Origin of the sequence: Eubacterium sp. SB2 (assembly GCF_001244405.1) — a bacterium.
GTDB lineage: Bacteria > Bacillota > Clostridia > Lachnospirales > Lachnospiraceae > Faecalicatena > Faecalicatena contortus_B.
This window is the reverse complement of record NZ_LN865148.1, coordinates 176,715-393,925: the sequence shown is the minus strand read 5'-3', so window position 1 is coordinate 393,925 and position 217,211 is coordinate 176,715. Positions and strand designations below refer to the sequence as shown.

208 protein-coding genes, 2 tRNA genes, 1 rRNA gene and 1 riboswitch (1 of these 212 only partly in view) are annotated in these 217,211 nt (G+C 45.4%); of the genes, 174 read left to right on the top strand and 37 right to left on the bottom strand.

Translation table 11 applies throughout. The features are described from left to right. Positions 1-105, top strand: a 23S ribosomal RNA gene (locus BN1938_RS01840); the annotation flags it as partial. A 259-nt stretch (positions 106-364) separates the two neighbouring features. Then, on the top strand, positions 365-2,608 hold the full coding sequence (locus BN1938_RS01835; protein WP_050638956.1) for an alpha-galactosidase: 2,244 nt from the start codon (positions 365-367) through the stop codon (positions 2,606-2,608). A 21-nt stretch (positions 2,609-2,629) separates the two neighbouring features. Here the strand turns inward: BN1938_RS01835 and BN1938_RS01830 are convergent, their stop codons facing one another. Next, entirely contained in the window at positions 2,630-3,499 is an 870-nt protein-coding gene (locus tag BN1938_RS01830; RefSeq protein ID WP_050638955.1) for an AraC family transcriptional regulator, read from the bottom strand. Positions 3,500-3,815: 316 nt separating this feature from the next. Here BN1938_RS01830 and BN1938_RS01825 point away from each other — a divergent pair, with 316 nt between their 5' ends. From BN1938_RS01825 to BN1938_RS01810, 4 genes are all read left to right on the top strand, one after another. Continuing rightward, a complete protein-coding gene (locus tag BN1938_RS01825) occupies positions 3,816-5,972 on the top strand; it encodes an LPXTG cell wall anchor domain-containing protein (protein WP_050638954.1) in 2,157 nt (718 codons plus the stop codon). Between the two features lie 537 nt (positions 5,973-6,509). After that, positions 6,510-7,205, top strand: coding sequence for a VanR-ABDEGLN family response regulator transcription factor (gene vanR / locus BN1938_RS01820; RefSeq protein ID WP_050638953.1), 696 nt, complete (start codon positions 6,510-6,512; stop codon positions 7,203-7,205). Further along, entirely contained in the window at positions 7,195-8,343 is a 1,149-nt protein-coding gene (locus tag BN1938_RS01815) for a sensor histidine kinase (RefSeq protein WP_242843785.1), read from the top strand. The genes vanR and BN1938_RS01815 overlap by 11 nt, the downstream gene beginning before the upstream one ends. A 254-nt stretch (positions 8,344-8,597) precedes the next feature. Then, complete coding sequence (locus BN1938_RS01810) at positions 8,598-9,512, top strand: D-alanyl-D-alanine carboxypeptidase family protein (RefSeq protein WP_242843784.1); 915 nt, start codon at positions 8,598-8,600, stop codon at positions 9,510-9,512. A gap of 6 nt (positions 9,513-9,518) precedes the next feature. On the opposite strand, the gene ilvB is transcribed toward BN1938_RS01810, so the two are convergent. Together ilvB and BN1938_RS01800 are read right to left on the bottom strand one after the other, a co-directional pair. Then, entirely contained in the window at positions 9,519-11,240 is a 1,722-nt protein-coding gene (gene ilvB, locus BN1938_RS01805) for a biosynthetic-type acetolactate synthase large subunit (protein ID WP_050638952.1), read from the bottom strand. Positions 11,241-11,339: 99 nt separating this feature from the next. Next, complete coding sequence (locus tag BN1938_RS01800; protein WP_050638951.1) at positions 11,340-11,912, bottom strand: TetR/AcrR family transcriptional regulator; 573 nt, start codon at positions 11,910-11,912, stop codon at positions 11,340-11,342. Positions 11,913-12,255: 343 nt separating this feature from the next. Here BN1938_RS01800 and BN1938_RS01795 point away from each other — a divergent pair, with 343 nt between their 5' ends. Together BN1938_RS01795 and BN1938_RS01790 are read left to right on the top strand one after the other, a co-directional pair. Beyond that, complete coding sequence (locus tag BN1938_RS01795) at positions 12,256-13,884, top strand: helix-turn-helix domain-containing protein (RefSeq protein WP_050638950.1); 1,629 nt, start codon at positions 12,256-12,258, stop codon at positions 13,882-13,884. Continuing rightward, complete coding sequence (locus tag BN1938_RS01790) at positions 13,881-16,055, top strand: RCC1 domain-containing protein (RefSeq protein WP_050638949.1); 2,175 nt, start codon at positions 13,881-13,883, stop codon at positions 16,053-16,055. Before BN1938_RS01795 ends, BN1938_RS01790 begins: the two co-directional genes overlap by 4 nt. 50 nt (positions 16,056-16,105) lie before the next feature. Here BN1938_RS01790 and BN1938_RS01785 read toward each other — a convergent pair whose 3' ends face one another. Together BN1938_RS01785 and BN1938_RS01780 are read right to left on the bottom strand one after the other, a co-directional pair. After that, positions 16,106-18,664, bottom strand: a complete 2,559-nt coding sequence (locus BN1938_RS01785) for a hybrid sensor histidine kinase/response regulator (RefSeq protein WP_050638948.1) — start codon at positions 18,662-18,664, stop codon at positions 16,106-16,108. A 36-nt stretch (positions 18,665-18,700) separates the two neighbouring features. Next, the gene (locus BN1938_RS01780) at positions 18,701-20,326 is read right to left on the bottom strand and encodes a diguanylate cyclase (RefSeq protein WP_050638947.1); all 1,626 of its coding nucleotides are present in this window, start codon (positions 20,324-20,326) and stop codon (positions 18,701-18,703) included. A 161-nt stretch (positions 20,327-20,487) separates the two neighbouring features. Between BN1938_RS01780 and BN1938_RS01775 the strand changes: the two genes are divergently transcribed. From BN1938_RS01775 to BN1938_RS01735, 11 genes are all read left to right on the top strand, one after another. Then, entirely contained in the window at positions 20,488-21,951 is a 1,464-nt protein-coding gene (locus BN1938_RS01775) for a GntR family transcriptional regulator (protein WP_050638946.1), read from the top strand. Positions 21,952-22,034: 83 nt separating this feature from the next. After that, complete coding sequence (locus BN1938_RS24145; RefSeq protein ID WP_129879674.1) at positions 22,035-22,118, top strand: helix-turn-helix domain-containing protein; 84 nt, start codon at positions 22,035-22,037, stop codon at positions 22,116-22,118. A 530-nt stretch (positions 22,119-22,648) separates the two neighbouring features. After that, positions 22,649-22,807 (top strand): zinc ribbon domain-containing protein, encoded by a 159-nt coding sequence (locus BN1938_RS24140; protein ID WP_334291955.1) that lies wholly within the window; start codon positions 22,649-22,651, stop codon positions 22,805-22,807. Between the two features lie 313 nt (positions 22,808-23,120). Then, positions 23,121-23,396: an ATP-binding protein gene (locus BN1938_RS22910; RefSeq protein ID WP_082202704.1), complete on the top strand. Its 276-nt coding sequence runs from the start codon at positions 23,121-23,123 to the stop codon at positions 23,394-23,396. Beyond that, positions 23,306-24,022 (top strand): response regulator, encoded by a 717-nt coding sequence (locus BN1938_RS01765; RefSeq protein WP_050638944.1) that lies wholly within the window; start codon positions 23,306-23,308, stop codon positions 24,020-24,022. Before BN1938_RS22910 ends, BN1938_RS01765 begins: the two co-directional genes overlap by 91 nt. 99 nt (positions 24,023-24,121) lie before the next feature. Further along, on the top strand, positions 24,122-24,784 hold the full coding sequence (locus tag BN1938_RS01760) for a hypothetical protein (protein WP_050638943.1): 663 nt from the start codon (positions 24,122-24,124) through the stop codon (positions 24,782-24,784). 969 nt (positions 24,785-25,753) lie between these two features. Further along, entirely contained in the window at positions 25,754-26,359 is a 606-nt protein-coding gene (locus tag BN1938_RS01755) for a class I SAM-dependent methyltransferase (RefSeq protein ID WP_050638942.1), read from the top strand. A gap of 286 nt (positions 26,360-26,645) precedes the next feature. After that, positions 26,646-27,878, top strand: a complete 1,233-nt coding sequence (locus BN1938_RS01750; protein WP_050638941.1) for a hypothetical protein — start codon at positions 26,646-26,648, stop codon at positions 27,876-27,878. Between the two features lie 36 nt (positions 27,879-27,914). After that, on the top strand, positions 27,915-28,490 hold the full coding sequence (locus BN1938_RS01745; protein ID WP_050638940.1) for a macro domain-containing protein: 576 nt from the start codon (positions 27,915-27,917) through the stop codon (positions 28,488-28,490). 234 nt (positions 28,491-28,724) lie between these two features. Beyond that, positions 28,725-28,795, top strand: a tRNA-Trp gene (locus BN1938_RS01740). Between the two features lie 326 nt (positions 28,796-29,121). Then, positions 29,122-29,616, top strand: a complete 495-nt coding sequence (locus BN1938_RS01735) for a hypothetical protein (RefSeq protein WP_050638939.1) — start codon at positions 29,122-29,124, stop codon at positions 29,614-29,616. A gap of 177 nt (positions 29,617-29,793) precedes the next feature. Here the strand turns inward: BN1938_RS01735 and BN1938_RS01730 are convergent, their stop codons facing one another. Next, a complete protein-coding gene (locus tag BN1938_RS01730; RefSeq protein WP_044927124.1) occupies positions 29,794-30,288 on the bottom strand; it encodes a COG2426 family protein in 495 nt (164 codons plus the stop codon). A gap of 1,233 nt (positions 30,289-31,521) precedes the next feature. Between BN1938_RS01730 and BN1938_RS01725 the strand changes: the two genes are divergently transcribed. Further along, positions 31,522-31,908 (top strand): DUF3221 domain-containing protein, encoded by a 387-nt coding sequence (locus BN1938_RS01725; RefSeq protein WP_050638938.1) that lies wholly within the window; start codon positions 31,522-31,524, stop codon positions 31,906-31,908. Then, positions 31,898-32,665 (top strand): 4Fe-4S dicluster domain-containing protein, encoded by a 768-nt coding sequence (locus BN1938_RS01720; protein WP_082202703.1) that lies wholly within the window; start codon positions 31,898-31,900, stop codon positions 32,663-32,665. Before BN1938_RS01725 ends, BN1938_RS01720 begins: the two co-directional genes overlap by 11 nt. A gap of 178 nt (positions 32,666-32,843) precedes the next feature. Here BN1938_RS01720 and BN1938_RS01715 read toward each other — a convergent pair whose 3' ends face one another. Beyond that, positions 32,844-34,184 (bottom strand): MATE family efflux transporter, encoded by a 1,341-nt coding sequence (locus tag BN1938_RS01715; RefSeq protein ID WP_050638937.1) that lies wholly within the window; start codon positions 34,182-34,184, stop codon positions 32,844-32,846. Between the two features lie 130 nt (positions 34,185-34,314). On the opposite strand from BN1938_RS01715, the gene BN1938_RS01710 reads away from it, so the two are divergent. The 6 genes from BN1938_RS01710 to BN1938_RS01685 all read left to right on the top strand — a co-directional run bounded on the left by BN1938_RS01710 (position 34,315) and on the right by BN1938_RS01685 (position 39,536). After that, positions 34,315-34,851: a PadR family transcriptional regulator gene (locus BN1938_RS01710; RefSeq protein WP_050638936.1), complete on the top strand. Its 537-nt coding sequence runs from the start codon at positions 34,315-34,317 to the stop codon at positions 34,849-34,851. A 192-nt stretch (positions 34,852-35,043) separates the two neighbouring features. Beyond that, positions 35,044-35,607 carry an RNA polymerase sigma factor gene (locus BN1938_RS01705; protein WP_050638935.1) on the top strand — a complete coding sequence of 188 codons (564 nt, stop codon included), beginning with the start codon at positions 35,044-35,046 and terminating at the stop codon, positions 35,605-35,607. After that, positions 35,604-36,377 (top strand): hypothetical protein, encoded by a 774-nt coding sequence (locus BN1938_RS01700; RefSeq protein ID WP_050638934.1) that lies wholly within the window; start codon positions 35,604-35,606, stop codon positions 36,375-36,377. The genes BN1938_RS01705 and BN1938_RS01700 overlap by 4 nt, the downstream gene beginning before the upstream one ends. Further along, complete coding sequence (locus BN1938_RS01695) at positions 36,364-37,218, top strand: ABC transporter ATP-binding protein (RefSeq protein WP_050638933.1); 855 nt, start codon at positions 36,364-36,366, stop codon at positions 37,216-37,218. The genes BN1938_RS01700 and BN1938_RS01695 overlap by 14 nt, the downstream gene beginning before the upstream one ends. A gap of 9 nt (positions 37,219-37,227) precedes the next feature. Further along, positions 37,228-38,352 (top strand): hypothetical protein, encoded by a 1,125-nt coding sequence (locus BN1938_RS01690; protein WP_148487097.1) that lies wholly within the window; start codon positions 37,228-37,230, stop codon positions 38,350-38,352. 11 nt (positions 38,353-38,363) lie between these two features. Beyond that, on the top strand, positions 38,364-39,536 hold the full coding sequence (locus BN1938_RS01685; protein WP_050638931.1) for a hypothetical protein: 1,173 nt from the start codon (positions 38,364-38,366) through the stop codon (positions 39,534-39,536). Between the two features lie 91 nt (positions 39,537-39,627). Here BN1938_RS01685 and tsaA read toward each other — a convergent pair whose 3' ends face one another. Continuing rightward, complete coding sequence (gene tsaA, locus BN1938_RS01680) at positions 39,628-40,317, bottom strand: tRNA (N6-threonylcarbamoyladenosine(37)-N6)-methyltransferase TrmO (RefSeq protein ID WP_050638930.1); 690 nt, start codon at positions 40,315-40,317, stop codon at positions 39,628-39,630. Positions 40,318-41,090: 773 nt separating this feature from the next. Here tsaA and sstT point away from each other — a divergent pair. From sstT to BN1938_RS01645, 7 genes are all read left to right on the top strand, one after another. After that, positions 41,091-42,314, top strand: a complete 1,224-nt coding sequence (sstT, locus tag BN1938_RS01675; protein WP_082202709.1) for a serine/threonine transporter SstT — start codon at positions 41,091-41,093, stop codon at positions 42,312-42,314. Between the two features lie 108 nt (positions 42,315-42,422). Continuing rightward, positions 42,423-43,448, top strand: a complete 1,026-nt coding sequence (locus BN1938_RS01670; RefSeq protein ID WP_050638971.1) for an aldo/keto reductase — start codon at positions 42,423-42,425, stop codon at positions 43,446-43,448. Between the two features lie 156 nt (positions 43,449-43,604). After that, complete coding sequence (locus BN1938_RS01665; RefSeq protein WP_050638928.1) at positions 43,605-44,288, top strand: response regulator transcription factor; 684 nt, start codon at positions 43,605-43,607, stop codon at positions 44,286-44,288. After that, positions 44,285-45,316 carry a sensor histidine kinase gene (locus tag BN1938_RS01660; protein ID WP_050638927.1) on the top strand — a complete coding sequence of 344 codons (1,032 nt, stop codon included), beginning with the start codon at positions 44,285-44,287 and terminating at the stop codon, positions 45,314-45,316. The genes BN1938_RS01665 and BN1938_RS01660 overlap by 4 nt, the downstream gene beginning before the upstream one ends. A 305-nt stretch (positions 45,317-45,621) precedes the next feature. Continuing rightward, positions 45,622-46,287, top strand: coding sequence for an ABC transporter ATP-binding protein (locus tag BN1938_RS01655; protein WP_050638970.1), 666 nt, complete (start codon positions 45,622-45,624; stop codon positions 46,285-46,287). Between the two features lie 13 nt (positions 46,288-46,300). Then, on the top strand, positions 46,301-48,928 hold the full coding sequence (locus BN1938_RS01650; RefSeq protein ID WP_050638926.1) for an ABC transporter permease: 2,628 nt from the start codon (positions 46,301-46,303) through the stop codon (positions 48,926-48,928). Positions 48,929-49,122: 194 nt separating this feature from the next. Beyond that, positions 49,123-49,917 carry an SseB family protein gene (locus tag BN1938_RS01645; protein ID WP_050638925.1) on the top strand — a complete coding sequence of 265 codons (795 nt, stop codon included), beginning with the start codon at positions 49,123-49,125 and terminating at the stop codon, positions 49,915-49,917. Between the two features lie 215 nt (positions 49,918-50,132). Here BN1938_RS01645 and BN1938_RS01640 read toward each other — a convergent pair. Together BN1938_RS01640 and BN1938_RS01635 are read right to left on the bottom strand one after the other, a co-directional pair. Then, positions 50,133-50,218, bottom strand: a tRNA-Ser gene (locus BN1938_RS01640). A gap of 52 nt (positions 50,219-50,270) precedes the next feature. Continuing rightward, entirely contained in the window at positions 50,271-51,644 is a 1,374-nt protein-coding gene (locus BN1938_RS01635) for an MATE family efflux transporter (RefSeq protein WP_050638924.1), read from the bottom strand. A gap of 329 nt (positions 51,645-51,973) precedes the next feature. Next, a riboswitch (Fluoride riboswitch) is annotated at positions 51,974-52,046 on the top strand. Positions 52,047-52,189: 143 nt separating this feature from the next. On the opposite strand from BN1938_RS01635, the gene BN1938_RS01630 reads away from it, so the two are divergent. From BN1938_RS01630 to BN1938_RS01620, 3 genes are all read left to right on the top strand, one after another. Then, the gene (locus BN1938_RS01630; RefSeq protein ID WP_050638923.1) at positions 52,190-53,419 is read left to right on the top strand and encodes a chloride channel protein; all 1,230 of its coding nucleotides are present in this window, start codon (positions 52,190-52,192) and stop codon (positions 53,417-53,419) included. Positions 53,420-54,420: 1,001 nt separating this feature from the next. After that, the gene (locus tag BN1938_RS01625; RefSeq protein WP_050638922.1) at positions 54,421-54,765 is read left to right on the top strand and encodes a PadR family transcriptional regulator; all 345 of its coding nucleotides are present in this window, start codon (positions 54,421-54,423) and stop codon (positions 54,763-54,765) included. Continuing rightward, entirely contained in the window at positions 54,762-55,766 is a 1,005-nt protein-coding gene (locus tag BN1938_RS01620; RefSeq protein ID WP_050638921.1) for a hypothetical protein, read from the top strand. Before BN1938_RS01625 ends, BN1938_RS01620 begins: the two co-directional genes overlap by 4 nt. A 161-nt stretch (positions 55,767-55,927) precedes the next feature. Here the strand turns inward: BN1938_RS01620 and BN1938_RS01615 are convergent, their stop codons facing one another. Together BN1938_RS01615 and BN1938_RS01610 are read right to left on the bottom strand one after the other, a co-directional pair. Beyond that, entirely contained in the window at positions 55,928-56,392 is a 465-nt protein-coding gene (locus BN1938_RS01615) for a HEPN domain-containing protein (RefSeq protein ID WP_050638920.1), read from the bottom strand. Continuing rightward, a complete protein-coding gene (locus BN1938_RS01610) occupies positions 56,377-56,712 on the bottom strand; it encodes a nucleotidyltransferase domain-containing protein (protein WP_050638919.1) in 336 nt (111 codons plus the stop codon). The genes BN1938_RS01615 and BN1938_RS01610 overlap by 16 nt, the downstream gene beginning before the upstream one ends. A 332-nt stretch (positions 56,713-57,044) precedes the next feature. On the opposite strand from BN1938_RS01610, the gene BN1938_RS01605 reads away from it, so the two are divergent. Beyond that, a complete protein-coding gene (locus BN1938_RS01605) occupies positions 57,045-58,169 on the top strand; it encodes an ROK family transcriptional regulator (RefSeq protein WP_050638918.1) in 1,125 nt (374 codons plus the stop codon). Positions 58,170-58,420: 251 nt separating this feature from the next. On the opposite strand, the gene BN1938_RS01600 is transcribed toward BN1938_RS01605, so the two are convergent. After that, positions 58,421-59,425: a LacI family DNA-binding transcriptional regulator gene (locus BN1938_RS01600; protein WP_050638917.1), complete on the bottom strand. Its 1,005-nt coding sequence runs from the start codon at positions 59,423-59,425 to the stop codon at positions 58,421-58,423. A 199-nt stretch (positions 59,426-59,624) separates the two neighbouring features. Here BN1938_RS01600 and BN1938_RS01595 point away from each other — a divergent pair, with 199 nt between their 5' ends. The 17 genes from BN1938_RS01595 (at position 59,625) to BN1938_RS01515 (ending at position 84,528) form a co-directional block, all read left to right on the top strand. Further along, a complete protein-coding gene (locus BN1938_RS01595) occupies positions 59,625-60,575 on the top strand; it encodes a sugar phosphate isomerase/epimerase family protein (RefSeq protein ID WP_050638916.1) in 951 nt (316 codons plus the stop codon). Between the two features lie 50 nt (positions 60,576-60,625). Continuing rightward, on the top strand, positions 60,626-61,798 hold the full coding sequence (locus BN1938_RS01590) for a Gfo/Idh/MocA family protein (protein ID WP_050638915.1): 1,173 nt from the start codon (positions 60,626-60,628) through the stop codon (positions 61,796-61,798). Then, entirely contained in the window at positions 61,776-63,062 is a 1,287-nt protein-coding gene (locus BN1938_RS01585) for an ABC transporter substrate-binding protein (RefSeq protein WP_050638914.1), read from the top strand. Before BN1938_RS01590 ends, BN1938_RS01585 begins: the two co-directional genes overlap by 23 nt. A gap of 134 nt (positions 63,063-63,196) precedes the next feature. After that, the gene (locus BN1938_RS01580) at positions 63,197-64,099 is read left to right on the top strand and encodes a carbohydrate ABC transporter permease (protein ID WP_050638913.1); all 903 of its coding nucleotides are present in this window, start codon (positions 63,197-63,199) and stop codon (positions 64,097-64,099) included. Beyond that, positions 64,096-64,932: a carbohydrate ABC transporter permease gene (locus BN1938_RS01575; protein ID WP_050638912.1), complete on the top strand. Its 837-nt coding sequence runs from the start codon at positions 64,096-64,098 to the stop codon at positions 64,930-64,932. The genes BN1938_RS01580 and BN1938_RS01575 overlap by 4 nt, the downstream gene beginning before the upstream one ends. A gap of 20 nt (positions 64,933-64,952) precedes the next feature. Then, entirely contained in the window at positions 64,953-65,894 is a 942-nt protein-coding gene (locus BN1938_RS01570) for a sugar phosphate isomerase/epimerase family protein (RefSeq protein ID WP_050638911.1), read from the top strand. Positions 65,895-65,961: 67 nt separating this feature from the next. Then, positions 65,962-66,933: a sugar phosphate isomerase/epimerase family protein gene (locus BN1938_RS01565; protein WP_050638910.1), complete on the top strand. Its 972-nt coding sequence runs from the start codon at positions 65,962-65,964 to the stop codon at positions 66,931-66,933. Positions 66,934-67,025: 92 nt separating this feature from the next. Further along, complete coding sequence (locus BN1938_RS01560; RefSeq protein WP_050638909.1) at positions 67,026-69,731, top strand: translation factor GTPase family protein; 2,706 nt, start codon at positions 67,026-67,028, stop codon at positions 69,729-69,731. A 346-nt stretch (positions 69,732-70,077) separates the two neighbouring features. Then, the gene (locus BN1938_RS01555) at positions 70,078-71,103 is read left to right on the top strand and encodes a zinc-dependent alcohol dehydrogenase (RefSeq protein ID WP_050638969.1); all 1,026 of its coding nucleotides are present in this window, start codon (positions 70,078-70,080) and stop codon (positions 71,101-71,103) included. Positions 71,104-71,166: 63 nt separating this feature from the next. Further along, positions 71,167-72,636: an MFS transporter gene (locus BN1938_RS01550; RefSeq protein WP_255350403.1), complete on the top strand. Its 1,470-nt coding sequence runs from the start codon at positions 71,167-71,169 to the stop codon at positions 72,634-72,636. A 1,304-nt stretch (positions 72,637-73,940) separates the two neighbouring features. After that, a complete protein-coding gene (locus BN1938_RS01545) occupies positions 73,941-75,842 on the top strand; it encodes an endonuclease MutS2 (protein WP_050638908.1) in 1,902 nt (633 codons plus the stop codon). Positions 75,843-75,939: 97 nt separating this feature from the next. Beyond that, positions 75,940-76,665 carry a MurR/RpiR family transcriptional regulator gene (locus BN1938_RS01540; RefSeq protein ID WP_050638907.1) on the top strand — a complete coding sequence of 242 codons (726 nt, stop codon included), beginning with the start codon at positions 75,940-75,942 and terminating at the stop codon, positions 76,663-76,665. A gap of 206 nt (positions 76,666-76,871) precedes the next feature. Next, positions 76,872-78,812: a beta-glucoside-specific PTS transporter subunit IIABC gene (locus BN1938_RS01535; RefSeq protein WP_050638906.1), complete on the top strand. Its 1,941-nt coding sequence runs from the start codon at positions 76,872-76,874 to the stop codon at positions 78,810-78,812. Next, the gene (locus BN1938_RS01530) at positions 78,805-80,235 is read left to right on the top strand and encodes a 6-phospho-beta-glucosidase (RefSeq protein ID WP_050638905.1); all 1,431 of its coding nucleotides are present in this window, start codon (positions 78,805-78,807) and stop codon (positions 80,233-80,235) included. Before BN1938_RS01535 ends, BN1938_RS01530 begins: the two co-directional genes overlap by 8 nt. Before the next feature lie 742 nt (positions 80,236-80,977). Then, a complete protein-coding gene (locus BN1938_RS01525) occupies positions 80,978-81,793 on the top strand; it encodes an FAD binding domain-containing protein (RefSeq protein ID WP_050638904.1) in 816 nt (271 codons plus the stop codon). Next, a complete protein-coding gene (locus BN1938_RS01520) occupies positions 81,794-82,261 on the top strand; it encodes a (2Fe-2S)-binding protein (protein WP_050638903.1) in 468 nt (155 codons plus the stop codon). Then, positions 82,258-84,528, top strand: coding sequence for a xanthine dehydrogenase family protein molybdopterin-binding subunit (locus BN1938_RS01515; protein ID WP_050638902.1), 2,271 nt, complete (start codon positions 82,258-82,260; stop codon positions 84,526-84,528). The genes BN1938_RS01520 and BN1938_RS01515 overlap by 4 nt, the downstream gene beginning before the upstream one ends. 185 nt (positions 84,529-84,713) lie before the next feature. On the opposite strand, the gene BN1938_RS01510 is transcribed toward BN1938_RS01515, so the two are convergent. Together BN1938_RS01510 and BN1938_RS01505 are read right to left on the bottom strand one after the other, a co-directional pair. Further along, the gene (locus BN1938_RS01510; protein WP_050638901.1) at positions 84,714-85,814 is read right to left on the bottom strand and encodes a glycerol dehydrogenase; all 1,101 of its coding nucleotides are present in this window, start codon (positions 85,812-85,814) and stop codon (positions 84,714-84,716) included. A 280-nt stretch (positions 85,815-86,094) separates the two neighbouring features. Further along, entirely contained in the window at positions 86,095-86,580 is a 486-nt protein-coding gene (locus tag BN1938_RS01505) for a GNAT family N-acetyltransferase (RefSeq protein WP_050638900.1), read from the bottom strand. A gap of 247 nt (positions 86,581-86,827) precedes the next feature. Here BN1938_RS01505 and BN1938_RS01500 point away from each other — a divergent pair, with 247 nt between their 5' ends. From BN1938_RS01500 to BN1938_RS01485, 4 genes are all read left to right on the top strand, one after another. Next, the gene (locus tag BN1938_RS01500; protein WP_050638899.1) at positions 86,828-88,225 is read left to right on the top strand and encodes a L,D-transpeptidase family protein; all 1,398 of its coding nucleotides are present in this window, start codon (positions 86,828-86,830) and stop codon (positions 88,223-88,225) included. A 162-nt stretch (positions 88,226-88,387) separates the two neighbouring features. After that, positions 88,388-90,640: a formate C-acetyltransferase gene (pflB, locus tag BN1938_RS01495; RefSeq protein WP_050638898.1), complete on the top strand. Its 2,253-nt coding sequence runs from the start codon at positions 88,388-88,390 to the stop codon at positions 90,638-90,640. 103 nt (positions 90,641-90,743) lie between these two features. Further along, on the top strand, positions 90,744-91,517 hold the full coding sequence (gene pflA / locus BN1938_RS01490) for a pyruvate formate-lyase-activating protein (protein WP_050638897.1): 774 nt from the start codon (positions 90,744-90,746) through the stop codon (positions 91,515-91,517). Positions 91,518-92,223: 706 nt separating this feature from the next. Further along, complete coding sequence (locus BN1938_RS01485) at positions 92,224-92,487, top strand: CD3324 family protein (protein WP_050638896.1); 264 nt, start codon at positions 92,224-92,226, stop codon at positions 92,485-92,487. A 70-nt stretch (positions 92,488-92,557) separates the two neighbouring features. On the opposite strand, the gene BN1938_RS01480 is transcribed toward BN1938_RS01485, so the two are convergent. The 3 genes from BN1938_RS01480 to BN1938_RS01470 form a co-directional block, all read right to left on the bottom strand. Then, positions 92,558-92,980, bottom strand: coding sequence for a DUF3788 domain-containing protein (locus BN1938_RS01480; protein WP_050638895.1), 423 nt, complete (start codon positions 92,978-92,980; stop codon positions 92,558-92,560). A gap of 145 nt (positions 92,981-93,125) precedes the next feature. Continuing rightward, positions 93,126-93,395 carry a hypothetical protein gene (locus BN1938_RS23280; protein ID WP_129879583.1) on the bottom strand — a complete coding sequence of 90 codons (270 nt, stop codon included), beginning with the start codon at positions 93,393-93,395 and terminating at the stop codon, positions 93,126-93,128. 16 nt (positions 93,396-93,411) lie between these two features. Beyond that, positions 93,412-93,699 (bottom strand): TetR/AcrR family transcriptional regulator, encoded by a 288-nt coding sequence (locus tag BN1938_RS01470; protein WP_050638893.1) that lies wholly within the window; start codon positions 93,697-93,699, stop codon positions 93,412-93,414. Positions 93,700-93,863: 164 nt separating this feature from the next. On the opposite strand from BN1938_RS01470, the gene BN1938_RS23595 reads away from it, so the two are divergent. After that, entirely contained in the window at positions 93,864-94,367 is a 504-nt protein-coding gene (locus BN1938_RS23595; RefSeq protein WP_082202699.1) for a hypothetical protein, read from the top strand. Here BN1938_RS23595 and BN1938_RS01460 read toward each other — a convergent pair. Then, positions 94,347-95,333, bottom strand: a complete 987-nt coding sequence (locus BN1938_RS01460; protein ID WP_050638892.1) for a helix-turn-helix transcriptional regulator — start codon at positions 95,331-95,333, stop codon at positions 94,347-94,349. The two genes, BN1938_RS23595 and BN1938_RS01460, sit on opposite strands and share 21 nt — an antisense overlap. 489 nt (positions 95,334-95,822) lie before the next feature. Here BN1938_RS01460 and BN1938_RS01455 point away from each other — a divergent pair, with 489 nt between their 5' ends. Together BN1938_RS01455 and BN1938_RS01450 are read left to right on the top strand one after the other, a co-directional pair. After that, the gene (locus tag BN1938_RS01455; protein ID WP_050638891.1) at positions 95,823-96,695 is read left to right on the top strand and encodes a helix-turn-helix domain-containing protein; all 873 of its coding nucleotides are present in this window, start codon (positions 95,823-95,825) and stop codon (positions 96,693-96,695) included. 228 nt (positions 96,696-96,923) lie between these two features. Beyond that, positions 96,924-97,550 carry a CatB-related O-acetyltransferase gene (locus tag BN1938_RS01450; RefSeq protein WP_050638890.1) on the top strand — a complete coding sequence of 209 codons (627 nt, stop codon included), beginning with the start codon at positions 96,924-96,926 and terminating at the stop codon, positions 97,548-97,550. A 50-nt stretch (positions 97,551-97,600) separates the two neighbouring features. Here BN1938_RS01450 and BN1938_RS01445 read toward each other — a convergent pair whose 3' ends face one another. Next, complete coding sequence (locus BN1938_RS01445; protein WP_050638889.1) at positions 97,601-98,224, bottom strand: hypothetical protein; 624 nt, start codon at positions 98,222-98,224, stop codon at positions 97,601-97,603. A gap of 372 nt (positions 98,225-98,596) precedes the next feature. Here BN1938_RS01445 and BN1938_RS01440 point away from each other — a divergent pair, with 372 nt between their 5' ends. The 12 genes from BN1938_RS01440 to BN1938_RS01385 all read left to right on the top strand — a co-directional run bounded on the left by BN1938_RS01440 (position 98,597) and on the right by BN1938_RS01385 (position 113,166). Next, entirely contained in the window at positions 98,597-100,057 is a 1,461-nt protein-coding gene (locus BN1938_RS01440; protein ID WP_050638888.1) for an FAD-dependent oxidoreductase, read from the top strand. Beyond that, complete coding sequence (locus tag BN1938_RS01435; protein ID WP_050638887.1) at positions 100,058-101,035, top strand: hypothetical protein; 978 nt, start codon at positions 100,058-100,060, stop codon at positions 101,033-101,035. A 101-nt stretch (positions 101,036-101,136) separates the two neighbouring features. Then, positions 101,137-101,802, top strand: coding sequence for a DNA-binding response regulator (locus tag BN1938_RS01430; protein ID WP_050638886.1), 666 nt, complete (start codon positions 101,137-101,139; stop codon positions 101,800-101,802). Further along, complete coding sequence (locus BN1938_RS01425; protein WP_050638885.1) at positions 101,799-102,824, top strand: sensor histidine kinase; 1,026 nt, start codon at positions 101,799-101,801, stop codon at positions 102,822-102,824. The genes BN1938_RS01430 and BN1938_RS01425 overlap by 4 nt, the downstream gene beginning before the upstream one ends. A 141-nt stretch (positions 102,825-102,965) precedes the next feature. Beyond that, positions 102,966-103,718 carry an ABC transporter ATP-binding protein gene (locus BN1938_RS01420; protein WP_050638884.1) on the top strand — a complete coding sequence of 251 codons (753 nt, stop codon included), beginning with the start codon at positions 102,966-102,968 and terminating at the stop codon, positions 103,716-103,718. After that, positions 103,719-105,626, top strand: a complete 1,908-nt coding sequence (locus BN1938_RS01415) for an FtsX-like permease family protein (RefSeq protein WP_050638883.1) — start codon at positions 103,719-103,721, stop codon at positions 105,624-105,626. It abuts the gene before it with no gap. Positions 105,627-106,476: 850 nt separating this feature from the next. Further along, on the top strand, positions 106,477-107,469 hold the full coding sequence (locus BN1938_RS01410; protein ID WP_050638882.1) for an Rpn family recombination-promoting nuclease/putative transposase: 993 nt from the start codon (positions 106,477-106,479) through the stop codon (positions 107,467-107,469). 49 nt (positions 107,470-107,518) lie between these two features. Further along, positions 107,519-109,075, top strand: a complete 1,557-nt coding sequence (locus tag BN1938_RS01405) for an ABC-F family ATP-binding cassette domain-containing protein (protein WP_050638881.1) — start codon at positions 107,519-107,521, stop codon at positions 109,073-109,075. Positions 109,076-109,088: 13 nt separating this feature from the next. After that, complete coding sequence (gene larB, locus BN1938_RS01400; RefSeq protein WP_050638880.1) at positions 109,089-109,835, top strand: nickel pincer cofactor biosynthesis protein LarB; 747 nt, start codon at positions 109,089-109,091, stop codon at positions 109,833-109,835. Beyond that, positions 109,832-111,109: a nickel pincer cofactor biosynthesis protein LarC gene (gene larC / locus BN1938_RS01395; protein ID WP_050638879.1), complete on the top strand. Its 1,278-nt coding sequence runs from the start codon at positions 109,832-109,834 to the stop codon at positions 111,107-111,109. Before larB ends, larC begins: the two co-directional genes overlap by 4 nt. Then, positions 111,096-111,977, top strand: coding sequence for an ATP-dependent sacrificial sulfur transferase LarE (gene larE / locus BN1938_RS01390; RefSeq protein ID WP_330581528.1), 882 nt, complete (start codon positions 111,096-111,098; stop codon positions 111,975-111,977). The genes larC and larE overlap by 14 nt, the downstream gene beginning before the upstream one ends. A 199-nt stretch (positions 111,978-112,176) precedes the next feature. Then, the gene (locus BN1938_RS01385) at positions 112,177-113,166 is read left to right on the top strand and encodes a GDSL-type esterase/lipase family protein (protein WP_242843781.1); all 990 of its coding nucleotides are present in this window, start codon (positions 112,177-112,179) and stop codon (positions 113,164-113,166) included. 27 nt (positions 113,167-113,193) lie between these two features. On the opposite strand, the gene BN1938_RS01380 is transcribed toward BN1938_RS01385, so the two are convergent. Then, positions 113,194-114,045 (bottom strand): AraC family transcriptional regulator, encoded by an 852-nt coding sequence (locus tag BN1938_RS01380; RefSeq protein ID WP_050638877.1) that lies wholly within the window; start codon positions 114,043-114,045, stop codon positions 113,194-113,196. A 239-nt stretch (positions 114,046-114,284) separates the two neighbouring features. Between BN1938_RS01380 and BN1938_RS01375 the strand changes: the two genes are divergently transcribed. The 3 genes from BN1938_RS01375 to BN1938_RS01365 all read left to right on the top strand — a co-directional run bounded on the left by BN1938_RS01375 (position 114,285) and on the right by BN1938_RS01365 (position 117,406). Continuing rightward, positions 114,285-115,529 carry a uroporphyrinogen decarboxylase/cobalamine-independent methonine synthase family protein gene (locus tag BN1938_RS01375; RefSeq protein WP_050638876.1) on the top strand — a complete coding sequence of 415 codons (1,245 nt, stop codon included), beginning with the start codon at positions 114,285-114,287 and terminating at the stop codon, positions 115,527-115,529. Between the two features lie 370 nt (positions 115,530-115,899). Further along, positions 115,900-116,247: a hypothetical protein gene (locus BN1938_RS22900; RefSeq protein WP_082202698.1), complete on the top strand. Its 348-nt coding sequence runs from the start codon at positions 115,900-115,902 to the stop codon at positions 116,245-116,247. Beyond that, positions 116,237-117,406: a serine hydrolase domain-containing protein gene (locus BN1938_RS01365; protein ID WP_050638874.1), complete on the top strand. Its 1,170-nt coding sequence runs from the start codon at positions 116,237-116,239 to the stop codon at positions 117,404-117,406. Before BN1938_RS22900 ends, BN1938_RS01365 begins: the two co-directional genes overlap by 11 nt. A gap of 285 nt (positions 117,407-117,691) precedes the next feature. Here BN1938_RS01365 and BN1938_RS01360 read toward each other — a convergent pair whose 3' ends face one another. Next, entirely contained in the window at positions 117,692-118,834 is a 1,143-nt protein-coding gene (locus BN1938_RS01360) for a tyrosine-type recombinase/integrase (RefSeq protein ID WP_050638873.1), read from the bottom strand. A gap of 174 nt (positions 118,835-119,008) precedes the next feature. Further along, positions 119,009-120,193: a hypothetical protein gene (locus BN1938_RS01355; protein ID WP_050638872.1), complete on the bottom strand. Its 1,185-nt coding sequence runs from the start codon at positions 120,191-120,193 to the stop codon at positions 119,009-119,011. A 110-nt stretch (positions 120,194-120,303) separates the two neighbouring features. On the opposite strand from BN1938_RS01355, the gene BN1938_RS22895 reads away from it, so the two are divergent. Together BN1938_RS22895 and BN1938_RS24050 are read left to right on the top strand one after the other, a co-directional pair. Next, positions 120,304-120,486, top strand: coding sequence for a helix-turn-helix domain-containing protein (locus BN1938_RS22895; RefSeq protein WP_330581527.1), 183 nt, complete (start codon positions 120,304-120,306; stop codon positions 120,484-120,486). Between the two features lie 214 nt (positions 120,487-120,700). Then, complete coding sequence (locus BN1938_RS24050) at positions 120,701-120,823, top strand: hypothetical protein (RefSeq protein ID WP_255350402.1); 123 nt, start codon at positions 120,701-120,703, stop codon at positions 120,821-120,823. 5 nt (positions 120,824-120,828) lie between these two features. Here BN1938_RS24050 and BN1938_RS01350 read toward each other — a convergent pair whose 3' ends face one another. Further along, positions 120,829-121,230, bottom strand: a complete 402-nt coding sequence (locus tag BN1938_RS01350; protein ID WP_050638871.1) for a helix-turn-helix domain-containing protein — start codon at positions 121,228-121,230, stop codon at positions 120,829-120,831. Between the two features lie 98 nt (positions 121,231-121,328). Between BN1938_RS01350 and BN1938_RS23270 the strand changes: the two genes are divergently transcribed. After that, on the top strand, positions 121,329-121,538 hold the full coding sequence (locus BN1938_RS23270; protein ID WP_148487095.1) for a hypothetical protein: 210 nt from the start codon (positions 121,329-121,331) through the stop codon (positions 121,536-121,538). Here the strand turns inward: BN1938_RS23270 and BN1938_RS23265 are convergent. Continuing rightward, the gene (locus BN1938_RS23265) at positions 121,527-121,700 is read right to left on the bottom strand and encodes a hypothetical protein (protein WP_156320693.1); all 174 of its coding nucleotides are present in this window, start codon (positions 121,698-121,700) and stop codon (positions 121,527-121,529) included. The two genes, BN1938_RS23270 and BN1938_RS23265, sit on opposite strands and share 12 nt — an antisense overlap. 104 nt (positions 121,701-121,804) lie before the next feature. Between BN1938_RS23265 and BN1938_RS23590 the strand changes: the two genes are divergently transcribed. The 58 genes from BN1938_RS23590 (at position 121,805) to BN1938_RS01075 (ending at position 162,296) form a co-directional block, all read left to right on the top strand. Beyond that, positions 121,805-121,975: a hypothetical protein gene (locus BN1938_RS23590; RefSeq protein WP_181969607.1), complete on the top strand. Its 171-nt coding sequence runs from the start codon at positions 121,805-121,807 to the stop codon at positions 121,973-121,975. A 12-nt stretch (positions 121,976-121,987) separates the two neighbouring features. After that, positions 121,988-122,164, top strand: a complete 177-nt coding sequence (locus BN1938_RS23260) for a hypothetical protein (protein ID WP_156320692.1) — start codon at positions 121,988-121,990, stop codon at positions 122,162-122,164. Continuing rightward, the gene (locus BN1938_RS01345; RefSeq protein WP_050638870.1) at positions 122,161-123,027 is read left to right on the top strand and encodes a prohibitin family protein; all 867 of its coding nucleotides are present in this window, start codon (positions 122,161-122,163) and stop codon (positions 123,025-123,027) included. Before BN1938_RS23260 ends, BN1938_RS01345 begins: the two co-directional genes overlap by 4 nt. 14 nt (positions 123,028-123,041) lie before the next feature. Next, a complete protein-coding gene (locus BN1938_RS01340; RefSeq protein ID WP_050638869.1) occupies positions 123,042-123,245 on the top strand; it encodes a hypothetical protein in 204 nt (67 codons plus the stop codon). Continuing rightward, the gene (locus BN1938_RS01335) at positions 123,242-123,466 is read left to right on the top strand and encodes a hypothetical protein (protein ID WP_050638868.1); all 225 of its coding nucleotides are present in this window, start codon (positions 123,242-123,244) and stop codon (positions 123,464-123,466) included. Before BN1938_RS01340 ends, BN1938_RS01335 begins: the two co-directional genes overlap by 4 nt. After that, positions 123,447-123,635, top strand: coding sequence for a hypothetical protein (locus tag BN1938_RS23255; protein ID WP_148487093.1), 189 nt, complete (start codon positions 123,447-123,449; stop codon positions 123,633-123,635). The genes BN1938_RS01335 and BN1938_RS23255 overlap by 20 nt, the downstream gene beginning before the upstream one ends. A gap of 27 nt (positions 123,636-123,662) precedes the next feature. Next, positions 123,663-123,992 carry a YddF family protein gene (locus BN1938_RS01330; RefSeq protein ID WP_050638867.1) on the top strand — a complete coding sequence of 110 codons (330 nt, stop codon included), beginning with the start codon at positions 123,663-123,665 and terminating at the stop codon, positions 123,990-123,992. Between the two features lie 91 nt (positions 123,993-124,083). After that, positions 124,084-124,326: a hypothetical protein gene (locus BN1938_RS01325; protein ID WP_050638866.1), complete on the top strand. Its 243-nt coding sequence runs from the start codon at positions 124,084-124,086 to the stop codon at positions 124,324-124,326. 31 nt (positions 124,327-124,357) lie between these two features. After that, entirely contained in the window at positions 124,358-124,990 is a 633-nt protein-coding gene (locus BN1938_RS23585) for a hypothetical protein (protein ID WP_187376277.1), read from the top strand. After that, positions 124,991-125,218: a YdbC family protein gene (locus BN1938_RS01315; protein WP_050638865.1), complete on the top strand. Its 228-nt coding sequence runs from the start codon at positions 124,991-124,993 to the stop codon at positions 125,216-125,218. Between the two features lie 2 nt (positions 125,219-125,220). After that, positions 125,221-125,715 (top strand): hypothetical protein, encoded by a 495-nt coding sequence (locus tag BN1938_RS01310; RefSeq protein WP_050638864.1) that lies wholly within the window; start codon positions 125,221-125,223, stop codon positions 125,713-125,715. Further along, positions 125,715-126,917: a DUF2800 domain-containing protein gene (locus BN1938_RS01305; RefSeq protein WP_330581526.1), complete on the top strand. Its 1,203-nt coding sequence runs from the start codon at positions 125,715-125,717 to the stop codon at positions 126,915-126,917. The genes BN1938_RS01310 and BN1938_RS01305 overlap by 1 nt, the downstream gene beginning before the upstream one ends. 1 nt (position 126,918) lies before the next feature. Further along, entirely contained in the window at positions 126,919-127,599 is a 681-nt protein-coding gene (locus BN1938_RS01300; RefSeq protein WP_050638862.1) for a DUF2815 family protein, read from the top strand. A gap of 45 nt (positions 127,600-127,644) precedes the next feature. Further along, entirely contained in the window at positions 127,645-129,645 is a 2,001-nt protein-coding gene (locus tag BN1938_RS01295; protein WP_050638861.1) for a DNA polymerase, read from the top strand. Between the two features lie 11 nt (positions 129,646-129,656). Continuing rightward, a complete protein-coding gene (locus BN1938_RS01290) occupies positions 129,657-132,056 on the top strand; it encodes a virulence-associated E family protein (RefSeq protein ID WP_050638860.1) in 2,400 nt (799 codons plus the stop codon). Positions 132,057-132,316: 260 nt separating this feature from the next. Continuing rightward, a complete protein-coding gene (locus tag BN1938_RS01285) occupies positions 132,317-132,634 on the top strand; it encodes a VRR-NUC domain-containing protein (protein ID WP_050638859.1) in 318 nt (105 codons plus the stop codon). Next, on the top strand, positions 132,631-133,122 hold the full coding sequence (locus tag BN1938_RS01280) for an NUMOD4 domain-containing protein (protein WP_050638858.1): 492 nt from the start codon (positions 132,631-132,633) through the stop codon (positions 133,120-133,122). The genes BN1938_RS01285 and BN1938_RS01280 overlap by 4 nt, the downstream gene beginning before the upstream one ends. Next, positions 133,119-134,507: a DEAD/DEAH box helicase gene (locus tag BN1938_RS01275; RefSeq protein WP_050638857.1), complete on the top strand. Its 1,389-nt coding sequence runs from the start codon at positions 133,119-133,121 to the stop codon at positions 134,505-134,507. The genes BN1938_RS01280 and BN1938_RS01275 overlap by 4 nt, the downstream gene beginning before the upstream one ends. Further along, on the top strand, positions 134,504-135,010 hold the full coding sequence (locus tag BN1938_RS01270) for a hypothetical protein (RefSeq protein ID WP_050638856.1): 507 nt from the start codon (positions 134,504-134,506) through the stop codon (positions 135,008-135,010). The genes BN1938_RS01275 and BN1938_RS01270 overlap by 4 nt, the downstream gene beginning before the upstream one ends. A gap of 22 nt (positions 135,011-135,032) precedes the next feature. After that, positions 135,033-135,446: a YopX family protein gene (locus tag BN1938_RS22890; protein WP_082202694.1), complete on the top strand. Its 414-nt coding sequence runs from the start codon at positions 135,033-135,035 to the stop codon at positions 135,444-135,446. Positions 135,447-135,489: 43 nt separating this feature from the next. Further along, positions 135,490-135,702: a hypothetical protein gene (locus BN1938_RS01260; protein WP_240285518.1), complete on the top strand. Its 213-nt coding sequence runs from the start codon at positions 135,490-135,492 to the stop codon at positions 135,700-135,702. Positions 135,703-135,777: 75 nt separating this feature from the next. Next, complete coding sequence (locus BN1938_RS01255) at positions 135,778-136,554, top strand: phosphoadenosine phosphosulfate reductase domain-containing protein (protein ID WP_050638854.1); 777 nt, start codon at positions 135,778-135,780, stop codon at positions 136,552-136,554. Next, the gene (locus tag BN1938_RS24135; protein WP_148487090.1) at positions 136,512-136,799 is read left to right on the top strand and encodes a DUF1540 domain-containing protein; all 288 of its coding nucleotides are present in this window, start codon (positions 136,512-136,514) and stop codon (positions 136,797-136,799) included. Before BN1938_RS01255 ends, BN1938_RS24135 begins: the two co-directional genes overlap by 43 nt. Then, positions 136,786-137,055, top strand: coding sequence for a hypothetical protein (locus BN1938_RS01245; RefSeq protein ID WP_148487088.1), 270 nt, complete (start codon positions 136,786-136,788; stop codon positions 137,053-137,055). Before BN1938_RS24135 ends, BN1938_RS01245 begins: the two co-directional genes overlap by 14 nt. A 32-nt stretch (positions 137,056-137,087) precedes the next feature. Beyond that, positions 137,088-137,261, top strand: a complete 174-nt coding sequence (locus BN1938_RS23250) for a hypothetical protein (protein WP_156320691.1) — start codon at positions 137,088-137,090, stop codon at positions 137,259-137,261. Between the two features lie 167 nt (positions 137,262-137,428). Then, positions 137,429-138,472: a tyrosine-type recombinase/integrase gene (locus tag BN1938_RS01240; protein ID WP_050638851.1), complete on the top strand. Its 1,044-nt coding sequence runs from the start codon at positions 137,429-137,431 to the stop codon at positions 138,470-138,472. 210 nt (positions 138,473-138,682) lie between these two features. Next, the gene (locus BN1938_RS01230) at positions 138,683-138,877 is read left to right on the top strand and encodes a hypothetical protein (RefSeq protein WP_050638849.1); all 195 of its coding nucleotides are present in this window, start codon (positions 138,683-138,685) and stop codon (positions 138,875-138,877) included. Next, positions 138,858-139,277: an RNA polymerase sigma factor sigma-70 region 4 domain-containing protein gene (locus BN1938_RS01225; protein ID WP_050638848.1), complete on the top strand. Its 420-nt coding sequence runs from the start codon at positions 138,858-138,860 to the stop codon at positions 139,275-139,277. Before BN1938_RS01230 ends, BN1938_RS01225 begins: the two co-directional genes overlap by 20 nt. Before the next feature lie 367 nt (positions 139,278-139,644). After that, positions 139,645-140,001 carry a hypothetical protein gene (locus tag BN1938_RS01220; protein WP_050638847.1) on the top strand — a complete coding sequence of 119 codons (357 nt, stop codon included), beginning with the start codon at positions 139,645-139,647 and terminating at the stop codon, positions 139,999-140,001. 30 nt (positions 140,002-140,031) lie between these two features. After that, the gene (locus BN1938_RS01215) at positions 140,032-140,490 is read left to right on the top strand and encodes a terminase small subunit (RefSeq protein ID WP_050638846.1); all 459 of its coding nucleotides are present in this window, start codon (positions 140,032-140,034) and stop codon (positions 140,488-140,490) included. After that, on the top strand, positions 140,459-141,748 hold the full coding sequence (locus tag BN1938_RS01210; protein WP_050638845.1) for a PBSX family phage terminase large subunit: 1,290 nt from the start codon (positions 140,459-140,461) through the stop codon (positions 141,746-141,748). Before BN1938_RS01215 ends, BN1938_RS01210 begins: the two co-directional genes overlap by 32 nt. A gap of 10 nt (positions 141,749-141,758) precedes the next feature. Further along, the gene (locus BN1938_RS01205) at positions 141,759-142,007 is read left to right on the top strand and encodes a hypothetical protein (RefSeq protein ID WP_050638844.1); all 249 of its coding nucleotides are present in this window, start codon (positions 141,759-141,761) and stop codon (positions 142,005-142,007) included. A gap of 11 nt (positions 142,008-142,018) precedes the next feature. Further along, positions 142,019-143,416 carry a phage portal protein gene (locus BN1938_RS01200; protein ID WP_050638843.1) on the top strand — a complete coding sequence of 466 codons (1,398 nt, stop codon included), beginning with the start codon at positions 142,019-142,021 and terminating at the stop codon, positions 143,414-143,416. Then, entirely contained in the window at positions 143,406-144,953 is a 1,548-nt protein-coding gene (locus tag BN1938_RS01195) for a polymorphic toxin type 50 domain-containing protein (RefSeq protein WP_082202693.1), read from the top strand. Before BN1938_RS01200 ends, BN1938_RS01195 begins: the two co-directional genes overlap by 11 nt. Before the next feature lies 1 nt (position 144,954). Next, positions 144,955-145,194, top strand: a complete 240-nt coding sequence (locus BN1938_RS01190; protein WP_050638842.1) for a hypothetical protein — start codon at positions 144,955-144,957, stop codon at positions 145,192-145,194. 56 nt (positions 145,195-145,250) lie between these two features. Next, positions 145,251-145,421, top strand: coding sequence for a hypothetical protein (locus BN1938_RS23245; RefSeq protein ID WP_156320690.1), 171 nt, complete (start codon positions 145,251-145,253; stop codon positions 145,419-145,421). Positions 145,422-145,554: 133 nt separating this feature from the next. Further along, positions 145,555-146,262 (top strand): DUF4355 domain-containing protein, encoded by a 708-nt coding sequence (locus BN1938_RS01185; protein ID WP_050638841.1) that lies wholly within the window; start codon positions 145,555-145,557, stop codon positions 146,260-146,262. A gap of 18 nt (positions 146,263-146,280) precedes the next feature. Continuing rightward, a complete protein-coding gene (locus BN1938_RS01180; protein ID WP_050638840.1) occupies positions 146,281-147,318 on the top strand; it encodes a hypothetical protein in 1,038 nt (345 codons plus the stop codon). A 13-nt stretch (positions 147,319-147,331) separates the two neighbouring features. Next, entirely contained in the window at positions 147,332-147,652 is a 321-nt protein-coding gene (locus tag BN1938_RS01175; RefSeq protein WP_050638839.1) for a phage head-tail connector protein, read from the top strand. Next, positions 147,627-148,001 carry a hypothetical protein gene (locus BN1938_RS01170; RefSeq protein ID WP_050638838.1) on the top strand — a complete coding sequence of 125 codons (375 nt, stop codon included), beginning with the start codon at positions 147,627-147,629 and terminating at the stop codon, positions 147,999-148,001. The genes BN1938_RS01175 and BN1938_RS01170 overlap by 26 nt, the downstream gene beginning before the upstream one ends. Beyond that, positions 147,998-148,507: an HK97-gp10 family putative phage morphogenesis protein gene (locus tag BN1938_RS01165; protein WP_050638837.1), complete on the top strand. Its 510-nt coding sequence runs from the start codon at positions 147,998-148,000 to the stop codon at positions 148,505-148,507. The genes BN1938_RS01170 and BN1938_RS01165 overlap by 4 nt, the downstream gene beginning before the upstream one ends. Next, on the top strand, positions 148,504-148,860 hold the full coding sequence (locus BN1938_RS01160; RefSeq protein ID WP_050638836.1) for a hypothetical protein: 357 nt from the start codon (positions 148,504-148,506) through the stop codon (positions 148,858-148,860). The genes BN1938_RS01165 and BN1938_RS01160 overlap by 4 nt, the downstream gene beginning before the upstream one ends. A 14-nt stretch (positions 148,861-148,874) precedes the next feature. Further along, positions 148,875-149,288 carry a phage tail tube protein gene (locus BN1938_RS01155; protein ID WP_050638835.1) on the top strand — a complete coding sequence of 138 codons (414 nt, stop codon included), beginning with the start codon at positions 148,875-148,877 and terminating at the stop codon, positions 149,286-149,288. A 35-nt stretch (positions 149,289-149,323) separates the two neighbouring features. Then, positions 149,324-149,779, top strand: a complete 456-nt coding sequence (locus tag BN1938_RS01150) for a DUF6096 family protein (protein ID WP_050638834.1) — start codon at positions 149,324-149,326, stop codon at positions 149,777-149,779. Between the two features lie 375 nt (positions 149,780-150,154). Beyond that, positions 150,155-153,655 carry a coiled-coil domain-containing protein gene (locus BN1938_RS01140; protein ID WP_050638832.1) on the top strand — a complete coding sequence of 1,167 codons (3,501 nt, stop codon included), beginning with the start codon at positions 150,155-150,157 and terminating at the stop codon, positions 153,653-153,655. 11 nt (positions 153,656-153,666) lie between these two features. Then, positions 153,667-154,026, top strand: a complete 360-nt coding sequence (locus BN1938_RS01135; protein WP_050638831.1) for a hypothetical protein — start codon at positions 153,667-153,669, stop codon at positions 154,024-154,026. Positions 154,027-154,036: 10 nt separating this feature from the next. Next, on the top strand, positions 154,037-154,273 hold the full coding sequence (locus BN1938_RS01130; protein ID WP_050638830.1) for a hypothetical protein: 237 nt from the start codon (positions 154,037-154,039) through the stop codon (positions 154,271-154,273). Next, a complete protein-coding gene (locus BN1938_RS01125; RefSeq protein ID WP_050638829.1) occupies positions 154,273-154,662 on the top strand; it encodes a hypothetical protein in 390 nt (129 codons plus the stop codon). Before BN1938_RS01130 ends, BN1938_RS01125 begins: the two co-directional genes overlap by 1 nt. Before the next feature lie 16 nt (positions 154,663-154,678). Next, positions 154,679-156,787, top strand: a complete 2,109-nt coding sequence (locus BN1938_RS01120) for a hypothetical protein (RefSeq protein WP_050638828.1) — start codon at positions 154,679-154,681, stop codon at positions 156,785-156,787. A gap of 14 nt (positions 156,788-156,801) precedes the next feature. Next, a complete protein-coding gene (locus BN1938_RS01115; protein WP_050638827.1) occupies positions 156,802-157,713 on the top strand; it encodes an Ig-like domain-containing protein in 912 nt (303 codons plus the stop codon). An 11-nt stretch (positions 157,714-157,724) separates the two neighbouring features. Next, the gene (locus BN1938_RS01110; RefSeq protein WP_050638826.1) at positions 157,725-158,093 is read left to right on the top strand and encodes a PF13754 domain-containing protein; all 369 of its coding nucleotides are present in this window, start codon (positions 157,725-157,727) and stop codon (positions 158,091-158,093) included. Continuing rightward, positions 158,045-158,320 (top strand): hypothetical protein, encoded by a 276-nt coding sequence (locus tag BN1938_RS01105; protein ID WP_050638825.1) that lies wholly within the window; start codon positions 158,045-158,047, stop codon positions 158,318-158,320. Before BN1938_RS01110 ends, BN1938_RS01105 begins: the two co-directional genes overlap by 49 nt. After that, the gene (locus tag BN1938_RS23240) at positions 158,320-158,496 is read left to right on the top strand and encodes a hypothetical protein (protein WP_156320689.1); all 177 of its coding nucleotides are present in this window, start codon (positions 158,320-158,322) and stop codon (positions 158,494-158,496) included. The genes BN1938_RS01105 and BN1938_RS23240 overlap by 1 nt, the downstream gene beginning before the upstream one ends. 1 nt (position 158,497) lies before the next feature. Then, complete coding sequence (locus tag BN1938_RS01100) at positions 158,498-159,112, top strand: hypothetical protein (RefSeq protein WP_050638824.1); 615 nt, start codon at positions 158,498-158,500, stop codon at positions 159,110-159,112. A 393-nt stretch (positions 159,113-159,505) separates the two neighbouring features. Then, positions 159,506-160,681, top strand: coding sequence for a hypothetical protein (locus tag BN1938_RS01090; protein ID WP_148487086.1), 1,176 nt, complete (start codon positions 159,506-159,508; stop codon positions 160,679-160,681). A gap of 95 nt (positions 160,682-160,776) precedes the next feature. Then, positions 160,777-161,079, top strand: a complete 303-nt coding sequence (locus BN1938_RS01085) for a hypothetical protein (protein WP_050638821.1) — start codon at positions 160,777-160,779, stop codon at positions 161,077-161,079. Continuing rightward, positions 161,076-161,300 (top strand): holin, encoded by a 225-nt coding sequence (locus BN1938_RS01080; RefSeq protein ID WP_050638820.1) that lies wholly within the window; start codon positions 161,076-161,078, stop codon positions 161,298-161,300. The genes BN1938_RS01085 and BN1938_RS01080 overlap by 4 nt, the downstream gene beginning before the upstream one ends. A gap of 36 nt (positions 161,301-161,336) precedes the next feature. Beyond that, entirely contained in the window at positions 161,337-162,296 is a 960-nt protein-coding gene (locus BN1938_RS01075; protein WP_050638819.1) for a LysM peptidoglycan-binding domain-containing protein, read from the top strand. Between the two features lie 222 nt (positions 162,297-162,518). On the opposite strand, the gene BN1938_RS01070 is transcribed toward BN1938_RS01075, so the two are convergent. From BN1938_RS01070 to BN1938_RS01060, 3 genes are all read right to left on the bottom strand, one after another. Beyond that, complete coding sequence (locus BN1938_RS01070; RefSeq protein WP_050638818.1) at positions 162,519-162,926, bottom strand: hypothetical protein; 408 nt, start codon at positions 162,924-162,926, stop codon at positions 162,519-162,521. 83 nt (positions 162,927-163,009) lie between these two features. Next, positions 163,010-163,207 carry a hypothetical protein gene (locus BN1938_RS01065; RefSeq protein ID WP_050638817.1) on the bottom strand — a complete coding sequence of 66 codons (198 nt, stop codon included), beginning with the start codon at positions 163,205-163,207 and terminating at the stop codon, positions 163,010-163,012. 80 nt (positions 163,208-163,287) lie between these two features. Next, positions 163,288-163,467 (bottom strand): AbrB/MazE/SpoVT family DNA-binding domain-containing protein, encoded by a 180-nt coding sequence (locus BN1938_RS01060; RefSeq protein ID WP_050638816.1) that lies wholly within the window; start codon positions 163,465-163,467, stop codon positions 163,288-163,290. 183 nt (positions 163,468-163,650) lie between these two features. Between BN1938_RS01060 and BN1938_RS01055 the strand changes: the two genes are divergently transcribed. Both BN1938_RS01055 and BN1938_RS01050 read left to right on the top strand, forming a co-directional pair. Next, on the top strand, positions 163,651-163,992 hold the full coding sequence (locus tag BN1938_RS01055) for a hypothetical protein (protein WP_050638815.1): 342 nt from the start codon (positions 163,651-163,653) through the stop codon (positions 163,990-163,992). Positions 163,993-164,123: 131 nt separating this feature from the next. Beyond that, positions 164,124-164,450 (top strand): hypothetical protein, encoded by a 327-nt coding sequence (locus BN1938_RS01050; protein ID WP_050638814.1) that lies wholly within the window; start codon positions 164,124-164,126, stop codon positions 164,448-164,450. Here BN1938_RS01050 and BN1938_RS01045 read toward each other — a convergent pair whose 3' ends face one another. Next, positions 164,451-164,744, bottom strand: a complete 294-nt coding sequence (locus tag BN1938_RS01045; RefSeq protein WP_050638813.1) for a gp53-like domain-containing protein — start codon at positions 164,742-164,744, stop codon at positions 164,451-164,453. A 266-nt stretch (positions 164,745-165,010) separates the two neighbouring features. On the opposite strand from BN1938_RS01045, the gene BN1938_RS01040 reads away from it, so the two are divergent. The 7 genes from BN1938_RS01040 (at position 165,011) to mgrA (ending at position 174,127) form a co-directional block, all read left to right on the top strand. Next, positions 165,011-166,354: an ABC transporter substrate-binding protein gene (locus tag BN1938_RS01040; protein WP_050638812.1), complete on the top strand. Its 1,344-nt coding sequence runs from the start codon at positions 165,011-165,013 to the stop codon at positions 166,352-166,354. 106 nt (positions 166,355-166,460) lie between these two features. Next, a complete protein-coding gene (locus BN1938_RS01035) occupies positions 166,461-167,369 on the top strand; it encodes a carbohydrate ABC transporter permease (protein WP_050638811.1) in 909 nt (302 codons plus the stop codon). Beyond that, complete coding sequence (locus BN1938_RS01030) at positions 167,370-168,185, top strand: carbohydrate ABC transporter permease (RefSeq protein ID WP_050638810.1); 816 nt, start codon at positions 167,370-167,372, stop codon at positions 168,183-168,185. It abuts the gene before it with no gap. Between the two features lie 76 nt (positions 168,186-168,261). Beyond that, a complete protein-coding gene (locus BN1938_RS01025; protein ID WP_050638809.1) occupies positions 168,262-169,785 on the top strand; it encodes a response regulator transcription factor in 1,524 nt (507 codons plus the stop codon). Between the two features lie 21 nt (positions 169,786-169,806). After that, positions 169,807-171,603, top strand: coding sequence for a sensor histidine kinase (locus BN1938_RS01020; RefSeq protein WP_050638808.1), 1,797 nt, complete (start codon positions 169,807-169,809; stop codon positions 171,601-171,603). Further along, positions 171,557-172,906, top strand: coding sequence for an MFS transporter (locus BN1938_RS01015; protein WP_157355656.1), 1,350 nt, complete (start codon positions 171,557-171,559; stop codon positions 172,904-172,906). The genes BN1938_RS01020 and BN1938_RS01015 overlap by 47 nt, the downstream gene beginning before the upstream one ends. Before the next feature lie 222 nt (positions 172,907-173,128). Then, the gene (gene mgrA, locus BN1938_RS01010) at positions 173,129-174,127 is read left to right on the top strand and encodes an L-glyceraldehyde 3-phosphate reductase (RefSeq protein WP_050638806.1); all 999 of its coding nucleotides are present in this window, start codon (positions 173,129-173,131) and stop codon (positions 174,125-174,127) included. Between the two features lie 1,190 nt (positions 174,128-175,317). Here the strand turns inward: mgrA and BN1938_RS01000 are convergent. After that, the gene (locus tag BN1938_RS01000) at positions 175,318-176,181 is read right to left on the bottom strand and encodes a tyrosine-type recombinase/integrase (protein ID WP_050638804.1); all 864 of its coding nucleotides are present in this window, start codon (positions 176,179-176,181) and stop codon (positions 175,318-175,320) included. 442 nt (positions 176,182-176,623) lie between these two features. On the opposite strand from BN1938_RS01000, the gene BN1938_RS00995 reads away from it, so the two are divergent. After that, on the top strand, positions 176,624-177,901 hold the full coding sequence (locus BN1938_RS00995) for an HD domain-containing phosphohydrolase (protein WP_050638803.1): 1,278 nt from the start codon (positions 176,624-176,626) through the stop codon (positions 177,899-177,901). Positions 177,902-177,988: 87 nt separating this feature from the next. Here the strand turns inward: BN1938_RS00995 and BN1938_RS00990 are convergent, their stop codons facing one another. Then, a complete protein-coding gene (locus BN1938_RS00990; protein ID WP_050638802.1) occupies positions 177,989-179,290 on the bottom strand; it encodes an MATE family efflux transporter in 1,302 nt (433 codons plus the stop codon). A gap of 381 nt (positions 179,291-179,671) precedes the next feature. Between BN1938_RS00990 and BN1938_RS00985 the strand changes: the two genes are divergently transcribed. Continuing rightward, positions 179,672-180,865 carry a DUF4317 domain-containing protein gene (locus tag BN1938_RS00985; protein WP_050638801.1) on the top strand — a complete coding sequence of 398 codons (1,194 nt, stop codon included), beginning with the start codon at positions 179,672-179,674 and terminating at the stop codon, positions 180,863-180,865. A 100-nt stretch (positions 180,866-180,965) separates the two neighbouring features. On the opposite strand, the gene BN1938_RS00980 is transcribed toward BN1938_RS00985, so the two are convergent. Next, positions 180,966-182,411: a GntR family transcriptional regulator gene (locus BN1938_RS00980; RefSeq protein WP_050638800.1), complete on the bottom strand. Its 1,446-nt coding sequence runs from the start codon at positions 182,409-182,411 to the stop codon at positions 180,966-180,968. Between the two features lie 75 nt (positions 182,412-182,486). Further along, positions 182,487-185,267 carry a response regulator gene (locus tag BN1938_RS00975; protein ID WP_082202689.1) on the bottom strand — a complete coding sequence of 927 codons (2,781 nt, stop codon included), beginning with the start codon at positions 185,265-185,267 and terminating at the stop codon, positions 182,487-182,489. A 344-nt stretch (positions 185,268-185,611) separates the two neighbouring features. Here BN1938_RS00975 and BN1938_RS00970 point away from each other — a divergent pair, with 344 nt between their 5' ends. The 4 genes from BN1938_RS00970 (at position 185,612) to BN1938_RS00955 (ending at position 189,614) form a co-directional block, all read left to right on the top strand. Further along, positions 185,612-186,808 carry a MalY/PatB family protein gene (locus tag BN1938_RS00970; protein WP_050638799.1) on the top strand — a complete coding sequence of 399 codons (1,197 nt, stop codon included), beginning with the start codon at positions 185,612-185,614 and terminating at the stop codon, positions 186,806-186,808. A 328-nt stretch (positions 186,809-187,136) separates the two neighbouring features. Next, entirely contained in the window at positions 187,137-187,760 is a 624-nt protein-coding gene (locus BN1938_RS00965) for a TetR/AcrR family transcriptional regulator (RefSeq protein WP_050638798.1), read from the top strand. Positions 187,761-187,920: 160 nt separating this feature from the next. Then, positions 187,921-188,817 (top strand): ABC transporter ATP-binding protein, encoded by an 897-nt coding sequence (locus BN1938_RS00960; RefSeq protein ID WP_050638797.1) that lies wholly within the window; start codon positions 187,921-187,923, stop codon positions 188,815-188,817. Beyond that, positions 188,817-189,614: an ABC transporter permease subunit gene (locus tag BN1938_RS00955; RefSeq protein ID WP_187376276.1), complete on the top strand. Its 798-nt coding sequence runs from the start codon at positions 188,817-188,819 to the stop codon at positions 189,612-189,614. The genes BN1938_RS00960 and BN1938_RS00955 overlap by 1 nt, the downstream gene beginning before the upstream one ends. A 122-nt stretch (positions 189,615-189,736) precedes the next feature. On the opposite strand, the gene BN1938_RS00950 is transcribed toward BN1938_RS00955, so the two are convergent. After that, positions 189,737-190,891: a Gfo/Idh/MocA family protein gene (locus BN1938_RS00950; RefSeq protein WP_050638795.1), complete on the bottom strand. Its 1,155-nt coding sequence runs from the start codon at positions 190,889-190,891 to the stop codon at positions 189,737-189,739. Positions 190,892-191,233: 342 nt separating this feature from the next. On the opposite strand from BN1938_RS00950, the gene BN1938_RS00945 reads away from it, so the two are divergent. From BN1938_RS00945 to BN1938_RS00930, 4 genes are all read left to right on the top strand, one after another. Continuing rightward, positions 191,234-191,995: a Uma2 family endonuclease gene (locus BN1938_RS00945; RefSeq protein ID WP_050638794.1), complete on the top strand. Its 762-nt coding sequence runs from the start codon at positions 191,234-191,236 to the stop codon at positions 191,993-191,995. A 25-nt stretch (positions 191,996-192,020) separates the two neighbouring features. Then, positions 192,021-192,596, top strand: coding sequence for a DNA-3-methyladenine glycosylase I (locus tag BN1938_RS00940; RefSeq protein WP_242843780.1), 576 nt, complete (start codon positions 192,021-192,023; stop codon positions 192,594-192,596). A 148-nt stretch (positions 192,597-192,744) separates the two neighbouring features. Beyond that, positions 192,745-193,200 carry a spore coat protein CotJB gene (locus tag BN1938_RS00935; RefSeq protein ID WP_025656702.1) on the top strand — a complete coding sequence of 152 codons (456 nt, stop codon included), beginning with the start codon at positions 192,745-192,747 and terminating at the stop codon, positions 193,198-193,200. Then, a complete protein-coding gene (locus BN1938_RS00930) occupies positions 193,201-193,818 on the top strand; it encodes a manganese catalase family protein (protein WP_050638793.1) in 618 nt (205 codons plus the stop codon). Positions 193,819-193,960: 142 nt separating this feature from the next. On the opposite strand, the gene BN1938_RS22885 is transcribed toward BN1938_RS00930, so the two are convergent. Both BN1938_RS22885 and BN1938_RS00920 read right to left on the bottom strand, forming a co-directional pair. Next, positions 193,961-194,776 carry a DUF2442 domain-containing protein gene (locus tag BN1938_RS22885; protein WP_082202687.1) on the bottom strand — a complete coding sequence of 272 codons (816 nt, stop codon included), beginning with the start codon at positions 194,774-194,776 and terminating at the stop codon, positions 193,961-193,963. Further along, positions 194,751-195,095 (bottom strand): hypothetical protein, encoded by a 345-nt coding sequence (locus tag BN1938_RS00920; RefSeq protein ID WP_148487084.1) that lies wholly within the window; start codon positions 195,093-195,095, stop codon positions 194,751-194,753. Before BN1938_RS00920 ends, BN1938_RS22885 begins: the two co-directional genes overlap by 26 nt. Positions 195,096-195,489: 394 nt before the next feature. Between BN1938_RS00920 and BN1938_RS00915 the strand changes: the two genes are divergently transcribed. Next, positions 195,490-197,484 carry a thioredoxin domain-containing protein gene (locus BN1938_RS00915; protein WP_242843779.1) on the top strand — a complete coding sequence of 665 codons (1,995 nt, stop codon included), beginning with the start codon at positions 195,490-195,492 and terminating at the stop codon, positions 197,482-197,484. Here BN1938_RS00915 and BN1938_RS00910 read toward each other — a convergent pair. Then, positions 197,481-197,690, bottom strand: coding sequence for a hypothetical protein (locus tag BN1938_RS00910; RefSeq protein WP_050638790.1), 210 nt, complete (start codon positions 197,688-197,690; stop codon positions 197,481-197,483). The two genes, BN1938_RS00915 and BN1938_RS00910, sit on opposite strands and share 4 nt — an antisense overlap. 813 nt (positions 197,691-198,503) lie before the next feature. Here BN1938_RS00910 and BN1938_RS00905 point away from each other — a divergent pair. From BN1938_RS00905 to BN1938_RS00830, 16 genes are all read left to right on the top strand, one after another. Beyond that, a complete protein-coding gene (locus BN1938_RS00905) occupies positions 198,504-199,646 on the top strand; it encodes an aldo/keto reductase (protein ID WP_050638789.1) in 1,143 nt (380 codons plus the stop codon). 139 nt (positions 199,647-199,785) lie between these two features. Beyond that, on the top strand, positions 199,786-200,457 hold the full coding sequence (locus tag BN1938_RS00900) for a response regulator transcription factor (RefSeq protein WP_050638962.1): 672 nt from the start codon (positions 199,786-199,788) through the stop codon (positions 200,455-200,457). Next, complete coding sequence (locus tag BN1938_RS00895) at positions 200,454-201,638, top strand: sensor histidine kinase (RefSeq protein WP_050638788.1); 1,185 nt, start codon at positions 200,454-200,456, stop codon at positions 201,636-201,638. The genes BN1938_RS00900 and BN1938_RS00895 overlap by 4 nt, the downstream gene beginning before the upstream one ends. A gap of 88 nt (positions 201,639-201,726) precedes the next feature. Beyond that, the gene (locus tag BN1938_RS00890; protein WP_050638787.1) at positions 201,727-202,407 is read left to right on the top strand and encodes an ABC transporter ATP-binding protein; all 681 of its coding nucleotides are present in this window, start codon (positions 201,727-201,729) and stop codon (positions 202,405-202,407) included. Between the two features lie 5 nt (positions 202,408-202,412). Next, on the top strand, positions 202,413-204,614 hold the full coding sequence (locus BN1938_RS00885) for an ABC transporter permease (RefSeq protein ID WP_050638786.1): 2,202 nt from the start codon (positions 202,413-202,415) through the stop codon (positions 204,612-204,614). 82 nt (positions 204,615-204,696) lie between these two features. After that, complete coding sequence (locus BN1938_RS00880; protein ID WP_148487078.1) at positions 204,697-205,098, top strand: hypothetical protein; 402 nt, start codon at positions 204,697-204,699, stop codon at positions 205,096-205,098. A 419-nt stretch (positions 205,099-205,517) separates the two neighbouring features. Next, complete coding sequence (locus BN1938_RS00875) at positions 205,518-206,594, top strand: zinc-binding dehydrogenase (protein WP_050638784.1); 1,077 nt, start codon at positions 205,518-205,520, stop codon at positions 206,592-206,594. 60 nt (positions 206,595-206,654) lie between these two features. Then, a complete protein-coding gene (locus BN1938_RS00870) occupies positions 206,655-207,341 on the top strand; it encodes a beta/alpha barrel domain-containing protein (protein WP_050638783.1) in 687 nt (228 codons plus the stop codon). A gap of 116 nt (positions 207,342-207,457) precedes the next feature. After that, positions 207,458-208,834 (top strand): MFS transporter, encoded by a 1,377-nt coding sequence (locus BN1938_RS00865; protein WP_050638782.1) that lies wholly within the window; start codon positions 207,458-207,460, stop codon positions 208,832-208,834. A 65-nt stretch (positions 208,835-208,899) separates the two neighbouring features. After that, on the top strand, positions 208,900-209,955 hold the full coding sequence (locus tag BN1938_RS00860) for an NAD(P)-dependent alcohol dehydrogenase (RefSeq protein ID WP_050638781.1): 1,056 nt from the start codon (positions 208,900-208,902) through the stop codon (positions 209,953-209,955). A 23-nt stretch (positions 209,956-209,978) separates the two neighbouring features. Continuing rightward, on the top strand, positions 209,979-210,815 hold the full coding sequence (locus BN1938_RS00855; RefSeq protein WP_025656717.1) for a ketose-bisphosphate aldolase: 837 nt from the start codon (positions 209,979-209,981) through the stop codon (positions 210,813-210,815). 3 nt (positions 210,816-210,818) lie between these two features. Then, complete coding sequence (locus tag BN1938_RS00850) at positions 210,819-211,787, top strand: carbohydrate kinase family protein (RefSeq protein ID WP_050638780.1); 969 nt, start codon at positions 210,819-210,821, stop codon at positions 211,785-211,787. 184 nt (positions 211,788-211,971) lie between these two features. Beyond that, positions 211,972-212,952: an NADH-dependent methylglyoxal reductase gene (locus BN1938_RS00845; RefSeq protein WP_050638779.1), complete on the top strand. Its 981-nt coding sequence runs from the start codon at positions 211,972-211,974 to the stop codon at positions 212,950-212,952. Between the two features lie 163 nt (positions 212,953-213,115). Further along, complete coding sequence (locus BN1938_RS00840; protein WP_330377586.1) at positions 213,116-213,874, top strand: DeoR/GlpR family DNA-binding transcription regulator; 759 nt, start codon at positions 213,116-213,118, stop codon at positions 213,872-213,874. Between the two features lie 446 nt (positions 213,875-214,320). Next, positions 214,321-215,682: a dicarboxylate/amino acid:cation symporter gene (locus BN1938_RS00835; protein ID WP_050638778.1), complete on the top strand. Its 1,362-nt coding sequence runs from the start codon at positions 214,321-214,323 to the stop codon at positions 215,680-215,682. 304 nt (positions 215,683-215,986) lie between these two features. After that, on the top strand, positions 215,987-217,211 hold the 5' portion of the coding sequence (locus tag BN1938_RS00830) for an MATE family efflux transporter (protein WP_050638777.1). It continues 161 nt past the right edge of the window; the window shows 1,225 of its 1,386 coding nt (coding positions 1-1,225); the start codon lies at positions 215,987-215,989; its stop codon lies off the right edge, out of view.

The following is a 217,211-nucleotide window of genomic DNA, read 5'->3' as shown; positions in this document are numbered from 1 at the left end:
TCAAGTTAGTAAGACCCCTTGAAGACGACGAGGTAGATAGGACAGAGGTGGAAGTATGGCAACATATGGAGCTGACTGTTACTAATAGGTCGAGGGCATAACCAAGCAAGGTGATAGGAAATGGATGGATTTAATTCTTTGTATGCAGTTTTGAAGGTATATACATATGGAATGAGGAGACGGTACCAGAAGGTATCGTTTTTTTGTTGTGTTAAGCGTTGTTAAGTTTAGAATATTCAGAAAACGGTGCGCAAACGGGTCTGACCCCTAAGAACAAACACTCACAATATATAAATCTAACAATTGGATAGGTCTGGCTCTGCAGCATATGCTATAATCTCAAAACAAAAGGAGGTTATGTTTTATGACAGCAAGTATTATTTTTCATGAGGATTCAAGAGAGTTTCATTTATGCAATGATAAGATAAGTTACATTATGACTATTCTAAAAAACGGTGAATTAGGACAACTTTATTTTGGAAAGACTTTGAGAGACCGGGAAAGTTTTGGGCACTTACTTGAATTGCAAAAGCGTCCCATGTCAGCGTGTGCTTTTCCGGGGGACCAGCGTTTCAGTATGGAACATATCCGACAGGAGTATCCATCATTTGGACATGGAGATATGAGATATCCGGCATATGAAATAGAACAGGTTAACGGGAGCCGGATTACGGAGTTTGTGTATCGGAGTCATAAGATTTACGCCGGGAAGCCGAAACTAGAGCAACTGCCTGCTACATATACAGAGTTAGATGAAGAGGCCCAGACGCTGGAGGTTGAACTTGAGGACAGCTTGATACGTACGAGGCTGGTACTTACTTATACGATCTATCGGGACTATCCCGTGATTACGAGGAACGCCAGATTTGAATGTGGTCTTCCGGAGGGAATCAGGCTGAACACTGCGATGAGTTTAAGCCTGGACCTTCCGGATATGGATTATGAAATGGTTGAGCTGACTGGTGCATGGTCAAGAGAACGGGCAGTCAGGAACAGGAAACTGGAGCATGGTATCCAGAGCATTTACAGTATGAGAGGGTGCAGCAGTAATAATTATAATCCATTTCTTGCTTTAAAAAGGCCTGGCACAGACGAAAATAGTGGTGAAGTATATGGGTTCAGCCTTGTATACAGCGGAAATTTTCTCGCACAGGCCGAAGTAGATACGTATCATGTGACAAGAGTACTGCTGGGAATACATCCAAGCGGTTTTCAATGGAGACTTCAGGACGGAGAGAGCTTTCAGACTCCGGAAGCAGTTATGGTCTATTCCGATGCGGGCCTTAATGGTATGAGCCAGACGTATCATGAACTATATCGGACAAGGCTGGCACGGGGAGTATGGCGTGACAGGGTGCGGCCTATCCTGATTAATAACTGGGAAGCAACTTACTTTAACTTTAATGAAGAAAAGATACTGGCATTGGCGAATACGGCTAAACAGCTGGGGATAGAGCTGTTTGTGCTTGATGACGGATGGTTTGGAAGGCGGGATGACGATACGTCTTCGTTGGGAGACTGGTATCCTGATAAAAGAAAACTTCCGGCTGGTGTAACCGGGATTGCGGAAAAAGTAAAGGCGCTGGGAATGGATTTTGGGCTGTGGTTTGAGCCGGAAATGGTAAATGAAGACAGCCAATTGTTTAAAATGCATCCCGACTGGGTACTGCAGACGCCAGGCAGGTACACATCCTATGGCAGGAATCAGATGGTTCTTGATTTTTCAAAAGTGGAAGTCGTTGACTACATTTATTCAATGATGGAAAAAATCCTGACCGAGGCGGATATTTCTTATATCAAGTGGGATATGAACCGTTGTATGACGGAGATCTTTTCATCGGGGAAGAATGCAGACGAGCAAGGAAAAGTTTATCATCAGTATATACTCGGAGTGTACAGGCTGTATGAACGGCTGGTTGAAAAATTCCCTGAAGTTCTATTTGAATCCTGTGCAAGCGGCGGCGCCAGATTCGATCCAGGGATGCTCTATTACGCCCCTCAATGCTGGACTTCAGATGATACGGATGCAATGGAACGTCTTAAAATCCAATATGGAACATCCATGGTTTATCCTTTGAGCAGCATGGGATCTCATGTTTCGGCGATTCCAAATCATCAGCTGCATCGTAACGTTCCAATGGACAGCAGGGCGAATGTGGCCTATTTCGGCACCTTTGGATATGAACTGGATTTAAATGAACTAACAGAGGAAGAAAGAGACACCATAAAGGATCAGGTTCAATTTATGAAAAAGCACCGCAAGCTTATCCAGCAGGGTGATTTTTACCGTTTAATCAGCCCCTTTGAAGGGGACGGGAATGAAACAGCTTGGATGGTAGTTTCACCGGATCAAACGGAGGCGTTGCTGGGATATTACAGAGTACTTCAGGAAGTGAACGTAGGTTACCGCCGTCTCAGACTTCAGGGACTTGATGAGAATATGCTGTACCAGACAGAATGCGGTGAAAAGAGCGGCATATATTATGGGGATGAACTCCTTCGCGCAGGATGGAACCTTTCGGATGAATCCTGCGGCGAAGACAGCAGCTTCTATAATGGAGTAAATGGGGACTATCAATCACGTCTTTATTATTTTCATAAATATTAAACCTAAAGATTTCTGGAATTGCTAATAAGTATCATCTTCATGAGGATTCTTTGTACATATAGTGCGTGACGTAAGTTTATTTCTCCTGCGGTACTCACTGGGGGTTAATGAGGTTACCTGTCGGAAGGCTTTTGTAAAAGCCAGTTCGCTGGTATATCCACAGGAAAATGCAATATTCCTGATTAGATGATCAGTATTTGCAAGTAGTTCAGAAGCCTTGGTAATCCTATATTTTTTCAAAAACTGCTGCGGAGAGAAATGCACATTTTTTTGAAACAGGGTGGACAGGTAGCAGCGGTTTAATGAAACATAGTCTGCAATTTGCAGTACCGTAATCGGAGACTGATAATTCACCTTAATAAATTCGATTGCTTTGGCAATGTACTGGCTTTCCGTGTGCTGCTCACTTGGCTTATATACGCCTGGTGATTTAGCCAGATAAGAAAAAAATTGATATAGAAGTCCCTGATTATAGAGTTCGTTACTGTAATCTGCGTCATAATGTTCCAACATATCCAGGATGATATCACGCAGCTCCTGGACGTAAGGACAGGCGATGACAGGGGTTTCCGGCGAAAGACCGCAGAGGGAGAGATGGTGTTTCACCATGTCTCCCTCTACTGCAATCCAGAGATAAGTCCAGGGCTCTTTTTCGTCCGCCTGGTAGAAGGTCAGATCTCCGGGACAGATAAGAAACCCCTGTCCTTTTTGGATACGGTGGCAGACATTACCCGCAAAAAACTGCCCCTTTCCTTCCAGACAGAAATGAAATAAATGATATTCCCTCATTGCAGGGCCAAAGGAGTAGGAGGGACTGCAGGCCTGACATCCACAGAACAGAGGATAAAAATGTCGGTTATTATGAATTTCTAATTGGGTAAATGTGTACATTTGCGGGGGATCTCCTTTCATAAGCCAATCAGCATAAGCTCTAAAAAATGGCGGTTAATGCATGCGGATTCGTTATCTATTCAATAAATATAAATGCTGCAGCTTGTCTGCAGCATAGATTTTTTATGCTTATCTTAACCTGTCTGCAACCTACTGTCAAGCAAATACATAACGGAGCGCAAAGAGGTCTGACCCCTATGGAGAATTTAAGCAAATATTAATTTATTTATTGGAGAATTCTGATATAATATAATAAAGAGTCCCTTTGTCTGGCATTATTCGCATTCAAACACAATCTCAAAAGGAGGTGGATTTTATGAAATGGAAGGGTAAAAGAGGATTGGCTTTACTGTTAACTTTTGTTTTGATAGGCGCCGCAGGGATACTTCCTGCATTTCCAGTATCGGCAGAGACTGTAAATGTGACGCAGGATACCGGTGTACAGAAACCAGAAGTAATAGAAAAGACAACAGATCGTATTAAGCTGCGAACAGAACAAGACTATGAATATGCCATAGAGACCGAGAAAAACAATGCCAGGATATGGAAGTGGGCGGAGGCGGGACAGTATGATAAGGCAAGCAGAACGGTTGTGTTTACCGGGCTGCAGCCCGGAACACAATACAGTTTTGCATGTCGGCATACCGGAGAAGATGTTATATTATATCAAAATACGGCTGCAACAAATGTAATTGCTGGGAATGTGGTTACGGATACTCCCCAGAACCAGCCGCCTGATCCATCTGAAAATATGGCTGCTCAACCAGATGAAACGCAGAAACTGACGGACAGTAATCAGAATTCAGAGGTGGGAGAAGAGAAGCAGAGTCCGATGGATGAGCCACAGAATTTGGCAAATGATACAGAAATAACATCGGAAGGTACAAAAGATACTCCTGAGGCTAAGAAGCAGGTGCCTGATGATACTAAAAAGGAAACAAATAACAGTCAGAATTTTTCAGATGCTATTAAAAAGCCGGTAAATGAAAAACGGAGCAAAGTCGAGGCAAAAGCTCCGGCGCCATCGCTTATAGCTCCGGAGGCACCAATCGTTAAAGAAGTAAAAGATACAGAGATCACATTGGAACTCCCCAAGAATGCGGATCCTAAGTATAAATATGAATTCAGTATTAATGGAACAGATTATCAGACAGATCCCCAATTTGATAAGCTGACGCCAGATACCCCCTATAAGTGTTATCTCAGGATTGCAGCAGGTAAATATGAAGATGTAACTTACCCCGCAAGCGACAGCAGTATACCAGCTGATGTCAGGACAAAGAAATCTGCGCCAGATAAACCGGCATATGCTCCGGAAGTGACAGACAGAACGAATACGAGCGTATCGTTAAAAGTACCGGATAAGGAGAAAGACCCGGATAGTATGGAATTCGGGATGTTGGGTACCGGGACAGACGTTGAATGGAATACCATGGGTGTATTTGACAACCTGACTCCGGGTACAGAATATCAATTTGTTATGCGCCGCAATGTAGATGAAAAGGTACAGATGCAGGGGGAGAATAGTGACATACTCCGTGTGGCAACATTACAGAACGCAGCAGCAGCGGCTTTGGCACCAAAGATTTTGAAACGTTCCGATACTTCTATTGTGCTTAGGGCAGCTGATAAGCTGGAGTATGGTATGCGAATGGCAGACGGTACAATCAGCTGGCAGGAAAATGCGGAATTTGACGGGCTGGAGCCAGATACGGAGTATCAATTTGTAACACGTGCTAAATATGATCCTGATAAAGCCATGGAAAGCCTTCCCAGTGAAACGGTAAAATATAGGACCGCGATAAGTTCTGATGGGGCAAAGATAACCGGAATCGAACAAGGCGGTACCTATGAGGCAGAAACTGTCTGGACTGCTACAGCAGTCGGTGTTGGTATGGAAAATACTTCTCCTGCAGCGGGAGATACCAGATGGGCGCCAAAGACTTGGACCTGGGGCGGAGCAATAAAAAGCTGGGAGAATCCTCCATATACGGTTAAATTCAAATGCACAAGGCTTGGAAGTTACGAACTGACGGCAGGATTTCAACTGGAAGAGTATACCGGTAATGGCTGGGAAGAAACTGAATATACAAAATCAGTTAGCACATCTTTTAATATAATTGAGAAAAAGGTTACCGTATATACCATTACAGCGGAGGCCGGGGCAAATGGTAAGATAGATCCGAATGGCAGAGTGGATGTGGAGCAGGGAAAGAACTGCGAATTTACATTTACCCCATATAAGGGCTACCGTGTGGCAAAGGTTCTGGTAGACGGCAGAGAGGTGACCGTGAAGAATAACCGGTATACGTTTACAGACATCCAGGATAATCATAAGATATCTGTTACATTTGAGAAAGACAAACGCACACCGAAGACTGGGGATAATACTCAGTTTGTATTAATTCTTGGCGCCTTCCTGATATCAGGACTGGCCGTATTAATGCTGGCATACCGGAAGAGGAAACGTTAGGCAAGCAGATGGGTGGAGATCGTGAGGGAGGAATCATGGAAAAGTAGAAAAACTATCATAACATCATTACTCCCGCCTGTTCCTCTCCGTCCTATCAAACCCGATCCACTGCACCGGCCCCTCCCGCGTGGAAGCGCATAGCCTGAAGACGGCAAAGACGCAGGGGCGGCCCGGAAATGCCGTGGGTGGTTCAGAAGGCTTTTAGAGTGTGATTAGAAACACTTAGGGCAAATCAGGGAAATCCTGGGGACGCAGATTGATTTACAAAATCAATCTGCGAGGCCGGCTGAGCTGAGAAAGCATCAGGCTTTCTCAGTGAATCCGGCCTGTGCCCCAGGATTTTCCTGATTTGCCCTAAATGTTTCTTCACAAAGCGGCTGCCTTCTGAACCACCCACGGCATTTCCGGGCCGCCCCTGCGTCTTTGCCGTCTTCAGGCGTCCCCCCTTGCGTCTTCATATTTTCCTAAGAATTTTATAAAAGAATATTTATTTGAAAATTTTATAATTTACTTAGCTTGCGATGGAGGAGGATATGTATGAGGGAGAAAATCTTAATAGTAGATGATGAGAAGGAGATTGCGGATTTGGTGGAGTGCTATCTGCAGAATGAGGATTTTATCATTTATAAGTATTATGATTCCAGGGAGGCCTGGGAGTGTATTGTAAAGGAGCCGCCGGATCTGGCTGTTATGGATGTGATGATGCCGGAGATTGACGGCTTTACTCTTTGCAGGCAGATCAGGGAGCGGTATCATTTTCCGGTGATTATGCTGACGGCGAAGGGGGAGGAGATTGATAAGATTACCGGACTTACGCTGGGGGCAGATGACTATATTGCAAAGCCCTTTTTGCCTCTGGAGATGGTGGCGCGCGTGAAGGCGCAGCTGAGGCGCTATAAAAGATATAATCAGGGGACTGAGCGGGATGATTCTGTGATACTGGTATCGGGGCTTATGCTGAATGTGAAGACTCATAAATGTACCTTAAATGAGGAGCCTTTGCCGCTGACGCCGACGGAGTTTGATATTCTGCGCATTCTCTGTGAGAACAAGGGGGCGGTTGTGAGTGCGGAGAGTCTTTTCAGGCAGATATGGGCGGATGAGTATTATGTAAAGAATAATAACACGGTTACGGTTCATATCCGGCACCTGCGGGAGAAGATGAAGGACTCTTTTGAAAAGCCAAGATATATTAAGACCGTCTGGGGGTGCGGATATAAAATTGAAGGATAAAGAAAAGAATATGAAAAGACTGGCCGAAACGGCGGCTTTATTACTTCTGGTACTGGCCGCCTGTTTTGGTATTTATTATTTTGTGGACTATATCTGGAATGGCAGCTTTGTGAACTGGTTCCAGGATAATTATATGTGGACCCGGATGGGAACGGATCATCTGTCAGGTCAGGATATGCTGATAACTGAGGTGAACTGGCCTAAATTTAAGATGCTCATTCTGACGTCTGTCTGCGTTGCGGCGGTGGTCTGCCTGTTTCTGGTGCGGGGGATTTCTGCCTTTTACGGCCGGAAAATGGCAGGTCAGGCTGTGGTAAAATCCAGTCAGATGATTCACTCCTTTATGGAGCATGAAGTAGAGGCAGATCTGGTGTTTCCTCCCGAATATGCACAGCTTGCGGTTCAGATGTCACAGATTAAGACGAGGATAGAGCGCAATACCCGTGTGATTAAGGAGGAGGAAAAACGTAAAAATGATATGATCACGTATCTGGCCCACGATCTCAAGACGCCGCTGACATCCGTTATCGGCTATTTAAGCATGCTGGATGAGGCAAAAGATATGCCGCAGGCGCAGCGGGAAAAATACACCAGGATTGTTTTTGAAAAAGCTCTGCAGCTGGAAGGGCTGATTCAGGAGTTTTTTGATATTACAAGGTATAACCTGAATCAGATTGTGCTGGAAAAAGAGACGCTGGATCTGTCCTATCTGCTTGTACAGCTGGCCGATGAGTTCTACCCGATTCTTCAGCAGGGAGACAACCGGATCGAGCTTGAAACCGGGCAGGAGATTCTGGTCTATGGAGATGCCGTAAAGCTGGCGAGAGTGTTTCAGAATGTTCTGAAGAATGCCGTGTCTTACAGTTATCCGGGAACCGCAATCGTTATCCGGACCGAGACAGAAGGGGACTATGTGAAGATTTTTATACAAAACAAAGGGAAGACCATACCGAAAGAAAAGCTCCCATATATTTTTGAAAAATTCTACCGGACGGATGAGGCGCGTTCCGGAAATACAGGAGGTGCAGGGCTTGGACTTGCAATTGCCAGAGAAATTATCATTCTGCATGAAGGAGATATCCATGCAAAAAGCGAGGGGGAATTGACGACTTTTGTTATAAGTATCCCCTGCCTGTGAAAACGATTAACAAGCTAAAGAAATGTAATAGTATATTATAATAAACGAATATTAACTTTTCTTAGGAAATTATCAATAGTAAGTTAAATTATCTAATATTGGGATTTTGTATAATTTTCTTAGAAAGGCAGGGATTTTAATTGGACAGAAAACAATACGAAAAAGACTCAAGATATCAAACTGAAAGAAATAAGATACAGCTAAGCTCAAAGAATCAGCGGAAAAAAAGAAGACGTATGAAATATCTAAGGAGGATGCTAATTTTACTGGTTCTTCTGGTACTGCTGATATTAGCGGCTGCAGCGGTGCTGTCCATAATAAGAAGGCAGGAACCGGGCATACACGTAGATAACAGTACGCTGCATTCAGAGAACATCAGCATGGACAAGCTGAACAGCCCGAATGCAATATTGACAGAACTGAAGTCCGGAGAAACCATAGCCCAGAGGGGGGCAGGGGACCGGATCTATCCGGCATCACTGACCAAGATTATGACCGCTTTAGTAGCGATTGAAAATATTTCTGATCTCGATGAACCAATGACCAGCCCATACGATTTTTACCAGTATCTTTATCAGATGGATGCATCAATGGCTGGTTTTGAACCAGGCGAAACCGCGAAGGCCAGGGACTATATATATGGTGTCATACTTGCATCGGGGGCGGAGTGCTGCCTGACTCTGGCAGAGGCAGTTTCGGGATCAGAGCAGGGCTTTGTGGACCTGATGAATCAAAAAGCGGCCGAACTTGGGATGGATGACACACATTTCAGCAATACGACCGGACTTCAGGATGCAGAACATTATACAACGGTCCGGGATCTGTCCCTCCTGCTTGACAGTGCACTGAAAAATGCAGAGTTTCGGGAAGTATTTACATCCAGAAGTTATACGGTGCAGCCTACGAATGTGCATCCGGAAGGGTTCACCATAGGGAGTACTTTGTTTGAAAACGCCGGGAATACCGGTCTTAAAAACGGCGAGATCCTGGGCGGCAAGACCGGTTACACGGATGAGGCTGGTTTATGTCTGGCAAGCCTGGCGGAGGTAGACGGAGAAGAGTATATCCTGGTCACCGCACATGCTCCGGGATCCCATGAGACAGAGCAGTATCACATTCTGGACGCAATAACTGTTTATAATGAAATCGCTGATGCCAGGCGGGACTGACTCTGCTTATCCAGGATATACTATCATATCATCCAAAGCATTTCCGGGAGGAACAATTGGAAGAACGTTTTCTTCCCTTTCAATTATAAATTCGATGAGGACAGGTGCAGCCGTGGACCTTCCGGCCTCTGTAAGCGCCGGAAGAATCTCTTCTTCACGGGTTACGCGGATTCCTTTTGCTCCATAGCTTTCCGCCAGCTTTATAAAGTCCGGAGTATATACGGGACAGTGTTCAGACGGGGCAGAGCAGGCAGAGGGACAGCTTTTTCTATAACGCATACATGTGCCGGAATACCTTTTTCCAAAAAACATTTCCTGCCATTGTCTTACATTGCCCAGATATCCGTTATTCAAGACACAAATAACAAGCGGCAGTTCATAAGCTACGGCTGTTGCCATTTCCTGAATGTTCATCTGCAGGCCGCCGTCTCCGGTTATCAGTACGACCCTGGTGTCTGGATTCCCGATCCTGGCACCGACCGCGGCGGGCAATCCATATCCCATTGTGCCGAGCCCTCCGGATGTAAGCATCTTCTTTTTATCATTCAGCTCCAGATACTGGGCAGCCCATAATTGATTCTGCCCTACATCGGTGGCTATAATCAACTTTTGAAAGGTACTGTTAATGGTCCGGATGATTTTTTCAGGGGTGATACCGTTTCCCTTCATCACAAGAGGGTGCTCTTTCTGCCATGTGCGGATCTGCCGGATCCAGTTTTCAAGCGGCAGATTTACAGCCCGTCTGGTAAATGCACGGATTGCTGAACCGGCATCAGCCAGGATTGGGAGATCCGCGGGGATATTTCTGGATATGACCGAAGAATCGATATCCACATGAATAATCGAGGCATTTGGCGCAAATTCTTCGGGCCTGCCCGTGATGCGGTCATTAAAGCGGGTGCCGATCGAAAAGAGCACATCACAGCTGCTGACAGCCATATTCGCGGCGTAGGAGCCGTGAATGCCGAGATTGCCGGCATAGAGCCCGTGCGTTGTTGGAATTGAGCCTCTTCCCATAATCGTGGTGACGGCTGGAACGCCTGTTATCTCGGCAAGATGCTGCATGTCTTTTTCAGCCCGGCTGATATGAACGCCGCCTCCGATCAGGAATAATGGCCTTTGGGCACGGGATAAGAGCGTCATGGCCTTATCTGCCAGCTCCTCAGAGATGGGACATTCAGACCGGAGGCTGCAGGCTGCATGGCCTTGATCGTATCTGCTGTCCCCTAATTCGCGCTGGATATCTTTTGGAAGATCCACTACAGCGACTCCGGGTTTACCTGTTCTGGCAATATGGAATGCTTTTTGGATGGCTGCTCCCAGATCTTCCCGTTTTTTTACTGTTACAGCATATTTGCAGACGCTGGAAGTCATACTGACAATGTCAACCTCCTGAAAAGCATCTTTCCCTAAAAGGCAGCGGGGCACTTGTCCGGTGAAGCAGACAAGCGGTACACTGTCATAATTGGCTGTGGCGATTCCGGTGACCAGATTCGCTGCTCCCGGCCCGCTTGTCACGAGGCAGACCCCCACGTTCCCTGTGGAACGGGCGTATCCGTCAGCGGCATGGATCAGCCCCTGCTCATGTCTTGGTATAATCAGTTCGATGGTATCTTCCCCGTAAAGGGCATCAAACATATCAATCGCCTGCCCGCCGGGATAGGCAAATACAGTGTTTACATGTTCGGCTTTCAGCGCTTTTACAAATAATCCGGCTCCTGTTATCATAAGTTTATACCTCCTTGAATGCATGTACTTGCTTGCATGTTATTTATATAAAATGGTACTGCCGATACAGTACCACTGTCAGTTCTTCACGGATCCGTTTTAAGAAAGCCCTTTTACAAATACGGATACGCTATTTTTTACAAATGTTTCCGGGCTTATCTCTGTCAGTTTATTATCAAAAGAGGCTTTTAAAAATGTATAGCCAAAGGTTGCGGAGAAAACAGTCATTGCCATGCCCTCAAAATCTGCATGCGGTATCTTTCCTAATGCCTCCATCTTGTTCAAATAATCGACAAGAGTCGATACAAAGGCCTGAGGGATCTTCAGAATCATCGGGGCAGTCTCTTCATAGAGCTGGGGCGCCCTCAGTCCGATAGACAGATTAACAAAGTCCGGGGTGATTCTGTCCATATAGGCCTTCATGAACATTTCCAGGTCGGGCTGCAGTTCCCATACCACATTCTGAAAGATATCCGGGGTAACATTGGCCCGCCATTTTTCCTGTTCTATCCCACTCATGACAATGTCTTTTTTACTTTTAAACTTCCTGAATAAGGTGCATTCATTCACACCGGCCATATGCGCGATATCCTTTGTTGTAGTTGCAACATATCCTTTATCGCGGATCAGGGACATGGTTGCATCAATTATTTTCTGCCTGGTTTCATCCAATTTTCTTTCCTCCATGCAAGTGCTTACTATCATTTTATGCCCATACATGCAGTTTGTCAACAGTATTTTGCAGTTCTACCCACCGTAGACCGGGTAGAACTGCCCGTGTATTGTAAATTCTGGGGTTTCTGGTATGATTATGATTAAGAAAACAATTGGCTAGTACAGCAGTGCATGAATCTTTCAGTAATAAGTGCCTGATATCTGCGTCAGAGGTGTGCCTGCTTTCGCGACGGCGTAGTGGTTCCTACGTCTAGCGAAAGCAGGTGCAGCTATGGCGTAGAGAGCAGGTGCTTATTGCTGAATTATTAGTGCACTACTGTACTAGGTTGGGAGGCACGAGATGGAAAATAAGACGGGACAATTGATTGCCAGAAGAAGAAAAGAGATCGGACTGACACAAAAAGAACTGGCTGAGCGGCTGGGGGTGACGAATAAGGCTGTATCCAAATGGGAAACAGGCGGAGGAATGCCGGATGTCAGTGTACTGGAAACGCTGGCTGACGCGCTGGAGGTCAGTGTAGACGAACTGCTGAGAGGGGAAAGAGAGACCGGGCAGGTGCTGCTGCCGCCGGTTCCAAAAATGAAAAGAGGGCGTCAGATCATGGGAGCAGTTACAGGCATCCTGGCCCTTGCCGTTTTTGCTCTTCAGATGTTCTACCTTATCGTAGGAAGAACGCAGCATTTTGAGTACATAATAGATATTCTGTTCTATATCGTAAATGGGTTTATTATCGTGATGGCAGCTGTCAGTCTTGGCATGCTTGTGCGTAAGAAATGGATCAGGAATATCGGCCTGGCAGCAGGCGGCATCCTTTTTTTAACGAATTTCGCGTATGGGTTCCATTCGGGAGGAGGGCAGTCGTCTGTGATCAGCGTATCACCGGATCTGAAACACATGGCAGTACTGAAATACGAAGAGGAAGCAGGCAGAGTCACAACCTATCTGAATCAGAGGCTCTGTTTTGCCAAAGTATCTGACCAGTTTCCTTATACCGCAGACAGGGAGATGAAGCTGCAGTGGCTGGCTGATGATGTCTGTGCGGTAACCTACACTTCTCCCGACGATGGAAACGTGCACCAGTATGTTCTGACTTACGGGGATAGAGGGAATGGGATTACCTCGGATTATGTGTACACGGTGATCACCGGAAAATGGGCCGGAATCGGTAAAAATCTGGCAGACTGGGAGATCGAAAGAGGAATAGACGGCATCACGATACGCGCTGCCTCACAGACTGAAGAGACCTACACATTCGATGAATGTGTACAGTTCGGAACTCTGGCGGTTGCCCTGTGCCGTAATGGGCTTCCACAGTGGACACTTGTTCTGGATGAGGGCTGTGTAATAGGGAAAAACAATTTTCTGGAAAAAGGAGGAACCATCACATTATGCAGAGTGACTATGGATAAATCGGCCCCCATGCAGTTCTATCAAACCCAGGCGCCGGTAGTCTTTGACACCGAATATGAGCCTATGGACAAAACAGAGAGGGGAAAAGATCTGCAAAAAGAGATGAAATCGATCTTAAAAGAGGATCCTGCACTGACAAATTATGACGCAGATATTTATGGAAGTGCCAAAGTCGTGACTGATTCGGAAGATATTTTCTGGATTGCAAGATGCGCTATGGAGGAAAATGATAAACGGCAGGCAGTGAATGGAATCGATGTAAGCAGACAGATTGAGCATATGGAACTGATGGCAGGCGACAGATTTGACTATCTCATGAAAATCAATTCACGGGATATGTATATAGATCCAAACCATCCGGCAGAAAAATCTGAGACCGAGGGGGAAACTACATATCGGATTATGAAAGGAGAAGGGGCATACCTGGCATTTCAGGTGAGTTATGGCACAGACGGAAGTGTGGGACTCGATCCTCCGGCTATGAAAAAAGAAATCGATACAAGAGAAAAGAAAGAATATAGTTACTATGTGCCGGGAGAAAAGGAGGACACCCCATGATAGCAGAGCAAATAAAAGAAGAGTATACAAAAGAATGGTTTGTCTACGATACTGTGCCTCAGAATCTCAGGAAGAGGGCCGAAATATTAAACCAAAAGAGAGGAATATGGGCAGGTCCCCTTACCAGCCTTGGGATCATATTGATTTACTTTCTGCTGTTTGCCTGGCTGATACCAAAGGAGCACTTTCAAATACGCTATATTCTTCTTCTGGCTGTCATATCAGAAGTACTGCTGACTGCTGTGGTAAGGATATCCGTCAGTCTGCAGAAAAGCAGTATAGAAGCCAGGATAAAGGAATTCGAAGAGAAAAGTTTAAAAGGACAATTTAACACAGAGTATATTCTGATCCGGTACTTCTCAGGCGCACAGGAGTGTTACTATTATAATGACCTTCCGGACGTGGAGGAAAATGCAGATGCGTTTCAGATCACCGGGCCTGACAGGGAACTGAGACTGGACAAAAGGTATCTCTCCAGAGATGATATTTTGTATGTGAGGAATCAGATGGCGCATTACTGCAGAATTTTTCGGGAATATGAAGAAAAGCAGGGCGGGGAAAAAGTGGAACTGAAGATTTTGCATACAAGAGACATCAATAGAAATAAACGCGCACGAAAGAAAAATGATCTGCTTCTTTCTCTAAAGTATAACAGAGGCCGCGGCTACAGCGAGTGGAGAAGGCATATACTGGGCGCGTTTCTCACATCACTGTTCTGCATGTGCGTTTTTCTGCCGGATAATTATAACGTGTTTCTCAGAATCGTTGTGGCGGTGCTTGTACTGTTCAGGCTGTTTGTAAAAGTATTTCCTTATATCACGGTGAGTATAAAGCTGCGGGGAAAGAAGAGCGTGGACCAAACCGATATTATAATCAATGAGAACGGTATAGAGTTCCTGCAGGGGAATAAGAGAATCCGTCAAACTTATGAATCGGTGAAAGAAATAAGAGAAGAAGAATCTTCCTTTTATGTGGGCCGGGTGTATTTCTGGAAAGACAGTATGACTACAGAGGAAATCAGCGCGGTTCGGAATATCTTAAAAAAATATGGCCGGGGAAAGTATCAATATATTGTAAAAGAAGGAACATCTGCCTGGAAAGAGGACCTGAAAACAGCGATAGTTCCATTTGCTTTATTGGTTTTGGGGGTATTTATGTTTGTTTACAGAGACTGGATGATAGATGCCGGAAAGGTATCCGGTATCTATCAGAGGAACAGCTATGAAGGGTATATTCAGGATCCGGACAGCAGCTCCCTGGAGTCTGATACGGAAGTGGAAGGAAACGGCGGTGAGGAAGGGCAGAGCGCAGAAACAACGAACGGAACACAGGAAAATAAGGATTCTGTCTTTGTCTCTGCACCAGACAAGAGTTCCTTACATTTGTCATCCAGAGAACTGAGACTGGATGAATGTTATTCTGATAATACGGTAAATCAGGAAAGCCGTTTCTTTATAGAAAATGGAACGTTATTCGGAATCTCTGCCAACAGGCATGGGGAGCTGGGGATTGGCAATACGGAATCCGATCTAACGGCCAAAGGATTCTACCGAATAACGGAACTGGCGCCGGACGTGAAACATGTGGCTCAGGGAAGTGAGTTTATGGTCTATCTGAACAATAATGACGAACTATGGGGGGCAGGCAATCTGCCGGGTACCGGCCAGTCCCTGACGCCGGCTTTGATTATGGAAGACGTGGCGTTTGCAGACTGCAGTGAATACGGCCTTGTCATCCTGAAAAATGATGGAACGGTCTGGTGTATGGGAAGTCTCCTGGACTCAGCAGGAAATCCGGTGGTATCATGGGACGGGGCCGTCCAGGTAGCAGATCATGCCAGATATGTCACCGCCGGATGTTACGCTATGGCTGCCATAAGAGAAGATGATACCCTTTGGATGTGGGGGGATAACCGGCACGGGCAGTGCGGCGGTTCTGAAGCAGAGGCGGATACACTGGCAGACCCTAAAAAAGTAAGAGACGGGGTGAAAGCCGTGTGGATCGACCGGCTGGCCTACAGAGACTATGAAGAATACCCTCTCTATGGCGCGGAACAAGCCCGGGAATATATGGATCACTGCACATATATACAGCAGACCGACGGGCAGATGTATGCCTGTGGTATGTCAATAGGGGGAAGCGGATTCGTGGCGGTGGTGGTGGGCGGCTAGGAGGACTCCAGGCCGCTTTTGGACCGGACACGCGCTTTTTAGGGCTGGATTTATATGTAATATCTTTTTAATAAGCGGGTCAATTCTACAATGTCGATCGGCTTTGCTATATGGGCATTCATACCGCACTCCAGGCAATGCTGTATGTCGTCTGAAAAAGTATCTGCACTCATGGCAATAATTGGAACGGATAGGGCATCAGGGTGATTCAGTCCCCGAATTGCTTTTGCTGCCTCATATCCTGTCATATGCGGCATTCGTATGTCCATCAGAATAAAATCGTAATAACCTTCTGGTGATTTTTGAAACTTATCCAGGCATATTTGTCCATCTTCTGCCCAATCCAGCTTCACGCCCAAGTCGGACAACAATTCACTTGCAACTTCCCAGTTAAGCTCATTGTCCTCGGCAAGCAGAATACGGCGTCCGGATAGATCCATATTGGGGCTTATTATCTGGTCATGTTCCGTTTCAACGTCCATATACTGACGCAAAGAATGATACAGCGTAGATTTAAAAAGCGGTTTGGCAATAAAGCCACTGATACCCGCTTCACGGGCCTCGGCTTCAAATTCACTCCAGTCGTATGCAGAAATCAGCAGAATCGGCACTTCATCTCCCAGATTGCGCCGGATTTCTTTTGCAGCCTGAATTCCATTCATGCCAGGCAGTTTCCAATCTAATAGTATAATTTGATAATCCTCTTTCTTATTGTGGTGTTGGTTTACTAATTCTATGGCCTTTTCACCGCTTAATGTCCATTCAGCTTTAATCCCGATGGATTTTAGAGCGTCTATGGCTGTCTTACATAATAATTCGTCATCATCAACCACCAGCATTTTCCAAGGGGGAAGAACCATATCCATTTCCATTGCAGCCGCTTTTTCAAAATCAAACATGAGAAGAAATTCTGTCCCTTTATCAGGCTCGCTTTGTATATCAATGGTTCCATCCATTGCGTCCACAATGTACTTTGTAATCGCCATTCCCAAACCGGCGCCCTCAGTTTTATGTATTCTGGCTCCATCCGCCCGGCTATAGGATTCATATATCCTCTTCAAAAAATCTGGCGTCATACCAATTCCATTATCCTTGACCTTGATATGAATTCGGACATAGTTTTCTCCTTTCGGAGATTTTTCCTCAGAAAGCGATAAAAGTATCGAACCGCCCTCTGGTGTATACTTAGTTGCATTCGATAAAAGATTCAGCAAAACCTGATTCAAGCGTACGCTATCGCACCACACATTTTCTGTTAAGATATTTTCTACGTGTATGTCAAAATTTTGCTTTTTTGTCTTAATCTGTGGCTGCATAATGTTAACAATGCCTTCTACAACTTCCTTTAATGAAATTTGCTCTGTTGTTAAAGTTAACTTACCGCTTTCAATTTTAGACATATCCAAAACATCATTAATCAGCCCCAATAGATGTTTACTCGACAATGTGATTTTTCTAAGGCAGTTCTGCACCTGCTTCCGGTCATCTATGTGGGCGGTTGCAATCGCGGTCATTCCTACGATTGCATTCATAGGGGTACGGATATCATGGCTCATATTTGCTAAAAATTCACTTTTGGCTTTGTTCGCTTCAAGAGCCGCCTGCCGGGCCTTCTCCAATTCATGCAGCTGAGAACGGGTTATGGAGAAATACCGGAGAAAAATCAATGTCAGAATGATTAAAACAGAAGCACAGGACAATAATGTCATGAACATACGCTGGCTGCTCAGATTGTTTATGGTATCATCCAATATACTATAAGGCATTACCGATACTAAATACCATTCAGAATAGGGCAATGATATACCATAAATTTGCCGTTCTTCACCATTTACTTCAAATGTTGTAGCATATTCTTCATGATTTTTTAATGCAGCGCTAAATTTCTCAATAGAATTTTCTACAGATGATTCATTTGCCGGGGATTCAAGCTGCTTCTGCAGTTGTTCAAAGAAATGCGACAACTCAGTGTTAGGGTTTTGTATCACAAAACTACCGTCTGGCCTGATAATATGATAATACATCAGCTGCTCTTCATCCTCTAAGGAAAGGAAACCGGTGATATAATCCAGCGGAACGGCTGCAATGAGTCCGGTGCACCTATCACCATTGTACATAGGATAAGCAGCATCAACTCCAAACAATACCACTTCATTTCCAGCAGAATCAACGCCTACAGCAACTCTTTGTTCCCCTTGTAATAATGCTTCTACAAAAGGTTCCGGGTTAAGCGGCTGAATGGATTGTCCATAGAGTGTCTGAAAATCCCCATCGGCAGAACAAAGTGCTAGATAGTCAAAACCCCTGACCTGTGCCCTGTAAATAAGCTCCCTATATAGCTCATCTTGACTGTTTTTATCTGTTGAGACAACGGAAACAATGCCGCTGACCTGATCAAAACGCAGTTTAATGACAGTTTCAAAGTGCCTGGACATTTGTTCATTCATTCCGGACATATAAATTTTACCAATATCGTAAACTGCCTGTTTACTCTTTCGACTCATATAAATTCCGAGCAGACTGAAAATAATAATACTAAAGATCAAAAGCCCAATAAAACTGCATATAAGAAAGTGTGTTGTAGGATTCTTCTTTTGATTGTTTCCCATTGATGTTATTCCTCCTTTTTAGATGTTGTCCTCTTTCTAGTCCAGAGTGCATATAGTCACTTGGTTTTTTGTGTTTTTTGACTGATACATCATAATGTCTGCAGCTTTGAAAAGTTTTTTTGCAGTTCCAGTTCCATATGCTCCACCTATACTAACAGACATATGTAGTTCGGGATGATCATCAATTATCAGACGATCAACAGAGTGCCTGATCCTTTCCAGTTTTTTTCCAAATATATCTGCAGGTATACTGTAAAATATAATTACAAATTCATCGCCGCCGTAACGGATCACGGCATCAGTTTTTCGTACACAGGATAAAACGGTTTGTGCAATGTTTTGCAACACGGTATCGCCTACATCGTGGCCATAATTATCATTGATCTGCTTAAAATTATCTACATCAATTACGACCATCGCTTGAATATCATTTGCGCCTTTAAAATGCTCGTCATAATAACGTCGGTTATAGACCGTGGTTAACGAATCAATATATAATAATTGCAGGTGCCGCTGTTTGCTCGACAGGAAGGTGTATTTTTCATATGAAAACAACCTATCGTAGTCTATTTTACTTCTTATATTCTGACTATTTTTAGTCTCTTGTTCAGGTGAGGTATCCAAAAGCTCACTTTCAAGTGTATCCGCGATTTCTTGAAGGCATAATAAAAGTGTAGGATTAAAGGCACCACATTGTCCTTCTAAAATCATTTTCAAAGCTTCTTCATGTAAATAAGCTTTCTTATAGCATCGCTTACTGGTCAGGGCATCGTATACATCGGCCAGCGCAACTACCTGGGCAGCTATAGGAATTTTTTCTCCCACTAATCCATCAGGATATCCCTTTCCATCGTACCTTTCGTGGTGCCATCGACAAATCTCAGAAGCTACTTTGACAAGCGGAGCTTCCTGCTGCTCAATGGGCAGGTCTAATAGCATATTGGCGCCGACCATCGAGTGAGTTTTTATCACGTCAAACTCCTCCTCCGTAAGGCGTCCGGGTTTGTTCAATATTTCATCTGAAATTGAGATTTTCCCAATATCATGCAGCGCGGAAGCGGTACTGATTAAAGAAATATCAGCTTTGGACAAAGGATACTGATCCGTACGCTGAACCAGCTGCTTTAGCAAATATTTTGTAATAGTGTTAACATGCAGTATATGTAAGCCGCTCTCCCCATTACGGAATTCTACAATATGAGACAGGATTGAAATCATCAGCTTATTATTTTTTTCCTGCTCGTGAAATTGTTCTGCGATAATTTTCTCAAGACGATGCTGCCGTGCATATAAAAACATCGTATTAGAAATACGGCGCTGGATAATGGTCGAATCAAAAGGACGGCTGATATAGTCAAAAGCCCCCAAGTCATAAGCCCGTTTTATATTCGCGGGGGAGTCATCAGCAGAAATCATAATAACTGCGAAAGTATCATTCCAGTGATATTTGTTTATATGGGTCAATACTTCAAATCCATCCATTTCAGGCATCATAATGTCCAGAAGAAGAAGTGAGAAATCTGCTTTTTGACTTGAAAGGAGCGAAATTGCTTCTACACCATTACAAGCCTCCACCACATCATATTGTTCTTCGAGGATATCTGCCAAAAGAGCGCGATTCATTTCTGAATCGTCTACGATTAAAATTTTTTGTTTTTCCATGATACCGAAACTCTTTTCTCATAATTTTACGGTTTTATTATAAATGTTAGCTTGCATACTGGCAACACCCATATTGGTAAGGTGTACATATAGGTTGGGGCGATTTGATACTGACAAGAACGGTTCTTCATGATATAATTCAGACAGACAGGAGACAAATTATGAAACCACAAGAAACAAAATTTACATTTGTATATAACGAAATTAAGCAGTGTATTTTGGAGGGCCAGATACTTCATGGAAGTGCCTTACCGTCTTCAAGGATGTTTTGCGACCAGTTTCATGTAAGCAGATATACTATTAACCGTGTCTTTGACGCATTGCGGGAGGAAGGGCTGGTAGAAATTCAGCCTCGTCTTGCACCAATCGTTGTTTCAAAAAAAGATACTCCTAATCAGTCAAATACGGTTTTCGAAATTTTAAGACATAAGGAAAGTATTTTACAGGTGTATCAGACTTTTTCTCTCATACTGCCTTCACTGCTGGTTTTTGCTTTGCAGGGGTGCGATGTAGAGATAATGCCTCACTATAAACAGGCTATAAGAGTATTGCGTTTGGGAAGTTCTGCTGGTGGATGGCGCCCTCCATCTAAATTGGGATATGATATACTAAGAATAGGCGGCAATCCTTTATTCAGCGAACTCTATTCCACATTTGGCCTTTACAATAAGCTTACATTTTTTACAGAAGATTGTCCCTATTTTTCAGAGCACTTTCCACAGGGGTCTGTATCTGTAACCAGTGTGATAATAGATGTATTAAAAGGCGATGATCCACTCACAAAGTACAACCAGTTATCAAATATGTACCAAATGCTAACGGATTACATTGAGAGTACACTAAATTACTTGTCGGACACGACGCCGAAATGTCCTCCACAAACGGGTATGCCGTTTTCGTGGAATCCCATGCGTGGTCAGGATTACTATTACTCAAAAATTGTTGATGAGTTGAATCGAAAAATTGGCCTTGGAGAATATTCTGTTGGAATGTATCTTCCATATGAAAAACAGCTGGCCAGCCAGTACAGTGTCTCTTTATCGACAGTCAGAAAGGCACTGTCAGAACTCGAGCAAAGAGGTTTTGTAAAAACATTAAATGGGAAAGGCACTATGGTTATAGAACCGGATGACACGAAGCTTTATCAGCTGGCTCTTAATTCCGGATATGTAGAAAAGGCATTACGTTACCTTCATGCCCTGCAGTTAATGGTAATAATTATTCGACCGGCTGCTTTAGCTGCGGCTCCGCAGTTTACCAGAGCAGAACTGGATGAGTTAGCAGACAGATTTAGTTCCTCAAATTCTATTTATTTAGCAGTTATTTTAGAAGCAATAATGAAACACACCACTTTAAAACCTTTATACGTTATATTATCTGAAACCAATCATCTTCTTGAATGGGGACATCATTTTGCATATTATCCGTCCAAGAGACATACGCTTTCACGTCTCAATAAGCAAGTCATTACAGCGTTTCAGCAGTTAAGTAAAGGGAATGCGAGTTCCTTTGCAGATAGCATCGCGGATTGTTACCGTTACAACTTGGTTTGTATGAGGAAGCATATGGTAGAAAAATATAAGTTTCATAGTGCAGCCAGTGTTCGGATTCCAGAAAAATACTAGCCGCGGGCAATGATTACATTGGAAGAATGGAACCATGACATAGATCATATCCATGTGATGTTCGTTGTATATTGAAAGTCAGGGTGAGAAGAGTGAACGCTGCATACAAGTTTCGCATTTATCCAAATGAAGAACAGAGAACAATGATTGCTAAAACCATCGGATGATGCCGCTTTGTCTATGATCATATGCTTGCAGACAAGATTGCCTATTATGAAGAGCAGAAAGCCATGCTCCATAATACACCCGTATCCTATAAGAGGCAGTTTCCATTCTTGAAGGAAGTGGATGCACTGGCACTTGCTAATACACAGTTACATTTGGAAAGAGCATATAAGAATTTCTTCCGAAGAAAAGAAAGTGGGTTCCCGAAGTTCAAATCCAAGCATCGGGGGACAAAGGCTTATACAACAAATGTGGTAAATGGGAACATTAAATTATCCGGGAGACACTTGAAACTTCCCAAACTCACACCCATCCGTATCCGGATACATAGGGACATTCCAGATGGCTATATTCTGAAATCAGTTACCGTAAGCTGTGAAGCATCCGGCAGCTATTATGCAAGCCTGCTGTTTCAGTATGAAAACCAAGTAGTGGAGCAACAGGGGCATTTGGAAAAGGTAGTGGGGATTGACTTTCCCATTGCCAAAAAGGAAGCAGGAACTATGGGAAACAAAAGCGGAAAGTTGGAAAAGTGCATGAGAAGATCCGGAATCAGAGAAAGGATTTCCAGCATAAGCTAAGAAGCTTGTCAGACAGAGTCTATATCTGTGAATGTGGAAACAGAATGGACCGTGATGTAAATGCTGCCATAAATATACGCAGAGAGGGAATGAAAATTTTATGTGCGTAATGCACAAAGCGAATAAAAACAAACCGCGGGACACGCGGGGATAGCTTTTTAAAATAATGCACAATGACGGTCTGATTCCCGCTTGCTAAGGGGATTTTCAAATTTTATACTGAGAGGTAGGCGGGAATAACATATGGAGCAAATGCAGGCTGAAAAGCAGCGCAGGGAAAGAAAATGGGAAAATTCGGAGAAGTCTTTAAAAATAATCGTCTAAGAACGGTATTATATGGGATATTGCCGGAACTTCCGGTGTTTCCGCTGTCCCTTGTGATGTCGGGGACGGCGTGCTTGCTGAGAGGCTGTATCGGGACAGATCAGCCTGTCTGCCCAAACAGAGGACGAGACGTTGCTTCTTTCTGTTACCGATGACGGATGCGGAATGGACGAGGACACGCAGCAGTACATCTGGGGAGCCGGATTTTCCACGAAATACGATAAAGAGACTGGGGCGATGTCCACGGGAATCGGTCTCTGCCATGTGGCAAATAGCCGGATATTGTGCTTCTGGATCTGCTTCTGCCTGGAAAAGACGGCATTCATGTACTTGAAGAGCTTTTGCAGGGGGGATTTACGGGAAAGGTTATCATGATTTCCCAGGTGGACGATGAAGCCATGATGGAAAAGGCATATGAGAGAGGGATTATGTTTTATATCAGCAAGCCGCTGAATGCCATAGAAGTTATCAGTGTGATTTCTAATGTTGCGAAGCTGGTAAGCCTGCAAAAATCTATGGAGACTATACAGGGGGCGCTCATGGGGATTCAGGAGGCGCCGCCCGTCAGCAAGGGCATGCTTGGTGACCGGTTCCAAAAAATATGCACTGATATCGGGATCTGGGGAATGAAGGGAATTGATGAGCTGAAAACGATTGTGTTCACTGTGATGGAGTTTCAGAAAAAGGAAAAGAGTTATCAGATAAAAGAAGTATATGAAAAAGTTGCAGGAGAGATGTACGGGGAGGAACAGCTCCAGTTGAATAAAAAGGCGCTTGAGCAGAGGATCCGAAGAATTATGCAGAAGGCTCTGGATAATATTGCGCAGATGGGGGCGGAGGACTACTATGATCCCATATTTGCAGATTATGCCAATTTACTGTTTGACTTTGGGCAGGTTCGGATCAAAATGAGAAATCTAAAAGATCAGTCTGTGGAGCCGGGAAGAATCAGCTCGAAAAAGTTTATCGAAGGATTTCTCCTGCGGATGACTGCACAATAGCAGTAAATAAATTTATTGGAAATGCCGCCAATATTTTACTTTTTTTGCCGGACAGGCCATGCTATAATACCTGACAAGCATTCATGAGGAGGAAATTTTATGAGTAAAAAAAGAAAAATATCAGCTATTTTGCTGACGGCAATGACACTGCTACTGTTGGGAGGCTGCGGGAAAAAGTTTGACGCAGCCGGTTATACGCAGGCCCTATTGGATGTCTCATATAAGAACGAGACGGACAAGTATATGGAATTAACGGGATCGTCTAAAGAGGCGGCTGAAAAGATTTTCGAAAAGCGGATGGATATCACTATGGAAGGTTTTGAATCTCTGGACTTTCCGGATGAGCTGGAAGAAAAGTTCAGGGCACTGTTTGAAAACCTGACAAAGAATGTAAAGTATACAGTAGGGGAAGCCGTTGAAGATAAAGAAGGAAACTTTACTGTTGTCGTGTCAATCGAGCCGGTTACACTTTTTGATGATACATATGACGAGTTTCAGAAACAGGCCAAGGACTACGCAACAAAAGTCGCAAACGAAGTAATGAACGGGAAGGAAATGCCTTCCGACCAGGATATGCAGAACAGTGTTTATGAACTTTACTACGACATACTGAAAAGAGCTGTGGATGCAGGAATTCAGTATGGTGAGGTTCAGAAGATTACGGTGCATGTCAATAAGACAGAAGGGGATATCTATGAGATCCCGGAGGCAGATATGACGGCAATGGATAAGGCGATGATCTCCAGAGAGGTGTTGGAGTAGAAAGGGAGGCCGCCTTCCAGGCAGAAGGAGAGGGCAGGGTTGTTTTATAAATAATAATTCAGACTATTAAACAGAGCATTTTTGCGAGGGCTATGAAAGCTATACAAGTCTTTCACGGCCTTCGCCTTTTTTTACTTGTAGAGGTATAATATCGACATAGTATAGGTATATCATTAAAGCAGCAGTACCCGGATGGTCTGGTTTACGGAAGGATTTATTCGGAGGAAGCTTTTATAACAACGGAGGGAGAGATTGGAGGCTATGACCGACTCGTATGTAAACGTTTGAGTGACTTATTTGGCTTGAAGATTACGCCCAGAACTCTGGAATAGGACGAACTGACTACTTCTCTGGATAACGGTACTGTTTGAAGCCGTTTTTGTACCGGATTATAAACAGGCGGCAGAAGGACAGTTCGATTGACGGATTTATCTATGAGTCCGCCTCTGACTCGATCTCAATTCATGTGGCGGGATGATTTGACAAATATCCCATCAGCTTCTACAATAAACAAAAGAGCCAATGACAGGGCATTGCTCATGAAATCCTGCGCAGAGTGCAGAACCTGACCGGCTAATCATTTGAAATTACAACCGGGACAGACGAACCCTGGAACTCGATTTTTGAAAACTAGAGAACTGAGATACGGCAATCATAACCAATCTGCTCAAGTCAAAAGATAGAAGCGGGTATTATCTGTGGCCGGATGAACCATACTCCGTAGACAGCTATGCACTGCTATCTCGCATGGATGCGCTGCAATGCTTCGAAGCGATGGAGTCAGGAGAAGTAGAGCTTGTTCTGATGGGGATATTATACCGTAAAAGAGAGCGTTCTTCTCACGGTCTGGTGATGAACTCTCATATTTTATCATCGCATCAGACCAGACGCTGTACAGGGCCAAGAAGGAAGTAATCGTGTTTGTACAAAACCAGACTCACCAGAAAATAGAAATTCGGAGGAATAGATGTGGGGAAAAAGACGGAACAGTCTCAAAAAGTATATAATAAGATGGCGTGGAAATATGATTCTGCTCCAGAGGGCAGATACACAAGCCCCCATAAAGAAGAGATAATTAAAAAAGCTGTGCTCAAGGAGGGAGACAATATTTTGGACGTTGCCTGCGGGAATGGGCGTCTGCTTGGAGAACTTTCTAAAAAGGCGGGAGTCAATGCTTTTGGTGTAGATATTTCTGAAAATATGATTGCCTCTGCCAGAGGAAGATACCCGGCCTGTACATTTGCGGCAGGTTCCTGTGCACCTCTCAGCTTTGAAAATGAGAGTATGGATGTCATAACGGTGTCTTGTGCATTCCATCACTTTGAAACACCCCAGACCTTTGCCAATGAATGTATGCGGGTATTGAAGAAGAACGGGAAAGTCATGATTGCCGAACCATTTTTTTCTCCGGTGGTGCGTTGGATTGCTAACACGGTAGTATTTCCATTTTCCAGAACAGGCGATGTGAGGGTATATAGCCAAAAGGAACTTCGATTATTTTTTGAATCGGCTGGATTTACTGACATAGAATCGTACACAACAGGTACAGTGTTATTTTTTTCAGCAACAAAATAAAAGTAACCAGGGAAAAATTATAGCGGGAATCTACACGGAAACACGGCATCCTCCAGGATGTTTTCACCAACTATAATGGTTACAAGTTAATTATACAACTTAAAGTCAACAATAAGCCAATAGGTGTTTTAGAAATAAAATCTTTATAAATTTGTGTGGCGACGCCATGTAATTATGAAAATGTGACTGTTCAGACTTAATAAACCGCTGAGTATAAAAATGTAATTTACGAAGGCGTTAAAAGTAATGTGTGAAAAATACAAAAGTAAAATGGAGAAAACAAATAATGAATAAAATCCCCTTTTTGAATATTGCAGATGTAAATTGTTGGATGGTCTATCTCATGCCATTTGCTACCGACGACAGAGCGAACTATGAGTTGGTGAGCACGCTTCAGCAAACATGTATTGAGGCGAAAATCTTCGGTATGGGCTGGGATATGCCTTGTTTTGAATATGGCACACTGATTTCCGACGAAAATGCAGCCATCTATATTGAAAAGTACAAAAAGCAGGGAGGGTCAGTGTCAGAAGATGCTGTTAATGGATACAAGGCAATCAGAAAGGGAGACTATGTTATCACGCGCCTTAAGAATAGTCATTATTATGTGGGCAGAGTTTCATCTGAAGGGGCAATGTATATTTATAAAGAAAATGATCCGGTCTATGGACGTTTCTCATGGGGCGGAACGGTTGATAAGTGGATCGAGTTTGCGAATGACGGTGAACTTCCTTCTGAGATCGCAGGCAGATTCTCTCAGAGGCTTCACTCTACTATTCAAAGAATCGCACCATACCGCCAGAGGCTCTTGGTCATTTCGATGTATGAAAATTTTGAGGCGGACGAAAACAGGAGATTTGAGATTCCCAGGCTGAAAATCGGCGTCAATAACTTTGTCAGAAGCTTAAATTACATGGAACTCGAGGATCTTGTGGCATTATATATAAGTAATAAGCATGGTTCAGAGGGGTACAAGCTATTGCCTTCATCCTGCAAGGTGAGTCAGCAGAATTTTGAATTCCGGTTTGTTGCTAATGGCAGAAAGCCAATAACATGTCAGGTAAAGAATCAGCATGACATTGAAATAGATTATTATATTCAGGAAAATTCATATGAGTATATTTATATTTTTTCTGGAAAATGGAATGACGAATGCGTCGGGGAACTCAGAGGTAAATATGAGGAGTATAAGCATATTTATATAATCTCCCCAAGCGAGTTATTCGAAGCCCTGAAGAAGGATAATATTTTTGAGAATAAGTTCTATGATTTTGACAATGAGCCAACAGCTCCGGACAGGCTGCCATTAGACGGTTATCATATCTGCACGAGGCCAAAAAAAGAGAATGAATGCTCGGTTTCCGGGGATTTCGTCTGTTTTATCAAAAAAGATGGGCTCGTTTATTCCTCGGAGTTTGGGGCGCTGGTCTTGTCCTGGCACATTTTGGAAGACCGGGAGTATGAACAGAGGTGCATCGACCAAATTTTGAAGGATATTAACAGAGGAACGAATGTATGAGGCCGGGAGTTTATATGGCTCAGATAGGGGCGGAAGATGAAAATTTACCTGTTGGACAGAAATCAGACTTTAGTCTCCATCTGGAAGCTGTATTTCCGGGAGGAGGGAGAGGTAACTGTAGTATGTGATGATTTTAGGCATTTTATGGAGACAACGCCCGTAGAATGTGTTGTTTCTCCGGCTAATTCCTACGGTCTTATGGATGGGGGATACGATCTGGCAATCTCTGAATGGTTTGGGTGGGAACTTCAGGAGAAAGTGCAGAGGCATATCCTGGAGCATTATCGGGGGGAACAGCCTGTGGGTACCAGCTTCATCATTGATACAGGAGTAAGAGGCATAAAGCTGATCCACACGCCGACTATGAGAATACCTTCTGCTATTAAGGATTCTATGGTGGTGTACCAGTGTATGAGAACATGTCTAATGACAGCGCTTGACAATCAGATCGAAAGTATAGTGATTCCTGCCTTTGGCGGTTTCTGCGGATGTGTGCCGCCGCAGATATTATGTGAGATGATGTTTGAGGCATATAGGCAGATTATGAATCCGCCGGAGGAACTGAACTGGGAGTATGCATGCCGGTGGGAGCCGGAGAATAAAGAGTTTTAACATGTTATAGGCAAGAGTTCCCCTTCCTCTTTAGGTGGAGGATGAATTTCAATTAGCCTGTCGGCGAAAACATCTATTGCCATATCTGGCACAGAAGATGTTTTCCGAAATCTAATATCATGTCCTTTGATAAAATTAGCTGAAAAATATGGGGAAAATATGGAGATTTTTCTTGACAAATAGGGGTGGGCTGGGTATAATGATCTAGTGACTGAGAAAGATGTCGTATTATAAAGGGGATTGGTCAAATGGTATGATAGGGGTCTCCAAAACCTTTGGTGGGAGTTCGATTCTCTCATCCCCTGTTCCAAAAGTTTTAGAATGAGTGGCAGTGTGGATACATTGATAATTGTATCTATACTGTTATTTTTTTATGATATAGGAAATTCCTCTGGAATTTCCTATATCATAAAAAACCTCCGGGAGGATGCACACGCCGCGATAAGTATATAGCCGCAAGGCGGCAAAGTGTGCAAGCCCCTCATGAGTGAGGGGGGAGTTGAGGCGGACTTGCCCACTTTGTTCTTTATTTAAAATAATGTATTTTCCACTTGACTATGACACTATGCTGCAGTTTATACTGAAACCATTAGGATAAGAAGAATAGAAGACAATTCGGAGGATAAACAGCATGATTGAAAATCATATATCAGAAAAACAGTTTAATTTCATTCAGGAGCGGGATAAAATATTTATCATAGAATTCACGAAAGAGCTCGAAAAGATGGGATATACCTATGGAGGTGAGATTGGCAGCGGTTACTGTTGGGGAAAATATATGCTTATTTTTAGAAAAGCAGGAGTAAAATCCAAAAATGTCGTGGCTCGTATTTACATCAAAGAAGACTCCATTGTACTTAGATTGTTTTTAAATGATGTCACAAAACATGCTGCATATATAAGCGCAGCCCCTGAGCATATACAGATGGCGTTTACAGGTGATTACGGAACATGTAAACATTGCAAAGGCGATAACTGCAAATTTCGGAAAGACTATGAAATAGGCTGCATAAAATATGAGAAATGCAACGGAACAACATTTGAATATCATGACCCTAAAATAGAAAACCTTGCGGACTATCTGGCACTGTTCAAAGAATTCTATTTACGTTCTTCCCGTTTATAAAATATAGAGGCAATGTATAGAAAGTTTTATAAAGAGCCATGTGTAAGCACTAAAAAAACCTCACGGTCATCTCAAAACGCGAAAACGTTTCTTGGAAATGACTGTGAGGTTTTTATGGAGATTTATATCTGGTTCGACATAGCTCCCTTCACCTACAAGTTTATTACTTTCGTTACTTTACCCAAACAGTGCCCCAATGGCCCCAAATAGTCCAGCGCTTGCCGCCCCCATTATAATTCCGGCCAAAAGCACTCCCAGCATCACCGCGATTACGCTTGATTTGAAATCCATATCCAGTAAGCTTGCTGCGAGTGTTCCCGTCCAGGCTCCGGTGCCGGGGAGTGGAATCCCAACAAATAGGAGAAGGGCAATAGGCAGTCCTTTTCCAGCCTTTTCTTTCAGCTTCTGACCACCCTTGTGACCTTTTTCAAGGCAGAAAGAAAAAAACTTTCCGATCACTGGCTTATCAGATCCCCATTCCAGAACTTTTCTTGCAAACAGGAAAATAATAGGGACCGGAAGCATATTGCCGATAACCGCAATGATATAGGACGGCAGCAGGGGAAGCCCGAACAGCTGGGAATAAGGAATAGCCCCGCGCAGTTCGATGAGCGGTACCATTGAGATTAAGAAGACATATAGATATTTATTAAACAAAATATTTTCCTCCATTCATTTACATGCTATTATATAAAAACTCGTCCTAATTATAAAGGCTTGCAGGCAGATTGTAAATGAGAAAATGGAAAATCAGTTACTTTTCGCGCTGTACCCTACATTTAAATCGGGATTTAGTCGGCAAGCTTTAGACTTGTCGACGGATGGGGACGCTTCATGACAGGGAGGCCGGGGAGGTGCTGGGGCTGTATATGCCGTTGCGATATGCACCCATGCTGCTAAGTGATTCTAGAACAGCCGATGCCGGATAGGCGGGTACGCTGAACACATCACGGGAAATCTGATGATTTCCCGCGCTGGGTTCAGCAACAACTTGATTTGGAGATCAAGTTGTTCCCCGCCTATCCGGCATCGGCTGTTCAAGAATCACTAAGCGCACTCCAGCATTTCGCAACGGCATATACAGCCCCAGCACCTCCCCGGCCTCCCTGTCATAAAGCTGGCTCATCCAATCGGCAGGTAAGCTCGCCAACCGGGTGGGATCCCGGACCAGAGCAGCGGATGTGGATTGGCTATGCGTGTCTTTTCATCTTCAAGATGCGTATTGAATTATTTTGATACCGGAAGCGTATCCCCTTGCTTATGTACACCTAATGGGGACATAAAAGTCCCGCCAATTCTATATCCATACGCTGCCCCCGTTTGAGGCCCCTCCTTAGAAACGAGCTTTTTCCTACCGGTTGGATGCGCCAGCTCCATGAAGGGATAGCCGAAAACCTCCCGGAGAACATCCATGTCCTTTCAAAAACGCTCAAAGCGGGCCTTAGAAATTCTTGGTGGGAAACAGCCCTGAAAATGGAGAGATTTTTGGATTCCGAATCCAAAAATCAGCTGACCCAGCGCGAGAAATCATCGGATTTCTCGTGATGTGTCAGTGGTGCTCCATTTTCAGGGCTGTTTCCCGCCTAGAATTTCTTAGGTCCGCGGCCGCGTTTTTGAAAGGACATGGATGTTCTCCGGGAGGTTTTCGGCTATCCCTTTATGGAGCGTCCCCATCCGCGCCGAGGCTAAAGCTCGTCGCTAACTCCCGATTTAGAGTTTTGTAGAGGTGTTAATCGTAAGGACTATTATAATAAGTATTCTTAATACAGCAGAAAATGAATGACTTTTATATCTCGCGGTGATAAAATCAAATTAAGGAAAAACATGTCATAGACATATAAGTTTAGATTCAGCTGGCAGAGATAATACAAGGATGAAACAGTCTGGGATTCAGGGAGGACAATTATGAGAAAAATACGATTGGGTTTGCTTACAATAGCCCTGAGCATCTGTATCTCAGGGTGTTCCAAAGACATTAACTACATAATAGACCATGAACCAAGCATCAAAGGAACCGTGATGGAGATAAAAGATGGATACGCCAGGATAGAGGTAAGCAAAAGTGAGGAAACAATAGCTGAAAATCAGGAGATTCTGGTCTCTTTGGACGCTGAAAGAAAAGACAGTACAACGGATCTGCAGATTGGCGACGAAGCAGCCGTATACTACGATGGTAATATTGAGGAAAGCGATCCGGCAAGAATTGAGAAGGTGTATGCTATACTCTATATTGGGGAGAGCCGTACCAAATTAGAATATGGAAAGGAAGGGGAAGCTGACGATGAAAGATGAATTAGTAAAGAAACAAATCGTTGACAAAGCAAAGGACCTTGGCGCAAATCTGGTGAGAGTTTGTTCCGTTGATAAGTGGGAAACGGAACCGATCCAGAATCCGGAATATTGGCCGCAGAATTCCTGGCCCTGGGTTAAAAATGTAATTGTACTGGGAATCCCGCTGTTTGCCCCGATGACGTTCACTACCCCCTCCATGGTATATCAGGAATTGTATGACACCAGCAACCGGGTGCTGGATGATATTGCATATAAGCTGACGAATTATATTACTACAGAATTAGGATACAGGGCTTTGTTCTTTCCGAGAGACTGTTACTACTCTATTGATGTGCTTATGAAAAATCCGAATGCCTCTTTTTCTCATGTCGTAGCAGCCTACTATGCGGGTATGGGTACCTTTGGTGACAGCCATAATCTGATCACAAAGGAATACGGTCCCCGCCTGCGTATCGTTTCCGTGCTGACCGATGCGCCAGTCAGCCCGGATCCGCAGTTGGAGAAGGATTTATGCATTCACTGTAAAAAATGTCTGAAAGCTTGTCCGGTTCATTGCTTTGAAGAGAAAGAAAATAACCTCTTTAGTTATGATAAAATTGCCTGTACGCAGCATCATGTAGATATTAAGAATGAAAATCACTGGCCCTGCGGTGTATGTATGAACGTTTGTCCTGTGGGGGATGATCTCAAAAAGTACAGGGGAGACGACGTCATCACAGAGCAGGGGATTCGGCACGCACAGGCCCATGGATCCTAGAGCGTGTCTGAAAATTCATTGCCGCAATATGCCGCCCCGCTTCACGGTCTATTTACTGCCGAATCCAGAGGGCGTAGCCCACTACGCCTCCTGTATTTGGCAGTAAATACCCCGCAAACTGGGACAACATCTTGCAACAAGCAATTTTCAGACACGCTCTAGAGCGTATAATCCAGTTTTATTGCAATTCTCTTTGCAGGCGCAAAGCCATAAATATGGTGATGGCTGCAGTGATTACATCGGCAGCCGGCTGAGCATACAGGATCCCGTTCAGTCCCAAAACTTTTGGGAGTATCAGGATAACAGGAACAAAGCAGATGCCCTGCCGGCAGGCGCCGAGGAAGCTGCCTTCTTTTGCTTTTCCCATAGCAAGGAACAGAAAGGAATAAACGGTATAAAAACCGAAGAGCACAAAAGAAAGCCCGTTTGCTCTTAAGGCCGCCTGTCCGATCCGGATCATTTCCGGGTCATTTTTTGTAAACTGGGAAATAATCGCTGTAGAAAATAGGGCGGCAGCAAGACCAAAGATCAGGCAGAAGATAGTTGCCCACAGGATGGAAGTCTTTACAGCTTCTTTTAAGCGGTCGTACTTTTTCGCACCATAACTGTAGCCCGCGATAGGCTGCAGGCCTTTGAGAAAACCGAATACCATCAGACTTCCCACGGACATAATCTTTGTCACAGCTCCCATCGCGGCCAGAGCAGAATCACCATAGATCCTTGTCCCGTCGTTGATCATTGTCATAGACAGGCTGGTCAGCATTTGAAATACCAGTGTGGGAATCCCGATTTTCAAAATCTCTGACATTACATCTTTTGATAAACCATACTTCCGTATACTAAAACTAAATATACTTTTTTTCCTGAATATATACAGTAAATATATCAGTGTAGAGACAAACTGCGAAATGGCCGTTGCGGTCGCAGCACCGGCTACGCCCAGATCGAGAACATAGATAAAGACGGGGTCTAAAATAACATTGCTCACGGCTCCTGCCAGCAGCACGCACATGGTTGTTTTGGCAGCGCCCTCACTGGAAACGATGTTGTTCATGGTGACATTAAAGACATTAAATATAGAGGAAGCAATATAGATACTTGTATAAGTAACCGCAAAAGGCATGACACTGTCTGAGGCGCCTATCTGGCGCAGAATGGGTTCCAGAAATATGAGGATGCATATAATGACTGCCGTTCCCACAAAGATACTGCTGTATATAGCAGTGCTTGCGGTTTTGTCTGCGGCTTCTTTCTCCCCGCTCCCTAACAGCCGTGAAAGGTAGGAAGCGGCACCATTTCCAAAGAGCAGTCCCAGTCCTACCACAATCTGGCCAAGGGGGTATGCAACAGTAATTGCGCCCATCTGTGCAGTTCCCAGCCCTCCTACAAAGTAGGCATCCGCCAGATTATAAAGCGCATTCACCATCATACCAATCATGGTGGGCAGCCCCAGTGCGAAAAGCGCTTTCGATACAGGGGCACTTCCAAGCAGTTCCATTTTTGTGTTATGTTGTTTCATAATAAATTCTCCTTCCACTTGACATGAAGTGTAAAATAAAGTACTATAAATTATAGCAAACAAGTGACAAAGTTGATAATACTATAATTTATAGTACTTGTCAAGACGAATAAGAAAAGGAAGGATATTTATGGCAACAATAGATTTAATCGTATTAGGGATGGTAAAAAAGGAGCCGTTAAGCGCATATGACATACAGAAACTGGTAGAATACCGGAACATATCCAGATGGGTAAAGATCAGCACGCCCTCAATCTATAAGAAAGTCATACAGCTGGAGCAGAAAGGCTTTATCAAAGGCACGATGGTAAAGGAAGGAAAGATGGCGGAAAAAGCCGTTTACTCATTGACAGAGTCCGGAGAAGCGGAATTCGAAAATCTAATGTATAAGATAGCCGCCCAGCCGGTCAACATATTTCTGGATTTGAACGCAGTTATAGTTAATCTGGACAGCCTCTCCCTGCAAGACCAGGAAGCCTGTCTTACCAGTATAGAAAGTAACATAAAAACACTAAAATCATATCTTGAAGAAAACATAACAGAAAAAGAAGGCAATCCTCAAATTCCTGAAACCGGAAAAGCCGTCCTCCGGCAGCAGATGATTCTGGCCCAGGCGATAGAAACATGGATCGAATCTGTAAAAATAAGTATAAGTGAAAAAGGTTAGAATGCCCTGCTAAAGGAGCGGAAACACAACTGATGATCAAGCTTGTAAAAAGAATAAAAATAAAAGTCCTGTATTGATAGAACCAGGACTTTTATTTTTATGATTTAAAGTGTAACTTTTCTAAATCTAATTCGACTAATAGATAGAAAGCGAATCTTGTTTGATATTTTTACAATCGGAAGGAAAAACGCAATGAATCTGAAAGACCTGGAGAAAAAAACGGATGGGCAGCTGATCGGGCTGGTGAAAAATAAAAATATGAAACAGGCTTATGATGTACTGGTGTTGAGGCATTATCGGGATGCTGTACGGTTCTGCATACAATATGCCAAAGAGGAGCAGACTGCCCTGGATATTGTACAGGACAGTTTTGCCGATATTTATGTGCACAGGGAGCGCCTGCCCCAAGCCTGCACGTTTCGAACCTATCTGTTTGCAGTGGTCAAACATAAATCGCTGGATGAACTGAGGAGAAGAGGGCGCCATGTAACAGAGGAGCTGGGGACGGCAGAAAGCGCCGGGGAATCTCCGCCAACGCCGGAGGATATTTACGTGAAGAAAGAAGCGTATGGCGAACTGGTGCAGTGGATAGAGGATTTGCCGGAAGAATACAGGCGTGTGCTTTATCTTTTCTGTGTGGAGGGCCTGTCCTACCAGGAGATTGGAGTGGTTATGGAAAAGAATACTCCGCAGATAAAAATAGTATTGCACAGAGCAAGGAAAAAGCTGCAGAGGAAAAGGAGGGAAAACGGATGACGCAGAGGGATAAAGAATTTTTAGAGGATATGTGGAAAAAAGCAGAGGAAAAAGAACAGAATATGAGGCTTGCAGAGGAGCTCACTAAAACGCCGCCAAATACGGGAGTAAATTCATTTCTGTGGGATCTGTTCCGGGGGATTGGATTCGGGCAGCTGTACGCAGGCATGGGAGATATCCTGACTGTCTCATTTTGCATTGCGGCAGCGTTCATGTACATTGGATTACGGATTGTGGGCGCCGGTATAGCCAGCGCCTGCAGCATCGTATTTACAGCGGCGCCTGTCTTATATGCCACGGTGTTCTGTCTGTCATTGGTGAAAGAGCGGCAGAATCAGACGTATGAACAGCTTATGAGTTACAAGTATACTTTTTTACATCTGATGACAGCGCGTATGTTTTCAAACAGCCTGATAGGTATTGGCCTTAACCTTATTTATGCGGCAGTCCTTTCAGTGCGGTATTCGGCTGATTTTCTCCGGCTGGCGGCAACGGCTTTTGCATCCCTGATGATATTTTCCCTTCTCCTGGCCATGGGGATAGAACGGGGAAAGAAAACCGGATGGGGGGCAGCAGTGGGAGCCGGCTGGATTCTGGCCAATCTTGTATTCTTACAGATGTCGGCCAAGTGGTACGAAAGGCTGATGGAAGGGATTCCGGTTCTTTTGTTTGCTGCTGTTGGAGCTGTTGCGGCAGTGGTTTACGTCAGGCAGCTGCTGGTAATGACAGGACAGCCCTTCAGAAAGGAGTATGCAGATGCTGCAAATTAATCATGTTACAAAAAAATATCAAAACTTTACGGCGCTAAAAGATATCAATCTGGAGCTGCATCCTGGAATATACGGCCTTCTGGCGCCGAATGGGGCCGGCAAGACCACGCTTATGAAACTGCTGGTCACCCTTCTTTTTCCCACAGAAGGGACTATACTGTGGGAGGGAAGAGAGATACAGAAGCTGGATGAAGCATACCGGGAAAAGATCGGTTTTCTGCCGCAGAAATTTGGCTACTACAGGGACTATACGCCTGAGCGCTATCTGGAGTATATCGGCATCCTGAAAGGGATTGACCGGAAAATACTGCGGCGGGAGATTCCCCGTCTGCTGGATACGGTGGGGCTTGCAGAGGTATCAAAAAGGAAAATGAAGAAATTTTCCGGTGGAATGATACAGCGGGTAGGGATCGCACAGGCACTGCTCGGAAATCCGGAGATCCTGATATTAGATGAGCCCACGGCAGGTCTGGATCCCAAGGAACGTGTGAGATTCCGAAAAATATTGAGTTCCCTTTCCAGGGATAAGATTGTTATGATCTCCACACACATCGTTTCGGATGTGGAGTTTATTGCCAACCATATTATTATGCTGAAGGAGAAACAGGTATATGCCAATGACACTACAGAACATCTCTGCACCATGCTGGATGGAAAAGTCTTTGAGGCAGAAATCAGGGAGGAGCAGCTGCATCTTTGGGAAGAACAGTACCAGATTCTTTCCCAGCGTCAGGAAGGAAGACATTTTGTGGTGCGGTTCATTGCGGAGCAGGGAAATCCGCAGTGGAAAAAGTGTGAGGCTGGCTTGGAAGATGTGTTTTTATACACTTACAAGGAATGAGGCGAAGATATGAGGAGACAATGGATGCGCGTAGTGCTCAGCCCGATTTTCTGGGGGCTGCTCATTGGCAGTATGGGGGTAAATGCATGGATACTGATAAACTTCAGCGGCCAGAGGGCTATAGTGGAGAAGAGTGTGAAGGCATGGGAGGATCTGGGGCTGCCGGTTGATGAAAATACAGCGGAACAGTACCTGGAAGTTTTGGAGCCCGGAGAGAAGAAAGAAGCGGGAATTCCCACTCTGCGCCAGATAATGGATGGCACAGTGTATATGACGAATGAACTGGACAGCAGTGATCTGGCAGAAAATTTCTCCTCTGCCCTTATGCTGGAAGACGGGGCAAAGAAATATGCGGAGAAAGAATACCAAAAGATGGAGGGTATCCTGGCAGAGAATCGGCGGAATCAGGATGCTGCACACTTCTTTGTCCCGGGAAGCAGAGGTTTTTTTGAATTATTTTCAAGATGGATTCCTCTGGCCTGTACGCTGGAAAGCATTCTGGCAGGCGTTCTCTTTATGCTGCATCGTGTCAGTGAACCATTACAGGCAGGGACGGCATCCGTTGAGTATACATCCAAAACGGGAAGAAAAAGCCAGGATCAGAGGAGGCGGGCAGCGATCCTTGCCGGACTCACTTTTACGGCTGTCATATGGGGAGTAACGATTCTGTCGGCAGCCCTTATGTTTCCTTTAGGTCCACTGTGGAAGACACCCATTGGAAGCATGATGGTGCTGGATTCTTATTTCCCGGTTATCAGCTGGTTTCCGCTTCACATTGCGGGATACCTGGGCCTGGAATTCTTAATATCAGTCTGCGCAGCGGTGCTTTTTTCTTATATTGGGTATACGTTTGCGGCAAAGGGAAGAAATAGTTTCAAGGCATTTATACTGCTGGGGTTTGGATGTGCATGTATCTATACGGTGACCTCTCTGTTTCCCAAATGGAGCGTCGTTTATTTTATACTGCAGTACAATCCCGTTGATCTTGCCAGGAAAGCAGGACACTGGATGGTAAATGGGGCCTCCTTTCTTTCGCCGAGATATTATGAAATCACTGTGATTATCCTATGGGGCATTCTGATAGCATGTGCAGCTTTCAGAGTGCGGAGACAGTTTTTAAAGAAAGATTTGTAAGGAGGGTGTATATGATAAGGACAGAGATAAGAAAAATACTGACATGGAAGAAGCTGCTGTGTCTGCTGGGCTTTGGGATACTGTATTTTCTTCTGTTTATAAGGCCGTATGTAAATATACATCCGGGCAGCTATCATCAGACTGCCGATATTGCAGAAGCTATTACGGATAAATATGGGGTTTCTATATCACCGGAAGAATATGAGAAAATGAAAAGTGAGGCTCCGGAAAAGGGAATCAGTGCCATAGACCGGATGATAGCGGAGAATGCATTGTTTCAGGAGTATGGCTTCCATACGTTTCAGGAATTCAACCTGGGGAGCGAAAGTCTAACGCCCGATGAGGACACGGCATTATGGATGGAAATCTATGATTCCTTTAGTGACGCCGAAGTGTCGGAGGAATTCACCAGGACAATAGAAATCAATGTATATGATATGTTTTTGGATAGTTACAGGACAGAGGCGCTGCAGGAGAACGGAAGTGCAAACGGAACATCCGTTTATAAAGATTTGGACGATCTTCAGAGACAGAGGGTATTAGAACGAAATCGGGAGGAGGTATTTACGATCCTTCCATCTGTAATACTGGAAGATAATTTTCAGGTTCTTCAGTTTTGGTCAGTTTTTGTAATTATCGGAGTGATATTTATGATTCTTCCCTATATGGTACAGGAGAATCAAAATGAAATGCCGTCACTTCAATATTGCTGCAGGAAGGGGCGGGGCTATTACCTCCGTAAGCTGGCGGCCGGCCTGATTACTTCTTTAGCGGTGATCGGAATATCCATCGTATTTTATTTGATAACCGCAAAAATTAACCGTGTCACAGATTTTTGGAATGCGTCAGCGTCTTCCTTTTCGAGCGGATATATTGGATGGTTCCCATGGTCTATAGGAACTATGAGTGTCATGAGTATTTTGTTTACAGCTATGATGGCAGCAGGAGCAGGAATGATCTTATTCGCCGTTACCAGACACTGCAGAAACTATATATCAGCCATTGCACTGGCCCTGCCGCTGGTCATCCTGGCGGGATGTTACGGAGCCTTCTTTATATTAGATTTTGCAGAGATAACCAGAGGAAAATACATGGTGCCAATGATCTCTGCCGTGGTACTGGGCCTGGGGGTTCTTGCCAATCTGGTACAGTATATGGCAGAGAAGAAAAGAAATATAGACTGAACGAAAATGAAGCTTCCGTCCAGCCTTACAATCACTGCTATGCACGGTCTATGGACCGTGCAGCGCGGTGTACGGCCCTGTGAATGGGAATTTACAATCTTTCAACCCCACAGATATGAAGCTCATCGTTCTCAACATAAAACCGTATATTCATACCAGCATACTTCATTCCGTAGATACGCGCCGGATCTTCCTGATAAGAAGGTCTGGGATCCTGTGCCAGGATTTCCATCAGCGCAGACCGGCATTGTTCTGGGATAAGCTCGAGGCATGCAGGCGGGCAGTCTACATTCAGGCTGTAGCCCGCTTGCCGGCTGCCAAAGCCGCCTTGTGCGTTAGGGTGACTGTCCACATAGGGCAGATAGGGCTTGATATCAAAGACCGGGGTTCCATCCATCAGGTCGGCTCCGCAAATATGGAGAACCGGGCCAAAATCAGGGGTGGTGCTGATGCCCTCCAGACGGACGCAGGACAGTCCAACCGGATTGGGCCGGAATGGGGAACGCGTGGCAAACACCCCCATTCTCTGGTTGCCGCCAAGCCTTGGCGGACGCACGGTAGGGCTCCATTCATCACGGATGGATTCTGAAAACCCCCAGATCAGCCAGATATGAGAGTAATCTTCCAGGCCGCGCAGGGCATCCGGATTGCGGTAGTCCGGTTCAAAGATGAGCTTTGCCTTCAGGGATTCCACGAGACCGCTCTGTCGGGGGATGCCGAATTTTTCCGGGAAATCGCTTTGAATGTGTGCAATTGTTTTTAAAGTATAAAGAGAAGTCATGGATACGCCCCGCTTTCGATAGCTTTTCTATTAGAAAATGTAACATAGAACTGGAGGCGCAGTCAATCGGGATTTAGTGACGAGCTTTTGCCTCGGCGCGGATGGGGACGCTCCATAAAGGGATAGCCGAAAACCTCTCGGAGAACATCCATGTCCTTTCAAAAACGCGGCCGCGGACCTAAGAAATTCTAGGCGGGAAACAGCCCTGAAAATGGAGCACCACTGACACATCACGAGAAATCCGATGATTTCTCGCGCTGGGTCAGCTGATTTTTGGATTCGGAATCCAAAAATCTCTCCATTTTCAGGGCTGTTTCCCACCAAGAATTTCTAAGGTCCGCTTTGAGCGTTTTTGAAAGGACATGGATGTTCTCCGGGAGGTTTTCGGCTATCCCTTCATGGAGCTGGCGCATCCAACCGGCAGGAAAAAGCTCGTTTCTAAGGAGGGGCCTCAAGCGGGGGCAGCGTATGGCATTGAATTGGCGGGACTTTTATGTCCCCAGTAGGTGTACATAAGCAAGGGAATACAGCTTTCAGAATAATCAAACCTGTGAGCGCGATAGGATTTATTGATGGCTTGCAGCTCTTTTTGCCATTAAGCGTCCCCAGACGCTTCCGGGGACGAAAGCCAGTCCGTTGTATTTTGATTTTAGATTTGCCATATGCCGTTTCCTGCGCTATACTTAATTATATTCTAAAGCAGGCGGCAGAAGATTGAAAATGGTGGAGGTACTTGAGCGTGCCTGAGTGAAGCGAAAGGAATGGATTTAAAAATGAAAAAAGTGTTTGAGAAATGGATGGAGATCAGCCTTGTTAAGCGAATTCTGGGAGGTTTGATCATTGGAGCGGCCCTGGGGCTTCTGATTCCCTCCGTAACAGCAATCGGTATACTGGGGGATCTTTTTGTTGGGGGATTAAAAGCGGTTGCGCCGATCCTGGTATTTTTCCTTGTCATGAGCTCGCTCTGCAATGCAGGAAAATCACATGGAGGCGTGATTAAGACGGTTATTATTCTTTATATGTTCAGCACCTTGCTTGCGGCAGTCATTGCAGTGTTTGCGAGCATGGCTTTTCCTTGTACGCTGACACTGACAAAGGCAGTGACGGATACCGCGCCTCCAAGCGGAGTGGCGGAAGTGCTTCAAACGCTGCTGTTGAATGTTGTTTCCAATCCGGTGAGTTCGCTGGCAGATGCAAATTATCTGGGGATCTTATTCTGGGCAGTACTGCTGGGACTTGCATTCCGGAGGGCGGCGGAGACGACGAAAAACATGCTTAGGGATATTTCAGGCGCAGTCTCTACGCTGGTGACATGGATTATCAATCTTGCTCCGTTTGGGATTCTGGGCCTTGTGTTCCGTACGATTTCTACCAGTGGGTTAAATATTTTCACGGAATATGGAAAGCTTCTTGTTCTTTTGGTAGGGTCCATGCTGGCAATTACCTTTATTACGAATCCGATTCTTGTATACTGGTGCATCAGGAAGAACCCGTACCCACTGATTTTCAGATGCTTAAAGCGCAGCGCCATTACGGCATTCTTTACAAGGAGTTCTGCTGCCAATATCCCTGTGAATATGGCAGCGTGCGAAGAGATGGGGCTGGACAAGGATACTTATTCCGTCTCCATTCCCCTGGGGGCTACCATTAATATGGACGGCGCCGCTATTACGATTACTGTTATGACGATGGCGGCTGCCCACACGATGGGGGTTCCGGTGGATATCCCTACAGCCATAATTCTAAGTGTACTGGCTGCTCTGTCGGCCTGCGGAGCATCCGGGGTTGCGGGGGGATCTCTGTTACTGATACCTATGGCATGTTCCCTTTTCGGGATATCAGACGATATCTCCATGCAGGTAGTTGGTGTGGGATTTATCATAGGGGTTGTACAGGACTCGGTAGAGACTGCACTCAATTCTTCTTCAGACCTGCTGCTTTCTGCATCTGCAGAACTGAGACAGTGGAGAAAGGAAGGGCGGGAGATCAATTTGTAAAGGATTTTGACAGCAGGTTGTATTTTCTCTGCCGTATGTTTTTGATTATGCGAAGAACATGTATGAAAGACATATCATGATGATGTAAGGAGTGAACGGACTATGAAGATGAAACAGGTTACATTAGGTACCACGGGAATTACTGTCCCGCAGAATGCATTTGGAGCTCTGCCGGTACAAAGAGTGGACATGGAGAATGCGGTAAAGATTCTCAGGAGGGCCTTTGAAGGCGGTATGACATTTTTTGACACGGCGCGTGCATACAGCGACAGTGAGGAAAAGCTGGGGAATGCTTTTGCCGGTATTCGCGGGGAAATTTACATAGCAAGCAAGACAATGGCGCGCACGCCGGAGGAGGTTGAGAAGCAGTTGGATCTTTCCTTAAAGCTGCTGCAGACCGATTATATAGATATTTACCAGTTCCACTGTGTGGATGTCTGTTACCGTCCCGGCGATGGCACAGGAATATATGAGCGCATGCAAAAGGCTAAGGAGCAGGGAAAGATCCGCCATATCGGAGTGACTGCACACAAAATGGATGTTGCAAAGGAGTGTATTGAATCCGGGCTTTATGAGACGCTGCAGTACCCGCTTAGCTATCTGTCCTCAGAAAAAGAGCTGGAACTGGTGGAGCTGTGCAGGGAAAGAAATATGGGCTTTATCGCGATGAAAGGGCTGGCAGGCGGTCTGCTTACGAACTCCCGCGCTGCTTCTGCGTTTATGTCACAGTTTGATCATGTGCTTCCGATCTGGGGCGTCCAGCGGATGGAAGAACTGGAGGAATGGCTGGAATATATGGAAGATGCCCCTGTGCTGGATGAAGAACTGGCGGCATTTATTGAGAAGGAGAAAAAAGAACTGACCGGAGAGTTCTGCCGCGGTTGTGGCTATTGCATGCCATGTCCGGCTGGTATTGTCATCAATAATTGTGCAAGGATGTCACTTATGGTAAGGCGGGCTCCATCGGCGGGGTGGCTGAGTGAGGAATGGCAGGAAAAGATGAAGAAGATAGAGGGGTGCATGCAGTGCGGGCAGTGCAGGAAAAAATGCCCCTACGAATTGGACACGCCGAATCTTTTGAAAAAGAATTACGAAGATTATCAGAAGATATTGGCGGGGAAAATCACAGTCTGATATGAGTTGAATGATTGGAGCATTTAAAATTAAAAGGGCGGAGGAACCTTTCTAGTACAGAGAGGGATCTTCCGCTTTTGTTATGGTACAAAAACATGTATAATAAGAATCAGATTGTCGGTAAATGGAATAGCGGTGTGAAGGAGCAGAGTTAAAATGGAGAGAATATTGGTCGTAGAGGATGACAGGATTTTAAATATGACCCTGAGTTATAACCTGAAAAGTGCAGGATATGAGGTGGAATCGGTTATGAATGCGGCGGATGCAGAGAAAATTGTGGGGGGACAGCAATTTGCACTGGTTGTGCTGGACGTGAACCTGCCGGACGGGAACGGGTACGAGGTGTGCCGTACCATAAAAGAGAAGCAGGATGCCGCCGTGATATTTGTAACGGCGCAGGATATGGAGAGCGATATGCTCAAGGGCTATGAATGCGGGGCGGACGATTACGTGACAAAACCCTTTTCCGTGGCAGTATTTCAGAAGAAAGTGGCAGCGATTCTGAGCCGCATGGAGAAAAAGCTGGTATCGGATGTGTTCGATGACGGGTATCTGGCAATTGATTTCACAGAGAACACCTGCACGGCAGGACAGCTACCTGTGGCTCTTACCCCAAAAGAATGGAAGCTATTGAAAATCTTTGCCAAGAGCGGGAAGCAGGTTCTTACCAGACAGATCCTGCTGGACAGGTTGTGGGATATAGACGGCAACTTTGTGGATGACCATACACTGACAACTACATTGAGTGCGCTGAGAAAGAAGATTGAGAATAAAGAACATACCTATATACAGACGGTGTACGGAATGGGTTATATGTGGAAGGGCGGTGAGCTAAGATGAATTATCATAGCCTCTCCCTCGGGAGGATTGTCCGTTATATCAGCTGTGGGGTGATATTGACAGATGTGGTGATCCTTGCTATGGTTTATGCTCTGACCGGGAGCCGCACCGCCGTGTTTGGTACAGCGGCCGCGGCGGCCGCCACTGTCTGCTGGGGAATTGCTCTAACCGTTGTTTTTCAGAAGAAATTATCCGTGTTTACAGAAGAGATCTGCGCCATTTTGGAAGAAATGGCAGAGGACAACCTGCAGGAAAAGCCTTATATGGAAGAAGAGACACTTTTAGCCAGGATTGTACACAGACTCAGGCAGCTCTACAAGGTCATGCAGAAGCAGAAGGAGCAGAATGTCAGAGCAAGGGAGGAGCTTCAGTCCCTTGTATCGGATATTTCACACCAGACGAGGACTCCGGTCACAAACCTGAAGATGATCCAGGAGACCCTGCATGACGACAGCCTTACGGAAAGCGAGAAAAACGAATTTCTCAAAGCTTTCGCTTCTCAGATTGACAAACTGGATTTCCTTGTGCAGGCCATGGTGAAGACGTCGCGGCTGGAAACCGGAGTTATCATGCTTACGAAGAAAACACAGAATCTGTACGATACGCTGGCAGAGGCTGTGGGAGGCATATTTACAAAGGCGGCACAGAAGCAGATGGATGTGCGGGTGGACTGCCCGGAGACATTTCTGGTGTCTCATGACCCAAAATGGACCACGGAAGCCATCTTTAATATTCTGGACAATGCGGTGAAGTATACGCCTCCAGGGGGGATGATCAGTGTATCGGTGGAACGCTGGGAGGCCTATGTAAAGATTGACATTGCAGATACCGGAAAGGGGATCCCGGAAGAACATTATGCCCTGATTTTCCAGCGCTTTTACAGGGAGGAAGAGGTGCATGATGAGGAGGGTGTGGGGATCGGACTGTATCTGGCGCGGGAGATCATTTCCCTTCAGGGAGGCTATGTGAAGGTTAGCTCACGGCAGAGGAGCGGTTCAGTTTTTTCTGTCTTTTTACCAAATGAATGAGAAATATGGCAGTAGTTCTGTGGCTATTATATGGCCTGTTATTAAAAATTAGAATATTCTTTCAGATAGATTAGCAGAAGTTTTTGTGGTATGCTATGAATAAAAAGGAAGAACAGGCAGTAATGACTGGAATGTTTTCAGCATGCTGTCTGTTCTATTTATGTGAGAAGAGCGGAAATATAATGAAAAGTCCCGAAAACGGGACTTTTTCAGTGAGAATAATCAAAATTAACGAAAGAGCCCGGAGGATTCCCGGACAATTGCCGATTATAATAGGCTTTAGAAAGTCAGAGGAGGAAATCAAAATGAACATATTACAGGTGACTGGATTAAAAAAATATTATGGGGAGGAACCAACTATTACAAAGGCGCTGGATGGAGTGGATCTTTGTGTGGAAGAGGGGGAATTCACGGCAATTGTCGGAACAAGCGGGAGCGGGAAATCTACGCTTTTGAATATGATGGGCGGCCTGGATATACCGACATCCGGAAGTGTGGTGGTGAGAGGAAAAGAGCTGTCTAAAATGAATGATGAACAACTTACGGTCTTCCGAAGAAGAAATATCGGATTTATTTTCCAGAACTATAATCTCATTCCGATTCTGAACGCTTATGAAAATATTGTTATGCCGGTGGAACTGGACGGGAACCGGGTGAATGCACGCTACGTGGAGGAAGTGGCAGGACTTTTGAGCCTGAAAGACAGACTCGAATACATGCCCGGCAGTCTTTCGGGAGGGCAGCAACAGCGAGTGGCCATTGCGCGCGCCCTTGTATCAAAACCAGCCATCGTCCTGGCTGACGAACCGACCGGAAATCTGGACAGCAGAACAAGCGCCGATGTGATCGGGCTGTTAAAACGAACCTGTTATGAGCTGAACCAGACAATTGTCATGATTACTCACAATGACCAGCTGGCCCAGATGGCAGACCGGATCATACGGATCGAAGACGGCAGGATCACAGCATAGGAGGGCATAAGCGATGGTATTACCTTTTGAAAATGACAATCTGAAGATTATGAAAACGCTGTCAAGAAGAAGTTTCCTGGCAAGCCGTTTCCGCAATCTGGTAGCAGTGCTGGCGATTGCACTCACGGCCGTTCTGTTTACTTCCATTACCACGATCGGCATGGGAACCATGGAATCTATGAAGATGACCCAGCAGATTCAGAAAATGAGCAAGGCGGATGTGGATATCCGGAATTTGACAGAGGAACAGTATGAAAAACTGAAAGAAAGCGGTATCGCCAGTGAATTAGGACTTCGTATGCCTATAGGCTTTCTGACAAATACGGTGAGACATGAGATAGAGCTGGATCTGGAAAACTCTGTTCAACGGGAGCTAACCTTCTGCCAGCCAACTCACGGAGTGGAACCCGTGAAAGCCAATGAAATTGTGGCATCAGATAGAGCGCTGGAGGAACTGGGGGCAAAACCGGAAGTGGGAGCAGAGGTGATCATTGAATTCACCGTACACGGAAGGGATTATCAGCTTCCAATGGTTGTATCGGGATGGTATGAAAGTTCCCATGACGAACTGAGTATCATGACTGTGTCAGAGGCATTCAAGCAGGAGCACCCGGAGATTTTTGCGTATACTTACCGGGAAGATGCGGAACTGGCAGGGACGTACTGGGCCGATTTTATAATGGCTGATAGAACGAATATGGAAGAGCAGCTGGATGAGTTTGTAGAATCCATAGGCGGATCCAGGGAAATCGGCGCCCCAAATAGTATCCCGGCGGTGATCAACCAGGAAACGAATCCTGGGATGGACAGTAAAATGATGGCTGCTTTTGCGGTACTGGTGATTCTGTTTATCTTTTGCGGGTATCTGCTGATCTACAATGTTTTTGATATTGCTGTTATGCAGGAAGTAAGGCGTTATGGCCTGTACCGGACCATTGGTATGTCAAAAAAACAGGTAAAACAGCTGATCAACAGGCAGGCGGTATGGGTGTCCTGCATGGGAATCCCGCTTGGTCTGCTGATCGGATTCTTTGTGGGAAAAATAACACTTCCGAAAATTATGGATATCCTTTCAACGGAGTATAAGAACATTGTGATTTCGGTTTCCCCGAATCCGGTAATCTTTATCGCAGCGGCGATTCTGGCCGCGCTGACTGTATTCATCAGTACGAGAAAACCTGCAAGAATGGCATCCAATATCTCTCCCATGGAAGCATTCCGGTATGTAGAGACAAAAGGGAAAAACCGGAAAAATGCCAAGGTGAAAAGACATTACAGAGGAATCAATCTCGGACAGATGGCATTTGCGAATCTTGGAAGAAATAAAAGACGTTCCGTATTCATCGTTGTCTCTCTGATGCTCAGTGTAGTGATGCTAAATATGGTAGGTACGGCAGCAGGAAGTGTGGATGTAGAGCGTCAGGTGAATGAGATGATACGTACAGACTTTGAGATCGCCCATGTGGATACAAGCAGCAATTTGAAAGGATTTATCCGCCATGACCAGGCAGTTCCCCAAGAGGCTGTCCAGGCCGTGCAGGAAATGCCGGGCGTGACAGACGCAAGTTTGGTATATAAGAATACGCTGGAAGACCTGCAGGTAACTTTTGATTACGGCATGAAAATCTCGGATATTAAAGTATTCGATGAGCAGGGAACAGAGCAGAGAGCCGGCCTGGATCCGGATGGCCGCTTTGTATCGGTGGGAGCAGATGATTATCCGATCTGCAATGTATATGGAATGGAAAAGGCCGGGCTTGCACATCTGCAGATTGCGGAGGGAGAAAAAGATTTTAATAAGCTTTATGAAAAGCTGATGGAGGGCGGCAGCGTCATTCTGGGAATGCAGGCTGACAGAAAAACAAAAGTGCTGAAAGAATACTATAATTATATGAACGTAGGGGATACCATAACCGCCCGCATAAACGGGGAAGAGATAAAGAGCTATACTGTGATCGCAAAAGCCGCCCTTACAAGCGATGATGAAGGGTTTGGATACAGTGTAAGCAGTTCGATTGATGTGGGGATTGATGCGCCTTATCTGTATCTCCCGCAGGAAGAAATGAAAGAGCTTTATCAGGAACCGGCTGTTATGAAGTATACCTTCGATGTAGAGGAGGGCAGCAAAGACGAGATGAGGCAGTTCCTGGAATCTTATATACAGGAGAATCCGTCCCTCACCTACCTGTCCGCGGATAAGGCAAGGGCAAGCGCAGAATCTTCAAAAACCATGATCTATATGGTCGGCGGAATCATTGCATTCATCTTCGGAATCACAGGAATTCTGAATTTGATAAATATGATGAGCACAAGTATTCTGGCAAGGCGGAGAGAATTTGCAACAATGCAGAGCATCGGAATGACGAAAAAACAGCTGAGAAAACTGCTCATGCTGGAGGGCTGCTTTTATGCGGCGGGAGCAGCGGTTCTGGGAATCGTGTTCTCAGTAGTGGTTGATCAGACACTTTTAAAAATGATGCTGTCCAATCCTTCTATGTGGTACTTCACATATCACATTACAATCCTTCCGGCGGTAATTCTGAGCATGATACTGGTTGTGATATCTGTGCTTATACCGCGGGGGGCAATGCGGATGTTCTATAAGGGAAGTGTGGTGGAGCAGCTGAGGATAGCTGAGTAAGGGAAACCGAGGCATTAGGGTTAAGCAGGGTTCATACAGGAAGACTTGACACTTCCTGATTGAACTCTGCTTCTGTTTTGTACAGACCGTCCCGTTTCAATGAAGTATTATGCCTTTCACTCATTCATACTTTTCGATTGCCTTGTGGATTATCGTGTAGTATAATTTAGAAAATAAATGAATCGAGGTCTGACATGGAAAACGAATTTCAAATACAAGTTAAGAAGCTGCAGAGGTTAGAAACTACATATGTGATTTTTGGACAAGGCACGAAGATGCCTTTTCTGATCTGTGATGAAGAATCTTTTAATGATCAGATCTGGGTGTTTACCACTGAGGATGGAGCAAAAGATTTTGCACAGAAGCGCAAGGATGAGAATAAAGACTTCATGATGGTTGTCAAACTGGAGAACAAGCAGCTCCTTGGATTCTACAGCAGCCTGTACCTCCTGGGTGTAAATGAGATCGTATTCGCAGAGGAGGCGCAGCTATCCAAGATTCCTCTGGAGCAGCTGGTGGTACAGAAGGATTATTCCAAGCTCCCCAAGAATCAACAGCCGCTTTTGAATCCGCAGATGCAGCTGACCGGACTCTATTTTATGCAGGAAGTCCAGAGGGCCATCCCGAATAATGAGAAGCCGAAGCTGCGTGAACTGGAAGAAGAGATGGCGGTGAATCTGGTGAGATCCAGATTCTTGATTGCGGTAGAGGTAGAGGGCGAAAAGAGGCTGCCGGATGGCTCCAATATCAAGATCCCCTGTGTAAAGAACCAGGAGGGCAAGATGTTCCAGCCGATTTTCACGGATTATAATGAGTTTGTAAAGTTCAATTCACAGGGCAAATTCCAGGCCAATATGATCGAATTTGCCAATATAGAGAAGGTGCTCGGCAAGAATGTAGAAGGCATCGTGATGAATCCGCAAAGTATGAATATCGTTATATTAAAAAGTAAGATTCCTGGGCTGCTGCAGCGGTTCGTGCAGGGGTAGTGTATTACCGTTTCTATATTTGCTGGCTTTTAGAGTGATAACATAAATACTCGGAAAGTCTTCTCTTTTTTGTGATGACACAGTCGCTTGGCAAATACTTGCTTTTCCCTTCATTTCTCGAGTATAGATAAAATAAAAACGGCCCATACCCTTTAAAATGGATATGAGCCGTTTTTGCTACCGTGTAATTGTAAAGTATGCCGGTAAATAAAAAACGCAGCAGGAGGGATTTGAACCCCCGGAGCGTTGCCGCTCTTCTGCTTTCGAGGCAGATGCCATCAGCCAACTCGACCACTGCTGCGTATGGGGTGCGTCACTTATCTGGCACACCTCTGATATTGTAACAAATTTCGTCAGGAAACTCCAGTATTTTTTGAAGAAAATACTGCTTTTTTTTGAAGCCGTGGGTAGCCCCATTTAAAGAACCAGAAGCACAGGACAATCTGGACCACGGTGGAACAGGGCGTAGCCAGTGCTATGTGAAACAACGACACTTCTTCCGCCTGGCTTGCCAGCCAGGACACTGGGATCCGCACCCCGAATGCTCCGATTAGGCCCTGGATCATAACAAAAGTGGTACAGCCGCATCCATTAAAATACCCGATGAAGCAAAACAGAAAGGAAACCAGCAGTGTATCAATCGCGTACCCTTTCAGGTATTCTGCTGAGGCCAGGATAATAGCTGTGTCTCTGGCAAAAATGCGTGACAGGGCGGCTCCGTGGAAGAATGCAAAATAGCTCATGACCAGTCCCAGGCAGAAAGAGGTAGCCATGCCATAATACATGCCCTTCCTTGCCCGCTGGGGCTGCCCTGCTCCGATATTCTGTGCAACATATGCGGACATGGACTGGGTATAGGCGGAGGGAACCAAAAGGATAAAACCGCAGAGCTTCTCCGCAACGCCTACACCTGCCGATGCAATTACACCTAGTTGGTTGACGATTGCCGTAATTGCCAGAAACGAAATGCTGACCAGCAGATCCTGCAGTGCACAGGGAGCGCCCATCTTACAAATCCTGAAAATGACTTTTTTATGAAACCGGATCTGTTTTCTGGAAAACGGAAAAATCAGTCCCCGCTTCCGGATAATAAGCATGGACAGAAATACACTGACTGCCTGTGCTGTAACCGTGGCAGCGGCAGCTCCGGCCGCGCCCATGTTCAGCCCGGCTACAAAGAGCAGGTCCAGCGCAACATTGGCAGCACAGGCAATTGCTACAGCCATGAGCGGGGTATGTGAATCCCCCATCCCCCGGAAGATACTGCCCAGAGTATTATAGGCGGCGATAAACACAATCCCTCCGGAGCAGACTCGGACATACTGCACAGTAAAGTCATAGGCCTCCGGAGGAGCCTGGAGAAGACGGACCAGAGCTGGTGCAGCCAGAAGCATAACAGCGGTAAGGATCAGTGAAAATGCGGCAAAAAGGCAGATCCCGGCTCCCACGGTATTGCCGATTTCATTTTCCTTATGCTGACCAAACTGCTGACCTATGATAATTGTGACACCCATAGAAAGCCCGGTGATAACCACGGTCAGCGTATAAAGAATCTGGCTGCCGGTAGCCACAGCTGACACTGCCGCAGGCGCGGCGAACTGCCCGACAACAAGCAGATCCACGGCTCCGTACAATGTCTGTAGTATCAAAGCCGCCATAATAGGCAAAGTAAATTTCATAAGGGGTCCTAATATCTTCCCCTGCGTTAAATTTGAAGCATTATGCATCTCAGTCATCCCCTTTAAACTTTTGTAATGTAATGTTTTATTTAACAGGCAAAATAAAAGTCTACCCTGTAAAATAAAAAAGGATAAGAAAGCAGACATTTCAGTCCGCCATCTTATCCGGCAAATAATCTATCTTGAGTATCCGCCCTCCGATGAGCAAGTTTATTTTAGAACAAAAAGGAGGAAAATGTCAACTGATTTTTAATGCCTGTTTCTTATATATTTTAATCATTGTAGAATTAAAGCAGTTTTCAAGTGGTCATAAAGGGCCATAAATGACAGGCAAGTATATTGACATGCGGGTACATAAATGATATGCTACTAAAAGTAAACTTTGAGGGAATGAAGTTCTCCCGTGGATGATTCCAAAAACGCTTTTTAGCTGATGACTTCTGTGTAAAAACAGGGGTGTCAGCTTTTTTTGTTGGAAATTATTACGCCGTATCTGTTATAGGAGCTGAGACCTTCCGGCAGTCAGGCTGTAATTATCCCGTATTGTGGGATGGCTGTTGGAGAAGAAAACTAGAGTAAAGGATGAAGAAAATATGTATGACAGAATAAAAAGAGTATTAATGACTTATAAGGAATTGGTGGTTTTGGGCCTGCTGGGAATTCCGATCGGGTTGGTAGTGGGCAGCATTGATGCGGTATTTGGGAGGATTCTGCTGGGGATCACTGATTTCAGGGATGCGCATCCGTTGCAGTTGATCCCCTTTCTGGCCCTGGCCGGTGCATTCATAGCATTCTGTTATCTCAAATTCGGGGGGAAAAGCAGTAAGGGAATGAATTTGATTTTTGAAGTCGGCCATGGGGAGGAGGAAGTGATTCCGCTCAGGTTGATTCCGTTTGTCATTTCCGGCACCTGGATTACTCATTTATTTGGCGGCAGTGCTGGGCGGGAAGGGGTGGCAGTACAGATTGGGGCGACTTTTTCCCATTGGGTGGGTAAGAAAATTCCGCTGAAAAACAGTTCCCATATCTTTTTGGTAACAGGGATGGCCGCCGGATTTGCCGGACTCTTTCAGACACCGCTTGCGGCAGTATTTTTTGCAATGGAGGTTCTGATAGCCGGTGCATTGGAATATCAGGCGCTGCTCCCTGCCGTTACAGCTGCATTTACAGCCAGTATGACTTCTCATTTCCTTGGGCTGGAAAAGTTCACCTTTGCTCTGACAGCGGAAATGAATTTGAATCTGCCGGATATGGGAAAGCTGATCCTGGCCGGAATTCTGTTCGGAATTGTGGGCGGCGCATTTGCCTGGACGTTGAAATACATAAAAGCGAAACTTTCCAGGATTTGGAGCCAGCCGGTTATCCGCATCTTCTACATGGGACTTATCATAAGCTTGCTGCTGCTTTTGCTCTATCAGGGGAGATATGCAGGGCTGGGGACGAATCTGATCCATACAAGTTTTTATGGCGGGGAAATTTACAGCTTTGACTGGATTCTGAAATTCATTCTAACAATCATGACACTGGCGGCCGGTTTTCAAGGCGGTGAGGTCACTCCGCTGTTCGCCATCGGCGCAAGTCTGGGAGCGGCAGCCGGACCTGTGCTGGGAATCCCCCCGGAACTTGCGGCGGCGCTAGGCTATGCCGGCGTCTTCGGAAGTGCCAGCAATACATTTCTGGCGCCGGTGCTGATCGGGGCGGAGGTGTTTGGTTCTGCATACTTTCCACAATTTTTTATAACGTGCGCGTTTGCGTATCTGTTTAACCTAAACAAGTCCATATATTCTCTACAGAAGATATGGGGAGGAACGCGTTCTGGTTAAAGGGGCGCGCTGTAGATGGACAGTCAGGGAGCCGCATTCGGATATACATGCTGTCTGATAATGCACCCGTGGGTCAACGAATTCTAGGAAAAAATCAGGCGGGAAACAGGGGCACGGGATGACACAGCGTGAGAAAATTGATATTTTCCCACACTGGGTCATCCGAGACCGTGATTCGGAATCACGGTCTCTCCCCTGTTTCCCGCCTGATTTTTTCCAAGAATTCGTAGGATCCACTCTAGCATTATCAGACAGCATGTATATCCGAATGCGGCTCCCTGACTGTCCATCTACAGCGCTAGACTCATCAAGACAGAAGTGCGGCTTTCCCGGTGGGGATATCAGATGGGAGCAGTGGATCACGTTGGGCTGCAAGTGGGATATTGGGAGGGGAAACAAAAACGGACGGCCAGTTGTGAACATGTTGGGAGCCACATATAAATCCAGTGGTAATAAATTACGGTACTGAAAGTATACAATATAACCAACATACAAAAGCGTCTGCATAAAAATACTGGAGTCAATATTCCTCCTATTATCCAATTCAATCCGCTGCTCCCGCCGATCATTCCCCCCAAGTGTCGGAACATCTTCCGCAAGGATGCACGCAGCCTGCCGAAAGAGGGGGTTCTGCCCGGGGGCGGGAAACAGGAAGGGGCCTTTCAGCAAGCATAGAATGCGCGCTAGAACGGCTTAGCGGAAACCCTGCCGGATTTTGAGGCTGAACTCGGCTCACAAAGCCGAGTTCAAGACGGCCTGAGCTGCACAATCATCAAGATTGTGCAGTGAATGCCGTCGGTGTCTCAAAATCCGGCAGGGTTTCCGCTTAGCCGTTCTAAGCAAATGGACAGCTTGCAGAAAGGCCCCTTCCTGTTTCCCGCCCCCGGGCAGAACCCCCTCTTTCGGCAGGCGTCCCCCCTTACACACATCTCCCGCCCACTATTATGATCTTGACAATAGTGTGCGTCATACAGTATAATTTGTTTATAGGAGGATTTACTATGCCGGAAGAGAAGGATTTGATGGCGAACCTGACGTCAGAGCTGCGCAGGGGCACGCTGATTCTTAGTGTGCTGAGCCAGCTGGGGGAAGCCAAGTATGGATATGCTCTTGTCCAGAGCCTTGAGGAGAAGGGCGTAGAGATCGACCCGAACACGCTGTATCCTCTGCTTCGGCGTCTGGAGAAGCAGGGACTTTTGAGCAGCGAATGGGACGTGGGAGAATCAAAGCCGAGGAAATATTACAGAAGGACTCCCATGGGAGATGATATTTACAGGGAACTGAAGACGCAGTGGGAGCAGCTTTCGTTTAACATGGATCGGATTTTAAGGGAGGGAGCGTTATGACAGACAGGGAGAGAGAACTGATTAATCGCTATGTATATGAAGTTACGAAACGTGTCCCAAAGGAGCAGCGGGATGAGATTGAGCTGGAGATGAGAGAACTGATCGGGGATATGCTGGAAGAGCTGACGCTCGATCAGGTATTTGCAAAACTTGGAGATCCGGCTGTGTTTGCCCGAAAGTACAGGGAAGATAAAAATTATGTCATCAGTCCTGATTATTATGACAATTATATCTGGGTGATGAAGATCGTGCTGATCTGTGTATGGACAGGGATGTTTATTTCCATGGTGGTTCAGTGTGTGATTGACTATAGAAATGTATTCTACGAGATAGCGCGTTTCATAAGCGGGCTAATGACGGGGTCTGTTGGTGCATTTGGAGCGGTGACGCTGGTCTTTGCATTTATGGAACGGCAGAAGATAAAGGTGGAACTAAAGAAGGATAAGGTCTGGACCTCCGATATGCTGAATCCGATACCGGATAAGAAGGCCAGGATCAGCCGGGGGGATTGTGTGGCATCCCTGGTATTTATCATGATTTTTGCCTTTATTCTCATATTTGTACCGCAGTTTATTGGAGCAAGCTTTACAGATGGGAACGAAGTTACACGCATTTCCCTCTTTAATCTGGACAAATGGGGGATGATACTGCCCATATTTCTGGTTGCCCTGATGGCTGCATTTGTAGATGAAATTATCCGGCTGGTAGCCGGGTGCTACTGCCGGACTGTGATGCTGAGCAGTGTCATAGCGAATGTGATTCAGGTAATATTGGCGATACTTGTATTAAAAGTATTTCCCATCTGGAATCCCAATTTTGTATTTGAGTTAGAGTCAAACTTAAGCGAGTCATTACACTGGAAAAATGAGCTGATTAACAGGTGGAATGCAGGGCTGCTATCTGACATCATCCTGGGGATCATCGTATTTGCATCAGTCATAGAGGTTGGACTGACCGTGTACAGGACTGTGCGGTATGGGAGAGATTTGGGCGGGCGTTGAGATATGAAAACCAGTATGGTTTCCGGAAAAGAACACTTTGAATTAAATAGACGCTGAGAAAGAGGTATATTACTGCTTATGCAGATGCATCCAGAGTACCTCAAAAGCAGGAACACAGCCAGGGAGTTGTATGCCCTGGCTGTGATGTTTTGTGACTATAATTACAGATCAAAAGAATCCAGTTCTTGGATTTGTCTCTTTTTTTGCTGCATTTTGCTATGGTTCTGCTCCAAGAGCGGGGTTATCTTTTGGCATAAATCCTCGGTTATCCGCAGGCATTCCAGCGCGTCCTCCCTGTTAACCTCTACAAAGTTATCACCAGGATATCTGGCGTCATAGTAAAAATCGCCAAGCCACTTCATGTCTTTTGATGAAAGGTCTAATTTAGGATAAATTTCTTTCAGCTTGTTGGTGATAGCCCGCAAATTATGGGAATGCATAAGTCCCAGAGCATCTTCCGCAAAAGTTACTTCTAAAATTGCCTTCAGGTATTTCTCAGCAGACTGCGCGCACAGAGCAGCGACTCCATTATAGTTGCCAAGCTGTTCACCTACCTGCATTCCGGCCTTTGCATAACAATAATCGTTATACGCCATTCCATAGTAAGAATTTATTTTTTTTTCCATAATACGATTCCCTCCTTTTTGACCTGAGATACTAAAAGGCATTCTGAGTTTCGAAATGTTTCAATATCATAAAAAACTAAATCTATATTCTCTTCATCAAATTCACTGCATAAATCACCTCGGAGTAAGCGGTCGGGAATGCATGATGTAATTGCCATTAAATCAATATCGCTTTTTATGGTTTGTTCTGTACGTGCATAGCTGCCAAACAGTATAATATATTCCAAATCAGGTATTCGGCTGATCAGGTACTGTATCTTTTCTGCAATGAAAGTTTTTGTAGTACCTTCCAAAAAAGATATTGACTCATCTATTTTCATTATGCCCTCCTTATCGGTTGAGTTGCAGAGTTTTAGGGGTGTTGGTATAAATTTCTGAGTGATATATTAATTTATCATAGCATAAAATATATGTCAAAAACAATCTGTATTTGGTACGTTTAGTGGAAAATATAAGTAAATCAGCTCAAATATTTAGTTTTTTTTATTCATAATAAAATTTTACTTCAGGCAGGCGTCCCTTCTTCGTTCTCCCCCGCTTTCAATAAGTACTTGCAATATTGAAAGGGAAGAGGTAAGATTCTTTTATAAAACGATTTATGAAAGAAAAATCCACCCCCGTTTAAGAGCGGGTTTTTAACAGGAGGCAGCATATGGGCACAGGGATCGGAATCGATAAAAGGAAAGCAAATTTAGCAAAGGTGGCAAAGTTCATCCTGCACCGCCGCAGCACATCAAAGCCGGAGATTGCGGCTATGCTTGGCCTGAGTATGCCAACGGTTTTACAAAACGTGAAGGAGCTGCTGGAGCGCGGAATTATCGTTGAGAGCGGGGAATATGAGTCGACCGGCGGGCGTAAGGCAAAGGCATTGTCAGTCAATGCGGGGTTGAAGTATGCGGCAGGGATTGATATTACGGCGAATCATATCAGCTATGTCGTGATTGACCTGACGGGAGAACTGATAGAAAAAGAACGGATCCGGGCCGTGTTTGAAAACTCACTGGAGTATAATGAAAAGGTGCATCAGGGCTTTCTGGAATTTGTGCAAAGAGCAGGGATCGAGGCTAAAAGGATTTTGGGCGTGGGGATTTCGCTTCCGGGGATTATCGACAAGGAGCATGAGACCCTGATCATTTCCCATATCTTAAGGCTTAAGAATGTAAGCCTGAAAAATCTTAGCCGTTTGTTTGAATATGAAGTCTGCTATGAGAATGATGCCAACAGCGCGGCGATGGCGGAAATGTACCGGCTGGAGAAGAATGCGGTATATTTGTCCCTGAGCAATTCGGTGGGCGGGTCTTTTTATATTCATAACGGAATATACGAGGGGGATGATTACCGGAGCTCCGAATTCGGGCATATGATCATTGTGCCGGGAGGCAGACAGTGTTACTGCGGGAAGAAGGGATGCGTGGACGCTTACTGTTCCGCACAGGTTTTGGCAGCGAAAGCGGATGATAATCTGGAGCAGTTTTTCGAAAGGCTGGATAGAGGCGATGAAGATTTGCAGCAGGTATGGGATGAGTATCTGGAGTATCTGGCGGTAACAGTTACCAATCTGAGGATGGCATACGACTGCGATATCATTCTTGGCGGGTATGTGGGGGGATACCTGGAAAAATATATGGCGGAATTGAGTAAAAGAGTGATAAAATATAATGGCTTTGAGAATGACACAACTTATCTGAAAACATGCAGCTTCCAAAAGGAGGTGTCTGCTGTAGGAATTGCGATGAGTTTTGTGGAAAATTTTTTTGAATCACTCGGGCGTGTTTAGTATGCATTAATGGAACAATGGGCAAATGTGATTTGCAGGGAAATGAGTGGCGGTTACTGTTCACGGAACAAAGGAAGACTATGAAAAAGAATATTTTTTATTCCAGGACAAAGAAAGGGTCTGGTGGAAAATGAAATCTATATACTGTATATTGCTTATAACTATGTGTTTAAATAACAATATATAGTATAAATGTTTCGTTTTCCAAAAACTCTTTCTTTGTCCTTATATTTTCTGAGACGAAGTACAAATCAAGTAGAATCTCTTACAATCAATTCTGTATTCAACAATATATGTTGTGTCGGCGAAGATGGATTTTCTATCAAATCTAGTAACAATTCACATGACTGATGCCCGATCTGCCGTTTCGGCTGGCTGATCGTGGTTAAGGAAGGAACAACCATTTTAGATAAATCAATATTATCAAACCCGATGACCGCGATATCTTTGGGCACCTGCAGATTGCAGTTTTGTATTGCTTTTATTGCGGCTGCGCCATAGACGTCGGATACACAATAAAAGGCATCGGGATGGTCAGGTTTCTTTAATAAGGCCGATATGATAGAAACAGCCATATCAAAATCAATACTTGAAACATGCATGATCCATTCATTTCTGGGAACCAGCCCGGCTTTTGCCATGGCTTCTAAATAGCCCTTTTCACGGTATTTTGCGTATGCATTTGTCAGCATGCTGTTGATAAGGGCGATCTTCGTTCTCCCGGTAGAAATTAAATAATTGATTGCAATCTGAGAGGAATAAATATCGTCAATGGATACAAAGGAAACATTGGGCAGATAGCAATGCTCCGAACACATTACGATGGGGTACTTTAGCCGCAGTCTGCTTAATTTCTCTTTGTCAAAGATATTATGGACGAGAAGCAGACCTGAAAAATGATTCTGATCCATAATGACTTCATACTCGTTTAATGCATTTTTATAGTCTGACGCTTCATAAAAAAAAGTGCGGAATCCCCTGGAAGCAGCCGCTGCCTGGATTCCATCGATTACCTCCGTATAAAAAGGGTTTCTAAAATCCGGAAAACAAACGAGAATAGAGCAGGTGTTCGTTGCTGTTTCAGCTATGTGAAAGTCTTTCGGGGTTAGGCCAAAGTGGGAGATTGCCTGTAATACTTTTTGTGTGGTTTCAGGCTTTACATATCCACTTTTATTAATAATGCGGGATACAGTAGCAATGGATACATTTGCCTGTTTTGCAATTTGTGAGATGGTTACGGTTTTTGAAATAGCCATGCTGACCTCCTGGGTGTAAAAAATATGTAAAATTTACATACAAATTAGTGAAAATATTTAAAAATCGATCCTTAAACTGCTGTTATTAATGAAAATTATATAAGGTATTGAAAAGAATGTCAATCGATAATATAATAAAAGTGTAAAAATTACATATTAAAGTAAAAAATGTGAAAAAAATCAGAAAGGAGGTGCGAATATGAAGCAGGGATTTGTGACTGCTGTTATGGATCAGTATTCAATAGAAGAAGTGATTGATTTTGCAGCTTCCAATGGGTTCGAATGCATAGAAGCGGCATGTTGGCCAAAAGAAAAAGCGGAAAGACGTTACGCAGGTGTAACACACATTGATGTGGATAAACTAGATCATGAAAGCGCAGAGTATATTTTAACCTATTGCCGGAAAAGAAGAATAGAAATATCTGCATTAGCCTATTACCCAAATGTATTGGATCCTGATTTGGAAAAAAGAGCTTATTGTATTGAGCATTTAAAAAAAGTCATAGAAGCCGCCAACAGATTGAAAGTATATATGGTGACAACATTTATAGGAAGAGTTCCCGATTTGAATGTTATGAAAAATTTAGAGATCGCAGAGGAAGTCTGGGGGCCTCTCTTACAATTTGCAGAGGAGCTGGGGGTTAATATAGCAATTGAAAACTGTCCGATGCTATTTACAGAGGACGAATGGCCCGGAGGAAAGAACATTGCAACATCGCCCGTTATCTGGAGGGAATTGTTTCATAGGCTGCCAAGCCCCAATTTAGGCCTGAATTATGATCCGTCACATTTTATATGGCAGGAAATGGACTATATCAAACCGATCTATGAATTTAAAGATAAAATATTTCATGTCCACTATAAAGACATTAAGCTGAATAAAGAGGCGAGAAGTGAGGTTGGTATACTGGCGGCGCCGCTGTCTTATATGACTCCCAGGATTCCGGGGCACGGAGATGTGGACTGGGGGGGCTATATATCTGCATTACTCGAAATTGGATATCAGGGGGCTGCATGTATAGAAATAGAAGATAAATCTTTCGAGAACAGGAAAGAGAATATAGAAAATGCACTGAAGATCAGCAGACAATATTTAAAACAGTTTATTAATTATCCGGAACTGCCAGACAGCCCAAAAGTCCGGAACTGAGATTTGCATAATCCATAAATAGACGGTAAAAAAGGAGAGGAGGGATAAATTTGCAGAAAATTGCAGTGGGAGTGATCGGGCTTGGCTTTATTGGAAAACAGCATATTGAAGCGCTTAGAAGAGTTCCTGGAATTGAGGTGGCTGCTGCGTCCGATGCGGATGCTTCCATGCGGAATTGGTGTCAGGCAAACGGAATCGAGAATTTCTATGTAAATTATCAGGATATGCTTAAGAAAGTAAAGCTGGATGCTGTACATGACTGCACGCCGAATCATATGCATTTTGAGGTGAATAAGGCGATATTGGAAAGCGGCCGTCATGTCTATAGTGAAAAGCCTTTGACGCTGCGTTCGTCGGAGGCGTTGGAGCTTTGCAGGCTTGCAAAAGAGAAGGACAGGCTTGCGGCAGTTAACTTTAATTACAGAAATAACGCGATGGTACAGGAAATGAAGGGAAGAGTACAGGAAGGAAGGCTGGGAGGCTTCAGCCATATTCAATTGGAGTACTTACAGGATTGGCTGCTATATGATACGGATTTTGATTGGCGGATCAGCAGGGAGACAGGCGGTGAGTCCAGGGCAACAGCGGATATAGGATCTCATTGTTTTGATACGCTTCAGTTTATTACGGGAGAGAGGATTACCGCAGTCTATGCAGTTTTTCATCAGCAATACCGAAAGCGAAAGTATTGTAAGGAAAAGAGAGAGACATTTTCCGGCGGACAAAAAGGAGATACTTATGAAGTGGCTGATGTAGAGAATGAAGATGCCGCACATATTTTGTTCAGGCTGGAAGGCGGGATAATAGGAAACATTGCGGTAAGTCAGGTATGCGCGGGAAAAAAGAATGGCTTAAAAGTTCTGATCAGCGGCGAAAGAGAAGCTGTCCAGTGGGAGCAGGAGAATCCGGATAAGCTGTGGATCGGGCATCGGGATGGCGGAAATGAAGTTTTATATGCAGATGGAAAATACCTGACCGACTATGCAAAATCATTCGCAGTGCTGCCGAACGGGCATCCGGCAGGTTGGACGGATGCATTGACGAATGGAATAGGAAACTTTTATTCGCAGATCAGGGATAGAAAAAGCAACATTCGATACGCAAATTTCGAGGATGGATATTATATTTCCAAAATTGTAGAAGCATGTATAGAAAGCAGCCGGCTTAACCGCTGGGTGGAAATAAAAGGAGGAGAAAAATATGAAAAGAAACAAAGTGATTAGTATGGGACTGGCTGGTATGTTAGCTCTGTCACTTATCGGTTGTGCAGGAAAGGGGGAAGAACAGCCCAAAAAAGAAGCGGATGCCAAAGAAGAGCTTACAATCTTGATTGACGGCACGACTGAAGGGACAGACGGATACCTGATCAAACAAGGCGCGTTGGAATTTGCCAAGGAGTATGATGTTGACGTTAAATTCGTAGAAACACCATATGCCGAGATCCACCAGAAGCTAATGAACGTGGGGGCAAGCGGCGGCAGTGATTTTGATGTTGTATTTGTAGAGTCAGACTTCGTTGCCCAGATGGGGAAAGCGGGGATTTTAGAGCCTCTCAATGAATATGTAGAAAAATCAGAGTCGTTAAAGTGGGATGATTTTGTGGACTCCACAGTTGAAAGAAATACTTTGGAAGGTACTGTATATGCAATTCCACAGGTTGCAGATGTCCAGACAACCATTTACAATAAGGAGATTCTTGCGGATCTGGGATTCGCAAATCCGCCTGCAACGATTGATGAGTTTATCGATTACTGCGTAAAGGCGAAAGAAGCGGATTATTTGCCGATGGCAGTCAGATTTAATTCCACGGCGCTTCCGTGTCAGTTGATGGGGCTGTTCCTGTTTACAGATAACGGTGCATTTGTAGAAAAGGACGGCGACACATGGAAAGCGGCTCTGGATAATGAAACCGGCGCAAAGTGGGTAGAAAATGTAAGAAAGATTTTTAGCACAATTAACGGGGATACACTTGTTACAATGGATGATACAGCAATGTATGATGCGCTGAATACCGGTAAGGCAGGATGTACAATCGGCGGCGCATGGATGTATGATGCTTTAAATGATGATATGAGGGAGAAGATGGTAACTGCTCCGTTCCCGAAAGGCTCAGGAGACCAGGTGGCTTTGATGAGCGGCTGGAATTTAGGGATTTTTGCAAACTCAGAGCATAAAGACCTCGCATTTAAGTTTTTGGAATATAAAGCCGATGCGGAAAATGCAGGAAAGATGACAGCTGGACTCAGCGGAAGGAAGGATGCCGAGGAGCATTTTACAGAAGAGCAGAAAGCATATTATCCGGAATTCCAGGAGCTGATGCAGTATGGTATGGGCATTACTTCAGCAGAGTTTACGTTGAGAAGTGAAATGACGACAGCCATTCTTCCGGTTTTCCAGGAAGTGACATTCAGTGATGATGCTGCGCCGGCAGATGCTGCGAAAATGATGAACGATGCAATACAGAAAACAATAGATGAGAATCAATAAAATCCTGGTGTGCTGGCACATGGAGACATGATGTGGCAGTCTGCCGGAACAGTATGAAAGGGCCGGGCATCGGCTGGTTGGTTGTTTAGCCGGCCGGCAGATGCCGCCGGTTGTTTTCCGGGGAGAGATTAGAAATGAAAAACACGACAAAAAAACTATTGCCTTATCTTTATAGTACACCATTTCTTATTTTGTTATTTGCATTTGCATTATGTCCGTTTATCTTAAATATTGGTATGAGTTTTACCAATTACGGTTTAATGCGCGCTGAGTGGAATTTTGTGGGCCTGAAAAATTATTCTGACATTTTAATGGATAAGACAACTTGGAAAGCGATTGAACTTACGGTAGTTTTTATTATTGGGTGTGTTGGACTGACGATGCTGCTGGGCATGTTTTATGCTATAATCATGACGTTTAAGATTAAGGGGATAACCCTGATAAAAGCTTTGATTTTAATGCCGTGGATCATTCCGGAATCCGTGACTGCTTATGTATGGAAATGGTTATTTTCAGCCGATTCCGGACTGGTTTTTTATATTTTAGAGAGGGTAGGCTTGATTTCAAAAGATACTTCATTTTTCTTTGACGGTAAACTTGCCATGCTGATGATTATTCTGGCAAATGTCTGGCGGACGGCTCCTTTTGTGGCGATTATGACGTATGCAAAGCTGAGTGCAGTTCCGGATGGGCATGTGGAGGCAGCCCAAATAGACGGGGCCAGTTCTGTTCAGGTATTTCAATATATAAAAATCCCCTGGATGATGCCGATTCTAAAAAGATGTGCGATGCTTCTTTTCGTATGGTCATTCAATTCCTTCTCCATTATCTATATTCTCACGAATGGAGGTCCGGCAGGAGCCACCACGACGCTGCCTTATCTGATACGCCAGGCTGGATTCGTGAACTTTAATTTTTCCAGAGCGGCGGCACTTAGTACGATTTCACTGTTGATCATATTGATCTGCGCGTGTCTGGCGAAAATGATAAATGCTTCGGCTCAATGGATCAAAAGAAAGGGGGAGATACGGCTATGAAGAAAAAGAAGAGAATAGCGATGGTACTGCAATATGCAGCATTGCTGTCGGCATTATTGATCATTATTTTCCCGATATATTGGATTATTATCAGTTCGTTTAAGATAAAAGAAGATATACTGTCTTATCCTCCGAAACTGTTTCCAAGCCAGTTTACGCTAGAAAATTATGTGACAGCGTTCCGGGAATATGATGTATTAATGTATTTAAAAAACAGCCTGATTGTTACGGTGGTTACCGTGATTCTTACTGTTATTATCGCCGCGCTTGCCGCATATGCAATGTGCTTTTTCAAGTTTGCACCAGCCAAAATATTAAATAATCTGCTGTATTTGCTCCAGGTACTGCCGACAATTACTATGATGGTTCCCTTGATGACGCTCTACCGGATTATGGGAATACAGAATACTTATACATCATTAATCCTTACGTATACTGCGGCTATAACAGGGGTTCCTATTGCACTGATTTTAATTACCGGGTATTTTAAGGCAATACCGATGGAATTGTTTGAATCAGCCAGTATAGACGGAGCGGGCTCTTTTAAGGCATTTTATAAAATATTGCTGCCGCTGGGGGCTCCTGGCCTGGTGTGTACGGCTATCTATGTTTTTGTGCAGGCATGGCAGGAATTTATGTTTGCTGTAAACCTGATAACGGCTCCGGAAAAATACACTTTGCCGGTAGGGCTGCAGAGTTTCGTAGGAATGCGGAGTACGGACTGGGGCGGTATGATGGCAACATGTACAATGATAGCGATCCCTGCAGTGATATTGTTTACAGCGGTTCAAAATTACTTTGTGGACAATCTGGCGGGCTCGGTAAAAGAATAATAAAAGAGAGGATGTAGACTATGGCTATGAAGGTAGGATGTGCAGCATGGACGTGGACGGAACCAGCCCATAATCCGCCGTATGAAGGCGCAATTAAGGCAATTGGGGAACTGGGATTTGACGGGGTGGAATTAATACTCCGTGATTTTGAGGATGTAGAATGCTATTGGACCGTAAAAAAGAGAAAAGAAATTAAAAGTATGCTGGATTATTACGGTTTGGAAGTCTCTCAGTTTGCAATGTTTCAAAATGTAATGGATGGGTTAGCCAGCCTGGAAAATGACAGAAAACAAAAATCGATTGATGCATTTAAGGCAGGGTGTGAAATCAGCGCTGCTTTAGGGTGTGATATTGTTAATTTTGTATCTCCCTGGCCGGATACAATTACTGCTCCCAATTCTTATCTGCCGGAATATTATTATATCAATGTTCCGGGCGTGGATCCGAGGATCCGTGCATTGCAGGTATTTCAGACAAAGTTAAAGTACCGGTTTCCGAAACCATTTGAATGGGAGAAGTATTGGGAAAGCCATGTGGATGCGGTCAGGACAGTAACAAAGATTGCAGGCAGTTATGGGTTTAAACTTGCAATTGAAAATCACGCGAATACAATGACACCCCATACAGATTCCATTTTAAGATTATGTGAGGAAGTAGGAGAAGAAAACTTAGGCGCAAATCTGGATACAGTATGGGCTTACTTACAGAGAGAAAACCTTCCGTGGGCAATCTATAAGTATGATAAGAAACTATTCCATGTCCATATGCGGGACGGTGACGGGCTGGCAGCCTATAACCTTCCGGTAGGTTATGGAAATACAGACTGGGAAATGGTAATTAAGGCATTGAAGGAGATCGGTTATGAAGGATACCTTTCACTTGAATGGGCGCATGACTCAGAAAAGCATAAGCATTGTCTAGAATCTTTAAATTATTTGCGTACATTAATCGCAGCAGTTTAATGTTTCGGGGAAAGTAAGAAAAGGTAACGGTTCAGGTCTGTCTGAACTGTTATAAGAGGAGGAATATATGGCTATTAAGATAGGATGCACAGTATGGACATTCATGCAGCCCGGTTATCATGCTCCATATGAAGAGGCAATTCGCAAGGCGGCTGATGTTGGATTTGAAGGAATCGAGCTGATGGTTGATGATGAAAAGGAGCTGGAAGCATACTGGACAGAGGCGAAGACAGAGGAAATCAAACTTCTGCTCAAGCAGTTGAAACTGGATTTGATACAGATCTGTATTTTTCAAAATCTGGCAGGAGGATTCGCAAGTCTGGAGAAAGCAGATAGCGAAAAAGCCCTTTATAATTTCAGAAGAGTATGCAGGCTGGCGAAAAAGCTGGGGGCTCCTGCAGTCAACTTCCCGGTTCCGTATCCGGAAAACGATATTCGGGCAAAAACGACGGCAACTTTGCCGGAATATTTTTATTTAAACACTCCGGATATGGTATTGCCAGGCGGCGAGACAAGGTGTGTTGACGGCTGGCGTTTTGATGCAAAATTCAGACTTTATTTTCCAGCGGATTTCAAATGGGAAAAGTACTGGGAAAATTTTGTTGAGAATATGAAAAAAGTTTCTGAAATAGCGGCATCGGAAGGCGTGACTTGCCGGATTGAGAACACTTATAATACAATGGCTCCCCACACAGACTCTATATTGCGCTTATTGAAACGGGTTGAAAGTGATGTGTTAAGTGTAAGCTTTCACAGTGCACAGGCATTTCTGCAGAGAGAGGTCCTGCCATGGGCGGTGCATAAATATGGGAGGAAAATGACTCACTTCCGGGCGTGCGACGGGGATGGACTGGCCTGCTATAATCTGCCGGTTGGGTCAGGGATTATTGATTGGGAAGGCGTTCTGAGCGCCTTGCAGGAAATTGGGTACGACGGATATCTTTCATTTGAATGGCTGAATGATGCTGATATAGAAGAGAACGCGGCAGAATCGTTGGGGTATATTAGGAGAAAATTGAAAAAGGTATATAATCGTTAATTAAAGAAGCAGAAAGAAACGAGCATCGACTTATACCTCTTCCTGTGTTATGATAATGTTTGATTATTATAGAACAGAAAGAGGTATTTTTGATGAGCAATACATCAGTGAATAACCCCCATAAACATATCTGCCTGGGTATCCTTGCTCATGTTGATGCAGGAAAAACAACGCTGTCGGAAAGCATGCTCTATACGGCAGGCAGTATTCGGAAGCTGGGCCGGGTGGATCATCAGGACGCTTTTTTAGACACATTCGAGCTGGAGCGTGCGAGGGGGATTACCATCTTCTCAAAACAGGCGGAATTTGTGTGGAAAGATATGGAGATTACGCTTTTGGATACACCGGGCCATGTGGATTTTTCGGCTGAAATGGAGCGCGCTCTGCAAGTGATGGATTTTGCAGTGCTTGTGATCAGCGGAGCGGACGGCGTACAGGGGCATACAGTTACCCTCTGGCGTCTTCTGAAACAGTATCAAATCCCGGTATTTTTATTTATAAACAAGATGGATCAGGAGGGAACGGATCGAGAGTTAATTCTAAAAGAACTAAAGAAACGTCTGAGTGACGGGTGCGTGTGCTTTCATGAATTATCTAACCTCGAAAATGCAGAGGACAGCTGCCTGGAGAATCTGGCAGTGTGTGAAGAAGGCATGCTGGAGGAATACCTGGAGACCGGGAAGCTTGGGCTGGATTCAGTGGTACGCGCGGTCCGTGAAAGAAAAGTATTCCCTTGTTACTTTGGATCCGCACTCAGACTGGAAGGCGTGGAAGAATTGATGGAGGGGCTCAGGACGTACATGGCCAGTCCTGCTTATTCCCATGAATTTGGGGCAAAGGTTTATAAGATCGCGAGGGATGAACAGGGAAACCGGCTGACCTATCTGAAGGTGACAGGAGGGACTCTGCATGTGAAGGATGTACTGCCTGGCACGGAGGAGAAGATCAACCAGATCCGTATCTATTCGGGTGCAAAGTATGAGGCCGTCCAGTCGGCTGCAGCGGGCCGCGTGTGTGCTGTGACAGGCCCCGTCAGTACGTATCCGGGACAGGGACTCGGCGCGGAGAAGGAGCTGGACATGTTCATACTGGAACCGGTTCTGACCTATCAGATTCAGCTTCCTGAGGACTGCGATGTGCATCAGATGCTGCTGAATCTTAAACAGCTGGAGGAAGAGGAGCCTCAGCTTCATATCGTGTGGGAGGAGCAGCTCGGAGAGATCCATGCCCAGCTGATGGGAGAGGTGCAGACAGAGGTGCTGAAAAGTATGATATGGGAGCGCTTTAAGGTCCGCGTAGAATTTGGCGAAGGGAATATTGTTTATAAAGAAACGATTGAAGAACCTGTGGAGGGTGTCGGGCATTTTGAGCCGCTTCGGCATTATGCGGAAGTGCACCTGCTTTTGGAGCCGGGAGAACGGGGATCAGGCCTTCAGTTTACGTCTGCCTGCAGTGAGGATGTTCTGGACAGAAACTGGCAGCGGCTGATCTTAACTCATTTGGAGGAAAAAGAGCATAAGGGAGTTCTGACCGGCGCGGCTGTCACGGATATGAAGATTACGCTCACAGCAGGGCGGGCACATCTGAAACATACGGAAGGCGGGGATTTCAGACAGGCCACGTACCGTGCGGTGCGCCAGGGGCTAAAAAAAGCGAAAAGCATTTTGCTGGAACCGTATTATGAATTCCGTTTGGAAATGCCTTCGGACCATATCGGGCGCGCGATGTCTGATATACAAAAGATGTACGGCCGATTCGATCACCCCGGGATGGACGGGGGGACCGCGGTGCTTACCGGAATCGTTCCGGTAGCGACGATGCGGGGATATCAGCGGGAATTTATTTCCTACACGGGCGGGCAGGGCCGGATGTTCTGCAGCCTGAGGGGATATGAGCCGTGCCATGATCAGGAGGCGGTTATATCCGCATCCTGTTATGATTCCGAGGCCGATATGGAGAATCCGACAGGATCGGTTTTCTGTGCCCATGGGGCCGGATTTGTCGTGAAATGGGATCAGGTGGAGGAGTATATGCATATGGAAAGCACTCTGAAGACAGACGCTCCCGAACAGGATTCTTTTGTATATATACCGCCGGCTTCCGGCTCTTCTTCCAGGATAGAGCTGACACAGTCGGAACTGGATGCGATCTACAGGCGGACTCCGGATCCGGTAAAAAGAAGGGCACAGAGTGCGCCGGTTACCGTTAAGGCGCCGGAAAAGAAGCCATCCGACGGAAAATGGGAGGAACGGCAGAAAAATAAGAAAAGCAGAGAGACCTTTCTGCTAGTTGACGGCTACAACATTATTTTCGCATGGGAAGATTTAAGCGCCCTGGCGGAGGTAAACATAGAGAGCGCCAGGGACAAGCTGATGGATATTCTGTGCAATTATCAGGGATATAAACAGTGTACACTGATTCTGGTATTTGACGCCTACAAGGTGGAGGGAAATCCGGGGGAGGTTCTGAAATACCACAACATTTACGTAGTTTATACCAAGGAGGCGGAGACCGCGGACCAGTATATAGAAAAGACGGTACGCCGCATAGGACGGGGGTATGATGTTACGGTTGCTACATCCGATGCCCTTGAGCAGGTAATTATCCTTGGGCAGGGAGCGCAGCGGATGTCTGCAGACGGATTGAAAGAGGAAATAGAGCTTATGCAGAATGAGATTCGAAGTGAGTACCTGAACAAACCGGAAAATGCAAGAAATTATTTATTCGACCACATGTCAGAGGAATTGGTCAATGAAATGGAAAATGTGCGGTTAGGGAAAAAGAGGAGGGATTCTTAACCTGTGTTTAGGAAATATAGTGGGTGATATTTATAAAAACCACATCGTTTTGGAAGGCAGTATGCCTTAACCAATTCGATGTGGTTTTTCTTTAAGAAGATGAACAAGGAGAAATGCAGCGGGATGATAAACAGCACAGAATCTTATGACTGCTATTATGATGCATAACTCAAAGTAAATTCAACCAAATATACACATGTGTTTTTGTATGTTTTGCCAAAAATGAAAAAGAATATTGACTTTTTAAATAAATGGAGGAATAATATAATTACTTTAATAAAACGTTTAATAAAAGATTAAAACAAGGAAGCGAGGTATTATAATGTTAAAGAGGAAAGAGAACACAATGCTTCAGCAGATTATGACAGCGCCCAAGGAAATTACGTTCAGGGAGGTACCCGTACCTGAACCGGGAGAGAAACAGGTTTTAGTAAAGGTCATGAATATAGGGATCTGCGGCTCGGATATTCATGTATATCATGGACAGCATCCCTTTACTACATATCCTGTCACCCAGGGACATGAGGTATCAGCGGAGGTTGTAAAGCTGGGGGAAGGCGTGGACGGATTAGCAATAGGACAAAAGGTAACGATTCAGCCGCAGGTGGTGTGCGGAGAGTGTTATCCGTGCCGGCATGGAAAGTATAATCTCTGCGAGGAACTGAAGGTCATGGGATTTCAGACAACGGGCACGGCATCGGAGTATTTTGCGGTTGATGCAGAAAAAGTCACACCGCTTCCGGAAGCTATGAGTTACGAGGAAGGCGCTATGATTGAACCCTTGGCGGTAGCCGTACACGCCGTAAGACAGGCAGGCGATGTGAAAGGATTGAAAATCGCAGTTCTTGGAGCCGGCCCGATCGGCAATTTAGTTGCCCAGACAGCACTTGGTATGGGTGCAGAATCCGTATTGATAACAGACATCAGCGGTTTGAGGCTGGAGAAAGCAAAAGAATGCGGGATTAAGCATACGGCTGACACGAAGGAAGAAGATTTTGGTGAAGCTATGATCCGTGTATTCGGTCCTGACAAGGCGGATGTTATCTACGACTGTGCAGGCAGCAACATAACAATAGGTCAGGCAATTCAGCATGCAAGAAAGGGCAGCACAATTATTCTGGTTGCTGTATTTGCAGGAATGGCAGAGGTGGATCTGGCCGTACTCAATGACCATGAACTGGATCTTAATACAACAATGATGTACCGTAATGAGGATTATATAGAAGCAATCCGCCTTGTGAATGAGAGAAAGGTACATCTGCGTCCGCTGATTTCAAAAACATTTGCGTTCCAGGACTATAAGCAGGCGTATCAGTATATCGAGGATAATCGGGAGACAACCATGAAAGTAATCATTAACGTGCAGGAATAAGGGAAAAGGGGTCAGACCCCTATGAAGATTCCAAACGTATTTTTTCATAAGGAGGATTAAAAAATGGGAGCCGTAGAGCTAAGTTCAGGTGTTTCGCCAGTCATACACAGCAAGGAGACAAAATGCAGCGCAGTCTGTGAGATTCCGGTAAAAGCAGATAAAAGGGATACAAATGTTAAGGTGCCGTTTGTTAGTAAAATCGCCTATGGCATGGGCGATGTGGGATGCAATTTCAGCTGGATGTTTGTAGGAAACTTTTTGATGATATTTTATACAGATGTTTTTGGGATTAGTATGAGCGCAGTAGCAGGCCTTATGTTGTTTTCCCGTTTTTGGGATGCGATCAATGATCCGATGATCGGGAGCCTGACAGATAAGACAAAGTCACGCTGGGGACGTTACAGGCCATGGCTGCTGATTGCAGCGCCGCTCACCGCAGTGATACTAATGCTGACATTCTGGGCGCATCCGGACTGGACTTCCACGGCAAAAATAACGTATATGGCGGTGACATACTGTATTCTTGTCCTGGGCTACACCTGTGTAAATATTCCATATGGAACCTTATGCGGGGCTATGACACAGAATATAGAGGAGAGGGCAAAGATCAATACATCCCGCTCTGTGGCGGCCATGATAGCTATCGGTATCATAAATATTATCACAGTGCCGCTGATTACCAGGCTGGGCGCGGGAGACGATAAGCGGGGTTACCTGATGATAGCGGTGATATACGGCTGTATATTTGCTGCCTGCCATATCTTTTGCTTTGCCAAAACAAAGGAAGTTGTTGCAGTTCCCGAAAAACAGAAAGTATCTATCATGAAGCAGCTGAAGGCTGTTGCACAAAACAGGCCTTATATCCTCGCATTAATAGGGCAGATGTTATTTGGCTTTACACTATATGGAAGAAACGCGGATGCATTGTATTATTTTACATACGTAGAAGGCAATAAGGCGTTTTTTACAACATATTCCATGTGTATTATCATTCCGTCTATTATCGGGGCAGCATGTTTTCCGCTGTTGTTCAAATGGACGAACAATAAAGGGCGGGCCGCTTCTATTTTTGCCTTACTGACAGGAATCAGTATGCTAAGCTTATACTTTTTCAGTGTTCAGTCTTCGCCGATTCTGTTTTATGGGGTGTCGGGGCTAACACAGTTCTTCTTCTCCGGATTTAATACGGCAATTTATGCAATTATACCGGACTGCGTAGAATACGGAGAATGGAAAACCGGGCTTCGCAATGACGGATTTCAGTATGCGTTTATTTCGCTGGGAAATAAAATCGGCATGGCGCTGGGGACTTCTCTTCTGGCTCTCATTCTTGGTGCAGCAGGATATGCGGCAAATCAACAGCAGAATGCGGCGGTGCTGGCTGTTATGAAACATTCTTTTACTACAATACCAGGTGTTTTATGGGTGGTGACAGGAATTGTACTGGTTTTTTATAGGCTGAACAAAAAGCGTTATAATGAAATAGTAGAAGAAATTAACGTAAGAAAATCGGGATTTAGCGACGAGCTTTAGTTTCGGCGCGGATGGGGACGCTCCATAAAGGGATAGCCGAAAACCTCCCGGAGAACATCCATGTCCTTTCAAAAACGCGGCCGCGGACCTAAGAAATTCTAGGCGGGAAACAGCCCTGAAAATGGAGCACCACTGACACATCACGAGAAATCCGATGATTTCTCGCGCTGGGTCAGCTGATTTTTGGATTCGGAATCCAAAAATCTCTCCATTTTCAGGGCTGTTTCCCACCAAGAATTTCTAAGGTCCNCCATAAAGGGATAGCCGAAAACCTCCCGGAGAACATCCATGTCCTTTCAAAAACGCGGCCGCGGACCTAAGAAATTCTAGGCGGGAAACAGCCCTGAAAATGGAGCACCACTGACACATCACGAGAAATCCGATGATTTCTCGCGCTGGGTCAGCTGATTTTTGGATTCGGAATCCAAAAATCTCTCCATTTTCAGGGCTGTTTCCCACCAAGAATTTCTAAGGCCCGCTTTGAGCGTTTTTGAAAGGACATGGATGTTCTCCGGGAGGTTTTCGGCTATCCCTTCATGGAGCTGGCGCATCCAACCGGTAGGAAAAAGCTCGTTTCTAAGGAGGGGCCTCAAACGGGGGCAGCGTATGGATATAGAATTGGCGGGACTTTTATGTCCCCATTAGGTGTACATAAGCAAGGGGATACGCTTCCGGTATCAAAATAATTCAATACGCATCTTGAAGATGAAAAGACACGCATAGCCAATCCACATCCGCTGCCCTGGTCCGGGATCCCATCCGTCGACCAGGCTAAAGCTAGCCGACTAAATCCCGATTTTGATGTTGGCTGGGGTGTGAAATGTAAGTCGCAGAGGATACATATGGTATCAGTAAAAAATTCCTGTTGACAATCTGCACAAGTCCGGGATATAATAAAGAAAATTTTTCGAGAGAGGTAATGTATGTTACGTGTGGTAGTAATGGAGAATACGGCTAATTAAATAGTTGTGGGGAAGCAGCGTTGTCGTTTTTATGGGACAGCTGTATCCTTTTATCTGCCTTACAAAATGCGAACATACGCTTTGGATAGATATCTGTGATAGATGAGATTTGAAGAGCATGGCTGTATGGTCATGCTGTTTTTTTCTGTTATAGTATATTTTACGCCACGGAAGTAGTATGCCTGTATATGGGCAGATACTTTTCGTGGCGTTTTTTGTTGAAATGAGTATACCCGCAGGGTACCGTATTATGCGGCCCTCCGGGAGGTTCCGATGTAAACGTTGGAATAAGGTTAAAATTCAGGACAAAATAACAGGTCGGTTATTTTTTAGGAGGTCAATATGTTAGATACAGAAAAAATACTAGAATTTGATAAAATAAAAGAACAGCTGGCAGATCTGGCATGCACGGAGGGGGCAAAAGAGCAGGCAAGGGATCTGAAACCATATCTGTCCGAAATTGATGTCAGAGCCAGGCAAAAGGAGACAACAGAAGCCCGGGATATGATTGAAAAATGCGGGACGCCGCCGATGACGGCGCTGCAGGGAATCGGGGAATGGATCGAGTTTGCTGGCAAAGGAGGGTGCCTTACCGCCGAACAGCTGGAATGTATTGCCGGGACTCTTACATCTGTAAGAAGGCTGAAGTCCTATCTTGAGAGAGGGAAGCAGTATGAACTGAGCCTGGCTTATTATGAAGAAAATCTGGACTCACTGGATGAGATCTGTGAAGAATTGAATCAAAAGATACGAAATGGTGAAGTAGACGACTATGCCTCTAAGGCTTTAAAGTCGCTCAGGGAGACAATTGACAGGACAGACGATAAAATGCACCAGAAGGCAGAAGCCGCACTGCGGGCAAACAAATCCTATATGTCTGATAGTTTCAGCACAGTAAAAAACGGACATCTGTGTATACCGGTCAAGAAAGAATACCGATTTAAGATTGCAGGTGCAGTGATTGACAAATCCGCTACAGGAAGCACCTTATTTGTGGAACCGGCTGCAGTTGCCGCGCTCTACGATGAACTGCAGGAACTCAGGATTGACGAGGAAAATGAGGTGATCAGGATTCTGTACACATTGTCGGGGCTGCTGTCCGATAAGGAAGAGATTATAAAGAAAAACAACAGGACAGTTGAAAAGCTGGATTTTATTTTCGCAAAAGCAAAGCTGAGCCTGGAAAACGGTGGGACCCAGCCGGAAATCAATACGGAACGCTATATCAAGCTGAAGGACGCAAGACATCCTCTGATGGACAGAAAAGTCAATGTACCTTTGAACTTTGAAATAGGGAATGGTATAAACGGTGTTATTATTACCGGCCCCAATACCGGAGGAAAGACAGTGGCAATCAAGACTGTAGCGCTTAATTGCATGATGGCGCAGTGCGGAATGCATGTCGCATGTGATCATGCAGAAATATGCATGAATAATGCGGTGTTATGTGATATCGGGGATGGACAGAATTTGTCTGAGAACCTGTCCACATTTTCCGCACATATTACAAATGTATTGGATATACTAAAAACAGTGAGCCGCGAAAGCCTGGTTATCATGGACGAACTGGGTTCCGGCACAGATCCGGCAGAGGGGATGGGAATTGCCATCGCCATTCTGGAGGAACTGAAAAAGAGCGGGGCGCTGTTTCTGGTCACCACACATTATCCGGAGGTAAAAGAGTATGCCAAACGGGAAGAGGGAATCGTGAATGCGAGAATGACCTTTGACAAAGAGAGCCTGCGTCCGTTATATCAGCTGGTCATCGGAAAAGCAGGAGAGAGCTGCGCTTTCTATATTGCAGGTAAACTGGGGATGCCGGGTAATATGCTCCGAACCGCAGCCAAAGCTGCCTACGGAGAGGAGGCAGAGCAGGACTTTCAGACAGAGACGGACAACCAGGAACTAAAAAGACATTCTTATCCAAAGATACAGAAAAAGAAAAAAGTTGTAATGCAGGAGAAGGCAGCAAAATACCAGCTGGGAGACAGCGTGATGGTCATGCCGGATAAAACAATAGGAATCGTCTGCCAGACTGCGAATGAAAAGGGAGTACTCCGTGTACAGATGCCGGATAAAAAAATATGGATCAACCACAAAAGAATACGGCTGCACGTTCCTGCAGACCAGTTGTATCCGGAAGATTACGATTTTTCCATCATATTTGACAGTGTTGAAACACGGAAGACAAGACATGATATGGAAAGAAAATACGTACAAAAGACACTAAATTGTGACGAGTAGTTCAAAGGGGTCAGACCCCTTTGAGCAGCGCTGAAGTTATTGACGCACAGGTACTGCATTGATATAATAAATTCATGATACATCAGTGAGGTGAAGCATGTTTAGTTACGAGGTTCTGCAATCGTTGAATGATTTGGAAATGCTTGTTTACAGCTACATCATGGAGCACAAGGAAGAGGTACAGTATATGACGATCCGGGAGCTGTCACAGGCCGTGCATGTTTCGACATCCACGGTGGTACGGTTTTGCAAGAAAGCTGGATGCGACGGTTATTCGGAATTCCGTGTGCAGTTTAAAATGTTCCTCAAAAAAGAAAAAGAGAACAAAAGAAAACTGACTTCTGATGATAATATTGATGAAGTGATTCATTTTTTCCATATGGTTACATCTACGGAATATGAGGAGCGTATTTCCAGGGCGGTTCAGGTGATTCAGGATGCGGGGCAGCTGATTTTTATCGGGATCGGGACATCCGGTATATTGGGGAAATACGGCGCCCGGTATTTTTCGAATCTGGGAAAGTACAGCCAGTATATTGAAGATCCCTATTATCCTGTACGGGAGGACTTGAAGGACACTGTGGTGATTGCCTTGTCCGAATCGGGGGAGACCCAGGAGATTGTGAAGCTGGCAGGCAGATTCAAGGAACATCACTGCAGGCTTGTGAGTATCACAAACGGGGCGGGGTGCACACTGGCTAAAATGGCGGATTGTCCCCTGGCTTATTATGTGTCCGAGCGCAAGATTAAAGAAGAATATAATATCACTACGCAGGTTCCGGTGCTGTATTTGATAGAAACAATAGGAAGGCGGCTTTCATAGCTGCCTTCTTATTATATTGAATAGGAAAGCGCCCTGGCATTTCTAATACATGCCGGCAGGAAACACCTTGTTTTTTCTCTGAAACAAATTTCTTCCAGGCATATAAATTTCTAAAGAATGTGAAATACTATGAATTTGAAAGCAATTATGTATAATGAAAATTACAGAGCAGCCGGTGCGAAATTGAGAAGAAAGGGGTAGCTGAAATGGCTATTGATTATGGGAAAACGGCCAGGGAACTGGTACAGGAACTTGGCGGTGACGGAAATATAACAAATGTTGCACACTGTGCGACAAGACTCCGTTTTATATTGAAAGATGAAACAATTGTGGATGCAGCAAAAGTATCTAAGATTCCGGGGGTAATAACCACGGTACGGGCGGGCGGCCAGTTTCAGGTGGTCATCGGAAACCACGTAAAAGATGCATACGAAGAGGTACTGAAACTGGTATCTATCAATGAGAAACAGTCAAAAGATACCGGGAAAAAGGGCGGAGTTTTCAGCAGAATTATCGACATCATATCCAGTATCTTCGCACCGTTTTTGTACACCCTTGCAGCATGCGGTATTCTACAGGGAATCCTGGGGATATTTGTGGCGCTGAATGCCATTGACACAACGGGGGGAACCTACCAGATCCTGAATTTCATTTCCTGGACGGCATTTACCTTCCTGCCGGTCCTGATTGCAGTTACCGCATCAAAAAAATTCGGGGTAAACACGTTTGTGGCGGTCGTAATAGCCTGTGCGCTTGTAAGCCCGGACTACATGAATATGGTAAATGCCGGACAGGATGTTTACTTCTTGGGTATTAAGGTGCAGCTTTTAAGCTACACATCTTCTGTTATCCCGATCATTCTTTCCATTTGGATTGCCTCCTATGTACAGAAGTTTTTTGACAAATACCTGCCGATTGTAGTGAGAAACCTGTTTTCGCCGATGTTTACGATCGTGATTATGGTACCTCTGACACTGCTTGCATTCGGGCCTATCGGAAATACGATTGGAGGCGCGATTGGAGGGGCTTACAATTACCTCTATGGTTTGAGCCCGATTGTGGCAGGTGTAATCGTGGGCGGTCTGTGGGAAGTTCTGGTTATCTTCGGTGTACACTGGGGCATTACGCCGGTTACTGTCGGAAACTATGCAAACCTGGGATATGATACATTTACCGGGCTTCAGGCCTCAGCTGTATTCTCCCAGGCAGGAGCCGCACTGGGCGTATTCCTAAAGACAAAAGACAAAGACATGAAAGGGGTATCACTTTCAGCAGCAGTTACCGGTCTTTTCGGTATCACGGAGCCTGCCATTTACGGCGTTAACCTGCGGCTTAAGAAACCAATGATCTGCGGATGCGTGGCTGGTGCAGTCGGCGGCGGTATCGCCGGGGCTTTCAATGCCGTATCATGGGGATACAACATGCCGGGGATCGCAACCCTGCCGGCCTATTTCAAAGCGGGTCATATGTCACAGTTTACAGGACTTCTTATTTCCATAATTGTATCATTTGTTCTGGCCATCGTGCTGACTTACATCGTTGGTTTCGATGAGGATGTTCCGGAAAATGAAGCTGCAATTGAAACAAATGATACAAAATTGACTGCTTTCTCAAATGAGGAACAGAAAGAGAAAGACGGCGCTCCGAAACTAACAGAAAGCGGAATCCAGGGCTTCGGGATTGAGATGGGAAGCCCCGTAAAGGGAAAAACAATCCCGCTTTCACAGGTAAATGACGAAGCATTTGCTTCCGCTGCAATGGGGGACGGACTTGGTATCATACCTTTGGAGGGAAAAATATATGCCCCTCTTGACGGAACTGCCGAAGCCGTATTCCCGACCGGTCATGCCGTGGGGCTTGTTACAGAGGAAGGCAGAGAAATCCTGATCCACATCGGAATCGACACCGTACAGCTGGAGGGCAAAGGTTTTCATGCCCATGTGGAGCAGGGGGATAGAGTGAAAAAAGGGGATCTTCTGATCGATTTCGATCCGGAGCTGATTCAAAAAGAGGGCTACGATCCAACCGTAATCTATATCATAACTGATATGGAACAGGTGGCGAAGCTGAATGTCCGGACAAATCAGTATGTAGAAGTAATGGAAACGGTTATGTACGTGGAAGGAAAGGAGCATACAAATGGATAGATTGCCGGATAATTTTCTTTGGGGCGGCGCGGTAGCCGCCCACCAGGTAGAGGGCGGATGGAATGAAGGCGGTAAAGGAGTCAGCATTGTAGATGTCCTGACCGGAGGGGCGCACGGTGTGGACAGAAGAATCACAGACGGTATCCAGCGTGACTGCTACTACCCTAACCATGAGGCAGTGGACTTTTATCATCGCTATAAAGAAGACATCAAACTGTTTGCCGAAATGGGATTCAAGTGCTTCCGCACATCAATAGCCTGGACCAGGATTTTCCCTTTGGGTAATGAAGAAACTCCGAATGAGGCAGGACTGCAATTCTATGACGACCTTTTTGATGAATTGCTGAAAAACAAAATAGAGCCAGTCGTGACCCTATCACATTTTGAAATGCCGTATCATCTCGTAAAAAAGTATGGGGGATGGAAAAATCGTAAACTCATAGATTTTTTTGTAAAATATGCAGTTACTGTTATGGAGCGGTATAAAGATAAGGTTAAATACTGGATGACTTTTAACGAGATCAATAACCAGAAGAATTATAAGTACCCTCTCTTCGGTTACACATGCTCCGGCGTGGTATTCACAAAAGAGGAGAATCCCGAGGAATGCATGTACCAGGTGGTGCACCACGAACTGGTGGCCAGTGCACTTGTAGTTAAGAAAGGACATGAAATCAATCCGGATTTCCAGATCGGATGCATGATAGCCTGTGTACCGATTTACCCATATTCCTGTCACCCGGACGATATGATGTACTCCGTAGAGGCTATGCATGACCGCTATCTGTTTGGCGATGTCCATGTACGCGGGGAATATCCTTCCTATATCTACAGAGAATGGGAGAGAAAAGGTTTTACGATTAAAATGGATCCGGAAGATGCAGTGGTACTAAAGGAAGGCACGGTTGACTATGTAGGCTTAAGCTATTATATGACCAATGTGGTCAAAGCAGATGTGGTCAGAGAAGGAAACGGGCTGGATGGCTTTCCGGGAAGTGTCAGCAACCCCTTCGTAAAAAAGAGTGACTGGGGCTGGCAGATTGATCCGGTAGGCCTGCGGTATGCTCTGAATCTGCTTTATGAGAGATACCAAAAGCCATTATTCATAGTAGAAAATGGTTTTGGCGCCGTAGATGAGGTGAACCCGGATGGTACGATAGATGATGATTACAGAATATCCTATCTGAGAGAACATATCAGTGAAATGAAAAAAGCTGTGCTCCTCGATGGCGTGGAATTAATCGGTTACACACCATGGGGATGTATAGACTGCGTATCCTTCACAACCGGGGAAATGAAAAAACGGTATGGATTTATCTATGTGGATAAGGATAATAAGGGGAACGGAACACTGGAAAGAAAAAAGAAAAAATCATTCAAGTGGTATAAAAGAGTCATTGAGAGTAATGGGGGGGAGGTGTAGAAAGGGGGGACGCTTACCAGGAGCCGTGACGGGCTGAGAAAAGCACCTGTCCTGTTGGAAATGCAGCCGCTGCGTCAAGCAACAGTAAGAGGGAATCCGCAAAATCAGCCTGAACCGAACACATTCACCGCTTAATCTGGTGATTAAGCGGCTCAGGTGTTCTAAAAAGCTGCTTCGGAAGCAGCTTTTTTCAGGCTGATTTTGCGGATTCCCTCTAACTGCTGCTAGACTCGCTGATAGCATTTCCAACAGGACAGGTGCTTTTCTCAGCCCGTCACGGCTCCTGGTAAGCTAGGTTCATCCTGTCGGTAAGTGGATTACTCGTTTGGGATTCCGGACCGGAGCTGCGGATGTGGACTGGCTGCGCTGATTGTTTATATATAGGTACGGATATTTTGCAGCTTGTTGAAAAGTTGTTTTTGTTTTCGATGTTAAATTATAAAAAAATTCAATTTGTCGAATAGTTAAATTCAGTTAAGCAAGATGTAAGATACGCATAGCCAGTCCAGATCCGCTGTTTCGGTATGAGTTCCCAGCCGGGGAATGGGGGGCTTCCCCGGCCTCCCTGTCATGAAGCGTCCTCATCCGTCAACGATCCTAAAGTCCGTTGACTATAGCACAGATATTTTGACAAAATCAGCGTGATATGATAATATGGATAAGTACGAGGTGTAAATGACAGCTAGCATTTGCACCTTTTTTTCGCGCAGAGCAGAGAACGGGGATTGAAAGGAGAAAGGTTTTGCTTACGATTAATCATTATGTAAAAGCAAAAACACTGGAAGAGGCCTATGAGCTGAACCAGGCCAGAAATGCGCGCATCATGGGCGGCATGATGTGGATGCGTCTGGGAAATGCAAAGGTACAGACAATTATAGATATATCGGGCCTGGGGCTGGATCAGATTGAGGAGACAGACCATGTATTCCGTATTGGCGCCATGTGTACCCTGCGGCAGCTGGAGCTTCACGAGGGGTTAAGGGATATGTATGGAGATGCGGTTGCTGAGTCCGTACGCCACATAGTAGGAGTACAGTTCCGGAATCAGGCAACCGTGGGTGGAAGTATTTATGGGAGATTCGGCTTTTCGGATGTGCTGACCTGCCTGCTGGCTCTGGATACATTCGTAGAGCTGTATGACGGGGGAACGATCCGTTTGTCCGAATTTGTAAATAAAAAGCGGGATAAGGATATCCTTGTCTCTATTATCATAAGGAAGAGCGACCGAAAGCTCCGCTATTCCTCTGTCCGCAGGACAAAAACAGACTTTCCCGTGCTTTCCTGTGCGGTGGTTACCGGACCGGTGCATGGGAAAGAAACCTGGTATTTTTCAGTGGGGGCCAGGCCAATGAAGGCGGCGGTGCTGGAGAAAGAGTGGGAAATCCCGGACAATATTACAGAAGAGAAACTGGCCGAGTGCGCAAAAGAGGTTGCTGCGGGCTTTGTTTACGGAACTAATATGCGCGGGAGCGCCGAATACCGGCATCATCTGGCAGAAGTCCTGATCCTGCGGGCCATGCGTTCCATTTTGGCAGACCGTACACAGGAGGGCAGATAGATGGAAGTAAAATTCATATTAAACGGAAAACAGGCATGTGTGGAAGCGGCAGGCGATACCATTCTTCTGGATGTGCTGAGAGAACTTGGATGCCACAGTGTCAAATGCGGCTGTGAGACAACAAACTGCGGTCTCTGTACGGTGTGGATCGATGGAAAATCCCGCCTGTCCTGCTCCATTCTGGCGGCAAGTGTCGAAGGACAGGAAGTGACAACACTGGAAGGGGTAAAAGAAGAAGCCGAGGAGTTTGGAATATTTCTTGCCAATGAAGGTGCTGAACAGTGCGGATTCTGTTCACCTGGGTTTATTATGAACGTTCTTGCTATGGTGCGTGAACTGGAAGATCCGGGCACGGAAGAAATCAAAGAATACCTGTCAGGAAATCTGTGCCGATGCACCGGTTATATGGGACAGCTGCGTGCCATAAAGAAGTATTTACAGTGGAAAAAAGAGGAGGTGCGCTTATGAGAGTTGTAAACCAGTCCGTACCAAAAGTTGATTCACAGGCACTCGTGACCGGGAAAGGCGTATACACGGACGATCTGGCGCCTGGGGACTGTTTGATTGTAAAGGTGTTGAGAAGTCCCCATGCACATGCACTGATCAAGGACATCAATCTGACACGGGCAGCGGCAGTACCGGGAATTGAGTGTATACTGACTTACAAAGACTGCCCGGATAAACGTTTTACAATGGCGGGGCAGACTTATCCGGAGCCAAGCCCTTATGACAGGTTGATTTTGGATCAGCGCGTCCGGTTCGTGGGCGATGCGGTCGCCATAATAGCCGGGAAAACCAAAGAAGCAGTCAGCAAAGCTATGAAACTGATCAAGGTGAAATACGAAGTGCTGGAACCTGTACTTGATTTCAGAAAAGCAAAGGATAATCCCATCCTTGTACATCCAGAGGAGAATTGGAAGAGCCTCTGTCCTGTAGGGGCGGACAATCAGAGAAATCTATGCGCCCATGAGGCAGATTTCCAGGGGGATATTGAGGCAGTGCTGGCAGACTGTGAATATGTAATTGACAGAACTTATCATACGAAAGCAAACCAGCAGGCAATGATGGAGACTTTCAGAACCTGTACGTATCTGGATACCTATGGCAGGCTTAATGTTCTTTCTTCTACCCAGGTTCCATTTCATGTGCGTAGAATTCTGGCCACGGCCCTGGACGTACCGAAGTCAAAAATACGTGTCATTAAGCCGAGAATCGGCGGAGGCTTCGGGGCAAAGCAGACGGTGGTGACCGAGGTCTACCCGGCGCTGGTGACCTGGAAAACCGGAAAACCAGCTAAGCTTATTTATACGAGAGAAGAGTCTTTCATCGCATCCTCACCACGGCATGAGATGGAAGTCCATGTCCGTGTCGGGGCGGATAAGAATGGAATGATCAAAGGGATTGATGTCTACACACTCTCGAATACAGGTGCTTTTGGAGAGCACGGTCCGACTACGGTGGGGCTTTCCGGCCATAAGTCTATCCCTTTGTATGGAAAGGCAGAGGCCTTTCGTTTTGTGTATGACGTGGTCTATACGAATGTCATGTCCGCAGGGGCTTACCGGGGATATGGCGCTACTCAGGGGATTTTTGCAGTTGAGTCCGCTGTCAATGAACTTGCGGCAGAGCTGGGCATGGATCCGGTCAAAATCCGTGAACTTAATATGGTAAAAGAGGGGCAGCTAATGCCTGCATATTATGGTGAGACTGCCAATAGCTGTGCACTGGACCGCTGTCTGAAACGGGCAAAGGAGATGATAGACTGGGATCACAAATACCCATGCCGTGATATGGGCAATGGGAAAGTCCGGGGCGTTGGAGTTGCAATGGCTATGCAGGGATCCGGCATCTCAGCGGTGGACACTGCATCGGTGGGAATCAAGGTGAATGACGATGGCTTTTACAGCCTTATGATCGGGGCGACAGACATGGGAACCGGATGCGACACCATATTAGCCCAGATGGCAGCCGAATGTCTGGAGTGTGAGATAGAAGAAATCATTGTGCATGGAGTAGATACCGATGTATCCCCTTATGACTGCGGTTCCTATGCGTCCAGCACCACCTATGTGACAGGTATGGCTGTTGTAAAGACCTGTGAGACACTTAGAGAGAAAATCTGTGTCAGAGGGGCGTCATATCTTGGATGCTCTGTGGAAGATGTGGAATTTGATGGGGAACGAGTTCTGGATCTGAAAACCGGAAGGAGCATATCAAGGGCTGACATCGGCAATCGGGTTATGTGCAACAATGAAGAAGCACTCTATGCCAGCGAGGCATTTACCTCACCGGTATCACCACCGCCGTTTATGGTGGGCATGGCAGAGGTAGAGATCGATAAAGAGACGGGAGAGCTGGAGCTGGTTGATTATGCTGCAGTCGTAGATTGTGGAACCGTAGTCAATCCGAATCTGGCCAGAATCCAGGCGGAGGGCGGAATAGCCCAGGGGATAGGCATGGCCCTGTACGAGGATATCGTATACAGCGAAAAGGGAAAAAATTACAGCAATTCTTTTATGCAGTATAAAATCCCGAGCCGGCTGGATGTAGGAGAGATCCGGGTGGAGTTTGAGAGCAGTTACGAGCCGACAGGCCCCTTCGGTGCAAAATCCATAGGAGAAATCGTCATCAATACGCCGCCCCCGGCAATCGCAAACGCAGTTCAGAATGCAGTGGGAGTGATAGTGCGGGAAATGCCTATTACATCGGAAAAAATCTATAAGGGGATGCGGTGAGATAGTTTTTTGCGGCAGGTGAACCTCTCAGGACAGGCTGGACGCATCCGGGCGGAAGGAAAGGCTATCTTGGGTGTGGATCCGGGCGGGGGAGGCGGATGGTGTTGGCTGCACTCACGAAAACTTCCCCCGGCTTAGAGGGGGTTACTTATTTTGCGATGTACTTATTGAATCTAACGTTTTTCTTAAGCTTCTCCCAGGAAGTATCTGCCGTATGCATCGGCGGCTTTGATTGCTGCGCATACGGTTTCTGGGGTGACTTCGAACGGCAGGTTATGCAGGGTGTCATTTTCTGCGCATGCTGCGGTGGCAACGGCCATGAGTTTTTCTTCGGTTACTTCTTTGATTCCCAGTTCTTTTAATGTTACGGGCAGGCCCAGTTCGATGCAGAAGTCGATGATTTCCTGGAGTTCTTCTGCGGGGATGTTTTCGAGTACCAACTGGGTGATTGTCCCGAATGCTACTTTTTCGCCGTGGTACATGTGGTGGCAGTCTTCCAGAACTGTCAGGCCGTTGTGGATGGCATGTGCTCCTGCGAGTCCGCCGCTTTCAAAGCCGATTCCGCTCAGCAGGGTGTTGGCTTCTATTACTTTTTCTACAGCTGCGGTGCATGCTCCTGCTTCCAGTGCAAGTTTTGCTTTTACGCCTTCTTCCATTAATGTATCAAAGCATAATTTTGCCAGGGCCATAGCTGCTGAGGTCACTTTTCCGCCTGCACAGGTAGCGGCGCCTTTTGTCTGTACCGCTCTTGCCTCAAAATATGTGGCAAGGGCATCCCCCATGCCGGATACGGTTAAACGTACCGGTGATTTTGAAATAATGTCCGTATCCATCAAGACCATATTCGGATTAGCCGGAAGGAATAAATACTCCTCAAATACGCCTTCATCCGTGTAGATCACAGAAAGAGCGCTGCAAGGAGCGTCCGTAGATGCAATGGTAGGGCACACCAGAACCGGCGTATGTCCATAATAAGCCACTGCTTTAGCCGTATCCAGAATCTTTCCGCCCCCGATCCCAATCACAAGATCACAGTTTTCCTTCTTCAAAATCTCAGTAAGACGATTAATTTCATTCTTGCTGCATTCACCATTAAAATAATCATATACGATTTCAAAATCCTGACCGGCAAAGCTTCCATCAACAATATTGCCGATCCGCTTATAACCAGATTCTGTAATAAGAATCAAAGCCTTCTTCCCATACACCTTCGCATAATCACAGAGCCTTGCCATCTCGTTAGCACCCTGTACGTATTTGCCCGGACTAATTAAAATATTTGCCATTTGTAATTCCTCCTAAATCAATCAGTATGTTATTTTATTAACAATCATATTATGCACTGATTCTCCAATAAAGTCAATCCCGTACCAAAACTTTCTCACACCCAGATTCCTCTTACGGTAACAATTCAGACAAGCCTGAACTGTTACAATTTACGTTACCATCCGAGTGGGAGGTCTTCCCCACCGTTTGGATGAACCAGCCTGCCGTGGAACGGAGCGGGGACAGACGGAAACATATATCTGTCCGTCTGTCCCCGCTCCGTCCCACGGCAGGCATCCCCTACATTCGTTTCTGATATCCCAGCCGCTCACTTCCATCCTCCAGATAGATGATCCCGCAGTACTGAAACCCATTTTTATCGAGCATATGCTGCATGACCACATTATCTCTGTGTGTATCAATACGGAGATTCCTGCACTGCTCCAGTGCCCAGTTCAGGCAGAAGGATGCAGCTCCGCGGATGGTGCCGTCTGAGGTAATCCTGTGTACAACCCCATAGGGGGATTCATCCAGCCACTGACCGTTATATATTTTAGTATAAGTATCATCACGGCCCTCCTTATAATAGAATGCAGCTATGATATTGCCGTGTTCTTCGCAGACATAACTGTTTCCATCCTCAATATCCTGAGCCAGCAGTGCTTTCGGCGGATAGGTGCTGCCCCATTGTGTGGGATTTCCGTGGCTTGTCATAAACATTCTTGCGCTTTCATACATTTTCAGCAGAATTTCCAGATCTGCCAGCCTTGCCTTTCTAATTTTCATGTTTAAATACTACCTTTCAAATGTTATTTATTCTGATAATAATACATCGCATACTATGCAATATATGTGCGGTTTTAGTAATGGTTTTATGATGTTTAAAATAAATTACACACATATTTTTATTTTAAAACGATTCACATATTAAAGCAATTAGAAAAAATACTGAAAATTTGTAGCCTTTTGCCTTGAAAATCCGTCTATTTAATGTAATGATAATACTGTATTACTATAGAGGAGGGCACATAAGATGAGCGGCAAGAAGAAGGTGTTACTGGCAGGGGGGATAGCAGCTGGCATTTTGATCTGTATTTACTGTGGCATATCTATTTATTTCATGAATCATTTCTTTCATAATACCAGGATCAATGGTGTGGATTTTTCCATGAAAACGGCAGATGAGGCCGAGCGGTATTTTGCAGGGCAGATTGATGGGTATGCGCTGAAAGTTACTCCGATAGAAGGCGGCAGTGAGGAGATCAGCGGATCATCGATATCAATGAAGTATAAGAAGAGCAAAGAGCTGGATAAAGCGCTGAAGGAGCAGGGGGCGTTTCTTTGGCCTTCGATGTTTTGGAAGGATCATAAGGTGAAGCTGTCTCTGGGTTTTGATTATGACCAAAAACAGCTGGAGGAAAAGATTCAGGCGCTGCAATGTTTCCAGAATGAAGAAAAGAGCGATCCGGAGAGCGCTAAGCCGGAGTTTGATGGGGATAAGTTTGTTGTAAAGCCGGAGGTGCTGGGGACAAAAGTCGATCAGGAGCCGATGAAGGAAAAGCTGATACAGGCAGTGCAGGGGCTGGAAGAGGAATTCAGCCTGGAGAAAGAAGACTGTTATCTGAAGCCGAAGTATACTGCGGATTCAAAAGAGGTGGCGGCTGCCTGCGATACCTTGAACAAGTACTGCGGGACAAGCATCACTTACGATATGGCGCCGCATAAAGAAGTGGTGGACAAGGCGCTGATTTCTACTTGGCTGTCCTGGGATGAGAGCATGAATGTTACTTTCCACGAAGACAAGGTCAGAGAGTATATGAATCAATTTGCCGCAAAATACGAAACTCTTTATGGGACTCGTCCGCTGACCACGCCCTGGGGAAAAGCGACGGAAGTAAGCGGCGGCACCTACGGCTGGGCAATCAATGAGGCGGCTGAGGCGGATGCTCTGATCGCCAGTATTAAAGCAGGTGAGCAGGCAACCAAAGAGCCGGTATATGAGCAGCGGGCGGCAAGCCATGAGCAGCAGGACTGGGGCAAAACATTTATTGAGGTGGATCTGAGTGCGCAGTATATGTGGTATATTGTTGATGGGAATGTGGCCTTTGAGACGGCTGTGGTAACCGGCAAGCCTTATGAACACTCCACACCGGCGGGGGTATATGACATCCTTATGATGATCCCAGGCACTACCCTTGTGGGAAATATTGTGCCTGAGACGGGAGAGCCGGAGTACCGGACATGGGTGGACTACTGGATGCAGGTGACTTACGGCGGTGTCGGATTCCATGATGCCACATGGCAGCCCGCTTTCGGGGGAGATCTGTACTGGAGCATTGGTTCCCACGGATGTATTAATATGCCGTTGGACGGCGCGGCGACATTATACAGCATGATATCGAACGGGACTCCTGTTGTCATGCACTACTGATACACATAAGCGGAGAAGAAAACACTATATATTGTATAAAATTAGATACAAGGCCTATAATGAAAACTATTATCATTTATCCTCTTGTCTTTTATTTAACGAAATGATATACTGGGCGGGAACTAAAAGATAACCTGATACATCAAAGGAGGATTTTATAATATGGCTCATTACGATCAGTGGGAAGGATTTAAGGGAAGACTGTGGAGAGATGACATCAATGTCCGGGATTTTATTCAAAACAATTATACTCCTTATGACGGCGATGAGAGCTTTCTGGAAGGACCTACAGAAGCAACAAATAAACTCTGGGGCAGGCTGCAGGAGCTGCAACGTGAGGAACGGGCGAAGGGCGGCGTACTGGATATGGAGACAGAGGTTGTTTCCGGCCTGACGGCTTATGGCCCGGGATACATTGATGAAGAGATGAAGGAACTGGAGACGGTAGTCGGACTCCAGACAGATAAGCCGCTTAAGAGAGCATTTATGCCTTTTGGCGGTATCAAGATGGCGGAGCAGGCATGTACGACTTACGGGTATCAGCCGAGTGAGAAGCTGCATGAGATTTTCACCAAATACCATAAAACACATAACCAGGGGATTTTTGATATCTATACCCCGGAGATGAAAAAGGCGCGCCATAATAAGATCATCACAGGACTTCCGGATACATATGGCAGAGGGCGTATAGTGGGCGATTACCGCCGTGTAGCTCTTTACGGAATTGACCACCTGATTGAACAAAAAATGGTGGACTTTAACGAAACCGAGAGACACGGAATGAAGGGAACCGATTTTCGTCTGAGAGAAGAAGTTGCGGATCAGTTAAAGGCGCTCAAAGACATGAAGGAGATGGCGGCTGTCTATGGGTTTGACATATCCAAGCCGGCAAAGGATGCGAAGGAAGCAGTGCAGTGGCTGTACTTTGGCTATCTTGCGGCAATCAAGACGCAGAACGGCGCCGCGATGAGCGTTGGGAGAATCTCTACTTTCCTGGATATTTATATCCAGAGAGATATGGAAAACGGCATTCTGACAGAGGCACAGGCACAGGAACTGATCGATCATATGGTGATGAAGTTCAGGATGGTTAAGTTTGCCAGGGTTCCCTCTTATAATGAACTGTTCTCCGGTGACCCGGTATGGGCAACGCTGGAAGTGGCAGGGCTGGGGCAGGACGGCAGATCTATGGTGACCAGGAATGATTATCGTTTCCTGCACACCCTGGAGAACATGGGGCCGTCGCCGGAGCCGAATCTGACGGTATTGTATTCTTCCCGTCTGCCGGAGGCGTTTAAGAACTATGTATCTTACATTTCTATCAAGACAAGCTCCATCCAGTATGAGAACGACGATGTAATGCGCCCGGTATGGGGAGATGATTATTCCATATGCTGCTGTGTATCGGCAACTCAGACAGGGAAAGAAATCCAGTTTTTCGGCGCCCGCGCGAATCTTGCCAAATGCCTGCTGTATGCAATCAACGGTGGTGTGGACGTAAAGACCAGAGAACAGGTAGCTCCTGCATACAAGCCGGTTACTACAGAATATCTGGAGTATGAGGATGTCCTGGATAAGTATGACAAGATGATGGACTGGCTGTCAAAGTTATACGTGGACACCCTGAATATGATCCATTACATGCACGATAAGTATTATTATGAGGCGGCGGAGATGGCGCTGATTGATACCGATGTAAGAAGAACATTTGCAACAGGAATTGCAGGATTCTCACATGTAGTTGACTCCTTAAGCGCAATAAAATATGCGAAGGTCAAAGTCATCCGTGACGAGACGGGAATGGTTGTGGATTACGAGACAGAGGGCGATTTCCCAAGATACGGAAATGACGACGACCGGGCGGACGATATTGCGATCTGGCTGCTTAAGACATTCATGGGCAAGCTGAAAAAATGCCATACATACAGAAACTCGGAGCCGACAACCTCTATCCTCACAATTACATCCAATGTGGTTTACGGAAAAGCGACGGGCTCCATGCCTGACGGAAGAAAGGCGGGAGAGCCGCTTGCACCGGGCGCAAATCCTTCCTATGGCGCAGAGAAAAACGGTCTGCTGGCATCCCTGAACTCCGTTGCAAAACTTCCTTATGAGGAGGCGCTGGACGGAATCTCTAATACGCAGACAATCAATCCCGGAGCTCTGGGGAATGACGAGGCGGAGCGTATTGAGAATCTTACCCGTGTGCTGGACGGATATTTTGAACAGGGGGCACATCACCTGAATGTCAATGTGTTTGGCAGAGAAAAGCTGATCGATGCGATGGAACATCCGGAAAAAGAGGAATATGCAAACTTCACAATCCGCGTGTCCGGATATGCGGTTAAGTTTATCGACCTGACACGTGAACAGCAGATGGACGTAATCTCCAGAACATGCCACGCAAATATGTAAATGGGTTGCACCGGCTTGACGGCATACCGTTTTACGGGTTGGTTTGTTTACGGATTAATTCAGTTATAAATTATATAGAAAGTTTTATTTTGAGGTGAATACGATGACAGAGCAGAACAATCTGAAAGGATATATCCATTCTCTTGAAAGTTTTGGTTCTGTAGACGGACCCGGCGTCAGATATATTATTTTTATGAGCGGCTGCGCTATGCGCTGCCAGTTCTGCCACAATCCGGATACGTGGAACATGCAGTCGGGGACACAGTATACCGCTGACGAACTGCTTGGGCAGGCTTTAAAATACCGCTCCTACTGGGGGAGTAAGGGCGGTATTACCGTAAGCGGCGGAGAGCCGCTTCTCCAGATCAAGTTTCTGACAGAACTGTTTCAAAAGGCAAAAGCAGCCGGGATCCATACGACTTTGGACACAAGTGGAAATCCATTTACCAGAGAAGAACCTTTCTTCGGCAGATTTCAGGAACTGATGAAGTATACCGATCTGGTATTGCTGGATATCAAACACATTGATGAACAGCAGCATGAGATTCTGACCGGATGCACGAACCGGAATATTCTGGACCTGGCGGTCTGTCTTTCAGAGATGGGGAAACCGGTCTGGATCAGGCATGTGCTTGTGCCGGGAAAAAGTGATAATGATGAGTACCTTCATAAGCTGGATGCATTTATCGGGACATTGGAGAATGTGGAGAAGGTTGAGGTGCTTCCCTACCATACGCTGGGGGTATTCAAATGGAAAGAACTGGGGCTTATATATCCTTTGGAGGGGGTGGAAGCGCCCTCCAAGGAGCGCATAGAGAATGCAGAGAGGCTTTTGCATGTGCATGGGCGGGGCCCGGCGGAAAATGACTCTGAATGAGGAATGGAAAAATTGTTATCCGGCATTTATTCATTATAAAAACCATGTGTCACATTATATTAAAAAACATAAAATCTAAGACTTATAAATCAAGTTTTACATTCTTGAAATGTCTCTTACAATATGTTATAGTACAAATATAAGAGGAGCAACCGCCCACAAGGTGGGTTGACCTTTGATAGAAAGTAGAAATACCACCCTGCTACCGGTCAAGTTTAGGGGTGGTTTTTCTATGTTAAGCTAGCGACAAATCAAATAAATGAATGTCAGTAACGCCAGAATAAACATTCCAAAAGCCATAAGGTCTTTAAAATCGAAATGTTTCATAGACATCACCTCCATTCTATGTAGAATGAAGGTCAACACACCCTGAAAACACGGTTACTCCATAGATTGAATATAATGATTTGTGGATGTAAATAAAATACTATATTATATATGTCAGGCTGAACCTATGGATGTTTCTGATCGCATTGGCTAAGAGAGTTAAGGGGGATTGAACAACAAATACAATAATGGTATACTGACAGCATAGTGTTATCTTTAGGTGGTGATGATTGTGTGTAAGAATAAGAATAGGAAAAATGATGCAGGACTCTGTGCAAAGCCAGAATCAGGAGCGACATTTGCATAGAGTAGTTTCGTGTCGCTAAATTAATACTGCTGGCTTTGCTGCTTGGACTTCATGATCAAGGAGGGAGCCTGTATGAAATATATGAATGCAAATACAATTCTCCCGGATGCTTTAGTCGAGGAACTGCAGAAGTATGTGCAGGCAGGATATATTTATATTCCTGCAAAAGACGAGCAGCATAAGAAGTGGGGAGAGTTGTCCGGGTATCGGAAAGAACTTGCAAAACGCAATGCGGTTATTGTTGAGCAATATCGCGGCGGCATGTCTATAGAAGAACTTGCCTTGCGTTTTTCGCTTTCGGTATATGCCATAAGAAAGATAATCTACCAGAAATGACTGAAACCGCAGCCTGCAGATCACGATAGAGCGAAATTGTGAACTACAGGCGCGGTTTTCTTTTTTTGATTTAACAGCATTCATGTGAACATTTAACAGACAGTATTTTCTGTATATCATCAAAATGGCCGCGGCATGTAACGCGGTATTGTATCCAGCCGCCGTCACCGCAGGGATACTTATTGTCTATGTACTCCTGTGTATACTGCAGCATATTCTCATAGAGGGATGCGAATTGGGGATCTGACAATCTGACCATAACCGTAAAAGAATTATTTTCAGCAAATATGTTACAAATGAGTTTCTGCTTTATTCTATGGGCAATTCCCCAGCCATATGCATTACCATAAGGAAATGTGACTTTTTGTACTGTCTGGAAGGAGCTTGATAACCATTCATTAAGCAGTGTAAAAAGTTCTGCATTTTCCCCGCAGTAATCTTTCATTTCATCTACGGTTGGTTCAATTTGTTTGTTAAGCATTCTTTCGTACATACCCGTCTCCTTTTGGGATAATAATCGGAGTTTTACTAAGTTTACCACATAGAGGAGGTGATATCCAGCACCTGGTTTTCCCAACTGTTCATAATTTCCAGCTGTTCGGCTGTATGGAACCAGTGTTCACCATTTTCCATAACGGTCAGCCCCGCGCTGAACTTTTTGACAAAGATATCCACGGTTTTACGCTGTACGAGGTTATCTTGTCCGGCATATAAGATTTCGGTGGGCGTATTCCACATCTGAATGGGATGCCGCCTAGCGCAAAGCCAATGGCTTCTTCTTTATTGCCGCCCTGGCCATCGACAAAAAGATAAATTTTATCCGATGGTTCTCCAAGGAGTATTGCAGGAATATGCTCTATTAAAAATGTCTTCGGTTTCAAATCAGTTTTTATGGTATCTCCTGACATGCTGAAATCCTCCTGTTTATTTTATAATATCATTGATAATTCTGCTCATTTGTTTTGGGCAGCCTTCCTGTGTTTCGGCATGGTTCAGTACAATAGTATCAGCAAATTCATTCATCAGCAAATTCGTTGAGTATTCTATCACTTCATCCTTAGAATTAAAGTATCTGTAAAAGGTTCTCCTTCCTAACTCTGCTTTATCGACAATCCTGGTTATTGTGATATCATGGTAGTTTTTTTTGTCTAACAACTCATATAAAGATTCTATAATCCTTCTTTTCGTTTGGTTATTTTCTTTAAAGTACATATGTTTCTTCTCCTGTTTCACCCATGGCACATTTTTAAAAATATGTATCACTTTTATCGGATATATTGTCCGGATCATCTGACCGTATTATACTAGACTACAGACCAATGCACAAGTGTGTCATGTTGCTTTATCTTTGTAAAGCATACAAAAGGAGGATTGCTATGTTATTCGTAATAGAATGTATTTTCGCATGTGGGATCTTTTCATTTATGATACTTCCCCCACTTTACAAAAACCCTGTCAACCAAATTATGTCCTATCCAAAAGAAATCAGAATGCGGGTAGAAAGTCTGCCGCAATATAAGGGGATTATAGATAAAATAGAAAAAAGACATTTATCAATAAAAATAATTTTTATATTTTTGATTGCCATTATACTTGCAGTAGTTGCGTATTTTTCCGGTGCAAAAACATTCACATCTGCATTTATACACGTGTTCATACTATTTTTAGTTGTAAATATTTACGATTTGCTGATTTTAGATATTGGACTTTTCTGCCATAGCAAAAAAACAAGAATACCTGGAACAGAAGATATGGATAAAGAATATAGAAATCCGCGGCACCATATTATAGGTGCCGGGACAGGAACTATTATAGGTGCTGTTGTTGCACTGTTATCAGGTGGTATAATACATGTTGTTTCAATATACCTTCTTGTTTGAGATACTCCGCACCGGTCTGACATATTTCCAGAACCGTTCAGGATTAAAGTAAAAGTAAATGATTCTGCCGGGGGTAGTGTCATAGCAGTAACCAGTGCCTGTGAAATCAAAAGATGCCATTGCTTTTTCAACCTTATCCTCTACGCTGCGGTTTTCCTGCTCGTAATTGAATGGCCCGTGCTCAAAAACAAGATACTCGGCCTCGGGAACGTCAGCCAGAAGCATTTGCGGCGGGATTTCTCCTTTGTAATCGACAGGAAGACGCGCGCCGTAACATTCTGTACGCGGGATTCCCCAATCGCAGAGCCGGCCGTCCGGGTCGTTCATATATGCCATAAGCTGGCCGCTGCCGCTGTTGCTTTCGCTCCCTCCGTCGTCATCCAACTTGCCCTTAATACTATCGAGTAAGCCGCAGATTGTTTCACAGTCCTGGCCCGGGATATGGCTTTGCTTTTCCCAAAAATCCCAATACCCGTTACTCTCATAATTCTTAATGTGCAAAAACTTGTGTGCCGGGATGGTTACAAAATAAATGTGAATGTCATCTGTAGTTTTTATCATACCTATCTCTCCATATCCAAAAAAGTAACGGTCAAAAGGGTTTATTTTTGTACGAAGAACGACAGGTCTTGGATGCCTCCTGTACTCACTTGGGGTTACGCCATATGTTTTTTTGAAAGCCCTGGTAAAGGCCTCATGTGATGAAAAGCCATAATCAAAAGCAATTTCCAAAATGCTTTTTCCACCGTCACGCACCTCTTTTAATGCAAAGGCCAATTTTCTGTTCCGCAGATAATCCCGAAACTGCATGCCCGATATTTCTTTAAACTTTCTGGTTGTATAAAACTCGGAATAGCCCAGCCTGCGGGAAAGGCAGCATAGAGTCAACGCCTCATCATTATAATTTTTAATACAGTTGTCAATTTCATCTACGATGATTTGTATTTGTTTCTGCCATTCGTACATTATTGTTCACCTCATCTCAATCGCCCTATAGTTATTATAAAAAAATAAAGGAATTACTGCTTGATTTTACTTGCTGTTATTTCCTGTTCTTTTCTAGTACATCGTAAAATAATTAACTGCCACATAAGCCGACCTGAATTTCCGATAGCACTGCTCCCCAAGCCTCAGCGTAGCCCGCTACGCCTGCATTTGTGGAGCAGCACTCTCGAAAATTTATCTCAGCTTATGAGCCAGTAACTTATTTTACGATATACAAGTTCGGTTTTTAGCATCCGATCTGCAATCTCCACGCCGCCGCCTTTTTGTTTAGAAGCATTTTGTGTTATGGTAATTATTATAAGTGTATAGATTCTTCATATCAAGAAGCTAATATCTGGCAGGAAGCGGTGAAAGGGCTATACTATTTATCTCATGTTAAATGGGTGATGACAGCAAGAAATGTGAAAATAGATGATCTAAAAAGCAGTACAATATGTTCAGGAGGTCAGAATGAAAACAAATAACATTGATACAATTCAAGAAGTGGTAGATTACATTGAGGAGCATCTGGACGAAACGTTGAACCTGGATAGTATTTCTGGGAAGATGCATTATTCAAAATACCATTTGAGCAGAATGTTTGTGAGTATTGTAGGCTTTACGCTGCATCATTATATCCAGAGAAGGCGTTTAACCGAAGCGGCAAGATCACTGATCTTCACGGACAAACCGATCATGGAAATTGCTTTTTGTGCTGGATATGAGACACAGCAGTCTTTTACGGCCGGCTTCAAGTCTCTGTTCAAATGCAGCCCGCAGGCGTTTCGTAAAAAGCGGGAATTTTATCCGTACCAGTTAAAGTTTACGGCTGACGGACAGTCAGGGTTAAGAGGAGATATGATGATGGATATCAGAACTGCAGAATGCGGCAGAATTAAATTAGTAGGTTTCAAGAAAAACACACGTTTTGGTTTTTTGGCTATTGGAAAGTGCTGGCGAAAACTACATGCTAAAAAGCAATTGATTTCAAACAGGAATGACATGGATTTTCTGATTGGGCTTAATGACTATACAAAATGGGATTTAGAAAATGAAAAACAGCCGGCGTTTGATTATCTGGCGGCTGCAGAAGTTGATCATATAGAGAATATTCCTGCAGGTATGGAGGCAAAAGAGCTGCCGGCATGCAAGTATATTGTCTTCAGTTTCACGGCTAAATGCGAAGACAGTCTGCAGCCGGTTGCTGATTACGTCTATAAAGAGTGGTTTCCCCAATCGACCAGTCAGCTGAATGACCATGCACGGTATGATTTTGCAAAATACGGAGAAAAAGCAGATAAGGACGGAAAAAGCCGGATCGAATACTGGGTGCCGGTATTATAAAGGGGTCAGACCCTTTTGACCTCCGTTTTCAGAATATTCTCAAATTAGTAAACAGACATCGGGCAGAAAAGCCGGTGTATACTAAATACTTCTGTAGCATCTGTTATATTGAGAATATTGATCCTGAAAGCTACTATAATAATAAGCAGTCGTCGTTAACAGCGGATATGACAAAACGGCGTCTGCAGATAGGAATTAGAGATGTACTAGCGGACAGGAGGAATTCAAATGGCAGCACCAGAAAAAATATACCCGCGGACAGGAGATAATCAGACGATCTATCTGAAAAATGCAATTACCAATCCGAATATTAAGGTTGGCGATTATACGATGTATAATGATTTTGTGAAAGCTCCCCGGGAGTTTGAAAAAAATAACGTTTTATATCACTATCCGGTCAATAGAGACCGCCTGAACATCGGAAAGTTTTGTTCTATTGCCTGTGGAGCAAAGTTTCTTTTTAACAGCGCGAACCATGCAATGGAATCACTGTCAACTTATCCGTTTCCACTGTTTTTTGAGGAATGGGGACTTGACAGAAATGATGTGGCAGACTCCTGGGACAATAAAGGTGATATCATAATCGGTAATGATGTCTGGATTGGATATGAGGCTGTTATACTGTCCGGGGTAACAATAGGGGATGGTGCCATAATCGGCGCCAGGGCCGTTGTGACAAGAGACGTTCCGCCATATACGATTGTCGGCGGAGTGCCCGCAAAAGCGATTAAAAAGAGGTTTTCTGAAGACACAATCTCCTCATTGCTCAGTTTACAGTGGTGGGACTGGTCACAAGAGAAGATTGCAGAAAATATCGCCGCAATTAAAGGCGGCCGCATTGAGCAGCTGAAGTAGCCACAGAGCCTGCCTGGAATTTCAAGGTTCGTCCAGAGCGTGTCTACACTTTATGCCCCTTTTTCGCTGTGATTTTCCTTATCTGGCGTATCGTATTCTCCGGCAGCCATGATAACACGTTTGATTTTCAAGCAGGTCAGGTCTCGGGCACGGGAAAAGGCGGCCTCCAGGGCAGGCGTTCCCGCACCAGTATTCGCAAACAGCACGGCGCAGCTGTCTTCCTGAATCAGGAGGCTCTGCTTGTGTTCAATAGAATCAGCGGGATAAGGATCAGATCCAAACAGCATAAGGTTCTGATTAATACTGCAGAGATCATTCACAAAATGAATGCGTGAAAGCAATCCATATTGGTACTCGGTTTTGCAGTACCCATTTAATTTATGGAATATATCCAGAAAATATTTTTGCGAGGAAGCTTTGGGAAGATAGAACTCTGCATGAGGGCTTGCAAACAGAAAATACTGGATCTCTCTGACCGGCTCAACGCAGCCGGCAGGAAGAATGATAATATCAATATCGTTAAGAATCGTTTCCGCCTGGGATATGTCTCTGCGGAAAGAGGTTGATCCTGAGGAAACAAACAGCAGCTTTTTCCCGCAGGCATCAATATACCAGGTAGGATTGCATAAAAAGCGTCCGGAAGACGGTGTCTTAGTAAAAGTAGAGATTTTCATGATTTACTCCTCATACAATAGCAGGCATATGTAAGTGAGCCTGGTGTTAACCTGATTTCAAGTAAGTTATTACTGAATAGATAGAGCAAAAAAACAATTTCTTCTATAATTTACCACATTACCGCAATAAAGACAAGCTAAATTTATTGACGGGTAGGGGACGCCTGTCGGGGGGCGGGAGTTCTGCAGCGGCGAGAGCAGTGGATCAAAACGTCTGCTCGCACATTGTACTCCTCCAGCCAGTCCTATCTTAGTTGCCGTTCCCATCCGCTTTTCCCGATAATGTCCTCCCCTCCAATTCTTTCCCATTTTTTGCATAATTCCCGCATCTAAGACGCATCCTATTCAGAAGAATGTATTGAGGTGAATAGTATGGTTGAAAAATCAATTTGGAGTATTTCTGCATCGTCTGCAAAGTATCCCCCGCTGCATGGCGATATTGAGACGGATACGGTTATTATAGGCGGAGGGATGGCCGGGATTCTGACGGCTCATTTTCTGGAGCAGGCGGGGATGAAGTGCGTGGTTCTGGAGGCGGACAGAATCGGGAGCGGGCAGACGAAGAATACCACGGCTAAGGTGACTTCCCAGCACGGGATGATATACGACAGGCTGCTGCAGAACGAGGGGATGGAGAAGGCGGGGCTGTATGCCGCTGCGAATCAGGAAGCGGTTGAACGATACCGAATTTTGGCGGAAAAGTATCAGGGGGACATTGGATGGAACCCGTGTCCTGCTTATTTGTATACCATGCAGGATACGGGCGCGCTGCGGCGGGAACATGAGGCGGCAAAACGGATCGGGATGGGGATGCAGCTGACAGAGAAGACGGAACTTCCGTTTCAGGTAAAACTGGCCTTGAAACTTGAGGGGCAGGGACGGTTTCATCCTCTGCGGTTTTTGTATATGCTGGCGGAGGAACTGACTATATTTGAGCATACAAAAGTAACTCATGCAGAGGATCATACAGTCGTGACAGCGCATGGAACCGTACATGCGCAGCGGGTCGTGTTTGCCTGCCACTATCCTTTTCTTAACAGTCCGGGATATTATTTTATGCGTATGCATCAGGAACGAAGTTATGTGCTGGCGGTGAAAAAGGCCGCTTCGTTGGAGGGGATGTATTACGGGATAGATGAGGACGGATTATCTTTCAGAAGCGCAGGAGAAAACCTGCTGATTGGGGGCGGGGGGCACCGCACCGGCAAAAATACAGCCGGGAATTCTTATGAATATCTAAGCAGCAGGGCGGAGGCCTTATGGCCGGAATGTAAAGAAACAGCCCGCTGGTCTGCACAGGACTGCATGACACTGGATGGGATCCCTTATATCGGAAAGTACAGTAAAAGCCAGCCGGACTGGTATGTGGCTACAGGATTTGGCAAATGGGGGATGACCAGCTCCATGGTATCCGCCATGATCCTGACCGACCTGATCTGCGGACGGCAAAACCAGTATGCGGACGTATTCACCCCCAGACGCTTCCACCTGCAGTCTTCTGTGGGCACCTTACTAAAAGAAGGCGGCTATGCAGTTTCCGGCCTTATGAAACAGCTGGCTGCAATACCAAAGGAGAAGCTTGAGGATCTGAGGCCGGGGCATGGCGGGATCGTAGAGCATGACGGAAATAAATACGGAGTGTACAGAGAAGAAACGGGAAAACTCTTTGCAATTTCTACAAGATGTCCCCATCTGGGCTGCCAGCTCGCCTGGAATCCCGATGAAAAAAGCTGGGACTGCCCTTGCCATGGATCACGGTTTGATTATCGGGGGAAACGGCTGGACGGTCCGGCACAGAATGACCTGGAATGTCATATCAGAAAGGAGAACTAGATGAAGGAAAAGTATTTTCATGGGACAGGTAAAAAAGGGCCCTATTTTGAGGGATGGTATCTGAAGCACCAAAATAAAGGGAAAACCATTGCATTTATACCGGCTGTACACGCAGATAAAGAAGGAAACTGGACGGCTTCCATCCAGGTGGTCATGGATCATGGTGCATGGAATTTTACGTATCCGATCGAAATGTGCCAGATTCACGACGATAAATTTCAGGTAAGAATCGGAGAGAATTTATTTAGTGAAAAAGGCATCTTAATCAGTATACACACGGATGAACTTACTGTAGAGGGGAAAATAGCCTACTCGGGTTTCCATAAAATCAGGGGAGATATTATGGGGCCGTTCCGGTTCTGCCCATTTATGCAGTGCAGCCACGGAGTGTTAAGTATGGCGCATAATCTGAAAGGTTCCCTGAGGGTCAACGGGAAAAGGATGGATTTTACCGGGGGAAGAGGTTATATAGAAACGGACAGGGGAAAATCTTTTCCCGAAACATATCTCTGGACCCAGTGCGGATTCGGGGAAATACAACATACAAAAAAGAAGAAACGCCATGGGACAGGGAAGCGTCAGTATGCATTCGAGAAGAAAACGAAGGAACGCTTTCAGAAAGAAATGAACAGTATTATGGCATCTGTTGCAGATATACCATTCCTGGGAATGCACTTCAAAGGCTGTATTGCTGCGGTTCATTACCAGGGCAGGGAATACCGCATGGGCACTTATTTTGGGGCACGGATCACGGAATCCCGCGAGGGGGCCGTGACTTTGAGACAGGGAAAGCTCCTGCTGAAAATCAGGAAACTAGGGGAAAAGTCTCATGGGCTAAAGGCCCCTTATGAGGGGCGCATGGACCGGATTATAAAAGAGAGTCCGTCCTGCAGTATGGAATATCAACTGTGGAAAGGGAAAAGGCAGATCTTTCACCTCATCTCTGAGCAGGCTTCCTATGAGCAGGAATTTTCATAAAATCCGAGGCGGTATATTTCTAACATTTTTGTTATAGAAGACTGCTGCGGACAGAAAGTATGATACAATGTACGCAAAGTGTACATTAGGGAGTGGTAAAAATGAAAATTCTGATTGTTGAAGATGATATGACGCTGGCAAAGGAACTGGTGCTGTTGTGTGAAAGGTGGGGATTTGAAGCTGTTTATGCGAAACAGTTCGATGATATTACGAATGAATACATCAGTAGACAGCCGGATTTGATTCTGATGGATATTAACCTGCCAAGCTTCGACGGGTTCTACTGGTGTGAAAAGATACGCCAGATTTCTAATGTACCGCTTCTGTATCTTTCAAGCAGAGACCAGAATGCGGATAAGGTGATGGCCATGGCAGCAGGCGGGGACGATTATGTGGAAAAGCCATTCGACCCGGAGCTGCTCCTGCTGAAGATCCGGGCCATGCTGCGCCGGGCCTATGAGTATACGACCAATGAGAGAACCTATCTGAACGGCGGGATGTATTATGAGAGCGGGCAGTTTGTATGCAACGGAATGAATGTGGATCTGACAAAGTCGGAGAGTAAGATCATGGCGGCGCTGCTCTCCAAAAAAGGGAGCGTGGTCAGCAGGGAGAAGCTGATGCAGCAGCTTTGGAATACGGACGAGTTTGTGACGGATGCTTCGCTGAGCGTTCTTGTTTCGCGGCTCCGTGCAAAGCTGAACGAAGTGACGGGGGGAAGCGACATTATTGTAACGAAAAAAGGTATGGGGTATTATATAGAATGAAAAATTATCTCAAAGAGAAGAGACGGGGCATTCTGGCGGGGGCGGCAGTCCTGGCCGCCATCAATCTGTATTTTGGGGTGCTGTGCGCCCGCAGCGTAAATTTCGGGGATTTGCTGTATCTGGATGGAATCCTCCTGGCCGCAGGGCTTTTTTACCTAGCACTTGATTACAGAAAATGGAAGCAGATATCCTGCATTCTGGACGATGAAATACATAAGAACAGGGAAGAAGCCAGCCGTCTGCTCGGCGGCAGGGTTACAGAAGTGCTGTGCAGGATGGAAAAAGAAAATGCGGAAGATATCAGCGCGCTGCAGGAGGAACGGGAGGGGCTGACCGACTACATTACAAGATGGGCGCACGAAGTTAAGCTGCCGCTCTCCGCGTTGGGACTGATGAATGAGAGGAACCCCGACAGTGAACTGCAAGAGGAGATGCAGGGATGTCTGGAGCGGATCCAGCAGCTTTTAAACACCATGATGATGAGCAGCAAACTGAAAAATATGGAAAATGATGTACGCTATGAGAGGGTTTGTCTGGAGGAAGCGGTCAATGAGGCTCTGAAGAATCAGTCATATTTCCTGATCCGGGAGCATTTTCAGATTGAAAAGAAACTTGAAGGTGCCGTGGTTTACAGTGACCGGAGGTGGCTTGTCTATATGCTGGATCAGCTCATCGGAAATGCGGTTAAATATAGAACAAAACAGCCGGCGCTCACCTTTGAGGCAAGATGTATTTCAGCCGACGAAGTAGAGCTTACAGTGAAGGACAACGGGATCGGAATCGCAGAAGGTGAGATTCCATACATTTTCGACAGAGGTTATATTGGAAGCAATCTGAGAAACGGTGATTATCGCTCTACAGGTATGGGGCTTTACTTCGTGAAGGAGACAGCCGAACATCTCGGGATCCGGCTGCAGGTATATTCCAGGCCGGAGAAGGGCACCCGGTTTACACTTCATTTTTCAAATAATACAGCATTTTTTAACATGAACATAGAGGCAGAGAGAGCGGCAGAAGAATGAACACAGCTTTGGCAGATGGCATTGCAATAATCCGGTAATCTTGCAGAAATGTTAGATATAGGAGGGGACTGTTATCCGGATGAAAGGATTTTTAACCCTCTTTTTGTTACAATTTTAGTGATAAAAGGAGGTATTCGTGATATGAAAAAAATAATGGAAATTAGAAATCTAGTAAAAAGTTTCGGAAGAAAAGATTATGAATCCCAGGTTTTGAAGGGAATCAATCTGGACATTCAGGAGCAGGACTTTGTTGCCATCATGGGGCCGAGCGGCGCAGGGAAATCGACTCTTCTGAATATGCTCTCCACACTGGACAAACCAACCAGGGGTCAGATATTTCTGGATGGGGAGGATGTTACAAAAGCGGACAATAAACGGCTGTCCATTATACGCAGGGATAAGATCGGTTTCATTTTCCAGGAATATAATCTGCTGGACAATATGACGTTGGAAGATAATATCGCTTTGCCGTTGTCTCTGAATGGAGTAAAGAGCAAAGAGGTGCAGAAAAGGGTGATGAATATGGCAAGGCTTTTCCAGCTGGAGGAGCATCTGTCAAAATACCCTTACCAGCTCTCCGGCGGGCAGAAACAGAGAGGGGCAAGCGCCCGGGCCCTGATCACGGAGCCAAAGATTATCTTTGCCGATGAGCCGACCGGAGCGCTGGACTCCAGATCCAGCCGGGATCTGCTGCAGAGTCTGAAAGCGGCCAATGACTCCGGGCGGGCAACGATCCTGATGGTGACACATGACGCCTACACGGCAAGCTACGCAAAGCAGGTCTATATGCTTTCTGACGGACAGGTACAGTGCCGGCTGAACAGCATGGGGGACAGAAAAGTCTTTTATGAAGAGATTATGGAACTGCTTGCTTCCATGGGAGGTGAGCGGTAGATGAGTTTGTGCAGACTGGCATTTTCCAACTTTAAGAGAAGTGTAAGGGAATATGCGGCGCTGATTATGTCCCTTGCATTTTCAGTTTTTATATTTTTTAATTTTCAAAATATTATCTATTCGGACTCCATGGACGTCCTGAACAGTATGAACAAAGACTACATTGACCTGGTCGTACATGCGGCATCCGTAGTATTTGGGGTGTTTTTGTTCTTTTTCATCTGGTATGCCACAAATGTATTTCTCAACCAGAGGAAGAAAGAGATCGGAATCTATACGTTTATGGGGCTGGATAATGTGCGCATTGGGAAAATGTACGCGCTTGAGGCATTTTTTATCGGTATATTTTCCCTGCTGGCGGGTCTGCTGGCCGGGACTGTATTTTCTAAATTATTTCAAATGCTGCTGATGAAACTGTCGGAGATTAGCGTAGATGTCCGGTTTTCATTTACGATAAAACCGGTTCTTATCACATCAGCTGTATTCTTTATCATATTTGGCATGATGATACTGAAAGGATATGTATCAATATCAAGGAGCAGCGTACTGAGTATGCTTTCCGGTGCAAAGCAGGAAGAAATGAAGCCGGAAAAAGGATGGATGGCCGCCCTGAAATCTGCAGCGGGATTGGCGGTACTGGGTGCAGGTTATATGTGTGCAATAAAAACCGGGAATCTGGATACTCTGTCGTATGCACTGCTTGCTGTAATACTGGTAATTGCAGGAATATATCTGTTGTTTGGCGGTGCAATTCCTTTCTTTATCAGAAAGCTGACGAAAAACAAGAAATTTTTGTATCAAAAGCAGCGCAGCCTTTGGGTGAATAATTTGTCCTTCAGAATCCGGAGAAATTACCGCACTTATGCCATGGTTACGATTCTGATGATCTGTTCCGTAACGGTGCTGGGTACAGCGATCGCCCTGAAGCAGCGTTATGATAAGATGGTGCATTTTCAAGAGACCTTCACATATCAGGTCGTAAGCTCACATGAGATGGATATGGAAGAGATGGAAGAGGGAATATCGAAGGAGAATAAAGTGGAATATAAAGCGGAGGCATCTTACCTGCTTCTTGACCCGAGTATGTTCCATACGAAATATGTGAATTCTACTTATGCAATCATCCCTTTCTCTCAAATGAAAACGATTGCGGAAGAGGCGGGCATGCCTTTTGATTATACGGAATTGAAACAGGATGAGACAATTAAACTTTCGCACATCATTCTCATGAGCTTTGCAGGGCAGGAGCAACAGGACGTCCAGATCGGAGACAATTCTTATCATATTATTAAGGAAGACGATACCCCATATTTGGGCGCCATGCAGGAGCAGATGAGTATTTATGTGCTCAACGATGAGGTTTATAAAGAACTGGAGCCTAAGGGGATCCTGCTGCACATGTATAACTTCAAAATTGAAGATCCGTCGAATGCAGACGCATCCAGGACTTATCTGAGGAGCCTTTCCAAAACGGATGAAAACGGGCAGATGCAGGTGGGAGTTAACTTTTCGGGAGCCGATAGTGAGAAAGAAACTTGGATACGGGTTTTGTATTCCCTATGTATCTTTATGTTTGTGACGCTGATCCTGGCAGGAGGCAGTATTATCTTCATCAAGCTGAACAATGATGCCTATGAGGACCGTGACAGGTACAGGATTCTGCGAAAACTGGGAATCCCCGGTGACACTCTGTATAAGTCCATGAAAAATGAGATACGGTTTACTTACTATTGTCCGTTTGTGCTCATGGCAGTATCCTCCTGGTTTGCAATTCGTGCGCTGGGAAATGTAATGAAAGAAGATTTGTTCCGTGTGAATATTTACAGCGCGGTTTCTATACTGGTTATATTTACACTGGTTTATTTGGTATCGGTGCGGGTTTTCAGGGGGAAGGTTTTGGATACGTAGGATTGGGAAGAGCGTCCGCGAAAGGAAGGGATAGCCGCAAGCCGCCCAAGTGCACATATGCCGCCTCGAAATGCGGACGCCAACCTAAGAAATTCTAGGAAGCCGGCAGCCGGGAAATTGGGGTACGGCTGACACATCACGAGAAATCCTGATGATTTCTCGCGCTGGGTCAGCCGATTTTGTGATTCGGTGATCACAAAATCACCCCACTTTCCCGGCTGCCGGCCTCCAAGAATTTCTAAGGTTCACTTTAGCGTTTCGAGGCGGCATATGTGCACTTGGGCGGCTTGCGGCTATCCCTTCCTTTCGCTGGGTGCATCCAATCGGTTGGATAGGGTGGCAACTTGGGAGGATACTTTTAGGGGGCAGCGTATTGATTTGTTTGGTGATACAGTATGGAAACGGTACTATGAAAGAGAAAGTTGTACCTTGTTTTGTGGTTTGGCTGCGGATCCTTCTGTAGGGAATGGGTTAGGAAATGCTTTAGGGTGCCTTATTTTGGCTATGCTGCGGTTCTGCCTGTGCCACTAATTTCCGGATTAGATGTGGGGTGAAATTTGATTATAGAAATGGGCGCTGGTAAATTTATAGATATTTTATTTGTAACAGAAAGGGAATTATGGTAGAGTGAATGTACCCAAAGAATAGTCTGTGGGGCATTTCAAACATTCTTTATATTCAATGATATATGAGATTGTCTATCTCATTCTTTCAGGCAGATTCGCCGGATTATTCAATGTTTGAAAAATAGAACTTAAAATTGAAGAAAGGTGATGCGTATTGGAAGTGTAATACTTGTCGATCGAAACGATGGTTTGCATTAAAAAAGTCTGACAAGGAGAAATTGAATATGGGGAAGAGTAACGTATATATGAAGCGCTGGCTTTCAGATAAAAGGCGTTTTGCGGATTTGTTAAATGGCTCTCTTTATCAGGGAGAGCAGGTTTTTACGGCAGAAAATATGGCGGTTGAAGATGGGGAACAGGGATTGGTGCTTAAGAAGGCAGATGGCAAGGAGATCACGGTGCAAAGATACCGTGATATTATGATGAGAATGGATGACGGCACACGGATTGTAGTACTGGCATGTGAGAACCAAGGGGAGATACATTATGCCATGCCTGTACGGGAAATGCTGTATGATGCCTTAAGTTATGCAGATCAGATCAATGAATTGCGGAAAAGTCATAGGGAAAAGAAAGATATGAAAGTACCGGCAGAATTTCTTTCCGGTATGAAGAGGACAGATTTTTTATCGCCGGTTCTGAATATTGTTTTTTACTATGGTGAGGAAGAATGGGATGGGAGTACGGATTTGCATGGATTATTGGGATTAGACCGAAAAGAGTATAAGCTGCTGACGAAGTACGTACCCAATTACAGGATCAACCTGATAGACCCGAAAAAGCTGGAAAACCTGGAGTGTTTTCAAACAGATTTACAGATGATATTCGGCATGTTAAAATGTAGAAAAAACAAAGAAGAATTGAAACGCTATGTGCAGAATAACAGGGCATATTTTGTGCAGGTTGATCAGGACTCATATAATGCCGTTTGTGTAATGCTGGGATCGACACAACATTTGAAAACGGTAAAGACGGAAGAAGGAGGGAACGTTAATATGTGTAAAGCGTTGGAAGATTTATACCAGGATGGCGTAGAAGAGGGAATCGAGAAAGGACTCGAAGAGGGACTAGAGAAAGGAATCAAAGTATTGGTACAGGATTATATAGAAGAAGGATACAGCAAAGAAATAATCATGGATAAGTTAATCAGGGGCTTCTCATTAAACAGGGAAGAGTCCAGCAGGTATTATGAGCGTTTTGCTAAGCCCGCAAGGTAGCGGGGTGTCTGAGGAGTACATGAAATAGAGAATGTAAAGGAGATTTTGTATGAGTATCTTAAATGTTGAACACCTCTCCCATGGATTTGGAGACCGTGCTATTTTTCAGGATGTTTCTTTCCGGTTGCTTCGGGGGGAGCATATTGGCCTGATAGGTGCCAACGGGGAAGGAAAGTCTACATTTTTAAATATTGTAATTGGAAAACTACAGCCGGATGAAGGCAAGGTTGAGTGGGCAAAGGATATCCGTGTTGGCTATCTGGATCAGCATACGGTTCTGGAAAAGGGGATGACGGTGCGGGATGTCCTGAAATCAGCATTTTCTTATCTCTTTGAGTTGGAGGAGAAGATGAACCGTATCTGCGAAAGTCTTGGAGAGGTAGATGCGGATGAGATGGAGAGTTTGATGGAGGAACTGGGGACGATTCAGGATACACTGACTCTGCACGATTTTTATGTCATTGATGCCAAAGTTGAGGAAGTGGCACGCGCTCTGGGACTGCTGGACTTGGGCCTTGACCGGGATGTGACGGATCTCAGCGGCGGACAGAGGACAAGGATTCTGCTGGGTAAACTCCTGCTTGAGAAACCAGATATCCTGCTGCTCGATGAGCCGACGAATTATCTGGATGAGGAACATATTAACTGGCTGAAACGGTATTTGACAGAATATGAGAATGCATTTATTTTGATCTCACATGATATTCCTTTTCTGGATGAGGTTGTCAATATTATTTACCATATGGAGAATCAGAGCCTGGACCGCTATGTGGGGAATTACGAAGATTTCCAGAGGATTTATGAGGTGAAAAAGTCCCAGCTTGAGGCGGCATACAAGAGGCAGCAGCAGGAGATCAGCCAGCTGAAAGATTTTGTTGCCCGTAACAAAGCTAGGGTTTCTACAAGAAATATGGCCATGTCCCGTCAGAAAAAGCTGGATAAAATGGACGTCATAGAGTTGGCGGCAGAACGTCCGAAACCGGAATTTCACTTCAAACAAGGGCGCACGCCGGGAAAATATATATTTGAGACAAGAGATTTTGTAATCGGATACGATGAACCACTGTCAAAACCACTCGATATTTCTCTGGAAAGAGGGCAGAAGATTGCTCTGACCGGTGCCAATGGGATTGGAAAGACCACCCTCATCCGCAGCATCATGGGACTTGTAAAGCCGCTTAAAGGCGGCTGCGAGCTGGGCGAGAATCTTTCTGTCGGATATTTTGAACAAGAGGGAGACGGAAACAACAAGACAACATGTATTGAAGAAATCTGGAGTGAATTTCCTTCATTTACCCAGTATGAGGTGCGATCCGCGCTGGCAAAATGTGGATTGACTACGAAGCATATAGAGAGCCAGGTCCGGGTATTGAGTGGCGGGGAGCAGGCGAAGGTGCGTTTGTGCAAACTAATCAACCGGGAGACAAATGTGCTGATGCTGGATGAGCCTACCAACCATCTGGATGCGGAGGCGAAGGAGGCCCTGAAAGAGGCGCTGAAAGAATATAGGGGAACAATACTGCTGATCTGTCACGAACCCGAATTTTACCAGGATATCGTCCAGGAAGTCTGGGACTGTACCCGATGGACGACTCGGGTGGTTTAAGGAGGAGATGTTGATGGATGCTCATGAAATGTTGGAAAAAGTGAAGAGTGGGGAAGTGTCTGTGGAGGAAGCCGAGCAGTATTTTCGCCGTGAGCCTTTTGAGGAACTGGGATATGCTAAGCTGGATACGCACAGGAAGCTGCGTTCAGGATTTCCAGAGGTAATATTCTGCAGTGGTAAGGATACGGAACATCTGCTTCATATTTATCAGAAATTATATGAGGAAGAGGGGGAGGTGTTTGGCACCAGAGCTTCAGCGGAACAGTTTGAGTTGCTGCGGGAGACACTGCCCGAACTTGAGTATGACCCGATCTCCCGGATTATGAAAATAGAGAAGAAAGTAAAAGATCATGTTGGCAGGATTGCTGTCTGTACAGCAGGTACGGCAGATATTCCTGTGGCTGAGGAGGCAGCACAGACCGCAGAGTATTTTGGAAGCAGGGTGGAACGTATCTATGATGTGGGGGTCAGCGGCATTCACCGGCTGATGTCCCGTCTGGATGTGATTCAGCGTGCAAATTGTGTGATTGCCGTGGCAGGAATGGAGGGGGCCCTGGCCAGTGTCATGGGAGGACTTGTGGATAAACCGGTGATAGCGGTTCCCACGTCTGTAGGTTATGGAGCTAATTTTCATGGATTGTCGGCTCTGCTTACTATGATTAATTCTTGTGCGAATGGAATTGCGGTTGTGAACATTGATAATGGATATGGGGCGGGATATATCGCTACACAGATTAACAGATTGGGGGAGAGAAAATGAGCAGGGAATTGTATTTAGAATGTGCCTCGGGAATAAGCGGTGACATGTTTACAGCAGCGATGCTTGATCTGGGCGCTGACCAGGAAGTACTGAGAAAGGCGCTCAACAGTCTGCGGCTGCCCGGATATAGGGTGGAAATCAGCCGGGTTATGAAAAGTGGTCTGGCTGCATGTGACTTTTCAGTTCATCTGGATGCAGAACATGAGAACCATGATCATGATATGAACTATCTGCACGGGAAGGATGCAGGGAATCATGTGCATGGAACCGAACATAGTCATGTGCAACACCACTCTCATCAGCATATACACGAACACCGGGGGCTGGCAGATATCATGGCGGTTATAGAACAGGCAGACCTCAGTGATTATGCCAGAAACACAGCCGTCCGTATTTTTGAGGTTCTGGCAGAGGCTGAGGCAAAAGCTCATGGAGTTTCTATTGACCAGGTGCATTTCCATGAAGTTGGCGCCGTGGATTCGATTGTGGATATTGTTGCAGCGGCGGTATGTCTGGATAATCTGGATATAAAAGAGGTGATTGTCCCGGTCCTGAATGAAGGAACCGGATTTGTCCGCTGTCAGCACGGTATGATACCTGTTCCGGTTCCTGCTGTTGCGGCCATTGCGGAAAAATATGCCCTGACGCTTCGTATTCATGATATGGAGGGTGAATTTGTGACACCCACCGGCGCGGCCATTGCAGCAGCGGTCAGAACGAAAGACCGGCTTCCGGAAAAGTTTACGATTCTGAAGACCGGCCTGGGAGCTGGGAAAAGGACATATGAAAGGCCAAGTCTGCTGCGGGCGATGTTGATTCAGGCGGAGCAGGACCATAAAGATTGTATATATAAACTTGAAAGTAGTATAGATGACTGTACGGGAGAGGCATTATCTTTTGTAATGCAGAGACTCCTGGAGCTGGGAGCAAAAGATGTATATTTTACTCCGATTTATATGAAAAAGAACCGTCCGGCGTATCAGATTAATGTTATCTGCGCAGAAGAAGACATCACAAAGCTGGAAGAGATTATGTTTATGGAAACAACGACCATTGGAATCCGGAGGATAAAGATGGAGCGCTCAATTCTGAAACGAGAGCAAAAAGAGGTGGTGACTTCTCTGGGGCGGGCAGCTGTAAAGATTTGTGAGCTTCCATCAGGAAAAAGGATATACCCGGAACATGACAGCGTGGCTGCGCTGAGCAGGAAAAGCGGACTTTCATGGCAGGATGTTTACCGATTGATTGTGAGGGAGTGCGATGGAGATGTATGAGGATGCGCAGAACATGTTGCTGGATAAAAGGAAAAAAGTTCTGTTTACGGCAATGGAAAAATACTGCGGAGAGGATGCTGCCGTTGCATTTTCCGGCGGAGCGGACAGCAGCCTGCTTCTGAAACTTGCATGCGAGTGTGCCAAAAAGCAGGGAAATAAGATTTATGCAGTAACGGTACAAACAGAACTTCACACACAAAATGATTTAATAATAGCTGAAAAAGTGGCAAAAGAAACTGGTGCGTTTCATATAGTCCTTTATGTAAATGAACTTGAGGAAGCGGGAATAGAGTATAACCCCGAAAACAGATGCTATCTCTGTAAAAAACTCCTCTTCACCAAAATACGTGAAGAAGTTTCCCGGCTGGGGGTGGGAAGCATAATGGAGGGGACGAATGCAGATGATCTTGGCATGTACCGCCCGGGTATCCGGGCAATTCGTGAATTAGGTATAGAAAGTCCGCTGGCAGAGGCGGGGCTGACGAAAGAAGAAGTACGCAGACTGGCAGCTGCTTACGGAATCTCTGTGGCAGAGCGTCCGGCATCTCCATGCATGGCGACACGTTTTCCCTATGGAACCAGACTGGACAGGGAGAAAATGAAAGCAGCGGAACTGGGGGAAGCGTACATCCGGTCCATGGGATTTTACAATGTACGCCTGCGGGTTCATGAAGATGTTGCCCGCATTGAGGTGGATGAGGCGGCCCTGGGGCAGGCGCTGCAGCACCATATAGAGATATCGGAGTATATGAGAACCCTTGGATTTCGGTATGCTGCGCTGGATTTGGAAGGATTCCGTTCCGGCAGTATGGACGAGAAACATAACGGTAAAAAAACAGAGGACGGTGACAATAACATAAGCAAGTAAAAGTGCGATATCCGTCGTGAAAGCAGGCACAACTCTGACGCAGATATCAGGCACTTATTACTGAAAGATTAATGCACTGCTGTACAACCGGGGTACAAAGCTTATGTGCATTATTTATAAAATTTGTTCGGATCTTGTAATTCCTTTCCTTCTACGGCAGTGTTAAAGTGAAAACACAATGGGAGAGGAGGCAGCAGCAATGATATTCAAAAATATGGAATTTCATAATGTGGAGGAAATCATAGAGTGCAGGAAGGGGTATGCAATGCAGCGTATTCCTTCTTTTGTATCGGAAAAACTAAATGAAGGGGCGCGAAACGGCTCCTGCCGTTTTACCACAGGAGTGGAAATCAGATTCAGGATGCAAAGTGATACTGTAAAAATAACGCTGTCCGCGGAGAAAGATATTGAGGCCCAGACTGCTTTTATTTATTATGGTTCCTTTCAGGGGGGATGGCAGAAGTCATCCGCTGCACTTACAGAGGAAGGTACTGCAATTGAAATTAAAAAGGCTGAAAATATAGAGCTGCTGAAGACACTTACAGAGAAAAAAAGGCTGCCCTTCCATCCCGAAATCGTAAGGATCGTACTGCCATACGGCACCTGCTATTTTAAAGAAATAATTGGGGATATACAGCCGCCGCAGAAATCGGAACTGCCGCAAAGGACATATCTTGCCTATGGTTCTTCTATCACCCATGGAAGCCTGGCATTGTCTGCGCCCTGCTCCTATCCCTTTCAGATCGCCCGCAGGCTGGGGACAGATTATCTGAATCTGGGATTTGCGGGAACTGCATTTCTGGAACAGGAGATGGCAGAGTACATTGTCAGCAGAAAAGACTGGGATTTTGCCTCTGTAGAACTGGGGATTAACATGACAGACGGCAGGTTTTCCACACATTTTTTTGAGGATAGAGTAAAAAAATTCATCGAAGTATTGGCTTCGGATTCAAGAAGAATATACTGTACAAATATCTTTGGAAACAATTATATTGACAATAAACTTATAAAAGTTTACAGGGAAATAGTGAGGGAATATGCGTCTAATAAGCTGATCTTTACGGACGGATTGGAACTATTAAACAGAGAAGAGTTTATATCAGAGGATCTGGTACATCCTTCAGTGGAAGGAATTATGGAAATTGCAGAGAACTGGTCCCGTATTATGGCGGAAAGCTCTCTGCCGTAAGTCCACGGGAAAAAGGCAAAGATTAAGTTATTCTGAACGGTATCGGTATTCAGTCGGCGTTACGCCAACCTCTTTTTTAAAGGTAGTACAGAAGCTGTGTTCGCTGTGAAAGCCGCAGCTGAATCCTATATTTTTTACCGTATCCCGGCTGCTTTTTAAGTAAAATTTTGCAAGGTTAATGCGTGATATCAGGATATATCTGTAAGGGGTATATCCTGTTTCTTCTTTAAACTTCCTTGTGAAATAGAATGGGCTCAGAGAAACACGGGCAGCAAGTGCATTCAGCGAGATGTCTTCGTCCAGGTGGCGGTGAATGTATTTCAATGAAATATCCATAAAATCAGATGCAGTTTTCTGCTTTTCCCTGCGTTCCTTTGAAAGTCCGAGAAGAGTGAGTATCTGGGAGATGTCCTGGGAGATCAGCAGCTCATTGATGTTGTTCTTTTTTAAAAGCGTTTCATATAAACGGTTCCATATGGCTTCTAATTGGGCCGGACTATCCAGAAGTGTATAGAAGAATGGCATATCGTTTCTTAAATAGTCAAAAAAAGCGCGGCTGTTTCCGCCGTCAAAATGAATCCACTCCAGTTCCCACACTTCGGATGTCTGGTATAGATGGGGGCAGTAACAGTCCAGAAGACATACTTCGCCCGGATGCAGCTCTCTGGTAATTCCGCCTGCGTTAATGGTACCTTTCCCCCTCTTTGTATACAGAAGCAGAAAACTGTCATAACTTGTTCTGTCAACTTTATATCCGGCGCTGCAGTAAAAATGTCCGATACATAGGGGGTAATATAAAAAATCAGGAATACAATTCATGGTCGTGTGAAAATAAATTGTGGAATTAGGGGAAACCCCTTCATTAAATGAATGGCTCATATGCTCTGCCTTTCTGGATTCTGCTAAATCTCAATGTAACAATAGAGGATTTGTTTTGCTAATTATAGGATCTGAGTAAAAACTTGTCAAGATTATGCAGAGCAATTTTTTGATATAAATGGGCAAAGAAATCTAATGCCAGAAACGAGGGAACAGGGTAAGATGAAACGGTAAAGAAAACCGTAAAAACATTACGCAGTACGGGATACCGGCAGGCGGGACAAAAAAGGAGAGGTAGTATGCAAAGATATGCGATTGATAAGAACGACCGAATAATTCTGAGAGAACTGGCTAAAAAGCAGTATGAATACTCTCAGACTGAAAAAAATAAAAATAGAATCAGGGAGTGGACGGATCACAATTCACTGCAGGGGAAACGCCCTATGATTCATCTGGAGATGTGGACGTTTGCGCAGGAAATCATTCCCCAGCGCCTGCAGTGCAAGGGCGAATTTGCCAGAGACGTAGAGACAAAACTGTACTGCAATTTTTTGAACCAGGAACTGTTTGACGACGATCGTGTAACCCCGGATTATTATCCGATGCCATACGATACCCATTTTACTTTATTCAATATTCCAATAAAAAAACACAACAGTGTGGGTTCTGTCGGACATGAATTCATTTCGGTTGTGGAAGATCTGGAAGATGACTACGAGAAACTGCAGGAAACAGACTACGGGGTAGATATGGAGTCGACCATGTTGAAAAAACAGGCGCTGGAGGAAGTGTTTGGAGATATCCTGCCGGTTAGGTTGCAGATGGACTGCCTCTACAGCGTGCCAACACAGATGATAGTTCATTTTATGAAGATGGAAAATATGATGTTCAATATCTATGACTATCCGGAACTTTTCAAAGAAATGATGAACCGTATTGCAGACGATACGCTTGCCTACTACCGGATGCTGGAAGAAAAGCGCCTGATTCTGCCGACAACCGGAGGCGAGAGTCTGGGGCAGGGCAGTTGGTGCTACAACCGTGAACTGCCGGGGGAAGAAGAAGCAAAAATACGTCCGCTTACAACGCGGGATGTCTGGGGATTCATGGATTCCCAGGAGACAGTAGGTCTGTCACCGGAGATGTTTGAAGAGTTTATCTTCCCCTGTTATAAGAAAATATCCGAACAATACGGCCTTCTGTCCTATGGTTGCTGTGAACCGGTGGATCCGATCTGGGAAAACTGCATCTCAAAACTGGAGAATCTTAGAAAAGTGTCTATTTCACCATGGTGTAACGAAGAATACATGGGAGAACGGCTTAAAGGCAGTAAAACTATTTTCCACAGGAAGCCGTCCCCGAACTACCTTGGAGTGGGAACTGTGCTGGACGAGGAAGCAGTAAGAGAAAGCATCCGGAAAACGATGAAAGCATCCGAAGGATGTAAACTGGAAATCACACAAAGAGACGTATATACAATAAATAACGATCCCCAAAAAGCAAAACGATACGTTGATATTATTAAAGCGGAGGCGGGGATTTAGAGGAGGGGAGGACGCCTGTCCGGGCCGTGTCTCCTGCCGCAGCGGGAAACTTCCATGCCCCTTTTTCGCTGCGGTCCGTTTGCCTACTGCCACTAGATAAAAACCACACCGGATTGGAAGGCACCGGCGGCGTATGGGATGTGGAGTATAGGATGTGGAGTATAGGATACAGTCACCTGCAGCCAGTCCAAATCCGCTGCCCCCGTATTAGGTATCCCTCCGGGAAGCGAATCAACACAACCGACTTGATGCGCCCAGCGAAGTAAAAGGTGAGGCGGGGAAGCTCCGGGGAGGGAGATGCCATTTCTAAGTCCATAGAGTGCGCTTTAGAACCCGTTAGAGAAAAAACAGAAAACAGGGAGGGCAGAATTTGTTTTCCAAAACAAATTCTGTTGCCGCCGGCGGCGCGAATGCATCGGCATTCGGGCCAACTGCGGCAAGCACCCTCCCTGTTTTCTGTTTTTTCTCTAACGGGTTCTTAGCAAACGGACAGGATCTGGAAATGGCATCCCCCTCCCCGGAGCTTCCCCGCCTCACCTTTTACTTCGCGCCCCCATCCATTCATTCCCAAAGTTCGTTCACTATTTCCGTATTTTATACTTTATGCGCGGATTTTTTACTTTACGGCAATGCGGTAAGGCGTTATGCTAAAGCGTGTTTGGAAATTCATTGTCGCAACAGGTTTAGGGGAAAAGGAGGCGTTTTTTATGGATTGTAAAGAAGAAAAAGAAATCGGGTACAGGCTTCGCAGCCTGATGGAAGAGGAGATAAAGAAGGAGCATTTTGCGGGGGCTCTGATTGGTTATTATGAGAAGGGGAGGGAAGTTTTTTTGGATACTTATGGTATGGCTGACAGGGAAGAGGCCCGGCCTGTGAGGCGGGATACGATTTTCCGGCTATATTCCATGAGCAAGCCTGTGGCTGCTGTGGCTGTGATGATTCTGGCGGAGAGAGGGCTGCTGGACCTGGATGCTCCGGTCTGCAGGTATTTGCCGGAATATGAACGGATGTATGTTCTGGGGGATGAGACTCCGTATACCATTACGGTGAGGCAGCTTTTGAATATGACTGCTGGGATTGTATATCCGGATGAGGATGCGGCCGGACAGGAAATGACGGGACTGTTTGAGGATATTCATGCGCATATCAGAGATGGTGCGGGGTATAGTACGAGGGAGGTTGTGAAAAAGATCGCGGAAAAACCTTTGGCCAATGTGCCGGGAAGTGCTTGGCGGTACGGGCTTTGTGCGGATGTACTGGGGGCTGTCATAGAAGTAGTGTCGGGGATGACATTGGGAGCGTTCTATAAAAAAGAGATTTTTGAGCCTCTGGGTATGGCGGATACCGGATTCTATGTGCCGCGGGAAAAGTGGGGCAGGCTTGCCCAGCTGTACCGGCAGGAAGAGACGGAGAATGGCGTGAAGCTGGCGGTGGAAGAGGAACGGACCCTGGGACTTACAAAGTGCCTGGAGCAGCCGGCTTTTGAATCTGCAGGGGCGGGGCTGTTATCCACGGCGGATGACAGTGCGCGGTTTTGTATGATGCTGGCAAATCAGGGGATTTTGGACGGGGTTCGGATCCTGAAAGCGGAAACCGTGGAACAGTTTATGCAGAATCAACTGGGGGAAACGCAGACAGAATCCATTTATTTTGAACATATGAAGGGATACGGGTACGGCAATCTAATGCGGGTGCTGCTGGATGAAAATGCTTCTCCCATTGGAGGAAAACAGGGGGAATTCGGCTGGGACGGCTGGGCAGGCGCGTATATGGCCGTGGATGGAAAGAGGCAGACAGTATTCTTGTTTATGGTGCAGGTCAGCGCTTATTCCAACTGGCCTTTAAACAGAGCGATCCGGGAGATTCTGTGCAGGTGAGAAAATCCGACGGATTCAAAAGGAGCGGCCTTATTGCAAAGGGGTCAGACCCCTTTACAGAAAAAATACCACATGTTCGGATTTCTAACAAAATGAAAGAAATTTGCAATGAACAAATATTTACGGACGTGTTAATCTTTATTTAAAAGAATGCAATTTTATTATAGCCCAGAAAGCAAAAGGGAAAGTGCCGTGAACCCCTTATTTTACGGCATTTTTGACGGTTCTAATGAGTATAAATAAGTACTAATAAAAATTGATAAAAACGGATCGGTTAGTAACAGGTTAGTAACATATTTTAATTTTTTCAATTTCTTCGCGCAAATCCTCCAGTGACCTGTGTCCATAGACCTTATTTGTAAGATCATTTCCAAAACTATGTCCCAGCATGCGCTTTCGGTCATTTTCAGAAACCTTATTATCCTCACACAATTTTGAGAAAGTATGCCGGCAATCATGAGGCGTGTGCTTGTCTATTTTTAGCATCTCCAGGACTGCGTACATATCTTCCCTGAAATCAGTTGTGTTTTTCATCAATGCTCCATCTCTCTTTATACGTCGCTTTACAAGGCCGTATATACCGCTGTGTATAGGCACAATTCTTTCCCGGCTATATTTGTTTTTCACCCCGCCCTGAAAATACCTTTCTTTAAGATCCACCTTCATCTTATTGTAAGCTGCGATTCTATATCCAGAGTAGCACATAATCAGGATCATTTCTACAGTTTCATTATCTTTATTATCCCACAAAATTTTTAGTTCGGAATCAGTAAATGGTACGCCGTGTTCGTCGTCGTCCTCCTGATCGATTCGGACAAACTGAGCATAATTTTTATCGCATAGGTTATTGGCCTCGGCATACTGGTACATTTGTCTAAAGAGAGTCTGGATAAGCTCCAGCGATGCGTGTTTTAACTCACAGTTATCAATGACTTTTTGCATATCTTTTTGGGTGATTTCGATAAATGGCTTATCATGGAGAGCAACACAATTTTTATAGGCAGCGCTCATGCTGCGTTCCATGCTTGTTTTTTTCCCTTTGTGACCGTATTCTTGCTTGAATTTATCTTTGTAATATTCGTGGAACACCTCACTGAACGTTTTGGTGCCTTTGTTTGCCTTGGCCTTTTGGGTGTACTGGGAGAGAATTTCAGCAACCTGCTTCTCCAATTCCTTCTGATCGGACGATAACTCAGTTTCCCGGCCCGGGTAGTATTCTCCATTTCTATACCATGTCAATACCGTAAAGGCCTTGTACCAGTCGTCGACATAACACAGGGCCTTGGGCGTCTGCGGTATTCCGTCCAAGTCAAACTGTTTTGTGGGCGGATGAACCGCATAAGGATTCCGCCGGCCGTCCCCAAGATACTTTATGCTGCCGTAGCCGTTCGGCAGTTTCTGATGCTTTTTCCTTTTCTTTTTTGCCATATATCTCTCACCTCTCTGTAAAAATGGGTATAAAAAATACACCTATGCAGGTGCAGAGATTTTGTGGTATAATCATCTTGGGTGGTGATTATACGGTTGCTCTGCAGCCTGTATAGCATCTATATTAAGCCGTTCCTGATTGCCGTCAGGGGCGGTTTTTTTTTATATTAATTATTAATTCAGTTCATCCGGAGTACTATTGTAATGGAAATTGAAGCTAGAAGGGTCATAATCTCCCCCAACCATTTTGTTAATCTTATCTGCAAGAGCAGAGCCAGCCTCCTCATAATTTTCAGCTTTCCAAGAATCTACTACACCAGGATTTTCATAATGCTTGAAAATAGAATTCCATTGATCTTCATTGCCACCATAGTAAAGATCAATAGTTCTATCATGCAAATATGATAATGTTCGATCTGTAATACTTGTGAGGCTTGACGGGAGATAAATTTTCTCAGCATCAGAACCATTAAAAATAGCTTCGTCCAGCTCAGAAATTCCCTCTGATATAATTAATGTTTTAACTCCTCCACCCAATTGAAAATCAGTCAGATCTGTTTTATAATTTACGTCTTGAATTTTATATTCTGAATCTATAGTTAGGGAATCATTACTCCCGTTATAGTCTAATAATTTGAGCCGCTCGTCGCTTATCTCATATTCAAAATCATCGATACCCAGATTGGACTCTTCGACTGGGGCCTGATTTTCTGTCTGGTGGGATTCATCAACGGGTGCCTTGGTTTCGGTTTGATAAGAAGGCGCGGGTGTGTCTTTTTCATCTGTGGTCGATCCGCAAGACCAAAAAGTGAGAAAGAAGAACAAACACACCGCTGTTATAAGTATTCCCGTAACCAGAGACTTATTTCTATTCTTTTCACGCTCAGTAAAGAATGCCCAAGAATGTCCGCAATCTTTACAGAGAGCCATTTTTTGATTGTAAAACGCGGTTGAACTATAACCTGTTCGTTTTCCTGTCAATCCCCAGAGCCCGAACGTTGATGCCTTCATTGCTTTTCTGCCTACTTTAGTAGGGGCTCCCGGATTCCTTGTTACTGTACTTGCTCCAGTTTGCACAAAAGATATATCTACATTGGTGCCACCGCACATAGGGCACCGTATTTTGGCGGGGCCTCCCGTGGGTGCTGTGTTTGGTGTGTGCCCCATGGATCCTGGCTGGCTGGCAGCAGGCTGCGGATCTTTGACGAAGCTATACCTGTTTTCCGTACTGGTATTATGGGGCGCTGTGTTTTCACTTTTACTTCTGGTTTTAAAATATAAGTTACACCTATCACAGATGTAATAACCCTCTTTATTTTCGAGTTTTCGCAGCTCGTTGCCGCATTTTGTACATTTCATAATAGATCCCCCCTACATCATTTGCCCAAGAAAACACCACAGAAAATTACCAATAATTACCAGCAACATATTGCCAATTTATGTCATAAAATTAAAGCATGAAGATACTTTTGGATAAATTAATGAACGAAAAACAATTATCTATCCGCCAAGTATCCAATATGACAGGAATATCAAAATCTACTATACATAATATCATGACCGGAGCCTATTCCCCGACAATGGACACTTTGGAAGCTATAGCCAAGGGGCTCAAAGTGCGCTTTGAGGACCTTTATGAATCCGATCTGTAAAAAGTGTCCAGGATCCTGGACGATTATATAAGTTTCCATAAGAATCCCGCTATCCCCGTGTTTACTTAATAGAACGGGAGATATCCACATATTTTCCACATAGTTATAAACAAAATATTCGAACGCATGTTCTTGTCTTTCTATATCATATATAGTATCATAAAGACAAGGAATTTCGGACGTGCGTTTCCCAGTGGTGCATGGAGGGCGGTACATGGATAACAAAGAATCTAAAAAACAAAAAGACATTGAAACCATCGTTGAATTATTGAAGAAAGACACTCCTGAAAAAGTTTCTGAGATACTTATATTCGTGATAAATTATCTTTCTCCATAATTCATCTAAAGGGAGCCAGGAAACTGGCTCTTTTTTAGATTCTCTATATATTGTAAAGCAATCTTTTCCAATGTAGCCTTGCTCGCAGGATCCAGCTGCTCATAAGTAACGATCAGCGCTTGGATGGCGGAAACTACAACGGAGTCTTCACCTTTTAGTATCATCGCTGTATACTTCATTAATTTTTGCTGATCTGTCAACTGTTCGAACATTTCCCCTTCACCGGTTCGCAACCAATCCTCATTCACCCCAAATTCTCTACATATAGACTTCAGTACAGAATTTGACGGGTTTCTATTTCCATTTTCATAATTAGCAATAGTGTTTCTTGCAGAACCTATTCTTTTTCCGAATTCTTCTTGCGTAAGTTCAAAATGTTCTCTTATAAACTTGATTCGTTCATTCATTATTTTCACCTACCTTTAAACTGATGATATCACTAAATGTTCTCAAAGTCAACAAAAAAGATATTGACAAGCGACCCGATGAGAACTATAATAGTCTCATGGGGAACAAGAAAGGAGGCAGGCACATTGAAAACAGAAGAATGGAGGAGGTGGGAAGGATGCTGAAAAAGATTTATCAGGAGTTATTGCTAATAAGAAAAGAACTCCAAGCTATTCGGAGTAGCATGGAGTCCAGTATTACATCTGAAGTCGTGGAGGAGATTAATAAGGAGATAAATAAGACTGGAAAATCTCCATTACTCATTTAGCCACGCGTGATATTTTTCTAAAAGCTTTAGGGACATTTTAAAACTTATCTCAGGAATAGCATATGTAACGGAGCAAGGTTCTCGGTTATTAATTATGTCATCACACATGGCTTTATAGTCATCCTGAGTAATTTGAGAAATAAAATCATTGAAGTCTTTCATAAAAGTTCTCCTTTCTTTCGTACTCGACGTGCCAGCGCCTGTACGTACATTATAAAAGGAGGCCATTGAATACGCAAGTTAGTAAATAAAAGTGAGGTGAGAACATGTTTGATATCGAAAAAGAAAAGCAGCAGGAAATCGACAAGATAGTATCTATTGTAAAGCAGATTGACCTTCCGGACATCCTTCTGCTGCAGAGGGATGCGAATACCCTTTTAATGCGTAAGAAAGAAGCAGAAGGGATACCGGATACCGATGATAAGAAAGTTGGATAGGAGGTGGGATAGATGGCGAAGTTCATAATATTTCTGCTTACCGTATTCCTGCTATCCGTCATAGGTTTAGCAATCTGGTGGGTGTGGAGCAGGGTATACGTGGCTATCAAAAGACGTGAAAGCGTTTTTGATATAGAAGAGGAAACTCATAAAAAGATCAAGAAGAAAATTCGGGAGGAAAAAGAATGAAAGCAAAAATCGTAGCAGTAATCATTGGAATTGCAGTAATTGCAGGGGGCGCTTATGTAGCCACATCTCTCACTAAGGTAGATCAAGGAGAAGTCGGGGTTGTGTATACAATGAAAGATGGCGTAAGCGACAAGACGCTTTCCCCGGGCTTCCATTTTGTCGGGCCGTTTGCAAAGGTTAAAGATTACCCTATCGCACAGCAGCAGTTAGTTTTAAGTAATAACGCTGCAGACTTTAACGAAAAGAAACTCGATAAAGATACTCATGTGGACGCTCCTGCAGATGGCGGAATGGTGAAGATGAATATGACGATTAATTATAACTTCATCCCCGAGAGAGTAACCGGACTTTATGAGCGTTTTAATGGGATGGATGGAGACCAGATCGTGGAATCTAAGGTGAAAAATTCCATACTTGCCTACATAAAAGAAGTCACTCCTCAGTTTAGCGTAATGGATATCTACAGCACAAAGCGGGCAGAAGTCGGGCAGGAGATAACGAAGTATTTAAATGAAAGGCTTCAGGAAGAGTATGGGATCAATATTTCGTCGGCCTTAGTTATCGACGTTCAGCTCGACGAAGAGCTGCAAAAGAAGGTACAAGCAAAAGAACAGGCCAAACAGGATGCAGAGAAAGCCGATCTGGATAGGCAGACAGCGATTGCACAGGGAGAAGCAAATAAGGCCAAAGCCGAGGCCGACAAAGCAGTAACAATAACCAATGCTGAGGCAGAAGCGGAAGCAAACCGGATTATATCAGAATCCATAACTGAAAACCTGATCAAGATGACAGAAGCAGAAGCAAGAAAGGAACATGGCTGGGTTGAAGTCCAGGGAGCTGATGCCATTGTTAAAGAAAAATAAGGGATGATGCATAAATGCAAAAAGAAACAATGGGTGTTCCCGAGGCAGCCAAACTGCTGGGGTGCAACCCGGAAGCAGTGAGAAGGCGCATCCGCCGCGGGATCTGGAAATTTGGGGAGGTTATACCCAAGGAAATAACCGGTAATGAGATCGACAGCTTTGTCATTTATCGACGCAAGCTGTATAAGCATCTCGGAATAGAGGAGGACAGGCAATGACGAAGAAACAGTTTAAGGAGCGCTACCAATATATTAAGGAGAATGTACGGGAATGGCGCCGGGAAGGCGCAGACGATGACACAGTAACGAGGCATCTGGTTGCATGCGTTACGGCCTGTGCAGGCACGGAATACGCATTAACCTACACAGAGGATCAACTGCAGCAGATATTTGATCTGCGGCACGGGGAGGTGCAAAGCGATGAGACACAGAACGCGTGACCGTCCGGTATCCTGCCGGCAGTGCAGCCACTACAGGAATTGCATGGAGCGTAGCAGAGACTACCCGTGCATCGAATTCAAACCGATCAGATCAATATCGCTATGGGGCTGGTGCTATGTAGGAGTGGTACTGGCAGTATTGTTCCTGATCGGGATAGCAACTACATAATTAAATTCAAATAAAAAGGAGATCATTATGAAAAAATTAGCACTTTTAAACACAAGCATCTTGACAACAGCAGGGGAGTACAGCCTTACGGACATTACGCTGAACGAGGCAAGGAACTTGGTCAAAAAACACCGCGACAATCTGAACTCAGCAATAGGGCACGCTTCATCAGCAGAGATCATGACAACACTTCTCGGTGTAGAGATCCCGATGAACCGTCAGATGTTCATTCAGGATGTAGGCCAGCGTGCACTGGTTTTAAAACTCAATGGCCGCCCGGAAGAAGGCAAAATTTTATCTGTAGAAGATATTGAGCGGATCGGGTATAAGTTTCAGATTTTGGATCGGATCAAATAAAAAAGAGCGCTTACATAAAAGCCCTGGCCGGGGCGGTAAGCACTCACACAAATAATCACCTTTATTATAAGGTAGAAAGAAGGAAATGTAAATGATTAAAGTAAATGCCACAACAATCGAACTTCGAGGGGATATAATTCAGCTTTTATGTGAAGCATCTATGATGTGTAAATCGTTGCACAAGGCGGCATCCGATATGTTTGATCCAGTTACAGCGGACCATCTTATAGCAGGTCTATTTGAGTTGGCAAGAATGGATGATTCTGAAATAGAAAAGTGCGACCCCTGGGAAGCGGCACTCAAACTCGCAAAGAAAATTATAGGCGAGAACTAGCTTTTTCAGACCATAAAAAAGGGAGGCACCGATGCACGCAAGGACGCAGTACACGCCCCTAACGGCGGAGGAACAGCAGTTTGCGGCAGACAACCACCATATAGTAGATAAGTTCCTGCGCTGCCGTGGGCTGCCGAAAAACGAATGGTACGACGTGGTCATATTCCGGTACTTGCTGTCCGTCAAGAAATGGCACCTGCGCCCTGAACTGCACCAATGGGAGTTTGCGGCAATTGCGTTTAATGACATGCGCTCCGCAGTTTGGAGCGAACGGGGCAAGCAGGGCCGGAGGATCCAGACGGTCAGCCTTGACGGCATTGTACCAGGGACGGATGACCTGATGCTGATGGACACTATAACAGGGGACAATCTTAATTATGTCCCCTACTGCACGGAAGGAGAAGACATGAATATAAGCTATGACGTTCCACTCCCGGAAAATCGGCGTAAAAAGAAGAGTGATGAAGTGATCGCGATAGAAGCGTTCCTTACCACCGCAAAGATGAAGAATATGCGAATCGAATATGACACTGAAGAGGAAGCCAAAAAGAAAATCATCTCAGTACGCAGCTACAGGAACAAGAATAAGCTGCAGGAAAAAGTCGACGTATTCCGGGACGGGAAAGACGTATATGTTGTAAAGATTAAAAAGGAGGATCAATAGATGGGCAGTAAGTTTGAAATAGAGGAATCAATTGCGGTTCTGTCAGAGAGGGACAGCACGGGATTCCGTAAAGAGCTGAATTATGTCAGCTGGAATGACCGGAGGCCGAAATATGATATCCGGGGATGGTCGGAAGACCATAAGATCCCGACAAAAGGGATCACATTGACAGCTGATGAATTATTAAAAGTAGCCCAGGCGGGGCTTAAAAAATTAGGAGGGAAATAAGTATGCATATTACAGTAAATTTTGAAAGTATTGACGAGATGGTGGAGTTTTCCAGCATTATAATAGGAAACTTTAGGGGTAAGGTGGAATCAAAAACAGAGGCGGAAAAGCCTGCGACACAGCCGGAGCGGCCTGTTGCTTACGGACAGCAGATTGCCGCGCATTTCCCGGCAGCAAACACAGGTCAAGCTGCATCACAGCCACAAGCCGCAGTGCAGCCACAAGCCGCAGTGCAGCCTCAGGCTCCAGCGCCGCAGCCAACGCCGCAGGCACCGCAGCCAACGCCGCAGGCACCGCAGCCAACGGTCCCAACAACAGCACCAGCATATAAACTGGATGACCTATCAAATGCGGCGATGCAGTTAATGGACAAGGGAATGCAGGCTCAGCTGTTACAGCTGATAGCCCAGTTTGGCGTTGAGTCACTTCCTCAGCTGCCGGAAGGTCAATATGGTAACTTTGCGACAGCACTGAGAGGATTGGGGGCTCAGATATAATGGGAGGACACGCAGAAAGAGAACATGCCCTGTTCAGCGCGTCGGGAGCTCACCGGTGGCTGGAATGCCCGGGGAGCATCCTCCTGGAGAAGGATTTTCCTGATACCTCATCGAATGCAGCCGCGGAGGGGACACTGGCACATGAGCTGGCGGAAATGAAAGCGGTAAATTATTTTTACCCAGCTGTCATATCCAAAAAGAAAATAACCTATGCCGTCAAGAAGATGAAAGAGAATGAGTTATGGGACGATGAAATGCTGGTACATACAGACACTTACGTTGACTATATCAGGGACGTTTCCATGAAACTCACGAGCCAGCCAAGGATGGACGCGGAGCACAAGTGGGACTACGGGAAATATATGCCACCAGGATACGAGACGGAAGGCTTCGGTACGGCGGACTGCACGATGGTACAGGGAGAAAAACTATTTGTCGTAGACTTTAAATACGGGAAAAGCCCAGATGGACGTGTGTCAGCAGAACATAACCCGCAACTGATGCTGTATGCGCTGGGGGCCTATGAAGTCTATAAGCTGTTATATCCTATTAAAGAAGTCCACCTGGCAATCGTGCAGCCAAGGCTTACTGATGGGATATCAGAATGGGAGTGCGGTATAAATGACATTCTGGAATTCGGGGAGCATGTCAGAGAACGCGCCACACTTGCAGTTTCCGGTAACGCAGGCTATTCGCCGGGCGTAAAAACTTGTAAATACTGTAGAGCGCGGGCAGTGTGCCGGGCCAGATCCGACCACAACGTGAAACAGGCATTCACGCTTGGCGAGATGCCGCCCCTGATCACGAATGAGGAGGTGGGGGAACGCCTCCTGGCCATGCGGGATGTAGTGAAGTACCAAAAAGACCTGCAGGAATATGCACTTAAAGAATGCCTGGCCGGGAAAGAGGTGCCGGGATGGAAAGCCGTGGAAGGGAAAGGGAAGCGCGACTGGACGGATCAGGACGCCGCCCTTTCTAAACTGACAAAGAGCGGCGTAATAGAAGAGGAAGTCCTGTGGGAAAAAGTCCCGCTAACGCTTGCACAAATAGAGAAGGCCGTAGGCGCAAAGGATTTCCAAGACGCCGTCGGGGAGTTTGTCGTAAAGAAGGCAGGCGCCCCCACGCTGGCGGAAGAATCAGATAAAAGAAAAGCAATCACAAATAAAATAACTGCCGAAGAGGCGTTCAAGGAGGAAAAATAATATGGAAAATTTAACAAACGTGACAACCGGTGAAGCAAGATTATCTTATGTGCATCTGTTCAAGCCCTATGCATTTCAGCCCGGGCAGGAAGAAAAATTCAGCTGTACAGTGCTGATCCCTAAAACAGATATGGATACCATGAACAGGATTAATGCAGCCATTGAGGCAGCAAAGCAGAGAGGGACGACAGATAAATGGAACGGCATCTGTCCGCCCATCATTCCCACCCCAGTACATGACGGGGACGGGGTGAAATCGGACGGGACAGCTTTCGGTACAGAGTGCCGCGGGCATTGGGTGATCAATGCGAGTGCCAAAGCAGATTACCCGCCGGAAGTAGTCGACGCAAACCTGAATCCCATCATCAACCAGTCAGAAATCTACAGCGGAATTTACGGAAGGGTGAACCTAAACTTCTATCCCTATTCCTTTAATGGGAAAAAGGGAGTCGGATGCGGCCTGGGGCCTGTACAGAAAACACGTGATGGTGAGGCTCTTGGAGGAAGCGCGCCTTCTGCATCTGAAGCATTCGGCGCACCACAGCCGGCTCCGCAGGCATATACCCAGCCGGTACAACAGCCAGCGGCGCAGCCGGTAACACAACAGCCGTATACGGCACCGCAGGGGCAGACCCCCTGGGGGCCTCAGGGAATCAACCCAATTACCGGACAGCCGATGTAATTTACGAGGGGCTTCGTGCCCCTCACTTTTAAACAGGAGGGAACAATGGGAAAGAATCTCAGTATCGACATAGAAACAAAAAGCAGTGTAGATATCGGGAAGGCTGGGCTCTACAGATATGCGCAGTCGCCTGACTTCGAAATCCTCTTGTTTGCTTATCAGGTGGATAATCTGCCCATTGAAATTGTGGATCTCACAGCGGGGGAACGAATACCCATAAGAATACAGAACGCTTTAAGGAATCCCAAGGTAGTTAAGCACGCATACAACGCCGCTTTCGAGTGGTACTGCCTGAACCGGGCGGGATACGAAACCCCTTTAAGCCAGTGGCGCTGCACCATGATGCACGGGCTGTACTGCGGATATACGGCCGGCCTGGACGCAACAGGTAAAGCGATTGGGCTCCCGCAGGATAAACAGAAGCTCACGACCGGCAAGGCCCTGATCCGCTATTTCTGTGTCCCGTGCAAGCCAACGAAAAGGAACGGCGGCAGGACTTGGAACCTCCCGAAGCATGCCCCAGAAAAGTGGGAGCTCTTTAAGGAATATTGTAAGCGGGACGTGGTTACTGAACATGAAATCCTGAAACGGCTGAACCTGTTCCCGGTGCCGGAAGAAGAGGAGAGGCTGTGGCAGATGGATATTAAAATGAATGCCTTTGGCGTGAAGGTTGATACGGATCTGATCAAAGGGGCCCTCACAATAGACTCGATCAGTACAGAGAAACTGACTGAAGAGGCAGTCCAGATCACCGGATTAAGCAATCCAAATAGTCCCGCGCAGCTTCTTCCATGGATAAACAGCTATATGAAGGATGACAGGGAAGATCCTGACGTGATCAGCGACATCCGGAAAGAAACGGTGGAAGAAATGCTGCAGAGGCGTGATGAGCTTCCGGCAAAAGTGGAACGTGTCCTGGAGATCCGGCAGCAACTGGGAAAAACATCAGTAAAGAAATATGTGGCTATGGATACAGCAAAAGGCAATGACGGAAGAGTGCGCGGGCTGACGCAGTTTTATGGGGCCAACAGGACGGGGAGATGGGCCGGGAGGCTGGTACAGTTGCAGAACCTCCCCAGGAACTACCTCAAGACGCTGGATTACGCTAGGGATCTGGTCAAGCAGCAGAATTATGAGGGCGTAAAAATGCTTTACGGCAATGTACCGGATACTCTTTCACAGCTGATCCGGACGGCCTTCATACCCTCTGACGGAAATAAATTTGTAGTAGCAGATTTCAGTGCCATAGAAGCCAGAGTGATTGCGTGGCTGGCAGGCGAGCAGTGGGTCATGGAAGTATTTTCCACCCACGGCAAAATATATGAGGCGACAGCCAGCCAGATGTTCCATGTGCCTCTCGAACGGATCTCGAAGGGGAACCCGGAGTACTCCCTCCGGCAAAAAGGAAAAGTGGCTACACTTGCGCTGGGATACCAGGGCGGGACAGCCGCGCTGATTGCAATGGGGGCGCTCAACATGGGCCTCACCGAAGAAGAGCTGCCGGATATCGTACAAAGGTGGAGACAGGCTAATCCAAGGATACGCGACCTGTGGTACGCAGTAGAGCAGGCGGCACTTACGGCGATGCAGACGGCTCAGCCGCAGGCGATACATGGGCTTATCTTTGCGCTGGAGGGCGATATAGTATACGGCCAGAGCTTCCTCACGGTGCAGCTTCCGAGCGGCAGAAAGCTATTTTACCCGAAACCATTCTTGAAAGAAAACCAGTTTGGTAAAATGGCGATCCACTATTATACAGTCGGGCAGCAAACGCGGAAGTGGGAAGTAACATCTACTTACGGTGGGAAAATGACGGAGAATATTGTACAGGCAATTGCAAGGGACTGTCTTGCAGAAACCCTGCGAAGGATAGATGCCAAGGGCTTACAGGTGGTATTTCACGTCCATGATGAGGTAATCATAGACGCGCCGATGGTAACGACGGTGGATGAAATATGTGAGATTATGGCAGAGCCCATACCATGGGCACCGGGACTTATCCTCAAAGGGGCAGGATTTGAGAACAACTATTATATGAAGGATTAGGGGGATTACAGATGCAATACAACAGGAAACTGCGGATAAGCATGGCGGGGAGCCGGAAGGCAAATTATTGGCCGTCCGCCGACATCATGTGGTCCGAATTTGCAGAGAAGCTGAAAACCCCCGTCAGGGGCGCGGAGACCCTGGATGAATACATGTCCTGGCCGAAGCCCCGGCAGGACGAGGCCAAGGATGTGGGTGGATTCGTAGGGGGATTTTTCACCAACGGCCGGCGGAAACCCTGTTACTTGGAAGGGCGGGACCTGATCACGTTGGATCTGGACAACATCCCTGCAGGCCAAGCTGACGACATACTAAAACGCGTAGACGGAATAGGCTGCGCGGCGGCAGTCTACAGCACCAGAAAACACACAGGCTACGCCCCAAGGATCAGGGTCATAGTACCATTGGACACGACCGCGTCGGCTGACGAGTATGAGCCCGCAGCGAGGAAAATGGCGTCACTGATCGGGATCGAATACTGTGATCCGACAACGTTTGAGGGTAACCGGCTCATGTACTGGGCAAGCGCATGCAGCGACAGCGAGTACATATACAAGATATATGACAAGCCGTTCTGCAGCCTGGACGGGCTCCTGGGCATGTACGGCGACTGGAAGGACATTACCCAGTGGCCAAGAGTCCCAGGAACAGATGCGATTGATAAACGAAGATTATCCAAGCAAGAGGATCCGACGCAGAAGCGTGGCATTATCGGGGCGTTCTGCCGGTCTTATACCGTAACAGAGGCGATGGATAAATTCATCCCCGGAATGTACGAAGAGACAGCTGTTCCTGGGAGATATACATATACAGGCGGATCCACAACGGGAGGCGCGGTGGTGTACGACGGGGATATGTTCCTATATTCGCACCATGCGACCGATCCGTGTTCCGGGCTGCTGGTTAACGCTTTCGACCTGATCCGGCTGCACATGTTTAGCGACCGGGATAATGAGGCAAAAGAAGGCACGCCCGTTAATAAACTTCCATCGTTCGTAGCCATGGGCCAGCTTGCAAAGAGTGACGATAAGGTTTCCGGTCTCATGGTCCAGGAACGTTATGAACAGGCCCAGGAGGCTTTTAAGGGATCAGAGGTACAAACACAGGATGAAATCGACCTGGACTGGATAAAAAAGCTAGCTGTTGACGGGAATAACCAGATCAAGAAGACCATCAACAACGCTCTCCTGACTCTGGAAAATGATCCAATGCTCAAAGGGAAAATAGTAACGGACGAGTTTGCAAACAGGGGCATGGTGCTGGGCAGCCTGCCGTGGGACAGGCGCGAGGAGAAACGCCTGTGGAAAGACGCGGACTATGCCGGGTTCTACAACTACATGGAACTATTTTACGGGATCACCGGCAAGGATAAGCTGGACAATGCCCTGCTGCTGATCGGCAGCCAGAACACGATTAATGACGTGAAAAGATATCTGAAGGGCCTGAAATGGGACGGCGTGAAGCGTCTGGATACTCTGTTGTCAGCATATTTAGGGGCTGACGATAATCCATACACACGGGTAGTAATTAGGAAGTCCCTCTGTGCTGCCGTAGCGCGTGCGATAATAGGCGGTGTAAAATTCGATAATATGCCGATATTCACGGGGCCGCAGGGGATCGGGAAAAGCACCTTCCTGTCCATTTTGGGTAAGGAATGGTTTTCAGACAGCCTGACAACCTTCGAGGGCAAGGAGGCCGCAGAACTGATACAGGGCACCTGGATCAACGAGGTGGGTGAGCTTACCGCCATGACGCGGCAGGAGACGAACGCGGTAAAGCAGTTCCTGAGCAAGACGCACGACATATACCGGGCGGCTTACGGGAGGACTACCGACAAATACCCAAGGCGCTGCGTATTCTTCGGCACAAGCAACGAGGACGAGTTCCTGAAGGATTCAACGGGGAACAGGCGGTTCTGGCCGGTAGACGTCGGCGTGTGCCCGACGAAAAGATCCGTGTGGGAGGAGCTGCCGCGCGAGGTGGATCAGATATGGGCGGAAGCCTATGCATACTGGCTACTGGGAGAGCCATTGTATTTATCAAAAGAAGAAGAAAAGCTGGCGGAAGAGATGCAGGAGAGTCACAGAGAGGAGTCCGGAAAGGAAGGGACTATTAGAGAGTTCCTGGAAAAGCCAGTGCCTGTTAACTGGGATAAGATGAACCTGAGTGCCAGGAAGATGTTCCTTTCCGGGGGATTGAAAGGCGAAATGGATCTTGTACCAAGGTCGAAGACCTGTGCGGCGGAGATCTGGACTGAATGCTTTGGCGGTAATATAGGTTACATGAAGCGCACGGACAGCATGGAGATCAATAACATCTTGTCGGGCATGAAAGGCTGGCAGAAGATAAAGACGCCCAGGGAATTCGGCCCACACGGTCAGCAGCGCGGATTTGAAAGAACTACAAAGTAGGATAAAAGCAGTGTAGTTTTTTGTAGTTAAATGTAGGTTTGTAGTTAAGCACTTTGTAGTTTGTAATTAGAATGTAGTATAACTTTGTAGGTGCATGAAATCCTTATAAACACGGGCTTTCTTTAATATTAACTACAAAACTACAAACTTTATATATATAAATAAAAAAATAGGTAATTAGGTACACACATATATCGCCTAACGCACCTGTACAGGGGTACACGTACACGTGCGCGAGGGATTGTCAGGTGGAGGATAAAATGAGAGAGGCAGAAATTGAGAAGATTTTAGTAAATGAGGTTAAAGGGCTGGGAGGCCGTGCTTACAAATGGGTCAGTCCCGGAAATGATGGGGTGCCTGACCGGATAGTTATTTTCCCGAACAGACATCCGGTATTCGTGGAATTGAAAACGGACAGAGGGAAATTGAGCGAGCTGCAGAAGATCCAATGCAAAAAACTGATTGATCTAGGGCAGCATGTGGAGGTCGTGCATGGCCTTTCCGGGTTGGCTTTCTTCTTTAAGTGCGAGGGTTTCCCAGAAGCAGCAGAGCGGATAGAAAAGAGGATGAAAAAGTGACAAAGGATATCCCGGGATATGAAGGGTTATATGGTGTAGACAATGAGGGGAATGTCTGGTCACTACGGAAGAATATCATCCTAAAACCCTATGTCAATACCGGTGGTTACTTAAGGGTGAACTTATGCAATTCAGGGAAAATGGAGCATAAGTATATTCACCGATTAGTAGCAGAAGCATTTGTCCCGAACCCGGAAGGGTGTAATATTGTGAACCCTATAAATGCAAACCCATCAGACAACAGGGCTGTTAATTTAGAATGGTGTGACCAGGGCTATAACATTCGGTATTCAAGAGATATGGGAAATCAGAATGATATACCAGTAAGGGCTTTTTCACCAATTACCGGAGAGATCAGGGAGTTTAAAAACTTAAAAGAAGCAGGAGAAGACTTGTTTGGTAAATGGTGGGCACTTCGTTATTTGTGTAGAAAACATGGGAAAAAGTTCTACAAAGGGCAATGGGCATTTGAGGTGATCGAAAAATGAAATTTGAACCACATGAATATCAAAAATTTTGCATTCAGAAGATTATTGATACAAAGAAAGTTGGCATTTGGCAAGATATGGGACTTGGGAAAACAGTCACAACGTTGACTGCCATAAAAGAACTGAAGTATAACCGGTTTGAGGTTAGAAAGGTCTTAGTGATCGCGCCGAAGAAGGTCGCGGAAGGTACCTGGACAAAAGAGAAAGACAAGTGGGAGCACACGAAGGTACTGCGGGTTTCCCCAGTGCTGGGGAGCGCGGCGAAGCGCATCAGGGCGCTGAATACGCCCGCGGATCTATACATAACCAACCGGGAGAACGTGGTATGGCTGGTAGACTACTACCGGAACAGCTGGCCTTTTGACATGGTCGTGGTGGATGAGAGCAGCAGCTTTAAAAGCCACAAGGCCAAACGGTTTAAGGCGCTGGCCAGCGTCGGCAGCCATATCGACCGGATGGTGGAACTTACCGGCACGCCGTCCCCGAACGGACTTAATGATTTGTGGGCCCAGGTCTTCCTGCTGGACGGCGGCGAACGGCTGGGGAAACGGTACACGCATTTCAGGGAGCAGTATTTTGACCCGGGTGACCGGGGTAACAATGTGATATACAATTACAAACCGAAACAGGGCAGCGAAGACAGCATTTTAAGCAAGATAGCGGACATCTGCATCAGCATGAAAGCGGAGGATTATCTTCAGCTTCCAGAGGTCATATACCATAAAGTCCCGGTCATCCTGGACGGCAAAGCGGAAAAGGCATACAGGGAGCTTGAACGCGAGATGGTTCTGGAACTGCCGGAAGACGAGGAGGAGATCAGTGTAACCAGTGCGGCCGCATTGAGTAATAAGCTGCTGCAGCTGGGAAACGGGGCTTTATATGATGAGGACCGTAAGGTGCACGAGGTTCACGGCTGCAAAATAGAGGCATTCCTGGAGCTGATCGAATCCCTCCAGGGGAAACCAGCGTTAGTGTTTTACAATTACCAGCATGACAAGGATAGGATCCTGAAAGCCCTGGAAAAATCAAAACTACGGATCCGGGAACTTAAAACGGTACAAGATCAGGATGACTGGAATGCCGGGGAGATTGATGTCCTGCTTGCACATCCGGCCAGCGCGGCCTACGGGCTGAACCTGCAGCAGGGCGGGAACCACGTGATCTGGTTCGGCCTCACGTGGAATTATGAGCTGTACACGCAGGCCAACAAGCGGCTGCACCGCCAGGGGCAGACAGAACGGGTTATAATCCACCATCTCGTCTGCGAGGGAACCCGCGATGAGGATGTCATGCAGGCCCTGGAGAGGAAGGACGATGTGCAAAACTGGGTTATGCAGAGCCTGAAAGCCCGGATCAAGAAGATTAAGGAGGACGCAAAAAAATGACAGAGAAACAGGAACGGATATTGGAAAAATATTTGACCGACGATCACATAAAAGCATTGGACGACAGCGGGTTTGAGGCAGTATCGGCCTTTATAAACCTTATTATGCAAACAACCCGGCGTACTGCTGGGGGCTGTTCAGTGAGCTTCATCCCGGTGTTAGAGCGCAGGCCCACCGAACAGGAGCGGGAACAGATTGAAAAGAAGCTGAACAAGGACAGAAAGTCTTATGGATTGTTGCCGGATGAATACGTATCGGTTAAAACAGTGCGCTATTACTACGGAGGCCCCGCTTGGTATGACGCAATGCAGACCTGGTACAAAGGCGAGGGCAACAGCTTATCCTGTAAGATCGCGCGGGTCAGCGTAGATGGAGAGGCATTAAAAAGCACATACGACACGATGTACGACATGGGGATCAGGTCAGTCCATGGACTATTAAAGTACTGTGAGGATGCTATGCAGCAGCTGAGCGGAGAGAAACGGATACCATTTAACATTTAGGTGAAAGCCGGAAAGGGGATAAATGGAAGGGTATAGGTTATGGTGCAAAAACAAGAATGAGTGGGAACGGGATAATAGTTGGATTGGGGTTAATGGTTGTCTTATGACATTACATCATGGATATCCTTGCCCGCTTAACGGTGATACACATATTTTACAACGGTCAACGGGCAGGCGTGATATATCTGGACGGGAAGTCTTTGAAGGGGACTTTATCGAAAGCCACCAGGGTACGCAAGTCTTAGATGTGTTAATGGTGGTGAAATACGGTACATACGAGGCATATTGCCCGGCAGATGACTGTTATATGGACAATGTGGGTTTTTATGTGGAAGCTGTTGGATATCCTCAGATGCCTTTAGGACCGTTGGAAAATTATGCAAAGGTTATCGGGAATATTTTTGAAAATCCGGATTGGCTTAATCAACAGAATTAACATTTAGGCAAAATCTAGAAAGGAATATATTATGTGGACTGATTTGAGTAGATTTAAGGTGATACATGGAGGCAAGGTGCTCAATGCGGTAGCTATAGCAGAAATAAGGATGCCGGAAGGAATGGACTGGGAAGATAGGGATACCATTATTAAACCAAAAACAATTGATGTGTTGGCAATCAATGAAGATGGGAATCTGGTATCCATTATGGATGAGGCATGGACGTTTCAATTTTTGCCGATAGTATCCAATTAACAATTTTAACATTTAGTGAATAACAGAAAGGAGCCGTTCCCCGGCCGGGAGAGTGTACACGGAACCTTTTTAAAAATGGCAAAAACAAACATAATTGTACCGGAAGGGGTACAGACGGATTATACAAGTGTGATCGTAAGCTACAGCAATGGAATAGACAGTACAGGGGCACTGTACTGGGCCTTACAGGAATTTCCAAAAGAGAAGATATTTCTCCTGTATTGCGATACTGGATTTGAGTATCCAGAAAATATCAAAATGTTTTATCGGACAGCTGCATTTATCGGAGTTAAGCCGGTATTACTACAGCACCAAAAGGGGTTTTTGAATCTTCTGTTGGAGGAACGGCTAAAATGGCCCGACATGAAAAACCGCTGGTGCACGGCGTATCTAAAAACAGGTGTAACCGACCATTGGATACGGACGCACAGGGATATGTTGGGCACCAAGTGTCTGTTTATCAGCGGAGAACGCCGGGACGAGAGCAGGGGCCGGGCGAAGCTGCCAGAAATAGAATATCATAGTACAACTCTCAAAACAAAAAGGGTTGCAGATTTTACCTGTCACTGGTACCGACCTTGCCTCGATTTCGAGAAAGGTAAAATGTTTGAGCAGGGAAAAGAATTAGGGCTGGAACCGCATTTTTGTTATGAATATCTGGGGCGCTGTAGTTGTATGGCTTGCATGTTCATGAATGACCAGCATGCCATTGAGAATATGAAACGGTATCCAGACCAGATAAGGCCATTCATACAGGCGGAAATAAAGCTGGCGCACACATGGAAGAAGAACAGAGGGCTGGTTGAGCTATGGGAGCAGTGCCGGGATATAGACGATGTAGAAGAAAGCTAAACTGGCATTTAGTGAAAGAAGGTGAAGGCATGGCATATGTAAGATGTGGAAATCATGATTGCGAATATCACAATAAAAGAATGGGGTGCGCTCTAAAGCGCGTTGGAATATCGAGTCACAACAAGGGAGAAAACCCCGGAGGAGAAGAGGGAGCTACACTGGAAAATCCAACATATTGTGTATCATATAAACAGATATCATCCGGCTGCAGGCCGGGGAAAGAAGGAGATTATGGCAAACTGTAATAATTGCGTAAAACAGGATGATTGTTGCAGCGCAAGAAAGATGAGCGGGTATTGTGGAGGATATAGTCCGGCAATGGTGACAAATAGAGAATATTTTTTCGGAGATAAAATGATAGCAGACACGGTGATGTTGCTTACATACGACAATCATCCAAGACAAGAGTGTAGAGATTTTAAACAAAAGCTGAGAAGAATGAGACCGGATGAACTAAGAAAATGGTTAGAAGAGCCAAAGGATCGGCAGTTCAATTGGTAAACTAAACCCAAATTTAATGAAGGAGAACAGTTATGACAACAAATGAGATAATTATGATAGTAATATGCACGATATGGTTACTGCTTATCCTTGCAGATACGATATTGAATATAATTGTAAGACGCGCGTATAACGAATATGTTCAGATCATAAGCGAGCAGAACGAAATATTCAAGCAATTGCTATTCGGGAAAAAAGATAATTGAAACCGGAAGTAGGGAGCCGGTGGATTAAAAATGGGTGAGTGAGTTTTTTTTATAGATAACTAAATAAAAAACAAGCAGTAGACTGTCCGGCCAGACGTTGATCTACTGCTCACTTACCTGAGGACAGTATACCATGATAGTCCTTGGGATTCAAGAGGAGGATTATTATGAGTACACAAATGATAAAATCACAGATGCGCGACGCGATATTAGTTACAATGGCACAGTATTTGGACAAGGCAGTGCTTCAGATCCTGAGTAATGCAATCGAGGAGCAGCTTGTAAGAGTTAATGTTGAGGAGATTACGACCCTGCCGGCCGAGGTAAGCAGGAGTGTAGATGAGCAGAACAAGTACATAATTGAGTTGTTCCTGATAAAGAAAGAGTCTTTGAAAAATGACACTAAGTACAACTATTTGAATGCCATTAAGAAGCTGCTGACTCAAGTAGACAAGCCATTAACAGAAATGACGGATATAGATATCTCTTTCTATCTCCGGTGGTACGAAAAGCGTAATCTGAATGAAGACGGATCGATTAAGATTAATAAGCCCAGCACTGTAAATAATGAGCGCCGATATTTATCAGCCTTCTTCAGCTGGATGCGCGAACAAAAATTGATTTTTGATAATCCAGTAGAATCGGTCTGCAAGAAAAAAGAAGAGAAGCAGCCGATAGATTATTTTGAGCCAAAAGACATTGAGGTGCTAAGAGAGGGCTGCATAACAAAGCGGGATAGAGCGATTGTAGAAGTGTTGCGCAGCACAGGATTAAGAGTGGGAGAAGTTGCTAATATAAACATCACGGATGTAGATTTTAGGAATGGAGATGTTTATGTGCGGCGGGAAAAGGATGGGCTTGATACGCCAGCGTTTTTGGATGATGTGGCGATGTATCATTTACAAGCATATTTGAATGAGCGTGACGATGATTGTCCGGCGCTTATAGCAACTGTTCGTGCACCATATACCAGGCTAACAAAGTGTGGCATTAGGGCCGCGCTGAAGGCTATTGCAAAAAGGCAGGGTATGACGGTCCGCGTGTATCCTCATAAAATGCGCAAGACTCTGGGTATGACCATGAAAAACAAGGGATATGACATCGGGGTTATACAGGAGGTTCTTGGGCATAAGAGCCCAAAGACAACCAGTCAGTATTATGCTACATCGACTAAAGAGACGCTGAGAAATATCAGACGTCAGGCGGCGTAAGGAGGGATAGATTGAAAAAGAGAAAAAGAAAAAACCGAAAAGAAATAGCACAAAGTTTCCAGGGGCATTATGGGGTAATGGCCCGAAAGGAGTCGTCACGCATGGCGCGGTGGTGGTTCAGGCGGCCTGCGTATCAGGTTAACGGGTTATCTGATAAGGCGCGCTGTCTGATCAGAGCGCAGGGATCCCAGATAGGGAGGAGTGGGCCGGATGACCTACAAGGAGCTGACTGATTATATATTCAGCCGGATGCAGCATGGCGATCACAAAATGTCTGAGCAAGTGCCGGCTGATGTGGCTGATATGATTAAGGGCGGGCCGGGGCATATAGATCCCGCACGGTACGTAGCCAGCAAGTGTGACATCAAGAGAGGAGTTGACGCGGTTGGACAAAAAAATACTTGAGGACTATATAGATGCCTGCGCGATTCTGGAACAGACAGAGGCAGAAATCAAAAGATTAAAACGCAAACAAAAGGCTGTCGTTAAAACAAACGTGGAGGGCAGTAATCCAGAATGGCCTTACGAAAAGAAGCATTTTACTATACAGGGTACTACATTGACATATAGAGATGACGGGCAGCTTAGAATTGAGGAACAAATAAAAGAGAGGCAGAAGAAAGATGCCGAGGAACTAAAGCTGATGGTCGAGGAGTGGATGCTTACCATCCCATTCCGGATGCGACGGATTATTGAATATAAATTCTTCCATGAACTGACATGGGAAGAAGTGGCTAAACTGATGGGGCGGAAGTGTACAGGAGATAGCGTTAGAATGGAGTTTAACAATTTCATGAAAAAGTAATTTCGCTTTTTTCGGACTTTTCGTTTTTGAAGTGCTATAGTGTAAAGTGAAATTGGTGGGTAATTACATGATGAACCTCCTTCATCGTTTTGAACAACGTCCTGCGCATTAGCGCGGGGCGTTTTTGTGTGGAGTATATCATCAATGGCAGATGTGCAGGGTAGCGCCCTGTGTCTCGGTTCGATTCCGGGTACTCCGCTTACCGGTGTTTTTGTTGCGGTTGTTCACCGGGCAACTAAAAAACAATAATTTCAACAAAGTCATTGTTCAACTTAGTATACATTGGGCATCAATGTGTCGTACAAGAACCGCAACAGTGGGCGGCGGCCACTACCCGGCTGCCGCTTATCTCAGAAAGGAGCGAATAATGAAAGTAAATATACTTGGTACTGATTATAAAATAAAAAAGTGTAAAATTTCGGAAGATAAACATATGAAAAAAATGAATCTTTCTGGGTATTGCGCTGAAATGGGAAAATACATAGTTATTGCTGATATGACGGATCCTGAGTATTTTCCAAATATGGATATATCGGAGCAGGAAAGATACAGGAAGGAAGTATTGAGGCATGAGATAATTCACGCATTTCTTAATGAGTCCGGGTTATCTAATTGCTCAAGTACCCCGGAAGGGCCGTGGGCTAAACACGAAGAAATGATAGACTGGATTGCGATCCAATCACCGAAACTCTTTAAAGCATTCAAAGAAGCGGGAGCATTATAACTAACTGAAAAGAAGGAGAGGTGAGCCGTTATGGCATTAACAGAAAAACAAAAAATATTTGCGGATGAATACTTGATTGATCTGAATGCTACAAGGGCTTACCGAGTAGCATATCCAGCTGTAAAGAATGATGATACAGCTGCCGCAGCAGGATCAAGATTGTTAAAGAATGTTAAGGTTGCGGTATATATTGATCAAGAGCTTGAAAATCTCCGGTCTGAGCGTGTTGCAGATGCGCAGGAGGTTATGGAACATTTGACAGCCGTTATGCGCGGAGAGGTAAAAGAGGAAGTCGTAGTGGTCGAGGGAGCAGGAGAGGGATACAGCGAAGCAAAAATAATTGAAAAGCAAATTGCGGAGCGTGACAGGATCAAGGCCGCTGAGCTGCTTGGCAAAAGATATTCCATGTTTACGGACAAAGTTGACGTAAACGGCGTGGAAGGCGTGGTGATTGTGGATGACATCCCAAAGCCAGACAACACAAGTTAGACTCACAGATTTAATTGCCCCGTCATTCTACAGTCTTCACCGGGATATCGCGGAGCATAATCACACGCATTATAAGCTATCCGGTGGGCGCGGATCCACAAAGTCATCTTTCATCAGCATCGAGATTATCTTTGGCATGATGCAGGATCCGGCGGCGAATGCTATTGCTATGCGGCGCGTGGGACGCTTTCTGGAAGAATCTGTATTTGAGCAGCTACGATGGGCAATAGACGCCCTGGGCGTAGCAGACAAATGGAAAGTAAGGCTTTCTCCTCTGGGTCTGACATATATACCCTATGGAAATAAAATCATATTCCGGGGTGCGGACGATCCTCAGAAGATCAAATCTGTAAAACTCAAAAACGGCTATTTCAAATACATATGGTTCGAAGAACGGTCAGAATTTGAAGGGCCGGAAGAAGAACGTACAATACTCCAATCACTCATGAGAGGCGGTTCGGATTATTTTGTTTTCTACAGCTGGAACCCGCCAAAGAGCATGAACAGCTGGGTGAACCAGGATGTGTTGGAAGAACGGCCTGACACTGCAGTCAGCCACACGGATTACAGGACAGTGCCCAGGGAGTGGCTTGGGGAACAGTTCTTCATAGAGGCAGAACACCTGCGAGAAACTAAGCCAAAAGCCTATGAGCATGAATACCTTGGAATCGCCACCGGGACTGGAGGGGCCGTATTTGAAAATGTTACCGTCCGGGCAATTACGGATGATGAGATCGCGGTATTTGATCGGATTAGGCAGGGGCTTGACTTTGGTTATGGTGCCGATCCGCTTGCATACATCAAGATGCATTACAACAGCAAGCAGAAGCGCCTCTTTTTGTTTGGTGAGATATATGCCGTTAAACTGGGCAACACCAAGGCCGCGCGGGAGATACGTAAATTCAATCCGCTGAACAAAATTATTACTGCTGATTCTGAGGAACCGCGTGCTATAGCTGCGTTAAATGAGCTGGGGTTACGAGTTATTGGAGCAAAGAAAGGCCCCGGATCTGTGGATTATGGCATGGAATTTCTGTCCGATGAATTGGAAGAGATAATAATTGACCCGAAGCGCTGCCCGAATGCAGCGAGAGAGTTTACAAGCTATGAACTGGAAATGGATAAGGACGGTAACTTTAAAGGCAGCTATCCGGACAAGAATAATCATACGATCGATGCTGTCCGTTATGGCATGGAAGACAGCATGATCAGAAGGAAGGCAAAAATTAAGAACAAGGCGAAAGCCGGATTCCACTAAGGAGGATAATATGTTTTTTAAAAAGAAAAAGGAAATTGAAAAGTTAAAACGTGAAATAGATAGTCTTACAACTGCCAACACCGCATTAACTAGATCAAATAAGGAATTGGAAGAAGAATTAAGGGGCGACTATGTTGACTCGGGTTTTTGTGCTGCATGTGAAAATGGAATTCCATTAAAAAATGATTGGGGGGACTTGTACGGTGTTAAATGTGCTCTTAAGTGTGAATGCGAAAATTTCGAGAGAAAACCACAGTGAGGTGATATGAGATGCGTGTGTTTACGATGCCCGCTCCTGAGTGGGACGAGAATAACATAGATAAGCAGGCAGTCAGGCACCTGATCCTGAAACACAGGGCATGTGTAAAAGACTTAGCACAGCTCAAAGCCTATTACAAAGGCAAGCACAAGATATTGTCTGACGAGGGCCGGGAGAATAAGCTGGTGTGCAATCACGCCAAAGACATAGCAGACACAGCTACGTCCTATTTTATAGGCAATCCTGTGAGCTATAAAAGCGATGCTGATATCAGGCCCCTGACGGATGCCCTGGAGCTGGCAGGAGCGGATGAAGCTGACGGGGATAACGGGCTGGATCTGAGTATCTATGGACGGGCTTACGAGTATATTTATACCAAGCAGGACGGCACCGATTTAATCATAAAGAATCTCCCACCGGAAAATACATTTGTTGTTTATGATGACAGCATAGAACAGAATGAGCTCTTTGCTGTCTATTATTATGCTCAAGTGGATTCGAGAGACGAGAATAAAACAGTCTATGTGGCTACCATCTTGACTCAGAATTATAAGTACATGGCGGTTATCGAAGACCTGGAAGGGCCCCAGGGATTCTTGGATGGGCCAGAACCGCACTTTAAGGGCGAGGTGCCTGTCATTGAATATCTGAACAATAAGCTGGCTATTGGGGATTATGAGCTGCAGATCCCGCTGATCGATGCGTACAACGCGCTGATGAGTGACCGGATCACGGATAAGGAGCAGTTTATAGACTCTATCCTTGCCCTGTACGGAGCGCTGCTATCTGACGAAGATGAAGAATATGAAGAAGATGGAAGCGGCAGCCAGACCGCAATGGAGCATCTTAAGGAAGAGAAATTGCTGGAACTTCCGACAGATGCAAAAGCAGAATACCTAACCCGGACATTTGATGAAGCGGGCGTAGAAATTTTGAAAAAAGCCATCGAGCAGGATATTCATAAGTTTTCCCACATCCCCTGCCTGACAGATGAGAGCTTCGGTGGCAACGTCTCCGGCGTTGCAATGGAATTTAAGCTGCTGGGCATGGAAAATATTACAAAGATCAAGACCAGGTATTACAAAAAGGGGTTACGTAAGAGGCTGCGGATCTTTACCAACTATTTGAATACGCGGTCGGGAGTCCGTGTTGACATCTCCGGGATCGCCCCAACGTTTACCCGCGCCATGCCTAAAAACCTATTGGAGATCAGCCAGTATGTGGCCAACCTCTGGGGGAAAGTAAGCCGGAAGACCTTATTATCGCAGATCCCCTTCGTGGAAGATCCAGAAGAGGAGCTGAAAGCTGTAGAAAAAGAGGAAGAGGATAATCTGAAAAAGCAGAAGGAACTTTTCGGGAATCAGCCGAATGAACCTCCGGAAGGCGGAGAAATAGACGATGAAGAGTAATACTTATTGGGAGCGGCGACAGGTTCAAGATGCCTTTAATTATTTTCAAAAGGCGGAGGACACAGCTGATCAAATCGCGAAAGTATACCAGAAAGCATCCCGGCACTTATCGCTGGAAGCTGACGAGATTTTCGAACGATATCAGGCAAAGTATGGACTGTCAGAGGCAGAAGCCAGGCGGCTTATTAATACTCTGCAGGATAAGACATCCCTGGATGAACTGCTGCAGAAACTCCGTAATGGTGACAAGGATCAATCAAAAAAGGATCTGCTTTCGCAGCTGGAGGCTCCTGCGTATCAAGCACGATTGGAGCGGCTGCGGCAGATGCAGAATCAGCTTGATTTGATCATGAGGAATGTGTACCAACAGGAAAAGAACTTTAGCACCAGTTTCTATACCGACCTCGCGAATGAGTCCTATTACCGCAATATATTCAATATTCAGCAGCGCGCAGATGCTGCTTTCTCATTTGGCCACGTCTCAGCTAAAATGATTGATCGTGTGATCAACAGCAGATGGTCCGGAGAGAATTACTCGGACAGGATCTGGAAAAACACTCAGGCGCTGGCACAAAATCTGAAAGAAGAGCTACTTATCAACCTGATTACCGGCCGGACGAACCGTGATGCAGCCAATATCATAGCCAATAAATTCGGGCAGGGAGTCAGCAACGCCCGCCGATTGGTAAGGACTGAAAGCAACTATGTCTCAACAGAAATGAATTTTAAGGCTTATGAAGAATGCGAAGTCGAAGAATATCAATATCTAGCTACACTGGATCTGAAGACATCTCTCGTATGCCGGAATCTGGACGGAAAGATATTTCCTGTAAAAGAAAAGCAGATAGGTCTTAATTGCCCGCCCATGCATCCATGGTGCAGATCCACAACGATCTCGGTTATTGACAGGGCTCTCATTGATAAGATGCAGAGATCTGCGATTGATCCGGCCACCGGCAAGAGGATCAAGGTGCCTCGGTCGATGTCGTACTGGGATTGGTATGATAAATATGTCAGGGGCAAACCAGAGGTTGAGCTGGAAGAGAAGAAGATCAAGAACCGATCTTCCGATAGAGCACAGCATAAACGGTACCGTGATATTGTTGGCAAAGATACCCCTAAAACGCTGGATGATTTCCAAAATATGAAGTATAATGATACTGACAAATGGAATTCGCTGCATACAAAATACCTGGATGCAAAACTGAAAATGAAAATTCAGTCAGATGCTACCAATAAGTCAATTGATCCGGGCAAACAGGGGAAACATATCGTAGGGCATAATAATTATGTAAAAGGGCACAGTTATCTTAAAATTTCTTCCGAAGAAGCACAGCAGCTTGTGAATAAATATGCTGGCACGGGGGAATTAAAAAGAGACAGAGCCGGAAAATGGACCAACAAGGAATTTATATCAGCAGATAAGAAAATCGGTGTTGTCGTGGATCAACAGACCGGAAAAGAGTATCCAACCTCACGGTTTTCGATTCACTACGCCAAAAATGGCGTGCATATAGTTCCAAGGAAAGGAGAGTAAAATGTTAGAAGGAAAAGAACTGGAAATGTATCATGCAGAGAATAAAAATGTTAAAGTGACTCTAACCGATGGAGAAATCCTGGAGGGTTACTGCAGAGAGTTTTCGTGTGAGTACGACAACGATCCGGAAGAAGCGAGTATTACTCTTCAGGATCCGGTGCAGGCTAAGACAGGCAAAACATTATATCAATCAACTGAAATATTTGAGCATGAAATTGAAAAAATTGAATACAAGAATTAATACCACCCGTCTTTTCTGGCAGGTGGTATTTTTATGTAAAAAAGGAGGTGATCAAAATGAAAAAAGTAAAAGTAATCAAACGGTATAACGACGTGGTATTAAAAAAGATTCAGGAACCCGGTACGATTTTGGAAGTAGGCGACAAACGGGCGGATCATCTTGTACGTGAGGAAATGGCCGAATACGTCACGGAATCCGGAAAAAGAGAAGAGGGGAAGAAAGGGTAAGGTGATCCAATATCTCCCTTTGAGACGCGGGGTGAAGCGTCTTATTTTTGTGTCCGCAATGACATTAAACTAAAAAAATCAATTGCAATGGCCTGGGCGTAAGAATGGGCTGGGGCAGAAAGGATGATTAAAAATGAGGAATAAATATTTTAAACTTGCGTGCTGCAGGATACCTATGAACATTCAGTTTTTCGCGGAGCCAGGAAATGACGCTGGGGCCGAAGTCGGCAATGGCGGTGGATCCGGAGGCGAAGGGGGATCGGGTGGCACCGGTGGCGACGATTCCGGCGGTAACGGCGGGACAGAACCACCAACTTTTGACGAGCTGCTAAAAGGCGGCCACCAGGCAGAGTTTGACCGCAGGGTACAGAAAGCTATTGATACAGCACTTACAAACGCACAGCAGAAATGGAATGCTCTTACGGATGATAAGCTGTCTGAGGCCGAGAAACTGGCGAAGATGACCCAGGGAGAGCGCGACAAGTATAATCAGCAGAAAAAGGAGAAGGAATTAGCCGACAAAGAAGCCGCCATTACCAAGCGGGAACTGATGGCGGAGGCTAAGATCACGCTGGCAGAAAAGAAGCTCCCTGTAGGGCTTGCAGAGGTGCTGAATTACACAGATGCGGACTCCTGCAACAAATCTATCGACGCCGTTGAAAAAGCCTTCCAGGCGGCTGTAGAGGCGGCTGTACAGGATAGGTTAAAAGGCGGAACACCGCCAGGAAGAGCGCCTGAAGGTACAGTAACAAAAGAAGAGTACTCCAAAATGGGGTACGCAGAGAGGCTTAAATTAAAAACAGAAAATCCAGAGCTGTTTAAGCAGCTATCTGGAAAATAAGAGAGGAGAAATTAAGATATGCCAGGAACAATTTTTGGAATTCCGTTTGACGAGGAATTATTTTTACAGATGTGGAACGAGGCACCGGATCCGTATCTAACTGCAATGATCGATTCCGGAGCAGTGGTTGAGGACCCGACAATAGCAGGGATGATCCGGACAAGTGGAAATATTTACACGATCCCGTTTTACGATACTCTGGACGGAGAGGATCAGAACTATGACGGGCAGACAGATATCACAGTATCTGAGGTTGGAGGCGGCTTTCAGACCGGCGTTGTTTACGGCCGTGCGAAAGGCTTCTTCGCGAGAAATTTCACGGCAGAGCTTTCCGGCGCTGATCCGATGGGTCACATTGTATCGACTATCGCGAGATACTGGCAGAAACGCCGTCAGATGCGTCTGATCGGGATCACAAATGCAGTATTCAGCCTTACAGGGGCAAGCGGTAACGCAAAAACATGGGCTGATACCCATAGCTTAGACCTTGGTTCTGACACGGCCAGCGCGAGGGTGATTGCGGAGACAGACCTTAATGACCTTGCCACACTGGCGTGCGGGGATCATAAGGATCAGTTTGGGCTTGCGATTATGCATTCCAACGTTGCAAAGACGCTGGAAAACAAGCAGCTCCTGGAATACTGGAAATACACAGATTCCAATGGAATTCAGCGTCCAATGAATATTGCCAGTGTAAATGGGTACACAGCGCTCATCGACGATGGTGTGCCGTGTGAAACTGTCGGAGGAGAGGGAGCAAATAAGGATCTCAAAAAGTACACGACCTACCTGTTCGGCACCGGGGTTATCCGTACCGCAAAAGGCCGGGTTGATGTACCGGCTGAAATCAACCGGGATGCAAAGAAAAATGGTGGGCAGGATGAGCTTATTACAAGGATGAGAGAGACCCTCCATCCAAACGGATTTAGTTTCAAGGTACCTACTTCCGGATGGACACAGTCCCCAACGGATGCGCAGCTCTTTGCAAAAGCAAACTGGGACATTAAATTTAACCCGAAAGCAATCCCAATGGCGCGGTTAATTACAAACGGTTAAGGATGTGGTCTGATTGAGGGATATCGAAATTCTGGAGTTAATGACAGGTGAGACTAATTACGAGCTGCTCTCAGTACTGCTTGATGAAGCTACCGAGTATGTGCTGGCGTATACCAACCGCACCACTATGATCCCTGCGCTGAAAAAGACAGCCAGGGATCTGGCGGTGATCGCGCTGAACAGGATCGGCACCGAGGGTGAGTCTGGACGCAGCGAGGCCGGCGAAACATATAGTTTTGACAATGCCCCGAAACATATCTATGACATCCTAAATAGATACCGGCTTGTACGGATAGGGGGGAAGACACATGAGGCTAAAACGCAGCAGAGTTAGGACGTATTTCCACAAAACCAGGACTGTAAAAAAGGACAATGAAGGAAGCACGTATGAGGAGTACGGCAATGCCACGTCTTTTCAAGGAGAGGTGTGGCCTGCTTCCGGAAAGGTTCAGGCGGCGATGTATGGCGACAAACTGTCATATATCCGCAATATAAAAATTGCAGGAAAATATGAAATGGTTACCGATAGCAATGGCAAAGTACATTATGTGTACCCAGGCGGCCTGGACATAACCGAATCAGATGGGTTATGCCTGTATGTTGCCGAAAACAATGATCCTGATTATAAGATTATCTCTATTAAACCGTATCAACCATTAAGGCTGGAGGCAGAGCGATTATGATTCTAGGCAAAATGGGATTAGAAAATAAATTTAAAGATCTGTCAGATGTCAGTATGCGAAAAGGGGTAGGCAAAGGCATATCGTTGGTTCAGGAAGCCGCAAAAAGCAATTGCCCTTCTCATGATGGCGAACTACGCCAAAGCATATACAGCCATATAGAAGAAGATGAAAATGTTATAAGGGGGATATGCGGGCCTGCAGCGAAGCATGGGGTGTATGTCGAATTAGGAACCGGGCCAAAAGGCCAAGCAAAACATGCGGGGATATCGCCAGAGGTTACAGTGGCCTATACTCAGTCCCCATGGTGGATTCATGAAGGCCTCGGAGAAAACGAAATAGACCGGGCAACGGCTGAACATTATCATTTCTTTCACATCGACACTCCGCAGGGGCGATTTTATCAATGTTCTGGCCAAGCAGCACAGCCGTATCTTTATCCCGCTCTCAAGGATAATGAAGATGAAATTGTTCGGATTATTGCCAAGGAGGTAAAGAAACAATTATGAAAAACGTAAAAGACCAGGTGTACGAGGCGTTACGGAATGTATTTGAGTATGTGTCGGATCAGTATCCCAAAGAATGGGCGAACTTTCCGACGTTGCAATATACCGAGGAGGATAACCGGGTACACGAACATACAGAGAAAGAGGATAAGTCTTATGTACGGTATCGGGTTGATATCTGGCATAATCGATCTACATCGGATGCGGCGCTGGAAGTTGACAGGGCACTGTCAGCACTGGGGCTGGTAAGGACGCTGTGCCAGGACGCGCCGGACCCGTCAGGACTGAAGCATAAGGTAATGAGATATGAAGGAATTATTGACATGTATACGGACCTTGTATACTGGCCGAATTAGGAAGGAGAAAAAGAATGTTAGCAAATGGTGCAAAATTAGGATACAAAGCAACAAAAGAAGCAAGCACGTATACGGATCTGCCAGGACTTAAAGAAATCCCGGATATGGGTGTGGATCCTGAGAAGGTAGACGATACGTGTCTAACTGACAAAAATAAGATATATGAAAACGGAATCGGAGATTTGGGAGACATGATATACAAATTCCGATTTGACAATAAAAGCGCAAATTCTACATACCGTATTCTGCGGGGACTGCAGGACAGCGGGGAAACGTATAGTTTCCAGGAAACACTGCCTGATGGTACGATCACTACGTTTGACGCCCAGGTATCTGTAAAAAGGACAGGCGGCGGTGTAAATGGTGTAATTGACTGCGACGCTACAATGATGATACAGAGTGACCTTGTAGTAACAGACCCGGCATAATAGCTGGGTCAATTTATTTTAAGGAGGAATAGGTAATGCAGGGAATAGATGAAGAATTAAAGCAGGAACTGATAACAGATGCTGTTGACAACGAGGAAAAGGTTGTTGATTTTGGAGAGGAAAAGAAAAGAAGAAAGGCTTTTCACATTTGGACTGTCGGAGACAACGAATACAAATTGAAGTTGTCAACAAGCAATATCTGTATGCTGGAAGAGAAGTACAAAAGGAACTTACTCGACCTCGTGTCCATGGGGAGTATCCCTCCACTGAACATTATGCTGACGATCATCCAGGCGGCGATGCTGCCCTGGCACCATGGCATTAAATATAAGGCAGTACAGAATATCTACGAAAGATACGTAGAGGAGGGCGGCAGCCAGACAGATCTGGTGTCTAATGTATTAATGCCGACGTTGGCAGTCTCTGGTTTTTTTACGCCGGATCAGGCGGAGTCGATGGAGGAGAAACTGCAGGAAGAATCTCTGCTGTAAGGTCAGCTCTGTCGAAATACATATATGAGCTTTACCCGAATGCTTTAGACTGTGGTATCAAAATCGATGAGTTTTGGGATCTGTCAGTTCAGGAAATTGAGGATTATATTGAGAGCTATAACAGGAAAACGAAAAGGCGGGTAAGAGAGAGTGTGCTGTGGCAGCATGCTGTAGTTGATCTACTCGATGAGAGACTTATCGCAAGATTCTGTGAACAGAAAATACAGTTTACGAAACCATGGGATCGTTACCCAGAATTATTTGAAGAAGAAAGGCTTTTATACGAACAGCAGGAGCGGGCAGAAAAAGCCCTCAGTATGGGCGAATCAAGAAGAGCCTATGCCGCAGAATTCAATCGTAGGAGGAGGTGACGGAATGGATATAGAAAAACTTCGAGTTATTCTCGAAATGGAAAAGAAAAATTATTCCAAGGAACTTGAAAAAGCGCGAAAGGAAACCAAACAGGCCACCGACCAGATTGAAGCCGAAATAGAAAAAGTAAAGCAATCTACAGGCAAGATGGGGTATGGGCTTAATAAGTCTCAAGTCGAGATCCAATCAACAATGCAAAAAATGAGGGATGCTTTTTCGGCCCCTCTGCGGGCAATACAAGCACTGCGGGAAAAAATGGCGATGTCAAATCCTAATGTTGTTAAAACGGATGCCTATCAAAATATCGAGGAGGATGCGGCAAACGCAGCGGCGGATGTGGAGAGGTTACAGCGGGAAACAGAAGCCTTAAAAGCAAGTCTATCAACATTCAAACACTCTGAAAATTTTGAATGGTATTCTAAAGAAATCAAAAAAGCCGAATCCGATCTACGCGACTTGTCCCGGCTCCAGGAGTTGTTTCTGCAGGCAGGCGGGGAAACTGGAAGTAGGTATTATGCTGATCTTGAAAAAGATATAAAATCTCTGACAGAACGTATTCGGATATATAAATCAGAACGTGATGGGCTTGGCGAAAATGGATTTGAAAAGGATGCAAAGAGACTCCGATCACTTGAGACAGAGATTTCTAATGCGAAAAGAAAATTAAAGGAGTATAATGCCGAAAAAGCGAGAATGGAAACGGACGGAACTGCATATACGGCAAGGAGCGTTGCTACACCAGGAACGCGCAATGCTTCTGGGGTGGGCGGTAAGTTTAAGAAAGTTTTCTCTGGCTTAAAAAACGTCTTCTCTTCGATCACAACCGGAATAAAAAAGGCTTCGGGAGCATTTGGAGCTCTCATTAACCGTTTCCGAAACGGTATTCCCGTGCTGCATAGAACCCGGAAAGCGGCCGGGGGACTTGGCGAACAAATGAAGGGCCTGGGAGGAATGCTCAGAACGATCGGAATGACTGCAAGGTTCATGTTTGCCAGCTTTTTAATCATGGGGACAGTAAACGGAATAAAAGAAGGCATGCAGAACCTGGCACAATACAGCGACCGGGTAAATGCGAGCCTGTCTATGTTAATGTCAAGCCTGACACAGCTTAAAAACAGCCTTGCCACAGCTTTTGCACCTATTCTTGAGGTGGTGGCGCCGCTGCTTAATACGCTGATCCAGAAGGTTACACAGGCGGTATCTGCGATAGGCATGTTGTTCTCCTCGTTGACTGGAAAATCTTATTTTACCTCTGCGAAAAAGGTAAACCAAGATTATGCAGCAAGCCTAAACCAAAACGCAAACAGCGCGAATGAAGCCAATGAAGCCAATAAAGAACTGCAGAGGACATTGCTTGGTTTTGACCAGATAAACAAATTAGACGATGATACATACAGTGCACCAAGCGGGGGAACCCCGGATGTACTTGATCCTTCCGATATGTTTGAGGAAGTGCCTATTGGCAATAAGATCAAGGAATTTGCCGATAAACTGAAGGATGCCTGGCGGAATGCAGATTTTACGGAAATCGGCCAAATAGTAGCCGACAAACTAAACCATGCCCTGGAGAACATCCCATGGGGAAAGATTCGTGCCACGCTGAACAGGATCGCAAAGAGTATCGCGACTTTTCTGAACGGATTTCTCGAAAGAATGAATTGGAATCTTGTCGGGGATACAATTGCGCAGGGGATTAATACTGCTTTTGAATTTGTGAACACCTTCGTGAAAAATTTCCATTGGGATTCCCTGGGGAAAGCTATTGGGAAGCTGATAAATGGGGCGTGCAATGGGCTTAACTGGGATCTGATACACGGGACATTGAAAGGGATTGTCGAGGGCATAACCACATCAATTCGGAATATCCTGGACACAGCGGATCCTAAACTGGTCGGTAATACACTGGGAAATTATATACATTCCTTCATCCTGATCGGATACACTGCTGTAACCACATTCCCATGGGCAAAACTGGGGAAAACACTCGGTGAATGCATTAACGGCGCTATCGAGAAAATCGACCTGCCCATGCTTGGTACCACAATCGGCAAGCTGATAACCGGCATATTCTCTTTATTCCGGAAATTGGCTGGAACAATAGAATGGGACGAAGTAGGCAAGGAAATAGCGACAGGACTCAATAACATGTTTAAGGAGCTGGATCCGGACGAGATTGCAGAAGGAATTAACAATGTCGTTAACGGTCTATGCGAAATGCTGGGGACATTTTTAAAAGAGGTTGACTGGGGCGAATTATTTGGGAAAATAGTTGAGATCTGGAATAAGCTGGACTGGAAAGTGAAACTTGGAGTAACGGCCCTTGTTATAGGCAAGGCACTGTTTGGAGCCCTGGGCCTCGTGTTCAAGAGCCCGGCGTTATCCTCGGGGCTTGCAGAAGCATTTGGCGGGAGCATAGCAACCGCTCTGAAGGCTGTACCAATGGCCCTTGCCGGAGCAGCAGGCATTGGATTCATCGGGTTTAATATATTTGATGTATTTAAGGACATGCGGGAATCCATAAAGAATAAGGACATATTCGGGATTGTGGATTCCATTAAGGGCTTCTTTTCATTACCCGATATACCAAATTCCATGAATGCGGGCATTAAAAAAGCATTGGATGCAGTCGGATTTTATGATCCGATACGTGAGAAATTTGCGGACTGTAAGGAATGGTTAATTGATAAAGGGGTAGGTACCATTGAGGGGCTTATAAACGGAATTGAAAATAAGTATCCTGATGTACAGGCATTTTTTAAACAATTGCCCGGTGACATTAAAGCAAAAGCCGGAAACGCAGGATCCTGGCTCTTGGAAAAGGGCCGGTCAGCCATTGACGGCTTGAAAAGCGGTTATGAATCTAAAATCGGTACATTTTTCTCAAAGGTGCAGCGTCTTAAGGATGAAACATTCTCTGCTATAGGCGACTTACTGGGAAAAGTAAGGCCGAAAGGCGGGGATATTGCATCTGGCCTTACAGGCGGGTTCAATGACAATAAAAAGACCCTGCTATCAACAATATCCAATATTCCTGATCTGATCAAGAGCGGCCTGGGGGATTTAGGGACCATAGGGCGGAATGCAATTCAATCATTCGCAAATGGTTTTTCGTCTGTTCACATTCCAATGCCGCATATAGGTATGGATTGGAGTAAGATTACCCTGGGAAAGACAAGTTTTAGCATCCCTAATTTCCGGTTAAGCTGGTATGCAGCCGGAGGATTCCCGGATGCGGGAGAAATGTTTGTTGCGCGCGAAAATGGCCCTGAAATGGTCGGGCGAATGGGAAACAGGAATGCTGTAGCAAATAACGGACAGATCGTTGAGGGTATTAAAAAGGGTGTATATGACGCCGTTGTATCTGCCTTTTCGCAGTTTAAAGCAGGGGATGGGCAGGAGGTAAATATAAATGTGTACCTCGGAACTAAACAAGTAACAGATGTATTCATCGAAGATATTAACAATAGGACAATATCTACAGGCGTATGCCCGATTAGGTTATAGGGGGTGACAGTGTGGACAACTTGGTTATTGGCGGTGTTACAATGCCAATCCTAAAAAAAGACGGTCTTGAAATCAAAAAAGAGAAGATATGGTCGAAGAACACGGGGAGGTCGTCTTCGGGTGACATGATAGGCGACATCGTCAAGATAAAATACACCCTACATTGCGAATGGCCCCCATTAAATAAAGGAGATGCAGCCAAAATAGACGTGGCTGTGTCTCCTTCTTTCTTTAATGTGACCTTTACTGATATTGGAGGGGCGCGAGTAACGAAAGTGTTCTACGCTGGATCACCTGTATACCCGGTATACAGTTACTTTTCCGGCGTAAAAACATATCATGGGGTCACAGTCGACCTGATAGAAAAATAGGAGGAGTAAGATGTTAAAAACAACAAAAAGCATTTCCCTGACGGGAAACAGCATGATTAACGACAAGCCAGTGGTCTATATGCAGGCAAGTATCTCTACCGGCGGAGGGACAACCAGCCATTCAAGCAGCATCCAGGACAAGGCATTATATGAGTCAAACAAAACTGAGTGCCGGCAGGATATGGCTGCATTTGACGCTATGGTATATGAGATCGAGGATACAATGCAGACGGAGGTATCGCAGTAATGAAAATCAAAAACAGCCAGGTAGTGGCTTTTTTGAACGGGGTTGCAGATATCCAATCAAAAATGCTGCCTACTAAAGTCGGATATGCAATTGCAAGGAATATAGCACTGTTAGAATCCGTTGCAAAAGCGTACGAAGAGGAGCGCACAAAAATTATTGATAAGTATGCTAAAAAAGGCGAGAATGGAAGATATATCGTCGTGGGAAATACTTATGATATCCAGGATATGGCAGGTTTTGGGGCTGATATGGATGAGCTGCTGGGAATTGAAAACGAGGTTGCAATTCACACCGTTTCGCTATCGGAACTGGAGAAGTGCGACTTAGAACAGTTCGATGCACTTACAGTAAAAGACCTTAAACTGCTGGATTTCATGACAGTAGATTAGGCCAGGAGGTGGGAGAATGTATCAACCATCTGCGGCGTTTGCGGAATTGATACAGAAAGATTCCCGGACGTTTAAGGCAAAACTAATTATTGGCCAGAATGAAATCGAGACAGACATTAAAAGTATTGTTCTAAGAGGAGGATCCAATAGTGGATCCTCTTTTATTATTGGAAGTTGTATCAGCCAGTATATCGAAGTGGAAATGGCGAAACAGACGATCCTCATTGAAAATGAAGAACTTGAATGGCGTATAGGAGCAAATATCTCAGATACGGTAGAAGAATACATTCCAATGGGTTTTTTTACGGCAAATAAACCAGAAGCCGATGAGGATATGGTAAAGTTCACGGCGTTTGACCGCATGATAAGAACAGAAAGGGCGTATTTTTCTTCCCTGCCTGTATCTACAACAACTGTAGCCGTACTAAAAGAAATGTCTACGTTTCTTAGCACTCCTATAGTAACTACAGGACTGTCAGCAATAACGATTAAGAGGCCCGATGGTTACACCTGCAGAGAAGTCCTATCTTACATATCGCAGATGTATGCAGGGTTTGCTATATGTAACCGCCAAGGACAAATTGAAATAAAGAAATATGCAGTATCCAACATAAGTATCGCTCCCACAAGATACTGGGACACTTTTAAACATAACGATTTTCCATATACGTTTCAGCGGATCGTTTGCTATACAGGCAAGGATGAAAACGGAGAAAGCATCTCTATAACCGCTGGCAGTGGAAACCGAGAACTTACAATATCCAACCCGTTAATGACCCAGAGCATCTTAAACAATGTGGCGGCGACCCTAAAAGGGTTCAGCTACATGCCTGGTAGCCTTCGGTTTCTGGGGGATCCTCGGGTAGATCCGTGGGACATCATCAAGGTGTCAGATCGGGATGGCCATGTCTATTCTGTTCCAGTCATGAGCATGACGCAAGATTTTGATGGCGGGCTGACCACCAGTGCGGATGCCCCCGGGGAATCCGAAACAGAAGAGCAACAGGGATTTCAGGGGCCGGTAACGCAGGCAATAGAGCGTTATGCCGTGCAGCTTGCCCTGGTAGATCATGCAATCGTTAATAAGTTGGACGTCAATACGGCCAACATAACCTATGCAAAGATAACGGACTTGGAAGCTACCAATGCGATTATTACAAGGATTGAAACAGAAGACCTGACCGCAATAAACGCAAAAATAAATACTGCCAATATCAATCTTGGAAATATCGAAAATCTGCTGTCTGGCAACGCGGGGGTTGGTGACCTGACCAATATACACTTGACTTCCCAGAATGCGGTGATCGAAAGTGCGCTGATAAAAAGCGCGGTGATGCAGTCGGTGACCGTGAATGACCTTCTGGCGGGTACGATCTACACAAACAAATTCCAAATATGGTCTGACACTGCAGGTGGGATGAAGATATTCGGGGCCACTCAGCAGTGGATGGATAAAGATGGAAGGATAAGGATGCAGGCCGGTCTTGATTCCAACGGTGCATTTAATTACTATATCATGGATGCCGCAGGGAATACGATGTTTGATGCCCTTAACGGGGTGTCTGCTGCAGGCATTAAGGCCCCCATCATTAAAGACTCGATGGTGGCAGATGATGCCAGCATAAGCGGGTATAAAGTCAATGTCCAGACGTTGGTACAAAATATCAATGGCAGCAATGTGCAGATACAGGGCAGCAAAGTCATTGTCGATGGGACGGGCCAGACTGTGTCCGCAAAGTTTGATGTTATGCAAGAGGAGATCGATGGCGTGGCATCCTCTTCCGGGGGATATACGCTGCAGACTTATGTAGAGGGCGGGCATACCGGAGACGGGGAGACAGCAACGATCCACGCCAGGCTATATGCGAGCAATAAAGAGGTAACAGAGACTTTCGGCCCGGAACACTTTGTCTGGAGCAGGTTATCAGAGGATGACTCTGGGGACGATGCCTGGAATGGGCAAAGAATTACTGGGTATTCCATACAGCTTTCAGGTGCGGACGTGACTATGCTGGCAAGTTTTGAGTGCAAGTTTTTAATCTGGGATGAGTTTGAAATCATTACCAAGGACGGGGCCAGCCTGCAGACGAAGGCCGGAGAGCAATTAATCGCAAAATGTATTTAAAAGGAGAATGAAATATGAGTGTAAAAGCAGTACAGGCCACAATAAATGGCCAAAGTTACAATCTAACATTAAACAGCAGCACTGGTAAATGGGAGGCCACTGTTACAGCCCCTTCGACATCATCGTACAAACAGTCGGGGCATTACTATGGCGTATCCTTAAGGGCAACTGATAATGCTGGCAATGCAGTGACCAAGGATGCCTCAGACGCTACGCTGGGTAGCAGTTTAAGGCTTGTGGTCAAAGAGAAAGTTGCGCCGGTGATCACGATCACAGCACCTTCTGCAAATGCATTGATTATAAATAATAAGCCGGCAATTAGCTGGACTGTAACCGACAATGATTCAGGAGTCAATCCAGACACAATAAAACTCACAATAGATTCTGGGACTGCAATCACCGGAAGCAGCATCACCAAAGAGGCCATTACCAATGGTTACAGATGTACATATACGCCTACAACCGCACTTTCTGACGGTTCGCACACCGTCAAAGTGGATGCTACCGATTATGACGGAAATGCAGCGACTCAAAAGAGCAGCACATTTAAGATTGATACGGTACCACCGGTATTATCTGTCACATCTCCGGCTAATGGTCTGGAAACGAATCAGGCAAAGGTAACTGTGGAAGGAACAACCAATGATGTAACGAGTAGCCCAGTTACCCTTACTATCAAACTTAATTCCGGAACCGCAGAAGCTGTTACAGTTGCATCTGATGGTAAATTCAGCAAGGAACTGACTCTTACGGCTGGAACCAATACCATTACAATCGTAGCCACGGACGGGGCCGGAAAGAGCACTACTGTTACAAGGACAGTGATTCTGGATACGGCAGCTCCTGTGATTAGTGCTGTGACAATGGTCCCGAATCCAGTGGATGCTGGAAAGACATTTGTGATTACTGTAACTGTAACTGACTAAGGCGGTGTGCCATGGTCAAAAAAGTTATAGGGAAAGCCAATGATTTCGAACTGATATTTGAACTTAAGGAGGGGGACTGCTGGGAGGCGGTTACCCCTCCAAACATTTATGGAGAGTATCCGGTAGAGCTGTGGGCATACGATACGGCCGGCAATGTCTCATATATGGCCACCATGCTGTATATCGTGAGTGATCATACTCTGCAGGCCTATCTGATACCAATTGAGTATGCCGGGATATTAGACAGCCAGGAGCTGATTGCCTTGCTTGATCGGTATGGATTGGAAACAGCGTTGGCAGAGTTGAAAATTTTAGGAGGAGGTGTAGATCAATGGAAAAGATCAGCTTTGATTTTGGAGAAAAAAGACACATACGAATGACAGTGAAAATTACATCCGGTGAAGAACTTCCATTTTTGATCCGCACCGCAAAGTGGGAACTGATCGATAAGTCGGGCGTTATCGAGGATTCCGGAGATTGCATGATTGAGGATCATGAGCTTGATGCGTACATTAATCCTTTAAAGAGTGAATCCTACACTCTCAGATATATCTATGAGGTGGCAGACGAAATATGGGTTGATAAATTAAGGGTGGTGGTTTCCTGATGGCGGTACCAAATATTGTAATAAGCGCGGTTAAGATTACCCCGCAGACTGTTACCGTAGGGGAGAAAATCGTAATCAGCGTAACCATAGTACCGGAACAGTTTAGGATAGCCACAAAGGCGGGAGAAAATCTTCTGGACAAATCCGGAAATGAATTGATATGCAAGGAGGAATAATATGGCAACAAAAAAACTGCAGGATTTAACTGCATCAACAAGCCCAGGCGATGCAGATATACTTTTAATTGAGGATACGGCTGCAACGAAGAAAATAACATTTCTAAATCTATTCAATCGGATCAAAACGAAATTAAGCCTGGCCACTGTTGCCACAAGTGGCAAATTAGCAGACACTGTTAAAGACGCAAATAACCGTACAATTACGGACGCTGAACGGACAAAATGGAACGGGTACGGTACTTCTATTGATTCACTAAATAGCAATTGGGAAAAATTAGGTGGCTTAAGATTTGACCATCAATTCATCGCTTCAGTTACAGCAGAATACTCTGCTGATAATGTACTGTCGTTTGCCGGATCCCAGTTGTATCCAGGGAATTTTACCAACTGTGCATTCTTGGCTGTGCTTAATTCCACAGCTTCCACCGGGAAGCAGAGTGTATACCTGATAATAATGGGCGCCGCCGATGCCGCACCGGTACTTATTAAGATAGACGGCGGATCAGAAGCGTTATACCCTAAACTCGCAAAGACATCCAGCAACAGAGTATATGCTGTCTGGAGTACGGCTGCAACTGCCGGCATACATACCAGCCTCTTTAAGCTGTATTAGATATCGGATTATAATCATTTCATAATGTAGCATTCGGAGACGTTGACTCCGGTCGTAGTAGATAGGTCTGCCCCAAATGGTGTAATAGTTATCTCTGCATTTTCCGCTGACATCTGGAAGACAAAACCCGCTGTCGAAGATATGTTGACCCTTCGATAAAGACCGTATCGGGGCGTTTCAGAAGATGGCTGAAAGAGCTTATATTCCTGACCTTGCTTCATAGCGACTTTAGGGTAACCGGATATTCTTACCCATGCAATCTCCCCATACGATGTAACCTGCATGTTTAAGTACGCTCCCTCAATCGTCCGAGTTTTTACAGTCAAATTGCTATTTAGTTGATTTATATGTAAACGCAAATAAGGCTCCAAATAAAAAAAGAAAGAAGGTGATATGATGTCCTTAATTTTGGCATCCCGCGCAACAGTCTATGACAGATACGCTATATCCCGAAAGTTCACGGCCCAGGAGACCGCTATTAATATGGTCCAGGGAAATATTGCTCTGCTTGTATCCGCCTCAGAAATAGAAGAACTTAAGAACGGCGATAAGACAATGTATAGTAAGCTGTCGACAGTTGAAATGGATCTAAATTCTATCACCATGACAGTATCATCTTCGGAGTATAAGGACATCAATGGTGTTTTGAGCGCCGTGTCGCAGGCGGGGGCAGCCATAGAACTTAATACCCAGGAGATAAAACTGAAGGTCAGCAAAGACAGCTTAATATCCACGATAAATCAGTCTGCAGAGGCGATTACTATTAATGCAAATAAAATTAATCTAAATGGCATTGTGACCGCAAACCAAAATTTCAAGATTCTTACAGATGGCAGCATGGTAGCTAAAAATGGTGTATTTGATGGAAAAATAACTACTGATTCGATCAACCTTAAAAATGGCAAATTAACAATTGATTCCGGAATACTTGAGATTTCGAATGAAGTGTATGATTTTGCATGTTTAAAAATTATTTCAGGAGGATCAATTCTGCAAGTGCATCCAGACGTAATAAGTGCTAAAAAAAGCTCGGATATCTCTATTACGCATTCTGTAAAAAGCGGGGTGGCGTCATACTGGAAAAATGGATCCAAATTGTGCTCTGTAAATTTATCCAGTACAGGGAGTACGTTCTTTTTGACAACGGGAGAAGGTACCGCAGTCACATTAGAAGCAAATGGTACATCTCGATTTAATAACATACATGTGGCAGGGAGCCTGATGGTTGCTGGCACAAAAAATAGAATTGTACAAACTAAGCAATACGGTATTATTACGCAATCCTCCTACGAGACAACAGAGCCCATGTTTGGAGATATGGGGCACGGAATCATAAATGATCTTGGAGAATGTATCATTTTTATAGATCCGAAATATGGAGAAACTGTCAGCATCGAATACGGATATTATGTCTTTATCACAAAATATGGGGACGGGGATGCATGGATCAGCAAGAAAGAGCTTTCCACATTTACAGTCTCCGGTACGCCGGGATTAGAATTTGACTGGGAGATAAAGGCACACCAAAAAGGGTATGAGCTTGATCGACTAAGATCTGTCGATTTGTAAAGGAGTAAAATTATGGAGATTAGGGCAAGACCAGAAGGTCTTATTTTTATGGGGTTAATCATGCCGGCAGAAAGCCGGGGAAAGGAGCCGCAGATGTGACAATAGAATTGGCACTAATAATTAGCATTGTGTCTACATCGTTTGCAGTGTTTTTTGGGATTAAAAACACTAAAAGGGCGGACACATCAGACGCAGAAAAGAAAGCTGTAGAGAGCGCCACAATCAATGTCAAGCTGGATACCATAGCGGGCGATGTTCGGGATATCAAATATGATATGACAGCAGTTAAAAAGGACGTACAGGGACTCACAGAACGTATGATTATCGTTGAGCAATCGACGAAATCTGCGCACCATCGTATAGATGGGATAGCGAAAGAAAGAGAGGAAAAATTATGAAAAACAGAGATTGGATTGAATGGGCCAAAAGGGCCGAGATCAGGGCGGTTAAGACCATAGCCCAGGCGGCAATTGCCGGGATCGGAACGGCGGCAGTTATGAGTCAGGTTGATATTAAGTATGTGATATCTGCATCATTGCTGGCCGGCGTGCTATCGTTATTGACCAGCGTGGCCGGTCTGCCAGAAATCGGGAACACAGAGACTACGGAGGGCGAGTAATCGTCCTCTTTTTAAACTATGATAAGGAGATCGAATATGAATAGATTAATTATTGACGTAAGTTATGCACAGGGCCAGATCAACTGGGATCAGGTTAAGACAACGGGGGTTGACGGCGTGATTATTCAGTGTGGGTATGGGGACGATATTGCTTCTCAGGATGATAAGCAATGGAAACGCAATGCAGATGAATGCGAGCGATTAGGCATCCCGTACGGTGCGTATCTGTTCAGTTACGCAACCACAAGAGAACATGCGTTAAGCGAGGCAGCACACTTGAAAAGACTTATATCCGGCAGAAAACTGTCTTATCCTGCATACATAGACATTGAGTCTGATGGGCTCCCGAAGAGCTCATTCAACCCGCAATGGTTCATTGAGATGGGAGAAACAATAGAGTCAACTGGAAACTGGTTTGGAGTATATGCGAATGCGGACTGGTTCAGGACTACAATCGGTAGTTCTTTAGATCGGTTCACGAAATGGGTCGCGGCATATGGGGATAATACAGGGCACCCATCAGGAGGTAAGCCTAATTTGGGAGAAGATATCTGGCAATATACAAGCGTGGGGCGCGTAGCTGGTATTGCGGGGAATGTCGATATGAACGAATGCTACAGAGATTTTCCGAAAGAAATTAAGGGCGTATCCACTAAACCCAGCACTCAAAAGCCGACTCCAGCGCCAGCTCCCACAGCCGAAACACATACCGTCAAAAGTGGTGAGACGCTGTCCGGGATCGCGGCCAAGTATGGCACAACCTACCAGCATTTAGCTGCCATTAACGGGATTAACAATCCTGACCTGATCTACGCGGGCCAGGTACTCAAGATCGACGGGGCGGCGGCGCCATCCAAGACATATACGGTTAAGGGTGGGGACACGCTCTCTGGAATCGCGGCAAGATATGGCACCACATATCAGAAGTTGGCCCAGATCAACGGGATCAGCAACCCTGACCTGATCCATCCGGGGCAGATGATCAAATTAGGATAGCATAATAATAGCCCGGGTCCTTATAGAATCCGGGCTTGACATTTAACGAATAGTTTTTTATAATAAAATTGTTAACACGGTAGCGGAAGGGGCTATCGTGTGTCACAGGCACCCAATCTTGCCTGTGTTGGATTGAAACATAAGTAGGAGTAAATAACCTAAAAAAAAGAACCGTCATTATGACAGTTCTTTTTTTTAGGTTATTTTTTGAGGAATGCTCCCTCAATCATCCAACATGGCTACAGTATCACGGCATATGGCGCCGTTATTGTTTTCATAAACCGGATCCCCGTTTTTAAAGATCCGAAGCAGGTTATTCTCAGAATTGTAAGTCCCTACTTTTTCGTCTCCCACCAAAACCATGTGTCCGTCACCTGCATCTTTATAGTTCGACATATCGTATCTGATATGGGTAAAAGCCTTGTCGGGATTATAAGCCGATTTATCATATCCGGCCGGGCAGCCTTTTTTGTATTCTGCGTTTGCAAGTGCCAACAATTCTTTTGCCAGCTCTATTGTAAAAACATTACCGTGTTCTTCCCTTGCACTAAATCCCCAGTAAATACCATCTGTTTCAGAAGACTTAACGTTTACGTAATACCCTTTTTGATTCATTATGTTTGTATTCATAAAATTCCTCCCTTGCTTTTGGAAGCAACGCTTGTTATAATTCATTTGATGGGGAGCGGTGGCAAGCCCGCCATCCCTGTCACTTATCCGATTCTTTTTTCCAGTTCGTTTGTTCTACGAATTAGTATTTCATGTACGCGTTCAACCTCATCAAAAATTATTTCGTCCATTGCTTTTAGTTCTGCAGTATCTTTCATCTGCTGGCGTCTCAGATCTTTCATTCCTTTTTCAAGATCTCCAACTTTTTCGAGTAACAAATCTAATTTTTCACTGTCTGTCATATGATTACCTCCAATAATTTGTTCTGTAAGGAACTTGCCTTCCTTAACTATCTTTATTATATACTATTCGTACGAATATGTCAAGCCTTTCTGATAACTATTGCATCATTTTCCAAAGAAATTATAACGTCTTTTTCTTCTTGCGTAATGCCAAGAGTCTTTACAAATTCAGGGGGGAGCGTTATCCTTGCCATGACCGCATTCTTGCTGGCTGTACCACCAGGTTTGTTAAACAATACTTTTCTCTTTATACTTTCCATGAATAATCCTCCTTATTATATATTAATATACGATATTCGAACGAATAAAACAATAGTATTATATTATTCGTACGAATTACACAAAAATTTTTCGCATGATTTGTGTATTATGCCAATTGATTAATTCGTACGAATGATATATAATATAGTTACAAGGTAAGGAAAGCAAAGGAGGAAAATAAGATGGGGAAGATTTATGGAATAAGATTTGACAATAGAAAATTTGAAATTGGTGAAGAGATTAGCAATAGTCATTCTTATGACAACCAAGGTCAAAGAGGTGAAGAACTTTCAGGTACATGCGCACTGTTCGTATCTAGCGAGAATGATTTTATCGATTATTTAGATGGAATTTTGGAAGCTGAAAGCGGCGAACTCGAAAATTACAACAAGGCACTTAACGCTAATTATCCTTATCCATATATCTATCTCGTAGCGATAGAAAGCGAATGGGGATGGGAATGGGGAGAAGATGAAAACGAGATAATCATGAATGGCGCTGAAGTTGTTAGAAAAATAAGATAGAAAAAGGCCCGGATCAATACCGGGCTAATTATTTAATATTTTTTGAATCAATGTGTATTCCTGCATCACTTCAAAATACTTTTTCCAGAATGAATCATAACAGGGCTGGAACCCATTCACTAAATAGCAATTTGAATGCGACAAATTTTAATCTGATCGTATCCACCTATTATCCAGTAACAAATGTCATTGTAAGCGGGCGCGATGTACAACTACATTGCGCTGGCCTGCTGTCGAAGGATGTTCCAGCAAACGCCGAATTGGCGGTAGGCACCCTGCCAGAAGCATACCGGCCGCCATATAAAATCATTAAATATGTACTTGCTACTGGAACAACAGGCAGATTACTAAGATTATCAATTGATGTAGACGGTAAGGTAACCTACGCACTCACGGCGGATGCGGCGACAGGCGTAGGGGTCAATATCAATGAGACCTTTGTCGCAAGAGCAAAATAATTATTTCCATCTACCAATTGCAAGCCATCGAAACCCGCTGTCGTAAGTCGTATTTGCGGCAAGAGCGCCCATGAGGATAACACGACAGCCTGTTGCCGCAATATTATCTACGCAGTAACCATTTAAATAGTTAGCATTCGCCGGAGTGATCAGTACAGATACCGGAGCTGTGCCAGCAAAATTCTCACGAAACGTAACTTGTCGAGTTGCATTTTTATTGCTGTTTGTCATTGCAGTACCGCCAAAAAAGCCCCACTGAATATAAGTGCCGTCTGGAAATTTGCTGTAACCCACATCGTTATCAACTCCACCTTGAGATAAATTGCTATTTAGTGAATCTAAACTGTCCGGCTATCCAGAACCTCATTTGCAATGGTAATTATTTGATACTTACTATATAATAAATATCAATGAGTACTTATAAAACTTATCCGGTTAGTAACACGTTAGTAACAATAAAATCCCAAGAACGCTGAATTTACGGGGAAAGGGATTTTTCAATATTAAAATTATATTAACAAAAGAAATCCCATATTAAATGAGGGCAAGGAGGAAAATTTATGAAACTGAAAAGAGTAACTGCGATGGCTATGACAGCTGTTCTGGCACTTGGAATACTGGCAGGGTGCGGAAAGAGTGATTCCGAAGATACTGCAAAGAGTGACTCCGGCAGCAAAGACACGAAGCAGGAAGCAGACGGTGATGTAACTACGATTACATATTGGGGATGGGACACGAACTGGTATGAGCCGATGTTCGAAAAGTTCATGGAAGAGAACCCGGATATTAAGATTGAGGCTACCAATGTTGCATACAGCGATTATTTTACAAAGATCCAGCAGGCAATTGCTTCAGGATCAGAGCTTCCGACCATGGTTCAGCAGAGCTGTACATTGATTGCAAACTACAAAGAACTGGGTGTGTTCGAGGATCTGACCTCAGACCCATACAATGTGGATCCGAATATCTTCTTTGACTTTATCAAAGACAGAGCAATGACAGACGACGGACAGCTGATCGGTATTGAGCAGTCAGTATCTCCGTCAGCAATTGCATACAAGAGAGATCTTGCGAAAGAATATTTTGGAACAGATGATCCGGAAGAGCTGGCAGCACTGTTCCAGTCAACAGACGACTACATTACAAAAGGCAAAGAAGTTAATGAAAAATCAGGCGGAGATGCTTACCTGTTCCATTCCAGCGGCGCTGTTGCTGAGTGGCTGTACTTTGCAGACAGCACAGAGCTTCAGACAGGGGATACCGTAAACTTTACAGAAAAGATGACTCCGGTTATGGACACGCTTGTTAAGATGAGAGACAACAAGGTTGTGGATACATTTGAAAATGGTACTCCACAGGCAAACGCTACATATGCAGATGACAAGCACCTGTTCTATCCTTGTCCGAACTGGGCTATCTCTTACTACATCAAGGCCAATGACCCTGACGGCGAAGGCAACTGGGGCCTGATGATGCCTGCTACAGGCGGTTATAGCTGCGGCGGATGTTCCGTAGGTATTACAAACACAAGCACAGATGCACAGAAAGATGCTGCATGGAGATTCTTAAAATGGGCATTCCTGGAGCAGGGCGGTGTTGACACTGCAAAAGAAGCAACAGACTACTATGTACCAACAAAAGAATTCTATGAAGACGCTTCCTATGCGTCAGGAGCAGATCCGTTCTTTGCAGGACAGGATGTAGGTGGTTTCTTATATGGAGAAATCGCACAGAGCATCGTCATCCCGACTCCTTCAATCTACGACCAGACAGTCATCGATATCCGTGACCTGCTGGCAAACGCGGTGATGTCGGATTCAAGTCTGGATACCAAGGCACTGATTGATAAGGGCCTTGAGGAATGTGCAAACCGTATTACGGACAGTGACGTTAAGGTAAAATAAGCAAAATGGAAGTGAAACGGAAGAGTGCTTTCCCGAAACGGACACCCTTCCGTTTTTTAAGCCCGCCGGCAGGAGACATGTCGGCAAAATGTAAGGAGAAATATCTATGAACAGTAAAGGCAATAAAAAATATACAATCTTATGGCCGTTATTTTTTGTGGCGCCATTCATCATCTTCTTTCTGGCATTTAACTTGTTCCCTATTCTGTACTCTGTATTTTTAAGTTTCCATGACTGGAGCGGAATTGGCGACAAAGTGTTTATCGGACTGGACAATTATGTGCGCATCTTTACCCAGGACAAGACGGTCTGGAAATCACTGGGGAATACGCTGTATATCATGGTGCTGGGATTCCCGCTGTCCATCTTCCTGGGCCTGGTGCTGGCAGCATTCTTGAGTAACCTGAAAAAATTCCGTAATGTATTTCAGACAATTAATTTTCTGCCTTACATCACCACACCGGTTGCAATCGGCCTGATCTTCACGTTTCTTTTTGACTGGAATACAGGAATTATAAACAAGATTCTCTCATTTTTCGGAGGGGAGGGGATCAACTGGCTCGGCAATGCCAAATTCGCCCCGCTGGTTATCGGATTTATGATTATCTGGAAAACGACCGGATATTATATGGCACTCTATCTGGCGGGAATTACTTCTATCTCAGAGGATATATACGAGGCGGCAAAGGTAGACGGCGCAGGTCCGGTAAAAACATTTTTTAAGATTACGCTGCCGCTTTTAAAACCAATCACAATATTCATTGTGATCACCAGCCTGATTTATGCACTTCAGCTGTTTGACGAGCCAAACCTGATGTTCAACGTCTCTACAACGAGTGTCATCGGTGGACCGGACAGATCCTGCCTGACGATGGTGTGGAACTTTTATGACGTGGCATTTGGATCCACTGCAAGACTGGGATACGGTTCTGCTGTTGCGACAACACTCTTTATTATTATCGTAATCACATCACTGGTTGGCATGAAGCTGATGAATAAAAAGGAGGCGAAATAAATGAAAAAGTTATCAAGTTCATTATCTTATGTTATTTTAGCCGTTATATCATTTATTTCACTGTTTCCTTTTTATATGATGATCACAATGTCAACGTACAAAACGGAACAGATATTCCAAAGCATGCCGTTTCTGCCATCTGATTATTTTGGGAAGAATATTGCGACCGTGTTTCAGTCCAACTTCCTGCAGTCCTATGGAAACAGCCTTTTTATCTCCGTAGTCTCCATGGCAGTCTGTGTGCTGGTAAGTGCTATGGTTGGGTATGCCATGCTTGTCTATGATTTTAAGTTTAAAAAAGCTTTGATGAATTTTATTATGCTGACCATGATGGTGCCGACACAGATCGGTATCATCGGATATATGATTGAGATGCGGACACTGCACCTGACCGGGACATTATGGCCCATGATCCTTTTGTGGTTTGCCAATGGATTTGGTGCGTTCTGGATGATACAGTTTATCAATGGTTCCATGCCGATGGAGATCGTTGAAAGCGCCAGAATTGACGGAGCGGGAGAACTGAAGATCTTCTTTGGAATGGTGTTCCCCTGTATCAGACCGGGTGTACTTACACTGTGCCTTTTAATTTTCCTCTGGTCCTGGAACAGCTACCTGGTACCGCTTGTATTTGTTAACAACGAAAGCCTTAACACGATACCGATCTTTATCAAGAGCCTGGCCAATGCCTACCGTACGGATTACGGCGCGCAGCTTTCCGGCCTGCTCCTTGCAACAATTCCGCTGCTTATCATGTTCATCTGCGGTTCCAAGAGCTTTATCAAAGGCCTCACCGCGGGCGCCGTTAAAGGCTAAGGGAGTATTTCCCGGGTTTGCAGCAGGCTGTAAAATAAGGTACAATAGAGGAATTACAGGGAATGAGGTAATTCTTATGGATAATTATGTAAAGCTTTATATCGTCGATGACGAAAAGATGGCGATAGAGTATTTTAAGAGATTGATAGAGGGGCTTTCTCCTGCCTGCAAAGTGGTGGGAGAGGCTCTCCATGGTCCGACTGCACTGGAGGAAATCCCGAAGGTACAGCCGGATATTGTATTTGTAGATATCAGCATGCCGGTTATGAATGGGCTGGTTCTGGCAGAGCGGATTCTGCAGCAGAATAAAAATCAGATCATCGTGCTGCTCACTTCCTACCGGGAATTTGATTATGTGAAGAGAGGAATGGAGCTTGGGGTGAGCAATTATCTGTTGAAAAATGAACTGACTCCCGAAAGTTTAGGCAAAGAGATCCGCAGTATTATGGAACAAGTCAGACTGGAAAGAAAACGGCTCCATACCTATCAGGAATATAATCTGAAGCAGTTCCTGGAAAGCGAAAGCAGCCGGACTGAAGGCATGGAAAATATTTATAAGGGCAGCACGCTGAACAGATTTGCCCTGACAGCGGTAAAGCGGATCCATCCTGTCTGTATGCAGGCTGTGTATGAGGAGCATGTAAACTTTGAAAGCATGCAGCTGGAAGAACTGGAATACCATGAGGGCATCACCTGCCGGGGGGCGGTCAGGCTGTCGGAGGAAATGTGGGCCGCGGTTTTCTTTATTCATGAAGTCGTGTCCGACAGTACGGTGCTGTTGGAGCAGTCAGCAGGGAAAATGCTGCAGTTATATAAGAAGGCAGGCATCCCGGTATCTGCCATTATTTCAGATGTCTTTCGGAATTTTACAGATCTTCCGCAGGCGTACAGGCGTATTTCCAGGCTTTCCCAGCATATGCTCTGTATGGGTAGAGACAGGATCTATCATCAGAACGATGTGGAAAACGTACTTCGTGCTGACCGGCAGACGGAAGTTTATATGTCAGACCTCGTTGGTATTTTGGATGCGGAGAAGGAAACTGAGGCAAAGGCCCTGATTGATCGCTTATTTGAGGAGGCTGCGGCCTACACCATACAGGAATTTACCAGAATGCTGCAGGAACTGCACGGTGTGATAAAGAGATATGCCATGCGTAAAAAGGTGGATATCAATGCCATTCCGGTACAAAATGAATTTTACTCCGCCGGTGAGGCCAGGGAGTATATGCAGAAAATGGTATCCGGAATATTTCACCACCTGCGTGAGCAGGATGAGAAACACTACTCCAGAAACGTATTGTTAATTCTGGAATACATACAGCAGCATTATGCAGAAAACATCTCCTTGCAGGATATTGCCGAGGCGGTTCAGCTTTCAGAGGGGCATACAAGAAAATGTTTCAAGCAGGAGATCGGAACAACGGTTGTGGATTATCTGACCGAATACCGTATCAATCGTGCCAAAGAGCTGATTAAAAACGGCGAGCGGATTACCAGTGTTTATGAGAAGGCCGGATTCACGTCCAGCCAGTACTTCAGCTATGTATTCAAGAAATATGAGGGCATCAGCCCCAGCGAATATGCGCGCCGGCTGCGATGATCAGAGAGGGGGGACAGCCATATGAGACTGCGGTATACATTAAAATTTAAGCTGATCGTGTCCGTGCTGCTGATTATGTCAGTTACCTACGGGATCAGCAGCTTTGTAATATACCACAATGTGTTCGGGACAATGGAAGAACAGATTATTTTGGACGAGCAGCAGAAATTGGAGCAGACCAGCCATCAGCTGGAGTATGTGCAGGAGTCTGTGGAGGGTGTGGCTAAACAGATCGTCATTTTATCCGAACTCCAGAATCTCATCAAAGAGAGCCGCACAAAGGACAGCTTTGCGGCTTTGGTCAGCCATGACAAAGTAAGGCGGCTTATTTCTTCCTATACAAATATGCAGCCATATTTGAGCAGTGTTATCGTCATTACTCCGGACGGCAAGACTTTTTCCAGCAACCAGTACGAGAGCGCGTTTCAGCCGGAAGAGGAGGCATGGTACCAGGAATTTAAGGCGCATAATGTGCAGTCGGGGTTTACCACGCTGCACTCCTATCTTTCTTCACAGGCCGGGTGGCAGAGCGATGTGATCAGTTATGTAATGACGTTTAAGGATATCCAGAACGGACGGGATATCATGGGGGATCTGATCATTCATGTGGATTTTAAAGAATTGATCGCCAAGGCGGAACTGGATGACAATCTGCTGAAAGGGTATGCCCTTTATGACAGATGGGGAAATAAAATCTTAGGCAGTGGGAAGCTGACGCTTCCCTATGAAGCAATCGCTGAAAATGAAAACGGTAAATACCGGCTGGACAACGGCAATGTAATACTCTGCAACCGAAGTTTCTCGGACGGCTGGATTATGGTTTCCGAGGTGTACAGTGATCAGATCGGGAATAAGCTTTCCACGATGCAGAAGCTTTTTCTGATGACATTCGCGGCTGCCATTACCCTGCTGGTTGTTCTGATCTATTACTTTATCAACCGGATTACCAGGCCTGTGGGACAGCTGCATGCGGCCGCCGAGAAAGTGCGTACCGGTGACTTTGACGTAGAAGTGGATATCCATACAAATGATGAACTTGAGATCCTGGGAGATTCTTTTAACAGTATGGTGCAGGATCTGCAGAATCTGCTGGAAGAATCTGTAGAGCATGAGAAAAATATCCGGGAAATGGAAATTAACAGGCTTATGCTGCAGATTAATCCCCATTTTATCTACAATACACTAAACTCCATCGTGTATATGGCACAGATGAAGGGGGACAACGATATCGTAAAATTTGCGAATGCGTTTATATCTCTGCTTCAGGATACGCTGCGGGTGGAAAAAGACAGCATATACATCAGCATGAGACAGGAAGTGAAGAACATCAGGAATTACCTGACGATTCAGGAATACCGGTATCCGGACCGTTTTCAGACTGACTATCAGATTGATGAGGATGTGCTGAACTGTGAGGTGCCCAATGTCCTGATACAGCCAATTGTAGAAAATGCGATTTTTCACGGGCTGGCAGGTAAGATTAAGCCCGGAAGGCTTTGTATCCAGGCGCGCAGAGAAGAGGAATGCCTGGTTATCCGCGTGGTGGATGACGGGATAGGGATGAGCCGGGATAAGGTAGAGGAGCTACTGGCTTCGGATGAAGAAATTAAAGGAAAGATGCGGACGATAGGCGTGGCCAACGTCAGCAGACGAATTGCAGAAATATATGGGGACGGATACGGTCTTCAGATTGTCAGTGAGGAAGGAGTGGGTACCAGGGTAACGGTGACAATACCGTACCGCAGATACCAAAAAACCGATGAAGACAGACTTGAGCGAGCAGAAAATGAGCAGCCCGTCGAAGTTGGAAAAGATTAGTTTCGGGCTGGGCGATTTTTCGGGAAATGGTATTTTTACATTTGTATCAACATATCTGATGTTTTTTTATACAGACGCAGCAAAGCTGGATCTGGGAGCCATCGGCATGATTTTGCTGGCCGGAAGAACGGTAGATGCAGTATTCAGTCCTGTTATGGGATTTATCGTAGACCGTACGGATACCCGCTATGGAAAGTGCAGGCCCTTTATTGCGGCAGGGATACTGCCGGTATGCCTGCTGATGTGTGCATTATTTTATTCGCCGGCTTCCTTTTCCGAACAGGGAAAAGTTTTCTATGCGGCAATGATTTATGTCCTGTTCAGCCTGCTGTACGCATTTATCAATGTTCCTTACTCTACGATGCTGACCGTGCTGAGCGGAAGACAGGAAGATCGGATCGTGTTCAATCTTTTTAAAAATGTTGGGGCCAACTGCGGCGGTATCTTCGTAACTGCCTGTACGCTGTGGCTTGTGAACGAACTGGGGAACAGCAAAAGACAGGGCTTTATGCTGGCGGCAGTCCTGTTCGGCATCATCTTCCTGTGCAGCTCCCTTGTGTGCGCCGCGCATGTAGTGGAGCGGGTAAAGCCGGGGAAAGGGCAGGAAAAGAGCGGAATCCTCCGGTCCCTGAAGGCTGCAAAGGATAACAGGCACTGGCTGGTACTCTGCGGCGTACAGTTTCTGAGCCTTACCTATATGATGGTGAGAAATCAGGGAACCCTGTATTATACAAAATATTATCTGGGGCAGGAAGCGTTAAGTTCCCTTTTTCTATCGATTATGCCCCTGGCCTCGGTTGCAGTTGCTTTTATACTGCCTGCCATCGCAAGGAGAAGGGGAATGCGGTTCTGCGTGAGAAGCGGAAATATATTATGGTGTATGTCCATGGCGGGAACTTGGGCAGCAGGAAAAAATGTAGCGGCAGCAATTTTATTTCATATAACAGCCAGCATTGGCTGGGCCATGGCCACCGGAATGGTTTTTGTTATGCTTTCGCAGGTAATAGACTATTCCCAATGGAAGACGGGGGTGAGGCCTCAGGGCTTTCTTACCTCTATGATAGCTCTGGTACAGAAGCTTGGGATCGCCTGTTCCGGCTACATCTGTGCTTTTGTTCTAAAACTGGGCGGCTATCAGGCGGGAAATGCCGGGGGCGCAGAGACGCTGTTTGCAATTCGCATGAATTTTGCCGGACTTCCCTTTCTGCTGTCGGCAGCAGTTATCATTTTGATTTCGTTTTATACACTGGATGAACAATATCCGGAGATAGAAAGTGATTTGAACAGGCAGCAGGAATTATGATACAATAAAAAAGTAAGGCTCGAAAAGACCTTGCCAACTATATTTTATGCATCGCACGTAAGGGGCCAAAATACGGCCACTAAGTGCTCGCAGCTATAATAAACAGATATATGATGGGCTGGCGGCATACCCGTGTGACAGGTATGAGTGAAGAGATGTCTTTAGGCAGATTTATTTTAAACTGCAGACAGCCGCATATTAATAACGATCAGGAGGTATATGATGGCAGTAGACTACAAAGCGTCTGAAAATCGATACGGGGAAATGCATTACTTGCACAGCGGGAAAAGCGGGCTTCAGCTTCCGGCCGTGTCGCTTGGGTTATGGCATAATTTTGGAAGCAATTGTGATTTTGAGAATATGAGGGCTTTATGCCGGACAGCGTTTGACCATGGGATCACACATTTTGACCTTGCTAATAATTATGGTCCCGTACCGGGCAGCGCGGAAGAAAATTTTGGCCGGATACTGGTAAAAGACCTTGGGGTGTACAGAGATGAATTGGTGATCAGTACAAAGGCCGGTTACGATATGTGGGAAGGGCCTTACGGAAATTTTGGAAGTAAAAAACACCTGCTGGCGAGTTTGGACCAGAGCCTGAAGCGTATGGATCTGGAATATGTGGATATCTTCTACCATCACCGCATGGATCCCGATACCCCTGTGGAAGAAAGCATGATGGCGCTTGCGCAGGCGGTCCACAGTGGAAAAGCATTGTACGCAGGAATTTCTAATTATGACAGAGAACACACGGTTCAGGCAATGGAAATTATGAAGGATCTGAAGTGTCCGCTGATTATTAACCAGCGCAGATATTCCATCTTTGACCGTACAATCGAGGAGGATGGCGTAAAAGAAGCTGCCTCCGCAGCGGGTCTGGGAATCATCTGTTTTAGCCCGCTGGCACAGGGACTTTTGACCGATAAGTATCTGCATGGCATTCCAAAGGACAGCCGGATCGCTAAGGACCCACGTTTTTTAAAGAAAGACAGCCTGACAGAGACAAGGATTGAACAGATAAAGGGGTTGAACGAGCTTGCTGCTAAAAGAGGACAGACCCTGGCTCAGATGGCTTTGTCCTGGATACTAAAAGATAACGATATCACAAGCGTATTGATTGGAGCTTCCAGGCCGGAGCAGATTACGGAGAATATAGAGATCATACATAACAGAACATTTTCAGACGAGGAATTGCGGGCTATAGATGCGCTTAGTAAGTGAGGCGATGTGGTGGCTGGGGGGACGCCGGGTCGGAGCCGGATATGTGGCGTGGCCAGGCTGCTCATTCGTGAACGGCCCCTAAAGGAAATGCAGCCTGTTTGGATGGAACCAGGGAGATTCACTGCGCTGTCTTGATGACAGCGCAGCTCAGCTCCCTTTGAAATTTTTTTTGTGAAAAAATTTCATCCATCCAAACAGGCTGCATTTCCTTAAGGGGCCGTAACACTTATTTTATGCCCGGCCACGCCACATATCCGGCTCCGACCCGGCTGGCGCATCAGGCCGGTATGGCGGCTCACTTGGGAAGGGCGCCGAGGGGGCAGCGTATGGGGGCTGGGGAAGTGTTTGGTTATAGGGCGGAGATGTTTCTTATTCGTTGAATTTTGCTTCCAGGTCGGGCATGTGGTTTATTTTGGAACGGAGGATGAGGTTATAGGGGAAGCGGGCCTTGTAGATTATATTTTTGGATTCTCCGCAGCGGCTGCATTTCATGGGGTAGGAATAGACGTATAGGTCTTTTCTTTGTAAATTCATACCAAATGTTTCATTCATACATTTTCTGCAGTATTTTAGCTTATGCAATGGGTATTTAATTTTGCTCATCTTATGTATTCTCCCTTTGATCTGTTTTTCCCCGCAGCCATTAATTCTTAGGAGGGATTAAAGGCTGCGGGGATATCTATATGAATTATCGGCGGCATCATTTTTATATACCTGGGTTTGTTTGGCTATTCCCTGAAGTCGGCTGGCTGGGCCGGTTCGGATAGGGAATGATATTTGAAGGCACATGAAGCTAACACTGCTTTCGGAATTGAACGAAATTAATCATTCAGGGTAGCAGTGTTTGTCTTCAAGAATTGTAAATTTTATCTCATCCTCTCTTCTCTTTGACTTCTCAATGAACTACTAACAACTTAATATTAGTTATGTTGTAGCTCTATGCCTTGTTATGGTATATACTGAATAAAGGGGACCCATATTAGAAACTAAAACTTGACATGACTTTTTAAAACTGTTAAATTATTAGATATAAATAATTGTTGCTATGTATGGCTGATTTACAGACTTCCTTGATTTTACAACATAACTAATATTATGTTGTTTAAAGTTTCAGGATGTCTTTTTTAACTTCTTTGCCTCAACAACATAACTAATATTATGTTGTTAAAAACACGAGGGTGTCTTTTTTATTACCCTGTTACAAGTCCAAGCCGTTGAATCTGTTTTCTGTAATTTTCCGCTGTGTTTGCAGTATATATCCTTGTTACATCCAGATTGCTGTGGCCCAGGAGATCCGCGAGTCCGGCTATATCATTTGTAAGTTTATAATAGGAGCGGGCAAAGAGATGCCTTAGATTGTGTGGGAATATTTTTTGTTCCGGGACTTTTGATATTATGCCCAGCGCCTTCATTTCCCTCCATAGATTACTTCTGTCCTTGGGCTTTCCGTTTCTTGTGATAAATATACATCCCTGAGTTATCCCATTTTTAGCGGTATAGTAAAGCAACTTTTTTTTCAGGGCGTCTGAAATCAATATGGTTCTGTGCTTTCCTTTATTTGATATGGTGATAGCCCCTTTTTTTATGCTTTCCACAGTGAAAAACACCAATTCACTTACTCTTGCACCCGTTGCCGCAAGGGTCTCTATGCTCATGGCCAGTTGGGAATTATGCCGGCTTCTTGCTGCTTCAATCAGATTTTTATAATCCTGTCTCGTCATTTCCTTTGCCTCGGGTATGAATAGCTGCTTTTGTACTTTCAGTCTTTTTGCCTTCCATCTTCCCAATCCCCAGAATTCCAAAAACTGGTTCAATGCCACCAGCATCGAGTTGATACTCGCAGCTTTGTATCTGGGATACAGCCATTCTTTATATGAAACAATGCATTTTTTATCAATTTCATAATTTCCTTCCAGATATTTATAAAAGGTACGAATATCGGTTACATACTTTGAGATTGTCGCCTTTGCATTCTCACGTTCGTATAGATATGCCTGAAAATCCTTCAGCGCTTCTTCGGGGTTAAACGTAAATTTTTCACTTTTATTGTCCATCTAATACCTCCATAAATTTTGATAGTAATAAATATATCTTATTTTGCTGCCATGCTGCAAACACGTCCAATGGGTATAATGCTTCATGCACACTGGACTTACTCTGTAGTTTATCCTGCAATGTGATTTTCATGCGTGGTAACAGTTCAGGCAGGCCCCAACTGCTGCCATGTGGAAATATATAGTTACTATTCACCGGGCCGTGCACCCCGCTGTACGGCATCCGAGCCATTAAAGTGATGGAGCCGGGTATCTGGGCCGTGAATAGTAACAACGTATATAGGATGAATTGATTCCGCTTGACATCTTTTGAGGATGCATGCAAAATAAATGTATTATTACATAGAAAGGGATCGGAAGGCAGCAGAATGTATAGGAGATCCGGGGAAAACCATAATACCGGCCTTTTGCAGATATACTGACTGGATGACAGGGAATTGGGATGGGGGTAAATACTGTAATAAACAGCGATAATATTGTTGGGTTAATTCAGCGTACTTTGAATGAGGTGGACACCAGACTTGTGGACCACGGAGTCCGGGTGGCTTTCCTCGTATCACATATGATGGAGGTCGAAGGCAGTTACAGCAGACAGGAAAAGCAGGATATCTGTCTTCTTTCAGTATTGCACGACATAGGCGCGTATAAGACGGAAGAGATTGACAGGATGGTTGAATTTGAGACAGGAGATGTCTGGGAGCATTCCATATATGGATATGTCTTTTTACGTTATCTTTCTCCATTAAAAGATTGGGCCGAGGCCGTGTTGTTCCATCATACACCGGCTGCGGAGCTTCTGCGCCTTACACCGGAAATCCGGGGGACCGCACAGATGATCAATCTGGCCGACAGGATGGAGATTTTCAGCAGAAGTTTCAGACAAGGGAGCACCCTGGAAGAGGTCAGAACCAGGGCGGCAGCTTTTCTGGCAGAAAATCGCGGCAACCAGTTTACAGACCATGTAACAGATTTGTTTTTAAAGGCAGACGAGGAATATGATCTTTTTGCAAAACTTCAGAAGGGCGATATTGAAGCAAAGGGGATCTTATCGAATATGAAACTTACCGATACGGAGTGCGGGCAGTACCTGGGGATGTTGATTTATGCAATTGATTTCCGCAGCCAGCACACGGTAACACATACCATTACAACTACCAGTATTAGTTGTTCTGTTGCAAGGCACATGGATATAACTCAGGAACGATCGGAGAGGATCCGATATGGCGCCATGCTTCATGATCTTGGGAAGATCGGGATTCCGGTAGAGATACTCGAATTCCCGGGAAAGCTCAGCACGCAGGCGATGAATATCATGAAGACGCACGTAGATATCACAGAGCGTATACTGGGCGGAAGTGTTGACGCCGACGTGACTCGGATTGCTCTGCGGCATCATGAAAAATTAGACGGCAGCGGTTATCCAAAAGGAATCACTGGAAAAGATATGACGCTGGAGGAGGAGATCGTCGCTGTCTCAGATATAGTCAGCGCACTTCTGGGGACACGCAGCTATAAAGAAGCTTTTTCTAAGGAAAGAACCCTCTCAATCATTCAGGAAATGGCAAAGGACGGAAAGCTAAATCCGGCGATTATATCAGTCATACAGGAAAATTTTGACGAAATCGTCGACGAGGTAGCAGAAAACTGCAGTCCCGCTCTGGAAAACTATTATGGAATCCAATTGGAATACAGAAGATTACTTACCCGTTATTTAGAATAGTCAATGTTCGATTAATCGGCCTACCCCAAAACCTCCCACTATGTTTTACCAGCCCCGCAGGCTCCCGCTTCATACAGGCGGCAGACCTCACTTCTTCGCCCCAAATAGCAAAAGCACCACTACGGTAGTCATGAATTCAGCCGCAGGTACGGTAAGCCAGATACCGTTAAGCCCCAGCAGTGCGGACAGAGTAAATGCCAGCGGGAGGACAAACAGAAAACCCCGCAGACAGGAGATCAGGAAGGCACAGCCTGGTTTATCCACAGCGCTGAAGTATGCTGCCGAAATGATGTTGGCACCGGCGAATAGGAAGGCCGTAAAGTATATGTGCATTCCGTTCACAGCGATTTCGTGCAGAGCAGGGCTGCGCTCTTTATTGAACAGATCTACGATCCCATCGGAGAAAAAATAGGTGACTCCATAGGAAATACAAGCAAAAAGGACGGACGCAGTCAGGGCATAGCGCAGTAAGCTCCTGACATTTTTCGTTTCTTTTTTTCCAAAGCAGCTGCTCAGAATGGGTTGAATACCCTGGGAGATCCCGGTGAAGATCGAGATCAGCACCAGGGCTATGTTGGCCAGTATTCCGTATGCCGCCACCCCAAGATTTCCGCTGTCTTTTAAAATCAGAAAGTTAAAGACGATCATTACAATTCCCGAGGAGACCTCCACGATTAAGGCAGAGACTCCCAGGGCGGATATATCACGGATCTGTTTCAAACGAGGTCTGGTGCGGCAGAGATGGAACTGATTTTCTTTCCGCCGGAAATGGCGGGACAGGATCAGCATGCTGATGACAGGGGCAACCCCTGTGGCAAATGCAGCGCCTGCCATACCCAGCCCGAGCGGAAAGATAAATACATAATCCAGTACAATATTGGACAGGCTGCCTACCAGCATGGCTGTCATGGACAGCTGTGGCTTTTTGTCATTGCGTACAAAACAGATCAGCAGATTGTTCAGCATGAACATGGGCGCAAACATGAGCAGAATGCGCAGATATATCCCCGTGAGCGGCAGAATGGACTCATCCGCACCCAGAAGGGCTGCAATCTGATAGGGAAACAGCAGGCCTGCCAAAAAGAACAGGGCGGCCAGTACCGTTACAAATAATAAAGCCTGAGTGAACACGGTTTTACGTGAATGCGTATCACCGCTGCCTCCGGCTATCGAATACCGGGTGGCGCCTCCCATACCGATCATCAGCCCCAGTCCGTTGATGAAGCTGTAGGCGGGAATTGCCAGATTCAAAGCAGTCAGCCCATCAGCCCCAACTCCGCGGGCAATAAAAAAGGTGTCTGCCAGAATATAACAGGAAAGTCCTATCATTCCCAGAATATTAGCAGAGACATATTTCATAAATGTCAGGAAAATAGAATCTGTTTTCATATAAACCTCCGTAGAATTAATCAAATATTGTCGTGCATTTTCTGTATATCCTTTATTTTATATGGAAGATTAAAAAAACATCCGTGTTTCATACCTTCCAGGGCCTAATGGTATGACATACGAATGCTTCAGGGTTCCTACCCGGCGGCAGGAAACAGCCGATTGTTAAGTTTTATGGCAGAACCGGCATCTGTCTGCTCAAAGTCGCTTTCAGCGAGGTGCATGGCACCGTCTGAACAGTAATAACAAACATACTCTAGCACAGATAAAAAAAGAAATCAATGCTTTTCTGAAAAGAGATTTTGTTGTAAAATAGACTTACTGTTCAGAACCAAAACACAATGGATATGCAAATTTTTATAGAAGAAAGAGGGAAGATAGATGAATAAAAAAGAAGTACTGGAGATCAGAAAACAGTTTACACCTGCAAATTGTGCAATTACACGCATTTGTGGATGTTATGTAGACCATGAAAAAAATAAAAAGATGGAGTCCAGAGATGCATTTCTCTCTCTGCCGGAGGAGGAAGCATTTAAGTATTTTGATATTTTCAAAAAGACATTATCGGGGGCGATGGGACGCAACATGCTGAACATGGAATTTCCGCTGGATGCAGAGATGCCCGGAGGAACCCAGGAGTTTTTGATGAAGCTCAGAGCCAGCAAACTAGAAGATGATATGCTGCTGGAAGAATTCTATGATAAGATTATTGACAGTTACATATATGAAGAGAATTATTATATTGTCCTGATCCATGCAATGTATGACATTCCGGGCAAATCATCCGATGATATGGAGATGTTTGATGCGTCCGATAATGTATACGAATATCTCCTGTGCAGCATTTGTCCTGTAAGCCTGTCAAAGCCGGGCCTTTGCTATAATGCTGAGGACAACCGGATTCAGGACAGAATACGTGACTGGATTGTGGATATGCCGGATAAGGGCTTTCTGTTTCCAGCATTTACAGACCGCAATATGGATATTCATGGCGTCCTGTATTATACGAAAAAGTCAGAAGATCTGCAGGAAGAGATGATTGACCGCGTACTGGGGGCACAGATGCCTATGTCCGCAGACACCCAGAAAGAGACATTCCAGCTTCTGATTGAAGATACGCTGGGCGAAGACGGCGACTACGAAACTGTCCGCAGCATCCATGAAACTTTAAACGATATGATTGAAGAACATAAGGAAGAGCCGGAGCCGCTGGCGCTGGACAAGACCGATGTAAAAAAGTTATTTGAGAAGAGCGGAGTGCCAAACGAGAAAATGGAGGAATTCGATAAGAACTTTGAGGAGACGGCAGGAGAAAAGGCTTCCCTGCTTGCTGCAAATATTGCAGAGACAAGAAAGTTCAATATTGAAACACCGGATGTTATCATCAAAGTCAATCCGGAACGGATGGATCTTGTGGAAACAAGAGTGATCGATGGCAGGCAGTGCCTGGTTATCGCGGTAGATGACCACATCGAGGTTAATGGAATCAATGTACGCACGATGAAGGCACCCGGAAGTATTACTGTTGTCGGAAACTCTGAATCCGGGGAGGAAGAACCGCCCTGGAATGAATAGCAGCATTTATAAATAAGTGAATAAAAAGAAGATAGAAAGGGCTGAAAAGTGATTTCAAAATCATCTTTCAGCCTCTCTTATATCTCTTAGGTTTATCGTCCTAAAATCCTGTCACTTTTTCAGCCTTATGAATTCCCAAATCCAGCAGTGTCTGTTTGGTTGAGGCAAAATTATTTTCGAACAGCTGCCGGCAGGCGGCGGCCAGTTCTGTGCCATCAGGCGTTTGGCAGCCCTTCAAAATAGAGTCAACGGTCCGGGGCCATCCGGGAATGGATTCGTTTCCGGTAGTCTCCAGGCGGAGGATACTGCCCTTTAACAGCAGGTGTGTGAGCTTGCTGTATATTTCGCGTATTGCTGCCAGCGGACAGCTGCGGACAATGGCCTGCAGTATAGCGCCCACCGTGGCGACTCTGGAGCGTTCATGCCCCGGTATTGATGCGGCATGTACAATGTCTTCCAGAAGTGGTTCTGAAATATACGGAAAAGTGTATGCCATAACCGCCTCACCCGTAATGGCCAGAAACTGCAGCGCTTCCAGGAAGATGATCATATTGTCATCCAAAGTCAGATCCTGGAGCTTTTGGGGAATCGAAGCATCACCGGCAAAAATTACCCTCGTTCCGATTCCGTTGAGTGTTTTCACAACCCCAAGCTTATTCATCAGCATAATTGTACGCCTGGCAGTGATCTCTGAAATATGATAGGTGTCCGCAATAACAGCAATATGCGGCAGCAAAGTGCCCACCGGGTAAATGCCCTGGTTGATTTTACAGATCAAATCAATTGCCACCATATCACAATAGCGGGTGCGGCCCTTTTGCGGTTCCCAGTAAAAAGGTTCCTGGTTCATGTCTTCGGGAAGGGGCGGCATATCTTCCAGATAATTTTCTATCATCTCAAAGAATGTTTCTGCAAGCGTATCAAGATGCTGCCTTGTGACGGCAGATCCGTTCTTCTTATCATTTTGAATATACCGCAGGTATTCATCAGCCGTGCTATGTATAAGTGTACCGGCTTTTTGATCTCCGCAAACCAGCCGGAGTATATCCAGAAAAGAACTTCCGGCAAACGCGCTGATATCGTAGTACAGACTGAGGGCTGTATGGCTGCCCAGAGCATAAAGCGATTGTTCAAACTGTATCCACATATTCGTGTTTTGATACGGCAGCCTTTGGCTGTAAGTCTTTCCGAAAATAAACCCATTCTCCATATGACTTGCGCTGTGGGAACATGTGGGGGGAGAGAGCAGCTTAATGGTTTTGACAAGATCCAGAAGAGATTTGCTGCGCCGCTTAAAAATATCACTCTCCAGATAATTTTGGAATGGCTTTGCCAGTACAATTGTAGCCTTCCCGCGGCACAACTTAATAAGTCCTTCAGCCTCCAGCATCTTGAGAGCTCTCTGGGCCGGGCAGTAGGACACCTGAAACATTTCGGCAATTTCTTTTGCAGATGGGAAGCGCGCACCATCATCGTAAAAGCCCAGTTGTATTTTACCGGCAAGGTTGCGGTAGATTGTTTGTTCCTGGCTGTTATAATTAGACATTGTGTCATCCCTTTCCTGAATATAATACGATCTTCTTTTTATCATATCATACCACGGTAGGATTTGCACATAAAATCACAGGCAGAGGTGTCTCTGCAAAGCTTCTATTAACAGGGTTACGTCAATGGGTTTTGCAATATGGTCATTCATCCCGGCGCTGTATGCCTTTCCGATATCAGAGGTGAAAGCGTTGGCGGTCAGTGCAAGAATAGGAATATTTTTGGCATCTTCCCGGGCAAGGCCTCGAATTGCTTTTGTGGAATCATAACCGTTCATGACAGGCATCTGGATATCCATCAGGATTGCAGAATAGTATCCGGGCTTGGAGGCCTCGAACATCTCAAGAGCTCTCTGCCCGTTTTCAGCAGTGTCTATCAATAGTTCCTGCATCTTTAGCAGTTCAGTGGCAATTTCACGGTTCAGGGCGTTGTCCTCCACAAGCAGCACCCGTTTTCCGGCAAGCTTCGGATGAACGATCTCTGCCTGGGAAGCAGCCGTTTCCAGCCTGCCGCTGTTTAAAAATGTCTGCAGGACGTGAAGCATTTTGGATTTGAACAGCGGTTTCGTAATAAAGGCATCCGCGCCGGCGCTCAGAAATTCTGCTTCAATATCAGAATAATCATAGGCGGAGATAATGATAACAGGTACGTCTTCCCCCAGATTACTGCGGATCGCTTTTAAGGTTTCCAATCCATCCATCTCCGGCATTTTCCAGTCCAGGATCACAGCAAAGAAGTCATCCCCGCTGCGGTGTGCATCTGAAGTGCATCGGACGGCCTCTGCGCCGGAGAGCACCCAGAAGCCCCGCATACCCAGTTCATTTAAAAGTGCAGTGGCACTTTCGCATACGATTTCATCGTCATCTACGACAAGGACTGGCAGTCCTTCCAGTTCACTGTCACGGGGAATATCTTCATCAATCAGTTCAAACTGCAGAGTAACGGTGAACTTGCTTCCTTTTTCTATCTGGCTTGCAGCTTCGATTGATCCATTCATCATTCGCACAATATTTTCCGTGATAGCAAGTCCAAGGCCGGTTCCCTGGATCTTGCTGATACGGGAATCCTCGGCCCGGGAAAACGGCTCAAAAATGAACGGAATGAAATCCTCCGACATCCCGATGCCATTGTCTGTTACGATAAATTCAAATTGCCCTTTTTTATCTGACAGGGACGGGATTTCTTTAATCCGCAGACTGACAGTGCCCTCGTCCGGCGTGTACTTTATGGCGTTTGAGAGGAGGTTCATGAGAACCTGCTGCAGCCGGTCTCCATCAGTAATAATCTTTTCATGCCGGACATCGCTGACACTGATTTTGAAATCCAGCTGTTTTTCTGTAATGAGAGGCCTGCAGATATCGGAAACATTCTGAATTAGCTCCGGTAGAGTTACCTCTTCCGGCTGCAGATCAATATTTCCGCTCTCAATTTTAGACATGTCCAGTACTTCATTGATGAGGCTTAGCAGATGACGGCTGGATACATTGATCTTATTCAGGCAGTCACGGACCTTATCCCGCTCGTCGAGGTTGGCCTGGGCAATGGCAGCCATCCCCATGACGGCATTCATTGGTGTCCGGATGTCGTGTGACATAGTAGATAAGAAGTTGGTTTTCGCAGAATTGGCTACTTTGGCAGCCTGATATGCATCTTCCAGAGCTTTTCTCTGGCGTTCCTGCTCCCTTCTTTCTTTCGTTACGTCGATACATACGCTGTAAAAGGAAGGAATCCCGTCCCAGCTGCTTTCGGCGTCTGCGTAGTACAGTGTCAGTGTCTGTATCTTCGTCTGACCGCTGCGGGTAATAAACCTGGCCTCAGTAATCATGTTTCCGCCGGTATGCTGCATCTTCTTCAAGAGTGCGTGCAGCCGGTCCCTGTCATCAGGGTGTATGTAAGAACACTGGGAATGAAGTTCTGTTTCAAACTGTTCTTTTGTGTATCCGATAATATTTAAAAAATCGGCACCGTACCAGAGAACCGTGCTTAAATCCCTTGCGTCCAGGCGGGCGAAACCACCCGGGATCGTTCTGAGAAGTGTTTCTCTTTCCTGGTCTTTTTTCGCCAGCTTATACTCTGCACTGTACATATCATGGGAAAGCTCAATGCGTGCTTTATGTCCTTTCCAGTTAATAAGCCTGTTTTTAATCATAAAAGTACGTGTCAGAATTGGGTTATAGAATTCCCATTCATAAAATTCATCTGTACGCAGCTTATTATTTGTACAGAAGGGGCAGGGAGAAGTCCTTCCCTGGATTACTTCGTAACATTTACGGCCGATTATTTTTTCTTTAGGGGTCTTCAGGGTTTCAACTGCTATAGCATTCAGATATAGAAGCTCATATGTCTCCATATCACTGATGTAAATGTTACCTATATAGCTGTCCATCATCCATTCAAAATACTGCCCTTTTTCTTCACTCTGAGCGGCCAGGTCGCTGATATCTGTCAGGACGGCGGAAAAAATCGGGCTGTCTCCGACACTCTCCCCTGTAAAGTTCCCTGTCATGCGGCATCTGATCCCGCTGCTTTGCTTTAACGGAAGTGTGAAATCTACTGTAAACACAGATTCCTTTTTGTTGACTGCGTCAGCAGCAGAGCTTTGAATGTTGTTGAATTCTGTGATATGGTTTTTTAGATACAGTCGGAGGCTGGTGAAGCGGGACCGAAATTCTTTTCTCGTATATCCTGTGCTTTTGAAAAAGCTGTTGTTTGCATACAGCAGAGTCAAATCATTGTCTAATAAAAATCTGCATGCGCTGGAGCCGATGTTTTCCAGAAAAGCATCATATTTGCCGGCAATATCTACCGATGTAATTGCGGAAGGGTCTTTGACAGCCGGATCTCTTTCCAGTTCCATGATTTTATCTCCTTTATTAATAATAAATTCGTTTCGGGATTGTCTGCATCTTATGGATACCTGGCAGTACAGAACGTTTCAATATATCCATAAGGCTGGTTCATACTATGCTAGTTCATATTATATCTGAATAAATAAGGAAAAGCAATAGAGCAGCAGAGGTTATAGTGTCTGGCCGGACAGATCGGCGTAACAGTGCAGGCCTGCCTGAACCGCTGCAGACCGGCAGGGGTAAAGCTTTCGGAAGCGGGCAGGGTGTCTTGACGGACAGGAATATGCGGTATAGAATAGAAACAGTTTCATAAAAATCAGGGAAACGATTGAGGAAAGGATAAACAAAAGTTATGAAATATGATTTTACAACTATCATGGAACGGGCGGGACACGATGCGCTGGCAGTAGACACTATCCCAATGGAGGGCGTGGAGGTCAAGGAAGGATTTACACGGATTCCGATGTGGGTGGCCGATATGAATTTCCCTACGCTTCCGACGATCCTTGAAGCATTGGAGGACAGGCTGAAGCACCATCATTTTGGATATTTTGATATGCCGGATGTATATTATGACAGCATCATCAACTGGCAGAAAGACCGTTTTGGCGTAACGGGCATGACCCGGGAGGATATAGGCTATGAAAATGGAGTTCTGGGCTGTGTATCATCGGCGCTCCAGGCGTTTACTGCTCCGGGAGAAGCAGTGCTTATGCATGCCCCTGCCTACATTGGATTTACAAAAACCGTGGAAAGTATAGGAAGAAAACTTGTTCTGAGTGAATTAGTGCGCGGCAACGGCGGCGCATGGCGCATGGATCTGGAAGACATGGAAAGAAAGCTGCGTGATAACCACATTCACTGCGTGATCTTCTGTTCCCCGCATAATCCTACGGGCAGAGTCTGGGATAGGGAAGAGCTGGAACAGGTTATGGCTTTATTTCATAAATATGACTGTGTTGTGATATCGGATGAAATATGGGCAGACTTGACACTGCCGGGGCACACCCATATCCCGCTGCAGTCTGTATCTGAGGATGCCAGGGAGCGGACCATTGCCATCTATGCACCATCCAAGACATTTAACCTGGCAGGACTGATTGGCTCGTATCACGTGATTTATGCACCGTACCTGCGTGACCGCCTTGCAAAATATGCATCAGCTTCCCACTATAATTCCTGCAACGTCCTGTCCATGCATGCTCTGATCGGCGCTTACAAACAGGAGGGCAGAGAGTGGGTAGATGAACTCAGGACAGTGCTGGGGGAAAACGTCGATTATGCATACGAGTTTATTACCAGTCATTTTGAAGGAATATCCCTGGCAAAGCCACAGGGAACCTACATGCTGTTTCTGGATTGCGAAGCGTGGTGCAATAAGCATGAACAAACGCTGGATGATCTTTTAAAGGCGGGAGTTGAAGTCGGCGTCATATGGCAGGATGGAAGGCCATTCTATGGGAAATATTCTATCCGCGTCAATCTGGCACTTCCAAAAGTTCTGGTGGAAGAGGCTATGGAGAGACTGGCAAAATATGTGTTCATATGATTAGGCGGAAGTACAAAACGAAAAAAGGTGCAAATTAAAAACTACATCGGATTGAAAGACACCGGTGGCTGTCACCGTGCAATTCTGAGTAATTGCGCGGCTCGGGCTGCCTTAAATTCTGCTTGGGTGAGCAGTTAGTCTTTCAATCCGATGTGGTTTTTTTGAGAATAAGCATGCTCTTTGCCGCCGGAAGGGGGACGGTATACATTTCTATTGCTTTTGGGGTTGAAAAAAATAGTCAATCATGTATTCTGTAAGAAAGGACTGACCAGGTTAGTCAAAGTAATTTGTATTAGCCAAAATGATTGAAGAGCAGAGGAGGGACAGTATGAATGAGAAATTTTTCGCGCTTCCAGAGGAGAAGCAGGAGCGAATTATTAATGCAGCTATGGAGGTGTTTGGGAAGAATGAGTATAAAAGAGCTTCTACGGATTTGATTGCGGTTAAGGCCGGGATTTCGAAGGGCTTGCTTTTTTATTATTTTCATAATAAGAAAGAACTGTATATGTATGTCTATAATTTCCTGATTGAGATTATGAAGGATCAGATTGCGGATACGACTTTTCTGGAACTGACCGATTTTTTTGAACTGCTGCGCTATGCGGGCGCTGGAAAAGCAGTTATGCTTGAGAAGCATCCGTATATTCTGGATTTTGCTATGCGGGCTTTTTACTCGGAGAATGAGATTGTGTCGGATACATTAAAATCTTTCAATACCATGCAGGAAGAAGTGATGTACCAGATGTATTTTGGTCATATAGATACTTATAAATTCAAGGACAGCGTGGAGCCTTTTAAGGTCTATAAAATGCTCAGGTGGATGGGGGACGGTTATATTCATGACAAACAAATGGCCGGGAAGGCCATAGATATTAACGAATTGTTAAAAGAATTCAACGATTGGATGGATATGATGAAGAAGCTGGTGTATAAGGAGGAGTATCAGATTTAGGAAGGATGGGCAGGTAAAATTAAAAGAGATTAAAAGCAAATAAAAATTCTGCAAAGGGGTTGTAAAAAATAGTCAATCCGGTATTCTGATATTAAGGTTTGACTGAGAAAGTCAAACCTGTCCGGACAATTTATTGCAGCTAACAAGGAGGAATATCAGAATGAGTGTAATTGAGATCAGCCATATCACAAAGGATTATGGCAGGGGACGGGGCGTATTCGATGTCAGCTTCGACGTGAAACAGGGAGAAGTTCTTGGGTTTTTGGGGCCTAATGGGGCTGGAAAAACAACGACCATCCGTCAGTTAATGGGATTTATGAAACCGGACAGCGGAAAACTGTCGATCTTAGGGAAGGATTGTTTTAAAGAGGCTGACAAAATTCAGGAATATCTTGGTTATCTGCCAGGTGAAATTGCATTTATAGATTCTATGAGCGGGTTGGAGTTCATTCATTTTGTGGCCAGAATGAAAAAAATGAAAGACTTGGGGCGGGCTCAGGAGTTAATGGATATGTTTGAGCTGAATGCATCTGGTAAACTGAAAAAAATGTCTAAGGGGATGAAACAAAAAATAGGAATTGTCTGTGCTTTTATGCAGACAACATGCTCGCTTTACTTACTTGATGAACCTACATCTGGTTTGGATCCATTGATGCAGAATCGATTTGTAGAGCTGATTCTTGCAGAGAAGAAGGCCGGAAAAACGATCCTTATGTCTTCTCATATGTTTGAGGAAGTGGAACGTACATGTGACCGTGCTGCCATTATCCGTGACGGCAGATTAGTTGCTGTTGAGGAGATTGAAAAGCTCAAAGAAGGCCGCCAGAAGAATATCTCGGTTACTTTTAAAAATGCAGTTATGGCTGAAGCGTTTGCAGCAGAGTTTCCTAAAGTATCCTATGAGGCGGGAAACAGGACTGTGACAGCCAGAGTGGGAAGGAATTTAGATTCTTTCGTTAAAAAGGCAAGTGAATATTCCATTACGGATTTAGATGTGCAGACGCAGAGTCTGGAAGAATTCTTTATGCATTTTTACGGAGAAGGGAGTGCTAGATAATGAATGCAACGTTGTTTAAGAAAGAAATAAAATCCAACTGGCTATTGCTCGCAATTTTCCTTGTCGTGCTTAGTGTTTATGGGAGTATGATTACAATTATGTATGATCCGAAAATGGGTGACAGCTTAAAAATGATGGCGGAAAGCATGCCAGGGATCTTCTCGGCCTTCGGAATGAACAGTCCTGGTTCGACCCTGTTGCAGTTTGTTTCAAGTTATTTGTATGGCTGGCTTTTTATCGGTTTTCCTGGAGTATTTATTATTATTCTGACGAACAGGCTGTCAGCAAAATATGTAGACAATGGATCAATGGCATATTTGCTGGCTGCGCCGGTAAAACGCTGGAGGATTATGCTGACACAGGCAGTCTTCATGATTCTGTGCCTGGTTATTATGGTAGGATTTGCGACGGGGCTGATACTTGCTTTCAGTGAGGGAATGTTTCCGGGAGAAATGGAAATCAAAGCATTTCTGAGAGTAAATATAGGATTGCTGGGGCTGCTGATATTTTTAGGAGGCGTAGGGTTCTGTGCATCCTGTTTCTTTAACGAATCCAAATATTCCTTGTCAATCAGTACAGCAGTATTAGTATATTCCCTTTTGGTACAGATGCTTTCAAGAGTAGGGGATAAATTTGAAAATCTGAAATATGTAACTCCGCTGACATTATTTAATGTTGATGGATTGGGTGCCGGTGACAGTGAAGCCTGGATGACATGCATCATTTTGTATATAGCTGGGCTGGTGCTTATCGGGATTGGGATTGTACGGTTCAGTAAGCGTGATTTGCCGCTCTGATCATAAATATAGGAAAACAATACATGAAGCATGGGGAAAGGCATGACCGGAATTTCAATGGTCATGCCTTTTCAAATTACGGATACGAGCATGTCATTGCATGTGAGTAAAGAGAAAAAAACCTAAAACATTCCATCTTCCAAAACGGCTGGCCGTTCACATTCGGACAGAACCTCCTCAAACCGACCGCTCTCGCTGCTCGCTATCATCTGGCTGATGACATCAAGTACATGATATGCCATCTCCTTATTTGCCCGGTTTGGCCGGCCCTCGATGATAGCCGATGCCATCTCTGCCGGACCGATTCCTCTGCTATTTTCTGAAAATGCATCCGTATAATGGACGGCTTCTTTTGTTGTGGCCTCCCACTGTTTGCTGTCATTGGTCATAAGAATCACTTCCCCGCCAAACAGATTCGGATTAGTAAGCTTCAGAATACCCTCTGTGCCATATATCATAAATTCCGCCTGATCCTGCAAAATACTGTCGCCGTTCAATACAAAGGTACCAAATACACCATTCTTTAATTCCATAGCTGCAGCAGCCTGGCTTTCGTTGCGGTACTCATACTCCCGCCCGTAGCCCTGTGTTCCCGGACTCGTATTCTTTCTTTTTTCATTCTTGTTCCGCACAACCGCAGATACCCGCTTAACCGGACCTAAAAGGCTCACCAGAGCGGTCAGATAATAAACCCCGTAATCATGGCAGATTCCACCGCCCGGCATACACAGAAACGTTGCGAAACTCGCTATGACGTCGAGATTGCGGTTGGCGTGGATTTGGAAGGAGGTTACCTCGCCGATTGCACCTTCATCGATTGCCCGCCTGGCATTCTGCAGTGCGGACCCGAGGAATGTATCCGGCGCAGAGCCAAGATACAGGCCCTTCTCTTCCGATAATTGTATCAGTTCCTTAGCCTCCTCCAGGTCAACGGTCATTGTTTTTTCCGTATACACATGTTTTCCGTTAAGCAGAGCCTGGCGGATTAATTCATAGTGGGTCGGCGCAGGCGTCAGCACGACTACCATATCAATTGTTTCATCCTGCAGTATCTCCTCATAGCTGCAGGCCCGAATTCCATACTGAGCCGCCTTTTTTTGAGCTGACTCCAAATGTCTTGCCGTGCAGGCTGTGACCTCAAGGTTCGGGAACCGATGCATCATATTGGTCAGGTAAATATCGCTGATCGCACCGCAGCCTACCACAGCGGTCCGGATCTTTTTGCTGTTATTTGTTGCATAATTGTGGTTTGTTTTTTCGTTTGTTGAAACGCTCATTGTCCGCATTTTCCTTTCTACTTATGAATCATTCACAGGCTATAAACAGCAGGTTACTTATTTTACGATCTACTGGCTTTATTATAATGCCTGATGCGCAGTTTTAACAGTATCATTTTGTTTTTTTGCCGGTAACCAGGCGGACAGAGTTCTTATAAACGCAGCATTGTTTGTGCTGGCGGCAATGAATTCCAGGAATGCGAAAAAGAAAAAAGGAGGCATATTTAAAAAAAATGATCTGCACACCGAATTTTAACCGGTATTGTATAATATTCGGTTTACAATTCTCCCTAAATGTTGTAATATATAACCATAAACGGATGCTGCGGAGGAGGAAGGGTTATGACGATTCAGGAGATGAAGCAGAAGAAGAAGGAGAAAGGTTATACGTATGCACAGATTGCAGAATTGTCCGGTGTTCCGCTGGGTACCGTACAAAAGATATTTAACGGGGAGACGGAGAATCCGAGATATGCGACGATTCTTGCGCTTGAGAATGTGTTTAAAGAGCCGGCAGTGGTGAGGGAAGCCTCTGCGTACCACGCAGGAAGTGAGCCGGGAATGTACACGGTAGACGATTACCGCGCACTTCCGGACGATCAGAGAGTGGAACTGATAGATGGTTACTTTTATGATATGGCAGCGCCGAATACATTTCATCAGCTGATTGCAGGAGAGCTATACAGGCAGATTGCAAATTATATAGTGGAGCAGGACGGAGCATGCACACCGTTCATTTCGCCTGTAGATGTACAGCTGGATAATGACGAAAAGACGATGCTCCAGCCGGATATTGCAATTGTCTGTAATCCGGGGCAGATTGTGAGACGCAATATCATGGGAGCTCCGGATTTTGTGCTGGAAGTCATTTCACCGGGTTCCAGGCGAAAGGACTATATTATAAAACTTCATAAATATGAAGACGCCGGAGTTCGGGAATACTGGCTGGTAGATCCGAATCAGAAAGTGGTGCTGGTGTACTTTTTTGAAGACGAAGCCTGCCCGATTATTTATCCGATTGATGCGGACATACCGGTTCATATTTTTGACGGGAGACTGGTTTTGAAGATGTGCCGTATTGCAAAGTGGGCTGAACAAGAATAATACGGCGGAGAAGGAGGAATACAATATGGAGAAGAAGGAACATGAGGTGGAGAAGAAGCGCTGCTTCTGGGTGGATTTATCTTCACCTGTTTATATAGAATACCATGATAAGGAATGGGGCATACCGGTGTACGACGATGAGAAGCTCTACGAGATGTTTTTATTGGAAACATTTCAGGCAGGGCTTTCATGGATTACCATTTTAAAGAAAAGGGAATTTTTCAGGGAGGCTTTTGATGGCTTTGACGTTAAAAAGATTGCGGCTTATGGAACGGAAAAAGTGGAGGAGCTGATGCAGAACCCGCAGATTATAAGGAACCGGGGAAAGATAACAGCGGCGGTTCATAATGCAGCGATTTTTATGGACATACAGAAGGAATACGGATCTTTTTCCGGATATCTGTGGGGATTTACGGATGGAAAGATCATCATCAATCAGGCAGATACAATTCCTGTAAAGACGGAGCTGTCAGACCGTATATCAAAGGATTTGAAGAAAAGAGGCATGCGGTACGTGGGCTCTGTAACCATATACTCGTACTTACAGGCGGTGGGTGTGGTGAATGACCATGATAAAAACTGCTTTTGTAAAAATGGATAGTTGAATGATCTTTCAATTACATAGTAACTTTTGGAAGATAACATAATAAGGCGCTTTGAGTCCTTATTGCAATTTTTGACAATATAGTGCTCTGATTTTTGCAGATACTAAATATGCAACACTAGTATTTACAAGAAAGGAGATAATTATGTCAGAAACACAGCTTGCAATTGCAACCATCCCTATGCAGCAATGGGGAGAATTATATGATGACAAAGATGCATTGGATATTGGTACCATTTTTAAAGATTTGAACAAACCTTTTTTTGCGGCAAGTATCGTAATGGATCACCATACTTCTGATTCCGAAAAGCCGGAAGAAAAGAAGTCAGATGAGCAGATCAAAAGAGAGGACATGATGAGAAAGATTGCCCAGGTCAGCTTTGTATTAGATGACCTGACGCTTTATCTGGACACTCACGAAGAGCAGGAGGAAGCAAAAGAACTATATCAAGAAAAACTAAAGGAACGGGAAATGCTTCTGAAGGAATATGCATCCGCATTCAATCCGCTGACGCGCTGCCAGATCGCAGACTGCGGCAGCCATGATGACAGATTCTGCTGGCAAAAGGGACCGATGCCGTGGGAAGGAGCGTGTGTATAAATGTGGTATTATGAGAAAAGATTACAATTTCCGGTTAAAATTACAAAAACCTGCCCCAAAACTGCACAGATGATTATCAGCCAGTACGGCGGGCCGGACGGCGAACTTTCCGCGTCCATGCGTTATCTTGCACAGAGATACACCATGCCTGTGAAGTCAGTTGGCGGCCTCTTGACAGATATCGGTACGGAGGAGCTTGCTCATATGGAGATTATCTGCTCCATGGTGTACCAGCTTACAAAGAACCTGACAATTGAAGAAGCCAAGACGGCAGGGTTTGATGCTTACTATATTGATCACACCACCGCACTATGGCCGCAGGCCGCAGCTGCCGTACCTTTTACAGCGCTTGAATTCCAGTCCAAGGGGGACGCCATTGCTGACTTAACGGAAGACCTTGCTGCGGAACAGAAGGCGCGTACGGTTTATGACAACCTGCTAAGGATGATCCCGGATGCGGAGATCAGGGAACCGCTGAAGTTCCTGAGAAGCAGGGAGATCGTCCATTTCCAGAGATTCGGAGAGGCACTGGAAAAGACAAAAGAGCAGTTAGACAGTAAGAATTTCTACTACTTTAATCCGGAGTTTGATAAAGAAATGTTTCATGGAGAATTGTAGAATTTAAATGAGAGTATAATTTGGTGAATTGATAAGTATTGAATGAGATTATAAACGAGTTTAAATGAATGATCTGATTTAAAAACCTGAAGACCACATGATATAAACAAATGTGGCCTTTAGGTTTTTTAGTTATCATTCATTATCTCCAAAGGCGCTGCTGAATCTCACTCTTCAGAAATAACTTGCTCTTAGCATCCACTTTTACTGGATGCAGCTTCCCCCGTTTTACCAGATCCTCTATATTCTGCCTCGTACATTCCAGTAATTCGGAAGCTTGTGTTGTATTTACTGTTCGGGAAGAAACAAAGCTTCGGAAATCATTGATAGAAAGGGGAATACTTTCTCCTGTTTCATATAATTTTTTATCAGAGACAGATAGATGCTCCCCCCAGCAAACTCCATATCCTCCGGTTTGAATGCATACTTTTTTAAAAAGCTCGTCATTCTTCATGATCGAAGCAAAGCGTGCATTATAGGAAAGCAGGCGTTTCATATTACATTTCCGTACATTGCCATTCCGAAAAAAAACTAAAAGCTTTGAACCTTCTAAAGGAACTACATCTTCTATTTTTATCTGGTACCTCATATGGAACTGTTCATTTAACACCTTACTGCAGAGCGGGACCAAATAGTAACTATCCTGGGCGCATCTACCCTCACCCAGCATAAGAAGTTCATACTCGTTGTAGGTTTCAAGGCCATTAGTTTTTAAAATCTGTCCGAGGTTTTGACGATCCTGAGGCACAATTCGCTGCTGTACCCATAGCTTGCTCCAAAATGCATTTACAGTGAATTCCCCTCGTCTTACGAAAGAATCCAGCAGCAGTGGAACTTCCCATGGGTCAGCATTTTCAGGAAGTTCAATATAAAATTTCTTTTCTCTTTCATAATAGATCAAATACGCAAGAGTTTTAAGCTGTTTGTCTTCTTCATCTTTGATTGCAAAAACTTTCATAATATTGCCACCTCTTCCAAATCATTTCCCACACTTTCTCCTGCCAAACCATAGGCATAACTGAATCAATACCTTCAAACAAGCTTTCTTTATCTTTCTCCTGCAGCCTGTTTAAATGCGGATGTTGATTAGCAGGTATTAATTTTAAATTATTCATTGCAGATCTGGAACCAACAAAACATTGGACAGGTCTATCTTGCATGACATCAAACGATATCATCTCATTTTCTTCATGACATTGAAAAATGAAAGAAAGACCATGGTCGAATAGCGGGGCTAATTTTAATGTCTTCGTTTTATTATTTCTCAAAACCTCCATGTTTGCTCCATGCCGGTCTCTATTCAAAATAAGAAAGTCAACAATGAGCATTCTGTAAATGTATTCATCCCATCCATTTCTTCTACAAAAGTCAAGCGGATTTTCATTATCATTTCTCTCTGCCTGATAGTAAGCATCCAGAGCGATCTAATTCCTCGGTTTTGGTAACTATATCATGTTTATTGTGATATAATAAACTTAACACTTTTACTTGTCGTATGTCAAGCAGGTAATGTGCAATAAAAGACTTAAACGAAGAAGAATATTAGTATAAGTTCAGATAGGTCAGGGCATTCACTGCAATATATGCCCTGACAGCCGCATTCGCAGTCAACTACAGAATAAAGTACGCCTCAAAGGGGCATATTAACCGCAGATGGGAGGGCAAATCTATATGAATCATTTAAAATACGAAAAATCCCCATATCTATTACAGCATGCCGAAAATCCGGTGGACTGGTATCCCTGGGGCAAAGAAGCGTTTGATAAAGCAAAAGCAGAGGATCGTCCTGTTTTTTTAAGCATTGGATATTCCACCTGCCACTGGTGTCATGTTATGGCACATGAATCTTTTGAAGACGATCAGGTTGCGGAAGTATTAAACAATCATTATGTCTGTATTAAAGTTGACAGGGAAGAGCGTCCCGACATAGATTCGGTATATATGGCGGCCTGCCAGGCAGTAACCGGAGCGGGGGGATGGCCTCTCACGGCGATTCTGGCGCCTGACCAAAAGCCGTTTTTTCTGGGAACTTATTTTCCGACATATCCGCGCTACGGGCATCCGGGGCTCATTGAAGTACTGCAGAAAATCAGCCGGCTCTGGAGAGAAGACAGGGAGCGGCTTTTGGAGACCGGGCAGCAGATTACAGAGTTTATTGCAATTTCAGACTGCGAGGAAGGGAGCGCCCCGGACAAAAGGATTCTAAAAAAAGCGGTAGACCTATATAGACAGCAGTTTGACAGACTGTGGGGCGGCTTTGGTAATGCGCCTAAATTTCCGGCTCCCCATAACCTGCTCTTCCTTTTGCATTATGGCAGTTTAGAGAACGACAGAATGGCTATGGAAATGGCAGAGCACACACTGGACGCAATGGCGCGCGGCGGTATGAATGACCAGATCGGCGGAGGTTTTTCGAGGTATTCAACAGATGAGAAATGGCTGGTACCTCATTTTGAAAAAATGCTCTATGACAATGCCCTCCTTGCGATTGTATATCTGGACGCATTCCATATAACGAAGAAAAGGGATTACGGTGATACTGCAGGAAGAACTCTGGATTATGTATTAAAGGAACTGACCGGACCCGAAGGGCAGTTTTACTGCGGGCAGGATGCAGACAGTGAGGGGATCGAAGGAAAATATTACTTTTTCACTCCGGATGAGGTTCTGAAGGTTTTAGGCAGTGAGGACGGAGAGGAATTCTGCCTCATCTACGACATTACTGCCAGCGGGAATTTTGAAGGCAGCAGTATCCCAAATCTGATCGGGCAAAAGGGAAGTGCGTGGCCGGCAGATGATATTCGGCTGAAAAAACTGTATGATTACCGGAAAAACCGCACTGCACTGCACAGAGACGACAAAGTTATCCTGTCATGGAACAGCTGGATGATAATTGCGATGGCAAAAGCCGCGCAGATATTGGATGATGCCCGCTTCCAAAATGCCGCCGAAGATACGTACCGGTTTATCCGGGAATCTATGACAGACAGCAGCAGAAGACTTTTTCACCGATGGCGGGAGGGGGAGGCCGCTATAGCAGGGCAGCTGGATGACTATGCGGTCTATGGGCTGGCGCTTCTGGAATTGTACCGTATGACCTATGAACCAATATACCTGGAAGAGGCGGAATTTTTCGCACGTCAAATGACAGAATTGTTTGAAGACAAAGAGAATGGCGGATATTTTCTGACCGCATCGGATGCGGAAACTTTGATAACCCGTCCAAAAGAAACTTATGACGGCGCGATCCCATCCGGAAATTCGTCAGCAGCGGTGTTATTGAGCCAGTTGGCACAGTATTCATGTGATTCATTCTGGCAGGAAGCTCTGGAGCGGCAGATTCATTTTCTTACCGGTGCTGCAAAAGGATATCCTTCCGGGCACAGCTTTGGACTGCAGGCTCTTTTGAGGGCTCTTTATCCGTCACAGGAACTCATCTGCACCACATCGGGGGACAGGGTGCCGGAGACATTAAAAGAACACTTATTGAAAGAACCTGCATTTAACCGCTCGGTTATTGTAAAGACCAGAAATAGCCAGGCTGAATTAGAAAAAATAATACCGTATGTAAAAGAATATCCGATACCTGAGGAGGGTGCCATGTATTATCTGTGCCAGAATGGAAGGTGCAGGGCTCCTGTCAGGGATTTAGTCGGCAAGCTTTAGACTTGCCGACGGATGGGGACGCCAAGCGAACCATAAGCGGCAAGCCCTTTGGCCTGTATGGTCGGTTTAAAATCCTGACCGCTTAACGAAGAAGCTCTAAGAGACCCGGAGGCACCCGGAAGGGCACATCCGGCATGCGCTGAAAAAATTGATATTTTTTCAGCACAGGCCGGATTGAAAATTGATTTCGGAGAATCAATTTTCATCCCTTCAGGGTGCCTCCGGCTCTCTAAGAGCTTCTAATCGTCCGCTATAAGGCGTTTTAAACCGACCATACAGGCTAAAGGGCTTGCCGCTTACGGTCCGCTTGGCTGGTTCATCCGGTCGGTAGTAAAGAATTCGCCCCCAGAGTGGAACCCGAGACGGGGGAGGCGGATGGAATTGGCTTTGCGCGTCTTTTCATCTTCCAGATGTGTAATTAATTAGTTTGATACTGCAAGTCGTATCCCCTTAGTTTTTATACACCTACTGGATATATAGAATTGATATTACTTCTATATCCTTATCAGATATACAAAGGAAAGGGAATCTAAAACTAACATTGCTATAAACGAACCACCAATTCTATCCCATCCGCTGCAACCGTACGAGGCTCCCTCCGGGGAACGAGCTCTTAACCACCGTCTGGATGCAACAGGGAATGACGAGGGGAGTCCAAAACCTGCCGGGGCAATGTCTGCTGGTGAAAAGTCCATAAAGCGAGCGATTAGAAGCTGTTGAAGAAAACAAAACGGGAAGGGAGGGCAGAATTTGCCTTACCAGGCAGATTCTGCCCTCCCTTCCCGTTTTGTTTTCTTCTACAGCTTCTTCGCGCAGTGTCAGGACATTTCACCAGCAGACATTGCCCCGGCAGGTTTTGGACTCCCCTCGTCATTCGCGTCCGGCGTCCGTCAACGAGTCTAAAGCTCGTTAACTATATCCCGATTATGTGCGTTATATGATAGTAAAATTTGGATGATTATGCTATTCTTATTATACAGCCGCAATGAAATATGGTGTACAGTATGGAGGTAAGGCATATGATTTATAACGAGTTGGGGAAAACAGGGAAAAAGGTAAGCGCGATTGGCCTTGGATGTGAGCATCTTGACGGAAAGCCATATGAGCAGGTCAAAGAGGTAATTGATGCTGCTATTGAAAACGGAATCAATCTCTTTGATGTGTTTATGCCTGGCAGGGAGGTACGAGAAAATATTGCCAAGGCTCTTGGCAGCAGGCGTGATCAGGTTATGCTCCAGGGGCACATCGGATCCACGGACATTCATGAGCAGTATGATGTAAGCCGTGATCTGCCCTCAGTGAAAAAGTATTTTGAGGAGATGCTCGGCATCTTCGGATACATAGATTTTGGAATGATGTTTTTTATTGACACGGAAAAAGATTACAAGGATGTATTTGAGACGGAATTTGTCGATTATGTACTCCGTCTGAAGGAGCAGGGAGATATTAGGCATATTGGGTTCAGCTCCCACAATCCGATCACAGCGGCGAAGGTCATCAGCACAGGGGTGCCGGATATGATGATGTTTAGCATCAATCCTGCTTTTGATATGCTGCCGTCAGAAGAATATATATTCGACCATATAGAAACCGATATGGGAGTCAAGCTTTACCGGGGCCTGGATCCGAAGAGGGCGGAACTTTACCGGATCTGCAGCGCAAATCAGGTGGGAATAACAGTCATGAAATCCCTGGGCGGCGGAAAGCTGATCTCGGAAGAGCATTCTCCGTTTGCAAAACCGTTAACGGTACCTCAGTGCATCCACTATGCATTATCAAGGCCTTCAGTGGCAAGTGTCATGGTCGGAGCGCAGACCAGAGAAGAGGTGCAAAGTGCAGTCAGTTATTTTGACCTGGAGGAAGCAGAAAAGGATTATTCTCAGGTCATTGCGACTATGAAAAATGATTTCCAGGGCAATTGCGTGTACTGCGGCCATTGTCATCCATGTCCGGTGGAAATTGACATTGCTGCGGTGAACAAATACCTGGATATCGCGCGCCTTACACCAAATCAGGTGCCTCCGTCTGTCAGGTCGCATTATCACAGCCTGCTGCACAGGGGAGATGAGTGTATTGGGTGCAGAAGCTGTGAGGAACGGTGTCCTTTTGGGGTGTCTGTGGTTGAAAATATGAAAGAAGCAGACCGGCTTTTTGGAGAATAGCGTTGAAGCGGGCTTGCCCGCTATGTTCATAATCAATTATAAAATGCAGGATATCCTTTCTTTTAGATATCCTGCATTTTTTGGAAATAAGATTGGCTTTACGGAACACGAACCTGAAGTTCTGAGAAAGGAAGGCAAGATGATCGACGTTTATTATATTGAAGATGATGAAAATATCGCGCAGACAGTGAAAGCATATTTGGAACAGCACAATTGCAGTGTATCCGTTTTCACAACAATAGCAGAAGCAAAGAAGGCGATTACCAATAATCTGCCTGCAATTGCCCTGGTGGACTGGAATATGCCGGATGGGGATGGCGACAGGTTCTGCCGGTGGATCCGCTCCAGATGGCAGGAGCTTCCGGTGGTTTTCCTGACCGTCCGCAGCGGTTCCAGCGACATCGTATCCGGATTCCAAAATGGTGCGGATGATTATGTTGTGAAGCCCTTTGAACTTGAAGTCTTGTATTCGCGCATCTGTGCACTGCTGCGCAGGTCTGGGAATGTATCGGGACAATATCTGACCTGCGACGGAATCACCATTGACCAAAACGGGATGAGAGTGTTCTGCGGGGAGGAAGAAATCAGTTTGAGCCAGCCGGAGTACCAGGTGCTTTTGCTCTTTATGAAAAACAAAGGAAAGACAATTCCAAGAGAAAAGTTACTGGAGCAGGTTTGGGACAGCAATGGAAACTTTGTGAATAATAACACTCTTACGGTGACAATCAAGCGTCTAAGGGAGAAACTGCATCAGCCCTCCTGCCTGAAAACCGTAAGAAGCTTTGGATACCGCATGGAGGATACTCTATGACAGGACGAAAAAATGCAGGCGCACTGATCGGGCTCGTCCTGGCGTTCAGTTTGATTGCCTCCGCCGTCACGGCCCTGTTTATGGCAGAGTTTAACAACAGGATGCATTTCCAGCTTATAGGCCATCTCTTCCGGGAACTGACAGAGGAGCAGCCGGACATGGAACAGACGGTGCTGAATGTTTTAAAAGAGTACAGTGACACACCTGCAATGCAGAAAGAGGAAAATGTACTGCTCCGTTATGGCTACAGGCAGTCGGATTTTTTTAAGACCACCCACCGGTATCCATATCTGTTTGCTGCAATTGGTTTTGCGGCAGGAAGCCTCCTGTTTCTTTTTACATTCCGCTGCAGGAGAAAAAAGGAAGCGGCGCGTATAAAGGCGTTGACGGTTTATCTGGAAAATGTGAATACGGGCAGTCCGGGCCTGATATCAGAGACCGGAGAAGACGATTTCTCACAATTACAGGATGAGATCTATAAAACCGTGACGATGCTCTATCAGACGAGAGATGCAGCACTGGATGCGAGAAACAAATTTGCTGAGAATCTTTCCAATATTGCACATCAGTTAAAAACGCCCGTCACCGCTATCTCTCTTACTACGCAGATGATGAGGTCCCATCCGTCCGGAGATTATCCAGAGCAGATACAGAAGCAGCTGAACCGTCTGGTTTACCTGGAGGAGGCGCTGCTTCTATTATCCCGGCTGGACGCAGGGACGCTTCCTTTGAAACAGGAGGCCGTGGATATCTATACGGTACTGACCCTTGCTGCCGATAATTTACAGGAAGTATTAGCCGATGCGGATGTCAGCGTTGACATACCGGAGGGGAGCCAAATAGAGATTACCGCAGACCTCGACTGGACAATGGAGGCCCTCATGAATCTGCTCAAAAATTGTGTGGAGTATACTCCGGCCGGCGGTACCGTACATTGCTCCTACGATAAGAATCCGCTCTATAAGACGATCATAATCCGGGATGAAGGTGAAGGCTTCACTGGAGAAGACATACCCCGTCTTTTTGAACGGTTTTACCGCGGCCAAAATGCCGGGAAAAACGGGATCGGCATCGGTCTGTCCCTTGCAAAAGAAATCATTGAACTCCAAAACGGCACAATCAGGGCGAAGAATATCCCTGGCGGCGGGGGCTGTTTTGAAATCAGGTTTTACAGTCACTGAGCAGTCACTTTAACCTGTTATAATGATGATACACACCTGTTGAACAGGTACGGACTATATTCATTTTTACAGGAGAGGAGATGATCACATGGAGATTCTGAGATGTGAAAATGTCAGTAAAATATACGGCTCAGGAGAGAACAGGGTGGTTGCTTTAGACCGGGTCCATATCTCGGTAAATAAGGGGGAATTCCTGGCGATTGTAGGAGCCTCCGGCTCCGGGAAATCTACATTGCTGCACATTCTGGGAAGCGTGGACAAGCCGTCGGAGGGAAAGGTTTGGATAGATGGTGTTGACATATCAGCTATGAATCCGACCCAGTCCGCCATATTCCGCCGCAGGAAGGTGGGACTGGTTTATCAGTTTTACAATTTGATTCCAACGCTTACCATCAGGAAAAACATATTGATGCCGCTGATGTTGGACAAAAAGGAACCGAATCGGGAATATTTTGAGTCCATCGTAAACTCGCTGGGCATATCCGATAAACTGGAGGCTCTGCCCAGCCAGCTGTCAGGAGGGCAGCAGCAGCGCGCGGCGATAGCCAGATCCCTGATTTATCGTCCGGCGCTGCTGCTGGCCGATGAACCTACCGGCAATCTGGACCAGAAGAACGGGGCGGAAATCCTTGACATGCTGAAGCTATCGAACCGGAACCTGAAGCAGACCATTTTGCTGATTACCCATGATGAGAAGATTGCGCTGGAAGCAGACCGCATTATAACGATCGAAGACGGCCGCATCATCGGCGACGAAAGACAGAGGTGATCAGGATGTGGAAGGATTATTCTTCAGGTTATATAAAGAACAACAGAGCTTCCGGTATATCAATCATGGCGGCGGCATTTATTGCCGCATTGTTCCTGTCGTTTCTGTGCAGTCTGTTTTATAATATCTGGGTATATGAAGTCGAAAAGCTTACTTTGGATGAGGGGGACTGGCAGGGCCGTATCACCGGTCAGATAAGCGGGGAAGATTTGGCTGTTATACGGAAGTTTGGCAATGTTGAAAGGGCAGAAATTAATGAGGAATTGTCCGGTGAAAAAGGGACAGTTGTGGATGTATGGTTTCAGAATCCCAGAACTGTTTTTGAGGATATGCCTCTGCTTGCAGAGAAACTGGGGATGGAAGAAGATGCCGCGTCTTATCATCTTGTACTATTATCCAGGTATCTGATACATGATCCAAACGATGAGGAGCCACCGCTTTTGATGACGTTTTATCTGGCGGTACTGGTAGTAGTTTCGCTGTCACTCATACTGATTATACGCAATTCCTTTGCACTGACCATGAATGCGAGAATTCATCAGTTTGGCATTTTTTCCAGTGTGGGGGCGACGCCCGGGCAGATCCGGACGTGTCTGATGCAGGAAGCGGCCGCACTTTGTACAATTCCGGTAATACTTGGCATCCTGCTCGGCATCGCCTTAAGTTTTGGAGTAAATCAGGCAATGAACGCCATGGCGGAAAATATTCCGGGGAGGTATGAATTAGGTTTTAGGTACCATCCGCTGGTATTTGCGTTGACATTGGCTTCCTCCGTAATTACTGTCCTGTTTTCCGCATGGCTCCCGGCCAGGAAACTTAGCAGAATGACGCCGCTGGAAGCGATCCGCAATACAGGGGAACTGCATCTAAAGAAGAAAAAACAGTCCAGAATACTGACATTACTTTTTGGTGTAGAAGGGGAGCTTGCGGGAAATGCATTAAAAGCCAGAAAGAAAGCCCTGCGTACCTCCACACTATCTCTCACGCTTTCTTTTCTGGGATTCACCCTGATCTTGTGTTTCTTTGCGCTTTCAGGCATAAGCACCAGGTATACTTATTTTGAAAGATACCAGGATGTGTGGGATGTTATGGCAACTGTTAAAGATACGGGGATCGAGGAGTTCGGGCAGACAGGGCAGCTTATGGAACTGGAAGGAGTCCGGGATCTTGCGGTATACCAAAAGGCAGCAGCAGTCAGCCATGTTCCGCAAGACTGGCTCAGTGAAGAACTGGCCTCACTTGGAGGGCCGGAGGCTGTTGCAGGGACATCCGTTACAAAAGAGGGGGACACGTGGCTGGTGAAGGCGCCGGTTGTGATACTGGATGATGCCGCATTTACGGAATACTGCAGACAAATAGGAGCCCCGCCACGGCTTGACGGTACGGTCATACTGAACAGAATATGGGACAGTCTGCACAGTAATTTCAGATATCCAAAATATATCCCCTTTGTGGGGGAAAACCGTGAGTCCGTGTTTTTGCAGGATGCTGATCTGGGAGAAGAGAAGACAGAAGTGCCAGTGACAGCATATACACAGGAGATGCCAGCCCTAAGGGAAGAATATGAAGACTACGCGCTGGTGCAGTTTATGCCCCTTTCACTTTGGGAAAAAGTGTCTGGGCAGATTGGAGGCGCAGAATCGGACACTTACATCAGAATTCTGGCCGGGGAAAACGCTTCGCTGAAAGCTCTGGATAAAATAGAAAAAGATGTCCTGCATCTTCTTGCTCCAAACTATAAAACAGAAATAGAAAACCGCATACAGGAGAAAATCACAAATGATGAAATCATTTTCGGATATCAACTGATTCTGGGCGGGTTCTGTGCCATCCTTGCAGTAATCGGAATCGCAAATGTATTCTCCAACACGCTGGGATTTCTGCGCCAGAGAAAACGGGAATTAGCGCAGTATATGTCTGTGGGCATGACAACGGGAGGCATTCGAAAGATGTTTTGTATCGAAGCCCTGGTCATTGCAGGCAGGCCTCTGCTTATTACATTACCGCTTACGGTGGCTGCCGTTGCATTCATGATTAAGGCTAGTCATTTAAATCCTATGGAATTTATCGCTGTGGCGCCCATCATTCCAATGATAATTTTTTGTCTTGTGATTTTTGGGTTTGTAGCATTGGCCTATTATGTTGGCGGGAAAAGGGCTCTGAATTATAATTTATCGGATGCTCTGCGGGATGATACGGTTGACTGATAGATGATCCGAAGGAGCATTATGGTCTAAACAGTAACTGGGTTCAGGGAAAATGACTATAAAGACAATGAAGGCCAATAACTTGACTAAAGACATCAGGAGTACGATAATATATTTATGGATATATAGGTACCGCTCCCTACTGCAGCTGGTACTGTTTGATATCAAAAGCATTACAGATCGGGAAGAGCATAATTGTTCCAGGCTGGAGGAAGAATGTTACAGACCTTCTGCGGATGTGCTTGAAGAACTCTTTATTCCTGAGAAAAATTCTCTTTTTAAAAATCAGTTAAAAGAATCCGTAATAGAAGATCATGATTTCTTTGAATTAGCTAGAAAGTGCATCGTGAGAGTTTACGAATCCATCGAATTATGGACAAAAGAATTTGGCCCGGAGGGGTATTTCCGATATATTGAAAACTTTATGGGATCGGAGCCCCTGACCACAAAATCATTTGTTGTAGAGAGTAAATATATGAAATAATAGAATAAAAAAGGACAGACCATTTTGCAAAGGGGTCTGTCCCCCTTTTAATAAAAGATCATTTTCCTGAGTCAGTATGAAGCAGAGGGAAAATGCTCTTTTTAAGTTTCAGCCAAAAAAATTTAAAATAAGATTCTTAAAGTACAGATATTTTAATAATAATCGGAATAAATATTCTTTGAAACACAGGAATTTGTGAAAATACACAAGAATAAATACGATAAAACAGGAGTTTTGCATTTGAAACAGTAATAATATCTGTATAAAATGACGAATTGATCTTTAAAACACAGAAAACAATTGACTAAAACAAAGGATGGGTGTAAAATTTAGTTAAATCAAAAGAAACAACGTTTCCGGCCGGAAACAGATTTTGCAAAGCAGCAATAAAATATATGTTTATAAAAAGGAGAATAAGTATGAAAGCGTTAGCAAGGTATGGTAAAGAGTTTGGTGGATATCGGATGATAGATGTGCCGGAGCCTGAATGCGGACCGGAGGACATTATTATTGAGATCAAGGCGGCGGCAATCTGTGGTGCAGACATGAAGCATTACAAAGTGGACAACGGTTCCGATGAATTCAATTCCATCCGCGGACATGAGTTCGCAGGCGAGATCGTGAAGGTCGGAGAGCTAGTGAAGGACTGGAAGGTCGGACAGCGGGTTGTATCCGACAACAGCGCCCACGTATGCGGAGTCTGCCCGGCATGTGAACAGGGCGACTTCCTCTGCTGCGAGAACAAGGTGAACCTCGGACTGGACAACAATACCTGGGGCGGCGGCTTTTCAAAATACTGCAAGGTTCCGGGAGAGATTCTGAGAATACATAAACATGCAATCTGGGAGATTCCGGAGAATGTTAAATATGAAGAGGCAGCAGTACTCGATCCGATCTGTAACTCTTACAAGGCAATCGCACAGCAGGCCCATCTCCTTCCGGGACAGGACGTTGTTGTATTCGGGACCGGACCGCTCGGGTTGTTCGCTGTACAGGTTGCAAGGATCATGGGGGCAGTTAACATTGTAATGGTCGGCCTGGAAGAAGACACAAAAGTCCGTTTTGCTGTTGCAAAAGAACTGGGCGCCACACATGTGGTTAACGGATCCAAAGAAGATGTCGTGAAGAGATGTACCGAGATCTGCGGAAGAGACAATCTGGGGCTGGTTGTAGAGTGCTCCGGCGCCAATATCGCACTGAAGCAGGCCATCGAGATGCTTCGTCCGAACGGCGAGGTTGTCCGTGTAGGCATGGGATTCAAGCCGCTTGAGTTCTCCATCAACGATATTACATCATGGAACAAGAGCATTATCGGACATATGGCATATGACTCCACATCCTGGAGGAATGCACTGCGCCTTCTGGAATCAGGAATGATTAAAGTACAGCCGATGATCACCCACAGAATCGGGCTTTCACAGTGGGAAGAAGGATTCGAGGCTATGGCAAATAAAGAAGCAATCAAAGTAATTTTCCACTATGACTTTGAAGATTAAATAAGGACCATAATTAAAGAACATATTGAACTTAATTGGAGAATAAGAGAGCGAGTGAATATGGAAAAGAAATTACTGCTTGCACCATCCATGGGATGCTGTGACTTATATGATTTTGAACACCAGGTACGCTATATCGATGAAAAGGCTGATTTTCTGCATATTGACATCAAGGACGGAAATTATGTAAAGACATTTGGCGTGGGACCGGATTTTATGACTGTGCTGGGGAAGGCAGTCCATACACCCATGGACGCACACTTAATGGTAAAACATCCTCAGGATTACATCGAGGCTTGTGCCGAAGCGGGGGCTGCCTATATTACCCCGCATACGGACTGTATTGAGAGCGATGCGTTTGTTACGATCAACAAAATCCTTTCCCTGGGCTGCAAGGCGGGAATCGCAATGAACCCTGCCGCGCCGCTGGAGGCTATCCGGTATTACCTGCCGCTGCTTTCCAAAGTTACGATTATGATTGTAGACGCGGGATATGCAGGCCAGAAAGTGATTGTCCAGATGTACGATAAAATCAGAACGCTTGTACAATGGAGAGAGGAGATGGGGCTGGACTTTTTAATCGAGGCAGACGGCTCCATGAATGCAGACGTATACGGGCCTCTGTATGAAGCCGGTGCAGATGTTGTGGTTTTAGGACCGCCGGCGCTTTGGAATAAAGATAAGGATATAGAAAAAGCGTGGGAAATCATGGAGAAAGAAGTAAAAAGCGCTCTTTTGGATAAATAATTCAGAGATCCGGCAGGCAGATTCGGGCGCCTGCCGGCGGGAATAGACATTACGGGTATGAATATACAGAACATAGAAAAAATAGCAAAAGAATGAGATAGAGAAAGGAAAAGGTTATGAATTCAAATACAAAAAATGTGAATATCGGTGCAAGGCTGGATCGTCTTCCGAATTCAGGTTGGCATATCAAAATGTGGCTGGTATCCGCCTTTGCACTTTTGGTCTGCTGGTCAAACGGTATCGGAGGAGCAGTCCAGAATATCCTTCTGAATGAGATCCACTGGCTGGAGCCGGGAACAAAACTTCTGGCAATGTGGGGGACAACATATACAGCCGGCCAGCTCTTCGGCGCTTTAGTGGGCGGGCCAATCGGTGATAAGATCGGCCGGAAAAAGAGCATCCTTTTATATGAAATTATACATATCATCGCAATGGTGGGCGGCGCAATATCACCGAATATTTACGTACTTTATGTTTTCAGGCTGATTCAGGGGTTCGGCCTCGGCGCACTTCTGGTCGTACTGTTCGCCGGATTTACCGAATATGTACCGGGCAGAAACCGCGGGGTATGGTCAAGCCGGAATTCCTTCATCGGCAACTGGGCACATCCAATCTGCAATGGTATCGCATTTTTAATTGTTTCAACAGGCGTAAGCTATATGATGAACTGGAGAATTCAGTTTATGATCCCGTCTGTTCTTTCCATCATCGCATCCATCCTGATTGCGAAGAAATACCCGGAATCACCGAGATGGCTGGAATCTCAGGGCAGACTGGAAGAAGCCGATGAGATCATGACAAAGATTGAAAAAGAGATCGAAGCATCCACAGGTGAGAAACTGCCGCCTGTAACGGAAGAAGCAAAGCAGGTAAAACAGCTTCCATATTCAGCACTGTTCAAGGGCAAGCTTTTAAAAAGAACGATTGTCGGCTCCCTTGTTCTGATCGGCATGAATACGATCCAGTACACATTGATGACCTGGATGCCGTCCCTGTTAAGGTCCTTAGGTTATGACACATCACAGTCACAGTTTATGACCATGTTCGGACTGTTCGGCGCACCATTTGGAATCTTTATCGCATCTTTGATCATGGATAAAATCCCGAGACGCGTTATGGGTGTGATCCTGCTGATTGCCATGGCTGTCATGGGAATTATCACAGGGCAGCAGACCACAATGACCGCATTAATTGTAACCACATTTTTCCTCAATACATTTATTTACATGTACGTATGCTACGCATCCGCGGTATATGTCCCGGAAATGTGGCCGACCTCAGCAAAAATGTCCGGTTCCGGATTCTGTAACGCAATGGGCCGTGTCAGCAATATTTTCTTCCCGTTCCTTGTGACATATATTGCAGGCTCCATTGGAAGCACGGGAGTGTTTGTACTGATTTCTATCGTTGCTGCGATCATTGCGGTATGCATTTTCATCTTTGGCGTAGAGACAAGAGGCGAATCTGTTGAGGACATTGGAAACGTAGAATAACAAAAGGGGGCAGCCCCCAACGGCAGAGGGGTCAGACCCCTCTGCACAGAAAGGAAGGATATCATATGAAAAATTCGGAAGCAATCTTAGTAACCCCGAAACACTTTGAGATCCAGGAGTGTCCGGTTCCGGAACCGAAAGACCATGAGATTCTCATGAAGGTTGAGTATGTCGGCATGTGCGGATCCGACATCCACGGATTCGAGTGCGGACCGTTTATTCCGCCGAAAGACCCGAACCAGAAGATCGGCCTGGGACATGAAGTTGCAGGCGAAGTAGTGGGAATCGGAGCAAAGGTAACCAGGTTTAAAGTGGGCGATAAAGTATTGATCGAGCCGGGTGTGCCGGATGATACATGCGAATACTGCCGGACCGGACGTTATAACATCTGCCCGGGCGTTGATTTCATGGCTACACAGCCGAATTATAAAGGCGCACTGACACAGTACATGACCCATCCCGAAGAATGGACATACCATCTTCCGGAGGGAATGACCACACTGGAAGGCGCACTGGTTGAACCGGCTGCAGTCGGAATGCACGCAGCCATCCTTGGCGGAGCAAAGCCAGGCATGAGCATCGTGATTCTGGGCGGCGGCACCATCGGCCTGATGACAATGCAGGCATGCAAAAGTCTTGGCGCAACAGATATCACGGTGGTGGATGTGATTGAAAAACGTCTGGATCTTGCAATGAAACTCGGAGCGAAGAGAGTGATCAACGGAAAAGAGCAGGATACGGTTGCTGTGCTCAGATCACCGGAACTATACGGGGACCACGGCGCAGACCTTGTATTTGAGGCGGCAGGTGCGGTATTCACGGCACAGCAGGCCGTTCAGATTGTCAGCCGTGGCGGGAAGATCATGATGGTGGGCACACAGTCCAAACCGGTGCCGATCGATTTTCTGAAGATCAACCGCGAAGTTACCATTCAGACCGCATTCCGCTACTGCAATAATTTCCCGCAGACGATCGATGCGATTGCTTCCGGTAAGTTTAATGTAAGAGATATGGTTACCAACATCTATGATTACAAGGATGTTCAGAAGGCATTTGAAGAAGCAATTGACCCGGTTAAGAAAACAGAGATGGTAAAAGGCGTAGTCAAAGTGTGTGATTAAGGAAGAAAAGAGAGGAATAAAACATGTTAGCAGATATCAGATATTGGGAAAATAAAGCAAAAGCAGGAAAGTTTGCAATTCCGCACTTTAATGTATGGAATGCGGAAATGCTGATGGGTGTTATTGATGCAGCAGAAGAATCCAAGGCTCCGGTCATCATTTCTTTCGGAACCGGGTTTGTAGGGAATACCTCATTCGAGGACTTCTCCCACATGATGGTTTCTATGGCAAAGAAAGCGGCGGTTCCGGTTATTACGCACTGGGATCACGGCCGCAGCATGGAGATCGTACAGAATGCTTACAACCATGGCATGAACTCTGTCATGAGGGATGCTTCCGCTTATGATTTTGAGGAGAACATCCGCCTGACAAAAGAAGTGGTAGACTATTTCCATCCACTGGGAATCCCGGTAGAGGCGGAACTGGGACACGTGGGAAATGAGACGGTATACGAGGAGGCGCTGGCAAGCTATCAGTACACAGACCCCTCCCAGGCAGCAGAATTCGTAGAGCGCACAGGATGCGATTCCCTTGCAGTAGCAATCGGAAATCAGCACGGGGTTTATACTTCCGAGCCGCAGCTGAACTTTGAGGTGGTAGAAAAAGTAAGAGACGCCGTATCAGTTCCGCTTGTACTTCACGGAGCTTCAGGAATCGGCGACGAGGACATTAAGAAGGCCATCTCCCTTGGAATCGCAAAAATTAACATCCACACAGAACTGTGCCAGGCGGCAATGACTGCCATTGCGGCAAATGTGGAAAAACCATTCCTGGAGGTGGAAAGAGCGGTAAGAGCGGCAGTAAAACAGCGTGCACTGGAGAAAATCTATCTGTTTGGAGACGACGGAAAGGCGGAATAAAACGTGGAAAAAAGACTGGATGCAATCTGCGTGGGTGCAGCGGTTGTTGATATCCCGCTGCGGCCGGTATGCAGAGATATGTTTGAGATAGAGTCATACCCGCTGGAACAGATATCTATGACCATCGGCGGGGATGCAATTAACGAGGCCACAATCATGTCCCGGCTTGGACACAGGATCGGGCTGATGAGCATGGTCGGCAAAGACGCAGTCGGCGCTTTCATCCGGGAACACTGCCAGAAGAACGGGATTGACGATTCCGGAATCCGGGTCAGGGAAGGCGTTGATACCTCCATCAATGTAGGGCTTGTGACAGAGGATGGGGAACGGACATTTGTTACAAACCGAAACGGAAGTTTGTGGAAAATGACCATCGACGATGTGGATCTTTCCAAACTATCCGAAGCAAGGCTCCTCTCACTGGCCAGCATTTTCAATAATCCTCTTCTGGACTGTAAGGCGCTGGTGCGGATTTTTCAGGAAGCAAAGAAACAGGGCATGATGATCTGTGCGGATATGATCAAGGCAAGGCTTGGCGAGACGCTGGACGATATCAGGGAAGCACTGGGCTATGTGGATTATTTCTTCCCGAACTACGAGGAAGCCTGCATGATGACGGGAGAGACGGAACTGGATAAGGTTGCGGATATTTTTCTGGGCTGTGGAATCGGGCATGTTGTGATAAAGACCGGTAAAAAAGGATGTTTCATCAAGAGCCGGGACGGCAGTGCCCTGGAGGTTCCTGCAATGCAGGGTATAACGGCAATTGACACGATCGGCGCAGGCGATAACTTTGCATCCGGCTTTATTACAGCCATCCTGGAAGGCAAAGGCCTGAAAGAGTGTGCGGAATTTGCAAATGTGACTGCCTCCATCAGTGTCCAGAGCATTGGGGCAACAACAGGTGTGAAGGACAGGGCACAGGTGGATGCGCGGCTGGAAGAGTATCACAGACAGCAGAACAGAGAATAACCGCAGAATAAGGTATACCCAAAGGGCACCCCGTAACTCATGCCCTGCGGGCGGGTCTGCGGCATAGCCGCAGAATAAGGTATACCCAAAGGGCACCCCGTAATTCATGCCCTGCGGGCGGATCTGCGGCATAGCCGCAGAATAAGGTATAACAGATAGAAATTCAGAAAGATTGGTGAAAAAAATGAAATATATGGAGTTAGGAAAATCAGGCACACAGATTTCTAAAATGGGTCTTGGGACATGGGCAATCGGCGGAGGTCCGGCGTGGAACGGCGACCTGGATGAGCGCGACTGTATCGACACAATCGTAAAGGCAGTAGAGCTCGGAATTAACCTGATCGACACGGCGCCGGGATATAATTTTGGAAACAGTGAAGTTATCGTCGGTAAAGCCTTAAAAGAAGTAGACCGCGAAAAAGTATGCCTTGTGACAAAATGCGGCATCGTATGGACAAGAGAGGGCGCCCTGTTCAACAAGGTCGGAGACACCCAGCTGTATAAAAATCTGTCACCGGAATCCATCCGTGAGGAGATCGAAGAGAGCCTGAGAAGGCTGCAGACAGATTACATCGATGTATATATGACACACTGGCAGGCTGTAGAGCCGTTCTTTACCCCGATCTCCGAGACGATGCAAGTGCTCAATGAGTTGAAGGCGGAAGGTAAAATTAAAGCAATCGGTGCTGCTAATGTGACGAAAGAGCACATTGCAGAATACGTAAAATACGGAGAACTGGATATTGTTCAGGGAAAATACAGCGTTCTTGACCGTGCGGTTGAGGAGGAGCTGGTGCCGATCTGCAAAGAACATCAGGTAACACTCCAGGCATATTCCCCGCTGGAGCAGGGACTTCTGACAGGAACCCTTCCAAGAGACTATGTGCCTACAGGCGCCCGCGCAAACAAGAAATGGTTCCAGCCGGAGAACATGCAGAAGGCGATGGATATGATGGATGACTGGAAACCATTCTGCGAAAAATACAATTGCAATATTCCGACGCTTGCACTTGCATGGATCATGAACCAGGGACCGCACATCAACCTGCTGAGCGGCGCTACAACAGCAGAACAGATCGAGGTTAATGCAAAAGCGGCAGACATCCAGATCTCTGCTTCCGACCTGCTCAGAATGCGTGCGATGGCGGAAGCTATCGATCAATAAAAGAACCCCGGAAGCCGATGCTGCGCTTTTCGAAGAAATAATTTGTGGTTCGAAGGAGGAAAAAATGCTTTCAAAGGAAAAAACTCTTGCTAAAACTCAAGTGGCGGGTATATTATTAAAGAAAACAGGCACTGAAAATAGTAATGAGAAGAGGAAGGAAAGCATGTCGAGCAGAGAGAGACTGATGGTCATCAGGCAATGTATTCAGAATATGAAGAAAGTATCTGTTGCGGAGCTGAGCAGTCAGTGCTCCGTGACGGAAGAGACAATCCGCCGGGATCTGGATAAGCTGGAAGCCGAGGGCGTTGTAACCAGGATCCATGGCGGAGCAATCTGGAATGCGGATGTACAGAAGGAAGGCATTCATTTTTATAAGAGAATGTCTAAAAATCTGAAAGAAAAACAGAATATCGCCCGCAAGACGGCAGAGCTGCTTGAGGGGAAGCATACCATTATAGCGGACTCCAGCACAACCGTTATGGAGGCGCTGAAGCTGATGCAGGATAATCCGGATGTCACAATTGTGACCAACTCCACGGAAGTATTCCGTGAATTTCAGCAGTCCGCGGTAAATGTCATATCCGTGGGAGGCGAATTTAATAAAAAATCGCTGTCGCTCCAGGGACAGCTCGCGAAGAGCAACATGTCCAAATACCATGTCAGCGTGGCCCTGATCAGCTGCAAAAGCGTGGATATTGAGAAGGGTGTCCAGGACTCCAATGAAAGCGAGGCGGAGATTAAGAAGATTATGCTTGAGCAGGCGGATGAGGTGGCCCTCCTTGCAGATCATACCAAGTTTGACCAGACGGCATTCGTATGCCTGATTGATCTGAAGAGTGTAAACTATATTATCACAGACAGACAGCCCAGCGATATCTGGATACATTACTGCAGGGAGAACGGGATAGAGCTTATATATTAAACAACACTACACCCATAAACTAAAACTGAACACCTGAGTTTTCGGCTATACTGTGAAACAAACTCCATTAGAAAAGCTGCCATTTTGGGCGGCTTTCTTTGTTTTGGACTAGATAAACAGTATAAATATTTGAAACAAAGAATATATTGATTTGAAAACAAAAATGTGCATAAAAACAGGATAAAAAAGTTGTGAAAAACAACTAAAAATATTTGAAACACAGAAATATTGTTGACATTAATCACCATAAAATGTAAAATAAAAGTAGATCAAAGACAGGGGCGTGTAACCTTAGAAGTATGAGTAAGGCCCTGAAAACCGGCATTTCTTTCTTCTTGGCAACGGGGAATATAGGTTGGGTAGGAAAGCCGGAGACGTTCTTGGAAAACCAAAAATAGAGAAGCGATGCAAAGCAAAAGCAAAGAAGAAAGAGGTTGGTGGATTTTATGGGTAAGAGAAGGAAAAAAATGTCGATCATCAGGCGGATGATGTTTGCAGTACTGTTCGGATTCTGCGCCGGTTTTTTGTGTCTGCTGCTGAGAGAATTTCTGCTTGGAAATGGAAACAGTGATGTCTGGAATACGATTCATGCCATTTTCTTTCAGGATATCACGGCGACAGAAGGAATCGAAGGAATCGGGCTGTTCTATATTATCGGGCAGGTATTTATGCGGGGACTTCAGATGTCGATCGTTCCGCTGGTCATCACCTCTCTGAGTCTGGCGCTCTGCAGTCTGGCAGATCCGGAGCGCCTTGGCAAGATTGCCGGAAAGACATTTATTACATATATCTGTTTCTATGCGGCGGCGGCAGCCCTCGCAGGGGCAGCGGCCTATTTCGTGAAAAGTATGGGCTGGTTTGATGTAAAGCTTCCGGGAGAGATGGTGACAGAGGCAGTCACCATGGAAGGATATAATCCCCTGGTCACAATTGTAAATGCCGTGCCGTCAAATATCTTTTCCGTATTCTCATCTAACAGTTCCATCCTGTCTGTAGTAGTTGTTGCCATTATCATGGGCCTGTGCATGACGGCAATGGGGAAAAAGGCAGAGCCATTGAAAAAGGTTCTTGAGAACTTAAACGAGATTGTACAGAGGTTTCTGGACTTTTTGATTGATGAGGCCGGCCCCATAGCGATTTTCTGCATGATTACAAGAACCCTTGCAGTATATGGGATTGAATATATCGGTCCCACGCTGGTGTGGATCGTGACGACAATCGTAGTCAGTCTGGCACTGGTAGTTACGATTTATCCGATTGGAATCATGCTGACAACACGGATGAATCCGATTCCGTTCATGAAGAAAACATTTAAGGTTGGCTTGTTTGCAGCGGCTACGAATTCATCAGCAGCTACCTTACCGCTGAATACGAGAACCTGTGTGGATGAGCTTGGATGTACGGAAGAGATCAGCAGTTTTGTCCTGCCGACAGGTATGACAGTGAATATGAACGGTACCACCGCAATGCACATGATCGCCGTTACATTTATCGCGTCTGCGGCAGGCATCGATATCAAACCTTCCACCCTGGTCGTAGCGGCCTTCCTTTCGATCTGTACGGCAATGGGAACACCGGCAATTCCGGTGGCCGGCACTACCATGGTATATGTAGTTATGACCGGGCTGGGCCTGAACAGTGACTTATGCATGATTGGATATTCCCTTGTACTTGCAATGAATTACCTTCCGGGTATGGCGGTAATCACGCTGAATGTCATCGGAGATGCAGCAACGAATCTGATTATTAACGTAAAAGAAGGCGTGCTCAATAAAGAAAAATATTATAAGAAAATGGAAAAGGAATAAAACCTGCGGATTCTATACGGCGGAGAACCACAGTCTTAATGAAAAATATGTGGTCAAAGATGGCTGCAATGTGTTCAAAATGAAGTGATTTTGAACACATTGCAGCCTTTTTTCAACACGATATAGGGGCAGGATTTTCTGAATCATATTAGATATTAAGACGGCAGAAATAGCAGATGAAAAAGTGGCTGAAAAAATGAAATATCTTTTGCTGCATTTAGCTGGAAATAGTATGAGAAATCCTTTATACTATAAGTATTTCGGTTCTATAGAAATTAGAAGGATAAAGAGAGAAGGTTACCTTATGTTAACAGGTATGAAGAAATTATTCGCCCCGGTAGATATGACGGAGGGGAGCCCGTGGAAACGAATTGTTGCATTTACGATTCCTATGCTGATGGGAAATATTGCACAGCAGCTGTACAATACGGTGGACAGCATTATCGTGGGAAGATTTGTGGGGGATAATGCCCTTGCAGCAGTCGGGAGCGCGGGGCCGATTCTCAATCTGCTGCTGGTCCTGTTTGTGGGAATTTCGGTCGGAGTGGGAATCATGGTGTCCCAGTATTTTGGGGCCAGGCAGAGATTGGAGTTATCCAAAACGATTGGCTGTTGTATTACCCTGACCGTGATAACAACGATCCTGGTTATGGTGGTCACACCGATCGTCACGATGCCGCTTTTGAGGCTATTGAATACTCCGGATACGATTATCGGATGGTGCAATTCGTACCTTATGATTCTGTTTATGGGGATTATCGGGTGTGCATTTTATAATATTCTGGGCGGGATTCTCAGAGGTTTGGGGGATTCCATTTCGGCCCTTGTTTATCTGCTTGTAGCTACCGTACTGAATATTGTTTTGGATTACATATTTGTTGCGTATTTTAACATGGGAGTTGCCGGAGTTGCCCTGGCTACTGTGATTGCGCAGATGGTATCGGCGCTGTTGTCTCTGCGGAAGCTGCTCAGAATGAAAGAGGTATTTGATATGAAGAAAGAATACCTTGTGCCGGAGAAGAAGTATATGTGGGGCCTGATACGTTTGGGGCTGCCTTCCGGGTTAACCCAGGCGATTTTTTCGCTGTCCATGATTATTGTACAATCTCTGACAAACAGCTTTGGTGAAATGTTTATCGCTGCCAATGTGATAGTGATGCGTGTGGATGGGTTTGCAGTCATGCCGGCGTTTTCTTTTGGAACTGCGATGACCACTTATTCCGGCCAGAATGTGGGCGCGCGCCGGATGGACCGGGTTGTGCAGGGGGCTAAGCAGGGGACTGCCATAGCAGTCGGAACGTCTACGGCGATCACCATCCTGATCCTGCTGTTCGGCAGATATCTGATGTCCATATTTACCTCCACACCGGAACTGGTGGAATTAAGCTTTTCCATGATGAAGATACTGGCTGTGGGCTATATCGCCATGGAGGTGACCCAGTGTCTGTCGGGTGTAATGAGAGGGGCAGGAGATACCGTGACGCCGATGTGGATTTCTATGGTGACCACAGTTGTAATCCGCGTTCCGC

What these genes read in the sequence shown, in the direction of transcription:
- BN1938_RS01835 (WP_050638956.1), top strand. Translation starts at nt 365, where the DNA reads ATGACAGCAAGTATTATTTTTCATGAGGATTCAAGAGAGTTTCATTTA.
- BN1938_RS01830 (WP_050638955.1), bottom strand. Translation starts at nt 3,499, where the DNA reads ATGTACACATTTACCCAATTAGAAATTCATAATAACCGACATTTTTAT.
- BN1938_RS01825 (WP_050638954.1), top strand. Translation starts at nt 3,816, where the DNA reads ATGAAATGGAAGGGTAAAAGAGGATTGGCTTTACTGTTAACTTTTGTT.
- vanR (WP_050638953.1), top strand. Translation starts at nt 6,510, where the DNA reads ATGAGGGAGAAAATCTTAATAGTAGATGATGAGAAGGAGATTGCGGAT.
- BN1938_RS01810 (WP_242843784.1), top strand. Translation starts at nt 8,598, where the DNA reads ATGCTAATTTTACTGGTTCTTCTGGTACTGCTGATATTAGCGGCTGCA.
- ilvB (WP_050638952.1), bottom strand. Translation starts at nt 11,240, where the DNA reads ATGATAACAGGAGCCGGATTATTTGTAAAAGCGCTGAAAGCCGAACAT.
- BN1938_RS01795 (WP_050638950.1), top strand. Translation starts at nt 12,256, where the DNA reads ATGGAAAATAAGACGGGACAATTGATTGCCAGAAGAAGAAAAGAGATC.
- BN1938_RS01790 (WP_050638949.1), top strand. Translation starts at nt 13,881, where the DNA reads ATGATAGCAGAGCAAATAAAAGAAGAGTATACAAAAGAATGGTTTGTC.
- BN1938_RS01785 (WP_050638948.1), bottom strand. Translation starts at nt 18,664, where the DNA reads ATGGGAAACAATCAAAAGAAGAATCCTACAACACACTTTCTTATATGC.
- BN1938_RS01780 (WP_050638947.1), bottom strand. Translation starts at nt 20,326, where the DNA reads ATGGAAAAACAAAAAATTTTAATCGTAGACGATTCAGAAATGAATCGC.
- BN1938_RS01775 (WP_050638946.1), top strand. Translation starts at nt 20,488, where the DNA reads ATGAAACCACAAGAAACAAAATTTACATTTGTATATAACGAAATTAAG.
- BN1938_RS01760 (WP_050638943.1), top strand. Translation starts at nt 24,122, where the DNA reads ATGAGTAAAAAAAGAAAAATATCAGCTATTTTGCTGACGGCAATGACA.
- BN1938_RS01750 (WP_050638941.1), top strand. Translation starts at nt 26,646, where the DNA reads ATGAATAAAATCCCCTTTTTGAATATTGCAGATGTAAATTGTTGGATG.
- BN1938_RS01745 (WP_050638940.1), top strand. Translation starts at nt 27,915, where the DNA reads ATGAAAATTTACCTGTTGGACAGAAATCAGACTTTAGTCTCCATCTGG.
- BN1938_RS01735 (WP_050638939.1), top strand. Translation starts at nt 29,122, where the DNA reads ATGATTGAAAATCATATATCAGAAAAACAGTTTAATTTCATTCAGGAG.
- BN1938_RS01730 (WP_044927124.1), bottom strand. Translation starts at nt 30,288, where the DNA reads ATGGAGGAAAATATTTTGTTTAATAAATATCTATATGTCTTCTTAATC.
- BN1938_RS01725 (WP_050638938.1), top strand. Translation starts at nt 31,522, where the DNA reads ATGAGAAAAATACGATTGGGTTTGCTTACAATAGCCCTGAGCATCTGT.
- BN1938_RS01720 (WP_082202703.1), top strand. Translation starts at nt 31,898, where the DNA reads ATGAAAGATGAATTAGTAAAGAAACAAATCGTTGACAAAGCAAAGGAC.
- BN1938_RS01715 (WP_050638937.1), bottom strand. Translation starts at nt 34,184, where the DNA reads ATGAAACAACATAACACAAAAATGGAACTGCTTGGAAGTGCCCCTGTA.
- BN1938_RS01710 (WP_050638936.1), top strand. Translation starts at nt 34,315, where the DNA reads ATGGCAACAATAGATTTAATCGTATTAGGGATGGTAAAAAAGGAGCCG.
- BN1938_RS01705 (WP_050638935.1), top strand. Translation starts at nt 35,044, where the DNA reads ATGAATCTGAAAGACCTGGAGAAAAAAACGGATGGGCAGCTGATCGGG.
- BN1938_RS01700 (WP_050638934.1), top strand. Translation starts at nt 35,604, where the DNA reads ATGACGCAGAGGGATAAAGAATTTTTAGAGGATATGTGGAAAAAAGCA.
- BN1938_RS01695 (WP_050638933.1), top strand. Translation starts at nt 36,364, where the DNA reads ATGCTGCAAATTAATCATGTTACAAAAAAATATCAAAACTTTACGGCG.
- BN1938_RS01690 (WP_148487097.1), top strand. Translation starts at nt 37,228, where the DNA reads ATGAGGAGACAATGGATGCGCGTAGTGCTCAGCCCGATTTTCTGGGGG.
- BN1938_RS01685 (WP_050638931.1), top strand. Translation starts at nt 38,364, where the DNA reads ATGATAAGGACAGAGATAAGAAAAATACTGACATGGAAGAAGCTGCTG.
- tsaA (WP_050638930.1), bottom strand. Translation starts at nt 40,317, where the DNA reads ATGACTTCTCTTTATACTTTAAAAACAATTGCACACATTCAAAGCGAT.
- sstT (WP_082202709.1), top strand. Translation starts at nt 41,091, where the DNA reads ATGAAAAAAGTGTTTGAGAAATGGATGGAGATCAGCCTTGTTAAGCGA.
- BN1938_RS01670 (WP_050638971.1), top strand. Translation starts at nt 42,423, where the DNA reads ATGAAACAGGTTACATTAGGTACCACGGGAATTACTGTCCCGCAGAAT.
- BN1938_RS01665 (WP_050638928.1), top strand. Translation starts at nt 43,605, where the DNA reads ATGGAGAGAATATTGGTCGTAGAGGATGACAGGATTTTAAATATGACC.
- BN1938_RS01660 (WP_050638927.1), top strand. Translation starts at nt 44,285, where the DNA reads ATGAATTATCATAGCCTCTCCCTCGGGAGGATTGTCCGTTATATCAGC.
- BN1938_RS01655 (WP_050638970.1), top strand. Translation starts at nt 45,622, where the DNA reads ATGAACATATTACAGGTGACTGGATTAAAAAAATATTATGGGGAGGAA.
- BN1938_RS01650 (WP_050638926.1), top strand. Translation starts at nt 46,301, where the DNA reads ATGGTATTACCTTTTGAAAATGACAATCTGAAGATTATGAAAACGCTG.
- BN1938_RS01645 (WP_050638925.1), top strand. Translation starts at nt 49,123, where the DNA reads ATGGAAAACGAATTTCAAATACAAGTTAAGAAGCTGCAGAGGTTAGAA.
- BN1938_RS01635 (WP_050638924.1), bottom strand. Translation starts at nt 51,644, where the DNA reads ATGCATAATGCTTCAAATTTAACGCAGGGGAAGATATTAGGACCCCTT.
- BN1938_RS01630 (WP_050638923.1), top strand. Translation starts at nt 52,190, where the DNA reads ATGTATGACAGAATAAAAAGAGTATTAATGACTTATAAGGAATTGGTG.
- BN1938_RS01625 (WP_050638922.1), top strand. Translation starts at nt 54,421, where the DNA reads ATGCCGGAAGAGAAGGATTTGATGGCGAACCTGACGTCAGAGCTGCGC.
- BN1938_RS01620 (WP_050638921.1), top strand. Translation starts at nt 54,762, where the DNA reads ATGACAGACAGGGAGAGAGAACTGATTAATCGCTATGTATATGAAGTT.
- BN1938_RS01615 (WP_050638920.1), bottom strand. Translation starts at nt 56,392, where the DNA reads ATGGAAAAAAAAATAAATTCTTACTATGGAATGGCGTATAACGATTAT.
- BN1938_RS01610 (WP_050638919.1), bottom strand. Translation starts at nt 56,712, where the DNA reads ATGAAAATAGATGAGTCAATATCTTTTTTGGAAGGTACTACAAAAACT.
- BN1938_RS01605 (WP_050638918.1), top strand. Translation starts at nt 57,045, where the DNA reads ATGGGCACAGGGATCGGAATCGATAAAAGGAAAGCAAATTTAGCAAAG.
- BN1938_RS01600 (WP_050638917.1), bottom strand. Translation starts at nt 59,425, where the DNA reads ATGGCTATTTCAAAAACCGTAACCATCTCACAAATTGCAAAACAGGCA.
- BN1938_RS01595 (WP_050638916.1), top strand. Translation starts at nt 59,625, where the DNA reads ATGAAGCAGGGATTTGTGACTGCTGTTATGGATCAGTATTCAATAGAA.
- BN1938_RS01585 (WP_050638914.1), top strand. Translation starts at nt 61,776, where the DNA reads ATGAAAAGAAACAAAGTGATTAGTATGGGACTGGCTGGTATGTTAGCT.
- BN1938_RS01580 (WP_050638913.1), top strand. Translation starts at nt 63,197, where the DNA reads ATGAAAAACACGACAAAAAAACTATTGCCTTATCTTTATAGTACACCA.
- BN1938_RS01575 (WP_050638912.1), top strand. Translation starts at nt 64,096, where the DNA reads ATGAAGAAAAAGAAGAGAATAGCGATGGTACTGCAATATGCAGCATTG.
- BN1938_RS01570 (WP_050638911.1), top strand. Translation starts at nt 64,953, where the DNA reads ATGGCTATGAAGGTAGGATGTGCAGCATGGACGTGGACGGAACCAGCC.
- BN1938_RS01565 (WP_050638910.1), top strand. Translation starts at nt 65,962, where the DNA reads ATGGCTATTAAGATAGGATGCACAGTATGGACATTCATGCAGCCCGGT.
- BN1938_RS01560 (WP_050638909.1), top strand. Translation starts at nt 67,026, where the DNA reads ATGAGCAATACATCAGTGAATAACCCCCATAAACATATCTGCCTGGGT.
- BN1938_RS01555 (WP_050638969.1), top strand. Translation starts at nt 70,078, where the DNA reads ATGCTTCAGCAGATTATGACAGCGCCCAAGGAAATTACGTTCAGGGAG.
- BN1938_RS01550 (WP_255350403.1), top strand. Translation starts at nt 71,167, where the DNA reads ATGGGAGCCGTAGAGCTAAGTTCAGGTGTTTCGCCAGTCATACACAGC.
- BN1938_RS01545 (WP_050638908.1), top strand. Translation starts at nt 73,941, where the DNA reads ATGTTAGATACAGAAAAAATACTAGAATTTGATAAAATAAAAGAACAG.
- BN1938_RS01540 (WP_050638907.1), top strand. Translation starts at nt 75,940, where the DNA reads ATGTTTAGTTACGAGGTTCTGCAATCGTTGAATGATTTGGAAATGCTT.
- BN1938_RS01535 (WP_050638906.1), top strand. Translation starts at nt 76,872, where the DNA reads ATGGCTATTGATTATGGGAAAACGGCCAGGGAACTGGTACAGGAACTT.
- BN1938_RS01530 (WP_050638905.1), top strand. Translation starts at nt 78,805, where the DNA reads ATGGATAGATTGCCGGATAATTTTCTTTGGGGCGGCGCGGTAGCCGCC.
- BN1938_RS01520 (WP_050638903.1), top strand. Translation starts at nt 81,794, where the DNA reads ATGGAAGTAAAATTCATATTAAACGGAAAACAGGCATGTGTGGAAGCG.
- BN1938_RS01515 (WP_050638902.1), top strand. Translation starts at nt 82,258, where the DNA reads ATGAGAGTTGTAAACCAGTCCGTACCAAAAGTTGATTCACAGGCACTC.
- BN1938_RS01510 (WP_050638901.1), bottom strand. Translation starts at nt 85,814, where the DNA reads ATGGCAAATATTTTAATTAGTCCGGGCAAATACGTACAGGGTGCTAAC.
- BN1938_RS01505 (WP_050638900.1), bottom strand. Translation starts at nt 86,580, where the DNA reads ATGAAAATTAGAAAGGCAAGGCTGGCAGATCTGGAAATTCTGCTGAAA.
- BN1938_RS01500 (WP_050638899.1), top strand. Translation starts at nt 86,828, where the DNA reads ATGAGCGGCAAGAAGAAGGTGTTACTGGCAGGGGGGATAGCAGCTGGC.
- pflB (WP_050638898.1), top strand. Translation starts at nt 88,388, where the DNA reads ATGGCTCATTACGATCAGTGGGAAGGATTTAAGGGAAGACTGTGGAGA.
- pflA (WP_050638897.1), top strand. Translation starts at nt 90,744, where the DNA reads ATGACAGAGCAGAACAATCTGAAAGGATATATCCATTCTCTTGAAAGT.
- BN1938_RS01485 (WP_050638896.1), top strand. Translation starts at nt 92,224, where the DNA reads ATGAAATATATGAATGCAAATACAATTCTCCCGGATGCTTTAGTCGAG.
- BN1938_RS01480 (WP_050638895.1), bottom strand. Translation starts at nt 92,980, where the DNA reads ATGTACGAAAGAATGCTTAACAAACAAATTGAACCAACCGTAGATGAA.
- BN1938_RS23280 (WP_129879583.1), bottom strand. Translation starts at nt 93,395, where the DNA reads ATGTCAGGAGATACCATAAAAACTGATTTGAAACCGAAGACATTTTTA.
- BN1938_RS01470 (WP_050638893.1), bottom strand. Translation starts at nt 93,699, where the DNA reads ATGTACTTTAAAGAAAATAACCAAACGAAAAGAAGGATTATAGAATCT.
- BN1938_RS23595 (WP_082202699.1), top strand. Translation starts at nt 93,864, where the DNA reads ATGTTATTCGTAATAGAATGTATTTTCGCATGTGGGATCTTTTCATTT.
- BN1938_RS01460 (WP_050638892.1), bottom strand. Translation starts at nt 95,333, where the DNA reads ATGTACGAATGGCAGAAACAAATACAAATCATCGTAGATGAAATTGAC.
- BN1938_RS01455 (WP_050638891.1), top strand. Translation starts at nt 95,823, where the DNA reads ATGAAAACAAATAACATTGATACAATTCAAGAAGTGGTAGATTACATT.
- BN1938_RS01450 (WP_050638890.1), top strand. Translation starts at nt 96,924, where the DNA reads ATGGCAGCACCAGAAAAAATATACCCGCGGACAGGAGATAATCAGACG.
- BN1938_RS01445 (WP_050638889.1), bottom strand. Translation starts at nt 98,224, where the DNA reads ATGAAAATCTCTACTTTTACTAAGACACCGTCTTCCGGACGCTTTTTA.
- BN1938_RS01440 (WP_050638888.1), top strand. Translation starts at nt 98,597, where the DNA reads ATGGTTGAAAAATCAATTTGGAGTATTTCTGCATCGTCTGCAAAGTAT.
- BN1938_RS01435 (WP_050638887.1), top strand. Translation starts at nt 100,058, where the DNA reads ATGAAGGAAAAGTATTTTCATGGGACAGGTAAAAAAGGGCCCTATTTT.
- BN1938_RS01430 (WP_050638886.1), top strand. Translation starts at nt 101,137, where the DNA reads ATGAAAATTCTGATTGTTGAAGATGATATGACGCTGGCAAAGGAACTG.
- BN1938_RS01425 (WP_050638885.1), top strand. Translation starts at nt 101,799, where the DNA reads ATGAAAAATTATCTCAAAGAGAAGAGACGGGGCATTCTGGCGGGGGCG.
- BN1938_RS01420 (WP_050638884.1), top strand. Translation starts at nt 102,966, where the DNA reads ATGAAAAAAATAATGGAAATTAGAAATCTAGTAAAAAGTTTCGGAAGA.
- BN1938_RS01415 (WP_050638883.1), top strand. Translation starts at nt 103,719, where the DNA reads ATGAGTTTGTGCAGACTGGCATTTTCCAACTTTAAGAGAAGTGTAAGG.
- BN1938_RS01410 (WP_050638882.1), top strand. Translation starts at nt 106,477, where the DNA reads ATGGGGAAGAGTAACGTATATATGAAGCGCTGGCTTTCAGATAAAAGG.
- BN1938_RS01405 (WP_050638881.1), top strand. Translation starts at nt 107,519, where the DNA reads ATGAGTATCTTAAATGTTGAACACCTCTCCCATGGATTTGGAGACCGT.
- larB (WP_050638880.1), top strand. Translation starts at nt 109,089, where the DNA reads ATGGATGCTCATGAAATGTTGGAAAAAGTGAAGAGTGGGGAAGTGTCT.
- larC (WP_050638879.1), top strand. Translation starts at nt 109,832, where the DNA reads ATGAGCAGGGAATTGTATTTAGAATGTGCCTCGGGAATAAGCGGTGAC.
- larE (WP_330581528.1), top strand. Translation starts at nt 111,096, where the DNA reads ATGGAGATGTATGAGGATGCGCAGAACATGTTGCTGGATAAAAGGAAA.
- BN1938_RS01385 (WP_242843781.1), top strand. Translation starts at nt 112,177, where the DNA reads ATGATATTCAAAAATATGGAATTTCATAATGTGGAGGAAATCATAGAG.
- BN1938_RS01380 (WP_050638877.1), bottom strand. Translation starts at nt 114,045, where the DNA reads ATGAGCCATTCATTTAATGAAGGGGTTTCCCCTAATTCCACAATTTAT.
- BN1938_RS01375 (WP_050638876.1), top strand. Translation starts at nt 114,285, where the DNA reads ATGCAAAGATATGCGATTGATAAGAACGACCGAATAATTCTGAGAGAA.
- BN1938_RS01365 (WP_050638874.1), top strand. Translation starts at nt 116,237, where the DNA reads ATGGATTGTAAAGAAGAAAAAGAAATCGGGTACAGGCTTCGCAGCCTG.
- BN1938_RS01360 (WP_050638873.1), bottom strand. Translation starts at nt 118,834, where the DNA reads ATGGCAAAAAAGAAAAGGAAAAAGCATCAGAAACTGCCGAACGGCTAC.
- BN1938_RS01355 (WP_050638872.1), bottom strand. Translation starts at nt 120,193, where the DNA reads ATGAAATGTACAAAATGCGGCAACGAGCTGCGAAAACTCGAAAATAAA.
- BN1938_RS24050 (WP_255350402.1), top strand. Translation starts at nt 120,701, where the DNA reads ATGGATAACAAAGAATCTAAAAAACAAAAAGACATTGAAACCATCGTT.
- BN1938_RS01350 (WP_050638871.1), bottom strand. Translation starts at nt 121,230, where the DNA reads ATGAATGAACGAATCAAGTTTATAAGAGAACATTTTGAACTTACGCAA.
- BN1938_RS23270 (WP_148487095.1), top strand. Translation starts at nt 121,329, where the DNA reads ATGGGGAACAAGAAAGGAGGCAGGCACATTGAAAACAGAAGAATGGAG.
- BN1938_RS23265 (WP_156320693.1), bottom strand. Translation starts at nt 121,700, where the DNA reads ATGAAAGACTTCAATGATTTTATTTCTCAAATTACTCAGGATGACTAT.
- BN1938_RS23590 (WP_181969607.1), top strand. Translation starts at nt 121,805, where the DNA reads ATGTTTGATATCGAAAAAGAAAAGCAGCAGGAAATCGACAAGATAGTA.
- BN1938_RS23260 (WP_156320692.1), top strand. Translation starts at nt 121,988, where the DNA reads ATGGCGAAGTTCATAATATTTCTGCTTACCGTATTCCTGCTATCCGTC.
- BN1938_RS01345 (WP_050638870.1), top strand. Translation starts at nt 122,161, where the DNA reads ATGAAAGCAAAAATCGTAGCAGTAATCATTGGAATTGCAGTAATTGCA.
- BN1938_RS01340 (WP_050638869.1), top strand. Translation starts at nt 123,042, where the DNA reads ATGCAAAAAGAAACAATGGGTGTTCCCGAGGCAGCCAAACTGCTGGGG.
- BN1938_RS01335 (WP_050638868.1), top strand. Translation starts at nt 123,242, where the DNA reads ATGACGAAGAAACAGTTTAAGGAGCGCTACCAATATATTAAGGAGAAT.
- BN1938_RS23255 (WP_148487093.1), top strand. Translation starts at nt 123,447, where the DNA reads ATGAGACACAGAACGCGTGACCGTCCGGTATCCTGCCGGCAGTGCAGC.
- BN1938_RS01330 (WP_050638867.1), top strand. Translation starts at nt 123,663, where the DNA reads ATGAAAAAATTAGCACTTTTAAACACAAGCATCTTGACAACAGCAGGG.
- BN1938_RS01325 (WP_050638866.1), top strand. Translation starts at nt 124,084, where the DNA reads ATGATTAAAGTAAATGCCACAACAATCGAACTTCGAGGGGATATAATT.
- BN1938_RS23585 (WP_187376277.1), top strand. Translation starts at nt 124,358, where the DNA reads ATGCACGCAAGGACGCAGTACACGCCCCTAACGGCGGAGGAACAGCAG.
- BN1938_RS01315 (WP_050638865.1), top strand. Translation starts at nt 124,991, where the DNA reads ATGGGCAGTAAGTTTGAAATAGAGGAATCAATTGCGGTTCTGTCAGAG.
- BN1938_RS01310 (WP_050638864.1), top strand. Translation starts at nt 125,221, where the DNA reads ATGCATATTACAGTAAATTTTGAAAGTATTGACGAGATGGTGGAGTTT.
- BN1938_RS01305 (WP_330581526.1), top strand. Translation starts at nt 125,715, where the DNA reads ATGGGAGGACACGCAGAAAGAGAACATGCCCTGTTCAGCGCGTCGGGA.
- BN1938_RS01300 (WP_050638862.1), top strand. Translation starts at nt 126,919, where the DNA reads ATGGAAAATTTAACAAACGTGACAACCGGTGAAGCAAGATTATCTTAT.
- BN1938_RS01295 (WP_050638861.1), top strand. Translation starts at nt 127,645, where the DNA reads ATGGGAAAGAATCTCAGTATCGACATAGAAACAAAAAGCAGTGTAGAT.
- BN1938_RS01290 (WP_050638860.1), top strand. Translation starts at nt 129,657, where the DNA reads ATGCAATACAACAGGAAACTGCGGATAAGCATGGCGGGGAGCCGGAAG.
- BN1938_RS01285 (WP_050638859.1), top strand. Translation starts at nt 132,317, where the DNA reads ATGAGAGAGGCAGAAATTGAGAAGATTTTAGTAAATGAGGTTAAAGGG.
- BN1938_RS01275 (WP_050638857.1), top strand. Translation starts at nt 133,119, where the DNA reads ATGAAATTTGAACCACATGAATATCAAAAATTTTGCATTCAGAAGATT.
- BN1938_RS01270 (WP_050638856.1), top strand. Translation starts at nt 134,504, where the DNA reads ATGACAGAGAAACAGGAACGGATATTGGAAAAATATTTGACCGACGAT.
- BN1938_RS22890 (WP_082202694.1), top strand. Translation starts at nt 135,033, where the DNA reads ATGGAAGGGTATAGGTTATGGTGCAAAAACAAGAATGAGTGGGAACGG.
- BN1938_RS01255 (WP_050638854.1), top strand. Translation starts at nt 135,778, where the DNA reads ATGGCAAAAACAAACATAATTGTACCGGAAGGGGTACAGACGGATTAT.
- BN1938_RS24135 (WP_148487090.1), top strand. Translation starts at nt 136,512, where the DNA reads ATGGGAGCAGTGCCGGGATATAGACGATGTAGAAGAAAGCTAAACTGG.
- BN1938_RS01245 (WP_148487088.1), top strand. Translation starts at nt 136,786, where the DNA reads ATGGCAAACTGTAATAATTGCGTAAAACAGGATGATTGTTGCAGCGCA.
- BN1938_RS23250 (WP_156320691.1), top strand. Translation starts at nt 137,088, where the DNA reads ATGACAACAAATGAGATAATTATGATAGTAATATGCACGATATGGTTA.
- BN1938_RS01240 (WP_050638851.1), top strand. Translation starts at nt 137,429, where the DNA reads ATGAGTACACAAATGATAAAATCACAGATGCGCGACGCGATATTAGTT.
- BN1938_RS01230 (WP_050638849.1), top strand. Translation starts at nt 138,683, where the DNA reads ATGACCTACAAGGAGCTGACTGATTATATATTCAGCCGGATGCAGCAT.
- BN1938_RS01220 (WP_050638847.1), top strand. Translation starts at nt 139,645, where the DNA reads ATGAAAGTAAATATACTTGGTACTGATTATAAAATAAAAAAGTGTAAA.
- BN1938_RS01215 (WP_050638846.1), top strand. Translation starts at nt 140,032, where the DNA reads ATGGCATTAACAGAAAAACAAAAAATATTTGCGGATGAATACTTGATT.
- BN1938_RS01210 (WP_050638845.1), top strand. Translation starts at nt 140,459, where the DNA reads ATGACATCCCAAAGCCAGACAACACAAGTTAGACTCACAGATTTAATT.
- BN1938_RS01205 (WP_050638844.1), top strand. Translation starts at nt 141,759, where the DNA reads ATGTTTTTTAAAAAGAAAAAGGAAATTGAAAAGTTAAAACGTGAAATA.
- BN1938_RS01200 (WP_050638843.1), top strand. Translation starts at nt 142,019, where the DNA reads ATGCGTGTGTTTACGATGCCCGCTCCTGAGTGGGACGAGAATAACATA.
- BN1938_RS01195 (WP_082202693.1), top strand. Translation starts at nt 143,406, where the DNA reads ATGAAGAGTAATACTTATTGGGAGCGGCGACAGGTTCAAGATGCCTTT.
- BN1938_RS01190 (WP_050638842.1), top strand. Translation starts at nt 144,955, where the DNA reads ATGTTAGAAGGAAAAGAACTGGAAATGTATCATGCAGAGAATAAAAAT.
- BN1938_RS23245 (WP_156320690.1), top strand. Translation starts at nt 145,251, where the DNA reads ATGAAAAAAGTAAAAGTAATCAAACGGTATAACGACGTGGTATTAAAA.
- BN1938_RS01185 (WP_050638841.1), top strand. Translation starts at nt 145,555, where the DNA reads ATGAGGAATAAATATTTTAAACTTGCGTGCTGCAGGATACCTATGAAC.
- BN1938_RS01180 (WP_050638840.1), top strand. Translation starts at nt 146,281, where the DNA reads ATGCCAGGAACAATTTTTGGAATTCCGTTTGACGAGGAATTATTTTTA.
- BN1938_RS01170 (WP_050638838.1), top strand. Translation starts at nt 147,627, where the DNA reads ATGAGGCTAAAACGCAGCAGAGTTAGGACGTATTTCCACAAAACCAGG.
- BN1938_RS01165 (WP_050638837.1), top strand. Translation starts at nt 147,998, where the DNA reads ATGATTCTAGGCAAAATGGGATTAGAAAATAAATTTAAAGATCTGTCA.
- BN1938_RS01160 (WP_050638836.1), top strand. Translation starts at nt 148,504, where the DNA reads ATGAAAAACGTAAAAGACCAGGTGTACGAGGCGTTACGGAATGTATTT.
- BN1938_RS01155 (WP_050638835.1), top strand. Translation starts at nt 148,875, where the DNA reads ATGTTAGCAAATGGTGCAAAATTAGGATACAAAGCAACAAAAGAAGCA.
- BN1938_RS01150 (WP_050638834.1), top strand. Translation starts at nt 149,324, where the DNA reads ATGCAGGGAATAGATGAAGAATTAAAGCAGGAACTGATAACAGATGCT.
- BN1938_RS01140 (WP_050638832.1), top strand. Translation starts at nt 150,155, where the DNA reads ATGGATATAGAAAAACTTCGAGTTATTCTCGAAATGGAAAAGAAAAAT.
- BN1938_RS01130 (WP_050638830.1), top strand. Translation starts at nt 154,037, where the DNA reads ATGTTAAAAACAACAAAAAGCATTTCCCTGACGGGAAACAGCATGATT.
- BN1938_RS01125 (WP_050638829.1), top strand. Translation starts at nt 154,273, where the DNA reads ATGAAAATCAAAAACAGCCAGGTAGTGGCTTTTTTGAACGGGGTTGCA.
- BN1938_RS01120 (WP_050638828.1), top strand. Translation starts at nt 154,679, where the DNA reads ATGTATCAACCATCTGCGGCGTTTGCGGAATTGATACAGAAAGATTCC.
- BN1938_RS01115 (WP_050638827.1), top strand. Translation starts at nt 156,802, where the DNA reads ATGAGTGTAAAAGCAGTACAGGCCACAATAAATGGCCAAAGTTACAAT.
- BN1938_RS01110 (WP_050638826.1), top strand. Translation starts at nt 157,725, where the DNA reads ATGGTCAAAAAAGTTATAGGGAAAGCCAATGATTTCGAACTGATATTT.
- BN1938_RS01105 (WP_050638825.1), top strand. Translation starts at nt 158,045, where the DNA reads ATGGAAAAGATCAGCTTTGATTTTGGAGAAAAAAGACACATACGAATG.
- BN1938_RS23240 (WP_156320689.1), top strand. Translation starts at nt 158,320, where the DNA reads ATGGCGGTACCAAATATTGTAATAAGCGCGGTTAAGATTACCCCGCAG.
- BN1938_RS01100 (WP_050638824.1), top strand. Translation starts at nt 158,498, where the DNA reads ATGGCAACAAAAAAACTGCAGGATTTAACTGCATCAACAAGCCCAGGC.
- BN1938_RS01090 (WP_148487086.1), top strand. Translation starts at nt 159,506, where the DNA reads ATGATGTCCTTAATTTTGGCATCCCGCGCAACAGTCTATGACAGATAC.
- BN1938_RS01080 (WP_050638820.1), top strand. Translation starts at nt 161,076, where the DNA reads ATGAAAAACAGAGATTGGATTGAATGGGCCAAAAGGGCCGAGATCAGG.
- BN1938_RS01075 (WP_050638819.1), top strand. Translation starts at nt 161,337, where the DNA reads ATGAATAGATTAATTATTGACGTAAGTTATGCACAGGGCCAGATCAAC.
- BN1938_RS01070 (WP_050638818.1), bottom strand. Translation starts at nt 162,926, where the DNA reads ATGAATACAAACATAATGAATCAAAAAGGGTATTACGTAAACGTTAAG.
- BN1938_RS01065 (WP_050638817.1), bottom strand. Translation starts at nt 163,207, where the DNA reads ATGACAGACAGTGAAAAATTAGATTTGTTACTCGAAAAAGTTGGAGAT.
- BN1938_RS01060 (WP_050638816.1), bottom strand. Translation starts at nt 163,467, where the DNA reads ATGGAAAGTATAAAGAGAAAAGTATTGTTTAACAAACCTGGTGGTACA.
- BN1938_RS01055 (WP_050638815.1), top strand. Translation starts at nt 163,651, where the DNA reads ATGGGGAAGATTTATGGAATAAGATTTGACAATAGAAAATTTGAAATT.
- BN1938_RS01040 (WP_050638812.1), top strand. Translation starts at nt 165,011, where the DNA reads ATGAAACTGAAAAGAGTAACTGCGATGGCTATGACAGCTGTTCTGGCA.
- BN1938_RS01035 (WP_050638811.1), top strand. Translation starts at nt 166,461, where the DNA reads ATGAACAGTAAAGGCAATAAAAAATATACAATCTTATGGCCGTTATTT.
- BN1938_RS01030 (WP_050638810.1), top strand. Translation starts at nt 167,370, where the DNA reads ATGAAAAAGTTATCAAGTTCATTATCTTATGTTATTTTAGCCGTTATA.
- BN1938_RS01025 (WP_050638809.1), top strand. Translation starts at nt 168,262, where the DNA reads ATGGATAATTATGTAAAGCTTTATATCGTCGATGACGAAAAGATGGCG.
- BN1938_RS01020 (WP_050638808.1), top strand. Translation starts at nt 169,807, where the DNA reads ATGAGACTGCGGTATACATTAAAATTTAAGCTGATCGTGTCCGTGCTG.
- mgrA (WP_050638806.1), top strand. Translation starts at nt 173,129, where the DNA reads ATGGCAGTAGACTACAAAGCGTCTGAAAATCGATACGGGGAAATGCAT.
- BN1938_RS01000 (WP_050638804.1), bottom strand. Translation starts at nt 176,181, where the DNA reads ATGGACAATAAAAGTGAAAAATTTACGTTTAACCCCGAAGAAGCGCTG.
- BN1938_RS00995 (WP_050638803.1), top strand. Translation starts at nt 176,624, where the DNA reads ATGGGGGTAAATACTGTAATAAACAGCGATAATATTGTTGGGTTAATT.
- BN1938_RS00990 (WP_050638802.1), bottom strand. Translation starts at nt 179,290, where the DNA reads ATGAAAACAGATTCTATTTTCCTGACATTTATGAAATATGTCTCTGCT.
- BN1938_RS00985 (WP_050638801.1), top strand. Translation starts at nt 179,672, where the DNA reads ATGAATAAAAAAGAAGTACTGGAGATCAGAAAACAGTTTACACCTGCA.
- BN1938_RS00980 (WP_050638800.1), bottom strand. Translation starts at nt 182,411, where the DNA reads ATGTCTAATTATAACAGCCAGGAACAAACAATCTACCGCAACCTTGCC.
- BN1938_RS00975 (WP_082202689.1), bottom strand. Translation starts at nt 185,267, where the DNA reads ATGGAACTGGAAAGAGATCCGGCTGTCAAAGACCCTTCCGCAATTACA.
- BN1938_RS00970 (WP_050638799.1), top strand. Translation starts at nt 185,612, where the DNA reads ATGAAATATGATTTTACAACTATCATGGAACGGGCGGGACACGATGCG.
- BN1938_RS00965 (WP_050638798.1), top strand. Translation starts at nt 187,137, where the DNA reads ATGAATGAGAAATTTTTCGCGCTTCCAGAGGAGAAGCAGGAGCGAATT.
- BN1938_RS00960 (WP_050638797.1), top strand. Translation starts at nt 187,921, where the DNA reads ATGAGTGTAATTGAGATCAGCCATATCACAAAGGATTATGGCAGGGGA.
- BN1938_RS00955 (WP_187376276.1), top strand. Translation starts at nt 188,817, where the DNA reads ATGAATGCAACGTTGTTTAAGAAAGAAATAAAATCCAACTGGCTATTG.
- BN1938_RS00950 (WP_050638795.1), bottom strand. Translation starts at nt 190,891, where the DNA reads ATGAGCGTTTCAACAAACGAAAAAACAAACCACAATTATGCAACAAAT.
- BN1938_RS00945 (WP_050638794.1), top strand. Translation starts at nt 191,234, where the DNA reads ATGACGATTCAGGAGATGAAGCAGAAGAAGAAGGAGAAAGGTTATACG.
- BN1938_RS00940 (WP_242843780.1), top strand. Translation starts at nt 192,021, where the DNA reads ATGGAGAAGAAGGAACATGAGGTGGAGAAGAAGCGCTGCTTCTGGGTG.
- BN1938_RS00935 (WP_025656702.1), top strand. Translation starts at nt 192,745, where the DNA reads ATGTCAGAAACACAGCTTGCAATTGCAACCATCCCTATGCAGCAATGG.
- BN1938_RS00930 (WP_050638793.1), top strand. Translation starts at nt 193,201, where the DNA reads ATGTGGTATTATGAGAAAAGATTACAATTTCCGGTTAAAATTACAAAA.
- BN1938_RS22885 (WP_082202687.1), bottom strand. Translation starts at nt 194,776, where the DNA reads ATGAAAGTTTTTGCAATCAAAGATGAAGAAGACAAACAGCTTAAAACT.
- BN1938_RS00920 (WP_148487084.1), bottom strand. Translation starts at nt 195,095, where the DNA reads ATGGAGGTTTTGAGAAATAATAAAACGAAGACATTAAAATTAGCCCCG.
- BN1938_RS00915 (WP_242843779.1), top strand. Translation starts at nt 195,490, where the DNA reads ATGAATCATTTAAAATACGAAAAATCCCCATATCTATTACAGCATGCC.
- BN1938_RS00910 (WP_050638790.1), bottom strand. Translation starts at nt 197,690, where the DNA reads ATGAAAATTGATTCTCCGAAATCAATTTTCAATCCGGCCTGTGCTGAA.
- BN1938_RS00905 (WP_050638789.1), top strand. Translation starts at nt 198,504, where the DNA reads ATGATTTATAACGAGTTGGGGAAAACAGGGAAAAAGGTAAGCGCGATT.
- BN1938_RS00900 (WP_050638962.1), top strand. Translation starts at nt 199,786, where the DNA reads ATGATCGACGTTTATTATATTGAAGATGATGAAAATATCGCGCAGACA.
- BN1938_RS00895 (WP_050638788.1), top strand. Translation starts at nt 200,454, where the DNA reads ATGACAGGACGAAAAAATGCAGGCGCACTGATCGGGCTCGTCCTGGCG.
- BN1938_RS00890 (WP_050638787.1), top strand. Translation starts at nt 201,727, where the DNA reads ATGGAGATTCTGAGATGTGAAAATGTCAGTAAAATATACGGCTCAGGA.
- BN1938_RS00885 (WP_050638786.1), top strand. Translation starts at nt 202,413, where the DNA reads ATGTGGAAGGATTATTCTTCAGGTTATATAAAGAACAACAGAGCTTCC.
- BN1938_RS00875 (WP_050638784.1), top strand. Translation starts at nt 205,518, where the DNA reads ATGAAAGCGTTAGCAAGGTATGGTAAAGAGTTTGGTGGATATCGGATG.
- BN1938_RS00870 (WP_050638783.1), top strand. Translation starts at nt 206,655, where the DNA reads ATGGAAAAGAAATTACTGCTTGCACCATCCATGGGATGCTGTGACTTA.
- BN1938_RS00865 (WP_050638782.1), top strand. Translation starts at nt 207,458, where the DNA reads ATGAATTCAAATACAAAAAATGTGAATATCGGTGCAAGGCTGGATCGT.
- BN1938_RS00860 (WP_050638781.1), top strand. Translation starts at nt 208,900, where the DNA reads ATGAAAAATTCGGAAGCAATCTTAGTAACCCCGAAACACTTTGAGATC.
- BN1938_RS00855 (WP_025656717.1), top strand. Translation starts at nt 209,979, where the DNA reads ATGTTAGCAGATATCAGATATTGGGAAAATAAAGCAAAAGCAGGAAAG.
- BN1938_RS00845 (WP_050638779.1), top strand. Translation starts at nt 211,972, where the DNA reads ATGAAATATATGGAGTTAGGAAAATCAGGCACACAGATTTCTAAAATG.
- BN1938_RS00840 (WP_330377586.1), top strand. Translation starts at nt 213,116, where the DNA reads ATGTCGAGCAGAGAGAGACTGATGGTCATCAGGCAATGTATTCAGAAT.
- BN1938_RS00835 (WP_050638778.1), top strand. Translation starts at nt 214,321, where the DNA reads ATGGGTAAGAGAAGGAAAAAAATGTCGATCATCAGGCGGATGATGTTT.